At 70.3% G+C, this 166,553-nt stretch carries 146 protein-coding genes, 1 tRNA gene and 7 pseudogenes; 91 read left to right on the forward strand and 63 right to left on the reverse strand.

Going from position 1 to position 166,553, the window contains the following annotated elements; all coding sequences use genetic code 11:
- The 3 genes from ACIBB8_RS18740 to ACIBB8_RS18750 form a co-directional block, all read right to left on the reverse strand.
- A partial coding sequence (locus ACIBB8_RS18740) for a transposase (protein ID WP_398953401.1) occupies positions 1-364 on the reverse strand: 364 nt, incomplete at its 3' end.
- Positions 365-760: 396 nt separating this feature from the next.
- The gene (locus ACIBB8_RS18745; protein ID WP_398953403.1) at positions 761-1,192 is read right to left on the reverse strand and encodes a hypothetical protein; all 432 of its coding nucleotides are present in this window, start codon (positions 1,190-1,192) and stop codon (positions 761-763) included.
- Positions 1,189-3,303: a hypothetical protein gene (locus tag ACIBB8_RS18750; RefSeq protein ID WP_398953405.1), complete on the reverse strand. Its 2,115-nt coding sequence runs from the start codon at positions 3,301-3,303 to the stop codon at positions 1,189-1,191. Before ACIBB8_RS18750 ends, ACIBB8_RS18745 begins: the two co-directional genes overlap by 4 nt.
- Before the next feature lie 637 nt (positions 3,304-3,940).
- Between ACIBB8_RS18750 and ACIBB8_RS18755 the strand changes: the two are divergent.
- The 4 genes and pseudogenes from ACIBB8_RS18755 to ACIBB8_RS18770 all read left to right on the forward strand — a co-directional run.
- Positions 3,941-5,479, forward strand: a pseudogene (locus ACIBB8_RS18755) (DNA polymerase III subunit alpha); the annotation flags it as partial.
- Positions 5,476-6,477 (forward strand): DNA polymerase thumb domain-containing protein, encoded by a 1,002-nt coding sequence (locus ACIBB8_RS18760; RefSeq protein ID WP_398953407.1) that lies wholly within the window; start codon positions 5,476-5,478, stop codon positions 6,475-6,477. The pseudogene ACIBB8_RS18755 and the gene ACIBB8_RS18760, both read left to right, overlap by 4 nt.
- Positions 6,478-7,038: 561 nt before the next feature.
- Positions 7,039-7,503, forward strand: coding sequence for a GNAT family N-acetyltransferase (locus tag ACIBB8_RS18765; RefSeq protein WP_398953410.1), 465 nt, complete (start codon positions 7,039-7,041; stop codon positions 7,501-7,503).
- 51 nt (positions 7,504-7,554) lie between these two features.
- Positions 7,555-9,033: a trifunctional class I SAM-dependent methyltransferase/NUDIX hydrolase/VOC family protein gene (locus ACIBB8_RS18770; RefSeq protein ID WP_398953412.1), complete on the forward strand. Its 1,479-nt coding sequence runs from the start codon at positions 7,555-7,557 to the stop codon at positions 9,031-9,033.
- Here the strand turns inward: ACIBB8_RS18770 and ACIBB8_RS18775 are convergent.
- Positions 9,030-9,539 (reverse strand): DUF402 domain-containing protein, encoded by a 510-nt coding sequence (locus ACIBB8_RS18775; RefSeq protein WP_398953414.1) that lies wholly within the window; start codon positions 9,537-9,539, stop codon positions 9,030-9,032. The two genes, ACIBB8_RS18770 and ACIBB8_RS18775, sit on opposite strands and share 4 nt — an antisense overlap.
- Positions 9,520-10,440 carry a GNAT family N-acetyltransferase gene (locus ACIBB8_RS18780; RefSeq protein WP_398953416.1) on the reverse strand — a complete coding sequence of 307 codons (921 nt, stop codon included), beginning with the start codon at positions 10,438-10,440 and terminating at the stop codon, positions 9,520-9,522. The genes ACIBB8_RS18775 and ACIBB8_RS18780 overlap by 20 nt, the downstream gene beginning before the upstream one ends.
- Positions 10,441-10,509: 69 nt before the next feature.
- Between ACIBB8_RS18780 and ACIBB8_RS18785 the strand changes: the two genes are divergently transcribed.
- Complete coding sequence (locus tag ACIBB8_RS18785; protein ID WP_398953418.1) at positions 10,510-10,884, forward strand: GntR family transcriptional regulator; 375 nt, start codon at positions 10,510-10,512, stop codon at positions 10,882-10,884.
- A gap of 96 nt (positions 10,885-10,980) precedes the next feature.
- Here the strand turns inward: ACIBB8_RS18785 and ACIBB8_RS18790 are convergent, their stop codons facing one another.
- Positions 10,981-12,102 (reverse strand): DUF5925 domain-containing protein, encoded by a 1,122-nt coding sequence (locus tag ACIBB8_RS18790; protein WP_398953662.1) that lies wholly within the window; start codon positions 12,100-12,102, stop codon positions 10,981-10,983.
- 370 nt (positions 12,103-12,472) lie between these two features.
- Between ACIBB8_RS18790 and ACIBB8_RS18795 the strand changes: the two genes are divergently transcribed.
- Entirely contained in the window at positions 12,473-13,255 is a 783-nt protein-coding gene (locus tag ACIBB8_RS18795) for an SGNH/GDSL hydrolase family protein (protein ID WP_398953664.1), read from the forward strand.
- A gap of 32 nt (positions 13,256-13,287) precedes the next feature.
- Here the strand turns inward: ACIBB8_RS18795 and ACIBB8_RS18800 are convergent, their stop codons facing one another.
- Complete coding sequence (locus ACIBB8_RS18800; protein ID WP_398953420.1) at positions 13,288-14,916, reverse strand: serine/threonine-protein kinase; 1,629 nt, start codon at positions 14,914-14,916, stop codon at positions 13,288-13,290.
- Between the two features lie 278 nt (positions 14,917-15,194).
- On the opposite strand from ACIBB8_RS18800, the gene ACIBB8_RS18805 reads away from it, so the two are divergent.
- Positions 15,195-15,458 carry a hypothetical protein gene (locus ACIBB8_RS18805; RefSeq protein WP_078840391.1) on the forward strand — a complete coding sequence of 88 codons (264 nt, stop codon included), beginning with the start codon at positions 15,195-15,197 and terminating at the stop codon, positions 15,456-15,458.
- A gap of 80 nt (positions 15,459-15,538) precedes the next feature.
- Here the strand turns inward: ACIBB8_RS18805 and ACIBB8_RS18810 are convergent, their stop codons facing one another.
- From ACIBB8_RS18810 to ACIBB8_RS18820, 3 genes are all read right to left on the reverse strand, one after another.
- Positions 15,539-16,735, reverse strand: a complete 1,197-nt coding sequence (locus ACIBB8_RS18810) for a CaiB/BaiF CoA transferase family protein (RefSeq protein ID WP_398953422.1) — start codon at positions 16,733-16,735, stop codon at positions 15,539-15,541.
- Between the two features lie 205 nt (positions 16,736-16,940).
- Complete coding sequence (locus ACIBB8_RS18815) at positions 16,941-17,768, reverse strand: ABC transporter permease (protein ID WP_398953424.1); 828 nt, start codon at positions 17,766-17,768, stop codon at positions 16,941-16,943.
- A complete protein-coding gene (locus ACIBB8_RS18820; protein WP_398953426.1) occupies positions 17,765-18,742 on the reverse strand; it encodes an ATP-binding cassette domain-containing protein in 978 nt (325 codons plus the stop codon). Before ACIBB8_RS18820 ends, ACIBB8_RS18815 begins: the two co-directional genes overlap by 4 nt.
- Positions 18,743-18,805: 63 nt before the next feature.
- On the opposite strand from ACIBB8_RS18820, the gene ACIBB8_RS18825 reads away from it, so the two are divergent.
- Positions 18,806-19,513, forward strand: a complete 708-nt coding sequence (locus ACIBB8_RS18825; protein WP_398953428.1) for a TetR/AcrR family transcriptional regulator C-terminal domain-containing protein — start codon at positions 18,806-18,808, stop codon at positions 19,511-19,513.
- A gap of 87 nt (positions 19,514-19,600) precedes the next feature.
- On the opposite strand, the gene ACIBB8_RS18830 is transcribed toward ACIBB8_RS18825, so the two are convergent.
- The 3 genes from ACIBB8_RS18830 to hmgA all read right to left on the reverse strand — a co-directional run bounded on the left by ACIBB8_RS18830 (position 19,601) and on the right by hmgA (position 23,183).
- Positions 19,601-20,818 carry a type ISP restriction/modification enzyme gene (locus tag ACIBB8_RS18830; protein WP_398953430.1) on the reverse strand — a complete coding sequence of 406 codons (1,218 nt, stop codon included), beginning with the start codon at positions 20,816-20,818 and terminating at the stop codon, positions 19,601-19,603.
- Between the two features lie 177 nt (positions 20,819-20,995).
- Entirely contained in the window at positions 20,996-21,781 is a 786-nt protein-coding gene (locus ACIBB8_RS18835; RefSeq protein ID WP_398953432.1) for a GntR family transcriptional regulator, read from the reverse strand.
- 64 nt (positions 21,782-21,845) lie between these two features.
- On the reverse strand, positions 21,846-23,183 hold the full coding sequence (gene hmgA / locus ACIBB8_RS18840) for a homogentisate 1,2-dioxygenase (RefSeq protein WP_398953434.1): 1,338 nt from the start codon (positions 23,181-23,183) through the stop codon (positions 21,846-21,848).
- A gap of 177 nt (positions 23,184-23,360) precedes the next feature.
- Between hmgA and ACIBB8_RS18845 the strand changes: the two genes are divergently transcribed.
- From ACIBB8_RS18845 to ACIBB8_RS18865, 5 genes are all read left to right on the forward strand, one after another.
- A complete protein-coding gene (locus ACIBB8_RS18845; protein WP_398953436.1) occupies positions 23,361-25,577 on the forward strand; it encodes a right-handed parallel beta-helix repeat-containing protein in 2,217 nt (738 codons plus the stop codon).
- Between the two features lie 2 nt (positions 25,578-25,579).
- Positions 25,580-26,464: a hypothetical protein gene (locus tag ACIBB8_RS18850; RefSeq protein WP_398953438.1), complete on the forward strand. Its 885-nt coding sequence runs from the start codon at positions 25,580-25,582 to the stop codon at positions 26,462-26,464.
- Positions 26,461-27,744 (forward strand): hypothetical protein, encoded by a 1,284-nt coding sequence (locus tag ACIBB8_RS18855; RefSeq protein ID WP_398953440.1) that lies wholly within the window; start codon positions 26,461-26,463, stop codon positions 27,742-27,744. The genes ACIBB8_RS18850 and ACIBB8_RS18855 overlap by 4 nt, the downstream gene beginning before the upstream one ends.
- A gap of 46 nt (positions 27,745-27,790) precedes the next feature.
- On the forward strand, positions 27,791-28,411 hold the full coding sequence (locus tag ACIBB8_RS18860; protein WP_398953442.1) for a TetR family transcriptional regulator: 621 nt from the start codon (positions 27,791-27,793) through the stop codon (positions 28,409-28,411).
- A 261-nt stretch (positions 28,412-28,672) separates the two neighbouring features.
- Positions 28,673-30,559 carry an ABC transporter ATP-binding protein gene (locus tag ACIBB8_RS18865; RefSeq protein ID WP_398953444.1) on the forward strand — a complete coding sequence of 629 codons (1,887 nt, stop codon included), beginning with the start codon at positions 28,673-28,675 and terminating at the stop codon, positions 30,557-30,559.
- A gap of 68 nt (positions 30,560-30,627) precedes the next feature.
- Here ACIBB8_RS18865 and ppk2 read toward each other — a convergent pair whose 3' ends face one another.
- The 4 genes from ppk2 to ACIBB8_RS18885 are packed head-to-tail and all read right to left on the reverse strand — an operon-like array spanning position 30,628 to position 34,049.
- A complete protein-coding gene (ppk2, locus tag ACIBB8_RS18870; RefSeq protein WP_398953446.1) occupies positions 30,628-31,656 on the reverse strand; it encodes a polyphosphate kinase 2 in 1,029 nt (342 codons plus the stop codon).
- Complete coding sequence (locus ACIBB8_RS18875; protein WP_398953448.1) at positions 31,598-32,617, reverse strand: DMT family transporter; 1,020 nt, start codon at positions 32,615-32,617, stop codon at positions 31,598-31,600. Before ACIBB8_RS18875 ends, ppk2 begins: the two co-directional genes overlap by 59 nt.
- 32 nt (positions 32,618-32,649) lie before the next feature.
- Positions 32,650-33,360, reverse strand: coding sequence for an ArsR/SmtB family transcription factor (locus ACIBB8_RS18880; protein ID WP_398953450.1), 711 nt, complete (start codon positions 33,358-33,360; stop codon positions 32,650-32,652).
- 14 nt (positions 33,361-33,374) lie between these two features.
- Positions 33,375-34,049 (reverse strand): TetR/AcrR family transcriptional regulator, encoded by a 675-nt coding sequence (locus ACIBB8_RS18885; protein ID WP_398953452.1) that lies wholly within the window; start codon positions 34,047-34,049, stop codon positions 33,375-33,377.
- Positions 34,050-34,276: 227 nt separating this feature from the next.
- Between ACIBB8_RS18885 and ACIBB8_RS18890 the strand changes: the two genes are divergently transcribed.
- A complete protein-coding gene (locus ACIBB8_RS18890) occupies positions 34,277-34,567 on the forward strand; it encodes a YiaA/YiaB family inner membrane protein (RefSeq protein WP_358858104.1) in 291 nt (96 codons plus the stop codon).
- 83 nt (positions 34,568-34,650) lie between these two features.
- Positions 34,651-35,292, forward strand: coding sequence for a TetR/AcrR family transcriptional regulator (locus tag ACIBB8_RS18895; RefSeq protein WP_398953455.1), 642 nt, complete (start codon positions 34,651-34,653; stop codon positions 35,290-35,292).
- 164 nt (positions 35,293-35,456) lie between these two features.
- Here ACIBB8_RS18895 and ACIBB8_RS18900 read toward each other — a convergent pair whose 3' ends face one another.
- Entirely contained in the window at positions 35,457-35,918 is a 462-nt protein-coding gene (locus ACIBB8_RS18900) for a MaoC family dehydratase (protein WP_398953457.1), read from the reverse strand.
- Positions 35,919-36,054: 136 nt separating this feature from the next.
- On the opposite strand from ACIBB8_RS18900, the gene soxR reads away from it, so the two are divergent.
- Entirely contained in the window at positions 36,055-36,528 is a 474-nt protein-coding gene (gene soxR, locus ACIBB8_RS18905; protein WP_366692052.1) for a redox-sensitive transcriptional activator SoxR, read from the forward strand.
- Positions 36,529-36,584: 56 nt separating this feature from the next.
- Here the strand turns inward: soxR and ACIBB8_RS18910 are convergent, their stop codons facing one another.
- Together ACIBB8_RS18910 and ACIBB8_RS18915 are read right to left on the reverse strand one after the other, a co-directional pair.
- Entirely contained in the window at positions 36,585-37,196 is a 612-nt protein-coding gene (locus ACIBB8_RS18910; RefSeq protein ID WP_398953459.1) for a hypothetical protein, read from the reverse strand.
- Between the two features lie 215 nt (positions 37,197-37,411).
- Positions 37,412-38,689, reverse strand: a complete 1,278-nt coding sequence (locus ACIBB8_RS18915) for an exo-beta-N-acetylmuramidase NamZ domain-containing protein (protein ID WP_398953462.1) — start codon at positions 38,687-38,689, stop codon at positions 37,412-37,414.
- Between the two features lie 187 nt (positions 38,690-38,876).
- Here ACIBB8_RS18915 and ACIBB8_RS18920 point away from each other — a divergent pair, with 187 nt between their 5' ends.
- Together ACIBB8_RS18920 and ACIBB8_RS18925 are read left to right on the forward strand one after the other, a co-directional pair.
- The gene (locus ACIBB8_RS18920; protein WP_398953464.1) at positions 38,877-39,641 is read left to right on the forward strand and encodes an SDR family oxidoreductase; all 765 of its coding nucleotides are present in this window, start codon (positions 38,877-38,879) and stop codon (positions 39,639-39,641) included.
- Positions 39,642-39,969: 328 nt separating this feature from the next.
- Positions 39,970-40,563: a TetR/AcrR family transcriptional regulator gene (locus tag ACIBB8_RS18925; RefSeq protein ID WP_398953466.1), complete on the forward strand. Its 594-nt coding sequence runs from the start codon at positions 39,970-39,972 to the stop codon at positions 40,561-40,563.
- 148 nt (positions 40,564-40,711) lie between these two features.
- Here ACIBB8_RS18925 and ACIBB8_RS18930 read toward each other — a convergent pair whose 3' ends face one another.
- Positions 40,712-41,962, reverse strand: coding sequence for an acyl-CoA dehydrogenase family protein (locus ACIBB8_RS18930; RefSeq protein WP_398953467.1), 1,251 nt, complete (start codon positions 41,960-41,962; stop codon positions 40,712-40,714).
- 8 nt (positions 41,963-41,970) lie between these two features.
- On the reverse strand, positions 41,971-42,993 hold the full coding sequence (locus ACIBB8_RS18935; protein WP_398953469.1) for a phosphotransferase family protein: 1,023 nt from the start codon (positions 42,991-42,993) through the stop codon (positions 41,971-41,973).
- A gap of 315 nt (positions 42,994-43,308) precedes the next feature.
- Between ACIBB8_RS18935 and ACIBB8_RS18940 the strand changes: the two are divergent.
- Positions 43,309-43,449 (forward strand): annotated as a pseudogene (locus tag ACIBB8_RS18940) (NADP-dependent oxidoreductase); the annotation flags it as partial.
- Positions 43,450-43,545: 96 nt separating this feature from the next.
- On the opposite strand, the gene ACIBB8_RS18945 reads toward ACIBB8_RS18940, so the two are convergent.
- The 6 genes and pseudogenes from ACIBB8_RS18945 to ACIBB8_RS18970 form a co-directional block, all read right to left on the reverse strand.
- Complete coding sequence (locus ACIBB8_RS18945) at positions 43,546-43,857, reverse strand: DUF202 domain-containing protein (protein ID WP_398953471.1); 312 nt, start codon at positions 43,855-43,857, stop codon at positions 43,546-43,548.
- Positions 43,854-44,249 carry a YidH family protein gene (locus ACIBB8_RS18950; RefSeq protein ID WP_398953473.1) on the reverse strand — a complete coding sequence of 132 codons (396 nt, stop codon included), beginning with the start codon at positions 44,247-44,249 and terminating at the stop codon, positions 43,854-43,856. Before ACIBB8_RS18950 ends, ACIBB8_RS18945 begins: the two co-directional genes overlap by 4 nt.
- A 9-nt stretch (positions 44,250-44,258) precedes the next feature.
- A complete protein-coding gene (locus ACIBB8_RS18955; protein ID WP_398953475.1) occupies positions 44,259-44,804 on the reverse strand; it encodes an NUDIX domain-containing protein in 546 nt (181 codons plus the stop codon).
- A 45-nt stretch (positions 44,805-44,849) separates the two neighbouring features.
- Entirely contained in the window at positions 44,850-45,623 is a 774-nt protein-coding gene (locus ACIBB8_RS18960) for an SDR family oxidoreductase (RefSeq protein WP_398953477.1), read from the reverse strand.
- Between the two features lie 11 nt (positions 45,624-45,634).
- Positions 45,635-46,299 (reverse strand): annotated as a pseudogene (locus ACIBB8_RS18965) (TetR/AcrR family transcriptional regulator).
- A 117-nt stretch (positions 46,300-46,416) separates the two neighbouring features.
- Positions 46,417-47,325 carry a DMT family transporter gene (locus ACIBB8_RS18970; protein ID WP_398953479.1) on the reverse strand — a complete coding sequence of 303 codons (909 nt, stop codon included), beginning with the start codon at positions 47,323-47,325 and terminating at the stop codon, positions 46,417-46,419.
- A 156-nt stretch (positions 47,326-47,481) separates the two neighbouring features.
- On the opposite strand from ACIBB8_RS18970, the gene ACIBB8_RS18975 reads away from it, so the two are divergent.
- Positions 47,482-49,140, forward strand: coding sequence for an FAD-binding dehydrogenase (locus ACIBB8_RS18975; RefSeq protein ID WP_398953481.1), 1,659 nt, complete (start codon positions 47,482-47,484; stop codon positions 49,138-49,140).
- Between the two features lie 335 nt (positions 49,141-49,475).
- Here ACIBB8_RS18975 and ACIBB8_RS18980 read toward each other — a convergent pair whose 3' ends face one another.
- Positions 49,476-49,916 carry an ASCH domain-containing protein gene (locus ACIBB8_RS18980; protein WP_398953483.1) on the reverse strand — a complete coding sequence of 147 codons (441 nt, stop codon included), beginning with the start codon at positions 49,914-49,916 and terminating at the stop codon, positions 49,476-49,478.
- A gap of 146 nt (positions 49,917-50,062) precedes the next feature.
- Between ACIBB8_RS18980 and ACIBB8_RS18985 the strand changes: the two genes are divergently transcribed.
- Positions 50,063-50,275: a hypothetical protein gene (locus ACIBB8_RS18985; RefSeq protein WP_398953674.1), complete on the forward strand. Its 213-nt coding sequence runs from the start codon at positions 50,063-50,065 to the stop codon at positions 50,273-50,275.
- Positions 50,276-50,531: 256 nt separating this feature from the next.
- Here the strand turns inward: ACIBB8_RS18985 and ACIBB8_RS18990 are convergent, their stop codons facing one another.
- Together ACIBB8_RS18990 and ACIBB8_RS18995 are read right to left on the reverse strand one after the other, a co-directional pair.
- Positions 50,532-51,929, reverse strand: coding sequence for a gluconate:H+ symporter (locus tag ACIBB8_RS18990; protein ID WP_398953485.1), 1,398 nt, complete (start codon positions 51,927-51,929; stop codon positions 50,532-50,534).
- An 11-nt stretch (positions 51,930-51,940) separates the two neighbouring features.
- A complete protein-coding gene (locus ACIBB8_RS18995) occupies positions 51,941-52,450 on the reverse strand; it encodes a gluconokinase (RefSeq protein ID WP_398953487.1) in 510 nt (169 codons plus the stop codon).
- A 144-nt stretch (positions 52,451-52,594) separates the two neighbouring features.
- Here ACIBB8_RS18995 and ACIBB8_RS19000 point away from each other — a divergent pair, with 144 nt between their 5' ends.
- Positions 52,595-53,296 (forward strand): FadR/GntR family transcriptional regulator, encoded by a 702-nt coding sequence (locus tag ACIBB8_RS19000; RefSeq protein ID WP_393300746.1) that lies wholly within the window; start codon positions 52,595-52,597, stop codon positions 53,294-53,296.
- Between the two features lie 84 nt (positions 53,297-53,380).
- Here the strand turns inward: ACIBB8_RS19000 and ACIBB8_RS19005 are convergent, their stop codons facing one another.
- Positions 53,381-54,100 (reverse strand): TetR/AcrR family transcriptional regulator, encoded by a 720-nt coding sequence (locus ACIBB8_RS19005; protein WP_398953489.1) that lies wholly within the window; start codon positions 54,098-54,100, stop codon positions 53,381-53,383.
- Between the two features lie 98 nt (positions 54,101-54,198).
- On the opposite strand from ACIBB8_RS19005, the gene ACIBB8_RS19010 reads away from it, so the two are divergent.
- The 4 genes from ACIBB8_RS19010 (at position 54,199) to ACIBB8_RS19025 (ending at position 58,219) form a co-directional block, all read left to right on the forward strand.
- Positions 54,199-54,633 carry a hypothetical protein gene (locus ACIBB8_RS19010; protein WP_398953491.1) on the forward strand — a complete coding sequence of 145 codons (435 nt, stop codon included), beginning with the start codon at positions 54,199-54,201 and terminating at the stop codon, positions 54,631-54,633.
- Positions 54,634-54,691: 58 nt separating this feature from the next.
- On the forward strand, positions 54,692-56,335 hold the full coding sequence (locus ACIBB8_RS19015) for an amidohydrolase (protein WP_398953493.1): 1,644 nt from the start codon (positions 54,692-54,694) through the stop codon (positions 56,333-56,335).
- Between the two features lie 169 nt (positions 56,336-56,504).
- The gene (locus ACIBB8_RS19020; protein ID WP_398953495.1) at positions 56,505-57,590 is read left to right on the forward strand and encodes an S-(hydroxymethyl)mycothiol dehydrogenase; all 1,086 of its coding nucleotides are present in this window, start codon (positions 56,505-56,507) and stop codon (positions 57,588-57,590) included.
- A complete protein-coding gene (locus tag ACIBB8_RS19025; RefSeq protein ID WP_398953498.1) occupies positions 57,590-58,219 on the forward strand; it encodes an MBL fold metallo-hydrolase in 630 nt (209 codons plus the stop codon). Before ACIBB8_RS19020 ends, ACIBB8_RS19025 begins: the two co-directional genes overlap by 1 nt.
- A 10-nt stretch (positions 58,220-58,229) precedes the next feature.
- Here ACIBB8_RS19025 and ACIBB8_RS19030 read toward each other — a convergent pair whose 3' ends face one another.
- Together ACIBB8_RS19030 and ACIBB8_RS19035 are read right to left on the reverse strand one after the other, a co-directional pair.
- Positions 58,230-59,165, reverse strand: coding sequence for a pseudouridine synthase (locus ACIBB8_RS19030; protein ID WP_398953500.1), 936 nt, complete (start codon positions 59,163-59,165; stop codon positions 58,230-58,232).
- 262 nt (positions 59,166-59,427) lie between these two features.
- Positions 59,428-62,313, reverse strand: coding sequence for a glycoside hydrolase family 2 TIM barrel-domain containing protein (locus tag ACIBB8_RS19035; RefSeq protein ID WP_398953502.1), 2,886 nt, complete (start codon positions 62,311-62,313; stop codon positions 59,428-59,430).
- 724 nt (positions 62,314-63,037) lie between these two features.
- Between ACIBB8_RS19035 and ACIBB8_RS19040 the strand changes: the two genes are divergently transcribed.
- The gene (locus ACIBB8_RS19040) at positions 63,038-63,682 is read left to right on the forward strand and encodes a GAP family protein (RefSeq protein ID WP_398953504.1); all 645 of its coding nucleotides are present in this window, start codon (positions 63,038-63,040) and stop codon (positions 63,680-63,682) included.
- Between the two features lie 177 nt (positions 63,683-63,859).
- On the opposite strand, the gene ACIBB8_RS19045 is transcribed toward ACIBB8_RS19040, so the two are convergent.
- Positions 63,860-63,947: transfer RNA gene (locus ACIBB8_RS19045), tRNA-Leu, on the reverse strand.
- 144 nt (positions 63,948-64,091) lie between these two features.
- Between ACIBB8_RS19045 and ACIBB8_RS19050 the strand changes: the two genes are divergently transcribed.
- The 3 genes from ACIBB8_RS19050 (at position 64,092) to ACIBB8_RS19060 (ending at position 66,745) form a co-directional block, all read left to right on the forward strand.
- Positions 64,092-65,456, forward strand: coding sequence for a M20/M25/M40 family metallo-hydrolase (locus ACIBB8_RS19050; protein WP_398953506.1), 1,365 nt, complete (start codon positions 64,092-64,094; stop codon positions 65,454-65,456).
- Between the two features lie 152 nt (positions 65,457-65,608).
- Complete coding sequence (locus ACIBB8_RS19055) at positions 65,609-65,842, forward strand: chaplin (protein WP_398953510.1); 234 nt, start codon at positions 65,609-65,611, stop codon at positions 65,840-65,842.
- 138 nt (positions 65,843-65,980) lie between these two features.
- Positions 65,981-66,745: a chaplin gene (locus ACIBB8_RS19060; protein WP_398953512.1), complete on the forward strand. Its 765-nt coding sequence runs from the start codon at positions 65,981-65,983 to the stop codon at positions 66,743-66,745.
- A 70-nt stretch (positions 66,746-66,815) separates the two neighbouring features.
- Here the strand turns inward: ACIBB8_RS19060 and ACIBB8_RS19065 are convergent, their stop codons facing one another.
- Positions 66,816-67,004 carry a DUF5703 family protein gene (locus ACIBB8_RS19065; protein ID WP_358863119.1) on the reverse strand — a complete coding sequence of 63 codons (189 nt, stop codon included), beginning with the start codon at positions 67,002-67,004 and terminating at the stop codon, positions 66,816-66,818.
- A gap of 47 nt (positions 67,005-67,051) precedes the next feature.
- Here ACIBB8_RS19065 and ACIBB8_RS19070 point away from each other — a divergent pair, with 47 nt between their 5' ends.
- Positions 67,052-67,711 carry a hypothetical protein gene (locus tag ACIBB8_RS19070; RefSeq protein WP_398953515.1) on the forward strand — a complete coding sequence of 220 codons (660 nt, stop codon included), beginning with the start codon at positions 67,052-67,054 and terminating at the stop codon, positions 67,709-67,711.
- A 177-nt stretch (positions 67,712-67,888) separates the two neighbouring features.
- On the opposite strand, the gene ACIBB8_RS19075 is transcribed toward ACIBB8_RS19070, so the two are convergent.
- Complete coding sequence (locus ACIBB8_RS19075) at positions 67,889-70,120, reverse strand: helix-hairpin-helix domain-containing protein (RefSeq protein WP_398953517.1); 2,232 nt, start codon at positions 70,118-70,120, stop codon at positions 67,889-67,891.
- Complete coding sequence (locus ACIBB8_RS19080; RefSeq protein WP_366132789.1) at positions 70,117-71,100, reverse strand: aldo/keto reductase; 984 nt, start codon at positions 71,098-71,100, stop codon at positions 70,117-70,119. The genes ACIBB8_RS19075 and ACIBB8_RS19080 overlap by 4 nt, the downstream gene beginning before the upstream one ends.
- A gap of 140 nt (positions 71,101-71,240) precedes the next feature.
- On the opposite strand from ACIBB8_RS19080, the gene ACIBB8_RS19085 reads away from it, so the two are divergent.
- Together ACIBB8_RS19085 and ACIBB8_RS19090 are read left to right on the forward strand one after the other, a co-directional pair.
- Positions 71,241-72,290: an LLM class F420-dependent oxidoreductase gene (locus ACIBB8_RS19085; RefSeq protein ID WP_398953519.1), complete on the forward strand. Its 1,050-nt coding sequence runs from the start codon at positions 71,241-71,243 to the stop codon at positions 72,288-72,290.
- A gap of 217 nt (positions 72,291-72,507) precedes the next feature.
- Positions 72,508-73,296 (forward strand): ferritin-like domain-containing protein, encoded by a 789-nt coding sequence (locus ACIBB8_RS19090; protein ID WP_398953521.1) that lies wholly within the window; start codon positions 72,508-72,510, stop codon positions 73,294-73,296.
- Positions 73,297-73,374: 78 nt separating this feature from the next.
- On the opposite strand, the gene corA is transcribed toward ACIBB8_RS19090, so the two are convergent.
- Positions 73,375-74,370 (reverse strand): magnesium/cobalt transporter CorA, encoded by a 996-nt coding sequence (corA, locus tag ACIBB8_RS19095; protein ID WP_398953523.1) that lies wholly within the window; start codon positions 74,368-74,370, stop codon positions 73,375-73,377.
- Positions 74,371-74,429: 59 nt separating this feature from the next.
- Here corA and ACIBB8_RS19100 point away from each other — a divergent pair, with 59 nt between their 5' ends.
- The 5 genes from ACIBB8_RS19100 (at position 74,430) to ACIBB8_RS19120 (ending at position 81,503) form a co-directional block, all read left to right on the forward strand.
- Positions 74,430-75,107: a histidine phosphatase family protein gene (locus tag ACIBB8_RS19100; RefSeq protein ID WP_398953525.1), complete on the forward strand. Its 678-nt coding sequence runs from the start codon at positions 74,430-74,432 to the stop codon at positions 75,105-75,107.
- Between the two features lie 106 nt (positions 75,108-75,213).
- Positions 75,214-75,804, forward strand: a complete 591-nt coding sequence (locus ACIBB8_RS19105; protein ID WP_030918365.1) for a DUF3090 domain-containing protein — start codon at positions 75,214-75,216, stop codon at positions 75,802-75,804.
- A complete protein-coding gene (locus ACIBB8_RS19110) occupies positions 75,768-76,613 on the forward strand; it encodes an SCO1664 family protein (RefSeq protein WP_398953527.1) in 846 nt (281 codons plus the stop codon). The genes ACIBB8_RS19105 and ACIBB8_RS19110 overlap by 37 nt, the downstream gene beginning before the upstream one ends.
- 487 nt (positions 76,614-77,100) lie before the next feature.
- Complete coding sequence (mshC, locus tag ACIBB8_RS19115) at positions 77,101-78,330, forward strand: cysteine--1-D-myo-inosityl 2-amino-2-deoxy-alpha-D-glucopyranoside ligase (RefSeq protein ID WP_398953529.1); 1,230 nt, start codon at positions 77,101-77,103, stop codon at positions 78,328-78,330.
- Between the two features lie 128 nt (positions 78,331-78,458).
- Complete coding sequence (locus ACIBB8_RS19120) at positions 78,459-81,503, forward strand: NPCBM/NEW2 domain-containing protein (RefSeq protein ID WP_398953531.1); 3,045 nt, start codon at positions 78,459-78,461, stop codon at positions 81,501-81,503.
- Positions 81,504-81,765: 262 nt separating this feature from the next.
- Here ACIBB8_RS19120 and ACIBB8_RS19125 read toward each other — a convergent pair whose 3' ends face one another.
- Positions 81,766-82,815 carry a PAC2 family protein gene (locus ACIBB8_RS19125; protein WP_398953533.1) on the reverse strand — a complete coding sequence of 350 codons (1,050 nt, stop codon included), beginning with the start codon at positions 82,813-82,815 and terminating at the stop codon, positions 81,766-81,768.
- A 286-nt stretch (positions 82,816-83,101) separates the two neighbouring features.
- On the opposite strand from ACIBB8_RS19125, the gene ACIBB8_RS19130 reads away from it, so the two are divergent.
- The 5 genes from ACIBB8_RS19130 (at position 83,102) to ACIBB8_RS19150 (ending at position 88,934) form a co-directional block, all read left to right on the forward strand.
- Complete coding sequence (locus ACIBB8_RS19130; RefSeq protein WP_398953535.1) at positions 83,102-84,445, forward strand: L-fuconate dehydratase; 1,344 nt, start codon at positions 83,102-83,104, stop codon at positions 84,443-84,445.
- Positions 84,445-85,224 (forward strand): SDR family NAD(P)-dependent oxidoreductase, encoded by a 780-nt coding sequence (locus tag ACIBB8_RS19135; protein ID WP_398953538.1) that lies wholly within the window; start codon positions 84,445-84,447, stop codon positions 85,222-85,224. Before ACIBB8_RS19130 ends, ACIBB8_RS19135 begins: the two co-directional genes overlap by 1 nt.
- Positions 85,225-85,321: 97 nt before the next feature.
- Positions 85,322-86,362, forward strand: a complete 1,041-nt coding sequence (locus ACIBB8_RS19140) for a sugar ABC transporter substrate-binding protein (RefSeq protein WP_398953540.1) — start codon at positions 85,322-85,324, stop codon at positions 86,360-86,362.
- 2 nt (positions 86,363-86,364) lie between these two features.
- Positions 86,365-87,885 (forward strand): sugar ABC transporter ATP-binding protein, encoded by a 1,521-nt coding sequence (locus tag ACIBB8_RS19145; RefSeq protein WP_398953542.1) that lies wholly within the window; start codon positions 86,365-86,367, stop codon positions 87,883-87,885.
- Complete coding sequence (locus ACIBB8_RS19150) at positions 87,882-88,934, forward strand: ABC transporter permease (RefSeq protein ID WP_398953544.1); 1,053 nt, start codon at positions 87,882-87,884, stop codon at positions 88,932-88,934. The genes ACIBB8_RS19145 and ACIBB8_RS19150 overlap by 4 nt, the downstream gene beginning before the upstream one ends.
- Positions 88,935-88,991: 57 nt before the next feature.
- Here ACIBB8_RS19150 and ACIBB8_RS19155 read toward each other — a convergent pair whose 3' ends face one another.
- The 5 genes from ACIBB8_RS19155 to ACIBB8_RS19175 form a co-directional block, all read right to left on the reverse strand.
- The gene (locus ACIBB8_RS19155; protein ID WP_037700470.1) at positions 88,992-89,663 is read right to left on the reverse strand and encodes a FadR/GntR family transcriptional regulator; all 672 of its coding nucleotides are present in this window, start codon (positions 89,661-89,663) and stop codon (positions 88,992-88,994) included.
- A 341-nt stretch (positions 89,664-90,004) separates the two neighbouring features.
- Positions 90,005-91,615, reverse strand: coding sequence for an FAD-dependent oxidoreductase (locus tag ACIBB8_RS19160; RefSeq protein WP_398953547.1), 1,611 nt, complete (start codon positions 91,613-91,615; stop codon positions 90,005-90,007).
- 5 nt (positions 91,616-91,620) lie between these two features.
- Complete coding sequence (gene glpK / locus ACIBB8_RS19165) at positions 91,621-93,156, reverse strand: glycerol kinase GlpK (RefSeq protein WP_398953549.1); 1,536 nt, start codon at positions 93,154-93,156, stop codon at positions 91,621-91,623.
- Between the two features lie 55 nt (positions 93,157-93,211).
- A complete protein-coding gene (locus ACIBB8_RS19170) occupies positions 93,212-94,003 on the reverse strand; it encodes an MIP/aquaporin family protein (RefSeq protein ID WP_398953551.1) in 792 nt (263 codons plus the stop codon).
- A gap of 231 nt (positions 94,004-94,234) precedes the next feature.
- Entirely contained in the window at positions 94,235-94,999 is a 765-nt protein-coding gene (locus ACIBB8_RS19175; protein ID WP_398953553.1) for an IclR family transcriptional regulator, read from the reverse strand.
- A 239-nt stretch (positions 95,000-95,238) separates the two neighbouring features.
- Between ACIBB8_RS19175 and metH the strand changes: the two genes are divergently transcribed.
- From metH to ACIBB8_RS19190, 3 genes are all read left to right on the forward strand, one after another.
- Entirely contained in the window at positions 95,239-98,751 is a 3,513-nt protein-coding gene (gene metH / locus ACIBB8_RS19180; protein WP_398953555.1) for a methionine synthase, read from the forward strand.
- Between the two features lie 119 nt (positions 98,752-98,870).
- The gene (locus tag ACIBB8_RS19185; RefSeq protein ID WP_398953557.1) at positions 98,871-99,572 is read left to right on the forward strand and encodes an HAD family hydrolase; all 702 of its coding nucleotides are present in this window, start codon (positions 98,871-98,873) and stop codon (positions 99,570-99,572) included.
- Between the two features lie 362 nt (positions 99,573-99,934).
- On the forward strand, positions 99,935-101,533 hold the full coding sequence (locus ACIBB8_RS19190) for an ABC transporter substrate-binding protein (protein ID WP_398953559.1): 1,599 nt from the start codon (positions 99,935-99,937) through the stop codon (positions 101,531-101,533).
- Positions 101,534-101,579: 46 nt separating this feature from the next.
- Here ACIBB8_RS19190 and ACIBB8_RS19195 read toward each other — a convergent pair whose 3' ends face one another.
- Positions 101,580-102,251 (reverse strand): response regulator transcription factor, encoded by a 672-nt coding sequence (locus tag ACIBB8_RS19195; RefSeq protein WP_148833656.1) that lies wholly within the window; start codon positions 102,249-102,251, stop codon positions 101,580-101,582.
- Positions 102,252-102,260: 9 nt separating this feature from the next.
- Positions 102,261-103,106: a RecB family exonuclease gene (locus tag ACIBB8_RS19200; RefSeq protein ID WP_398953666.1), complete on the reverse strand. Its 846-nt coding sequence runs from the start codon at positions 103,104-103,106 to the stop codon at positions 102,261-102,263.
- Positions 103,107-103,309: 203 nt separating this feature from the next.
- On the opposite strand from ACIBB8_RS19200, the gene ACIBB8_RS19205 reads away from it, so the two are divergent.
- From ACIBB8_RS19205 to ACIBB8_RS19215, 3 genes are all read left to right on the forward strand, one after another.
- The gene (locus tag ACIBB8_RS19205; protein WP_398953668.1) at positions 103,310-104,557 is read left to right on the forward strand and encodes a site-2 protease family protein; all 1,248 of its coding nucleotides are present in this window, start codon (positions 103,310-103,312) and stop codon (positions 104,555-104,557) included.
- Between the two features lie 270 nt (positions 104,558-104,827).
- Positions 104,828-105,736: a tRNA (adenine-N1)-methyltransferase gene (locus tag ACIBB8_RS19210; protein WP_037700492.1), complete on the forward strand. Its 909-nt coding sequence runs from the start codon at positions 104,828-104,830 to the stop codon at positions 105,734-105,736.
- A 408-nt stretch (positions 105,737-106,144) separates the two neighbouring features.
- Complete coding sequence (locus ACIBB8_RS19215) at positions 106,145-106,726, forward strand: hypothetical protein (protein ID WP_398953562.1); 582 nt, start codon at positions 106,145-106,147, stop codon at positions 106,724-106,726.
- 39 nt (positions 106,727-106,765) lie between these two features.
- Here the strand turns inward: ACIBB8_RS19215 and ACIBB8_RS19220 are convergent, their stop codons facing one another.
- Complete coding sequence (locus ACIBB8_RS19220) at positions 106,766-107,077, reverse strand: ferredoxin (protein WP_266987621.1); 312 nt, start codon at positions 107,075-107,077, stop codon at positions 106,766-106,768.
- A 241-nt stretch (positions 107,078-107,318) separates the two neighbouring features.
- On the opposite strand from ACIBB8_RS19220, the gene arc reads away from it, so the two are divergent.
- From arc to prcA, 6 genes are all read left to right on the forward strand, one after another.
- Positions 107,319-109,085, forward strand: coding sequence for a proteasome ATPase (gene arc, locus ACIBB8_RS19225; protein WP_358859912.1), 1,767 nt, complete (start codon positions 107,319-107,321; stop codon positions 109,083-109,085).
- 236 nt (positions 109,086-109,321) lie between these two features.
- Positions 109,322-110,833, forward strand: a complete 1,512-nt coding sequence (dop, locus tag ACIBB8_RS19230) for a depupylase/deamidase Dop (RefSeq protein ID WP_398953565.1) — start codon at positions 109,322-109,324, stop codon at positions 110,831-110,833.
- Between the two features lie 121 nt (positions 110,834-110,954).
- On the forward strand, positions 110,955-111,173 hold the full coding sequence (locus tag ACIBB8_RS19235) for a ubiquitin-like protein Pup (RefSeq protein ID WP_383753714.1): 219 nt from the start codon (positions 110,955-110,957) through the stop codon (positions 111,171-111,173).
- 5 nt (positions 111,174-111,178) lie between these two features.
- Positions 111,179-111,784 (forward strand): endonuclease VII domain-containing protein, encoded by a 606-nt coding sequence (locus ACIBB8_RS19240; protein ID WP_398953567.1) that lies wholly within the window; start codon positions 111,179-111,181, stop codon positions 111,782-111,784.
- Positions 111,736-112,581 (forward strand): proteasome subunit beta, encoded by an 846-nt coding sequence (gene prcB, locus ACIBB8_RS19245; protein WP_398953569.1) that lies wholly within the window; start codon positions 111,736-111,738, stop codon positions 112,579-112,581. Before ACIBB8_RS19240 ends, prcB begins: the two co-directional genes overlap by 49 nt.
- Before the next feature lie 58 nt (positions 112,582-112,639).
- On the forward strand, positions 112,640-113,476 hold the full coding sequence (prcA, locus tag ACIBB8_RS19250) for a proteasome subunit alpha (protein ID WP_398953572.1): 837 nt from the start codon (positions 112,640-112,642) through the stop codon (positions 113,474-113,476).
- A 55-nt stretch (positions 113,477-113,531) separates the two neighbouring features.
- On the opposite strand, the gene ACIBB8_RS19255 is transcribed toward prcA, so the two are convergent.
- Entirely contained in the window at positions 113,532-114,563 is a 1,032-nt protein-coding gene (locus ACIBB8_RS19255) for a LacI family DNA-binding transcriptional regulator (RefSeq protein WP_398953574.1), read from the reverse strand.
- Positions 114,564-114,703: 140 nt separating this feature from the next.
- Here ACIBB8_RS19255 and ACIBB8_RS19260 point away from each other — a divergent pair, with 140 nt between their 5' ends.
- From ACIBB8_RS19260 to ACIBB8_RS19315, 12 genes are all read left to right on the forward strand, one after another.
- Positions 114,704-115,963 carry an MFS transporter gene (locus tag ACIBB8_RS19260; RefSeq protein ID WP_398953576.1) on the forward strand — a complete coding sequence of 420 codons (1,260 nt, stop codon included), beginning with the start codon at positions 114,704-114,706 and terminating at the stop codon, positions 115,961-115,963.
- A gap of 9 nt (positions 115,964-115,972) precedes the next feature.
- Positions 115,973-117,334, forward strand: coding sequence for a Pup--protein ligase (gene pafA, locus ACIBB8_RS19265; protein WP_398953578.1), 1,362 nt, complete (start codon positions 115,973-115,975; stop codon positions 117,332-117,334).
- 126 nt (positions 117,335-117,460) lie between these two features.
- Complete coding sequence (locus ACIBB8_RS19270) at positions 117,461-118,408, forward strand: FKBP-type peptidyl-prolyl cis-trans isomerase (protein ID WP_398953580.1); 948 nt, start codon at positions 117,461-117,463, stop codon at positions 118,406-118,408.
- Positions 118,409-118,451: 43 nt separating this feature from the next.
- Positions 118,452-118,823 carry an FKBP-type peptidyl-prolyl cis-trans isomerase gene (locus ACIBB8_RS19275; protein WP_398953582.1) on the forward strand — a complete coding sequence of 124 codons (372 nt, stop codon included), beginning with the start codon at positions 118,452-118,454 and terminating at the stop codon, positions 118,821-118,823.
- 197 nt (positions 118,824-119,020) lie between these two features.
- The gene (locus ACIBB8_RS19280) at positions 119,021-119,974 is read left to right on the forward strand and encodes a WYL domain-containing protein (protein ID WP_366690289.1); all 954 of its coding nucleotides are present in this window, start codon (positions 119,021-119,023) and stop codon (positions 119,972-119,974) included.
- A gap of 15 nt (positions 119,975-119,989) precedes the next feature.
- Positions 119,990-120,958 (forward strand): helix-turn-helix transcriptional regulator, encoded by a 969-nt coding sequence (locus tag ACIBB8_RS19285; protein WP_398953585.1) that lies wholly within the window; start codon positions 119,990-119,992, stop codon positions 120,956-120,958.
- A gap of 15 nt (positions 120,959-120,973) precedes the next feature.
- Positions 120,974-121,243 (forward strand): hypothetical protein, encoded by a 270-nt coding sequence (locus ACIBB8_RS19290; protein ID WP_398953587.1) that lies wholly within the window; start codon positions 120,974-120,976, stop codon positions 121,241-121,243.
- A gap of 51 nt (positions 121,244-121,294) precedes the next feature.
- Complete coding sequence (locus ACIBB8_RS19295) at positions 121,295-121,492, forward strand: hypothetical protein (RefSeq protein WP_398953589.1); 198 nt, start codon at positions 121,295-121,297, stop codon at positions 121,490-121,492.
- Between the two features lie 248 nt (positions 121,493-121,740).
- On the forward strand, positions 121,741-122,031 hold the full coding sequence (gene tatA, locus ACIBB8_RS19300; RefSeq protein WP_398953591.1) for a Sec-independent protein translocase subunit TatA: 291 nt from the start codon (positions 121,741-121,743) through the stop codon (positions 122,029-122,031).
- A gap of 61 nt (positions 122,032-122,092) precedes the next feature.
- A complete protein-coding gene (gene tatC, locus ACIBB8_RS19305; RefSeq protein WP_398953593.1) occupies positions 122,093-123,043 on the forward strand; it encodes a twin-arginine translocase subunit TatC in 951 nt (316 codons plus the stop codon).
- A gap of 18 nt (positions 123,044-123,061) precedes the next feature.
- Positions 123,062-123,952 (forward strand): diacylglycerol kinase, encoded by an 891-nt coding sequence (locus ACIBB8_RS19310; protein ID WP_398953595.1) that lies wholly within the window; start codon positions 123,062-123,064, stop codon positions 123,950-123,952.
- Positions 123,953-124,002: 50 nt separating this feature from the next.
- Positions 124,003-126,834: a DEAD/DEAH box helicase gene (locus ACIBB8_RS19315; RefSeq protein WP_398953597.1), complete on the forward strand. Its 2,832-nt coding sequence runs from the start codon at positions 124,003-124,005 to the stop codon at positions 126,832-126,834.
- A 255-nt stretch (positions 126,835-127,089) separates the two neighbouring features.
- Here ACIBB8_RS19315 and ACIBB8_RS19320 read toward each other — a convergent pair whose 3' ends face one another.
- From ACIBB8_RS19320 to ACIBB8_RS19340, 5 genes and pseudogenes are all read right to left on the reverse strand, one after another.
- Complete coding sequence (locus ACIBB8_RS19320; RefSeq protein WP_398953599.1) at positions 127,090-127,527, reverse strand: SPW repeat protein; 438 nt, start codon at positions 127,525-127,527, stop codon at positions 127,090-127,092.
- Positions 127,528-127,649: 122 nt separating this feature from the next.
- Positions 127,650-127,997 (reverse strand): annotated as a pseudogene (locus tag ACIBB8_RS19325) (ADP-ribosylglycohydrolase family protein); the annotation flags it as partial.
- Positions 127,972-128,364 (reverse strand): annotated as a pseudogene (locus tag ACIBB8_RS19330) (fasciclin domain-containing protein); the annotation flags it as partial. The pseudogenes ACIBB8_RS19325 and ACIBB8_RS19330, both read right to left, overlap by 26 nt.
- 96 nt (positions 128,365-128,460) lie before the next feature.
- Positions 128,461-130,083: a molybdopterin-dependent oxidoreductase gene (locus ACIBB8_RS19335; protein ID WP_398953601.1), complete on the reverse strand. Its 1,623-nt coding sequence runs from the start codon at positions 130,081-130,083 to the stop codon at positions 128,461-128,463.
- Positions 130,084-130,322: 239 nt separating this feature from the next.
- Entirely contained in the window at positions 130,323-131,687 is a 1,365-nt protein-coding gene (locus ACIBB8_RS19340; RefSeq protein ID WP_398953603.1) for a cryptochrome/photolyase family protein, read from the reverse strand.
- Between the two features lie 278 nt (positions 131,688-131,965).
- Between ACIBB8_RS19340 and ACIBB8_RS19345 the strand changes: the two genes are divergently transcribed.
- From ACIBB8_RS19345 to ACIBB8_RS19355, 3 genes and pseudogenes are all read left to right on the forward strand, one after another.
- Positions 131,966-132,628 (forward strand): PadR family transcriptional regulator, encoded by a 663-nt coding sequence (locus ACIBB8_RS19345; protein ID WP_398953605.1) that lies wholly within the window; start codon positions 131,966-131,968, stop codon positions 132,626-132,628.
- Between the two features lie 54 nt (positions 132,629-132,682).
- A pseudogene (locus ACIBB8_RS19350) lies at positions 132,683-133,123 on the forward strand (ABC transporter); the annotation flags it as partial.
- A gap of 2 nt (positions 133,124-133,125) precedes the next feature.
- Positions 133,126-133,821, forward strand: a pseudogene (locus tag ACIBB8_RS19355) (ABC transporter permease); the annotation flags it as partial.
- Between the two features lie 22 nt (positions 133,822-133,843).
- Here ACIBB8_RS19355 and ACIBB8_RS19360 read toward each other — a convergent pair.
- Both ACIBB8_RS19360 and ACIBB8_RS19365 read right to left on the reverse strand, forming a co-directional pair.
- Positions 133,844-134,314 (reverse strand): ABA4-like family protein, encoded by a 471-nt coding sequence (locus ACIBB8_RS19360; protein ID WP_398953607.1) that lies wholly within the window; start codon positions 134,312-134,314, stop codon positions 133,844-133,846.
- Positions 134,311-135,222 carry a hypothetical protein gene (locus ACIBB8_RS19365; RefSeq protein WP_398953609.1) on the reverse strand — a complete coding sequence of 304 codons (912 nt, stop codon included), beginning with the start codon at positions 135,220-135,222 and terminating at the stop codon, positions 134,311-134,313. Before ACIBB8_RS19365 ends, ACIBB8_RS19360 begins: the two co-directional genes overlap by 4 nt.
- Positions 135,223-135,388: 166 nt before the next feature.
- Between ACIBB8_RS19365 and ACIBB8_RS19370 the strand changes: the two genes are divergently transcribed.
- Complete coding sequence (locus ACIBB8_RS19370) at positions 135,389-136,042, forward strand: MerR family transcriptional regulator (protein WP_398953611.1); 654 nt, start codon at positions 135,389-135,391, stop codon at positions 136,040-136,042.
- 177 nt (positions 136,043-136,219) lie between these two features.
- Here the strand turns inward: ACIBB8_RS19370 and ACIBB8_RS19375 are convergent, their stop codons facing one another.
- Positions 136,220-137,062, reverse strand: a complete 843-nt coding sequence (locus ACIBB8_RS19375; protein ID WP_398953613.1) for a siderophore-interacting protein — start codon at positions 137,060-137,062, stop codon at positions 136,220-136,222.
- A 46-nt stretch (positions 137,063-137,108) separates the two neighbouring features.
- Positions 137,109-138,017 (reverse strand): 5'-3' exonuclease H3TH domain-containing protein, encoded by a 909-nt coding sequence (locus tag ACIBB8_RS19380; protein ID WP_398953669.1) that lies wholly within the window; start codon positions 138,015-138,017, stop codon positions 137,109-137,111.
- A 287-nt stretch (positions 138,018-138,304) separates the two neighbouring features.
- Here ACIBB8_RS19380 and ACIBB8_RS19385 point away from each other — a divergent pair, with 287 nt between their 5' ends.
- From ACIBB8_RS19385 to ACIBB8_RS19400, 4 genes are all read left to right on the forward strand, one after another.
- Positions 138,305-139,372: a glycine betaine/L-proline ABC transporter ATP-binding protein gene (locus ACIBB8_RS19385; protein ID WP_398953615.1), complete on the forward strand. Its 1,068-nt coding sequence runs from the start codon at positions 138,305-138,307 to the stop codon at positions 139,370-139,372.
- Positions 139,365-141,164 carry an ABC transporter permease/substrate binding protein gene (locus tag ACIBB8_RS19390; protein ID WP_398953617.1) on the forward strand — a complete coding sequence of 600 codons (1,800 nt, stop codon included), beginning with the start codon at positions 139,365-139,367 and terminating at the stop codon, positions 141,162-141,164. The genes ACIBB8_RS19385 and ACIBB8_RS19390 overlap by 8 nt, the downstream gene beginning before the upstream one ends.
- A gap of 311 nt (positions 141,165-141,475) precedes the next feature.
- A complete protein-coding gene (locus ACIBB8_RS19395) occupies positions 141,476-142,021 on the forward strand; it encodes a helix-turn-helix domain-containing protein (RefSeq protein ID WP_398953619.1) in 546 nt (181 codons plus the stop codon).
- Positions 142,022-142,034: 13 nt separating this feature from the next.
- A complete protein-coding gene (locus tag ACIBB8_RS19400) occupies positions 142,035-142,748 on the forward strand; it encodes a helical backbone metal receptor (protein ID WP_398953672.1) in 714 nt (237 codons plus the stop codon).
- Here the strand turns inward: ACIBB8_RS19400 and ACIBB8_RS19405 are convergent.
- Positions 142,687-143,841, reverse strand: coding sequence for a TDT family transporter (locus ACIBB8_RS19405; protein WP_398953621.1), 1,155 nt, complete (start codon positions 143,839-143,841; stop codon positions 142,687-142,689). The genes ACIBB8_RS19400 and ACIBB8_RS19405 overlap by 62 nt on opposite strands.
- Positions 143,842-143,911: 70 nt before the next feature.
- Between ACIBB8_RS19405 and ACIBB8_RS19410 the strand changes: the two genes are divergently transcribed.
- Positions 143,912-144,841, forward strand: a complete 930-nt coding sequence (locus ACIBB8_RS19410) for a LysR family transcriptional regulator (RefSeq protein ID WP_398953623.1) — start codon at positions 143,912-143,914, stop codon at positions 144,839-144,841.
- 19 nt (positions 144,842-144,860) lie between these two features.
- Here the strand turns inward: ACIBB8_RS19410 and ACIBB8_RS19415 are convergent, their stop codons facing one another.
- Both ACIBB8_RS19415 and ACIBB8_RS19420 read right to left on the reverse strand, forming a co-directional pair.
- A complete protein-coding gene (locus tag ACIBB8_RS19415; protein WP_398953625.1) occupies positions 144,861-145,556 on the reverse strand; it encodes a gamma-glutamyl-gamma-aminobutyrate hydrolase family protein in 696 nt (231 codons plus the stop codon).
- A gap of 255 nt (positions 145,557-145,811) precedes the next feature.
- Positions 145,812-146,552: a FadR/GntR family transcriptional regulator gene (locus tag ACIBB8_RS19420; RefSeq protein WP_398953627.1), complete on the reverse strand. Its 741-nt coding sequence runs from the start codon at positions 146,550-146,552 to the stop codon at positions 145,812-145,814.
- A 75-nt stretch (positions 146,553-146,627) separates the two neighbouring features.
- Here ACIBB8_RS19420 and ACIBB8_RS19425 point away from each other — a divergent pair, with 75 nt between their 5' ends.
- Genes ACIBB8_RS19425 through ACIBB8_RS19435 form a run of 3 tightly spaced genes read left to right on the forward strand, consistent with a single transcriptional unit; the run spans position 146,628 to position 150,166 of the window.
- Positions 146,628-147,989: a glutamine synthetase family protein gene (locus ACIBB8_RS19425; RefSeq protein WP_398953629.1), complete on the forward strand. Its 1,362-nt coding sequence runs from the start codon at positions 146,628-146,630 to the stop codon at positions 147,987-147,989.
- An 8-nt stretch (positions 147,990-147,997) separates the two neighbouring features.
- Entirely contained in the window at positions 147,998-149,371 is a 1,374-nt protein-coding gene (locus ACIBB8_RS19430) for an aldehyde dehydrogenase family protein (RefSeq protein ID WP_398953631.1), read from the forward strand.
- A 6-nt stretch (positions 149,372-149,377) separates the two neighbouring features.
- On the forward strand, positions 149,378-150,166 hold the full coding sequence (locus ACIBB8_RS19435) for a 3-oxoacyl-ACP reductase (RefSeq protein ID WP_398953633.1): 789 nt from the start codon (positions 149,378-149,380) through the stop codon (positions 150,164-150,166).
- Between the two features lie 237 nt (positions 150,167-150,403).
- Here ACIBB8_RS19435 and ACIBB8_RS19440 read toward each other — a convergent pair whose 3' ends face one another.
- Positions 150,404-151,606, reverse strand: coding sequence for an amino acid deaminase/aldolase (locus ACIBB8_RS19440; protein WP_398953636.1), 1,203 nt, complete (start codon positions 151,604-151,606; stop codon positions 150,404-150,406).
- Between the two features lie 548 nt (positions 151,607-152,154).
- Between ACIBB8_RS19440 and ACIBB8_RS19445 the strand changes: the two genes are divergently transcribed.
- The 3 genes from ACIBB8_RS19445 (at position 152,155) to ACIBB8_RS19455 (ending at position 155,346) form a co-directional block, all read left to right on the forward strand.
- Positions 152,155-153,030 (forward strand): hypothetical protein, encoded by an 876-nt coding sequence (locus ACIBB8_RS19445; protein ID WP_398953638.1) that lies wholly within the window; start codon positions 152,155-152,157, stop codon positions 153,028-153,030.
- Positions 153,027-154,232 carry a type VII secretion-associated serine protease mycosin gene (gene mycP / locus ACIBB8_RS19450; RefSeq protein WP_398953640.1) on the forward strand — a complete coding sequence of 402 codons (1,206 nt, stop codon included), beginning with the start codon at positions 153,027-153,029 and terminating at the stop codon, positions 154,230-154,232. Before ACIBB8_RS19445 ends, mycP begins: the two co-directional genes overlap by 4 nt.
- Positions 154,233-154,569: 337 nt before the next feature.
- Positions 154,570-155,346, forward strand: coding sequence for an SseB family protein (locus tag ACIBB8_RS19455; RefSeq protein ID WP_398953642.1), 777 nt, complete (start codon positions 154,570-154,572; stop codon positions 155,344-155,346).
- A 187-nt stretch (positions 155,347-155,533) separates the two neighbouring features.
- Here the strand turns inward: ACIBB8_RS19455 and ACIBB8_RS19460 are convergent, their stop codons facing one another.
- The gene (locus ACIBB8_RS19460) at positions 155,534-155,896 is read right to left on the reverse strand and encodes a DUF1844 domain-containing protein (RefSeq protein ID WP_384367337.1); all 363 of its coding nucleotides are present in this window, start codon (positions 155,894-155,896) and stop codon (positions 155,534-155,536) included.
- Positions 155,897-156,237: 341 nt separating this feature from the next.
- Here ACIBB8_RS19460 and infC point away from each other — a divergent pair, with 341 nt between their 5' ends.
- The 9 genes from infC to ACIBB8_RS19505 all read left to right on the forward strand — a co-directional run bounded on the left by infC (position 156,238) and on the right by ACIBB8_RS19505 (position 166,459).
- Positions 156,238-156,951: a translation initiation factor IF-3 gene (gene infC, locus ACIBB8_RS19465; protein WP_398953645.1), complete on the forward strand. Its 714-nt coding sequence runs from the start codon at positions 156,238-156,240 to the stop codon at positions 156,949-156,951.
- A 120-nt stretch (positions 156,952-157,071) separates the two neighbouring features.
- Positions 157,072-157,266: a 50S ribosomal protein L35 gene (gene rpmI, locus ACIBB8_RS19470; protein ID WP_030918579.1), complete on the forward strand. Its 195-nt coding sequence runs from the start codon at positions 157,072-157,074 to the stop codon at positions 157,264-157,266.
- Positions 157,267-157,372: 106 nt separating this feature from the next.
- Positions 157,373-157,756 (forward strand): 50S ribosomal protein L20, encoded by a 384-nt coding sequence (gene rplT / locus ACIBB8_RS19475; RefSeq protein WP_003970214.1) that lies wholly within the window; start codon positions 157,373-157,375, stop codon positions 157,754-157,756.
- A 116-nt stretch (positions 157,757-157,872) separates the two neighbouring features.
- Positions 157,873-158,715 (forward strand): TrmH family RNA methyltransferase, encoded by an 843-nt coding sequence (locus tag ACIBB8_RS19480; protein WP_398953649.1) that lies wholly within the window; start codon positions 157,873-157,875, stop codon positions 158,713-158,715.
- A gap of 279 nt (positions 158,716-158,994) precedes the next feature.
- Positions 158,995-160,170, forward strand: a complete 1,176-nt coding sequence (locus ACIBB8_RS19485) for an ATP-binding protein (protein ID WP_398953651.1) — start codon at positions 158,995-158,997, stop codon at positions 160,168-160,170.
- A gap of 197 nt (positions 160,171-160,367) precedes the next feature.
- Complete coding sequence (gene pheS, locus ACIBB8_RS19490; protein ID WP_398953653.1) at positions 160,368-161,507, forward strand: phenylalanine--tRNA ligase subunit alpha; 1,140 nt, start codon at positions 160,368-160,370, stop codon at positions 161,505-161,507.
- Positions 161,507-164,059, forward strand: a complete 2,553-nt coding sequence (pheT, locus tag ACIBB8_RS19495) for a phenylalanine--tRNA ligase subunit beta (RefSeq protein ID WP_398953655.1) — start codon at positions 161,507-161,509, stop codon at positions 164,057-164,059. The genes pheS and pheT overlap by 1 nt, the downstream gene beginning before the upstream one ends.
- Before the next feature lie 438 nt (positions 164,060-164,497).
- Positions 164,498-165,841, forward strand: a complete 1,344-nt coding sequence (locus ACIBB8_RS19500) for a transcriptional regulator (RefSeq protein ID WP_398953657.1) — start codon at positions 164,498-164,500, stop codon at positions 165,839-165,841.
- Between the two features lie 87 nt (positions 165,842-165,928).
- Positions 165,929-166,459 (forward strand): NUDIX hydrolase, encoded by a 531-nt coding sequence (locus tag ACIBB8_RS19505; RefSeq protein ID WP_398953660.1) that lies wholly within the window; start codon positions 165,929-165,931, stop codon positions 166,457-166,459.
- Positions 166,460-166,553: the final 94 nt, after the last annotated feature.

The raw sequence follows: 166,553 nt of genomic DNA on the forward strand, positions 1-166,553 counted from the left end.
CCCGTTCCATGCCGTTGTCGGACAGGCGGGAACGGAACCGGCTCAGCACACTGGCATCGAAGCCGGTGTCCGTGAGCTCCGCCCCGAGCGCGTACTTCCAGTCGATCGCCCGCACCGCCATCGCCGCGGCCTGCCGATCGGTCAGATCCTCAGCGAACTGCAACACCGTGACCAGGCACAACACCCCCGGAGACAGGCCCGGAGCCCCACGCACCCCGAACGCCGAGGCGAACGGCTCATCCGCGAAGACCTCCGAGAGCCGGTCACGCACCCGTATCGCCAGGCTCCCCCGCGGGAACGCCGCCCGCGCCACCACCACGGTCTGCTCCGGGACTTCCGGCAGCCCCTCCGACCGCAACGACATCCACGACACCCCCACGACCGCACGACAGGACAACGACCGTACAGACGATCATCCCGCGCCCACCATCACCCCCGCACGAAATTGCGCAGCAGAGTCCACGCCGAGTTCGCCGTCGACGACCTGCTCAATCGTTGACGAGTGATGGACAGATCGTCGCCCTCGGCAGGCAGCGGTGACCTGCCTTCCTCCGGGACGCCGATGGCCCTCTCGGCCGCGTCGCCGAAAGACGGACGGTCGCCTCTCGGCCGTTGCTTCGCGCCTCGCCCCCTACGCCCGGAGATCTAGAAGTGGAGATGCCTTGTGCAACTGCGCGGGCCTGAACGCCTATGCTCGCTGTTCGACGAATCGACTGCGCGGCGGGCTGGAAGCTCACCCGCCGCGCGTCTGCTGTGCTAACTAGGCCACCAGCCGTAGCCACTCATCCGCTCGAGGCCAGACCCGTGGGTTCATGGCGCCACGGAGGTTGAGCCGGTCTGCGGACCTTCCCTCGATGGCGTTGAGCGCGTCGCCCGGGGTGTGATCTTCGAGGTGGAGTACTCGCACGTGGGAGAAGACGGCCCGCTTGTGAGGATTCCGATGATGCTCACCCAGGCGGGCGCTGAGGTCGTCGTCGCGACTGGCCTGTCCGAGCCACCGGATGTGATTGTCGGCATCGGTGACCAGGTAGATACCTGTCACGACCCCCAGGTCGGTGAAGACCTCGTAGTCGTGGAAGGGGACCGGTGTCGCATAGGCAGCCACCAGAAAGCGGCCAGCTGCCAGGGGGAGCGTCCCCAGGGCCCGGCGCGTGAGCACGGGGCCCACCGGAAGAACCGTCCGCTGGGTCACCGACCGGCCTCCGCGTCGAAGAACACCGCGCACTCTGAGACGAAGTCCGCGGGGTCGCCCCCGCCGTGCTGGAGGACCTGCAGAACTGTTCCTACCCCCCGCAGGTCCTTCCGGGCGGCGGCCAGGGCGTCGCCCAGGACCTTGGTGACGGTGTCGGTGAGGTTGTCCGGCAGTGCGACAGCGTTGGCGTCGGTCGCGGCGTCGTCGAGTTCCTTGGCCGTGCTGAAGACGTCCGCGAAGGCCTTCACGAGTCCGTGCGTGACCGCCGCCTCGAAGGTGTCACGCGCTACGAGGAGCTTCTGCTGGGGCGTGGGCTCCGGCTGGCCCGGGTCGTCCGAGGGGCCCGGACGCGGCGCGCGTCGGCGAGCGGGCTTCTTCGGGAAGGCCTCGTCGAACCAGGCGCGTGACGCGCGAGTGCCGTCCAGCGGCCGGCCCTCGACATCGACCTGCCGGGGCTCGCTTCGGGTGTTTGCCGCGTGGGCGAGTTCCCGCATGAGACCGATGGTGCGCGTCGGCTGGACCTTCAGGGCGTCCCGCACACTGTTCATCGTCCGGCGGATGCGCCGAGTTTCGGCCTCGTCGTCGACCTCGTGGGTCTGCGCTCCGACGGAGCCACGGTCGGCCTCGACGATCTTGTGTTCGGCGAGCCAGTGCATGCCGCGCGTGATGATAAAGGTCTCCAGAGCCTTCTCGTCTCCGCGGCCGGCACTGGCGAGGAGGTCAGCCCAGGTCGCGTCGGGTGCGAAGGTCGTGCCGTCCTTGATGCTGCTGGGGCGGAGCAGCCCGTCGAGTACACGGGGGTTCCACCGGTGGCTGTAACCGTCGCTGACCACTGCCGAGATCATGCGCATGCGATTGTCCACATGCCGGCGGCCAGTCTGGCTGGGGGCAGGTTCTCCCAGGACCCTCCGGATGAGCCTGCGCCGCTCCGGCGAGCTCGGGAAGACGATGTCGTAGAGCGTGCGGTCCCGGCGGTCCCGGGCAGCGATGCGGTCCTCGCCGGCCTCCGGCACCGGATCCGGGGCCTCACCCGCGAGCCACGCTCTTTCCGGCTCCTCCAGTTCGCCGTAGTTCACGGCCTCTCGGAGGATTGCCCGGAGGTCAGAGGCCGCCTTCTCGGACAGCTTGTAGTCCAGGGGCGGGCGCCGGTGATCGACCCGGTTGGGGTCGAACACCGAATTGTGGAAGCCTTCGAGGTTCGTGGCCCCCACGATGATCTGGATCGGGACGGTGGCTACGTTCTGGGCGCGCATGGCGATGGTGTGACCGGGGTGGTCCGGGTCGTCGAACGCGTCCTTCAGGATGGTCGCGAAGATCGGGATCCAGTAGGTGGGATCCGCGGACCGGGGGTCGTCCGCCCGCGAGATGCCCATGTGCGCGTAGGGGCGCAGTCCGAAGACGATGTCCCGGACCGAGAGCCCGAACAGCGCCAGGCGGGCCCTGGACCGGTTGGCGCCCTTGATGGCCGTCAGGTCGGGGACGGCTCGAATGCGGCTGCCGGTGTCCGTCTGTTCGCTGATCTGCCGCACGAACGGGGCGTGCAGCGTGACTTCCTTCTGCCCGTAGATCTCGATGTCCTCGACGAGGCGATAGCCCCGGTCACCGTCGGCCGTGTTGAGGGACGTGTCCATCAGGTCCAGCAGACGCGCCTGCCGGTTGAGATCCACAGGATCGGTGGTGGTGAGGAACGCGGCCGGCCTTCCGGCCGTACGGCCGGTCGTCAGGGCGGGCAGAACGTAGTCCGGCCGTGCGTCCGGACGGAGAGGAGAGTGGAAGTCGCCGCGGATGCGTTCGTTGTACTCGCCCGGGCTGCCGGCGAACCCGTGGGCTCGGACACTGAGGATCGTGAGCCCGCTGTCCTCCTGCAGCGTCTGCGGCTTCAGACGGTAAACGCCGTCCTGACGTTGCAAGTACTGCTTGGGCTGAGGTACGTACGCGGTGATGGCGTCGATCAGGGACCGGGGCAGGCCCGTGGCGGCCTCAAGCGCGTCAGCGAAGCGGTCGGTCCACTCCTTCTTGTCGGCGCCCGGGTAGGGATTGTCCCTCCCGGTGGACGAAGGGGTGATGTCCTCCTCGTCGAAGTCAGCCGAGGGCGGGGCGGTGCTGGTCACGAAGACCTCCGAAATGGCGATGTCAACACTCTGGTTGACACGGTCCGGCTGCCCAGCCGGTTGGTCCGGGCAGAACAGGCCCGGACTCCGCAAGATCTCGGAGACCTTCAGTTCCCGCTCGTCGCTCCGCGTCTGCGGCATGCACGTCGGTTCCCGTCCGTGTTTTCGCCCTTCGCCGCCCCGCCCCTCGGCCGCGCTGCGGCTTTGGAGACGGTATGCGGGCTCTCCCGGCCTGAGGCCATTGGGAGTCGGGGCTGAACCCGGCATTGAGCCTGAATGTATCCATTCATGGTAGCGGTCCGAAGCGGCCTGCCGGAAGGTCTGCGGACGAGCCCTACCGGAACAGGGGCGTCACCGCCTTTACCACCAGTGCGAGCGGCGTGTCCTGGGTGGCCAGCACCGCACCGTAGACGATCGTGGTGTGCTCGATGCCCTTCATCGCGGCGCACATGACGCGGCTGGTACGCGAGGCCGATCGTCGCGAGAAGTGACGCGTCGCCGTGCCGCGGATTGAGGCCGATCAGCAGCACAGGGCGATGCAACCGACGCATCGTGATACGCCGATACTGATCCCCTGCCTGTGGTCCTCAGAAAACCCGACACTACAAAACCCGACACCTCACTTGACCAATGAACCGGCCAGCAGGATCTTCTCTCGCGCCTGCAGCCCCGTGACCCGCAGGACGTCATCGCCGACATCAGTCTCTTCCGCCCCGGACCGGTTGCCGGGGGGATGCCCGAGCGGTACATCGCCGCACGTCATGGCGGTACACCGGCCTACGCCCACCCGGACCTCGAACCCGTGCTCGCCGACACCTACGGCGTGACCATCTGGCACGAGCAGATCATTGAGACGCTGTCGGTGCTGACCGGCTGCGATCGCGCTCTGGCCGAGGTCGCCCGGAGGGCTCTCGGTGACAAGGCACGACTGCCCGGAATCAAGGACTGGTTCCACCGCCGGGCGGCCGCCCGCGGTTACAGCCCCGCGGTCCGGGACCAGGTGTGGAAGACCGTCGAGGCCTTCGGTGCCTACGGCTTCTGCCGGGCGCACGCGGTCGCCTTCGCCGTACCGGCTCTGCAGAGCGCCTGGCTCAAGGCGCACTACCCGGCTTTCCTGCTGGCCGGCCTCCTCGAACACGACCCCGGTATGTGGCCCAAGCGCGTCATCGTCGCCGACGCCCGCCGGCGCGGCGTCCCGGTCCTGCCCGTCGACGTCAACCACTCCAGGACGAAGCACACCGTGGAGCGGGCCGACGGGGGACAGTGGGGCGTGCGGCTCGCGCTGTCCGCGGTGCGCGGTATCAGCGAGAAGGAATGCGCGCGGATCGAGGAGGCCCAGCCGTACGGATCGCTGTCGGACTTCTGGCAGCGGGCCCGGCCCAGCCGACCGGTCGCCGAACGCCTCGCGGAGATCGGCGCCCTGGACACCCTGCACGACGGGCGCCTCACGCGGCGGGATCTGCTGCTGCAGATCGTCGAACTCCACCGGCAGTCCCGCGCCCGGTCCGCGAGCAAGGGCCAGTTGCCCATCGACGTGGAGGCGGTCGGCGCAGCGGAGCTGAGCGGTCTGCCGGAGATGACCGGACGCGAAGCCCTCAGCGCGGAGCTGAACACGCTCGGCATCGACGTCTCCAGGCATCTGATGGAGCACCATCACCGGCTGCTGCGGGAGATCGGTGCCATCGACGCGGCGCATCTGGCCGGAGCCCGTCCAGGCGGGCAGGTTCTCGTCGCCGGGGTACGGGCCTCGACGCAGACCCCGCCGATCGCCAGCGGCAAGCGCGTCATCTTCGTCACCCTGGAGGACGGCTCCGGCCTGGTCGACCTGGCCTTCTTCGAGGACTCCCACCCCGCCTGCGCGTACACCGTCTTCCACAGCGGGCTGCTGCTGGTCCGCGGCACGGTCCAGGTGCGCGGCACCCGCCGCACCGTCGTCGGCACCATGGCCTGGGACCTGGACCGGATCGCCGTGGCCCGTCGCGATCACGGCCCCGAAGCGGCGCTCTCCCTGCTCGGAGTCAGCCATCCGCAACCGACCCCCGCGCAGCCGCGGCGCACCCTGATCAACGGCACGACAGGCGCCCGGCTGCATCCCTATGCCGACCTGCAGCCCGCCGGCAGCGGCTCAGCCGATCTGAGGAAGCTCGGCTACACCAGCCCAGGGAGCGCAGGATGACCACACGCCGACGGCACATTGCCCACCTGCACCTGCACGCCCTGCCGTACGAAGGGCGGTACGCGGACGCGATCGACCTGCTGACCGGCATCACCCCCCATGTGCAGGCGGTGTCGCCCGACGCCGTCCAGCTCGACCTGACGTCCGCCCTCAGGTACTTCGACCTCACCCCGTACGACGTGGTTCAGCTGGCGAAACTCAGACTGCTCGCCCTGTACGGCATCGAGAGCAGTGCGGGGCTCGCCGGCAACCGCATGCTGGCCACCATGGCGGCCGACGCGTCCGCGCCGGGACACACCACCTGGGTTCCCGCCGAACAGGCCGCCGCCTGGCTGCGCCCCCGACCGGTCACCGCGCTGCCCGGAATAGGCCCTGCCACCGCGGCCACGCTCGGCCGATACGGCCTGCACACCATCGGCCAGGTCGCCGACATACCCCCGGCGACCCTGCAACGCATTCTCGGCGTCGGCCAGGCCCGGCTACTGGCCGAGCGGGCCCGCGGCCATGATCCCCGCCCGGTCGTCCCGCTGGAACCGGCGGCACATCTGATGGTCGATCTCGTACTCGACCAGGACTGTCTCGACCCGGTGCGGCATCACCGTGCCGTCCTGGGACTCGCCGACCGGATCGGCCAACGCCTGCGCGGTGAAAGCCAGGTCACCGGCCGCCTCACGCTCACGGTGCGGTACGCCGACCGCAGCTCCACCACGCGTACGTGCACGCTGGCGGAACCCACCGACCACTCGCCCGCCCTCGTCACGGCTGCTCTGGGCCTGCTGACCGGTCTCGGGCTGCAGCGGGCAAGAGTTCGTGCCTTCGTGATCCGCGCCGACGACCTGCGGCCGGCCGACGGGGCTCACCGCCAACTCTCCCTGGACCCCGGCGATGACCGCGCCCGTGCCGCCGAAGCCGCCGCGGACCGGGCCAGGCGGCGCTTCGGGTCCGAGGCCGTACGTCCTGCCGCTCTGGCCGGCGAGCGACCCGGACCTCGGCGATGAGCCGCTCCCCGGGCCCCGAACGCCGTGGAACGCGCAGCAGCGTGATCAACTGGCCGTACACGGTCATGGCGGATGGGCGAATCGCTGACTGACGTACCGTCGCATAGTCAACCGGGGCTACTGCGTCTACTCGCTCGACTACGGCTGGCTTCCCGGCGTGCCGTTCCCACAGGCCTTGAGTTCGCCGTCACACAGCTTCCGCAGTGGGGTTTGCCCTCCCCTGAGCCCGAAGTGCTCGAATGCCACGGACGACACCCGGTCCGCCGCCTTGTCGACCGCATGCAGGGTCGCCTCAAGGGCCGGTGCCTGCACGGCATCCGGCATGAGACGGACCTGCACAACAAGTCTCACGAGCGCGACTCCAGCATCGTGTCTATGTCACCTCGATGGTAACCAAACCCCGGTATCCGAAGGGGGCGTAGCGTCGTACGGCCGAGGGTCACACCGCCCCGTCCCCCCGCGGCGCTCGCGACACGGTCCAGGGCAGCGCTGCGGACCTCTCCGTACGCGTACGAGAGCCCCACCCGTATGGCATGGGCGGGGCCCTCGTACGGTGCTTCCATGACCGCCGACACGTCCGACGAAATCCGCCTCGCCGCCCCGGCCGACGTCCCCGCCGTACGGGCCGTCACCGATGCGGCCTACCGGCACTACATCGCGCGCATCGGCGTCGTCCCGGCACCCATGCGTGCGGACCATGCGGCAGATGTGACGGCGGGCCGGGTGTACGTGACGGGAGCCCCGGACGTCATCGGCGTCCTGGTCCTGGTCCCGTACGAGGACCACCTCTTCCTGGAGTCCGTCGCCGTGCACCCGGACGCGGCCGGCCGGGGAGTCGGGCGGCGGCTGCTCGCCTTCGTGGACGCGCATGCCCGCAGCCTTGGCCTTCCCGAGATCCGTCTCTACACCAACGCGCTGATGTGGGAGAACCAGAAGATGTACCCGCGCTACGGGTACGAACTGGTGGAGCGGCGCGTGGACGGCGTCTACGACAGGTTCCACTACCGCAAGCAGCTGACCCGCTGACCGGACGGCCGACTGATCGACTGTGTCAGTGGTGGCTGAGACGATCGACGCATGACGACGATCGACTGGGACTCCGCCGCCGACTCCTTCGACGAGGAGCCCGACCACGGACTGCTGGACCCGGTGGTCCGGCACGCATGGGCGCAGCGTCTGGAGAGCTGGCTGCCCGGGGGCCGCTCCGAGGTGCTCGACCTGGGGTGCGGCACCGGAAGTCTGGCGCTGGTCGTCGCCGGGCAGGGCCACCGGGTCACCGCGGTCGACCGGTCGCCGCGCATGGTCGAGCAGGCGCGGGCCAAGCTCGCCGGGACGGGCACCGAGGTGCTCGTCGGGGACGCGGCCCGACCACCGGTCGGGAAGCAGCAGTTCGATGTGATCATGGCCCGCCATGTGGTGTGGCTGCTGCCCGATCCCGAGGCCGCTCTGCGCCACTGGTTCGGTCTCCTGCGGCCCGGCGGGCGGCTGCTGCTGATCGAGGGGGTGTGGGGCGGGGTGGGCCTCTCCGCCGAGCGATTGACGGCGCTGCTCGCCCCGTTCACCGAGCGCATCCACCACGAGCGGCTCTCCGGTGATCCGAACCTGTGGGGCAAACAGGTCGACGACGACCGGTACGCGCTGGTGGTGCGCGCCGAGCCGCCGCACCGGCACACCGAGATCGTCGATGTGCATCTGATCCTGCGCCGCGGCCCCGACGTCCTGCTCGCCCGCCGCGCCGGCACGGGATACGCGGACGGGCTGTTCAACGGCCCGTCCGGACATGTGGAGGACGGCGAGGACGTCCGCGAGGCGATGATCCGCGAGGCCGCCGAGGAGATCGGTCTCGCACTGGACCCGGACGAGCTGCGGGTCGCCCTGGTCATGCAGCACCGCGGGCCCGGCGGCAGTCCCCGGACCGGCTGGTTCTTCGAGGCGGAGTACGACCCTGCCCGTCCGCCGTACAACCGCGAACCGGAGAAGTGCTCGGAGCTCGCCTGGTTCCCGCTGGACGCCCTGCCCGACGACATGGTCGCGTACTGCCGTGCGGGGCTGGACGGCTACCGGGCGGGGGAGCGCTTCCTGATCCACTGGCACGAGGACGGCGACACTGTGGCGTACCAGCCGCACGGCACCCGCCGCGCGGTCCCGCTGCAGTCCGGCGGCTCCGGCACCGGCGGGGTGCACCACATCGAGCTGTGGGTGCCCGACCTGGCGGTGGCCGAGGCGGGGTGGGGCTGGCTCCTCGGTGAGCTGGGCCATGTCCCGTACCAGCGATGGGAGCACGGCCGCAGCTGGCGGCGCGGTGACACCTATCTGGTGATCGAGCAGTCACCCGCCCTGGCCCCGGGACCGCACGACCGGCTCCTCCCCGGCCTCAACCACCTGGCGTTCCACGTCCGGGACCGGGCCACGCTGGACGCGCTGGTGGCGCAGGCTCCGGAGCACGGCTGGCGGCTGCTGTTCGCGGACCGCCATCCGCACGCGGGCGGCGACGGGCACTGCGCCGCCTACTTGGAGGACGCGGCGGGGTACGAGGTGGAGCTCGTGGTGGGTTAGCGCCCGGCGCCGGACGGGCGCGACGGTGCCAGCAGACCCGTGAGCCCGCCCGCGAGGGCGAGGCCCTCCAGCTCGTCCAGCGCCCGGCGGGCGGCATCCGCCGCGTCGGGATCGTGTGCGGCCAGCCCACTCTCCTCGAACTCGTCCTCGTCCAGCCGCAGTACGGAGGAGCCGTCCGCGGACACCCACAGATCGAGATCCAGGTCCTCGACCAGCAACTCCCCGTCGCCCAGCACCGCGGGCCGGGTGATGTCGCAGTACCAGCCTTTCAGCGTCCCCTCGCCGGTGCGGACCTCCTTCACGGCGAACCACCGGTCGCGCCAGTAGTGCTCGGTGAAGACATCGCCCGGCTCGAACCGTACGAAGCCGAAGTCGCGCACGCCCGGCGCGGCCCACGGTGCGGTCACCGTCACCCGGGTGCCGTCGTCGCCCACGAGCTCCGCCGGGTAACGGATCTTCGTCCGCCCCGCCTTGACCAGGACGACCTCAACCGATGTTGTGGACATGCCGCACCTCCGTGGCGCAGATCCGGTAGCCGAACCATGCGTTGATGGCCAGCATCGGCCCGTTGTCCGCGTCATTGCCGGTGTACGCGTCCGTGTAGCCGGCCGCGCGTGCGCGGTGCAGCGAGTCGTTCTTGACGAGCTTCGCCAGACCCCGGTTGCGATATGCCCTGCGGGTGCCGGTCATCCCCGACGAGTAGCGGGTCAGGCCGTCGGTGTTCGCCGCGCTGAAGGCCGCCACCTCGCCGTCCACCACAGCGACCGAGGTGAGCTCCCGGTCCAGACCGGGGTTGTTCCAGGTGTTCCGCAGCCAGTCCTCGTAGTCCGAGAGTTCGGCCGGGGTGTCGCTCGGTTCGTCCGCCGTGGTCTCCGCGTCCGCCTCGAACAGAGGCCGCGGGTCGTCCGCGAAGTCCGCGGCGGACCGCAGTTCCACACCGGACGGAGGACTCTGACGGGGCGGCAGCGTGCCGTGTGAGAGGTCGAGATGGAGGAAGTGCGCGGGACGGCTCGGCGTGTACCCGCGCTTCTCGGCGAAGACCCGGCTCGCCGGCTCGTCGAGCACCCAGGTGTAGACGGCGACAGCCCCTGCCCCGGCCAGATACTCCTCGGCGGTGCGCACCAGGAGCGAGCCTGCCCCGCGACCCACCCGGTGGGGGTGCGTGTACGGATTGCAGAAGCCCTGGCCGGGCTCCGGGCTGTCATGGGCGAAGCCGACCTGAGCGGTGCCGATGATCTCCCCGTCCTCCTCGGCGACCAGCAGCCTGTACCGCTTGTCGGGATGGGCGTTGGCCTGTTCGAAGGCAACCTGCTCAGGAGTCGTCACCATGTACGGAAGTGCGGCGCGCCGCACCCGTACCCACGCCTCGGCGTCGGTGGGCACGAAGTCGCGAACGATCACAGTCATGCGGTGGACGTTACGGGGAGGACCGGCCCGGCCGCCTCCGAATTTCCGGCGGTGGGGGAGAATCGGGCCGTGACTTTGAAGATCGCTCTCGATCCCGACTCCGGCACCGCCCCCTACGAGCAACTGCGCACGCAGATCTCCGAACTGGCGCGGTCCGGGGCGCTGCCCGTCGGCTACAGACTCCCGACCGTACGCGGCTTCGCCGAAGAGCTCGGCCTCGCCGCGAACACGGTGGCCAAGGCGTACCGGGCCCTGGAGGCGGACGGGGTGATCGAGACCCGCGGACGGAACGGTACGTTCGTCGCCGCCGCGGGGGGCGCGGCGGAACGGAAGGCCGCGGAGGCGGCGCGGGAGTACGCGGACCAGGTGAGGCGGCTCGGGTTGTCGCGCGCGGCGGCGGCGTCGCTGGCACAGGATGCGGTGCGGGCGGCGTACGAGGAGTGACCGCGGCCGTCCGGGCGGTGGCCGTTCGCGCCCTCAACGGTGCGAGAACCAAGCCCGTTCGGAGAACGAGGACACACCGGCTTGCGGGCGGAACCCTCAGAGGTACAGCCCCGCGTCCGCCCCCGCGTCCTGCTTCGGCACCGAGGCAGGACCGGTGCCGCGGCGCAGCGCGTACAGCTCGGCCAGCGTCGCGCCCTCCCGGCGGATCCCCTCCTCCGTGCCCAGCCAGGCCACCGCCTCCTGGCGTGTCAGTGAGCCCACCTCGATGCGGGCCAGGCAGCGGCCGGGCCTGACGACCGCCGGGTGGAGCCGCTCCAGGTCCTCATTGGTCGTCACGCCCACCAGCACATTGCGCCCCTGGCCCAGCAGCCCGTCGGTGAGGTTCAGCAGCCGGGACAGCGCCTGGCCCGCGGTGTGCTTGGCCTCGCCGCGGATCAGTTCGTCGCAGTCCTCCAGGAGCAGCAGCCGCCACCTGCCCTTCGCCGTGCCGTCGTCCTCACCGATCGCGATGTCCATCAGATAGCCGACGTCGTTGAAGAGCCGTTCCGGGTCGAGCACGCAGTCGACCTGGCACCAGTCGCGCCAGGACCGGGCCAGCGTGCGCAGCGCGGACGTCTTGCCGGTGCCGGGCGGGCCGTGCAGCAGGAGCAGCCGGCCCGCGATGTCGTCCGGTGTCACCTTCATCAGCCGGTCCATGGCCTCGGCCACCGGCGCCGTGTAGTTGCCGCGCACCTCGTCCCAGGTACCGGCGGCGATCTGCCGGGTGGTGCGGTGCGGGCCGCGGCGCGGCGAGACGTACCAGAAGCCCATCGTCACGTTCTCGGGCTGTGGTTCCGGTTCGTCCTGGGCACCGTCCGTCGCCTGGTCGAGGATCTTCTGCGCCAGCTCGGCGGTGGTCGCGGTGACGGTGACGTCGGCGCCGCGGTTCCACCGCGAGATGAGCAGCGTCCAGCCCTCTCCCTCGGCGAGGGTTGCGCTGCGGTCTTCGTCGCGGGCGGCGCGCAGCACCTTGGCGGCAGGCGGCAGCAGCGTCGCTCCGGACTTCACCCGGTCGAGGGAGGAACTGTGGGAGTACGGCTGCTCGCCCGTCGCGAAGCGGCCGAGGAACAGCGCGTCGACGACATCGGCCGGGGAATCGCTGTCGTCGACGGTGAGCCGGATCGGCAGAGCGGACTCGGGGTTGGCAGACATGGCGCCCATGATCCGGCACCCGGGCATCCGGCGCACCCAGGTTTTGCCACCTTCCGCCTCCCGTTCGAACGGTCCGCACCGCTCACCTCCCCGAGCCGGTGAATCCGCGTCGGACCTGCCGGGTCCGCCGCACGACCGCGTACCCCTTCGTGAGGATCCGATCGGTGGTGAAGTCACCTCCCTTGTCCCGCTGTTGACTCTCCCCAGGCGCGATTTCGCCCCCTGGTGCGGCGGATGCCGGATTTCATGTGACGCGCGTTCAAGAGGCCGTCCAGAACACCTCATGGGATGGACTTGGCATGAACACTTCCGGCGCGGCGCCCGTGCTGCTACCACTGAGTAGGGCAGAGATCCTGCCGGCCGGTCCAAGGGAGATTCCGTGAAAATATCCAGACTTGTGGCGCTGTCGTCCTCGCTTCTGCTCGGTGCCGTACTCGCCCTGACCGGGGCGACCACCGCGAACGCTGCGACGCCCGTCGATTACGTCGCACTCGGCGACTCGTACTCCTCGGGGGTCGGCTCCGGCAGCTACGACAGCGCCAGCGGCGACTGCAAGCGCAGCACCAAGGCCTACCCCACGCTCTGGGCCGCCGCCAACTCGCCCGCGTCGTTCGCCTTCACGGCCTGTTCGGGCGCTGTTACCGGTGATGTGACGGCCCGACAGCTCGGCCCGCTCTCCGCCTCGACCGACCTCGTCTCGATCTCCATCGGCGGCAATGACGCGGGCTTCGCCGATGTCATGACCACCTGTGTCCTCCAGTCGGAATCGACCTGCCTCAGCCGGATCGCGACCGCCCGCAGCTATGTCGACTCCACCCTGCCCGGCAAGCTCGACTCGGTGTACACGGCGATCAGGTCCAAAGCGCCGTCCGCCCACGTCGTCGTCCTCGGTTACCCCCGCTTCTACAAGATCGGCGGCAGCTGCCTCGCCGGCCTGAGCGAGACCGAACGCTCCGCCATCAACAGCGCCTCCGACTACCTCAACGCGGCAACCGCCAAGCGTGCGGCCGACCACGGCTTCACCTTCAGCGATGTCGCATCCAGGTTCACCGGGCACGAGATCTGCTCCGGCAGTGCCTGGCTGCACAGTGTCAACTGGCTCAACATCGGCGAGTCCTACCACCCCACCGCCGCCGGACAGTCGGGCGGCTACCTGCCTGCCTTCAACTCCGCGGTCTGACAGGGCGACGGAAGGGTCACGGGCCGCCCCGGTCAGTCGCCCGCCGGGGCGGAGGCCCCTTCCGTCGAGGCGGAGGCCCCGTCCGTCGGGGTCTCCGCCCGGCAGGTCACCGAGATCGCCACTCCGTTCGAGGTGACCGCGACCGGACTTCTCACCTCCAGGGTGATCGTTCCGTGGTACGTGGCGTCCTGCTGGTACGTCAGCTTCGTGTGCGACACCTGCTTCGACCGCCCGTCGCCGGCACCGAAGGACAGCGACTGCCAGCCGGGATCCGAGCTCGTACCGTCCTTCAGCGCCCATCGGTACTCGACTTGCACCGGCGTACGCCCCACTGTGATCGTCGCCTCGACCGCCGGTGCCCCGGCGTGCGGCGGTGGGCAACTGCCCTCGTAGCTGTCGCGTACGGGGGTGAGATACACCGTCACGGTCTGGGGCGGCGGCTTGCTCGTACTGCTGTGGCCGGTGCTCCCGGCGCCGCTTCCGCGCGGTGATCCGTCGGTGCCGGGCGTTTCCCGGGTGGCGGGCGTCGAGCGCGGGGCGCTGCTGGTCGGGCCCGGGCCGGATGCGCCGGTGGTGGTGGCCGCGTTCTTGTCGTCGCCCCTGTGCGACAGCGTCCAGACGATGCCGCCGACGGCGAGCAGTAGGACCGCCAGCCCTGTGACGAGAACGGCGACCGCGCGACGCGACCGCTCCTCGGGGACGTACGCGGACGTCGGAGACGAAGCGGGGGAGGGGAAGGGGGCCGCGGGGAACGGCGTTTCCGGCGCCGTCGTGCGGGCCGTCACCGTGGCACCGTACGGATCCGCCGCACCGGCCCCCGCGGTCCGCGGCGTACCCCCGGCGGCGACGATCCGCAGCCGATGCTCGGCCTCCGCAGCCGAGAGCCGCTCGGCCGGGTCCTTGCGCAGGAGCGCCTCGATGACCGGGGCGAGCGGGCCGGCCCGCCGGGGCGGCGGCAGCTCCTCGTCCACCACCGCCCGGAGCGTGTTCAGCGGGGTGTTCTGACGGAACGGCGAATTGCCCTCGGTCGCGGCGTACAGAAGCACACCCAGCGACCATAGATCCGATTCGCGCCCCGGCGTGCGCCCCAGTGCGCGCTCCGGTGCCAGGAACTCCGGCGATCCGATCAGTTCACCCGTCATGGTGAGCGCGGACGTCCCCTCGACCATGGCGATACCGAAGTCCGTCAGCACCACCCGCCCGTCGTTGGCGAGCAGCACATTGCCGGGTTTCACATCGCGGTGCAGCACTCCGGACCCATGGGCGCTGCGCAGTGCGGCCAGCACCTCCGCGCCGATGTGCGCCGCCCGCTGCGGGGGCATGGGGCCCTCGGCGTCCAGTACGTCGGAGAGCGCGAGCCCGCGGATCAGCTCCATCACGATCCACGGGCGGGAGTCCTCGGTCGCCACGTCGTAGACGGTGACCACGTTGCGATGGGAGACCCTCGCGGCTGCCCATGCCTCCCGCTCCAGGCGCGTGTAGAGCCGCTGTACGTCGGAGGCGGGCAGCCCCGATGGGGCGCGGACCTCCTTGACGGCGACCTCGCGCCCCAGCACCTCGTCGCGCGCCCGCCACACTGTCCCCATCCCGCCCTGGCCCAGGGGGCCCAGCAGGCGGTAGCGGCCCGCGATCAGTCGGTCCTCGCCCGGCACTTCGCTCACGGTGATCCCCCATCCGCAGGAGTGGCGGCAGCACGGCGGAAACCTCTCCACGCTAGCTCAGACCGGACCGTTCCCGCCCCCCTTGCGCAGCAATCCGCCGCTGCGGGCGAACCGCTCCCGTTCTGTCCAACTCGCCCTGGAATCGAGTGAATTATGAGTACGGCCGTCAACCTCCGTATGTGTGTGCTCAATCCGGCGCCCGGGATACACGTGTGTCATCGCGGGGGGATAGGGTTAACCTGCCCGGGCCGGGTGCCCTCGTACGGGTGGGGAGTGACATGGAACAGATAGCGATGCGCAGCAGGCCGCGTGTGCCTGCCATCACATGTGGGAGCAGTGCGACCAGTTCGCGCCTCGACCGCCATCTCGCAGTGCTCGGCGGCCCCGCCGTCCCGCAGCGCGAGACCGCGGAGGCGACGTTGCTGATGCTGGAGCTCACCTCGCGCGACGCCGCGCACAGCCGCCGGAGCAGGAGCGCGCGTGTCTCGCTCTTCGCACCGCTGCGACGGCTGCGACGCTCGCTCTTCGGCAGCCGCCACTGACCCGACGGCCTGTCACCTTCGATCCGGCCCCCGACCGATCGCCCGCCCCTGACCGAACCGGCCCACCGCTCGGGCCGCGCTCAGGCGATCACACCGTCCCGGCGCAGCTCCGCTGTCTGCTCGTCCGTCATCCCCGCGGCCCGCAGCAGTGCTTCGGTGTGCTCACCGAGCGCCGGTACGGCCCCCATCCGCGGCTCCGTTCCGCCCGGCAGTGTGATCGGCGGCAGCATGGCCCGCAACGCCCCGACCGGTGATTCCACTTCCCGCCACCGGTCCCGCGCCGCCAGCTGAGGGTGTGCGGCCACATCCGCCACGGTGTTCAGCCGGGCGCAGGCGATGCCCGCCGCGTCCAGCCCGGCCAGCGCCTCCTTCGCGGTCAGCGTGGCGAGCGCCTCGGCCACCACCGCATCGGTCCTCTCCCGGTGAGCGGTCCGTGCGGTGTTCGTCGCGAAGTCGGGATCGTCCGCCAGTTCCGGCCGCCCCAGAACCTGCTCCGTGAGCCGGCGCCACTCCCGGTCGTTCTGCACGGAGAGCAGCAGCTGTTCCCCGTCCGCCGTCTCGAATGCGTCGTAGGGGGCGATGACGGGATGCGCGAGACCCGTGCGCGCCGGGGTTTCGCCTCCATGCATCCGAAAATGCAGCGGATGCCCCATCCACTCGGTCAGCGCCTCCAGCATCGAGATCTCCACAGGCCCGCCGAGCCCGGTGGTCGCGCGTCGCAGCAGCGCCGCGAGCACCCCCGAGAAGGCGTACATCGCCGCCGCGATGTCGGCGGCGGGCACCCCCGCCTTCACCGGCTGCCCGGGTGTGCCGGTGACGGAGACCAGTCCCGCCTCGCACTGCACGAGCATGTCGTAGGCCCGCTTGTGTGCATACGGCCCGTCGGCGCCGTACCCCGAGATGTCGACGGCGACCAGCCGCGGGTGCGCGGCGCAGAGCGTCGCGGCGTCCAGACCCAGCCGGGTGGCCGCGCCCTGGGCGAGGTTCTGTACGAACACATCGGCGTCGGCGACCAGTCGGCGCACCACGGCGAGGCCGCGCGGGTCCTTGAGGTCGATCGCGAGGGACTCCTTGCCGCGGTTGCACCAGACGAAATGCGAGGCCAGGCCGCGGGCAGCGGTGTCGTAACCGCGGGCGAAGTCACCGCCGTCCGGGCGCTCGATCTTGATGACCCGGGCGCCGAGGTCGGCGAGCTGCCTGGTGGCGAACGGGGCGGCGACAGCCTGTTCGACGGCGACGACGGTGATGCCGTCCAGGGGGAGGGGGTGAGCACTCATGGGAACCGTACCTATCGTGTACGTAACAACTTTGTCATCCCGAGAGCCGAGCTTCGTCAGCCTGCTCGGCACCCTGGACCGGCCGGGCGTGCTGACGCATTGATTCCGCGGTGAGCCCGGTGTGCGAGCCGCACCGGCGCGATGCCCCCTCGACGTGTACGGGGCATCCGTCGCGCCGATGCGGTGGCCCCTCGGTGAGTCGGTGTCACTCGCCGCCGCGCGCGTAACGTCGTACGGACAGCGGTGCGAACACCGCGAGGAGCACCACCGACCAGGCGAGCGTCCCGGCCACCGGGTGGGCGACCGGCCAGGCGGCGTCGGCGGCCGGGGACGCGTTGCCGAACAGGTCGCGGGTGGCCGAGGCCATGGCGCTGATCGGGTTCCACTCCGCGACCGTCCGCAGCCAGCCCGGCAGGTTGTCGGTCGGGATGTACGCACTGGACAGCAGCGGCAGGATGAAGGTGGCACTGCCCAGTTGGCCGGCCGCCTCCTCGTTGCGGATCAGCAGGCCCAGCCAGCAGCCCATCCACGACGTGGCGAACCGGAGGAGGAGCAGCAGCCCGAAGGCGCCCAGGGCGGCGAGCGGGCCGCCTTCGATCCGCCAGCCGACCGCGAGCCCGACCAGGATCAGCGGGACCATGCCGATGGCCGTGGTCAGCAGGTCGGCGGCGGTCTGGCCGAGCGGTACGGCAGACCGGCTCATCGGCAGTGTGCGGAACCGGTCCATCACTCCGCGGTGACAGTCCTGCGCGGACTGGAACATCCCGGTCATGATGCCGTTGGCCGCCGTCGACGCGAGCAGGCCCGGTACCAGGAACGCGCGGTACTCCTGGCCGGGCATGGCCAGGGCGCTGCCGAACACGTAACCGAAGAACAGCAGCATCGTGATCGGCATGGTCTGGGTCAGGATCACTACGCCCGGGGCTGCTTTGATCCGCTGCAGATGGCGGCCCAGCACGGCCAGGCTGTCAGCGATCGGGGTGCTCGTGGCGGGTCCGGTGCGCTGCTCGTGGGCCAGTACGGTGCTGCTCATGCTGCCGTCTCCTTCAGGGGCGGGGAGGTGCGGCCGTCGCCGCGGCCGGTCAGGCGGAGGAAGACCTCGTCGAGCGTCGGTGGGCGCAGGCTCGCATCGATCAGCGGTACGCCGGCGGCGTCGAGTTCGCGGACGATACGGGGGAGGGTGAGCGTGGTGTCGGTCGCGACGGCGCCCACGGTGCGGCGCTCGTGGTCGAGTACCGGTTCGGTGCCGGTGAGCTGATCGAGGACGCCTGCCGCCGGGACCAGCGCCGATTCATGGGAGACGACCACTTCGGCGTAGCTGCCGATGCGGGCCTTCAGCTCGGTGGGGGTGCCGCGATGGGCGGCTTGGCCATGGTCGATCAGCACGATGTCGTCGGCCAGCTGATCGGCCTCCTCCAGATACTGCGTGGTGAGGAGGACGGTTGTGCCCCGGCCGGCCAGTTCCCGTACCGCCGCCCAGATCTGGTTGCGGCTGTGCGGGTCGAGCCCGGTGGTCGGCTCGTCCAGGAAAAGCACCCTCGGCCGGGTCAGCAGGCTGGCGGCGAGGTCGAGGCGGCGGTGCATGCCACCTGAGTAGGTGCGGACCGGGCGGTCGGCGGCGTCGGTCAGCTCGAAGCGTTCCAGGAGCTCGTCGGCGCGGATGCGCGCGGCCTCGCCGCGGAACCGTTGGAGCTTGGCGAAGAGTCGCAGGTTCTGCCGGCCGGTGAGCTCGCCGTCGACCGAGGCGTTCTGCCCGGTGACGCCGATCGCCGTGCGCACCGCGCCCGCCTCGCGCACCACGTCGTGGCCCGCCACCCGAGCGCTTCCGCCGTCCGGGGCGGTCAGTGTGGTGAGGACCCGGACGGCGGTGGTCTTGCCCGCGCCATTCGGCCCCAGCACTCCGCAGACGGTGCCTTCGGCGACCGCGAGATCAAGTCCCCGCAGCGCATGGACGTCGCCGTAGTGCTTCTCCAGACCTTCACTAAGTACAGCGTACGTAGTTGTCATGCGGCCACCGTACCGCACTACGTACGGTGTACGTAACTACGATGGGGGGAGAGGTGGTGATCAATGGTGGGGCGACCCGCTGTACCCGAAGTGATCTGGGCGCGCCCCGAGCGTGCGGGCCGCGGCCCCAGGCCCGCGTTCAGCCGTGCCGACATCGCGGCAGCCGCCGTCCGAATCGCCGATGCGGAGGGCCTCGACGCGGTGTCCATGCGGAAGGTCGCGGCGGAGCTCGGCTGCGGCACGATGTCGCTCTACAACTACGTGCCGCGCAAGGAGGATCTGTACGAGCTGATGTTCGACGCGGTCAGCGGCGGGTACGACTTCCCGGAGCCGTCCGGCGACTGGCGTGCCGATCTCATCTCGCTGGCCCATCAGGCCCGCGAGATGATGCACCGCCACACCTGGGTGCCCCGGCTCATGTCACCCGTGTACGGCTTCAGCCCGAACGCGCTGCGGTACCTGGAGTACACGCTCAGCCTGCTGGACGGGGTCGACGCGCGGTTCGGCGAGAAGATGGAACTCATCGCCATGGTCAACGGCGTGATCACCACCTATGTGGCCAACGAGATCGCCACGGCGGAGCGCAGTCGGTCGCTGCCCTGGTCCGAGGAACAGGAGCATGCCGCGCGCACCGGCTATCTGATCAGCCAGATCGAGACCGGGAAGTATCCGCGGATGGCGGCGGGTTTCGCCGAGGACCCCGGGCCGATCGATCTGGAGGGGGTCTTCGACCGGGCGCTGCACCGGGTACTGGACTCCTTCGACCGGTAGCGGCCAGGGATTTTGTCCGGATCGGGCCGGATCGGCGCCGGGCGCGCGAGCCCGGCAGGATCCGCACTCGAACCCGGGCCCCGGCGGTCACAGCAGCGCGAACTGCCCGTCCGGGCCCTCCTCCTGATGGTCGAGCACCGATGCGGGCCGCCGGGCCGTGGCCGGGACCGGCAGCACGCCCGCCGCGCGGAGGTCGTCGGCCGTGATCCGCGGGCCGTCGGCCGGCTCCTCCTGCCGGGGCCGGAGTTCGGCGAGCAGCGCCAGCACGGTGATCAGTTCCAGCAGTTCCGAGGTCCACTCCTGGGGCCAGCCCCGGGGCCGTATCGCCTCCAGACCGTCCGCCCCGTCCGCTGCCGCCCGTCGTTCGAACCACAGCTCCAGCATCCGGACCCCGCCCACCCGGAACTCCCAGGCTCCCGCCGGTACGGGCGAGATGCGTCCCGTCCCCAGCAGGAGCGCCTCGTCGCCGGGGTCGTACTCCAGCGTGCCGGGCGCGGCCGGTACCGCGGCCCGCACGTAGGGGCGCCGCCCGCCGGGCAGCCGCGGGCGCTCCCCGCCGCGCGCGCCGCGCAGTTGCAGCCGCACCAGCTCCCGGCCCAGCTCCACCCCGGCCCACCAGCGTGCGCTGTCGGCGGGCAGCGGTACGACGGACCCGGCCGGGGAATGACGGGCCGCCGTGGCGATCCACGCCAGCACGGACTCCACGGTGACCGCGTCCCCGTGCCGGGCGCGCAGCAGCCCGAGCAGGCCAGGCGCCAGATTGGGTTCCCGTCCGCCGGGCCTTCGGTAGAGCGGCCGGATCCGGCCGGGGCGGCCCGCCGGGGAGTGGCCGTCGGGCAGCAGTGCCGTCACGGACAGGGCGGGCCCGGTGTCCTGCGGTACGTGCCCGTGCTCGACGGCGAAGAGCTGGTGCCCGTCGGCGACCCTCCACAGCTCCGGGCGGGCTGCGTCGATCAGCCGGTGGTCGGGGATCAGCCACTGCTCGTCGAACGGCCCGTGCAGGATCCGCACCGGCTCGGGGCACGGACCGGACTCCCGCGCGAACCGGGCGGTGGAGGCGGTCTGGCCGGGCAGCGCCGCGACCGGAGTCTGCGGATCACGGGAACGGGTGGGCCGGAAAAGCTGGTCGCGCTCGGCTCCCTCGGCGTTGATCAGACGTCCCCAACGGGCCTTGAGAGAGCCGGCGTCCGGGGCCGTCACCCAGGGGCGCCCGGTGCGCAGGGGCCGTACGGACCATGGCATGAGGTCGTCGAGCAGCGGGGTGTCGTCGTCCCCGCCGGCTCCGGCGCCCGCCCGTGCTGCCACCGTGTCGTCCTCCCCGTCGCCACGTCCGCCGCCCTAGGGCCTGTTCTGAGTTCCCCGCCTGCGCAGCGACGCCCGGCACGCACGCTCGCCGCACCGACCGCCGCTGCGCCCGCGCTTCGCGCGAACGACGGGGAACTCAGAACAGGCCCTGGCATCGTAACGGTGCGTCGTGTGCGGTCAGTGTGCTTCGACCGTCACCGAGAACGAGAACCTGTCCCCCCGGTACCGGATCTGTGCCACATCCACCACCCGGCCGCTCTCGTCGTACGTCACCCCTGTGTAGAAGAGGATCGGGCTGAGCAGCGGGACCTGGAGGAGCTCGGCGGTGACCGGGTCGGCGAGCCGCGCCTCGACCGTGTCCGTGATCCGCGCGATCCGGACGCCGACGCGGTCGCGCAACACCTTGGTCATCGGCCAGCGTTCGAGATCGGCGGCATCGAGCCGGGCCGCGACCTCGGGATGCACTGTGTTCTCCGCCCAGTTGGTGGGCTCGCCGGTGTCGCCGTCGCAGCGCAGCCGCCGGTAGCCGACCACGTCCGTGCAGCCCGGGAAGTACTCGGCGAGATCGCCGGGCAGGGCGAGCGGGCCATGGCCGAGGACCGTGGTGCGCTCGCCCGACTGCTGGGCGACGATCGCATCGATCGAACCGAGCAGCCGGACCGGTGAGGCCCGGCGGGCCTGCGGCTCGATGAAGGTGCCGCGCCGCCGGTGCCTGCTGATCAGCCCCTCCGTCTCCAGCTCCTTGAGCGCCTGCCGCATCGTGAGGACGCTGACGCCGTAGTGTGCGGCGAGCTGCTCCTCGGTCGGCAGCCGCAGCGAGGCGTCCTGGGCGCGGCCGAGTATGGACGCGCGCAGCGACTGTGAGACCTGGTACCACAGCGGCAGTCTGCGGTTCAGGACCAGCGAGTCGGGGGCGAAGGCCGTCACCTGGGGCGTCTGGGGCAGTTGAGGCACCTGGGTCACCTGGACTCTCCGTACTGCGACACTGCGGACGCGACGAGCGGGGGCCGGGAAGCGGCGGCTTCGCCTATGGCCGGAAGTTGCGTTCGAGACCCTGCCACACGTCGTCGTACCCGCGCTGCAGGTGGTCGGCGGTCGCCGCCTGTCCGGTCGCCGTGACCGGCCAGCGGGTCTCGAACATGAAGGCAAGACCGTCGTCGATCTTCTGCGGCTTCAGCTCCGCCGCGCTTGCCCGGTCGAAGGTCTCCCGGTCCGGGCCGTGCGCCGACATCATGTTGTGGAGCGAGCCGCCGCCCGGCACGAAGCCGCCCTTGCCGGCCGTCTTCGCGTCGTACGCCCCCTCGATCAGCCCCATGTACTCGCTCATCACATTGCGGTGGAAGTACGGCGGCCGGAACGTGTCCTCGCCGACCAGCCAGCGCGGCGCGAAGACGACGAAATCCACACCGGCGAGACCGGGGGTGTCCGACGGCGAGGTCAGCACCGTGAAGATCGACGGGTCGGGGTGGTCGTAGCTGATGGAGCCGATCACATTGAAACGGTGCAGGTCGTAGACGTACGGGGTGTAGTTGCCGTGCCAGGCGACGACGTCGAGCGGCGAGTGGTCGTACGTCGCTGACCAGAGGTTGCCGCAGAATTTGTTGATCACCTGGACCGGGCGGTCCGCGTCCTCGTAAGCGGCGACGGGAGCGAGGAAGTCCCGGGCGTTGGCAAGGCCGTTGGCGCCGATCGGGCCGAGGTCGGGGAGTGTGAACGGCTGCCCGTAGTTCTCGCAGACATAGCCGCGGGCGGAGTCGTCGAGGAGTTCCACACGGAAGCGGACGCCCCGGGGGATCAGCGCGATGTTACCGGGTTCGGCGCGCAGCAGGCCCAGTTCGGTACGGAGCAGCAGGCCGCCCCGCTCGGGGACGATCAGCAGTTCGCCGTCGGAGTCGCTGAACACGCGGTCGGTCATGGCCGTGTTGGCGTGGTAGAGGTGCACGGCCATGCCGGTGCGCTGGGTGGCGTCGCCGTTGCCGCCGAGGGTCCACAGCCCTGCCAGGAAGTCCGTGCCGGGCGCGGGATCGGGGAGCGGGTCCCAGCGCAGCCGGTTCGGATCGGGGACGGACTCATTGAAGGGGGCGGTGCGCACCGCGCCGTTGTCGATCCGGACGAACGGCGGGTGGGCGGCCGAGGGACGGATCCGGTAGAGCCATGAACGGCGGTTGTGGGCGCGCGGTTCGGTGAACGCCGAGCCGCTCAACTGCTCGGCGTAGAGGCCGAGTGGTGCTCGCTGCGGCGAGTTGCGGCCGTGCGGCAGTGCCCCCTGGGCCGCCTCGGAGCTGTGCTCATTACCGAAACCGGCGGAGTGCGCAAGCGCTTCCGCCGTCTTCCTCGCCTGCTCGATGCCGCTGGTGCCGCCCATGTCGCGCTCCCGGTGCCGAAGAAATCCTATGGGACACCGTAGGAATCAGATCGGGGCACGTCAACGGGGCAGGGTGGTGGCGCGTCGCGGATCCGGTGCGGGCCCGTGGCGGAAATTTTTTGATCCGTCGCGCAGAAGGGGGTTCCAAAAGTTGAACAATGCTCTACTCTCCGGCGCATGTCGTGGACACGAAGACTTCTGGTGGTCCTGGTGGCACTGGCCGCCGCACTCCTCGCGGCCCCGGCCGCCCAGGCGCACGAGGAACGGCCGGTCACCCTGCCCGACGGTTCCGGCAGCGTCCCGGTCTACCGCGTCGGTGAACCCGATCTGCTGGTCTGCAAGAGCGACCGCGCCGACTTCGAACGCCGGATATCCGGCTTTCCGGCGAAGCTCCGGGCACGCAACCTCGAACTCTTCGAGCGGTGCCGGAAGTCCGGGTACCGCCATCTGCAACAGGCCGTCGACGAGGTCGGCGGACCCGGCATGACTATCGCGATCCTGCCCGGCCTGTACGAGGAGGAGCCCTCGCTGCCCAGGCCGACGGGGGAGTGCGCGAGGCTCAAGGCGCCCAACTCGCAGCTCGGCTACCAGATCCTGTCGTACGCGCAGCAGAAGAAGTGTCCGCACAACCAGAACCTGGTGGCGATCCTCGGCAAGAAGCAGCTCCAGATCGAGGGGACCGGGGCGGAGCGCACCGACGTCGTCATCGACGCCAAGTACCAGAAACTCAACGCGATCCGCTCGGACGGCTCCGACGGCATCTACTTCAAGAACTTCACCGCCCAGCGCACGACGTTCAACTCGCTGTATGTGCTGGCCCAGGACGGCTTCGTGATCGACGACGTCCTCACCCGGTGGAACGACGAGTACGGCTTCCTCACCTTCGCCAGTGACCACGGGCTGTACAAGAACTGCGAGTCGTACGGCAACGGTGACTCCGGCATCTACCCCGGCAGCGCGTCGGACATCAACGACGGGTACGGCTACGACGTGCCGCGCTACTCGATCGAGATCACCGGCTGCCGCAGCCACCACAACATGGTCGGCTACTCCGGCACCGCGGGCGACTCGGTCCACGTCCACGACAACGAGTTCGACCACAACATGGGCGGCGCCTCGATGGACAGCGCCTTCCCCGGCCACCCCGGACTCCCGCAGAACCACGCACGCTTCGAACGCAACCTGATCCACGACAACAACGCCGATTACTACCCGTACGTCGCCGATGGAACCTGCGCCAAACCGCCCGTCGAACGCGGCTACGAGGACGGCGTCGTCTGCCCGCAGATCTCCATGCCGCCGGGCACCGGCATCATCACCGCGGGCGGCAACTGGAACATCTACGAGAACAACTGGATCTACGGACAGCGGCGTGCCGCTTTCTTCCTGAGCGCCGTCCCCGCCTTCATCCGCGGCGAGAACGCCCCCGCGAAGCAGGCCGACACCTCGCACCACAACCGGTACGCGGGCAATCACCTCGGCACGGACAAGGCGGGCCGCTCCCGGCCCAACCGCACCGATGTGTGGTGGGACGGCCAGGGCGACAGCAACTGCTGGCAGTCGGACACCGGACCGTCCACACCGCGCTCGCTGCCCGCGTGCGGGGCGGCGCGCGGCGCGGTCTCCGTCCGCACCGACCGGCTGGTGGGCGAACCGGTCAAACTTGCCCAACTGCTGGTCTGTGCCGACTACAACGTGCAGGCGCGGCGGCTGCCGGCCGGCTGCGACTGGTACGGCGCACGCGGCATCGAGCGCATCGAGGTGCAGATCGCCCTGGGTGTCGCTCTGGTGCTCGCGCTGGTCGGCGGGGTGCTCTGGTGGCGCCGCCTGCGGCACAGCCGGCTCGCCACAGCGGCCACCCTGCTCGGCGCGATCGGCCTCGGGCTGGATGTGGCCGGTGCGACGACGGGTCTCGCGTCCTCCTATCTGCCCGCGGTGGCGCTGCTGCTGACCGGGGCGTGGTGGATCGGCATCGGACTCGTCCTTCGCGGCGAGCGGCCCGGACTGGGCTGGACCACGATGGTGCTGGGTGTCCTGACCCTGCTCGACGCCTTCGACAAGGCCGTCCTGATGATCCCGTGGATCCCGATCGGCCCGGCCTGGGCACGGGGTCTCTTCGGTGTCATCTGGGTGGTGTGGGCGATGGCCGCCTCCGCGCGGCACGGGGAACGGGAGGTACGGAAGAAGGCGGACCCGGGGCCGGACGCGGACGCCGATGCGACGGGCACGCAGGGCGGCGACCGGGCGGGGGCCCCTGCCGGTGCGGGCGCAGGAAGGAATTCGAGCCACGGCGCGGGTCCCGGACCCGGCGCGGGTTCAGCGTCAGGATCGGTGGATTCCGGGCCGGACACGGATTCCGGGTCCCACCGGGGCTCCGGACCGGACGGGGACTGATCATGAGGCGATCTCCCCGCACCCTGCGACTCAACAGGCTCACGTCGCGCACGGCGCTCACGTCGCGCACGGCGCTCACGTCGCGCACGGCGTTCCCCCGGCTCGCCGTCGCCCTTCTGACCGCAGGCGCCCTCGTGTGCGGTGCGAGTGCCTGTGGTGGGCGGCCCACCACCCACCACCGGCCCGGCACCAGCCATGAACAGGCCGGCGGCAGCGTCGGCCGGCTCCTCACCGCGGACGACGGATCCGGGCACCGGCTCCGCCAGGTCGAGGCCGAGGGCGCCCCCGCGGTGACCATCGCCGTACGGCCGGACTCCGAGGACGGGTGGAACGTCCATCTCTCCCTACGGAACTTCAGATTCAGCCCGGACAGCGTCGGCGGCGCGGCGCTCCTCGGGCGCGGCCACGCCCGGCTCTTCCTTGACGGCCACCCCCTGGCCCGGCTCTACGGCCCCTGGTACCACCTCCCCGACTCCCTCGTTCGCAAAGCGGGCGGCGGGCGCACCCTCACGGCCCGGCTGTACGCCGACGATCACACCGCCTGGGCCGTGCACTCCACACCGATCCAGGCCACCACGCCTCTCACCACCACTTCTTCCGCCGACACCCCAGCCGAGCCCCGCCCCGACCGGACTCTGGAGATCGTCATCTCTCACGGCAAGGTCAGCCCCGCCCCCGGCCGCACCGAGCTCAGGAAGGGGCAGCGCATCGAGCTGCGCGTCCGCACCGACCGCGCCGACACCCTCCATGTCCACGGCTACGACAAGGAAGCGCGCCTGCCCGCCGGACGGACCATCACCCTCACTCTCACCGCTGACCGCACCGGGCTCTTCGAGGTCGAGACCCACGAGTCCGGTCTGCTCCTGACCCAGCTCGTCGTACGGTGAGCGTCCTCGCCCATGGCATCGGCTCCCGGCACGACCTGCCGCTGTCCCCCTTCTACGCGTTCGCCGGTGCCTTCGCCGCGCTCTTCGTCTCCTTCCTCGCGCTCGGCCTGCTCTGGCCCGCTTCCCGATTCCGGGGCGACCGGGCGGGCCGCCCGCTTCCGGTCCCTCTGCAGCGACTCGCCGACGCCCGCCCCACCCGTATCGCCGCGCGCGCCCTCGGCCTGGCCGCCGCCCTGTTCGTCCTCCTCCAACTCCTCCTCGGCCCGGACGGTCCGGAGCGCAACCCGGCCGCGGGCGCCGTCTACGTGCTCCTCTGGGTCGGGCTCGTCCCCGCCTCGCTCCTCCTCGGTCCCGTCTGGCGACTCCTCAACCCCCTGCGCACGCTCCACCTCCTCGTCTGCCGCGCGCTGGCCCGCGACCCGGCCGCGGGCCGGCCCCTTCCCGCACCACTCGGTCAGTGGCCCGCCGCGGCCGGACTCCTCGCCTTCACCTGGCTCGAACTCGTCTCCCCCGACCCCGCGTCGTCCACCGCCCTCCTCCTCTTCCTCGTGCTGTACGGCACTGTCCACCTCGCGGGCGCCGCCCGTCACGGCTCCCGCTGGTTCGACCACGCCGACGCCTTCGAGGTCTACTCCGGCCTGCTCGCCCGGCTCTCCCCCCTCGGCCGCCGGCCCGCCGACCGCCGTCTCGTCCTGCGCTCCCCGTTCAACGGACTCGACGCCACCCCGCAGACCTCCGGTCTCGTCGCCACCGTCTGCGTCATGCTCGGCTCCACCGGCTACGACGGCTTCTCCGACGCCCCCTCCTGGATCACCGCCGTCCAGACCTCACCCCTGGGCCGCACCACAGCGGCCACGCTCGGGCTGCTTGCCGCCGTTGCCCTCGTCGCCGCCCTCTATGCCCTCTGCGCCGGTGCCACCCGGCTGATCTCCGGTCAACTCCGCCACCCCCTCACCGTCTTCGCGCACTCGCTCGTCCCGATCGCCCTCGGCTATCTCATCGCCCACTACTTCACACTCTTCGTCACCGAAGGGCCGCGCACAGTCATGGTGGCACTCGGCACTGACAATCCGGTCCCGCCCGAACCGCACCTGGGTCCAGGCGGCATCGCCACGCTCCAGGTCGCCGCGATCGTCGTCGGGCACATCCTCGGCGTCGTCGCCGCCCACGACCGGTCCGTGCGCCTCTTCCCGCCCGCCCGCGCCGTCGCGGGGCAGCTTCCCCTGCTGACTCTGATGATCGCGTACACCGTCGGCGGGCTGACCCTGCTTCTCGCCTGACCGCAGGTGTGCACCCTCCCGTCCCGCAGAGGAGAGTCACGGCATCATGGAGCCCGTGCCCCATGCGAATACGAACCTCCGCCGCGCGCCCGTGCAGCAGCGCAGCGCCGAGCGTCTCACCCGGATACTCGACGCCTGCGCCGAACTCCTCGACGAGACCGGTTACGAGCAGCTGTCCACCCGGGCCGTCGCCGCCCGCGCGGAGGTCCCGATCGGCTCCGTCTACCGGTTCTTCTCCAACAAGCGCACCCTCGCCGACGCCCTGGCCCGGCGCAACCTGGACAGTTACGCGGAGCGCATCACCGGTCGCCTGGCCGTCATCCCGGCCGCCGACTGGCGCGGCGCCATCGACGCCGTGCTCGACGAATACCTGGCGATGAAGCGCTCCGTCCCCGGTTTCGCCCTCGTCGACTTCGGCGCCCCGGCCCCTGTGGACGACCCGGCCTCCGACGCCAATCGCCGCGTCGCGGAGCGCCTCGCCCAGCTGCTCTCCGGCCGTCTGGGGCGCACCGCCGACGAGGATCTGCTCCGGACGATCCTGGTCTGCGTCGAAACCGCCGACGCGCTCCTCCGACTCGCCTTCCGCACCGACCCGTCGGGCGATCCGGCGATCGTCGCGGAGACCCGCGTCCTGATCCAGGCATATCTGGCCCGGATCCTGGACTGAACCCGGCACCGCACCTCACCGCGCGGGACGACACGGGTCCGCGCAGCAGGGAACCGGACACCCGCCCAGCCGTCCCAGATCGACGGCGTGGGCAACCTCGCGCACCTGTACGTCTTCGACCACCACGGCCGCCGGATGTGCCCCTGCCGAAGGAGATCTGGGGCTCGACGTCTGAGCTGCACCGCTCCAGGTCCTTGCTTTCGGGCAGGGCCTTGAAGCGGACGTTGACCTCAAGCCGGGTCGAGGTCGTACGTTCCTTCTATGAGCATGGAAGCCACCGCGTGGACGCAGCTCCACAACGTCATGAACGCGCAGCAGGACCGACGCCCCTTCGACCGAGCCACACTGCGGCGCATCGCCGCGTTCGCCCGACCGCACCGGCGGCGGGTCGCGCTGTTCCTGCTGCTGAGTGTGGCCACGGCACTGCTCGCGGTCGCCACCCCGATCCTCGCCGGTCGCGTCGTGAACGCGATCGTGACCGGCAAGGAGGAGGGGACCGTCACGCGGCTGGCCGTGCTCATCGCCGTGATCGCCGTCGCTGAGGCAGGACTCGGGCTGGTCAGCCGCTGGCTCTCGGCCACCCTCGGCGAGGGGCTGATCCTCGACCTGCGCACCGCCGTCTTCGACCACGTCCAGCGCATGCCGATCGCGTTCTTCACCCGCACCCGCACCGGCGCGCTCGTCAGCCGCCTCAACAACGACGTCATCGGCGCCCAGCGCGCCTTCAGCAACACCCTGTCCGGCGTCGTCAGCAATGTCGTCACGCTGCTGCTCACCCTCGGCGTCATGCTCAGCATCTCCTGGCAGATCACCGCACTCGCGCTGGTGCTGCTGCCCGTGTTCGTGCTGCCCGCACGCCGGATGGGTACGCGGATGGCGAGGCTCCAGCGCGAGGCCGCCGCCCACAACGCGGCGATGGGCACCCGGATGACCGAGCGCTTCTCCGCACCCGGCGCCACGCTCATCAAGCTCTTCGGGCGGCCCGCCGACGAGTCCACCGAATTCGCCGTCAGGGCGGGCAGAGTGCGCGACATCGGTGTCCGTACGGCCATGGCCCAGTCCGCGTTCATCACGGCTCTCACCCTCGTATCGGCGCTGGCACTTGCCCTGGTCTACGGGCTCGGCGGGTTCTACGCGCTGCGCGGGCAGCTGGACGCGGGTGCCGTCGTCGCCCTTGCCCTGCTGCTGACCCGGCTGTACGCGCCGCTCACCGCGCTCGCCGGGGCGCGCGTCGAGGTGATGAGCGCGCTCGTGAGCTTCGAGCGGGTCTTCGAGGTCCTCGACCTCAAGCCCCTGATCGAGGAGAAGCCCGATGCGCGGACGGTCCCGGACGGTCCGGTCTCCGTGGAGTTCGACGCCGTGCGCTTCGGCTACCCGTCTGCCGACAAGGTCTCCCTCGCCTCGCTGGAAGACGTCGCCACCCTGGACACCCGCGGCGGCGCCGAGGTGCTGCGCGGAGTCTCGTTCCGCGCCGAACCGGGCCAGACGGTGGCCCTCGTCGGATCGTCCGGCGCGGGCAAGTCGACCATCGCGCAGCTGCTTCCCCGGCTGTACGACACGGACGAGGGCGCCGTACGCATCGGCGGCATCGACGTACGCGACCTGTCGGCCGACACCCTCCGTGACACCCTTGGCATGGTCACCCAGGACGGCCACCTCTTCCACGAGTCGGTCCGCGCCAACCTTCTGCTCGCCCGCCCCGAAGCCACCGAGGAGGACCTCTGGGACGCCCTGCGCCGCTCACGGCTGGACGGACTGGTCGCCTCGCTGCCCGACGGACTCGACACCGTCGTCGGTGAACGCGGCTACCGGCTCTCCGGCGGCGAACGCCAGCGGCTGACCATCGCCCGGCTGCTGCTGGCCCGCCAGCGCGTCGTCATCCTCGACGAGGCCACCGCCCACCTGGACAACACCTCCGAAGCGGCCGTCCAGGAAGCCCTCGTGGAGGCGCTCGAAGGACGCACCGCGGTGGTGATCGCCCACCGGCTCTCCACCGTACGAGCGGCGGACCTCATCCTCGTCGTGGAGGACGGCCGGATCGTGGAACGCGGCACCCACCAGGAGCTGCTGGCGGCAGGCGGCCGGTACGAGGAGCTGTACCGCACCCAGTTCGAGCGCCCCGGAACCGAGCCCGCCGGTCTGGGCTGACCACCGCTGAGTCGCAGGGCGTCGGGAGCCCACTCCCTGTCGCGGGGGAGGAGGTTACGGGACAGCCCTCAGGCTGGCGCCTCCTGCGTGGGCTCGGCCCGCGACCGGCTCGTGGTGAGGAGGCGGGCTTCCATCTCGCCCTCCTCGAAGAGCCGGGAGGCCGGGCCCACGATCAGCGGGTCCGGCTCACCGACCAGGTCCGCGTCCTTGTCCCGGTAGTCGAAGCGGTGCAGCACATGCCGGATCGCCTCCAGCCGGGCCCGCTTCTTGTCGTTGCTCTTCACCACGGTCCAGGGCGCGTCCGCCGTGTCCGTGTGGAACAGCATCAGTTCCTTGGCCTCCGTGTACGCGTCCCACTTGTCGAGCGAGGCGAGGTCGACCGGGCTCAGCTTCCACTGCCGCACCGGATCGATCTGGCGGATCATGAACCGGTTGCGCTGCTCGTTGCGGGAGACGGAGAACCAGAACTTCACCAGGTGGATGCCGTCCCGGGCGAGCATCCGCTCGAAGCCCGGTGCCTGGTGCATGAATTCGAGGTACTCGCGGGTCGTGCAGAACCCCATGACCCGCTCCACACCCGCCCGGTTGTACCAGGACCGGTCGAAGAGCACGATCTCCCCGGCGCTCGGCAGATGCGCCGTGTACCGCTGGAAGTACCACTGGGTGCGCTCGCGCTCCGTGGGCTTCTCCAGGGCGACGACACGCGCACCACGGGGATTGAGATGCTCGGTGAAGCGCTTGATCGTGCCGCCCTTGCCCGCCGCGTCCCGTCCCTCGAAGAGGATGACGAGCCGTTCGTCGCGCTCCTTGACCCAGTGCTGCAGCTTGAGCAGTTCGATCTGCAGGGCGCGCTTGGTCTTCTCGTACGCCTTGCGGCCGAGTTTTCTGCCGTACGGGTAGTCCTCGCGCCAGGCGTCGCGCGCCTGGCCCTCCGGGGTTACCAGGACCGGGTCGTCGTCCCCGCTGTCGATCACGTCGAAGCCCTCGAGGTCGGCGCCGCCGCGGCGGGCCGCCCGGGCGAGGGCGGCCTGTTTCTCGTCAGCCCTGCCCGACTGCTTCTTCCCGGGGTCGGTCGGTTTCCTGGCGCTCCGCGTCATCTCGGCGTCCCTCCACCGGCTGTGCCGGACTGTTCTGCGTCCGTCCAGTCTGCGGACGCATGCGGGAGACTGCTACCCCGGCAAGACAGAGCAGGCCGCCGCCGACGGTGAGCAGCGCGGGCACCTCGTCCAGCAGCAGCCATGACATCAGCACCACCAGTGCGGGCACCGCATAGGTGGTGGCGCCCATCTTTCCGGCGGTGGTGCGCGCGAGGGCGTAGGCCCAGGTGGTGAAGGCGAGGGCGGTCGGGAAGATGCCCAGGTAGACCATGTTCAGGGTCGCGGAGAGCGGTGCGTCGGCCGCCTCGGAGACCAGCACACCGGAGAACGGCAGGCAGGCGACCATACCGATCAGACAGCTGTATGCGGTGATCTGCAGGGCCGAGCCGTGCCGCAGCGCGGGCTTCTGGGTGACCACCCCGGCCGCGTACGCCACCGCCGCCAGCAGGCAGAGCGCCACGCCGAGCACCGATGAACCCCCGTGCCCCGACATGGAGAGACCGACCACGACGGCACCGCCGAACGACACGGCCATGCCCATCACCAGCGTGCGCGGCAGCCCCTCGCCGAGCAGCCGGGCACCGAGCAGCGCGATCAGGATCGGGCCGATGTTCACGATCATGGCGGCCGTGCCCGCGTCGACCTGCTGCTCGCCCCAGTTGAGCACCACCATGTAGAGCCCGAACCAGAGCAGCCCGGACGCGAGGATGCCCGGCCAGGCACCCCTGGACGGCAGCCCTTCGCGGCGTATGAGAAGGATCGCGCCGAGCATCAGCGAGCCGGCGAGCAGTCGGCCGAGGGCGAGCGCCCCGGGGGAGTACGCGTCGCCCGCGCTGCGGATGGAGACAAAGGCGGAGGCCCACAGGACCACGCTCGTGCACGCCGCGGCAATCGCCCGCCAGTCACGGCTTGCGGGCAGGGTGGCCGTCGCCGAGGAGGCCGGTACAGGTGTCGTCGTCATGCGCCGACTGTAGGCGGAGAACGGTTCGGTCCTCACCGAATTGTTTCCGGCTCGATCCCGAGGAGTTCGTGCAGCGCCCGCTCCCCGTCCGCGGTCACCTTCACGGCCCGCCCGGAGCCGATCCGTACGCACCATCCGGTGTCCAGGGTGTGCCTGCACAGCGAGGCGCCCGCGGTCCCCGCCAGGTGCGGCCGGCGCTCCGTCCAGTCCAGGCAGCCGCGTACGAGCGGACGCCGGGTCCCGGTGTCCAGCCCGATACCCAGCTCCCCGAACCAGCCCAGGCCCGCGTCGGTGAGTGCGAAGCCGGCGTCCTGCCGCAGGAGTCCCCGTGCGGTCATCGCGTCCGCGATGGCGATGCCGATCCGGCCGGCGAGATGGTCGTAGCAGGTGCGTCCGCGGGCCAGCGCGCTGCTGGTGCTCGCCGCCCGCAGGGTTCGCGGCCGTTCCTCGTCGCCGGGCACGGCCTGGGCGGCAAGGTCCTCGACGAGGTGGGCGGTGCGTTCGTCGGCGAGCCGCAGATAGCGGTGGCGGCCCTGCCGCTCCTCGGTCAAGAGCCCGCCGGCGACGAGCTTGCCCAGGTGTTCGCTGGCGGTCGACGGTGCGACCGAGGCGTACCGCGCCAGTTCACCCGCGGTCCAGGCACGCCCGTCGAGCAGGGCCAGACAGAACGAGGCGCGGGTCTCGTCGGCGAGGAGCGCGGCCAGGGCGGCGAGGCGGGGCGCGGCCGGGTCGTGGGGTGCCATGTACCCAGCATGGGTCAGGAACGCTTCGGCGTGGGCCGAACCGTTGCCGCGGGCGCCCGCTGTTCGTACTGCAGGGCGAGACCGTCGAGGATCGCCCGCAGCCCGGTCTCGAACGCGCCCTCGTCGACCTTCTGGCGGTGGTCGGCCAGCAGATGGGCCTGGCCGAGGTGCGGGTAGTCGGCGGGGTCGTACACCGTCTCGTCGTCCACGAAACCGCGTGCGAACGAGCCCAGTGCCGAGCCCGTGACGAAGTACCGCATCAGTGCGCCGATGTACGTGGCCTGAGCGGGCGGCCAGCCCGCGCGGACCATGCCGCCGAAGGCCGCGTCGGCGACCCGCAGCCCGGCCGGACGTCGGCCGGGGCCCTGGGCCAGCACCGGGACGATGTGCGGGTGCGCGGCGAGCGCCGCACGATAGGAGACCGCCCAGTCGTACAGGGCGGTGCGCCAGTCGCGGCCGTCGTCCTCGTCGAACATCGACAGGTCGACCTGCGCGGAGACGGAGTCCGCTACCGCGTCCAGGATCTCGTCCTTGTTGCGGAAGTGGTTGTAGAGAGAAGGCCCGCTGACCCCGAGTTCGGCCGCGAGCCGACGGGTGGAGACGGCTTCGAGCCCCTCGGAGTCCACCAGGGCGCCCGCCGCCTCGACGATGCGGTCTCGGCTGAGGAGGGGCTTGCGCGGTCGGGCCATGCCGCACATAGTAGGGCCTGCGAACAAAAACTAGCGGTGCTAATTAAGAATGGGAGTACCGCAGGAGGGGCAGTGGGAGTACCGCAGGATGGCTCGGGGCTCAGCGAGGAGCCGTGCGCTGGCGGTGGTCTCCGCCTTCTGAGCCGTCCCGCTCGAACGGGCGACTGAGTACCGGACTGAGTACGCGGACGGATGTGGCGGGCACTACGGCGGCCGAAGCTGTCCCCATGAATGAGACGACATCGGTCAAGCAGCAGAGCACCGCGGCCTTCTACGGTCAGGCCGTTGCATCTTTCGGGGTGGCGATGGGCGCGGTGACCCTTGGCATCTACTTCCTCGACGCGAACGTCTGGGTGCGGGGCTTCCTCGCCATCGGCGTCCTGTACCTCGTCACGTCCTGCTTCACCCTTGCCAAGGTCATCCGCGACCGCCAGGAGGCGGGGCAGATCATCAGCCGGGTCGACCAGGCCCGGCTGGAGAAGATCCTCGCCGAGCACGACCCCTTCCAGAAGCTCTGACGATCGCATCCACCGGGCCTCTAAGCGCTTGCTCAGGTTCGGGGTATGGTGTTCGTCCTGCTGAACGGAAGGGGTCGGTGACGATGAGCACGGCGGAGGAGACCGGCGGCGAGAGCTCGCCGTGGGGCGAGGTGACGCCCGAGGCGGCCAGGCGGCTCCTCGTCGCGGCCGTCGACGCCTTCGCCGAGCGCGGGTATCACGCGACGACCACCCGTGACATCGCGGGTCGCGCCGGGATGAGTCCCGCCGCGCTCTACATCCACTACAAGACGAAGGAAGAGCTGCTCCACCGGATCAGCAGGATCGGTCACGACCGCGCCCTGCTGCTCCTGGAGACGGCCGCCGACAGTGGCGGCCCGGCGTCCGAGCGGCTCGCGGACGCCGTACGGTCCTTCGTCCGCTGGCATGCCGAGCAGCACACCACCGCCCGCGTGGTCCAGTACGAACTCGACGCCCTGAGCGAAGAACACCGCACCGAGATCGTCGCCCTGCGCAGGAAGAGCGATGCGGTGATCCGCCGGATCATCAGCGAAGGGGTGCAGGCGGGGGAGTTCGATGTCCCCGACATCCCGGGGACCACGCTCGCTGTGCTCTCGCTCTGCATCGACGTGGCCCGCTGGTTCAGCGCGCAGGGGAGCCGTACGCCGGACGAGGTCGGCGATCTCTACGCCGACCTCGTCCTGCGCATGGTCGCGGCCCAGCGCTCACGGCCTGCCCCACGATAGGGCTGCCCCGTCATCCCCGGTGGATCAGCGCGCGATGCGTCGGATGCGGTGCGTCGCAAGGCGGAGGGGCGTCCTCGTGCCGGGTGCATTCGGGCGTTCCGGCAGCGCGGCGAGGTGCCGCGGCTGTCTTCGTGCGCCCGCCGGGGATGGCGCCGCGGGACATCTCAGAAGTAGTAGCGCGACACCGACTCGGCGACGCAGACCGGCTTGTCGCCGCCCTCGCGCTCGACCGTGACGACGGCGGTGACCTGGACGCCGCCGCCCGCCTCCTCGACATCCTTGAGGACGGCCGTCGCGCGCAGCCGGGAGCCCACCGGCACGGTCGACGGGAAGCGGACCTTGTTGGTCCCGTAGTTGATGCCCATCTTCATGCCCTCGACCCGCATGACCTGCGGGACCAGCGCCGGGAGCAGTGAGAGCGTCAGATAGCCGTGCGCGATCGTCGTGCCGAACGGGCCGGCCGCGGCCCGCTCCGGGTCGACATGGATCCACTGGTGGTCCCCGGTCGCCTCGGCGAACAGGTCGATCCTCTTCTGGTCGATCTCCAGCCACTCGCTGTGACCCAGTTGCTCGCCCACCCCGTCGCGCAGCTCCTGCGCGGACGTGAAGATCCTCGGCTCTGCCATGTCCCTGGTCCTGCCTTCCCGCTCTCGACCGTCCATCGTCATCCGTAGCCTGTCTAAGCGCTTGCTCAGCATGGTTGGGCGGGTGCGTCCTGTCAACGACGGACCGGCGCGGCGGCGGGCACGTAGGGTTGGAGGGGTGCCCCAGATCCCACAGACACTCCATGAACTCACGGTCGGCCAGCTCTCCGCGCGCAGCGGCGCCGCCGTTTCGGCCCTGCACTTCTATGAGGCGAAGGGCCTGATCAGCAGCCGCCGCACCAGCGGCAACCAGCGGCGCTACAGCAGGGACGCACTGCGCAGGGTCGCCTTCGTCCGTGCGGCGCAGCGGGTCGGCATACCGCTGGCCACGATCCGGGACGCGCTGGCCGAACTGCCCGAGGAGCGCACCCCGAACCGCGACGACTGGGCGCGGCTGTCCGAGGCGTGGCGCTCCGAACTGGACGAACGGATCAAGCAGCTGGGACGGCTGCGCGACCATCTGACCGACTGCATCGGCTGCGGCTGTCTGTCGCTGGAGACGTGTGTGCTCTCCAACCCGAACGACATCTCCGGCGACACGATCAGCGGTTCGCGCCTGATGCCGGAGCGCCGCTCGGCGGGCTGTTCATAGGAAGCGTCCGCGGGGCCGGGGGGCGGCGCGCCGCCGTTTCATCGCCCCCGAGCCCCTCATGCGGCCGACGCCAGGCCCCTCGGCTGGATCCGCCGCGCTCTCGCCAGTGCCGCCGGTGTCAGTACGGCCCGCGGGACCACGATTCCGCAGCCCGTGCAGACCGGGCCCGACCACGGCTCGCAGTCCAGGTCCTGGCGCCAGACGATCCCGGTCTCCGCGCACACCGGGCACGCCGTGCCGGGCTGCGCCTCCAGGGCCGAGACCAGCCGGCCCAGCACCTCGGGGAGCGGCCTGGACGGGTGGACCGCCGGATCCGCGCAGCGCGCCACCCCGTTCCCGCCCCAGATGCGCCGGTGCCACTCGTCGAAGACGGCGGGCCGGCGCAGCCCCTCGCGCTTCTCCCGCTTGCGGCGCTCGGCGAACCCGGCCTCGTACTGGAGCCAGACGGCCCGCGCCGCCTCCAGTTCCTCCAGTGCGTGCACCAGTCGCACGGGGTCGGGGGACCGGTCCTCCGGCTCCATCGTGTGCCGGGTGCACAAGTGGTCCCAGGTCGCCCGGTGACCGTAGGGGGCGAACCTCTCCAGGCACTTGCGCAGCGAGTACCGCCGCAGCGCCAGGTCACCCCGCGGATCGCGGACCTGTCTCGCAAGACTCCGGAAACCGGCCATCGCACTGCCACCTCCGTCGCTCGTACTTCGGCGTCAAGGTATGGACGTACGACGGCCCGATTCGGCTCCATCGAAAGGCGATTCGCGTCCATTGGCTGAGATGCCCCACCTCGGACGGTGCCCGGACGCGATGTTGACGCGGCGTCATGTGGTGATTCCGAGGACGGGACCGGTTCACCGGGCGGGCCCGGACTCCCGGGCCCGCCCGGCTCACCTCACCGGTACTGCAGGTACTTCTTCCGCACCGTCCGGAACGCGGCAAGGTCCGCCTCCCACGCCCCGACCACCTCATCCGTGTCCGCCCCCGCATCGATCATCGTGCGGACCCGCGTATGACCGGTGAGCTTGTCGATCCAGTTGTCCGGGCGCCAGGCGAACCCGCTCCACGTCTGCTTCGCCGTCACCAGCAGCGCGATTCCCGTGCGCACCGGATCGAACACCTCCCGGTCCTGGACGTGCAGTTGCACCCCGCCGACCGTCTTCCCCTGGAACTTGGAGAACGTCGGGGCGAAGTACGCCTCGCGGAAAGCGACTCCGGGCAGGTCGAGGGCGTTCGCGGCCGCCGCCCACCGGTGGTCGATCCCCTCCGCGCCGAGGAGTTCGAACGGCCGGGTCGTCCCCCGCCCCTCGGAGAGGTTCGTACCCTCGAACAGACAGGTGCCCGAGTACACCAGCGCCGTGTCGGGCGTCGGCATGTTGGGGCTCGGCGGCACCCATGGCAGACCGGTTCCGTCGAAGAAGTCCGCGCGGCGCCATCCCGACATCTTCACGATGTCCAGTTCGACCGGCCGCGCGGCCAGGAACTCCGCGTTGAAGAGCAGCGCCAGCTCGGTGACCGTCATGCCGTGGGCCTGCGCGATCTCCCGGCGCCCCACGAAGGTCGAGAACGCCGGGTCGAGGACCGGCCCCAGCGCGGCCCGCCCGGTCACCGGGTTCGGCCGGTCCAGGACGACGAACCGCTTGCCCGCGAGCGCCGCCGCCTCCATGCAGTCGTAAAGCGTCCAGATGTACGTGTAGAAGCGGGCGCCCGCGTCCTGGATGTCGAAGACGACGGTGTCCACGCCGGACGCGGTGAAGACATCGGCGAGCGGCTGTCCGCTCTTCAGGTACGTGTCGTAGACGGGGAGTCCGGTCGCCGGGTCGTCGTACCTCCCCTCCGAGCCGCCCGCCTGCGCCGTGCCGCGGAAACCGTGCTCGGGGCCGAAGACCGCGACCAGGTTCACACGCTCGTCCGGGTGCATCACATCGACGATGTGGCGCGCGTCGGACGTGATTCCGGTCGGGTTGGTGACGATCCCGACCTTCTGTCCCTTCAACAGCGCATAGCCGTCCGCCGCCAGCCGGTCGAAGCCGGTACGGACCCGATTGCGCCCGGAGCCCTGCCCCGTGCCGGGGAGGGGGCCCGCGGCCGCGCTCCCGGTTCCGGCAGCCGTCGCCGCGAGGGCTCCCACTGCACCACCGGCGGCAAGCAAACCACGTCTGGACAGGCTCATTCGGCTACCTCCATGATCGCTCCGACTGTCATGGTCACGCACGCTAGCGCGCACATAGGGCCGCATGGAATGAGGCGGACGAGAGCGGTGTGACAGGAGTGGCGACAAGCTCCCGGCCGGACCCTTCCCCGAGGACATACCGACTGGTTAGTCTGCTGAGGAAGTCGGCTGAGAGAGGCGGAATCCGATGAGTACGGTGCAGGGCGCGGGCGTAGTGGTCACGGGGGCCGGGGGCGGCATCGGTGCCGCTCTGGCCCGCAGATTCGCCGCGGAAGGCGCCAGGGTCGTCGTCAACGACCTCGACGGGAGCCGCATCAAGGCGCTCGCCGAGGAGATCGGCGGCGCCGCCGTCGCCGGAGACGCCTCGCAGATCGTGGACGCCTCCCGGGACGCGCTGGACGGCACCGTCGACATCTACTGCGCCAACGCCGGTCTCGCCTCGCCCGGTGACGTCTTCGCCGACGAGGAGGTCTGGGCCGGGGCCTGGGACGTCAATGTGATGGCCCAGGTCCGCGCGGCCAGGGCGCTGCTCCCGGACTGGCTGGAGCGCGGCAGCGGCCGGTTCGTCGCCACCGCGTCCGCCGCCGGACTGCTGACGATGATCGGCGCCGCGCCGTACAGCGTCACCAAGCACGGCGCCGTCGCCTTCGCCGAATGGCTCTCGCTGACCTACCGCCACCGGGGCATCAAGGTTCATGCGATCTGCCCGCAGGGCGTGCGTACGGACATGCTCACCGCCGCCGGTTCGGCCGGCGAACTGGTCCTCGCCCCCAGCGCCATCGAGCCGGAGGATGTCGCCGACGCCCTCTTCGACGCCATGGCCGAGGACCGCTTTCTCGTCCTGCCGCATCCCGAGGTCGCCGGGTACTACCGGGCCCGCACCAAGGACACCGACCACTGGCTCAGCAATATGAACCACCTCCAGCAGAAGTGGGAGGAGACCGGCGCATGACCGAGAACGGCACCGACGCACTCACCGGGTGATCAACGCCTCCGGTTTCAAGGTGTGGCCACGCAAGATGGAAGATGCCCTGTACACCCACCCGGCGGTCCGGGAGGCGGCCGTCGTCGGCGCCCCGACGCGTACACGTACCCGCGCGAGGTCCAGTGCCGTGGCCGGCAAGCCTTGCCCCGTCGCGCCGTGGGGCAAACATCGCCGGTCACAGCACTGGATCCTGACCGGACATCCCAGGACGGCAAGTGGGAAGATCCTCAGGCGGGAACCGCGTTCCCAGCAGGAGAACGTGTACGACTTCACTACGGAAAGGCAGGTGACGGCCATGGCCAGAACGACGGACGGGAACGACGCCCCTGTCCCTCAGCGGCTGCTGGCCGCCGCCACCCGGCTCTTCGCCGAGCAGGGCTACGACCGGACGTCGGTCCAGGAGATCGTCGAGGCGGCAGGCGTCACGAAGGGCGCGCTCTACCACTACTTCGGCTCCAAGGAGGATCTCCTCCAGGAGGTCTACTCCCGGGTGCTGCGACTCCAGCAGGAACGCCTCGACGCGTTCGCGGACGCGGATGCGCCGGTCGAGCAGCGGCTGCGGGACGCGGCGGCGGACGTGGTCGTCACGACGATCGAGAACCTCGACGACGCGGCGATCTTCTTCCGCTCGATGCACCATCTGAGCCCGGAGAAGAACAAGCAGGTACGAGTGGAGCGGCGCCGCTACCACGAGCGGTTCCGGGCGCTGGTGGAGGAAGGGCAGCGGACGGGGGTGTTCTCCACGGCGACGCCGGCGGATCTGGTGGTGGACTACCACTTCGGATCGGTGCACCACCTGTCGACGTGGTACCGCCCGGACGGTCCGCTGAGCCAGCAGGAGGTCGCGGACCACTTGGCGGATCTGCTGCTGCGCGCGCTGCGCCCCTGACGCCGGATCAGAGGCGGGGGAGCGGCATCCGCCCGGCCGGCTCCGCGTTCCCGGGTGCGGTCCGACTCCGTCCAGGGGCCGGACGGGCAGCTGCTCAGCCCGTCCGGCTTCGGAGGACACGGCGCGGCTGCGGCCCGTGCCGCCCCGCCTACACGTACCGCTTGATCTCGCGCCGCGCCAGCGACCGCTGATGCACCTCGTCCGGCCCGTCCGCCAGCCTCAGCGTCCGCGCCCCCGCCCACAGTTCCGCCAGCGGGAAGTCCTGGCTCACGCCGCCCGCGCCGTGCAACTGCACCGCCTGGTCGAGGATGTCGACCACCGCGCGCGGGGTGGCGATCTTGATGGCCTGGATCTCCGTGTGCGCCCCCCGGTTGCCCACCGTGTCCATCAGCCATGCCGTCTTCAGCACCAGCAGCCGCAGCTGTTCCACCGTGACCCGCGCGTCCGCGATCCAGTTCTGCACCACGCCCTGCTGCGCGAGCGGCTTGCCAAAGGCCGTACGGGACACCGCCCGCTTGCACATCAGCTCGATGGCCCGCTCGGCCATCCCGATCAGCCGCATGCAGTGATGGATCCGGCCGGGACCCAGGCGCGCCTGCGCGATGCCGAAGCCACCGCCCTCTTCGCCGATCAGGTTCGTCGCGGGCACCCGCACATCGGTGAACACGACCTCGGCGTGACCGCCGTGGTAGTGGTCCTCGTATCCATACACCTGCATGGCGCGCCGCACTTCGACGCCGGGCGTGTCGCGCGGGACGAGGATCATCGACTGCTGGCGGCGGATGTCGGCGGCATCCGGGGCTGTCTTGCCCATCACGATGAAGATCCGGCAGTCCGGATTCATTGCCCCTGAGATGTACCACTTGCGGCCGTTGATGACGTAGTCTCCCCCGCTCTCGGCTTCGCTCGAGCGGGAGGCGCCCCCTCCGTCGCGCGTGATCCGCGTCTCGATGTTGGTCGCGTCCGACGAGGCCACCTCGGGCTCCGTCATGGCGAACGCCGACCGGATCTCCCCGGCGAGCAGCGGCTCCAGCCACTGCTTCTTCTGCTCGTCCGTGGCGAACTGGAGGAGCACCTCCATGTTGCCCGTGTCCGGCGCCGCGCAGTTGAGCGCGGTCGGCGCCAACTGCGGGGAACGGCCGGTGATTTCGGCGAGCGGTGCGTACTGGAGGTTGGTCAGCCCGGCACCGTGCTCCGCGTCGGGCAGGAAGAGGTTCCATAGACCCTGCCTGCGCGCCTCAGCCTTGAGGTCCTCGACGATCCGCGGGGTGTCCCACGGGGAGGCGAGCAGTGCCCGCTGCTCGTGCGCGATCGTCTCGGCCGGGTACACGTGCTCGTCCATGAAGGTGAGCAGCTTGGTGCGCAGCTCTTCCGTACGGGTGTCGAATGCGAAGTCCATGGGGGTGATCAGCCTTCCTGGAGGGTCGTGAGGCCGTGCGCGATGAAGACGGGGACGAGATCGCCGATGCGGTCGAAGCCGGCGCCTACGGTTTGACCGAGGGTGTAGCGGTAGTGGATGCCCTCCAGGATCACGGCGAGCTTGAACCACGCGAACGCCGTGTACCAGGAGATGGTGGAGGTGTCCCGGCCGGAGCGGGCCGCGTAGCGCTCGATCAGTTCGGCGGGCGTTGGGTGGCCGGCCGCCCCGCTGGTGGTCGAGACCGGGGACTTGGGCAGACCCAGATCGGAGCTGTACATGACCAGCAGACCGAGGTCGGTCAGCGGGTCGCCGAGCGTCGACATCTCCCAGTCGAGGACGGCCCTGATCCGGCCGTCGGAGCCGATCAACACGTTGTCCAGGCGGTAGTCGCCGTGGATGACGGTGGGCGCGGGGGAGACGGGCAGTTCGCGCCCGAGCGCGGCGTGCAGCTCGTCGATACCGGGCAGTTCGCGGTTGCGGGAGGCGTCCAGCTGCTTGCCCCAGCGGCGCAGCTGCCGGTCGAGGAACCCCTCGGGGCGCCCGAAGTCACCGAGCCCCACCGGCCCCGGGTCCACGGCGTGCAGTTCCACCAGCGTGTCGACCAGGCCCAGGACGACTTCGCGGGTGTGCTCGGCACCGAGCGGGGCGAGCTGCTCGGCGGTGCGGTACGGGGTCCCCTCGACGTACTCCATGACGTAGAAGGGCGATCCGATGACGGAGTCGTCCTCGCAGAGCAGCAGCGGCTCGGGCACCGGCACGGCCGTCGGGTGCAGCGCGCTGATGACCCGGTGCTCACGCTTCATGTCGTGCGCGGTGGCGAGGACATGGCCGAGCGGAGGCCGGCGGACGACCCAGTGGCCCGTGCCGTCCGTGACGACGTACGTCAGGTTGGAGCGGCCGCCCTCGACAAGCCGGGCTTCGAGCGGTCCGTTCACCAGACCCGGCCGCTCGCGGTCGAGATGTCCGCGGAGCCGGTCCAGGTCGAGACCTGGCGGATGGACTGAGCTCATCGTGCGCACCTCCGGGTGAGAAGACGTCGGTGCTCATGATGCCGACCAGTCGGTATGTCGTCCAGTGGACTCCCGGAATCCGGTGCGTGGACTCGGTGTCGAGTGTTGGGTCGGAACCCTGATGCCATTCGCATCCCTGAATAGGGTTCACGTAGGAAGGCTGTGCTGTTGATCGACGACGTCCGGCGGGCCCCGGTCCTCCTTGCCGACCCATCCCTCGAAGCGGCCACCGTCCGAGTTGCGGGCCGCCTGAGCGGCCCGGACGGTCGGATGATGACGGCGATCAGCTACAGCAGGTAGGGCGGGGCCGACGTCCTGGAGTACGGCGAGCGGCCCGACCCCAAGGTCGGCCCGGACAACGTTCCGGTGCAGGTGCGGGCCGCTGCCGCCAACCCGGTCGACCGGAAGGCAAGGGAGGGCCACCTCCAGTCCGGACTGGAGGCCGTTCTTCCGCTGGAGCGGGCCGCCGACGGCCGACGGCTCACCGAGGAGGGACGCACCCGCGGAAAGATCGTCGTCACCGTCCCCTGGGACGGCTGACCGGCGCACCCCTCAGAAGATCACCGCCGCGGCGAACACCGCGAGCGCGATCGTGCACGCGGCCGCCATCAGGGCGTCGCGCGGTGCCAGTGGCTGCGGCCGAGCGGTCCCCATCCCGAGCACCCGCCGGTGCGCCACCCGCAGAAACGCAAGCCAGGCCAGCGCGCTCAGCGACACGGCGACGATCCCGGCCGGGGTTGCACCCCCTTGCAGCGCCGCCTTGCCCGCCAGCAGTGCCACCACCGTGCAGGACAGGGTGGTGCGCCGCCACGCCAGCCGGGTCCGCTCGGGCTGCAGTCCCGGGTCCCGCTCCCCGGCGGTCACCGGCCCTCCCAGCCGAAGAGGACCACTACCACCATCGCGACGGCGACGACGGCAACAGCGACACTGAGCAGCGTCGGGAACCGGGAGACCGGCAGGTCCTCGCCGCGCCGCATCGCCCGCTCGCACTGCACCCAGTGGTTGACCGCCCGCAGGGAACAGAACACACCGGCGGCGAGCAGTGCGAGCGCCAGCCCCGCCCTGACCCCCCAGGCCAGTTCCGGCAGGAACTGGTCGACGGCGAAACCGCCGCCGATGAGCGCGAGAGCCGTCCGGATCCAGGCGAGGAAGGTGCGCTCGTTGGCGAGCGAGAAGCGGTAGTCGGGGGTGTCGCCCTCTTCGCGGATCCGCTGCGGCGCAAACCACAGCTTCACACCTTGTACGAACTCTTTCACGCCTGAACCTTATCGATCACTTTGTCGCCGGCTGCCCGTCGGAGCGTGGCCTGCCCGGTACTCCCGCAGTCGGCGGTACGTCTCCAGACCGTCCGGCACCCACTCCCACTCGCCGAGCCGCTCCGCCAGTTCGCCATCGGTGAGGAAGGTGTGCCAGGCGACCTCCTCCACCTGCGGGTTCACCGGAAACTCGCACCGCACCTGGTAGACGTACGACCACCAGGTGTGCTTTCCGCCCGTGTAGAGGAACTTGAAGAGCGGTTCGGGACGGGGGAGCCCGGAGACCCCGAGCTCCTCCTCGGCCTCCCGCAGCGCCGCCTCGTCGTACGACTCGCCCGCGCCGACCACCCCGCCGACGAACATGTCGTAATGCGAGGGAAAGACCAGCTTGGTCGCGGTCCTGCGGTGCACGAAGAGACGGCCCTCGGCATCCCGGGCCTCGATGAAGACGCAGCGATGGCGCAGGCCCCGCGCGGTCGCCTCACCGCGCGGGGCCTGCCCCACGACCTCGTCGTTCTCGTCGACGATGTCCAGGATCTCGTCAGCAGCAGTCATGCCGCCCATCCAACCTCAGGCCGGAGTCCGGGGCCCGGCCTGGGATCACTGACCCATGACGTACTTCACGGTCGGACCGGTGGTCCAGCCGCCGTCCACGGCGAGTTCGGCGCCGGTGATGTAGGAGGCGGCGTCCGAGAGCAGGAAGGTCACGGCCTGGGCGATCTCGGACGGCTCGCCGACCCGTCCCATCGGGGTGTTCGGGTAGTTGCCCTCGCCCTGCCGGATGCCGACCGACGCGGTCATCGGCGTGTGGACCATGCCCGGGTGGACGGAGTTCACCCGCACCTTCGCCGTGCCCAGCTCCACCGCGCCGATCTTCGTGAGACCGCGGACGCCCCACTTGGACGCGCCGTAACCGGAGGTCAGCGCGAGGCCCATCAGTCCGGCGGCCGAGGATATGTTGACGATCGAGCCGCCACCGTTCTCCTTCATCACCGGGATGACGGTCTTCATGCCGATGAAGACGGCGGTCAGGTTGATGTCGATGACCTTGCGGAAGTGCTCGACCGTCTCGGTCTCCAGCGGCTGACCGGTCGACACACCGGCGTTGTTGACCAGACCGTCGATCCGGCCGAACTCGGCGACGGCGAACTCGGCGACCCGCTGCCAGTCCTTCTCGGACGTCACGTCGTGGTGCAGGAAACGGGCGTTCGTGCCCAGCTCGGCGGCGGTCGCCGCGCCCTCGTCGTCGAGTACGTCGGTGATCACGACGCGGGCGCCGCCGGCGACGGCCCGCCGGGCGGTCTCGGCGCCGAGGCCGCGGGCGCCGCCGGTGATGACGATGGTCTTGCCGTTGAGCCGGTGGAGGTCGGTCATGATGATGTCCTTCATGCGGTACGGGGCACGGGTGCGTGCAGAAAAGCGGCCGTCGTCGCGACAAGATCGGCGCGGAACAGCTCCTCGCCGGTCAGCGGTTCGACGCCGTCGAGGTACTGGCGGGCGCGGTCGGCGAACGCCGCACCGATCAGGGTGAGCGCCAGATCGAGCCGCTCCAGCCGCAGGGGCCCGGGCAGCCCGGTCAGGCGGTCCGCCATGCGGCCGATGGCCCGCCCGTAGGCGGTGCCGTCCAGCGCGGGGTGCAGGGTGCCGGTGCGCAGCCCGGTCTCACGGCTGAGCTGGGCCGAGATGCGCAGACAGCGACGGCCGCGGTCGTCGGCCAGCAGGCTCGACTCGGCTGTCACGAGAGCGGCGAGCAGCTCCCGTACGCCTGGTCCTTCCCTGTCTGTTCCGTCCGTTCTGTTCCGTCCGTGCTGTCGAGCGCGTCGAGGAGCGGCGCGATCACCTGTTCGGTACGGGCCTGCCGTCCGGCCATCACGGCGTCGAGCAGTCCCGCCCGGGAGCCGAAGTGGTACTGCACCGCGGAGGGGTTGCTCTGCCCGGCCAGCCGGACGATGTCCCGCAGCTGGGCGCCATCGGCGCCCTGGGCGGCGAAGATCTCCTCGGCCGCGCGAATCAGCCGGTCCCGGGTCTCGGGTCCTGATGTTCTCGCCATGCCCAACATTGCAATGCTGGCCATTATTAATAAACCAGGCGCACCGCCCCGCCTGTGAGCGAACAGACGGACAGACGAACAGAAGGGCAGCCGGCCGCCCTTCTGCCCGGCCGCCCGTCAGTACGGCTGGAGGCTGCGCTTGTGGTGATGGTGGCCGCGCCCCTCCGGCATCGCCGGATGCAGCCCCAGCAGCATGATCCCGACGACGATCGCGGTCAGACCCGTCGCCTGCCAGGCCAGCGCGGCCGCGTCGGTGCGCAGCTGGTCGCCGAGGAACCCGACCCCGCAGGCGATCCCGGCCAGCGGCTGGGCGGCGGTCAGTGCGGGCAGCGACGTCCGCAGCGGCCCCGTCTCGAAGGCGCTCTGCACCAGGATCAGACCCGTCACGCCCAGCACCACCACCGCGTACGGCTGCCAGCCCGTCACCAGTGCCGTCCACCCCCCCTCCGACAGCCGCTGTCCGCTCACCCGGGTCAGCGCGTCCTGGAGGCCGTACAGCAGCCCGGCCGCCACCGCGAGCAGAGCGGGGGCGGCTCCGTGCTGCGAGCGCTTCGCGAACGTGGTCAGCATCATGGCTATGCCCACGACCACACCGATCACCAGCCAGTGCCGCAGCTCGTTCGTCACCACCTCGCCACCCTGCGGCCGGCCTCCCAACAGGAATGCGGTGACCCCGCCGGCAAGCAGCCAGAGCCCCGCCCAGCCCTGCCGGCCCAGCCGCTGCCCGGTGCGATGGCGCGACAGAGCCATCGCGAAGAGCAGATTGGTCGCCAGCAGCGGCTCGACGACGGACACCTCGCCCTTGCCCAGGGCCAGCGCCCCCAGCGCCATGCCGCAGACCATCAGTCCGATCCCGGCCAGCCAGCTCGGCACCCGCATCAGGTCGAGCAGCAGCCGGGGGGAGAGGAAGTCGCTCCTCGGGGCGTGCTCGGCAGCTGCCTGCTGCAGGACAAAGCCGAAACCCAGACAGCAGGCAGCGCTCACGGCGAGCACGAGGACCAGCACCGAAACGCTTCCCTTCCTCAAGTCCGGCCAGGGGAGGGTGATTTTTTTCGACGATAGCGCCTCGGTGGCAGGGGCGCGGCCGGAGCGCCGCCGACCGGGCGGTTGACGCCGTACCGGCCGGTGCCCAAGATCTGACGCACGAGTAACTTCCGGCCCGCTCCGACAAGGATGGAAGCCATGGCGTACGACGCTGATGTGATCGTGATCGGGGCAGGGCTCGCGGGTCTCGTGGCCACTGCCGAGCTAGTCGACGCGGGCCGCACGGTGATCCTGCTCGACCAGGAGCCCGAGCAGTCGATCGGCGGTCAGGCGCACTGGTCCTTCGGTGGTCTCTTCCTCGTCGACTCGCCCGAGCAGCGCCGCATGCGGATCAAGGACAGCCAGGAGCTGGCCCTTCAGGACTGGCTCGGCACGGCGGGGTTCGACCGCAAGGAGGACCACTGGCCACGGAAGTGGGCCGAGGCGTACGTCGATTTCGCGGCCGGTGAGAAGCGGTCCTGGCTGCACGCCCAGGGGCTGCGGATCTTCCCCGTCGTCGGCTGGGCCGAACGCGGCGGTTACGGCGCGACCGGCCACGGCAACTCGGTACCCCGTTTCCACATCACCTGGGGTACCGGCCCCGGCGTCGTCGCTCCGTTCGAACGCCGGGTCCGCGAGGGTGTCACCAAGGGGCTCGTCCGGCTGAGGTTCCGCCATCGCGTCACCGGTCTCGGCCGCACCGCGGGAGCTGTCGACACTGTGACCGGCGAAGTCCTCGAACCGAGCGGCGCCGAGCGCGGCACGGCGAGCAGCCGCGAGGCGACCGGCACCTTCGAGTTGAAGGCGCAGGCGGTGATCGTCACCTCCGGCGGCATCGGCGGCAACCATGACCTCGTCCGCGCCCAGTGGCCCGAGCGGCTCGGCACCCCGCCCTCGAAGATGCTCTCCGGGGTGCCCGCCCATGTCGACGGGCTGATGCTCGGGATCACCGAGGAGGCGGGCGCCCACCACATCAACCGCGACCGGATGTGGCACTACACCGAGGGCATCGAGAACTGGAACCCGATCTGGGCCAAGCACGGCATCCGGATCCTGCCGGGCCCCTCCTCGCTCTGGCTGGACGCCCGCGGTAAGCGGCTGCCGGTCCCGCTCTTCCCTGGCTTCGACACGCTCGGCACCCTCGAACACATCATGAAGTCCGGCCACGAATACACCTGGTTCGTTCTCGACCAGAAGATCATCGGGAAGGAGTTCGCGCTCTCTGGCTCCGAGCAGAACCCCGACCTGACCGGGAAGTCGGTCCGTGACGTGATCGGCCGGGCGCGCGCCGACGTGCCGGGCCCGGTCAAGGCGTTCATGGACAACGGCGTGGACTTCGTCGTCGAGAAGGATCTCGACGCGCTGGTCCGCGGCATGAACGCGCTCACCGGCGAGCAGCTGATCGACGCGGACGCGCTGCGCCGCGAGATCACCGCCCGGGACCGCGAGATCGCCAACCCGTTCACCAAGGATCTCCAGATCACGGCGGTCCGCGGGGCCCGCGCCTATCTGGGCGACAGGCTGATCCGTACGGCGGCACCGCACCGCATCCTCGACCCGAAGGCCGGCCCGCTGATCGCCGTGCGGCTGAACATTCTCACCCGCAAGTCGCTCGGCGGACTGGAGACGGACCTCTCGTCACGGGTGCTGACCGAGGGCGGAACGCCGCTCGCCGGTGTGTACGCGGCAGGGGAGGCGGCCGGATTCGGCGGTGGAGGGGTGCACGGCTACCGCTCGCTCGAAGGTACGTTTCTCGGCGGCTGCATCTTCTCCGGGAGGGTGGCGGGCCGCGGCGCGGCAGAGGCGGTCGGCGCCTGAGGAGTGTCCCGTCATCCCTGGCGGACCGGCGCGCGGCATCGGATGCGGTGTGTCGCACGGCGGAGGGTTGTCCGCATACTGGGTGTATTCGGGTGTTCCCGCCACGCGGTGGGGTGTCGTAGCTGTCGTCGTGCGCCCGTCAGGGATGACGGGACAGCTTGTGGGGTCTTCCGTTCGGATCGGGCGGATCAGGGAGCGGCTGGTGCCGCCGGGGTGCGGGCAGCCGCAAGGCGGAGGAGGGCGTGAGCCGGCGGCCGACGACAACACCGCAGACGTGCGTGCTGGACCGCGCGAGCCCGGCATGATCCGAACGAGGGGCCCTGGCCGTAGACGCTTCACCCCCCGACGACGGGGTCGAGCAATTCGACGACCCGGAACCGTTCGGCGACGATCAGCGTGTCGTCGTCGACTGTGAACTCCGGGTCGCCGAGCGCCTCCCGCATCTCTTCTCCGTGCCAGAATCGCTCGTGGCCCGCGCGCCACTGCGCCACCGACGTGTCGCCCTCGCCCTCGTCGAGCACATGCTGGAGACCGACGTCACCGAGCCGCAGGACCCGTACCTCCGTCACCTCGACGACCGCGATCTCCCGGCCGTCCGAATCGATCAGCGCCGACCGTTCGCCCACCGTGGGCAGCTCCTCCTGCTCCGCCGCGTACTCCGCGAGCAGTCCCGTCGTCGAGACCTTCACGCCGGCGAGCACCGCCCCCACCAGCTGATCGCGCAGCGGACCGGGGAAGGCGAGAAGGAACGGTTTGAGAGCTTCACGGTTCGACATGGCGCAAGTCTGACAGGTCCCGGCGCCTCCGAAGGAGAGGAGAGGAAGGTCTGAGGTCCGGCCAACCCAGCGGAAAATGAAAGTAGTTGATCGATTCGGCTCTTGCCGCCGAGCCCCGCTTACCGCTTTGCTGTGGCGCGTTCGGCATGTCTGTTCCTGCCTCGTACCTGTTTGCGCCAGGCCCGTACCGTGCTTGTACCCGTGCCGTAAAGGAAGCCGTCGTCGCCGCGCTCGTCATCGGCCTGGTGTACGGGGCGGTGCTGCGCGCGACGAAGCCGACGGTGCACGCCAGGATCGGACTCGGCAACGAGGCGTTCCAGTTGGAGAAGGCGGCGGAGAGCGGTGCGGTCCACCACTGAGGTCCGTCGCCCTGCCGAAGTATGACGGACACCCGCGGCCCCTGGTGACATGGGGCCGCGGGTGCTCGAATGGGCGGGTGAACAGTCGCCCTCTCGGTGCCGCAGGCGCACCCGTGGGTACGCCGTGGCATGCGCACCGGGTCGGTCGAGCGCCATTGGGCGCGGGCCGAACACCCACTGCGGGGGAATCCGCCGATTGGCCGGAAGGACGGTCCGGCGACTCGCCGGACGTCGCCGGACCTGCCCTGGAGGGGCCCTAAAGAATCAGCGACAGCAGCAGGATGAAGCCGAGCGAGACCACGGAGATGATGGTTTCCATCACGGACCAGGTCTTCACCGTCTGGCCGACGCTCATCCCGAAGTACTCCTTCACCAGCCAGAAACCGGCGTCGTTGACGTGGCTGAAGAAGAGCGAGCCCGCACCGACGGCGAGGACCAGCAGCGCAGCGTGCGACGTCGACATGTCGGCGGCGAGCGGGGCGACCAGACCGGCCGCCGAGATCGTGGCCACGGTCGCCGAGCCGGTCGCGAGCCGGATCGCGACGGCGATCAGCCAGCCCAGCAGCAGCGCCGGGATCGACCAGTCCTTGGAGAAGTCCAGGATCATCTGGCCCACACCGGCATCGATGAGGGTCTGCTTGAAGCCACCGCCCGCACCGACGATCAGCAGCACGCCCGCGATCGGGGCGAGGGACTTCTCGACGGTGACGGAGAGCCGGCCCTTGCTGAAACCGGCTGCCCGGCCCAGCGTGAACATCCCGACTATGACGGCCGCGAGGAGCGCGATCAGCGGCGAGCCGATCACATCGGTGACCCGCTGGACGTGGTTCTCCGGGTTGTCCACGACGATGTCGACGAGGGCCTTGACCAGCATCAGCACGACGGGCAGCAGGATGGTCGCCAGTGTGGCGCCGAAGCTGGGGCGACGCTCCAGGTCCTCCGACGGACGCTGCGGGATCATCTTCTCGGGCGCCTTGATGTCCACCCAGCGTGCGGCGTAACGGGAGAAGAGGGGGCCCGCGATGATCACGGTCGGGATGGCGACCAGGACACCGAGCGCCAGCGTGACACCGAGGTTGGCGCCGAGGGCGTCGATCGCCACCAGCGGGCCGGGGTGCGGGGGGATCAGCCCGTGCATCACGGAGAGACCGGCCAGCGCCGGGATACCGATCCGCATCAGGGAGTAGTTGCCGCGCTTGGCGACGAGCAGCACGACCGGGATCAGCAGCACGATGCCGACCTCGAAGAAGAGCGGCAGACCGATGATCGAGGCGATGAGGACCATCGCCCACGGCATGGCGCGCCCGCTCGCCTTCGCGAGAATCGTGTCGACGATCTGGTCCGCGCCGCCGGAGTCGGCGAGCAGCTTGCCCAGGATGGCGCCGAGCGCGATCAGGACACCTACGCCCGCGACGGTCGAGCCGAGACCGGCGGTGAAGCTGGCGATCGTCTTGGCGGGCGCGGCACCAGCGAAGGAGCCGAGGGCCAGCGAGCCGATGGTCAGCGCGAGGAACGCGTGCAACTTGAACTTGGTGATCAGCAGAACGATGACGGCGATGCCGGCCAGGACGGCAATGCCCAACTGTGCGTTGCCTGCCGAAGTGATCGGTTCGACGGCGTCCGCTGCCAACATCTCGACGCTGAGACTGGTCACGGTGGGGATCCTTAGTCTTCGAGCCGGCGCAGCGCGGCGACGGCTCGCTGGGTGATTTCTTCGGGGGTGCCGGACACGTCGGCGGAGACGCCGGCCTCGTCGTCCTGCAGCGGCTGCAGGGTGGCGAACTGCGAGTCGAGCAGCGCGGTCGGCATGAAGTGGCCCTTGCGGTCCGCCATGCGCTCCTCGATGAGGGCCCGGTCGCCGGTCAGGTGGAGGAAGACGACACCGGGGGCCTCGGCGCGCAGCCGGTCGCGGTAGACCCGCTTGAGCGCCGAGCTGCTGACGACACCGCCGAGTCCGGCCCGGTCGTGCGCCCACTGCCCGATTGCATCGAGCCAGGGCCACCGGTCGGAGTCGTCCAGCGGGGTGCCGGCCGACATCTTGGCGATGTTCGCCGCGGGATGGAAGTCGTCGCCCTCGGCGTACGGAACGCCGAGTTCGGCGGCGAGCAGGGGACCGATCGTGGTCTTGCCGGTCCCTGCCACGCCCATCACCACGACTACGTGGGGGGTGCTCATAGGTGGTGCCTCGCTGTCTCCGTCGATGTCGTCCTCGACACCGGTCCGTCGCGCTACTGAAACCTATACGTACGACTTATTCAAGATTCTGTGACGTAAAAGTCGTACTTTTTGTTCGAGGTGCGTGCCCCGTAGGCTTTGCCCATGACCACACAGGGCCCCGGGCTGCATACACACGTGCTGGACACCCTGGGTCTGGAGATCGCCGCGGGGGACTGCCCGCCGGGCCGGGTGCTGCGCACCGACGAGCTGGCCCAGCGCTTCGACGTCTCGCGCACCGTCGTCCGCGAGGTGATCCGGGTCCTCGAATCCATGCACCTGGTCGAGTCCCGGCGCCGGGTCGGCGTGACCGTACAGCCGACCGAGGCGTGGAACGTCTACGACCCGCAGGTCATCCGGTGGCGACTGGCCGGCACCGACCGGCCGCGCCAGCTGCGCTCCTTGACCGTGCTGCGCTCGGCGATCGAACCGGTCGCGGCCGGACTTGCCGCCCGGCACGCCACGCCGGAGCAGTGCGCCGCCCTCACCGAGTGCGCACTCGGCATGGTCGCGACCTCACGCGGCCAGCAGCTGGAGGGATACCTGGAGCACGACATCGCGTTCCACCGGATCGTGCTCAACGCCTCCGGCAACGAGATGTTCGCGCGGCTCGGGGACGTCGTCGCGGAGGTGCTGGCGGGACGCACCCATCACCAGGTGATGTTCGAGGACCCGGACCCGGCGGCGGTCACGCTCCACGTACGGCTCGCGGAAGCGGTGCGGGAGGGTGACGTGGCGGAGGCGGAGCGGCTGACGAAGGAGATCGCGGTGGGCGCCCTGCACGAACTGGACGTGCTCGCCCCCTGAGACCGCGGGCACGCGCCTTGCGGGGACCCGCCCCGGAACCGCGGGCCGGGGCCAGGATTCGGAGGGCGGGCCCGGACGCGTCGGTCAGTGCCCGGACTTCACGTGCTGCAGCCGGCCGGCGGCTGACGCGAGCACCATCTCCAGCGCCGCCGCATACCCGCTCCGGTCCATCTCCGCCACCAGGACCGGCGCGATCGCCGCGATGTTCGGATGCTCGGCGGCCGGCAGTCGTGCATACGTCTCCTGCCACGCCTGGACCTCCAGCGCGCGGGCCCGCTCCGACAGCACCAGTGCCGACGCGTCCAACGCGGCGAACGACAGCGTCAGATCCACGAACACGTGGTAGACCCGCGCCGCCTCCCCGTCCGGGAATCCCGCCCCGCGCAGAAGCCCGAGGATGGTTTCCACGGCCTGGATCTCATGCGTACGACCGGTGACCCGCGCGCACGTCAGCATCGCCGCCTGCGGATGCGCCAGATAGTTGGCGTGCATGCGAAGCCCGATGTCACGCAGGTCGGCCCGCCACTCCCCGGTGGCCCGCCAGTCGCGCAGGGTGTGGCCGATCAGTTCGTCGGCCACCGCCAGCAGCAGCTCGTCCGTGTCCCGGAAGTACCGATAGGCCGCGCTCGGGTCGCAGCCCAGCGCCGCGCCCAGCCGGCGCACGGTGAGCGCCGCCGCCCCGTGCTCGCCGATCAGCCGCAGTGCCGTCTCGATGATCAGCTGCTCCGACAGCACCGTGCCTTGTTTGGTGGGACGCCTGCGGCGCCGTGCGCTCTCCGGCACCACCCGCTCGCTCGCGCTCATGCGGGCACCTTATGACAACGGTGTTGACGCGCGGAACCCCCGAGGAGTTCGATGTTCCGCCATCGGGGCCGAAAGTGCCCCTCGGCGAAGGAGTCACCTTGGCGGCCTCACTCACCCCCTACGGCAGCGACCCGCCGGCCGCCTCGCCCCTCAGGAAGAACCGCGGCGCCGTCGACGGAATCGCCATCGCCGCCTCCTCCACCGCCGCGACCACCAGCATCGGCATCGGCCTGGGCGTCACCGCGGGCGCCGCCCGCTTCCGCGGGGCGCTGCGCGAGAGCTGGACCGAGGCCCTGCGGGCCGTGGTGATCCCGGTGCTCAGCGCCGTCGCGCTGCTCGGCCTCGGCGGCTACCTCTGCTGGACCTTCTACACCTCCGCCGACCACTTCGAGATCAGCCCGGACAACGGCTGGCTCATGCTGCTGACCGGTGTCGGTGCGGCGGCCTGGGCCAAGTGGGTAAGGAAGTCCCCGTACTTCACCACCGGCCGCTCCCTCGCCGCCACCGAACCGGCAGTCATCGAAATGGCCTGACCCCCGTACTCCTGCCACTCTCGCGACCCGCACGGCCCTCACCGAAACGGAAGAACCCATGCACCACGCCCCCGCCGATCTCGTCCTCACCGGCGGCCCGGTCCTCACCATGGACGCCGCACGCAGCCGGGCCACTACCGTCGCCGTCACCGGCGACCGCATCACCGCCGTCGGCCACGACGAGGTGCGCGAACTGATCGGTCCCGGAACCGAAGTCGTCGACCTCGCCGGCCGGCTGCTCGTCCCCGGCTTCCAGGACGCGCACGTCCACCCCGTCGCAGCCGGTCTCGAGCTCGCCCAGTGCAACCTCACGGAGGTCCGCACGGCGACGGACACGCTCGCCGCCGTGCGGGCGTACGCCGACAGCCATCCCGACCGGGAGTGGATCACCGGCGGCGGCTGGTCCATGGAGGCCTTCGAAGGCGGCAGCCCGACCAGGGACCAGCTCGACACCGTCGTGCCCGACCGGCCCGTCTTCCTGGTCAACCGCGACCACCACGGCGCCTGGGCCAACACCCGCGCCCTGACGCTCGCCGGCATCACCCGGGACACCCCGGACCCCGCCGACGGCCGCATCGAGCGCGACGACCGGGGCGAGCCCACCGGACTCCTCCAGGAGGGCGCCATGGACCTGGTCGCCCGCCACACCCCGCACTCCACCCCCGCCGACCGGCTCGCCGCCCTGCTCCGTGCCCAGCGCCTGCTCCACTCGTACGGGATCACCGCGTGGCAGGACGCCATCGTCGGTGTCTACGGCTCGATGGACGACGTGTCCGACGCCTATCTGGCCGCCGCCCGCGACGGCTCGCTCACCGCCCGGGTCGTCGGCGCCCTGTGGTGGGACCGCGAACGCGGCGCCGAGCAGATCCCTGAACTCATCGCCAGACGGAAGGAGTTGACCTTCGGGCGATTCCGCGCCGGTTCGGTGAAGATCATGCAGGACGGGGTCGCCGAAACCGGCACGGCCGCCCTGCTCGCCCCGTACCTCGACGCCTGCGGCTGCGCCACCGCCAACAGCGGCACCAGCTTCGTCGACCCCGTCGAACTGCGCCGGTACGTCACCGAACTGGACGCCCTCGGCTTCCAGACGCACTTCCACGCCCTCGGCGACCGCGCCGTGCGCGAGGCACTCGACGCCGTCGAGGCCGCCCGTGCCGCCAACGGCCGTACCGACACCCGCCCCCACCTCGCCCACCTCCAGATCGTCCACCCCGACGACATCGCCCGGTTCCGGGAACTCGGCGCCACCGCCAACATCCAGCCGCTCTGGGCCGCCCACGAACCGCAGATGGACGAGCTGACCATCCCCTTCCTGGGCGACGAACGGGCCGCGCTGCAGTATCCGTTCGGCGCACTGCTCCGCTCCGGCGCGACCGTCGCCGCCGGCAGCGACTGGCCGGTCAGCAGTGCCGACCCGCTGCACGGCATCCACACCGCGGTCAACCGGATCGCATCGGACGGCGAGGGGCCGGTCTTCCTGCCGGGAGAGCGCATCGGACTCACGGCCGCCATCGCCGCGTACACGGCAGGTTCGGCCTATGTGAACCACCTGGACGACACCGGCTCGCTGCGCGCCGGGGCCCTCGCCGACATGGTGGTCCTGGACCGCGATCCGTACGCGGGACCGCCGGAGGAGATCGGCGCCACCCGCGTCCTCCAGACGTATGTCGGCGGGCGCCGGGTCCACGACGTGGAGGCCTGACCCGCCGGCAGGCGGCCCCCGCGGAGCCTCCGGTGGGGCCGCCTCCCGCGCACCACCGTGCCGCCGCTTCCGGGACACCCACGACCGCGTACGGTTGTTCGTGTTCGATCTTCGAATGCCGGCCGAACATCAGAGAAGCCGGGACCGTCACGACAAGGGAGACCACGGTATGGCGCAGCAGGTGCAAGGGGTCATCGCACCGGGAAAGAACGAGCCGGTACGGGTCGAGACGATCGTGATCCCGGACCCCGGTCCCGGTGAGGCCGTGGTGAAGATCCAGACCTGCGGCGTCTGCCACACCGACCTGCACTACAAGCAGGGCGGCATCAACGACGACTTCCCGTTCCTGCTCGGCCATGAGGCCGCGGGCATCGTGGAGTCCGTCGGCGAGGGGGTCACGGACGTCGAGCCCGGCGACTTCGTCGTCCTCAACTGGCGTGCGGTCTGCGGGCAGTGCCGGGCGTGTCGGCGCGGCCGCCCCTGGTACTGCTTCGACACGCACAACGCCAAGCAGAAGATGACGCTGCTGGACGGCACCGAGCTGTCGCCCGCGCTCGGCATCGGGGCGTTCGCGGAGAAGACCCTGGTCGCCGCGGGCCAGTGCACCAAGGTCGACCCCGAGGTCTCCCCGGCCGCCGCCGGGCTGCTCGGCTGCGGTGTCATGGCCGGCATCGGGGCCGCGATCAACACCGGCGAGGTCGGCCGTGGCGACTCGGTCGCCGTCATCGGCTGCGGCGGTGTCGGCGACGCGGCCGTCATGGGCGCCCGGCTGGCCGGCGCCGCGAGGATCATCGCGGTGGACATCGACGACCGCAAGCTGGAGACGGCGAAGAAGATGGGTGCCACGCACACCGTCAACTCCCGTACCACCGACCCCGTCGAGGCGATCCGCGCCCTGACCGGCGGCAACGGCGCCGATGTCGTCATCGACGCGGTCGGCCGCCCGGAGACGTACAAGCAGGCGTTCTACGCCCGCGACCTCGCCGGCACGGTCGTCCTGGTCGGCGTCCCCACCCCGGAGATGCAGCTCGAACTGCCGCTGCTCGACGTGTTCGGCCGCGGCGGCTCGCTCAAGTCGTCCTGGTACGGCGACTGCCTGCCCTCACGCGACTTCCCGATGCTCATCGACCTGCACCAGCAGGGCCGGATCGACCTCGGTGCGTTCGTCACGGAGACCATCGGGCTCGGCGACGTCGAGCAGGCATTCACCCGGATGCACGGCGGCGACGTGCTGCGCTCGGTGGTGGTGTTCTGATGACGGCCCGCATCGACCACCTCGTCACCTCCGGCACCTTCGCCCTCGACGGCGGCGAGTGGGACGTCGACAACAACGTCTGGATCATCGGCGACGACACCGAGGCGATCGTCATCGACGCCGCCCATGACCCGGTCGCCATCGAGGACGCGCTCGGCGGCCGCACGCTGCGCGCCATCGTCTGCACGCACGCCCACAACGACCACATCGACGCGGCCCCGGCCCTCGCCGACGCCACGGGTGCGCCCATCCTGCTGCACCCCGACGACCTGCCGCTGTGGAAGCAGACCCACCCGGACCGCATGCCCGACGCCGAACTGGCGGAGGGCCAGGAGCTGCAGATCGCCGGGACCACGCTCCAGGTCCTGCACACGCCCGGTCATGCCCCGGGAGCGGTCTGCCTGTATGCCCCCGAGCTGTCCACCGTCTTCACCGGGGACACGCTTTTCCAGGGCGGGCCCGGCGCCACCGGGCGGTCGTTCTCGCACTTCCCGACGATCGTCGCGTCGATCAGGGACCGGCTGCTCGCACTCCCGGCGGACACCACCGTCCGTACCGGACACGGCGACTCCACCACGATCGGCGCCGAGGCGCCGCACCTCGACGAGTGGATCGCCCGCGGGCACTGACGCCAGGAGATCACCGGTCCGGCCACGCGGAGAGCCGCAGCCCGCTCTCGAAGCGGCACGGCCCGCCCGTGACCGGATCGGTGAACTCCAGGACCCGGGCAAGGAGCTGCAGCGGACGCGTCCAGTCGTCCGCCACCCCCTCCGGTTCGACCATCGGATAGACCGGATCATGGACGAGCGGCAGACCCAGACTGTTCATATGAACCCGGAGCTGGTGGGTGCGCCCGGTGGCGGGCAGCAACCGGTAGCGGCCCAGCCCCGCTCGGTGCTCCAGCAGTTCGATCCGGCTCTCGCTGTTCGCCTCGCCCGGCTCCTCCCGGGCCGCGATCACCCCGCGCTCCTTGACGATCCGGCTGCGTACGGTGCGCGGGAAGGTCTGCGCCGGGTCGTGCGGTGCCACCGCCTCGTACTCCTTGCGTACCCGCTTGTCGCGGAACAGCGTCTGGTACGCACCCCGGTCCTCGGGCCGTACGACGAAGAGCACCAGGCCCGCCGTCAGCCGGTCCAGCCGGTGTGCGGGCTGCAACGACGGCAGATCCAGCTCGCGGCGGAGCCGGGCCACCGCTGTCTCGGTGATGTGCCGGCCGCGCGGTGTCGTGGCGAGGAAGTGCGGCTTTTCGGCGACGACGAGATGCGCGTCGCGGTACACGACACCGACGGGGAACGGCACCGGCTCCTCGGGCGCGAAGTCCCGGTGGAACCAGAGATACCGGCCCGCCGCGTACGGCTCGTCGGGCGCCACGGGCCCCTGCACCGAGACGAACCTGCCCTCGGCAAGCATGGCGTCCACCCGGTCCGCCCCAATCGCACCGCCGAACCGAGCCAGCAGATGGTCACGGACCGTCGCCCACTCCCCGCCCGGATCCTCGGGGAGCCGTACCCGCACCGGGTCGATGCCGTCCCGCTGCGGCAGGGGCGCCGACGGAGGCTTCGCCCGGCCCCTCATCGCGAGGTCCCGGCCGGTGCGTCGGCGCCCGGGGCGCGGCAGCTGCTGACGGTGCTGGTGGTCATGATGCCGGTCATCCTGTCACAGCGTCGGCGCAGCTCACCGGCGGTGTCGGACCGCACACCTCGGAGCGCTGAGCGACTGGGTGCGCCGTGCCGGTCCGCGACGGCCTGCACGCCCGCCCCCCGTCCCCGAACGCCTGTTGCGCCGGCCGGCACGGGTTCCCGGTCCGGCGGCCACCGGACCGGGAAAGAGCCGTACCTCACCCCACGGGTGAGAACACGAACGAGAACTCCGTCTCGGCCGCGTCGAGGCGGTACTCCGGCAGCACCCCCGGCCCGCACGACTGCGACCCGATGCCCTGCAGCGCGTGATCCAGGTGGACCCAGACGGTCTCCCCGGCCACCAGATCCGGCCCGTGCCCCGCGGCGTCCAGCTGCTCGCTCGTCCACCGCCGTGCGGAGAACCAGAACGGCGCGCCGCCCTCGGCGCGCACCCCGGCACCGTCGCCGTCCGTCAGCTCCGCCCAGTGGACGTCGGCCCGGGCGCCGTTCTCCTGCGGCCGGACGTACGGGGTCTGCATCGCGTCGACGGACATCTCCCACCGCCCGAGCATCGAGGCGGCCCGGGTGTCCGGGTACGCCTCGCCGGGCCCGCCGCCGAACCACCGCGCCCCGCCGTACGCGGCTGGCAGCCCGAACCGGATCCCGAGCCGGGGCAGCGGCACCCGCCACTCGCCCTCGGGCGCCACGGACACGGTGAGCCCGAGCCGTTCCCCGTCTGCGGTCCATCGGTACTCCGTGCGCAGCCCCGTATCCACCCCGGCAGGCGCCACCCGTGTCCGTATGGTCAGCGAGTCCTCGCCCACCTCCACGGCGTCGGTCCGGTGGCGCATCCGGTGCAGCCCCAACTCCCGCCACCGCAGCCCGTACCGCTCGTCCGGCTGCCAGGCCGCACCGTTGTCGTTGTCGGTGGGCGCCCGCCACACATCGAGCCGCGGCGCCTCCACCGGTACGTCCCCGAGCCGGACCAACGCCCCGGTCGCCGCATCGAAGACGCCGCGCCCGAGGACGATCACCCCGTCAGCCGCCTCGGGTCGCGAGCCCACCGCGGGCGCAGCCGGCACCATCGTCCCGACCGCCAACTGCCCCCAGGCCACCACATGCCCGCGCCCGGCCCACGCGGCGTCCTCGGCGAGCACCGCCCGCACGGTCCACACGCCCTCGCCGCCCTCGGGGAGTGCCACCTCGGCGCGGGCTCCGGGCGCCAGGCCGGGCACGGTGAGCGGGCCCGATGCGCGGAGTTCCCCGTCCACTTCGTGCGACCAGACGAACTCCAGGTGGCCGAGGTCCGCGAAGTCGTACCCATTGACGATCCGGACGGTTCCCGCCGACGTTCCGGCCTCGATCCGTACCGGCTCGATGACCTTCTTGTACTCGATCAGCCCGGGGGAGGGCGTGCGGTCCGGGAAGAGCAGTCCGTCGCAGACGAAGTTGCCGTCGTGCAGCTCCTCGCCGAAGTCCCCGCCGTAGGCGAAGCCGTGCTCGGGATGGGCGAATCCGTGGTCGATCCACTCCCAGACGAACCCGCCCTGGCAGCGCTCGTACTGCTCGAAGAGCCGCTGGTACTCGCTCAGTCCGCCGGGGCCGTTGCCCATCGCGTGCCCGTACTCGCACATGATGAACGGCATCGCGCGCCGTCGGGCGTCCAGCGCCGGGTCGCCCCACGGGTCCTCGGCCCGCTTCCCGATCAGCTCGACCTCGGCGTGGGTCGGATACATCCGCGAGTACAGGTCGACGTCCTTGCAGGAGAGATCGCCCTCGTAGTGCACCAGCCGGTCCGGATCCCGGTCCTTGACCCACTCGGCCATCGCCGTGAGCCCGCGCCCCGACCCGCACTCGTTGCCGAGCGACCAGATGATCACCGAGGCGTGGTTCTTGTCGCGCTCCACCATGCGTGCGGCCCGGTCGAGCAGTGCCGGGGTCCACCGTTCGTCGTCGACCGGGTTGCTGCGCCACTCCAGGTCGACAAAGCCATGTGTCTCCAGATCGCACTCGTCGATCACCCAGAGCCCGAGCTCGTCGCAGAGATCCAGGAACGCCGGGTGCGGCGGGTAGTGGCTGGTCCGTACGGCGTTGATGTTGTGCCGCTTCATCAGCGCCAGATCGCGCCGCATCGTGTCCGTGTCCACGGTCCGCCCGGTCCTGGGGTGGAACTCGTGCCGGTTCACCCCGCGGAAGAGCACCCGCCGGCCGTTGACCTTGACGAGCCCGTCCTCGACGGCGACGGTACGGAATCCGATCCGCAGCGGTATCCGCTCACCGGCCGTCACCAGCTCACCGTCGTACAGCCGGGGCGTCTCGGCGGTCCACGGCTCGACCGGCACGGTCACCGCCTCGTCCGTTGCGATATCGATCCCCAGCCCGGGCACCAGGACCCGCCCGTCGGCGCCGTCGCACTCCACCCGCAGCGTCCCGGCCCCGGCGCGGTGGTCGTAGCCGGCGTGTACGAAGAAGTCCCGGGGCGCGCCGTCCGGCCGGTGCAGCAGCGTGACGTCCCGGAAGATCCCCGGCAGCCACCACTGGTCCTGGTCCTCCAGATAGCTCCCGGACGACCACTGGTGCACCCGCACGGCCAGTACGTTGCCCTCGACCCGCAGGACTCCGCCGACCGCGAACTCGTGCGGCAGCCGGGACCCCTTGAAATCCCCCAGCTCCTCGCCGTTGAGCCAGACCCGGGCGGCGGACTCCACCCCGTCGAACCGCAGCACGCACTCGCCGCCCTCCGGCCACCCGGCCGGCAGATCGAAGGCCAGCAGATGGTCCCCGGTCGGATTCTCGGTCGGCACGAGCGGTGGATCGACAGGGAAGGGGTAGACGACGTTCGTGTACGCGGGAGCTCCGCCGGCTCCCTGCAGCACCCAGTGCCCGGGCACCGCGACCGTTCCCCAGCCGGACGCGTCGAACCCGGACCGCAGGAACGAGGCGTCCTCGGCGGAAGCGGTCGGCGAGAGCCGGAACCGCCACTCCCCGTTCAACGACATCCGCCCGGCGTCCGACCCCGCGTACCAGGACCGGGGCGGCAGCCCGCCCGATCCGGGGGACACGTCCACGTACCAGGGGAGGGGGTGCGTATGCGCGCGGCTCATGATTCTCCTTGCTCGGCAACGCCCGGTTCGCTGTCGGTGCAGGACGTTAACCATGAATGAACCGTTTCAACAAGGGGTCGGAGGCGTCGGTACCGGATGAGCGCCGACCACGCTCACGGCGGCAGGTGTCGCCGAGCGAACGATCCGCCCGGACATCGGCCCGGGCGACGTGCTCATGAGCCTGGGCGGCGTGACCCACCTCGCGGGAGAGCCGGGCCGACGCGACCTCGCTCGTCACCTGTCCGATCTTCTTATGGGCGGCCTTGAACACCGCGAGACACCGGCTCGACAACAGCAGCGGTGACCCGTGACGGGAGTTCCGGTCGCGACGTGGTCTACGTGGTCGCGGACTGGGAACCGGCCTCGGGAGAGGGCGCGGTCAGCGCTCGCGTGCGCGGCTCCCGCGCCCGCTGATCCTGCGCCGGATCGCCCGCTGGGCCTTCAGTCCGCCGGACGCATTCGGCCCACCGGCGCCGTGGCCGGCTTGACGCGGTGATGCCCGGCCAACACAGTCGGTATGTGCGACCCGACGTCCCCACCACGACGCGCGCCCGCGCACGCCCGGTCCGTTCTCCGGCTGTCGGCAGACACTACGGGAAGGCGGCGACGGCCGAGAACCGGGGCGAGACGGGGGCTCTGCCGTCCGGCGTGCCCGGTACCCCTGGCCTCGGGGAGCCGCGCGGACACCGGCCTCGGGACGGGACCGGCTACGCGGCTGGCAGCGATGGTCGTTGACCTCGTCGTCATCGGCACGGCCATCACGCTCGGGCCCCTGCACAACAGCGCCTTCATTCTGCTGCTGACCGCCGACAGAGGGGTGCGCAGGGGGCTGGTGTTCATCCTGTCGTGGCTCGCCGGCCTCCTGATGGTGATCGCCTCCGTGATCCTGCTGACCGGCGGCACGCCCCCGGCACGCCAGAGCGTTCCGTCGACCGCGGCGCTCGCGGGCAAGCTGGCCCTGGGCCTGGGGCTCGTCGCGTACGGCGAACGCAAGCGGCGCCGTCCGCGCCGTCCCCGCCACTCACCCAAGTGGATGGAGAGACCGGACCGCGTGTCCGGATGGACAGCGGCCGGACTGGCGATCCTGCTGCAGCCCTGGGCCATGGTCGGCGCCGGAGCCGCCACGGCAGTGGACGCGAATCTCTCCTCGCTCGCGTCCACGCTGGCCCTGACGGGGTTCTGCGCGCTGGCCACGTCCAGCCTGCTGGCGATGGAGCTGTACACCACTTTCTCGCCCGTTGCGGCAGAGGCCAGGCTGCGAGGGCTGCGTGACTGGCTCGACACCCATCAGGACCAGACGATCGTGTCACTGTCACTTCTGCTGGGGATGTGGCTGGTCGCCGACAGCATCTACCAGCTCGTCAAGTGAGGGCGGCAGCCCCGGACCGACCGCCACCACCACCGATGCGCACCGGGGCGCCCACGCCGGTCGCGCCTTCCGATCCGGCCGGAGTGTGACGGCGCCGGGCATCGCACCGAAAAGCGGATGCGGGCCGAGGTGATCCTCGACCCGCATCCGCTCCATCTCCCGTGGAGGGAGACCTTCTGGTGTCCGAGGGGGGACTTGAACCCCCACGCCCGATAAAGGGCACTAGCACCTCAAGCTAGCGCGTCTGCCATTCCGCCACCCGGACAAGGTGTCTGTCTCGCGGGCCGTGCCCGTTCCGACGTGGAAAACAATAGCAAACATTCGGGGGTGCTCGATCACGCCACTGGCGGTGTGAACGGCGCGTGACGGGGGACAGGCGCCCTTGGGTGTGCGGGCCGGGCGCGGGAGGATGTGGGGGAGCAGCAGGGTGAGAGTGGAAGGAAGCAGCGTGAGCGAGACGAACAAGGCCGGCGGCCCGTCCGGCGAGGACGAGGTCGTGGACCTCTGCCGTGAGCTGATCCGGATCGACACCAGCAACTACGGAGACCACTCCGGCCCGGGTGAGCGGGCGGCCGCCGAGTACGTCGCGGAGAAGCTCGCCGAGGTCGGGCTCGAACCGAAGATCTTCGAATCCCACAAGGGCCGTGCCTCGACCGTGGCCCGGATCGAGGGCGAGGACCCGTCCAGGCCCGCGCTGCTCATCCACGGGCACACCGACGTCGTCCCGGCCAACGCCCAGGACTGGACGCACCACCCGTTCTCGGGCGAGGTCGCGGACGGTTGTGTATGGGGGCGCGGCGCCGTCGACATGAAGGACATGGACGCCATGACCCTCGCGGTCGTCCGTGACCGGATGCGCAGCGGCCGCAAGCCCCCGCGTGACATCGTGCTGGCCTTCCTCGCCGACGAGGAGGCCGGTGGTACGTACGGTGCGCGGTATCTCGTCGACAAGCACCCGGACCTCTTCGACGGCGTGACCGAGGCGATCGGCGAGGTCGGCGGCTTCTCCTTCACGGTCAACGAGAAGCTGCGGCTCTATCTCGTGGAGACGGCCGAGAAGGGCATCCACTGGATGCGGCTCACCGTGGACGGCACCGCCGGGCACGGCTCGATGACCAACGGCGACAACGCGATCACCGAGCTCTGCGAGGCGGTCGGGCGGCTCGGCCGGCACACGTGGCCGGTCAGGGTCACCAAGACCGTACGGTCCTTCCTCGACGAACTGTCCGACGCGCTCGGCACCTCCCTCGACCCGGAGGACATGGATGCCACGCTCGCCAAGCTGGGCGGCATCGCCAAGATGATCGGCGCCACCCTCCGCAACTCCGCCGCCCCCACCATGCTTGGCGCCGGCTACAAGGTGAACGTGATCCCCGGCCAGGCCGTCGCCCACGTCGACGGCCGATTCCTGCCCGGCTTCGAGGACGAGTTCCTGGCCGACCTGGACCGGATACTCGGCCCGCGGGTCAAGCGCGAGGACGTGCACAGCGACAAGGCACTGGAGACCGGCTTCGACGGCTCCCTGGTCGACGCGATGCAGGTCGCGCTGAAGGCGGAGGACCCGATCGCCCGCGCCGTCCCGTACATGCTCTCCGGTGGCACGGATGCCAAGTCCTTCGCCGACCTCGGTATCCGCTGCTTCGGGTTCGCCCCGCTGAAGCTGCCGCCGGAGCTCGATTTCGCGGGCATGTTCCACGGTGTCGACGAGCGGGTACCGGTCGACGGCCTGCAGTTCGGTACGCGGGTGCTCGACCGTTTCATTGACAACTGCTGAATTACCGCGCCCTGTTCCGCCGGTAATCGCCAGCGTGTACGTAGGTGACCGGAACGAGTGAAAGGGGTCATCGCCTCGTAGCCCGGCTACTTATTCCTCGTTACAGGTGATGCGGTCCGCGGCTGGGACCGCATTGCCAACTAGGAGGAATAATGATCAAGAAGATCGTCGCCGCTGCGGCAGTCACCGGTGGTCTGGTAATCGCGGGTGCGGGTATGGCCGTCGCCGATTCGGGCGCCCAGGGTGCCGCGGCCGGCAGCCCCGGTGTGATCTCGGGCAACACCATCCAGGTTCCCGTGCACGTGCCGGTGAACCTGTGCGGCAACACGGTCTCCGTGATCGGGCTGCTGAACCCCGCCTTCGGCAACTACTGCGCCAACTCGTGACGTTGTGCGTCAACCCGTAAGGGTTTGAGCCCGGTCGGCCCCGGAGCGCACGCCATGCGCTCCGGGGCCGCTGGGCATTCCGCCCCCGCACGGTCACGTCCGGGGGTAATCCGGAAGGTAGAAGGCAGGGAACAACCTATGCGACAGGTCACGCGTAAAGGCCTGATGACCATGGCGGCAGCGGGCGGGGTGCTCGCGCTGAGTGGCGGATACGCACACGCCGACGCGGGAGCGGCCGGCGACGCGTCGAATTCCCCGGGGTTACTGTCGGGGAATTCGGTGGAGATCCCGGTCGATGTCCCGGTCAACGTATGCGGTAACTCCGTGAGTGTTGTCGGACTGCTTAATCCGGCGGCCGGAAACGCTTGTGGAAACGGTTCGGGAAACAGCGCCTCGGGGCGGCACGGCTCGGGTGCGCAAGCATCGGGCCGCCACGCGGCATCCGACCGCGGCATGGGCGACCTGACCCGCGAGTACCGCGCCGGAACGGGCAAGCACCGGGCCGGAAGCAACGGAAGCGTCAGCGGCGCCACGGCCGAGGGGTACGCGAACGGGTCGCCCGGCATCCTCTCGGGCAACACCGTCCAGGTCCCCGTCGACGTCCCCGTGAATGCCTGCGGCAGCAGTGTCACCATCGGCGGACTGCTCGGCTCCGCAACCGGCAGCACGTGCGAGAACGACCCCGTGAGTACGCCCCCGGTGGACGTTTCGGTCACCCCGGTCACCCCGCTCACCCCCGAGAAGCCCGAAGTGCCCGGACCGCGAGGCGTGCCGAACGCGCCCGAGCCCCAGCTCGCCCACACCGGAACGGGCGGGCTCGACCTGCTGGTCCCGGCGGGCGCGGGTCTGTTGCTGGCGGGCGCGGGTACGGTGCTGTACCGCCGCTCCCGTATGGCCGCATAACAACGGGCTGCGGCACCGGGACAGGCCGGACGAAGACGAGCGGGCCCCGCAGATCCGGGGCCCGCTCCTCTCACCAGGTGGCGCGTATCTGGCGAATGATCCGCCGGCGCAGCCGCACCCTGCGGCTGCCGTCACGGCGCAGCGTCAATCGGTCCAACTCCCAGTGCCCGTACTCGGCATGGTCGGTCAGCAAGCGGGCGGTCTCCTTCCGGGAGACCCCGCGTGGTACGTACACATCGACAAATTCGTATTCCGGCATCGCATCTATTGTGCGGGCAGAGGCTGTCTACGGATAGCGTCTGCACTATGTCTGATGCTGCGCAGCCCACCGCTGCCGAGGTACGCGCCGCCGCCGATGCAGTCAAAGCCGCGCTCGACCATCACCTCGCGGCGGTCGAGCGCCGGTCCGGGGACGACGACCCCGGCGTCTACGAAGCGTTCAATGCACTGGCCGCTGCGGCCGAGGTCTACGACGAACTCCTCTACGACCGCTACGACGAGGTCACTCCCTTCGAGATCCCCGGCGCCGACGACTCCCTGCCGCCGTACAGCGGTCCCGAGGAGCCGAAGGCGCTCAGCGTGCTGATCCGCCGCGACTACGCGGTGGTGGACCCCTCCCGGCTGCTCGCCCAGGCCCAGCGGATCGCCAACCCGGACCCGGACGGCCGCGCCAACGGGACCGGCGCCGTGGTCGGCGCCAGTGTCCATGCGGCGCTCGGCGTGCTCTTCGGTGAGTACGAACCGGACGAGATCGCCTCCCGGCACCATGAGTTCGGCCTGGAGGAAGGAGACTCCACGCTCTGGGTCGGCGCGGCGGAAGAGCTTCCCGAGCCGGGGGAGTGGCTCAGTGCCCCGTTCGACGACGCCGACCCTCAACTGGTGGTGTGCCGCTTCGACGTCAGTGCCGTCTTCGACGAGGACGAACTCGACGAGGAGCTGGACGACCTGGCGGCCGACACCTCCTGACCGTGTGCTGTCGGTGACAGGAAGCCGTCGCCGGTGCCCCGCCCAGGGCACCGGCGACGCACCGGACGCCGCGCGGCCGCCCTTCGGGCGACGACGGCAGTTCGACGACAGCACCCAAGGGCTGTGCCGTCAGGGATTTCGGGACCCCTTATAGGACAAACACTGCCGGTCACAGCACTAGGCGGTGACCGTCTGCTGCGCCTCCAGCAGGGCGCGCAGCCGGGTCGTGCGGTTCTGGGACGGAGGCAGGGCCACCGCGCGCGGCAGCGCCTGATCCACCCCGTGCACCACGGAGAGATGCCGCTCGCCACGGCTGAACGCGGTGTACACCCAGGCCCGGCTCAGCCCCTGAGCCGCGTCACCCGGCAGCACGACGACGACCGCGGGCCAGCGCATCCCGGCCGCCTGGTGGGCGCTGAGGGCCCAGCCGTGGCGCACGGACGACTCCACCCGCTCCTGCGGTACGACGACCGGCGTGCCCGCACAGTCCAGATGCAGTCCCTCGGCGTCAGCCGAGACGACCGTCCCGGGCACGGTCCTGCCGGGCGTCGGGACGTGTACGACCCGGTCCCCCGGGTCGAAGCCGCCGAACCGGCCGGGACCGGGGTTGAGACGCTGCTTGAGTGCCGCGTTCAGCGCACGGGTGCCCGCCGAGCCGCCGTGCCCGACGGTGATCACCTGGGTGTCGGCCGACGGGACACCGATCGCGCGCGGCACCGAGTCGGCGACCAGTTGCACGGTGCGGTGCACCGCCTCCCCGGCGTCCTGCACGGGGACGATCACCACCTCCTTGCCGGGGGCCGCCACCTGGTTCAGCTCGCCGATTCCGATCCCGGAGACCAGCTCGCCGATCGGACCGGGATCCGGCGTGCGGGATACGACCTGCGGGCAGGCGCGGGCGGCCAGGACGTCCGCGAAGACCCGCCCCGCACCTGCCGAGCCCAGCACCCCCGGGTCGCCGCTGAGCACCAGCCGGGCGCCGTCGGGGAGGGACTCCACCAGAATCGCGGCGGTCTCCACGTCCAGCTGCGGGGCGTCCAGCACGACCAGCAGATCGACGGCGAGCGCCCCGTCCGCGTCCCGGCCGGGGCCCTCCGCGCCGGAGAGCAGCCCGGCGAGGGTGACGGCCGCCGACGGCTCGTCGAGCGCCTCGGCCAGCCGCCGTCTGCCGTCCACGCTGTGGGTGGCGCCGAGGGCCCGCAATCCGAGGGCGCGGGCTGCGACGACCAGCGCGGCGGGCTCCGCCCGCGCCGCGTCGCCGCCCGTGTGCGCGACCAGGCCACCGGCCGCGACCGCACGGATCAGCTCGGCCGCCGACGGGGAACCGGCGGCCGCGGCCGCCTCCGACCAGTCGGCGTCCTTCTCGCAGGCGTTGACCAGCCGGGCCAGGCCGTCGGCGAGGCTTTCCTCGGCCAGCGCGTACCGCTCGAGACCGAGCAGCACCTGGGCCGGCTCCTGCCGGGCCCCGTCCGCCGCCTCGTCCCCGGGCTCTGCATCCACGTCCGCTTCCTGGTTGTCCGGACCGTCCTGGAAGGCCAGCACGACGCCCTCGGCGACGGCGTGCTGCACGGCCGCCTCCGGGTCGGTCACCGCACGCTCGGCGAGCGCGGCATGCACCGCCGACGTGTCCAGCGCGGTGTGGCCCTGCAGTGCGGCGCGCTCCAGCAGCCAGCCGACCAGCGCCGCCGTCCGCCGCTCGTCATCCGGACCGCACGCGGCGCCCAGCAGGGCCCTTGCGAAACCGTCCGCCTGCTCAGGCCGGACGGTGGCTACGGCCAGCAGCTGCCACGGGTCCGCGCGCAGCACGTCGGCCGCCTGCGCGCCGAGCGTCTCCGCCGCCCGTACCGCCAGGGTTTCGGGTGCCCCGCCCTCCGCCAGGACGGCCGTCACCGCGGCCACAGCCTCCGGAGAGGCACCCTGCGGTGCGAACACCGGCTCGGGTTCCCGGGGGCGTACCGGCGCGGGAGCGGCGCGGCGCGGTGCCGGTGCGGGCGAGTCGAAGAACCCGGCGCCGGGCTTCTCGCCGCTCTCCACGGCACGCACCGCCGCCAGCAGATCGGCGGCCTGCCCGCTCAGCTTGGCGCCCGCAGCGATCGGGCCCTGCTTCTCGGCCTTGCGCTTCTCGATCCGCTCCCGCAGCTCCCGCTGGGCGGCCAGCTCGGCCTCGGCCTCCGAGAGCGCGGCGGCACCGGGCGCCGCGTCGGCGTCCGTCACGCCGACCGCATCCGCCTCGTCGGCTCCCTCCGGGGCAGCCGGCTCCGCCGTCCCGTCCGTCTCCTCCGCCTCGCTCTCGCCGGCCCCCACGTCCTCGGCGGACGGGGCGGGTTCGGCGGCAGGGGAGCCGGCGACGTCGGTGTCGTCGTCGGCGGCCGAGGGGCCGGGGGATTCCCCCCGGGGAAGCGCAGTCACAGCGTGCTCCAGTCCTGGTCGGGATAGCGGTGCACGGGCGCCGACACATCGTCGAGCGCCTGGCAGATCTCGTCAGGAAGACTAAGCGCCTCCACTGACAATGCCTCCGTGAGCTGCCGTGCGTTGCGCGCGCCGACGATCGGGGCCACCACTCCGGGACGGTCCCGCACCCAGGCGAGAGCCACCTGCAGCGCCGTCGTGGCCAGCCCGTCGGCCGCCGTCGCCACCGCGTCCACGATGCGGCTCGCCGGGTCGTCGAGATACGGCTCGACGAACGGGGCCAGCAGTTCGGAGGCGCCGCGGGAGTCGGCCGGGGTGCCCGTGCGGTACTTGCCGGTCAGCACCCCGCGGCCCAGGGGCGACGACGGCAACAGCCCCACGCCCAGATCGAGTGCGGCGGGCAGCACCTCGCGCTCCACGCCCCGCTGCAGCAGTGAGTACTCCATCTGCGTACTGGCCAGCCGGGTGCGCGCCCCGGGCGAGGCGAGCTGCCAGGTCGCCGCCTTGGCGAGCTGCCAGCCGCAGAAGTTCGACACCCCGACGTACCGTGCGCGCCCGGTGGACACCGCCAGCTCCAGCGTCTGAAGGGTCTCCTCCAGCGGAGTCACCGGGTCGAAGGCGTGGAGCTGCCACAGATCCACGTAGTCCGTACCGAGCCGTTCCAGCGAGGCGTCCAGTGCGGCCAGCAGATGACCACGCGAGCCGTCGAAGCGGCGGTACGGGTCGGCCACGCTGCCCGCCTTCGTCGCGATGACCAGATCGCGCCGCGGCACCAGACCCTCGACGAGCCGCCCCAGCAGATATTCGGCCTCCCCGCCTCCGTACACGTCGGCCGTGTCGACCAGCGTGCCGCCCGCCTCCCAGAAGGCCTTCAGCTGTTCGGCGGCGTCGTGCTCGTCGGTGTCCCGGCCCCAGGTGAGGGTGCCGAGCCCGATCCGGGACACTCGAAGGCCGGTGCGGCCGAGATGCCTCTGCTCCATGGGCGCTGAGATTACTGGCCAGAACTCCACGGGGAGGAAGCCTGTGGACAACCCGGGGTCACGTCGCCCCTGCCGGATCCGCGTGGTGCGCGCTAGAGTCCGGACCACAGGGACGTTACTGATCAGTAAGGGGAGCGGTTATGCGGCTCGGCATCAATCTCGGCTACTGGGGCGCGGGAATGGACGGCGACAACCTCGCCGTCGCCCAGGAGGCCGACCGGCTCGGCTACGACGTCTGCTGGGCGGCCGAGGCTTACGGCTCCGACGCGCCGACCGTGCTCACCTGGGTCGCCGCCCAGACCGAGTCCATCGACGTCGGCTCCGCGATCATGCAGATCCCGGCCCGCCAGCCCGCCATGACGGCGATGACCGCCGCCACCCTCGACTCGCTCTCCGGCGGCCGGTTCCGTCTCGGCCTCGGTGTGTCGGGGCCGCAGGTCTCCGAGGGCTGGTACGGCGTCAAGTTCGACAAGCCGCTGGCCCGCACCCGGGAGTACGTGGAGATCGTCCGCCGGGCGATGTCCCGCGAGCGGCTCTCGTACGAGGGCGAGCACTGGACGCTTCCGCTGCCGGACGGTCCCGGCAAGCCCATCAAGCTCACCGTCCACCCGCAGCGCGAGCACATTCCGCTCTACATCGCCGCGATCGGCCCGAAGAACCTGGAGCAGACCGGCGAGATCGCCGACGGCGCGCTGCTGATCTTCCCGTCCGCCGACCATCTCGAGGACACCGCGGTGAAGCACCTGCGGGCGGGCCGCGAGAAGGCCGGGAAGACCATGGACGGCTTCGACGTCTGCCCGACGCTGCCGCTCGCCATCGGTGACGACATCAACGGACTCGCCGACATGTTCCGCCCGTACACCGCGCTGTACGTCGGCGGCATGGGCAGCCGCAAGCAGAACTTCTACAACCAGCTCGCCCAGCGCATGGGATACGAGAAGGAAGCCGCCGAGATTCAGGACGCATACCTGTCCGGTGACAAGACCGGCGCCGCCGCCGCGGTACCGCACCAGCTGATCGACCAGACCACGCTGCTCGGTTCGGTCGATCGCATCGCGGAGCGCATGCAGGCCTACGCCGCCGCCGGTGTCACGACCCTGACCCTCGCTCCGGCCGGTTTCACCCGCGAGGAGCGGATCGCCGCGCTGCGCGCCGGTACGGACGCGCTGGAGCGGTCCGGCCTGGCCTAGGTCCTGCCCTGCACGCCCCAACCGCCCGCGGGCAGCACTACGGCCGTGGTGGGGGCTCGGGGGTCTTCCCCGCCACGGCCGTTACGCAGCACAACGCGCCCGGCCCCCATCGGTTACGCGGCACCCGTTCGGCCCTGCCCGAGATGCCTCCTGTTGCCTGCCCTCCCGTGCCGCATTTGAATTTCCTTCTGCGGACACCGGTACGGAGGCGCCAGCGATGCTCTCGGCAAAGAACCTGTTCCAGGAGATCCTCGACAACGACGAGTCGTTCCGGCTCTTCTGTTCGATCGCCGCAGGTGGCGAGAGTCAGGGCGGCTGGGAGAACGGCCGTATCGCGGCCCTGGCCCCCGAGAGCCAGCGCGCCCTCGTTCCCAAGATCGTCCGGCACGGCGCCGACGAGGACAAGCACGGCCGGATCTTCCACGCCCTGCTGAAGAAGCGCGGGCTGCGGCCGACCGAGGTGCCGCACGAGACCGACTACACGATGCTGCTGGAGAAGCACGGCATCGGCCTCGCCCACGAGCGGCTGATACGTGACGAGCCGCTCTCCGAGCTCGACATCGTCACATATCTGGCGCACAGCCGGGTCACCGAGCAGCGCGCCTCCGAGCAGATGAAAACGCTCCACAGGTATTTCGCCGACCACCCCGACGTGGGCCGTGCGGTGAAGATGATCTCGAACGACGAGGACAACCACCTGGCGTACTGCCACGAAGAGCTGCTCCGCCTCGCCCGCGCCGGACACGGCCGGACGATCCAGCGCATCCTGCGTGAGTGCGCCCTCGCCGAGATCCGGGTGTACCGCGATGTCAGCCTCGCCGTGATGGCCCACATGGGCCGCATCCTGGGCTGGTCCAGGGCCAGGGCGGTGGTGCTCGCCGCGGGGATCCACGGCGTCTACGTGTACGAACGGCTCGTCGGCTGGCGGCGCATGGTCAGCCTGCAACCGCCCGAGCGGCGCGACGCGCTGGGCGGCCCGGCGGTACCGGCGCCCGAGTACGCCTGAGAGCCTGTCGGGCGACCTCTGATCGGGCGGACGTCACCCGACAGGATCTGAGCCGTGCCTTCGGCGGGCAGCCCGTCGTCAGAGCCAGCCGTGGTGCTTGAACAGGCGGTACAGGCCGAAGACCGCGCAGCCCATCAGCCCGATCACCGTCGGGTAGGCCCACACCCAGCGCAGCTCCGGCATGTGCTCGAAGTTCATGCCGTAGATCCCCGCCACCATCGTCGGTACGGCCGCCATGGCGGCCCACGCCGAGATCTTTCGCATGTCGTCGTTCTGCCGCAGCCCCGTCTGCGCCAGATGGGCGGAGAGGATGTCGGAGAGCAGCCGGTCCAGCCCCTCCACGTGCTCGTTGGCACGCGTCAGATGGTCGCTCACGTCCCGGAAGAACGGCTGCGAGTGCTCGTCGACGAACGGCACGGTGGCGCCTGCCAGCCGGGCCATGGGCGCGTTCAGCGGGCCGGCGGCCCGGCGGAACTCCAGCACCTGCCGCTTGAAGGTGTAGATGCGTGACGCGATGTTCTTGGTGTCGATGGCGCTGCTCGGTGAGAAGACCTCGGTCTCCAGTTCCTCCAGGTCGACCTCGAGTTCCGCGGCCACATCGATGTAGTGGTCGACGACGGCGTCGCTGACCGCGTACAGGACCGAGGTGGGGCCGTGCTTGAGCACCTCGGGATCGGCCTCCAGCCGACGGCGTACCTCGGCGAGCGGCGCGCTCTCCCCGTGCCGGACCGTCACGACGAACGAGTCGCCTATGAAGATCATCAGCTCGTCGGTGGTGACGGTGTCGTCCTCGGGTTCGTACACCACCGGCTTGATGACCACGAAGAGGGAGTCGTCGTACACCTCCAGCTTCGGCCGCTGGTGCGCGCTCAGCGCGTCCTCCACGGCCAGTGGATGCAGTCCGAACTCGCTGCTGACGAGGTCGAACTCCCTCTCCGTGGGCTCGTGCAGCCCGATCCACAGAAACGCGTCCCCGGTGGCCCGCGCCTCGTCGAGGGCATCGGAGAAGTCGGCAGGTCCGTCGGTGCGACGCCCATCCCGATAAATCGCGCAATCCACAATCACGGCGCGCATTCTTCCCTGCTCCGGTCCCCGACGCATCTTCCGACGGGCATCGGCCTACGCTGGCCCGTATGCCCACCCTGATCCTCGTACGCCACGGACGCTCCACCGCCAACACGGCCGGGGTGCTCGCCGGCCGGACCCCCGGTGTCGCGCTCGACGAGCGGCTGGCCTCCCTGCCCCTCGCCGCCGCCGTCAGCAGCCCGCTGCAGCGCTGCCGGGAGACTCTGCAGCCGCTGCTCGACGCCCGGCCGGGGCTGCCGCTGCACACCGAGGAGCGGATCAGCGAATGCGACTACGGCGACTGGTCGGGGCGCAAACTCGCAGAACTCACCGACGAGCCGCTGATGTCCGTCGTGCAGCAGCACCCCTCGGCCGCGGCCTTTCCCGGCGGTGAGTCGATGCGGGCGATGCAGGCGCGCGCCGTCGAGGCCGTACGGGAGTGGAACGCCCGGATCGAGGCCGAGCACGGTGACGGGGCGGTGTACGTGATGTGCTCGCACGGCGACATCATCAAGTCCGTCGTCGCCGACGCGCTCGGGATGCATCTCGACCTCTTCCAGCGGATCCAGGCCGAACCCTGCTCGGTCACCGCGATCCGCTACACACGGCTGCGGCCCTTCCTGCTGCGGCTCGGCGACACCGGGGACTTCGCGTCGCTGGAGCCGCGCGAGGAGAGCGCCGGCGCGGCCACGGATACGGAAGCAGGTACGGATGCGGTGGTCGGTGGCGGCGCTGGGGCGCCGTGATCGCTCCGCGCAGTAGGGTGGACGCGCCGTAGGCGCCCTTCCCTCCGGGACTCTCCCGGAACCCGGCCGCCCCTCATTTGCCGTCAATTCTCAAGGGAGACAGGACGTGTCCCGTCAGGTGTTCCTCTACGACCCCCCGGACCGTTTCGTGGCCGGTACGGTCGGGCTGCCTGGACGCCGTACGTTCTTCCTGCAGGCTTCCTCAGGCGGACGTGTCACCAGCGTGGCCCTGGAGAAGACCCAGGTCGCCGCGCTCGCCGAGCGGATCGACGAACTGCTCGACGAGGTCGTGCGGAGGACCGGCGGGAACTCGCCGGTGCCCGCAGTGGCCCCGATGGACGTCACCGACACCGCTCCGCTCGACGTGCCCGTCGAGGAGGAGTTCCGGGTCGGCACGATGGCTCTCGCCTGGGACGGCGAGGAACAGCGCATGATCGTCGAGGCGCAGGCCCTGGTCGAGCTGGACGCGGACTCCGACGACGATCTCGCGGAGGCCGAGGAACGGATGCTGCAGGACGAGGAGAACGGCCCGCCGATGCTCCGGGTCCGGCTCAGCGGCGCGCAGGCGCGGGCATTCGCCAAGCGCGCCCTGGATGTCGTGAACGCCGGCCGTCCGCCGTGCCCGCTGTGCAGCCTGCCGCTCGACCCGGAAGGACACGTATGCCCGCGCCAGAACGGATACCGACGGGGAGCCTGACGGACACCCGGCTGATCACCCTGCTCACTGAGGGACAGCTCACCGTCCGCGGCCAGATCCGTGACGCGTCCAATGCGGTGCTCTACTGCACGGTCGCGTACGAGGGCGAGGAACGCACCTGCGTATACAAGCCCGTCGCCGGGGAACAGCCGCTGTGGGACTTCCCGGACGGCACGCTCGCCGGGCGCGAGGTCGCCGCGTACGAGATCTCCGAGGTGACGGGATGGGGGCTGGTGCCGCCGACCGTGCTGCGGGACGGGCCGTACGGGGAGGGGATGTGCCAGCTGTGGATCGAGGCGCCCTCGGAGGCATCCGCGGACGGTGAGCCTCCGCTGCTGGCGCTCGTCGAGGACGAGGAGCCGGGGGACGGGTGGAAGGCCGTCGCCCGGGCCGAGGTGGGCGAGGGGAGGACGGCTCTGCTGGTGCACGCGGACGATCCGCGGCTGCGGCGGCTGGCAGTCCTCGACGCGGTGATCAACAACGCCGACCGGAAGGGCGGGCACCTGATGCCGGCGCCGGACGGCCGGCTGTACGGCATCGACCACGGAGTGACGTTCAATGCGGACGACAAGCTGCGGACGCTGCTCTGGGGATGGGCGGGGGAACCGCTGACGGCCGAGGCCGTCGATGTGCTGGACCGGCTGGCGGAAGGGCTGGCGCCGGGGACGGCGCTGGTCACCCGACTGGCGGAGCTGATCACTGCGGCGGAGATCGATGCGTTGCGGGGGCGGGTGGAGGCGCTGCGGGTGACGGGGCGGCACCCGGAGCCGAGTGGCGGGTGGCCCGCGATCCCCTGGCCGCCGGTGTGACAGGCCGGGGGCCGTTTCCCCTGCCCGTGCCTCCCCGGACCCGGAGGCGCCGCCTCTGACCCCCCGCTCCTCAAGCGCCGGAGGGGCTGGTTTTCGGGGGCTCTGCCCCCGGACCCCGTCCCGTGAAGGTCCGGGCGGAATCTTCCCGGCGGTGGGTGGCCGGACGTCGAGCCCGACAGGCTCTCAGCCGCGACAGGGAGTGGGCTCCCGACGCCTTGCGACTCCGCCTGCGGCGTTGTCGTCGAAGCCGCATGAGACGCCGCCCGCCGATTCACTCCCCGTCGCGGGGGAGGCCGTTCCGCCGTCCGAGGGGGCCCGCGGGACTCGCACAGGCCGTCCGGCGGCGGAGGCCGCGGGCCGGGGCAGAGCCACGGTTCCGGGAAGTGGCGGGGTGGGGGCGGGCACTACGGAAGCGCAAGACCGTCTCTTCGGCCAGGATCCCGTATCCGGTTCGTATCCGGAAGCAACGTCCGGTTACGCTCATGACATGCATGCCTGGCCCGCTTCTGAGGTCCCCGCCCTGCCTGGCAAGGGCCGCGACCTTCGGATCCACGACACCGCGACCGGCGGACGGATCGCTCTTGACCCTGGTCCCGTCGCCCGCATCTACGTCTGCGGCATCACGCCGTACGACGCGACCCACATGGGTCATGCGGCGACCTACAACGCGTTCGACCTCGTTCAGCGCGTGTGGCTCGACACCAAGCGGCAGGTTCACTATGTCCAGAATGTGACCGACGTGGATGATCCGCTGCTGGAGCGGGCCGTGCGTGACGGTCAGGACTGGACCGAGCTCGCCGAGCGCGAGACCGCACTCTTCCGCGAGGACATGACCGCCCTGCGCATGCTTCCGCCGAAGCATTACATCGGCGCGGTGGAGGCCATACCCGGCATCGTCCCGCTCGTCGAACGGCTCCGGGACGCCGGTGCCGCCTACGAGCTCGACGGAGACGTGTACTTCTCCGTCGAGACCGACCCGCACTTCGGCGAGGTGTCCAACCTGGACGCCGAGGCGATGCGGCTGCTCTCCGCAGAGCGCGGGGGCGACCCGGAGCGCCCGGGGAAGAAGAACCCGCTCGACCCGATGCTCTGGATGGCCGCCCGCGAGGGTGAGCCGAGCTGGGACGGTGCCTCGCTCGGTGCCGGCCGGCCCGGCTGGCACATCGAGTGTGTGGCCATCGCCCTGGACCACCTCGGCATGGGCTTCGACGTCCAGGGAGGCGGGTCCGACCTCGCCTTCCCGCACCACGAGATGGGCGCCTCGCATGCCCAGGTGCTGACCGGCGAGCACCCGTTCGCCCAGGCGTACGTGCACGCCGGCATGGTCGCTCTGGACGGCGAGAAGATGTCCAAGTCCCGGGGCAACCTGGTCTTCGTGTCGACGCTGCGCCGTGACGGCGTGGATCCGGCCGCGATCAGGCTGGCGCTGCTCTCGCACCACTACCGGTCGGACTGGGAGTGGACCGACCAGGTGCTCGCCGACGCCGTCGAGCGGCTCGCACGGTGGCGTTCCGCCGTTTCGCGGCCCGACGGACTGTCCGCCGACGCCCTCGTCGAAGAGGTCCGTGAGGCCCTCGCCGACGACCTGGACGCACCGGCCGCTCTGGCCGCCGTGGACCGCTGGGCCGAGCGCCAGAATGCCGAGGGCGGTACGGACGAGGGTGCACCGGGCCTCGTCTCGCGCACCGTCGACGCGCTGCTGGGCGTCGCGCTGTAACACGCTGTAACAACTGTAACAACCCGTCTTTCTCCGCCTGTTGACCGGCCTCGGACTTCTCTACGAAGTTCGGGGCCGGTGTCGTTTTGTCCATGGTCAAATGCTCGCGGTTGCGCTAAAAGCTCTCTATGCAATCATCAACACGCATCAGAATGGTGGCAGTTGCAGCTCTGCTGGGACTGGCTGCCGTGTTTGCGGGACCCGGCAGCGCACAGGCCGAACCCGCCGCGCCCGAAGCCACGACGGTCGGTGATCTGAGTGGTTTCTCCGCCGACGGGTCCGTCTACCACCTCAGAGCGGGCTCCGCCGAGGCCCGGGTCAGCTTCGTCACCGACGAGACCTTCCGTATCGAACTCGCCCCGGACGGTACGTTCTCCGACCCCACCGGCGACGACATCGTCCTGCCGCAGGGCGCCCCGCCGCACACCCGGTGGAACGAGAAGAGCGACCGGTACGAGCTGTCCACCGACAGCGTCACGCTGCGCGCCTACAAGTCGCCGCTGCGCTTCGAGCTCCACCGGGCCGACGGCAGCCTCGTCTGGTCCGAGGCCAAGGGGCTGAGCTGGGACGGGAAGCGCACCACCCAGACGCTGGCCCGCGGCGCCGACGAGCAGTTCTACGGCGCCGGCATGCAGAACGGGCGCGGCAACACCTCGCACCGCGACAAGACCGTCGAGGTCGGCGTCGACTACAACTGGAACGACGGCGGTCACCCCAACTCCGTGCCGTTCTACCTGTCCTCCGCCGGGTACGGCGTCTTCCGCAACACCTACGCGCCCAACACCTACGCGTTCACCGACCCGGTGACCACCAGCGCGAAGGAACAGCGCTTCGACGCCTACTACTTCGCCGGCGACGACGCCAAGGATGTCATCGGGCAGTACACGAAGCTCACCGGCAAGCCCTTCCTGCCGCCCGTGTACGGGATGGAGATCGGCGACTCCGACTGCTACCTGCACAATGCCAACCGCGGTGAGCGCCGCACCCTGGATGCCCTGAAGGTCGCCGACGGATACGTCGAGCACGACATGCCGAACGGCTGGATGCTCGTCAACGACGGCTACGGCTGCGGCCACGAGGACCTCGCCGAGACCACCAAGGGTCTCCAGGACCGCGGCATGCAGCTCGGCCTGTGGACCGAGGACGGCATCGACAAGATCGCCGACCAGGTCAAGGCGGGCCAGCGGGTCGCCAAGCTGGACGTCGCCTGGGTCGGCCCGGGCTACAAGTTCGCGCTGGACGGCTGCAAGGACGCGTACAAGGGCATCGAGGACAACAGCGACGGCCGCGGCTTCACCTACGCCCCGGAGAGCTGGGCGGGCGCGCAGCGCTGCGGCGTCCAGTGGTCCGGTGACCAGTCCGGCACCTGGGACTACATCCGCTGGCAGATCCCGACCTACGCGGGCGCCACGATGTCCGGACTCGCCTACACGACAGGCGACGTCGACGGCATCTTCGGCGGCAGCGCCAAGACGTACACCCGTGATCTCCAGTGGAAGATGTTCCTGGGCACCACGATGACGATGGACGGCTGGGCGGCCAGCGACAAGCAGCCCTTCCGTTACGGCGAGCCCTACACCTCCATCAACCGTGACTACCTCAAGCTCAAGGAGTCGCTGCTGCCCTACCAGTACTCGTACGCGCACGAGGCGACCAAGACCGGCGTCGGCATGGCCCGTCCGCTCGTCCTCGAATACCCGCACGACCCGAAGGCCGCGACGGACGCGGCGAAGTACGAGTTCATGTCCGGCGAGGACTTCCTCGTCGCACCCGTCTACCAGGACAGCACCCACCGCGACGGGATCTATCTGCCGAAGGGCACCTGGATCGACTACTGGAGCGGCCGCACCTACCAGGGGCCCACCACCGTCGACAACTACAGCGCCCCGCTCGACACCCTGCCGCTCTTCGTGAAGGCCGGAGCCAGTGTGCCGATGTGGCCGGGCATCCGCTCGTACCAGGACCGGACCGCCGACTCCTCGCTGGCCTGGGACATCTACCCGCAGGGCGCGTCCTCCTTCACGCTGTACGAGGACGACGGTGTCACCCGGCAGCACCGCGACGGCAAGTACGCCACCCAGCGGGCGGACGTCGACGCACCCGTCCGGGGCGCGGGCGACATCACCGTGAACATCGGTGCGAGCAAGGGGGACTTCACCGGAAAGCAGAGCAGGCGGCCGTACGAGTTCAGCGTGCACACCGGGTCCGCGCCGAGCGCGGTGAAGCTCGACGGCAAGCTGCCCCGGCTGGGTTCCGCGGCCGCGTACAAGACCGCGAAGCAGGGCTGGTGGTACGACCAGGACGACCGCGGCGGAGTCGTGAAGATCAAGACCGCGCCGCTCTCCACCGGCAAGAAGTTCAGCGTGAAGCTGGAAGACACCAGCGCCGTCGGCGGGAAGAACACGGCCGCCACGGCCGTCGTCTCCGCGCCGGACGGGCAGGAGATCGGGGCGGGCGTCGCGGGTACGGTGGCCGTCGATGTCACCGCGGGCAGCGCCGATGTGACGGACGCCGCGGTCAGCCTGGACGTCCCCGAAGGCTGGCAGGTCACCCCGGCGAGCACCGTGGACCGGATCCAGGCGGGCACCACCCGGCGGGTCGAGGTGGCGGTCACCCCGGCGAAGGACGCCATGGGCGAGGCCCGGATCACCGCGCTCGCCCGTTACCGGGCGGCGGGCGAATCCCGTACCACCGTCCAGCGGTTCGCGGCCGCGGCGATGCCCGAGCCGCCGACCGCCGACACCTGGGCGAGCGAGATGGTGTGGCTGAAGTCGACCAACGGCTACGGGCCGGCCGAACGCGACCGCAGCAACGGCGAGTCGGGCGCGACCGACGGACACACCCTCACCCTCGCCGGGAAGACCTACGCGAAGGGGATCGGCACCCACGCCGACTCCGACATCGAGGTCTACCTCGGCGGACGTTGCACCACGTTCACCGCGGACGCCGGGATCGACGACGAGATCAACGGCTACGGCGAAGTGGCGTTCTCCGTCGAGGCGGACGGCAAGGTGCTGTGGACCTCGCCGAAGGTGACCGGGGCATCGGCCACCGTGCCGGTCGATGTGGACGTCACCGGTGCGCGCCACGTGCATCTGAAGGTCACCGACACCAACGGATCCAAGACCGGTGACCACGGGGACTGGGCCGCGGCGCGCTTCGGTTGCTCCTGAGAGCCTGTCGGGTGACCTTCGATCGGAGAGCGGACGCGGCATGGTGCGTGCGATTCCAAGGCGCCGGGATGGCCTTGGGTGGGGTCTCCCCTGCTCGAACGAAGTGGAGAGCTTGGGGAAGGAGCTACCAGGGCATTTCGGCAACGCCGGAAGCGTGCGTGCCAGGGCGTGGCCGCCCGATCAGAGGTCACCGACAGGCTCTGAGACGCCGGCTGGGCAGTGGTGCGCCGGGCGGGTCGAGTGCCCGCCCGGCGCATCGCCGTCAGTCCTCCGATGAATCTTCGGAGTCGTTGTCGTCGTCGGAGGGTTGCTCCTGAGTGGGCTCGCCAGAGGTTCCCGGTCGTGTCCCCGTCTCCGGCCGCGACGGCTTCGGCGGCCTGGTGCGGCCGCTCGACGTGTCGCGCAGGTACGAGGCGTCGCCGCCCTCCGTCGCATGCCCGCCCGGCGCCTGGCCCGGTCCGGAGCCCGGGCCGATGTCCCGGCGCCGCAGATACCGCTCGAACTCCCGGGCGATGGCTTCGCCCGTCGCCTCGGGAAGCTCCGCGGTGTCCCGGGCCTCCTCCAGCGTCTGCACGTACTCCGCCACTTCGCTGTCCTCGGCGGCCAGTTGATCGACCCCGAGCTGCCAGGCCCGCGCGTCCTCGGGCAGTTCGCCCAGCGGGATGCGCAGTCCGAGCAGGTCCTCCAGGCGATTCAGCAGCGCCATGGTGGCCTTCGGGTTGGGCGGCTGCGACACGTAGTGCGGCACGGCCGCCCAGAGGCTCACCGCGGGCACACCCGCATGCGTGCACGCCTCCTGAAGGATGCCGACGATGCCCGTCGGCCCCTCGTACCGGGTCTCCTCCAGATCCATGGTCCGTGCCAGATCCGGGTCGGAGGTGACTCCGCTGACCGGCACCGGGCGGGTGTGCGGGGTGTCGCCGAGCAGGGCGCCCAGCACCACCACCATCTCGACGCCCAGCTCATGGGCGAAGCCCAGGATCTCGTTGCAGAACGAGCGCCAGCGCATCGACGGCTCGATACCGCGCACCAGGACGAGATCGCGGGGCTTGTCCCCGCCGATACGGACCACGGAGAGCCGCGTGGTGGGCCAGGTGATCTTGCGTACTCCGCCGTCCAGCCAGACCGTCGGCCGGTTGACCTGGAAGTCGTAGTAGTCCTCGGCGTCGAGCGCCGCGAACACCTCGCCCTTCCACTCCCGGTCCAGGTGCGCGACCGCTGTGGAGGCGGCGTCACCTGCGTCGTTCCACCCCTCGAACGCGGCCACCATGACCGGGTCGATCAGCTCGGGAACCCCCGCGAGCTCGATCACCCAGGCCTCCTTCCGAAGTTCCCTTGCGTACGAACCAACCTTACGGCCTCCCCCACGGTAGGGAGTGGGCTCCCGGCGCCCTGCGGCGCCATCGCCGCAGCCCCTGTCCAAGACCGGGTGAACCTGGCCCCAGGGGGCATCACCGGCCCAACCGAGGCACCAGTCTCCGAATTCATCCGAGCTGTGTCCGGTGAATTTCGGCTCAACTCTGGACGTTGGCGCCTTCGTGACGCTATACATCGGATGACCAGAACAGAGGTCCGATGTTATTCCCCTGGGGGCGCACATGAGTCAGACCGTCACGGACTTCGAGGTCCACGACATCCGTTTCCCGACCTCGGAGCAACTGGACGGCTCGGACGCCATGAACCCCGATCCCGACTACTCCGCCGCCTATGTCGTACTGCGTACGGATGCCCCGGACGGCTCGGACGACGACGGAGCCGGTATCGAGGGTCATGGCTTCTGCTTCACCATCGGGCGCGGCAACGAGGTGATGGCGGCCGCGATCGACGCGCTGCGCCCGTACGTGGTCGGCCGCCCGGCCCCCCGTACCGCCGCCGATCTCGGCGCGCTGTACCGCGAGCTCACCCATGACTCGCAACTGCGCTGGCTCGGCCCGGAGAAGGGCGTGATGCACATGGCGGCGGGCGCGGTCGTCAACGCCGCCTGGGACCTGGCCGCGAAGCAGGCGGGCAGACCCGTCTGGCAGTTCCTCGCCGAAATGACCCCGGAGGAGCTCGTCTCCCTCGTCGATTTCCGCTATCTGACCGATGTCCTCACCCCGGACGAGGCCCTCGAGATCCTCCGGACGGCCGAACCGGGCCGCGCCGGGCGAGCCGAACGGCTGCGTGCCGAGGGCTACCCCGCGTACACCACGTCGCCCGGCTGGCTCGGCTACGCCGACGAGAAGCTGGTCCGACTGGCGAAGGAGGCCGTCGCGGACGGCTTCACCCAGATCAAGCTGAAGGTCGGCGGAGACCTCGGCGACGACGTGCGCCGGCTCTCCCTGGCCCGCCAGGCCGTCGGACCGGACATCAGGATCGCCGTCGACGCCAACCAGCGGTGGGACGTCGCCGACGCGGTGGAGTGGATGACCGCGCTCGCGCCGTTCGACCCGCACTGGATCGAGGAGCCGACCAGCCCCGACGACATCCTCGGGCACGCCGCAGTCCGGGCCGGGCAGCCGGTCAAGGTCGCCACCGGTGAACACGTCGCCAACCGCGTCGTGTTCAAGCAGCTGCTCCAGGCAGGCGCCGTCGACTTCATCCAGATCGACGCGGCGCGCGTCGCGGGCGTCAACGAGAACCTGGCGATCCTGCTGCTCGCCGCCAAGTTCGGCGTACCGGTCTGCCCGCACGCGGGCGGCGTCGGACTGTGCGAGCTGGTGCAGCATCTGTCGATGTTCGACTACGTGGCAGTCTCCGGCAGCTGGGAGAACCGCGTGATCGAGTACGTCGACCACCTCCACGAACACTTCGCCGACCCCACCGTGATCGAAGGGGGCCGCTACGTCGCTCCGCGTTCCCCGGGCTTCTCCGCCCGGATGCTCCCCGACTCGATCGCCGCACACCGTTACCCGGAGGGCCCCGTATGGCAGGACCGCCGCACGCCCGAGGAGGCCAACTGATGACCGGCACAAGGGAATTCGAGGGGATGTCCGCCCTGGTGACGGGCGGTGCCTCCGGTATCGGGGCCGCCGTCGCGACGCTGCTGCTGGAACGCGGCGCGCGCGTGGCCGTGCTCGACCGGGAGACCGCGGGCGCCCCCGAGGGCACCCTCGCCGTGAAGGCGGACGTCACCGACGACGACGCCGTGCGCGAGGCGGTCGACCGGGCAGCCGCCGAACTGGGCTCGCTGCACACCGTCGTGTCCAACGCGGGCATCGGCTCGATCGGCACCGTCGAGGACAACGCCGACGAGGAGTGGACCCGGGTCCTGGACATCAATGTCCTCGGCATGGTCCGCACCGCCCGGCACTCCCTGCCCCATCTGCGGCGTGCGGCGGCCGACCGGCCCGGCGCCGTCTCGATCACCCACACCTGTTCCATCGCGGCGACCGCCGGACTGCCGCAGCGCGCCCTGTACAGCGCCAGCAAGGGCGCGGTGCTCTCGCTGACCCTCGCCATGGCCGCAGATCACGTCCGCGAAGGTGTCCGCGTCAACTGCGTCAACCCCGGCACCGCGGACACCCCGTGGATCGGCCGGCTCCTCGGCCAGGCCGACGACCCGGCCGCCGAACGCGCCGCACTCAACGCCCGCCAGCCGCTGGGACGACTCGTGTCGGCCGACGAGGTCGCTGCCGCGATCGTCTACCTCGCGAGCCCCGCCGCCGCCTCCGTCACGGGCACGGCGCTCGCGGTCGACGGCGGAATGCAAGGCCTGCGCCTGCGGGCCGCCGGCAACTGATCCACCCCACTGAGCACGAGCCGCACCACCCCGCCGAGCACGAGCCGCACCACCCAACCGAGCACCGAGCCAGTACTCCACGAAGGACGGGACATCAATGAGAGTGCGTACGACGAGTGCGGCAGCCTGCGCCGTGCTGCTGGCCGTCACTGCCCTCGCGGGCTGCAACCGCGAGTCCACCGACGACGGCGCGGGCGGCGGCAAGGTCGGAATCGACCTGCCGCGCAGCGACAGCGACTTCTGGAACTCGTACCAGAACTACGTCGAGAAGGGCGTCAAGGCGGGCGAGGTCAAGGCACTGCCGCTGACCAACTCGCAGAACGACATCGGCAAGCTCGTCGCCAATGTCCAGACGTTCACCGACCAGGGCGCCAAGGCCGTCGTGATGGCCCCGCAGGACACCGGCGCCGTCGCCGAGTCGCTGAACTCGCTGAACGACAAGAAGATCCCGGTCATCAGCGTCGACACCCGCCCCGACAAGGGCAACGTCTACATGGTCGTCCGCGCCGACAACAAGGCCTACGGAACCAACGCCTGCAAGTACCTCGGCGAGCAGCTGAAGGGCAAGGGCAAGGTCGTCGAGTTCCAGGGCGACCTGTCCTCGATCAACGGCCGCGACCGGTCCGAGGCGTTCAAGGCCTGCATGGACAAGGACTACCCGGGCATCAAGGTCTTCGAGCTGGCCACCGACTGGAAGGGCGACGTCGCGTCCGCCAAGCTCCAGTCCACGCTCGCCGCGAACCCCGACATCAACGGCATCTACATGCAGGCCGGCGGCGTCTTCCTGCAGCCGACCCTCGCGCTGCTGGAGCAGAAGAAGCTGCTGAAGCCGGCCGGTACGGCGGGCCACATCACGATCATCTCCAACGACGGCATCCCGGAGGAGTTCGACGCCATCAGGGCGGGCAAGATCGACGCGACGATCTCGCAGCCCGCCGACCTGTACGCGAAGTACGCGCTGTACTACGCCAAGGCGGCCCTGGACGGCAAGACCTTCAAGGAAGGCCCGACCGGCCACGACTCGAACATCATCAAGATTCCCAATGGTTTCGAGGACCAGCTTCCCGCGCCCCTGGTGACCAAGGACAACGTGGACGACCCGAAACTGTGGGCCAATCAGCTGGAGAAGAAGAGCTAGCCATGGACCAGGCACCACCACCTGCCGTACAGGCGGAAGGCGTCGTCAAACGCTTCGGGCCCACCGTGGCGCTCGACGGTGTGCAACTCACCGTTCACCCCGGGGAGTCCCATGCCCTCGTCGGCCGTAACGGCGCGGGCAAGTCCACGCTGGTCGGCGTCCTGACGGGGCTGCACAAGGCGGACGCGGGCACGGTCCGCTTCGGCGGGGAGCCCGCGCCCGCCTTCGGGGACACCACGGCCTGGCAGTCGAAGGTCGCGTGCGTCTACCAGAAGTCCATGGTCGTCCCCGATCTGACCGTGGCCGAGAACCTCTTCCTCGGCCGGCTGGACGACGAGTCGCGGTGGATCAGCTGGGGGAGGCTCCGCAGGCGTGCGGAGCAGCTCCTCGCCGAGTACGGGGTCCAGGTCGACCCCAACACCCGGGCAAGGGATCTGGCCGTGGAGCAGCGGCAGTTCGTCGAGATCGCCCGGGCGCTTTCCTTCGGTGCCCGGCTGATCATCCTCGACGAACCGACCGCCCAGCTCGACGCCCGCGGCATCGGGCGGCTCTTCGACAAGCTCAGGGAGCTGCAGAGCCAGGGAGTGGCGTTCCTGTTCATCTCCCACCATCTGCAGGAGGTGTACGACCTGTGCACCGCGGTCACCGTCTACCGCGACGCCCGCCACGTCCTGACCGCCCCGGTCGCCGACCTCACCAAGACCGAACTGGTCACGGCGATGACGGGCGAGAAGGGCAGCGGACCCGCCGCCTGGCACGCGGGCGGTGACGGGGCAGCGGTACGGGACGCGTCGGCGGAGCCCGTGCTGCGCACCGAACAGCTCTACCTGGAGGGCCAGTTCGAGCCGTTGGACCTCCAGGTCCGCCCCGGCGAGGTGCTCGGTCTCGCCGGATCCGCGGCCAGTGGCAACACCGCGCTCGGTGAGGCGCTCGCCGGGATGCGGAAGGCCGGCGGCACGGTCTACGTACACGGGAGGACGGTGCCGTCCGGCAGCGTGCCGCACGCGCTGGACGCCGGGATCGGATACATCCCCGAGGACCGGCACGACCAGGGCCTCGTCCTGGGACGCAGCGTCGCCGAGAACGCCACCCTCACGGTCACCGACCAGCTCGGCCCGTGGGGGACCGTACTGCCCTCCCGCACCAGGGAGTTCGCACAGTCGATGATCGAGTCGCTGGACATCAAGACACAGGGACCCGAACAGCCCGTCGCCGGGCTGTCGGGCGGCAACCAGCAGAAGGTCGTGGTCGCCCGCGCACTGGCCCGCAAGCCGAGCGTGCTCGTCGCGGTCCGGCCCACCGCGGGTGTGGACGTCAAGTCCAAGGACTCGCTGCTCGGCGTCGTCCGGCGGGTCGCCGACGAGGGCAATGCCGCAATCGTCGTCTCGGACGAGCTGGACGATCTGCGGGTCTGTGACCGGGTGCTCGCCCTGTTCCACGGGCGCGTGGTCCGGGCGTTCGGAAGCGGGTGGACCGACGGGGAACTCGTCGCCGCCATGGAAGGTGTGGGGGAAAGGGAATGACCGGCACGATACGGCCGTCGACGGCCGACGGCATCAACGGAGGACTGGGGGGCGGGTTCGGCGACGACAGCCCGCTGAGACGGCTGGGGCTGATCCGGTGGAGCGACTTCTCGCTGGTGCCGGTGATCCTGGTGCTGATGGTGATCGGCTTCATCGTCTCGCCGGTCTTCCTCACCTCCGACAACCTGATCAGCGTGGTCCAGCAGTCCTCCGAACTCAGCCTGCTGGTCCTCGGCCAGGCCCTGATCCTCATCTGCGGACGGATGGACCTGTCGCTGGAGTCGACGATCGGCATCGCGCCCGTCGTCGCCATGTGGCTGGTGCTGCCCACCGAGGGCGGCCGCTTCGCCGGCCTCGGCCTGCTGCCCACCTGGTCGGCGATCCCGCTCTGCCTGCTGGTGGGGCTCGCGATCGGCGCGATCAACGGCTTCCTGATGCTGAAGCTGCGGGTCAACGGCTTCATCGCCACGCTCGGCATGCTCACCATGCTGCGCGGACTCCACATCGGCATCACTGAGGGCAAGTCCATCACCGACGTCCCTGAGTCGTTCCGCTACCTCGGCAAGAGCGAGTGGCTCGGCGCACCGGCCGCGGTCTGGATCTGCCTCGTGCTCTTCGCGATCGGCGGCGCGGCGCTGGCCTGGCTGCGCCACGGGCGTTCGCTGTACGCGATCGGGGGCAACCCGGAAGCGGCGCGGGCCGCGGGCATCCGGGTCGACCGCGTCACCTGGATCGTGCTCGCCATCGGCGGTCTGCTGGCGGCCTTCGCGGGCATCCTCTACACCGGCCACTACGGGGCGGTCGCCGCGACCCAGGGCAACGGCTGGATCTTCCAGGTGTTCGCAGCGGCGGTCATCGGCGGCATCAGCCTCAAGGGCGGTCGTGGCACGCTGTTCGGTGCGCTGACCGGCGTACTGACGCTGCAGCTGGTGGTCAATGTGATGACCCTCGGCGGCGTCCCGGCGTTGTGGAACCAGTTCCTCAACGGCGCGATCATCATCGTCGCCCTGGTCATCTCGCGCTTCGCGAGCGGCGAGAAGCAGGACTGAACCGGGGTCCGTACGGGCCGGTGCGCGGAACCCTCCACGCACCGGCCCGTACGCATGTCACAGCGTCGACCTCAGCCACTGCTCCACGCTCGCCACATGCACCGTCGCCCAGGCCCGCGCAGCCTCCGCGTCCCGGTCCCGCAGCGCCGACACGATCGCCCGGTGCTCGTGCAGCGTCCGGCTGACCGCGTCCTCCTGCGTCAGTCCGCGCCAGACACGGGCCCGCGTCGTCGGGCCGGAGAGACCGTCGAGCAGCGAGCAGAGCACCGAATTGCCGGACGACTGCACGATGCCGCGGTGGAACTCCAGGTCGCAGGCAACCAGTTCCTCCACTGACGGCTGCGCGCCCAGCGCGTCCAGCTGGGAGCTCAGCACATCCAGCTGCGCCTCGCTGATCCGCGTCGCCGCCATCGCCGTCGCGGCGGGCTCCAGGATCCGGCGGACCGCCAGGAATTCCAGCACCGTGTCGTCGCGGTGGAAGTCCACGACGAAGCTCAGCGCCTCCAGCAGCAGCTGCGGGTCGAGGCTGGTGACGTACGTGCCGTCGCCCTGCCGGACGTCGAGGATGCGGATCAGCGACAGGGCGCGGACGGCCTCCCGCAGCGAGTTGCGGGAGAGCCCGAGCTCCGCCGCGAGTTCGCTCTCCTTGGGCAGCCGGTCGCCTGGCCGCAGCGCACCCGAGACGATCATTCCCTTGATCTTCTCGATCGCCTCGTCGGTGACAGCCATGACGGTCCTCCTGGATTCGGACGGGATCAGACCCCGCACAAGACATCCGATGTATCCCCTTCATTATGGGGGTCGGATCAGACGGAGGAACCCGGTCTGCCTGAGGAGTTGATCGATCGCTCCGTTCCAGAGCGTGCGAGGCAGACTCGTGCTGCACCACCGGAGCGACTTCCTCCGCGAAGCGCTGCAGCGTCTCGATCTGTTCGGGGTGGCTCGGTCCGAACCCGCTCGATGCGGCAGGGCACGTCCACCGGCCGCCCCAGGTCACAGCGGGTACGCGGGCGGGGGCGGTTCCCCCCGTGGGAACCGCCCCCGCCCGTGCGTGCGTCAGCCGGTGCCGGTCAGCCCTTGTCGGCCAGCATTCCCTCGACCTTGGCGCGGAGCTCGTCCGTGGCCAGGCCCCGGATCGTCAGCGTCGTGCGGCGGCGCAGCACGTCATCGGCCGTCTCCGCCCACTCGTGGTCACGCGCATAGGCGACCTGCGCCCAGATCTCCGGCGCGTCCGGGTGGATGCGCTCGGCCAGCGCCGGGTTCTCGTTCGCCAGTCGCGCGATGTCGAAGGAGAGCGAGCCGTAGTGCGTGGCGAGGTGCCGGGCGGTGTCGGCGGACATCCGCGGTCCGGGCGTTCCGCCGTCGATCAGCAGCCGGTGCGCGACCGCGTTCGGGTTGGCGATGCCGGGCAGCGGGAGCTTCTTCGGCAGATGCGCCATGGGCTCCATGTCATCGGCCAGCGGGTGCCCGGGGAGCGAGGCCAGCTTGTTCATCACCGTACGGCCGATGTGGCGGAAGGTCGTCCACTTGCCGCCCGCGACCGACAGCATCCCGCCGCGGCCCTCCGTCACGACCGTCTCGCGCTTGGCCTTGGAGGTGTCGCCGGGACCGCCCGGCAGCACCCGCAGACCCGCGAAGGAGTACGTGATCAGATCGCGGGACAGCTGCTGGTCCTTGATCGAGAACGCCGCCTCGTCGAGGATCTGCGCGGTGTCCTTCTCGTTGACCGCGACATCCGCCGGATCGCCCTCGTACTCCTCGTCCGTCGTGCCGAGCAGCAGCATGTCCTCCCACGGCAGGGCGAACGTGATGCGGTACTTGTCGATCGGGGTGGCCAGCGCGGCCTTCCAGGGGCGGGTGCGCTTCAGTACGAGGTGCGCGCCCTTGGACAGGCGTATCGAAGGCGCCGCGTTCGGGTCCTCCATCTTCCTCAGGTGGTCGACCCACGGGCCGGTCGCGTTCAGCACCAGCCGGGCGGTGACGCCGAACTCCGTGCCGTCCGTACGGTCCTTGAGGTCGGCGCCCGTCACCCGGCCCTTGGTGAACCGCAGCCCGGTGACCGCGGCATGGTTGAGGACGACCGCACCCGCGTCGACAGCCGCGCGGACCGTCATCAGCGCCATCCGGGCGTCGTTCATCTGGTCGTCGCCGTAGACCGCGACGGCCTTCAGATTGTCCGTGCGCAGCTCCGGCACATCGCGCTGCGCCTTCGCCGGGCTGATCACATGGCCGACGCCGTCACCGAACGCGGACAGCGCCGAGTACGCGAACACACCCGCGCCGAGCTTCGCCGCGCCGTGCGGGCCGCCCTTGTAGACCGGCAGGTAGAAGGTGAGCGGATTGGCCAGGTGCGGAGCCACCTGGCGGGACACCGCACGGCGCTCGAAGTGGTTCTCCGCGACCAGCTTCACCGCGCCGGTCTGCAGGTAGCGCAGACCGCCGTGGAGCAGCTTGGAGGAGGCGGAGGAGGTGGCGCCGGCGAAGTCGCCGGCGTCCACCAGGGCCACCCGCAGCCCGGACTGCGCGGCGTGCCAGGCGGTGGAGATGCCCAGGATGCCGCCACCGATCACCAGGAGGTCGTACGTCGCCTTGGAGAGCTGCTCCCGAGTCTCGGCGCGGCTCGGAAGGGAGCCGGAGGCCGGGTGCGTCCCGAGTGCCGGGACGCTCTGCAGGGTGGTCATGTCGATTACTCCTCGGCAGTGTTGTCGTCGAGCCAGCCCATGGAACGTTCCACGGCCTTGAGCCAGCACTTGTACTCACGTTCGCGGGTGTCCGCGTCCATGCGGGGGGTCCACTCGGCGGCCCGGCGCCAGTTGGCGCGCAGCGCGTCGGTGTCCGGCCAGAAGCCGACGGCGAGACCGGCGGCGTAGGCGGCGCCGAGGCAGGTCGTCTCGGCGACCATGGGCCGCACCACGGGCGCGTCCAGGAAGTCGGCGAGCGTCTGCATCAGCAAGTTGTTGGAGGTCATACCGCCGTCGACCTTGAGGGCGGCCAGCTCGACGCCGGAGTCCTTGGTCATGGCGTCGGTGATCTCGCGGGTCTGCCAGGCGGTGGCCTCGAGGACGGCACGGGCGATGTGCGCCTTGGTGACGTACCTGGTGAGTCCGGCGATGACACCGCGGGCGTCGGAGCGCCAGTACGGGGCGAAGAGACCGGAGAAGGCGGGCACGAAGTACGCGCCGCCGTTGTCCTCGACCGACGAGGCCAGCGTCTCGATCTCGGCGGCGGACTTGATCAGACCCATCTGGTCGCGCATCCACTGCACGAGCGAACCGGTGACGGCGATGGAGCCTTCCAGGGCGTAGACCGGCTTCTGGTCGCCGATCCGGTAGCCGACGGTCGTCAGCAGTCCGTTGTACGAGTTGACGGGCGTCTCGCCGGTGTTCATCAGCATGAAGGTGCCCGTGCCGTACGTGGACTTGGCCTCGCCCTCGGAGAAGCAGGTCTGGCCGAAGAGGGCCGCCTGCTGGTCGCCGAGCGCGGACGCGACCGGGACGCCGGCCAGGATGCCGCCCTTGGCGATGCCGTACACCTCGGCGGAGGACCGGATCTCCGGCAGCACGGCGGCGGGGATCTCCATCGACTGGAGGATTCGCTGGTCCCACGTCATCTGGTGCAGGTTCATCAGGAGGGTGCGCGAGGCGTTGGTGACGTCGGTGACGTGCACGCCGCCGTCGGCGCCGCCGGTCAGGTTCCAGATGACCCAGGAGTCCATGGTGCCGAAGAGGATGTCGCCGCGCTCGGCGCGCTCGCGCAGTCCCTCGACGTTGTCGAGCAGCCAGCGGACCTTGGGTCCGGAGAAGTACGAGGCGAGCGGCAGTCCGGTCTCGCGGCGGAACCGGTCCTGGCCGACATTGCGGCCGAGCTCCTTGCAGAGCGCGTCGGTGCGGGTGTCCTGCCAGACGATCGCGTTGCGGACGGGCTCACCGGTGTTCTTGTCCCAGAGCACCGTGGTCTCGCGCTGGTTGGTGATGCCGATCGCCTTGACGTCGGCGGCGCTGATGCCCGCCTTGACGATGGCGCCGGCGACGACTTCCTGGACGTTCTCCCAGATCTCGGTCGCGTTGTGCTCGACCCAGCCGGGCTTCGGGAAGATCTGCTCGTGCTCCTTCTGGTCGACGGAGACGATCCGGCCGTCCTTGTCGAAGACGATGCAGCGGCTGGAGGTGGTGCCCTGGTCGATGGCCGCGATGAACGGGCCGGTGGTGTGTGCGTCGGTCACGGTGTGCTCCTGGAGGTCTGTGAGATCTGAGGGGTACGGCTCTGAGCTCTACGGCTCACGCGAAGGCGACGTTGTAGAGCCCGCCCGCGATCGCACCGCCGATGAGGGGGCCGACGACCGGGACCCAGGCGTAGCCCCAGTCGGAACCGCCCTTGTTCGGCAGCGGCAGCAGCGCGTGCACGATACGCGGCCCGAGGTCGCGAACGGGGTTGATTGCGTAACCGGTCGGGCCACCGAGCGAGAGACCGATGGCGACGACGACCAGGGAGGTGATCAGCGCGCCGAGCGTGCCGAGGCCGTCACCGTTGTTGTTCAGACCCTGCGTGAGGATCGCCAGGACGAGCACGACGGTGGCGATGACTTCGGTGATCACGTTCTGGACGGCGTTCCGGATCTCCGGGCCCGTCGAGAAGATGCCCAGCACCGGGCCGGCCTTCGGGGCTGCGGCCTGATCGACCATGCCCTCTTCACTCGGCTGGCTGTACAGGGTCGCCGGGTCGGTCAGATGGGCCCGGAACTGCCCGTAGTACGTCAGCCAGACCAGCACCGCGCCGATCATCGCGCCGAGCAGCTGGGAGCCGAGGTACAGCGGTACGTCGCTCCACGCGGTGCTGCCCTTGATCGCGAGGCCGATGGTGACCGCGGGGTTGAGGTGTGCCCCCGACACCCCGCCGGCCAGATACGCGGCGGTCAGCACCGCGAAGCCCCACCCGAAGGTGATGGCGAGCCAGCCGGCGTTCTGTGCCTTGGAGTGCTTGAGAGTGACGGCGGCACAGACACCGCCGCCGAGCAGGATGAGTACGGCGGTACCGATGGTCTCGCCGATAAAGATGTCGGAGCTGGACACCCGTGACTCCTTTGTCCTTAGTCCAGGGAAGCCGAACCCCGGGTCCCTCCGGTGGTCCGTGCCCTCAGGTGAGGGCTTGACCGGCCCTTGGCACTGTCACACCCTAGCGTGTATTGCCGTTAGGTGTTCGGTAATGCCGACCGATGAACGGCAGTGTTTCCCCCTGGTGAATGAAGCGTCAAGAGTTCCTGGGTCCTTGATCCGATCGTTACCGACTATCCGCCAGTGCGGTCAGAAGCGCCCGGCTCCGAGGTCCCGGGAAACTGCCCGGGCGCAGTCCCGTACTGCCGCGATCAGGTCCGGACGGAGCTCGCCCCCGGAGCAGACGCGTTCCACCGCTCCGGTCACGGCAACCGCGCCGACCGGCATCCGGCGCCGGTCGTGGATAGGTGCGGCCACCGCGGCCACGCCCTCCCACGTCTCCTCCACGTCGGCCGCCCAGCCGCGCGCCCGGGTCAGCGAGAGCACCGACTCGAATTCCTCCAGGTCGGTCACGGTGCGCGGGGTGAAAGGCTGCCGCTCGGCCTCGACCGCCTCGGTGTGTGCCACCGGGTCGTACGCCGCGAGCACTTTGCCCAGTGCGGTGGAGTGCAGCGGCTGCATGGCCCCGACCTCCAGGACCTGTCTGCTGTCGTCGGGGCGGAAGACGTGGTGCACGATCAGGACGCCCTGCTGATGCAGGACCCCCAGGTGGGCGCTCTCGCCGCTGGAGCGGGCCAGGTCATCCGTCCAGACCAGGGCGCGCGCCCGCAGCTCGTGGACGTCCAGGTAGCTGTTGCCCAGGCGCAGCAGCTCGGCGCCCAGCTGATAGCGCCCCGAAGTCGTGTCCTGCTCCACGAAGCCCTCGTGCTGCAGCGTGCGCAGAATGCCGTGCGCGGTGCCCTTGGCCAGGCCCAGGGAGGAGGCGATGTCGGACAGTCCCAGCCGTCGTTCGCCGCCCGCCAGCAGACGCAGCATCGCCGCCGCCCGTTCGAGCGACTGGATGTTCTTGGCCATGGCGCCGTACTCCTCCACTGTGGTTCGACAATGCTGAACACTATCGGTCGATGCCGACCAATGCTCGGTTGTCCGGCGATCCTGCTCCACCGCGTTGCCCCGGACATTCCCCCGCACAGCATGCCGTCCGTTCCGTGGGACACGGTGACGGCCGTAGGCGGCACCCGGCTACCCTGACGGGGTGCGGCCTCCACCGAGGCCGCAAAGCCGACAGCCGTCGCATCCCTGGGAGTACATCCATGGCCCCGTCGCCGACCCCTTCCGCCGACAGCCGGAACCGAGCCGAAGCCCTCCGCGAGGCACTCGCCACCCGCGTGGTGGTGGCTGACGGCGCCATGGGCACCATGCTCCAGGCGCAGGACCCCACCCTTGAGGACTTCCAGCACCTCGAGGGCTGCAACGAGATCCTCAACGTCACCCGCCCGGACATCGTGCGCTCGGTGCACGAGGAGTACTTCGCGGTCGGCGTGGACTGCGTCGAGACGAACACCTTCGGTGCCAACGCCTCCGCCCTGGGCGAGTACGACATTCCCGGGCGCATCCATGAACTGTCCGAGTCCGGCGCGCGCATCGCCCGCGAGGTGGCCGACGAGTTCACTGCCTCCACCGGGCAGCAGCGCTGGGTGCTCGGCTCCATGGGCCCCGGCACCAAGCTGCCGACGCTGGGCCACGCGCCGTACACCGTGCTCCGCGACGGTTTCCAGCAGAACGCCGAAGGACTGATCGCGGGCGGCGCGGACGCGCTCATCGTCGAGACGACGCAGGATCTCCTCCAGACCAAGGCCGCGGTACTGGGTGCCCGGCGGGCGCTGGAGGCGATGGGCAGCGACCTCCCGCTGCTGTGCTCGCTGGCGTTCGAGACGACCGGCACCATGCTGCTCGGCTCGGAGATCGGCGCGGCGCTGACCGCGCTCGAACCGCTCGGCGTCGACATGATCGGCCTGAACTGCTCGACCGGCCCGGCGGAGATGAGTGAGCACCTGCGCTACCTCACGCGCCACTCCCGCATCCCGTTGCTCTGCATGCCCAACGCCGGACTGCCGGTGCTCACCAAGGACGGCGCGCACTTCCCGCTCGGTCCCGAAGGACTGGCCGACGCGCAGGAGACGTTCGTCCAGGAGTACGGCCTCTCGCTGGTCGGCGGCTGCTGCGGTACGACTCCGGAGCACCTGCGCCAGGTCGTCGAACGCGTCCGCGGCGCCGCCCTCACCCCCCGCGACCCGCGCCCTGAGGCCGGCGCCGCCTCGCTGTACCAGACCGTCCCGTTCCGCCAGGACACCTCGTACCTCGCCATCGGCGAGCGTACGAACGCCAACGGATCCAAGAAGTTCCGCGAGGCCATGCTGGAGGCCCGCTGGGACGACTGCGTGGAGATGGCGCGCGACCAGATCCGGGAGGGCGCGCACATGCTCGACCTCTGCGTCGACTACGTCGGCCGCGACGGTGTCGCGGACATGGAGGAACTGGCCGGACGCTTCGCCACCGCCTCCACGCTCCCGATCGTGCTCGACTCCACCGAACTGCCGGTCCTGCGGGCCGGTCTGGAGAAGCTCGGCGGCCGGGCGGTTCTCAATTCCGTCAACTACGAGGACGGCGACGGACCCGAGTCGCGCTTCGCCAAGGTCACGCGACTGGCCGTCGAGCACGGTGCCGCGCTGATCGCTCTCACGATCGACGAGGAGGGCCAGGCCCGCACCGTCGAGCACAAGGTCGCCGTCGCCGAGCGGCTGATCGAGGACCTGACCGGCAACTGGGGCATCCACAAGTCGGACATCCTCGTCGACACACTGACCTTCACCATCTGCACCGGGCAGGAGGAGTCCCGCAAGGACGGCGTCGCCACCATCGGCGCCATCCGCGAACTGAAGCGGCGCCATCCCGAGGTCCAGACCACACTCGGCCTGTCGAACATCTCCTTCGGTCTCAACCCGGCCGCCCGGGTCGTCCTGAACTCCGTCTTCCTCGACGAGTGCGTCAAGGCCGGTCTCGACTCCGCCATCGTGCACGCCTCGAAGATCCTGCCGATCGTGCGCCTGGAGGAGGAGCAGGTCAAGGTCGCACTCGACCTCATCTACGACCGCCGCGCCGAAGGCTATGACCCGCTGCAGCGGCTCATGGAGCTCTTCGAGGGCGTCAACATGAAGTCGATGAAGGCCGGCAAGGCCGAGGAACTCCTCGCGCTGCCGCTCGACGAGCGCCTCCAGCGCCGCATCATCGACGGGGAGAAGAACGGCCTGGAGACCGACCTCGACGAGGCACTGCAGACCCGTCCGGCTCTCGACATCGTCAACGACACGCTGCTCGAAGGCATGAAGGTCGTCGGCGAGCTGTTCGGCTCCGGTCAGATGCAGCTGCCGTTCGTGCTCCAGTCCGCCGAGGTCATGAAGTCCGCCGTGGCCTACCTGGAACCGCACATGGAGAAGTCCGACGCGGAGGGCAAGGGCACGATCGTGCTGGCCACCGTCCGCGGCGACGTCCATGACATCGGCAAGAACCTCGTCGACATCATCCTGTCCAACAACGGCTTCAACGTCGTCAACATCGGCATCAAGCAGCCGGTCTCCGCGATCCTGGAAGCCGCCCAGGAGCACCGCGCCGATGTGATCGGGATGTCCGGCCTCCTGGTGAAGTCCACCGTGATCATGAAGGAGAACCTGGAGGAGCTGAACCAGCGCAAGCTGGCCGCCGAATATCCGGTGATCCTCGGCGGCGCGGCTCTCACCAGGGCCTATGTCGAGCAGGATCTCCACGAGATCTACGAGGGCGAGGTCCGCTACGCCCGCGACGCGTTCGAGGGCCTGCGCCTGATGGACACCCTGGTTGCGGTCAAGCGCGGCGTCCCCGGCGCCGCCCTCCCCGAGCTCAAGCAGCGCCGCGTCCCCAAGCGGGAGACCGCCGTACTGGAGGTCGAAGAGCCCGAGGACGGCGTACGGTCCGATGTCGCCACCGACAACCCGGTCCCCGAACCGCCGTTCTGGGGCACTCGTGTCATCAAGGGCATCCAGCTCAAGGAATACGCCTCCTGGCTCGACGAGGGTGCGCTCTTCAAGGGCCAGTGGGGCCTCAAGCAGGCCCGCGCCGGCGACGGACCGACGTACGAGGAACTCGTGGAGGCCGAGGGCCGCCCGCACCTGCGCGGCTGGCTCGACAAGCTGCACACGGAGAACCTGCTGGAAGCCGCCGTCGTCTACGGCTACTTCCCGTGCGTCTCCAAGGGCGACGACCTGATCCTGCTGCACGAGGACGGTTCCGAGCGCACCCGCTTCACCTTCCCGCGCCAGCGCCGCGGCCGCCGCCTCTGCCTCGCGGACTTCTTCCGCCCGGAGGAGTCCGGTGAGACGGACGTGATCGGCCTCCAGGTCGTCACCGTCGGCTCGAAGATCGGCGGGGAGACCGCCAAGCTCTTCGAGGCCAATTCCTACCGCGACTACCTGGAGCTGCACGGTCTCTCCGTCCAGCTCGCCGAAGCCCTCGCCGAGTACTGGCACGCCCGGGTCCGTTCCGAGCTCGGCTTCGGCGGCGAGGACCCGGCCGCAGTCGAGGACATGTTCGCGCTGAAGTACCGCGGCGCACGCTTCTCCCTCGGCTACGGGGCCTGCCCCGACCTGGATGACCGGGCGAAGATCGCCGACCTGCTGCAGCCCGAGCGGATCGGTGTCCACCTCTCCGAGGAGTTCCAGCTCCACCCGGAGCAGTCCACCGACGCGATCGTCATCCACCACCCGGAGGCGAAGTACTTCAACGCGCGGTAAGGAAATGTCCGACGCGCCGTAGCGGGACGAGTCGTAGACTTGTCGGTCCAGTGCAGGCCGGCCGCCTTTTCTCTGGAAAGGGCGGTCGGCCTTCTCGTCCCTCATGGAAGGTGTGCCGCATGACCAGTACGGTCCCCGCGTCTTTGATCCGTACGGCTGAAGGCGCCGCCCTGCAGGCAGTCTTCCTGGACATGGACGGCACCCTGGTCGATACCGAGGGTTTCTGGTGGGAGGCCGAGGTGGCGGTCTTCGCCGACCTCGGGTACCGGCTGGACGAGGCGTGGAAGGACGTGGTCGTCGGCGGGCCGATGACCCGCAGCGCCGGGTATCTCATCGAAGTCACCGGTGCGGACATCACCCTCCCGGAGCTCACCGTGCTGCTCAACGACCGCTTCGAGGAGCGCATCGACCGCGGTGTGCCACTGATGCCGGGCGCCGCACGGCTGCTCGCCGAACTGGTGGCGCACGAGGTCCCGACCGCGCTCGTCTCCGCCTCGCACCGGCGCATCATCGACCGGGTGCTGGACTCGGTCGGCCACCACCACTTCTCGCTCACCGTCGCAGGTGACGAGGTCGTCCGGACGAAGCCGCACCCGGAGCCCTACCTCACCGCCGCCTCCGGCTTCGGGGCAGCCCCCGAGCGCTGCGCGGTCATCGAGGACACTGCGACCGGTGTCGCCGCGGCAGAGGCCGCCGGCTGCTGGGTCGTCGCCGTACCGTCCGTCGCACCGATCGCACCCGCATCGGGCCGGGCCGTGGTGGGCTCCCTCGAAGAAGTCGATCTCGCATTTCTCCGCGGCCTGGTCACCGGAACGCATTGATCCCCGTACCGAGAGTATTTCTGTGAATGAATAGAAAAGCTCTCGCCGTGGCCGTGTGCGCGTTTCGTCACGCATACGCAGGGAAAAGTCGGGTGCATGCCAAGACAGCGAATGACCCAAGGGTGAGCTTTGTCACCTCGAACACTCATGGTCTCCCTCAAGATCGCCCGAGGTGTTCGTTTTGATCCGCCCCACTGTCCCGATTCGTGGAGTCCTGTAGGGAACCTTCCCTGCCCGGGAAATCAATTCGGCGACAATTCTCATCGCCATTCGACGGCGCATGGGGCGCCACCGGTCGGGGAATACCGGCGGCGCCCACTAATGTCGTTTTCTCCATGGCCGGATGAGGGAGAACGTCCAAGATGAACCGCAAGACTCTGGTGCTGCCGGCCGTAGTCGGCCTGCTCGCCCCCGGACTCGCCGCCTGCGGCGCGACGGACGGTGGGAGCGATGGCAACGCCGCCATCGTTGTCGGCACCACGGACCAGTTGGTTGCCACCGAGGACAACCCCGCGCCGCTCGACCCCGCTATCGGCTACGAAGCAGGCGTCTGGAACGTCCTGCGGCAGACCGTGCAGACGCTGACCCACGTCCCGCGCGGCGGCGGCGAGCCCGTCCCCGAGGCCGCCGAGAGCTGTACGTTCACCGACCGGCAGAACGAGAGCTACCGCTGCAGGCTGCGCAGCGGTCTCACCTTCGCGAGCGGCCGGCCCGTCACAGCCGAGGACGTCAAGTACTCCATCAACCGGGTCGTCGCCATCGACTCCGACAACGGACCCGTCGGCCTGCTCGCCAACATCGACACGATCGAGACCCGCGACGACAACGAAGTCGTCTTCCACCTGAAGACGCCGGACGCGACCTTCCCCTACAAGCTCGCCACCCCGGCCGCCGGCATCGTGCCGAAGAGCAAGTACCCGGCGAAGTCCGCGCGTGACGGCTTCCAGGTCGACGGCTCGGGCCCCTACACGATGAAGCCGGAAGTCAGGAACAACCGGGTCGACAAGGTCGTCTTCACCAGGAACCCGAAGTACAAGGGCGATCTGAAGGTCCACAACGACAAGGTCGAACTCGACCTCTTCCCCGACGCCACAGCGATGGGCAAGGCACTCGACGACAAGAAGATCGACATGATGACCCGCACCATGTCGCCCGGTCAGGCCAAGCAGATGCTGGAGAAGCCGAAGGACGGCATCAAACTCACCGAGATGCCCGGCCTCGCCATCAGCTACCTGGGCTTCGACACCACCGACCCCGCGGTGAAGAACAAGGCCGTCCGCCAGGCCATCGCCCAGGTCATCGACCGCGGCCAGATCGCCGGCCAGGTCTACGGCACCACCGCCGAGCCGCTCTACTCGCTGATCCCGTCCAGCATCACCGGGCACACCAACTCGTTCTACAACAAGTACGGCGAGCCCAGCACCGGCAAGGCCGCCGCCCTTCTGCGGGCCGCCGGCATCGAGACCCCGGTGAAGTTCACCCTGCACTACACGACCGACTACTACGGTCCGGCCACCGCCGACGAGTTCAAGACGCTGAAGAAGCAGCTGAACGACACCGGGCTGTTCGACGTCACCACCCAAGGCACCCCCTGGGCGGAGTACCGAGCGGCACAGAAGCGCGGCGACTACGCCGTCTACGGCCTGGGCTGGCTCCCGGACTTCCCGGACCCGGACAACTACACGGCGCCGTTCCTCGACAAGGACAACTTCCTCAACTCGCCCTACAAGTCCGCGCTGGCCCAGAACACGCTGATCCCGCAGTCCCGCCGCGCCGCCGACCGCGCCGCCGCCTCCAAGACCTTCCAGAAGCTCCAGGACCTCGTCGCCACCGACGTTCCCGTGCTCCCGGTCTGGCAGGGGAAGCAGTACATTGCCTCCCGCGACGGCCTCACCGGCGTCGAGTGGTCGGTCAACTCCTCCGCCGACCTCCAGTTCTGGGAGCTCGGCCGCAGCGCCTGAACCACCGCGCCGCTCCGGCGCCCGGTCCCGGCCGAACGGTGCCGGATCACTGGGCGCCGGGGCGCACCAGTCCGCTCTCGTACGCGTACACCGCGGCCTGCACGCGGTCGCGCAGCCCCAGCTTCGTCAGCACATGGCCCACATGCGTCTTGACCGTCGTCTCGCTGACGAACAGATCGGCGGCGATCTCCGCATTCGACAGACCGCGCGCCACCAGCTTCAGCACCTCCACCTCACGATCCGTCAGCGTGTGCAGGGTGTCCGGCACGGGATCCTCGCCCGACGGCAGATGATCCGCGTACTTGTCCAGCAGCCTGCGCGTGATGCTCGGGGCCAGCATCGCTTCGCCTGCCGCGACCACCCGGATCGCCTGCACCAGCTCATTGGCCGGAGCGTCCTTCAGCAGGAAGCCACTGGCACCGGCGCGCAACGCCTCCACCACGTACTCGTCGAGATCGAACGTGGTCAGTACCAGCACCTTCGCCGGGCCGTCCCGTCCCGGCCCGGTGATCTGACGCGTCGCCTCGACCCCGTCCATCCGCGGCATACGGATGTCCATCAGCACCACATCGGGCTGCAGTGCCCGCACCTGATCGAGAGCCTGGAGACCGTCACCGGCCTCGCCCACGACCGCCAGATCCCCCTCCGCCTCAAGAATCATCCGGAAGCCCGTGCGCAGCAGCGGCTGGTCGTCGACCAGTAGGACGCGGATTGCCACCAGATCTCCTCAAGCTCCTTCAACGGCCGCCGGCCGGGCGGCCTCGGCCTGGACCGGGTTCATTCTGCCCTGCACAGCCTGGACCGGAACGGCCGGGCGGACCGGCAGCGGATAGACCGGGGGAGTCCCGCCGAATTCCGGACAGACCGCCTGGTGGTCGCACCAGCCGCACAGCTTCGTCGGCCGCGGCCGCCACTCGCCCGTCTCCGTGGCCAGCCGGATCGCGTCCCACAGCGCCAGCAGCTTCCGCTCCACCCGCTCCAGATCCGCCACGACCGGGTCGTACGTCATGACGTCGCCGCTGCCCAGGTAGACCAGTTGCAGCCGGCGCGGCACCACACCCTTCAGCCGCCAGATCACCAGGGCGTAGAACTTCATCTGGAACAACGCGCCCTCCGCATACTCCGGCCGCGGCGCCTTCCCCGTCTTGTAGTCGACGATCCGGACCTCACCCGTCGGTGCCACATCGATCCGGTCGATCACCCCGCGCAGCCGCAGCCCCGACTCCAGCTCCGTCTCGACGAACATCTCCCGCTCGGCCGGCTCCAGGCGCGTCGGATCCTCCAGCGAGAACCACCGCTCCACCAGGCTCTCCGCCTCCGACAGCCAGCGCGCCAGCCGCTCGCCCTCCGCATCCTCCGCGAACAGCTCCGACAGCTCCGGCTTCGACTCCAGCAGCCGGTCCCACTGGCCGGGAACCATCGCCGTCGCCCGGCCGGCCGTACGCTCCGCCGCCGGTGCGTCGAAGAGCCGCTCCAGCACCGCGTGCACCAGCGTGCCCCGGGTAGCCGCCTCACTGGGTTTCTCCGGCAGCCTGTCGATCACCCGGAACCGGTACAGCAGCGGACACTGCATGAAATCGCTCGCCCGCGACGGCGACAGGGACGAAGGCGGCTGCGGCGGCCGGGGCGCGGAAGTCATGACGAAGACCCTACGACCCGCCACTGACACTCGCGGCCTCCCCGCGATAGAGCGGGAGGCCATAGGCGGCATACCATCGACGACAGACCCTCGCACACTGCATGATCGTGCCGAAAGGCACCGACCGAAGGGACCCCGTGGACGAGAGCGGCGACAGCGGGCAGCCGCAGCCCGGCGCCGGCGGAACAGACCCCGCCGCGCCCGAGAACGGCAAACCGCAGCGTCCCCGGGAGCCGGGCGGCGGGATCCTGATGGGCCGCCCCTTCGGCGTGCCCGTATACGTCGCGCCCAGCTGGTTCCTTGTCGCGGCGCTCATCACCTGGGTCTTCGGCGGCCAGCTCGAGCGCGTCCTGCCGGAACTCGGCGCGGTCCGCTACCTGGTCTCCCTCTTCTTCGCGATCGCCTTCTACGCCTCCGTGCTCGTCCACGAACTCGCGCACACGGTCGCCGCGCTCCGCTACAAGCTCCCCGTGCGCCGCATCCAGCTGCAGTTCTTCGGCGGCGTCTCCGAGATCGAGAAGGAGTCCGAGACTCCTGGCCGCGAATTCGTACTCGCCTTCATCGGTCCCCTGCTCTCCCTGGTACTCGCCGGCGTCTTCTATGTCGCCATGAAGTTCGTCGAACCCGGCACCGTTCCCGGCGTCCTGCTCGCCGGACTGATGATCTCCAACCTCATCGTCGCCGCCTTCAACCTGCTGCCCGGCCTCCCGCTCGACGGCGGCCGCATGCTCCGTGCCGTCGTCTGGAAGATCACCGGCCGCGCCATGAGCGGCACCGTCGCCGCCGCCTGGGTCGGGCGCGCTCTCGCCGTCGCCGTCCTCATCGGGCTCCCGCTCCTCACCCGCATCGGCGGGCTCGGGAACAACCCCGACGATGTCAGCGGCATGGACACCATCACCAACGCCCTGCTCGCCGCGATCCTCGCCGCCATCATCTGGACCGGAGCAGGCAACAGCCTCCGCATGGCCCGCCTGCGCGAACACCTCCCCGACCTGCGCGCCCGCACCCTCACCCGCCGCGCCGTCCCCGTGGAAGCCGCCACCCCCCTCTCCGAAGCGCTCCGCCGCGCCAACGAGGCAGGTGCCCGCGCCCTCGTCGTCGTCGACGGACACGGCGACCCCAAGGCCGTCGTCCGCGAGACCGCCATCGTCTCCATCCCCGAACACCGCCGCCCCTGGGTCGCCGTCAGCGCCCTCGCCCAGGATCTGACCGCCGGAATGATGATCTCCGCCGAACTCACCGGCGAGGAACTCCTCGACACCCTGAAGGCCAGCCCCGCCACCGAATACCTGGTTCTGGAAGAGACCGGCGAGATCTACGGAGTCCTCTCCACCGCCGACGTCGAACGCGCCTTCGTCGCCGCCATGGCCCGCCCCGCCGCATGACGACCTCCCCCGCGACACGAGTGGATCAGCGAGCGGCGTCGTGCGGCTTCGACGGCAAGGGCGGAGGAGGGTGGCGACGCGAAGGGGGCCCCTCTCATGCCTTCAAGGCCATGGGGGAGTCGTCGACTGACGACAACGCCGGAGGCGGAGTCGCACGACGCCGGGAGCCCGCTCCCTGTCGCGGAGGAGGCCGTGAGGGCTGTCCGGCCGGTCCGACCGAGCACTCCGGCGCGCGGTCGGCGCCCCTGGAAACACCGGTACGCTGGTCACATGTCTGAACCGACCGGTGCCGCCCGCCGACGCGGGCCCTTCAAGGTCGGGGACCAGGTCCAGCTCACCGACCCCAAGGGACGCCACTACACCTTCACGCTCGAAGCCGGAAAGAACTTCCACACCCACAAGGGTTCTTTCCCGCATGACGAGCTGATCGGTGCTCCCGAGGGCAGTGTGGTCCGAACCACGGGAAACGTCGCCTACCTCGCGCTGCGCCCCCTGCTCCCCGACTACGTCCTGTCCATGCCCCGCGGCGCCGCCGTGGTCTACCCCAAGGACGCGGGGCAGATCCTGGCGTTCGCCGACATCTTCCCCGGCGCCCGCGTCGTGGAAGCCGGCGTCGGCTCCGGCTCGCTCTCCACCTTCCTGCTCCGCGCCATCGGCGACCAGGGCATGCTGCACTCGTACGAGCGCCGCGAGGACTTCGCGGAGATCGCCCAGCAGAACGTCGAGCGCTACTTCGGCGAGCCGCACCCCGCATGGCAGCTCACCGTCGGCGACCTCCAGGACAACCTCTCCGACACCGATGTCGACCGGGTCATCCTCGACATGCTCGCCCCCTGGGAATGCCTGGAGGCCGTCTCCAAGGCGCTCGTCCCCGGCGGCATCCTCTGCGCCTACGTCGCGACCACCACCCAGCTCGCCCGGACCGTCGAGTCCATCCGTGAGATCGGCTGCTTCGCCGAACCGCAGCCCTGGGAATCGATGATCCGCAACTGGCACGTCGAGGGTCTCGCGGTCCGCCCGGACCACCGCATGATCGGCCACACCGGCTTCCTCGTCACCGCGCGCCGCCTGGCCGATGGTGTGGAGGCCCCGCTGCGCCGCCGCCGGCCCGCCAAGGGCGCGTACGGCGAGGACTACGACGGTCCTGGCAGCCAGAGCGGCTCCTCCTCCCGCGGCTGAGCCCGCACAACGCACCGGCGCCGCCCCCGGGGGTCCCCCGCCCGCCCGGCCCACCCCCGCGGGGCCCCCCCCGGGGGCCCGGGCGCGGGCCCCCCCCCCGGGCGGGCGCCGCCCAGCGGGGCGGGCCCGGCCCCCCCGCCCTCCCCCCCCCCGGGGGGCCCCCCCCCCCCCCCCCGCCCCCCCCCCCGGGCGCGGCCCCCCCCCCCCCCGCCCCCCCCCCGCCGGCGCCCATTCGTTGCCCGTGCGAAGGCGCCCAGTGCGTGGCTGCGCACGGAATCCGGTTCCGTGCCGACCCCACCGTTCCACCGCCCTGTGAGGTGTGGCACGATGCTGGCCACCCCCACCCCACGGCCGACGCCCCGCCTTCCCGGCATCGCCGCACCACAGGAACCACAGGAGACATCCCGCGTGCAGACCTCCGAGCTCCCGGACCTCGCGCACACCGACACCAGGCCGATGCAGTGGCTCGTGACCGCGACCGCGATGGCCGCCGTCGTCGCGGCAGCGGGCATGCTCCAGCCCGATGCCACCACCGCCTCGGCCTCACCCCCGCACCGCACCGCCACGCAGCACGGCACCGCGCCCGCGGCTGCCCCCGATCCGGCCCGGGTGACCTTCCCGCTGGACTGCGGGACGGTGGGGAGCACCGTCGCCAAGCAGGCCCCCGGTGACCTCGACGGTGACGACCGGCCGGAGACCGTCGCCGTGGTCCACTGCGCGGCCGGGTCCGGCACCCCGCCGAGCGGTATCTACGTCCTCACACAGGGAAGCGGGGCCGCACCCCGGGTCGTTGCGACCCTGGTGGACCCCGCCCAGAAGATGAGCATCGGCGACTTCACCGTGCGTGACGGAATCATCTCCGCCACGCTCCTCGGCTACTCCTCGCCCGAGACCCCGCGCTGCTGCCCCGACCAGCAGGAAAAGGTGACCTGGCAATGGCGCAACGGGGCCTTCGTCCGCGCCGCGGAGGGCGAAGCGAACAGCGCCTGACCGGTCACTTCCCGTACCCGGCAGGCCGGAGCCGGCGGATCAGGCTGCGTCGGGGCCGTAGACCTCGACCCTGTCCGAAACGCGACGTACATGAATGCAGTCGCCCGGGCACTCCTTGGCCGAATCGACCACGTCCTGAAGCAGCGGAAGCGGAACGGGTGTCGTCGCCCCCTTGTCCTGCAACAGCTCGTCGTCGTCGCTCTTCACGTACGCCAGACCGTCGATGTCCAGCTCGAAGACCTCGGGCGCGTACTGGACACAGATCCCGTCTCCCGTGCAGAGGTCCTGGTCGATCCAGACCTCCAGGTCCTGCGTGTCGCTTCCGGTGGGAGCGTCCTGCTGCACGGTCATTTTTCCTGCCGTTCCCTGCGTATCCGAACCAAAAGTAGCCAGCCCTGACGGGTGTTGACCGGGTCGACGATACAACCGGCCGCTTTCCGATGTTGAACGGTGGGTATTCCCCTGGCGTGAGGGAGAGCGCAAGGGTGAAGATCGGACACACCCCGCAGTCTTTGTGATCTAGGGGTTTCAATCATCACCCACCCAGGTAGGGTCAGGAAGCGTCCAGCTCCCCTTGGAGGAGGTGAGGACCGTGGCAGCCCACGACGACGACATCAACCGCGGCATCCGGCCCGGGCGGGGGTCCGAAGACCCAGCCGGCCAGGTCGCCTATCTTGAGCAGGAAATCGCCGTCCTGCGACGTAAGCTCGCCGACTCTCCGCGCCATACGAGGATTCTCGAAGAGCGGATCGTCGAGTTGCAGACGAACCTCGCAGGCGTGTCCGCACAGAACGAACGGCTCGCCAACACCCTGCGCGAGGCCCGCGACCAGATCGTGGCCCTCAAGGAGGAAGTCGACCGGCTCGCACAGCCGCCGGCCGGCTTCGGAGTCTTCCTGCAGGGCAACGAGGACGGCACCTGCGACATCTTCACCGGGGGCCGCAAGCTCCGGGTGAACGTCAGTCCCAGTGTCGAGATCGACGACCTCCGGCGCGGCCAGGAAGTCATGCTCAACGAAGCGCTCAACGTGGTCGAGGCCATGGAATTCGAGCGGGCCGGGGACATCGTCACCCTCAAGGAGATCCTCGAGGACGGCGAGCGCGCCCTGGTCATCGGGCACACCGACGAGGAACGAGTGGTAAGGCTCGCCGAACCGCTCCTCGACATCAATATCCGGCCCGGCGATGCGCTCCTGCTCGAGCCCAGGTCCGGATACGTCTACGAGGTGGTCCCGAAGAGCGAGGTCGAGGAGCTCGTCCTCGAAGAGGTTCCGGACATCGACTACGACAAGATCGGCGGCCTGGGCGAGCAGATCGAACTGATCCGGGACGCGGTCGAGCTGCCCTACCTCCACCCCGACCTCTTCAAGGAGCACGAACTGCGGCCGCCGAAGGGCATCCTGCTCTACGGTCCGCCCGGCTGCGGCAAGACACTCATCGCCAAGGCCGTCGCCAACTCCCTGGCCAAGAAGGTTGCGGAAGTCACCGGCCAGCCCGCCGGAAAAAGCTACTTCCTCAACATCAAGGGTCCGGAGCTCCTCAACAAATATGTCGGTGAGACCGAGCGGCACATCCGTCTCGTCTTCCAGCGGGCCCGCGAGAAGGCCGGCGAGGGTACCCCCGTCATCGTCTTCTTCGACGAGATGGAATCCCTCTTCCGCACCCGCGGATCCGGTGTCAGCTCGGACGTGGAGAACACCATCGTCCCCCAGCTGCTCGCCGAGATCGACGGCGTGGAGGGCCTGGAGAACGTCATCGTGATCGGCGCCTCCAACCGCGAGGACATGATCGACCCCGCGATCCTGCGGCCCGGCCGTCTCGATGTGAAGATCAAGATCGAGCGTCCGGACGCGGAGGCGGCGAAGGACATCTTCGCGAAGTACCTCACGCCTTCCCTGCCGCTGCACGCCGACGATCTCGCCGAACACGCCGGTTCCAAGGAAGTCGCCGCTCACGCCATGATCCAGTCCGTCGTCGAGCGGATGTACACCGAGTCCGAGGAGAACCGCTTCCTCGAAGTCACGTACGCCAACGGCGACAAGGAAGTCCTGTACTTCAAGGACTTCAACTCCGGCGCGATGATCCAGAACATCGTCGACCGGGCCAAGAAGATGGCCATCAAGGCCTTCCTCGACCAGGGCCAGAAGGGCCTTCGCGTCTCCCATCTCCTCCAGGCGTGTGTGGACGAGTTCAAGGAGAACGAGGACCTTCCCAACACCACCAACCCCGACGACTGGGCCAGGATCTCCGGCAAGAAGGGCGAGCGGATCGTCTTCATCCGCACCCTTGTCACCGGAAAACAGGGCGCAGACACCGGTCGCTCCATCGACACGGTGGCAAACACCGGGCAGTACCTGTAGAACGCAGACCCGCTGCGGATGCCCGGCCGGGCATCCGCAGCCGGTTGCTTTCCGGACAGCTCCCACGACACCGGAACAATGACGTAATTGATCTCCCCACCAGCGCAGAGGCGCTCTAGGCTCTTCCGTACCGCCCAGTCGCGCAGTGCGGGGACGGGCACCGCACACGCACCGGACAAGCAGCGGTACTTGAGCGCCGATCCCGGAAGGGAACGCCGCCGGGCAAGGAGGGCCGCATGACCGTACGGCGAGTAATGGGCATCGAGACGGAGTACGGCATCTCCGTGCCCGGACATCCCAACGCCAATGCCATGCTCACCTCGTCCCAGATCGTCAACGCCTACGCGGCGGCGATGCACCGGGCGCGACGCGCCCGCTGGGACTTCGAGGAGGAGAATCCGCTGCGCGACGCGCGAGGCTTCGACCTCGCCCGCGAAACCGCCGACTCCAGCCAGCTCACCGACGAGGACATCGGCCTCGCCAATGTCATCCTCACCAACGGTGCCCGGCTCTACGTCGACCATGCACACCCCGAGTACAGCTCGCCGGAGGTCACCAACCCGCGGGACGCCGTCCTCTGGGACAAGGCCGGCGAACGCGTCATGGCCGAGGCCGCCGAGCGCGCGGCCCAGCTCCCCGGCGCCCAGCCCATCCACCTCTACAAGAACAACACCGACAACAAGGGCGCCTCGTACGGCACGCACGAGAACTACCTGATGAAGCGGGAGACCCCGTTCTCCGACATCGTGCGCCACCTGACCCCGTTCTTCGTCTCCCGCCAGGTCGTCACCGGCGCGGGCCGCGTGGGAATCGGCCAGGACGGCCACGAGCACGGCTTCCAGATCAGCCAGCGGGCGGACTACTTCGAGGTCGAGGTCGGCCTCGAAACGACCCTCAAGCGCCCCATCATCAACACCCGCGACGAACCCCACTCCGACGCCGAGAAGTACCGCCGTCTCCATGTGATCATCGGCGACGCGAATCTGTCGGAGATCTCCACCTACCTCAAGCTCGGCACCACGGCGCTCGTCCTCTCCATGATCGAGGACGGCTTCATCAATGTCGATCTGGCCGTCGACCAGCCGGTGCGCACCCTGCACCAGGTCTCCCACGACCCGACCCTGCAACATCTGATCACGCTCCGCAGCGGCCGGACACTCACCGGGGTACAGCTCCAGATGGAGTACTTCGAGCTGGGCCGCAAATACGTCGAGGAGCGCTACGGCGCGGACGCCGACGAGCAGACCAAGGACATCCTGATCCGCTGGGAGGACACCCTCAACCGCCTGGAGAACGATCCGATGAGCCTGTCGGGCGAGCTCGACTGGATCGCCAAGCGCGAGCTCATGGAGGGCTACCGCCGCCGTGACGGCCTGGACTGGGACGCGGCCCGGCTGCACCTGGTGGACCTCCAGTACGCCGACGTGAGGCTCGAGAAGGGTCTCTACAACCGTCTCGCGGCCCGCGGGAAGATGAAACGCCTGCTGGACGAGCGCGAGGTCGAGGAGGCCCGTACGAAGCCCCCTGAGGACACCAGGGCGTACTTCCGCGGTCGCTGTCTGGAGCAGTACGCGGACGACGTCGCCGCGGCCTCCTGGGACTCGGTCATCTTTGATCTGCCGGGCCATGACTCGCTGCAGCGGGTCCCCACCCTGGAACCGCTCCGGGGGACCCGTAACCACGTCAAGGAGCTCATGGACCGCTGTCGCACGGCGGAAGAGCTGGTCCGGGTGCTGTCCGGCGGCTGAAACAGCCGCCGACTGGGAATCATCGAGATGGTCCCCGGGCGTTGTAGAGAACTACCGGGCCAATGTCGGACCCCGTAGGTAGGGTCTGATCAAGTGCTTCGAACCGAGCGGGGTGAGCTACATGGCGACCAAGGACACCGGCGGCGGACAGCAGAAGGCGACGCGCTCCACCGAGGAGGTCGAGGAGCAGGCGCAGGACGCGCAGGCTTCGGAAGACCTCAAGGAGCGGCAAGAGAAATTGTCGGACGATGTGGACGACGTTCTGGACGAGATCGACGACGTACTCGAGGCTAACGCCGAGGATTTCGTTCGTTCATTTGTACAAAAAGGTGGACAGTAGCGGGCATGTCTGACTCGTCTGCGGTGAAGCCGTGCACGGGTTGTGAGCGCAAGCTCCCGCTCGCCTCGTTCGCTGGTGACAAGAACCGCGCCGACCGTCTCCAAGTGCGGTGCCGGGAGTGCGTAGCGGAGTACGGAGCCGCGCGCTGCCGGCGCCGCCGGGAGGCGATCGGCAAGCAGGTGCGGGAAAAGATGGACATTGCGCAAGGGCACAAGCTGTGCCGGCGATGTGGGGAGGTCAAGCCTCATAGCGAGTGGCATCGCATTGCCACCGCCTCCGACGGCCTGTCGACGCGCTGCAGAGCGTGCCGGGCCGTTCAGGGGCGTGCGGGCCACCTGGAGCGTCAGTACGGCATGACCGAAGCCGAGCGCGACGAGATGATCTCGTCGCAGATGGGCATCTGCACGATCTGTCTGGCTGCCCCCGCCGTGCATGTTGATCACTGCCACGAGACGGGTAGGGTCCGGGGCGTACTGTGCTTCAACTGCAACTCGGCCATCGGCAAGATGGGGGATGATCCTGACACCTTGCGCAGGGCCATCGCATACCTGGAGGGAAACGCGTGGAAGCCAACACTCGTAGCACCGGGCGTCTACCAGCTGCCTTCCTGACGCCGGGATCCTCTTCGTTCATGGACTTCCTGTCCGACCATTCTCCCGAGATGCTCCCGGGCAACCGGCAGCTGCCGCCCTTGCAGGGGGCGATCGAGGCGCCGCACGGGACGACCATCGTCGCCGCGACGTTCGCCGGTGGCGTGGTGCTCGCCGGCGACCGGCGGGCGACCATGGGCAACATGATCGCGCAGCGCGACATCGAAAAGGTCTTCCCGGCCGACGAGTACTCGGCGGTGGGCATCGCCGGTACGGCGGGGCTCGCCGTGGAGATGGTCAAGCTCTTCCAGCTGGAACTGGAGCACTTCGAGAAGGTCGAGGGAGCCCAGCTCTCCCTGGAGGGCAAGGCGAACCGGCTCTCCACGATGATCCGCAGCAATCTGGCCATGGCCATGCAGGGCCTCGCCGTGGTTCCGCTCTTCGCCGGCTTCGACGTCGACCGCGAGAAGGGCCGGATCTTCTCGTACGACGTCACCGGGGGCCGCTCCGAGGAACAGGGCTACGCGTCCACCGGCTCCGGGTCGATCTTTGCCCGCGGGTCGATGAAGAAGCTCTACCGCGAGGACCTGACGGAGCAGGAGGCGCTCACCCTGGTCGTGCAGGCGCTGTACGACGCCGCGGACGACGACTCGGCGACCGGCGGCCCCGATGTGGCCCGGCGGATCTATCCGATCGTCACCGTCATCACCGACGAGGGCTTCCGGAGGCTCACCGATGCGGATTCCTCCGACATCGCACGGTCGATCCTGGAGCGCCGGATGGAGCAGCCCGACGGCCCGCGCGCCGCGCTGCTCTGATCCGGATCCCGGGGCTTCTTCGATGCACTCGTCACTGACAGAAAGGGACGGATAGCCGGTGTCGACGCCGTTCTATGTCTCACCTCAGCAGGCCATGGCCGACCGGGCGGAATACGCCCGGAAGGGCATTGCCCGTGGTCGCAGCCTGGTTGTGCTGCAGTACGCCGACGGCATTGTGTTCGTCGGCGAGAACCCGTCCCGTGCGCTGCACAAGTTCAGCGAGATCTATGACCGGATCGGTTTCGCCGCCGCCGGTAAGTACAACGAGTACGAGAATCTGCGTATCGGCGGCGTCCGTTACGCCGATCTCCGTGGATATACCTACGACCGCGATGATGTGACGGCCCGTGGGCTGGCCAACGTCTATGCGCAGACTCTGGGCACCATTTTCTCCAGTGCGGCGGAGAAGCCGTACGAGGTGGAGCTGGTGGTCGCCGAGGTGGGCGTCGAGCCCGAGGGCGATCAGATCTACCGGCTGCCGCACGACGGCTCGATCGTGGACGAGCACGGTTCGGTCGCGGTGGGCGGCAATGCGGAACAGATCAGCACGTTCCTGGATCAGCGCCACCGTGACGGAATGACGCTGGCGGAGGCGCTCAAGCTGGCTGTGCAGGCACTGTCCCGTGATCCCAACGGGAGCGAGCGGGAGATTCCCGCGGAGCGGCTCGAGGTGGCGGTCCTGGACCGTACGCGGCCCCAGCAGCGGAAGTTCAAGCGGATCGTCGGGCGGCAGCTGACGCGGCTGCTGGAGGCCGACGGCGGGGCCGTGCCGACGGATGCCCCGTCGGACCTGGAGGACGGCGAGGGGGGCGAGGCTCCCACCGATGTCACGAAGTCGTCGGGGGCCGCCGAGTCCGCGGAGCCGCCGGCGTCCCCGGAGTCGTCCGGGGAGTAGCCCTGCCGGATGTTCCCGTGCCCCGGTCCACCGTTCGCGGTGGGCCGGGGCATCGTCATGAACGGGGTGGCGGGGGCCCGGAGGAGCCGCGGACGACCAGGCGCACCGGCAGGCTGCCTGATTCGACAGGGCAGCCGTCGAGCACAGACAGGAGGGCGGTCATGCCGCGCTCGCCGACCTGCTCGGCGGGGAGCTGAACGGTGGTGAGTTCGGGTTCGACGGCGGTCGCCAGAGCCAGGTCGTCGAAGCCGGTGACGGAGAGGTCGTCGGGGACGCGCAGGCCGAGCCGGCGGGCGGCCTTGCAGGCGCCCGCGGCGAGGATGTCGTCGTCGCAGATGATCGCGGTGGGCCGGGGGCCGGGGGCGGACAGAGCCTGTTCCGTGGCTTCCCGGCCGGCCCGTACGTCGAGCGCTGCCGGGACAGTCTGTACGGAGGTGCCGGGCACGCCCCGCAGGGTGTCGCGGACGGCCCCGGCGCGAACGGCGAAGGTCCAGGAGTCGATGGCCGACGCCAGGTGCAGGAAGCGGCGGTGGCCGAGGGTGAGGAGATGGTCCGTCACCTGCCGCATGCCGTCGGCGATGTCGAGGTTGACCCGGGCCGCGACGCCGGTGTCCGCGGGGTCGCTGTCCAGCATGACCAGAGGCAGGTCGGCGCCGCGCAGGGCGTCGAGGGCGTCGGCGGCCATGGATGAGGCGATGACCCCGTCCAGGGCGGCGCGGGCGGAGGCGAAGGGGTCCCTGGCCGGACCCGTGCCGTCGGGGGAGGGGTAGAGGACGACCCCGAAGTCGTGTTCGGCGGCGACGGCGGCGGCGCCGGTGTAGACCCGTGCGAAGAATTCGTTGGTGAGCGCCGGGACGACCAGCAGTGCGGTCCTGGTGCGGCCGAGGCGGAGGCTGCGGGCGGCGAGATTGGGCCGGTAGCCGAGGTCCTGGGTGGCGGCGCGGACGCGCGCGGCGGTCGCCTCGGAGACCCTGCCGCGCCATTTGCCGCCGAGGACGAGCGAGACGGTGGCCTGGGAGACGCCTGCGGCCCGCGCGACGTCGCGGCTGGTGGGCCGGGCCGGGGCGGGTTGGGATGCGCTGGTCACGGGGGCCTCCGGGCTGGGCGGGTGCGGTGCTGGTGCGGGCGTGAGGTGGACCTGAGGACAGGGCACATGGTACGTATGAGGCTCGACGTTATACGTAAAACCTCAGGTGTCCGGAAGGCGCCCGGCGGAGAGGGGCGGACATGGCCGCGGGATATCTGGACATCCTCCGGGCGCGGCATGCCGCGCGGCTGCTGATCGGCACGCTGGTGGGACGCCTGCCGAGCGGCACCGCCCACATCGCGATCGTCCTGTTCACCCGGTCCGAGGGCGGCAGCTACACCCTCGCGGGGGCGCTCGCGGCGGTGTACGGCCTCGCCACGGCGGTCGGGCAGCCCCTGCTGGGCCGGGCGGTGGACCTGTACGGCCAGCCGCGCGTCCAGCTTCCCGCGTCCGTCGTCTCGGCGCTGGGCATGTCCCTGCTGGCTCTGGTGGGCCTCGGATCGCTTCCGCTGGCGTACGGGGCCGTGATCGTGGCAGGGGTGTTCACGCCGCCGCTGGAGGGGGGTCTGCGGGCGCTGTGGCCGACGGTCCTGGGGAGGGAGGACCGGGTGCACCGGGCGTACGCGATGGACGCCGTGGCCCAGGAGGTCATGTTCACCGTGGGCCCGCTGCTGGTGACGGTGCTGGTCTCGCTCTGGTCGCCCGCCGCCGCGCTGCTCGTCATCAACGCGATAGGAGTGCTGGGCGCGCTCTCCGTGGTGGTGTCGGAGCCCTCCCGTACCTGGCGCTCGGCACCCCGCGAGGCGCACTGGCTGGGCGCGCTGCGCTCGCCGGGGCTGCTGGCGCTTCTCGGTTCCTTCTTCTTCGTCGGGCTCGCGCTGGGCTCGATCACGGTGGCGGGCGTCGCGTACGCCGACGACCACGGCCGGGAGGCGGTCTACGGCTGGCTGATGGCCGCGCTCGGTCTCGGCGCGCTGATCGGCGGGGCGGTGTACGGGGCACGCCAGTGGGCCGGAGCGCCGGAGCGCCGGCTGCGGGTCATCGTCGCGCTGCTGGCCCTCGGCTATCTGCCACTGATGCTGACACCGGATGTGGTGGCGATGACCGCCCTGGCCGCGCTCTCCGGGGTGTTCCTGGCGCCGGCGATCGCGTGTTCGTTCATCGTGGTGGACCGGCATGCTCCGCGGGGCACGGTGACGGAGGCGTTCTCCTGGCTCGTGACGACGTTCGGGGTGGGCGCGGCGGCGGGAACGGCCCTGGCGGGCCCGGCCGTCGAGCTGGGCGGTACGGCGTCGAGCTTCGCCGTCGCGGGGGCCGGTGGAGTGGCCGCACTGATGGTTCTGCTGGCGACGGGAAGGGTCCTCGCAGTTCCCGGGCGTACGGACGTTTCCGCGCATGGATCGGAAAACGATCGAAACGGTGCTGTCCAACCCGGTTTCAGCTCGGGCCATCAGGCGTAATGTTCAGTCATGGACCGCCGCATTTTCGGGCTGGAGAACGAGTACGGCGTCACGTGCACGTTCAGGGGACAGCGCCGACTGTCTCCTGACGAAGTGGCGCGCTACCTCTTCCGCCGTGTCGTGTCATGGGGCCGCAGCAGCAATGTCTTTCTGCGGAACGGCGCCCGCCTCTACCTCGACGTGGGATCGCATCCGGAATATGCAACCCCCGAATGCGACAATCTGACCGAGCTGGTCACCCACGACAAGGCCGGCGAGCGCATTCTCGAAGGCCTGCTTGTCGACGCCGAACGCCGCCTGCACGAGGAGGGAATCGCGGGCGACGTCTATCTCTTCAAGAACAACACCGATTCGGCGGGAAACTCCTACGGGTGCCACGAGAACTACCTCGTGGCGCGGCACGGAGAATTCTCCCGGCTCGCGGACATCCTCATTCCCTTCCTCGTCACGAGGCAGCTGATCTGTGGTGCGGGCAAGGTGCTGCAGACCCCGCGTGGCGCGGTCTACTGCGTCAGCCAGCGTGCCGAGCACATCTGGGAGGGCGTCAGTTCCGCGACGACGCGCTCCCGTCCGATCATCAACACCCGTGACGAACCGCACGCGGACGCGGAGCGGTACCGCCGCCTCCATGTCATCGTCGGCGACTCCAACATGTCCGAGACGACGATGCTGCTCAAGGTCGGCGCGACGGACCTGGTGCTCCGCATGATCGAAGCGGGCACGGTGATGCGTGATCTGACGCTGGAGAACCCGATCCGGGCGATCCGTGAGGTCAGCCACGACATCACCGGGCAGCGCAAGGTGCGCCTCGCCAGCGGCCGCGAGGCGTCCGCCATCGAGGTGCAGCGGGAGTACTACGAGAAGGCCGTGGACTTCGTCGACCGCCGCGGCATCCGCACCGGCACCGTCGAACAGGTCCTGGAGCTGTGGGGCCGTACGCTCGACGCGGTCGAGGCCGAGGACCTCGACCGGGTCGGGAGCGAGATCGACTGGGTGATGAAGTACAAGCTCATCGAGCGGTACCGGGCCAAGCACAACATGACGATGTCCCATCCGCGGGTCGCCCAGATAGACCTCGCCTACCACGACATCCACCGGCGCCGCGGGCTGTACTACCTGCTGGAGCGGAAGGGGCAGGCCGCCCGCATCTGCAACGACCTGAAGATCTTCGAGGGCAAGTCCGTGCCCCCGCAGACCACCCGGGCGCGGCTGCGCGGTGACTTCATCCGAAGGGCCCAGGAGCAGCGGCGGGACTTCACCGTCGACTGGGTCCACCTCAAGCTCAACGACCAAGCGCAGCGCACGGTGTTGTGCAAGGACCCGTTCCGTTCCGTGGACGATCGAGTGGAGAAGCTGATCGCGGGTATGTGACCGGGCGCAGGACGCGCCTCGGCTCCTGTGCGACTCGGGCCCCGTACGTTCCTCGTGCGGGGCCCTGTGCACGCCCTAGAGTGTCGGGGACCCAATCAACTGTGCCGTCTGAGATCTGAGGAACCAGTGCGCCGACTTGCCGGCCTTCTCGTTGTCCCCCTGCTGCTGTTGACAGCGGCGTGCGGCGGCAACGGCAAGGGATCCGCCTCCGCTTCAGCCTCTGCCTCGAATAACGCATTTCCCGCGATCACCGCGGGTGCGAAGTTCGGCGAGAAGCCCACTCTGTCCAAGGGAGAAGGCGATCCTCCCAAGGATCTGAAGACGCGTGTCGTCAGTGAGGGAAAGGGCGCGGCGCTGAAGAACGGCGACGCGATCCAGGTCAACTACCTGGGGCAGGCGTGGGACTCCACGAAGCCGTTCGACAACAGCTTTGACCGTAAGCAGCCGTTCGATCTGACCCTCGGCGCCGGCATGGTCATCAAGGGCTGGGACCAGGGGCTCCTCGGGAAGAAGGTCGGCAGCCGCGTCCAGCTCGTCATTCCGCCGGACCTCGGTTATGGCGCGCAGGGCCAGGGCGACATCAAGCCGAACGCCACCCTCGTCTTCGTCGTGGACATCCTGAAGGCGACGCACATCCCGGCGTCGGCCCAGGGCACCGCGGTCGCCCAGGACAACACCGCCCTGCCGAAGGTGGGCACCAACACCGACGGCAAGGCTCCGACGGTCAAGATCCCGGAGAAGACCGACCCGCCGACGAAGCTGGTCTCCAACTACATCCTGGAGTCCAAGGGTGAGGTCATCAAGGAGACCGACAGCGTCGTCGTGAATTATGTGGGCCTGCTGTGGAAGGACGGAAAGACGTTCGACAGCACGTACGCCACGGGCAAGACCCAGACCTTCCCGCTGGCCCAGGTCACCCTCAAGGGTCTGAAGAACGGGTTGATCGGCAAGAAGGTCGGCAGCCGTGTCCTGCTGGTCATCCCGCCGGACCAGGCCTTCGGCGACAAGGCTCAGCAGTCCATCCCCGCCAAGTCCACGCTGGTCTTCGCCGTGGACCTGCTGGCAAAGATGTAAGACTGTCCCGGTTGCCCAGTTATTCATGTGGAGGAGCAGTTCAGTGAGCATCGAGAAGCCCGAGATCGACTTCCCGGGCGGCGAGCCGCCGGCCGACCTGGAGATCAAGGACATCTGGGAGGGCGACGGTGCGGTCGCCAAGGCCGGCGACATGGTCAAGGTCCACTACGTGGGCGTGGCCTTCTCCACCGGTGAGGAGTTCGACGCCTCGTGGAACCGCGGCACCCCGCTGCAGTTCCAGCTCGGCGTCGGTCAGGTCATCTCCGGCTGGGACAAGGGCGTGCAGGGCATGAAGGTCGGTGGCCGTCGCCAGCTGACCATCCCCGCGCACCTCGCGTACGGTGACCGTGGCGCCGGCGGCCGTATCGCCCCCGGCGAGACGCTGATCTTCGTCTGCGACCTGATCGCCGTCTGATCCGTCCCGCGGACACATCACGAGGGCCCGTGCGGGACCGCACGGGCCCTCGTTCCGTGGAGCGTGGACTCCAGGAGGGTGCCGGAGATCTTGGCCGCTTCCGCGGCGCCGAGATCTCCGGCACCCTCCTCGCTTTTGTCCGGACACTCCGGAGCGGTACGGTCGAGGGTCGTAGAGCACGTAGAGAAAGGGCGCCGATGGCGATTGCCAAGGCCGAGCGGCTGATGAACCTGGCGCTGTGCCTGCTGGGGACCCGGCGCCCGCTCAGCAAGCGCGAGCTGCGCGGGTCCATCGAGGCCTATCTGGAAGCGGGCTCCGACGACGCCTTCAACCGGATGTTCGAGCGGGACAAGGATGATCTGCGCGAGCTCGGTCTGGTCATCGAGACCGTGGAGAACCTGGACGGCGACATCGGCTATCTGGCCCGCCGGGACAGCAACCGGCTGCCGCCGATCACGCTGGACGCCGAGGAGGCCGCGGCGCTCGGCCTGGCGGCAAAGGTGTGGCAGCAGGCCCGGCTCGCGGGCGCGGCCAGTGGCGCGCTGCAGAAGCTTCGGGCCGCCGGGATGCCGGAGGCCGAGGACGCGTACGAGGTGCACAGCGCCCTCGAACCGCGTATCCCGGTCCATGAGGCAGCGTTCGAGCCGTTGATGCTGGCGTGCCGGGACCGCCGTCCGGTCACCTTCGACTACCGCAAGGCCAACGCCGCCCGCCCGGAGCAGCGCCAGGTCGAGCCCTGGACGCTCGAGTGCTGGCGCGGTCACTGGTATCTGGCCGGCTGGGACCGGGACCGTCGTGCCGAGCGGGTGTTCCGCCTCTCCAGGATCACCGGCCGGGTCCGTTCGCGGGCCGGGGTCTTCACCGCCGAGGTGCCCGACGTGGTGACCGTCCGGGAGACCGTCGAGAGCTGGGCGGGGGAGACGGCGACCCGGACCGCGCTGATCCGGTTGCGGTCCGGCTCCGGATACCCGCTGCGCTCGCGGGCGATATCGGTGCGGGAACTCGGCGACGGCTGGGACGAGTTGGAGATTCCGTACGGACACGGTCTCGACGCCTGGCTCGTCGAGTTCGGCCCGGACGTCGTCGTGCAGGAACCCGCGGATCTGCGGGCCGATGTGGTGGACCGGCTGCGCGCCGTGGCCAAGGACTGAGGAGGGACCGTATTCATGGCGACGAACGCGATCGACCAGACGCGCCGGATGCTGTCCCTCGTGACGTATCTGAGGGAGCGCCCCGGCGCCCATGTGCAGGACGTGGCCCGGGCATTCGGGATCACCGAGGACGAGCTGATCTCGGACCTCGACGTCCTGCCCATGTGCGGGACGAGCTTCCGGGGCGGCGATCTGCTGGACATCGACACCGACGGCGACCGGATCTGGTGGCACAACCCGGACGACGTGGCGGAGCCGCTGCGGCTCGCGGCGGACGAGGCGACGGCCCTGCTGGTCGCGGCGCGCGCCGTGGCGACGCTGCCGGGGCTGCGGGAGAGCGACCGGCAGGCGCTGCTGCGGGCCACCGCCAAGCTGGAGACGGCGGCCGGTGAGGTCGGGGCGGCGAGCTCCCGGCTCTCGGTCACCTTCGAGTCCGAGGGCGGCGTCTTCGCCGATGTCGACCGGGCGATCTCGGAGCGGCGCCGGCTCTGGCTGCGGTACTACTCACCCGCGCGCGACGAGCTCACCGAGCGCGAGGTGGACCCGATCCGGCTGTTCGCCGTGGGGCATACGTACATGGAGGCCTGGTGCAGGTCCTCCGAGGACCGGCGTACGTTCCGGCTCGACCGGGTCGCCGAGATCCGGCTGCTGGACGAGCCGTCCGCACCGCCGGAGCTGGAACTGCGGGACCTGTCCGAGGGGCTGGTGCAGCCGGCGGCCGAGGACCCCGAGGTGGTGATCGAGGTCGGGCCCGGCGGCCGGTGGGTCGCCGAGTACTACCCGCACGACAGTGCGGAGGAACTGGCCGACGGCGGACTGCGGATCACCTTGCGCACGCCCGATCCGGCGTCGCTGCGCAGGCTTGCGCTGCGGCTCGGCGGGGAAGGGCGCATCGTCGCCCCACCGGAGCTGGCCCGGAGCGCGCAGCAGGCGGCGCGGGCGGCGCTCGCCGCCTACGGCGGCCCTGCCTGCACGGATACCTGAGGAGATGTGAGCAATATGTCTGTGATGTCGGGTATCTCAACTGTGTTGGTACCGGAGTCCGTACGGTTCAAGGCGGCCTGCCCGGACTGCCGCGGGCGCTTCGAGCTCGCGGCGGGTGCCCTGCGCCTTGCCATCGGCTCCAGCCGTCGCACCACGTTCTACTCGTTCACCTGCCCCGAGTGCGGCGCCGCCGTCCGTAAGCCCGCCGGGGAGCGGATAGTGGAACTCCTCACGGGTGGGGGCGTGCGGACGCTGCGCCTCCACACCAGCTTTCAGAACTCCTGACACACGGACACCCGGCTCCTGCGACACCTAGACAACATCGAGGCTCTGCGCATGTTCTGGCCCATGCTCGCCATCGCCCTGGGATTCCTCGGGATCGCCGTCCTCGGCGTACTGGCCATCAAGGTGTTCGTCGAGGCCCGGCGCCTGGGGCGACAGGTGACCCATACCACTCGGCGCATCAACCGGGCGGCCGAGGATCTCGAACGGGCCGCAACCGATCTCGCCGCCACCGGCGAAGCGTTGCGCTGACACGGAAGAGGGAGCTGTGCGCCGGACCGGCCGACCGGGGCGGGCGGGGCCTCTTGTTTCTCGGGTTCGGAGGGTACGCTGCTGGTGGCGGCCCTGAGAGCGAGGCGTGGGCCGTAATCGCAAGGATGCATGGGTATTGCCCTGCGTTTACTCCTGCGGGATACGATCGCTGACAGTACGAAGATCGGACGTCTGTCCGACGCTCGATCAGCCCCACCCCTGCTGCCTCGGTGAGAAGGTACACGCATATGTTCGGAAGGCTCGGCGCTCCCGAGATCATCCTGATCCTCGTCGTCATTGTTCTGCTGTTCGGCGCGAAGAAGCTTCCTGACATGGCTCGCTCGCTCGGCAAGTCGGCCCGCATCCTCAAGAGTGAGGCCAAGGCCATGAAGTCCGAGGGTGCCGCGACGGCCACCCCCACGGACCCGCCGAACGATGCCGCCCAGGATCAGGTCGCCCCGCGCACCATCAAGGCCGCGCCCGGCGATGTGACGAGCTCGCGTCCGGTTGCCGAGCCGACCGACTCGACCAACCGCTGACAACCGGGCCGACGCAGGCGCGGTCATGGTGACGGCCTGCTGCACGAGATGAGGACGTGGGTTGCTCAAGTCTGCCCGCAAGCAGGAGACGGACCCAGAGGGCCGCATGCCCCTGGTGGAGCACCTGCGTGAGCTGCGTAACCGGCTGGCGAAGGCTCTGCTGGCGATCGTCGTCGTCACGATCGTCGCCGCGTTCTTCTACAAGGGGATCATCGAGTTCTTCACCGACCCGGTGCTGAAGGCGGTCGGTTGCCAGTCGAGCTTCGCCGAACTCGCGAAACAGGAGGACGGCACCTGCGCGCGCATCGTCCTGAACGGTCTGCTGACGCCGTTCACCCTTGCGCTCAAGGTCTCCCTCATGGCGGGTCTCGTCCTTTCGTCACCGATCTGGCTCTACCAGCTGTGGGCGTTCATCGCCCCCGGTCTGCACAAGCACGAGAAGAAGTACTCGCTCGCCTTCGTCGGTGCAGGCTTCCCGCTCTTCCTCGCCGGTGGCTTCTTCGCGTACAAGACGCTGCCCACGATGGCCAAGGTCCTGCTGGACTTCTCGCCGGCCGGCCTGGACAACCAGCTGCCGCTCGATGACCTGCTCGACCTGATCACGCGCATGGTGGTCGTCTTCGGACTCTCCTTCGAGCTGCCCCTGCTGCTCGTCATGCTGAACCTCGGCGGGGTCATCACCGGCAAGCGGATGCTCGGCTGGTGGCGGGGGATGATCATGGGTATCACGGTCTTCGCCGCCGTGGCCACGCCCAGTACGGACCCGCTCACCATGCTGGCCCTCGCCGGGCCGATCTGGGTCCTGTACTTCTGTGCCACGGCGGTCTCGCTCCTCAACGACCGCCGCAAGGCACTGCGCGCGGCGGCGGGACCCGCCGATGACGAGGCGTCGGAGCTGGACCTGACCCCCGAGGACATCGGTGTGGTCGAGTCGGTGTCGACGGGCGGGTCGCTGCCCGCACAGGCGGGGCCGGACCGTGACCGGGTGAACGGTTACGACGACATCACCTGACCTTGTAAGGTCCCCCGGGTGACCAGCGAGATCACCCTTTTCGTCAATCCCACCGCGGGACGCGGCCGGGGCGCGCACGCCGCGCAGCCGGCCGCTTCCGCGTTGCGGGCCGCAGGATTCTCCGTGCGCACGGTACTGGGCGAGGACGCCGACGACGCGCTGCGGCGGGCCCGGGAGGCCGTCTCGGGCGGGACCGGTGCGCTGATAGCCGTGGGCGGGGACGGCATGATGTCCCTCGCCCTCCAGGCCGTCGCCGGGACCACGACACCGCTCGGCGTCGTCGCCGTCGGCACCGGCAACGACTTCGCCCGCGCACTCGGTCTGCCGATACGGCACCCGGCCGCCGCCGGACGGCTCGCGGCCGAGGCACTCAAGGGCGGCAGCGTCCGCGAGATCGACCTCGGCCGGGTCGGGGAGCGATGGTTCGGTTCGGTGCTCGCCTCCGGCTTCGACTCCCGGGTCAACGACCGGGGCAACCGGATGCGCTGGGCCGGCGGGCGGTTCAAGTACGACCTGGCGATCCTCGCCGAACTCGCCGCGTTCAGACCGATCCCGTACCGCATCAGGCTCGACGGCGGACCGGTCCAGGAGATCGACGCGACGCTCATCGCCGTGGGCAACGGGTCCACGTACGGCGGCGGGATGCGGATCTGTGCGGACGCCGTCATGGACGACGGGCTCTTCGACGTGACCGTCGTCGGGGACTGCAGCCGTACCACTCTGCTCAAGGTGTTCCCCCGCGTCTACAAGGGCACACACCTCGGCCATCCCCAGGTCACCGTGCACCGGGTCTCGTCGATCGAGCTGGTCGCGGCCGGTGTCACCGCATATGCGGACGGTGAACCGCTCGGCGCCCTTCCGCTCACCGCGACCTGTGTACCGGGCGCGGCCAGGGTTCTTGCGCAGTGAATTAAAGATCGCGCTGACTGTCAGAGGTGACGGGTAGGCTCGTAACCAAGATGACAGAGGACCTCTCACCAGCTGAGCGATACCAGGCTTTCCGGATCCGCGCCGCCGAGCAGGCCACGGCGCTCGCGCCCTTCCGCGAGTTGTACGAGTTCGGTCTGGACCCGTTCCAGATCGATGCATGCAAGGCCCTGGAGGCGGGTAAAGGGGTGCTGGTCGCGGCCCCGACCGGGTCGGGCAAGACGATCGTCGGCGAGTTCGCCGTGCATCTCGCGCTGCGCCAGGGCCGCAAGTGCTTCTACACCACGCCGATCAAGGCCCTGTCCAACCAGAAGTTCACCGATCTGGTCAAGCGCTACGGCGCGGACAAGGTCGGCCTGCTGACCGGCGACAACAGTGTCAACGGGGACGCGCCCGTGGTCGTCATGACCACCGAAGTGCTGCGGAACATGCTGTACGCCGGCTCCCAGGCACTGCGCGGTCTCGGCTATGTGGTGATGGATGAGGTGCACTACCTCTCCGACCGCTTCCGTGGCGCGGTGTGGGAAGAAGTGATCATTCATCTGCCTGATTCGGTGACCCTGGTGTCGCTGTCGGCGACCGTGTCCAACGCCGAGGAGTTCGGCGACTGGCTGGACACCGTCCGCGGTGACACCGAAGTCATCGTCGCCGAGAACCGGCCCGTGCCGCTCTGGCAGCACGTCCTGGCCGGCCGCCGGATGTACGACCTGTTCGAGGAGGAGACCGACCACGGCGGCCGCGGCGTCGGCCGCCGCGAGGTCAGCCCCGACCTCGTCCGGCTCGCCCGCATCGAGAGCCAGCGCGGATACAACCCGCGCGAGCGCCGCCGCGGAAAGATGGTGCGGGAGGCCGACCGCGAGCGCGAGCGGCGCCAGCGCAGCCGGATCTGGACCCCGTCCAGGCCCGAGGTCATCGACCGGCTGGACGCTGAAGGCCTGTTGCCCGCCATCACGTTCATCTTCAGCCGAGCCGGCTGCGAGGCCGCCGTGCAGCAGTGTCTCCAGGCCGGACTGCGGCTCAACGACGACAGCAAGCGCCTCCTGGTGCGGGAGATCGTCGAGGAGCGGACCGCGTCCATCCCTCCCGAGGATCTCCATGTTCTCGGCTACTACGAGTGGCTCGAAGGTCTGGAGCGGGGCATAGCCGCGCACCACGCGGGCATGCTGCCGACCTTCAAGGAAGTCGTCGAGGAACTGTTCGTACGCGGGCTCGTCAAGGCGGTCTTCGCGACCGAGACCCTCGCCCTCGGCATCAACATGCCCGCGCGATCGGTGGTCTTGGAGAAGCTCGTCAAGTGGAACGGCGAGCAGCACGCCGACATCACCCCGGGCGAGTACACCCAGCTGACCGGGCGTGCCGGGCGGCGGGGGATCGACATCGAGGGCCATGCGGTGGTGCTGTGGCAGCGCGGTATGGACCCGGGGGCGCTGGCCGGACTCGCGGGTACGCGTACGTATCCGCTGCGGTCCAGCTTCCGGCCCTCGTACAACATGGCCGTGAACCTGGTGCAGCAGTTCGGGCGGCACCGGTCGCGCGAACTGCTGGAGACCTCGTTCGCCCAGTTCCAGGCCGACCGCTCGGTCGTCGGGATCTCCCGGCAGGTGCAGAGGAACGAGGAGGGGCTCGACGGCTACCGCGAGGGCATGACCTGTCACCTCGGCGACTTCGAGGAGTACGCACGGCTGCGCCGTGACCTCAAGGACCGGGAGACGGAGCTTGCCAAGCACGGCGCGTCACAGAGGCGGGCCGCCGCAGCGGCGTCGCTGGAGAAGCTGAAGCCGGGCGACGTCATCCATGTCCCGACCGGGAAGTTCGCCGGGCTGGCCCTGGTGCTGGACCCGGGGCTGCCGGCCGGACGGGCCAACACGCATCGCGGGCTCGAATACCACGACGGGCCGCGGCCGTTGGTGCTCACCGCCGAGCGGCAGGTCAAGCGGCTTGCGTCGATCGACTTCCCCGTGCCGGTCGAGGCGGTCGAGCGGATGCGGGTGCCGAAGTCGTTCAACCCGCGGTCGCCGCAGTCCAGGCGCGATCTGGCGTCGGCCCTGCGGACCAAGGCGGGGCACATTGTGCCGGAGCGGCACCGTAGGGGGAGGGCCGAGGCCGCCGACGACCAGCAGATCGCCCGCTACCGGGCCGAGTTGCGGGCCCACCCGTGCCATGGGTGCAACGAGCGCGAGGACCATGCGCGGTGGGCGGAGCGCTACCACCGGTTGCAGCGGGACACGAAGCAGCTGGAGCGGCGGATCGAGGGGCGGACGAACACGATCGCCCGCACCTTCGACCGGATCGTGGCGCTCCTCACCGAGCTCGACTATCTGCGGGGCAACGAAGTCACCGAGCACGGGCGGCGATTGGCCCGGCTCTACGGCGAACTGGACCTGCTGGCCAGCGAGTGCCTGCGGGCAGGGGTCTGGGAAGGGCTGAACCCGGCGGAGCTCGCCGCGTGTGTGTCGGCGCTGGTGTACGAGGCGCGGCAGGCGGACGACGCCGTGGCGCCGAAGCTGCCGTCCGGCCCGGCGAAGACGGCGATGGCCGAGATGGTCCGTATCTGGGGACGACTCGATGCCCTGGAGGAGGACTTCAAGATCAACCAGGCGGAGGGGGTCGGGCAGCGGGAGCCCGATCTCGGATTCGCCTGGGCCGTCTACATGTGGGCGTCGGGGCGGACGCTGGACGAGGTGCTGCGCGAGGCGGACATGCCCGCGGGGGACTTCGTACGGTGGTGCAAGCAGGTCATCGATGTGCTGGGGCAGATCGCGGCCGCGGTGCCGGGCGCGGGCGCCGGGTCCGTGGCGCGCACCGCACGCAAGGCAACGGATGCGGTGCTCCGGGGGGTTGTGGCGTACAGCTCGGTGGGGTGACGGGGTGTGTGCTGCGGGTTCGGTCGACCGGGTCTCGGATGGGGCGCCTGCGGCGGTCCTGTCCGAGCCCGCCCCTTCCCGTGCGGATGCGGCGCCGCTGATCGTGGGGGCGGAGCGTGCGTAGCCCGCGCACGGTTGCTGGTGGACGTGGCACCCCGCAGACCCTCCCCGGACGTGCCTCGGCCGGTCCGCTGGGTGCCGACCGGCCGGAAGCTCACGCTCCTTCGTCGTTCAGGGACCGCCAGGGGGTACCCCTCAGGTCCGATTGCTCTTCATCGCCACTCCGACGCATGCCAGCCCCAGCAGTACGGCCAGACCGCCGATGATGACGTTGTTGAGGATGACGCCCATGTCGGGGCTGCTGGCGACGACCCACGGCGAGATGATCATCCAGATGCCTATGGCGCAGATGGCCCAGCTCAGGCCGTACATCCGTTCTGGCATCACCGTGAACCCGAGTCCCAGCACCGCGATCGCGATCCCCATGATCAGGTTGTGCTGCACGAGGGTGGGCTGGCTTGCAGTGAAGTGAAGTACCCAGGGCGAGACGGCGCAGTAGAGGCCGACGAGGAAAACCGGTCCGTCGACGAGCGCCACATCGCGACCACCGAGCATGCGGGCATAGCGCTCCCGCATTTCGGAAACATCCGGGTGACTGGTGATGTCAGCGCGGGTGTGTGAGACGTTGGACATGAGAGTCGTCTCCTTCGATCCTGCAGGCCCGACCGCGGTGTGAGAGGGGCGTGCTGTAGTCGCCTTCTCCACCATTCTGCGCTTATCTCACCCTTATGTGTACATTTCGGGCCGCGTGGATCTTATGATTCCTGGGCGTCCAGGCGCCGGGCCAGGGCCGCCAGCTCGGGTGTGCGCAGGACCCGGTCCCCGTACCCCGGCAGCGGGACGTGCAGGGGCTCCGTCCGGCGTGGCGGGATCGCGGCCATGCCGTACACCGCCCCGGTCAGGGCGCCGGTCACAGCCGCGACCGTGTCGGTGTCCCCGCCGACGTCGATCGCCGCTGCCAGCGAGGCCTCGAAGGTATGTATCGTGCGCAGCGCCCGGACCGCCGCCCCTAGGCGCGGCCACACCGCCCCGTTGAACTCCGTCGCCAGACCGGGATGCCGGCCCGGTGCGAGGACGGTCGCCCAGCGGGATCTTGGCGAAGGCGTCGTTGGTCGGCGCGAACACCGTGATGTTCTCCGCGTTGTTCAGGGTGTCGACCAGGCCGGCCTTCTTCACCGCGGTGACCGGCGTGGAGAGTGACGGGTTGTTGGCGGCGGCCGTGGCGACCGGGTCCTTCGCCGTACCCGCGAAGCTGCCCGCCCCGTCCTTCGGCACGGACAAACAGGCAGGGCCGAACGGCTCGTTCAGCTTCATCGGCTCGCTCGCCGCAGCAGACGGTGTTTTGGCCGCGCTTGCGGTGGAGTCGGACGAGGATTCCTTGGAGTCGCTGGCGCAGGCGGTCAGGGCCAGTGGCAGAAGCGCGGCGGTGGAGACGGCAACGGCGGCACGGCGAAGGTGCGGGACGTTCATCTGATTTTTCAGGAGAGGCGCGCGGGTGCGCACGAGGGTCGAGAAGGGAGGAAGAAACGAAGGAGTGGGGAATGACAGTGCGTGCCGGAGGGCGGGTCAGGACACGTCGACCACCACCGAGTGCCAGCCGGTCGCACCGTCCGGGACGGTGCCGACACGTTCGCCGGTCTGAGTGGCGCCTGTCCCGTCGGTTGCACGGACCTCCAGCGTGTGATTGCCGGAGGTGGCCGGCCACTCCCACACCCATGTGCGCCAGGTGTCCCGGCTGTCCTCCGCCGCGAGCCGGGCCCGATGCCATGGGCCGCCGTCCACCCGGACCTCCACCCGCGAGATCCCCCGGTGCTGGGCCCAGGCCACCCCGGCGACGGGCACGATGCCGGGCTTCGGTGAGGCGAATGGACGCGGCGTGTCGATCCGGGACTCCGTCTTGACCGGCGCCTGCTGGGACCAGCCGCTCCTGACCCAGTACGCGTCGTACGAGGCGAACGTCGTCAGCTCGATGTCCTTGATCCACTTGCAGGCCGAGACGTACCCGTAGAGTCCCGGCACCACCATGCGGACCGGGAACCCGTGCGCGAACGGCAGGGGTTCGCCGTTCATGCCGAGGGCGAGGATCGCGTCACGCCCGTCCATGACCGTCTCGACCGGCGTTCCGATCGTCATGCCGTCGACGGAACGCGCCACGATCTGGTCGGCGGGCCCGCCCTGCGACGGCGGCCTCACCCCGGCCTCGCGCAGGAGATCGGCCAGCCGCACGCCGATCCACCGGGCATTGCCGACGTACGGGCCGCCGACCTCGTTGGAGACACACGCCAGGGTGATGTCGCGCTCGATGATCTCCCGCTTCAGCAGGTCCTGGAAGCTGAGCGCGAGCGGGCGGGTGACCCCCTTGCCGTGGATCCGCAGCAGCCACGAATCGGCGTTGATGCGGGGCACGACCAGGGCGGTGTCCACCCGGTAGAAGCTCTTGTTCGGGGTGATGAACGAGCTCAGGCCCGGGATCCGCAGATCCGCCCCGGGTGGTACGGCGGGCGCGGGTGAATCGGGGACCGGGAGGACCAGATCATGCCGTGAGGCGGTGGCCCCGGCCTGTACGACGGATGTCAGCCGCCGTCCCAGGAACCCCGCACCGGCCGAGACCGCCGCCGCAGCTGTCGCCGCGATCACGAAACCGCGCCGGTCGAAGGTGCCGTCCCGCTGCCCGTCCCTCGCTCCCGCCGCGGGAGAGGGACGGAGCACCGGGCCGAGCCGTCCGACCAGGAGATACAGCACCCCTGCGGCCAGGACGGCACCCATCACCGAGGGCAGAGCATCGGCGGGGCTGCCTTCCGGCCGTCCCACCGCCGCCACTGCCCCGACCACGCCGAAGACCAGAACGGCCGCCGAGCCGAGCAGCCGGTGTCGCAGCGCCAGCAGCCCGATCGCCACGGCGAAAACCGCCAGCAGCGCCAGGATGCCCAGTTCGAGCACCAGCTTGTCGGCGGTGCCGAAGTGCCGTACGGCGAAGTCCTTCACGACCGCGGGAGTGCGGTCGATGACCGCCCCGCCCACCGCCACGACCGGACCCGCCTCCGGACGTACGACAGCCGAGACCAGTTCGGCCACGGCCAGGGCGCAGAACCCGGCGATCAGACCGCTGAGCCCGGCGAGACCGGCACGTGCCCAGCGGGATCGCCGGGACCCGGAAGCCCCTGGCTCCTGCACGTCGTTCTGTTCCACGTTCACATCCGTACGTTCGTCGCCGGACGCCCGGCGGATTGGTCCATCACCCGATCGGATGAGAGGCGGTCATCGGCCTATTCGTGTCGGACCCAGCCACGAATCCCCCTTCGAGGGGCCCTGTGAGAGGGCCCGTTCGGCGCAGCCCGCCCGACGCGGGCCGGAACCGACGGACCGGCGTGGCACGGAATCGGCGGCGGACAGCCGTGGTTGGCCAGCCGCCAGCCGGGAGTCAGCTGTCAGCCGAGGCCGCGCGCCCGTTCGAAGCGGGCGCGGGCCTCGGCCAGATCCACCACCGGGTCCGGATACCGGAGCCGGGCCCGGTCCGGGCCGGTGAGCTTCCACGGCTCGTGCACCGCGGCGCTGTCCAGGTCCGCCAGTTCCGGCACCCAGCGCCGTACGTACGCGCCCTGCGGATCGAACCGCTTGCCCTGGACCAGCGGATTGAGTACGCGGTTGGGGCGGGTGTCCGTGCCGGTGCCCGCCACCCACTGCCAGTTGAGCTGATTGTTCGCCAGGTCCCCGTCGACCAGCAGATCGAGGAAGTGCCGGGCGCCGACGCGCCAGTCCACGTACAGCGTCTTGGTGAGGAAACTCGCGACCAGCATCCGGCCCCGGTTGTGCATCCAGCCCTCGTGCGCCAGCTGTCGCATCGATGCGTCGACCAGCGGATAGCCGGTGAGCCCGGCACGCCATGCCTCGATCTCGTCGGGGTCGGACCGCCACCGGTCGCCGCGCGGACGGTAGTCGGCCCATGCGGCGTCCGGCCGGGCGGCGAGAACCTGGTGGTGGAAGTCCCGCCAGGCCAGCTGCCGTACGAACATGTCGGCGCCCGGTCCGCCCTTCTCCCGTGCCCGGTTCACCAGTTCGGCCGCGGAGAGGCAGCCGAAGTGCAGAAACGGCGACAGCCGGGATGTCGCGTCCCCGGCGAGGTCGTCGTGGCCGGTCCCGTAGTCGGCCATCGGGCCGTGCAGCCAGGAGGCCAGCAGCCTGCGCCCTGCCGTCTCGCCGCCCTCGGCGAGCCCCGGGGAGACGCCCGTCACCTCCGCTCGCGTGGGCAGCGGTAGGGACGTCGCCGCGTCCGGCACCCGTACCGTCCGCGGTGCGGCCAGGGTGCCCCGTACCCCCGCCGCCTCCCAACGGCGGAAGTACGGGGTGAACACCGCGAAATGGTCACGGCCCGCCGGGACGACCAGGCCCGGAGCGAGCGCGGTGACCACCGCGTCATGGACGTGCAGGGTGCAGCCGGCAGCACCGAGAGCCGTACGCAGGCGCTGCTCGCGTTCCCTCGCGTACCCGCTCACCCCGGCCGCGATGTGCAGACTCTCCGCACCCGTCTCCGCGACCGCGGCGCAGGCCCCCGCCACCACGTCGGCGCTGCGGACGACCAGCCGGCCGCCGCGGCGGCGCAGCCCCGCGTCGAGATCGACGAGGCAGTCGGCGAGGAACGCCCGCCGGTTCGGCGCGTCGAAACCGGTCTGGCGGATGCCGTCGTCCTGGACGAAGAGGGGGACGACGGCATCCGCGTTGCGCACCGCGGCATGCAGAACGGGGTTGTCGTGCAACCGCAGATCGGAGGTGAACAGCGCTACCGAGACGGTCATGGGAGGGGCCCCTCAGGCGGTCGGGAAGGTCAGCAGTGATGGTGCTCCGCTGATGTGCACGGCTTCTTTCACGCGGGCTTCCTCCCAGGAGGCGCATCGGTTTCGTGAGGTGATCCGGAGCCGACGGCAGCGCGGATTGGTCAGTGCGTGCAATCTTTCCACGCCGCCGCGAATTCGCGATACATCGTGGTTGGTGCGTATGGGTGCTCGCGATATATTCGTACGCGAGTATTCGATGACGAAGTGATGAACCTGCGAAGTGAAGGGCGGTGAGGGGGGTGGCCAAGCGGCGCAAGCTCAGCAATCCACTGGCGCTCACGGTGCTGGTGCTGCTCGCCGAGCGGTCCATGCATCCGTACGAGATCGCCCAGACGCTTCGCCGGCGCGGCAAGGAACACAGCGTCAAGATCAATTTCGGCTCGTTGTACACCGTGGTCCAGAACCTGGAGAAGCACGGGTACGTCGAGGTGGCCGGCGTGCAACGCCAGGGCAACCGCCCCGAGCGCACGCTCTACGGCATCACCGAGGCGGGGCGCGCCGAGATGGTCGACTGGCTCTCCGATCTGCTCGCCGTTCCGGCCGCCGAGTACCCGGTCTTCGAGACCGCGCTCTCACTGCTGGCGGTGCTGCCTCCGGAGAATGTCGCGGAGCTGCTGGGAACCCGGGAGGCGGCGCTGGCGGTCCGGTCCGCGGCGATCCGGGGCATCCTCGGTCAGCTTACGGAGAAGCTGCCCCGGGTCTTTGTGGTGGAGATCGAATACCAGCTCCACATGATCGATGCCCAGCTGGAGTGGATCAAGAAATTCCGTACCGAGATTCTCGACGCCACGATCAGTGGCATCGAGGAGTGGAAGTCCTTCCATGAGACCGGCGAGGTTCCGCAGGACTGGCAGGAGCTGAGCGAACAGGAGATCGTCCTCGATCCCGAGCGGAAGGCGTAGCGCCGAGCGGTACCGAAGAAGCAGCGACAAGCGGTACCGGAGAAACAGAAAGACCCCGAGGTGCTCTTTCTGGACGAGCCCACCACCGGACTCGACCCCGAGGCCCGTACGGCCATGTGGGACGAGGTCGCCCGGCTGGCCGGCGACGAGGGCCTGACCATCGTGCTCACCACGCACTACCTGGAGGAGGCCGACCGGCTCGCCGAACGCATTGCGATCGTCGACCACGGCCGGATCGTCGTCGAGGGCACCCCTGACGAACTCAAGGGCGAACTCCGCGGCGACGCCGTCCACATGGAGCTTCGCACCGACGGGGACCGTGCGGCGGTCACCGCCGCGCTCACCGGACTGCCCGGGGTGTACGAGGTGCTGGCCGAGGGCCGCCGGGTCAGCGTCCGCGCCGAGGACGGTGCCGCCGCCGTCCCCGTACTGCTCGGCGCCCTGGACCGGGCCGGCGCGGTGGTCGCCGCCGCCGTCGCCCGCCCCTCCCGCGACCGATCTCCCTGGTCCAGCCGGTGATCTGGCTGTTCCTGTTCGGCAACCTCTTCAAGAAGGTCGTCGAGCTCGGCGGCTTCGGCACCACGTCCTATCTGGACTACCTGATCCCCGGCATCGTCGTGATGAGCGCCCTCGGATCGAGCATGTGGGCCGGAATGGGCACTCTGGAGGAGATCGAGCGGGGCACGCTCAACCGCTTTTTGACCACCCCGGTCAGCCGGAACGCGCTGATGAACGCCAACGTCGTGCAGAACGGCATCAGTACGGCCGTCCAGTCGGTCATCATCGTGCTGCTCGGCTGGGCCGCCGGTGCGAGGTACCCGGGCGGCGCGGGTGGGCTGCTGATCCTGCTCGTCGCCTCGATCCTGCTCGGTGCGGTCTTCGGCGCGCTCTCCAACGCGCTGGGGATGCTGGTCCGCCAGCGTGAGTCGATCATCGGTATCAACACGTTTCTGCTGCTGCCGCTGACCTTTCTCTCGTCCTCGTTCATGGCGCCGAGCCAGATGCCGTCCTGGATGCGGCAGATTGCCGACTTCAATCCGGTCAACTGGGCGATGGTGGCGGGCCGTTCGGCACTGACCGCCGATCCCGACGGGGGGCTGGTGCTCAGCCGCGGGGGAGCGCTGCTCGTCCTCGCGGCGGTGGCGGTCTGGCTGTCGACCCGCACCTTCCGCTCGTACCAGAAGTCCGTCTGACGGTGCGTGCGGCCGCGGGGTCTCAGGAGAGCGCCGCGTCGTGGAATTGGTCCGGGGAGGTCTCCCCGGACCGGCTCTTCGGCTTCCGGAACGCGCGCAGCACCAGAAAGACCAGCAGGCCGAACGGCGACAGCAGAATCGTCAGCACCAGCAGAGGGCTCATCACCAGCGTGGGGATACCCAGTCGGCGGCCCTCCAGGAACATCCACTGGCCGAGCAGCAGATCCCACGCGATGACCTGCGCCCAGATCGCCCCCGCCCCGTTCGCCAGCACGGTCAGGTCACGGAACGTGTCGATGTCGGGGCTGCGCACGGCAGTCCACAGTTCGGGAAAGACCGGCACAGCCATCATCAGATACACGGCCAGCACCGGCAGGACGGTCAGGGGGGACGCCGCGAGGCGCGCGGTGGGCCGCCAGTGCGGCGCCAGGATCATGAGCAGCCAGAAGGGCGCTGCCAGCCAGAACGAGACCTCGAAGAGTGCGCCGGTCATGCCATGAGCTCCTTCTCGACGGAATCCGCGGTACGGGATATGGGAATCGGCCGTAGCGCCGCATACGTTCCGGCGGCGGTGGCGGCCAGGACGAGTGCCGCGGCGGTGAGCGTCGCGCCGTCCGGATGAATCAGTGACTGCCCGCGCAGCGCCTGCCACAAGACGAGGGCGACGATCGCCGCGTACGCCCCTGATGCGACGACCATCAGGCGCAGCCGGACCCGCGGATCGCCCAGCCGGGGAAAGCGCGGGGCCAGCGCCACCAGGGCGAGCAGGAGCAGCGGGAGCAACTGGAGCGCATGCATGCCGACGAAGTGCGGGATGCGCAGATCGCCGCCGGTCGTCGACCAGCCGGTGAGCGGCATCGAGGGGCCGCCGTCGGGTACGCCGACGGAGTGTGCGCCGATCACATCCGCGGTGTCGAGGTTCCCGGCAGCCCGCTGCTCGGGAGTCGGCTGCGTCATCAGGAAGCCGATTCCCGCGCCCACCAGCGCTATGAACACCCCCGAGCGGATCGCGAGGGCGGCGGCGCGGTCCTGGATGCGGGCGCGCAGCAACAGGATCGCGATGACCAGGGTTCCGGTCCAGAGGACGGCGACGGTGACGCCCATCGCGTTGAACAGCCGCTCGTCGAACGGGGTGGCGTGGTTGAAGTGGCTGCGCTTCCCGCGGATGACCTGCGTGGTGATGAGCGCCATTTCGACGAGGCTGGAGACCACGACCACGGTCCCGGCCCACCAGCCCGTGCGCCGGCCGCGGGTGAGGAGCGTCAGCATCCAGGCGAGCGCCAGGGCGTACGCCACGAACGAGACCGCGAACTTGAAAGGCTTGAACCAGATCGCCGAGCCCGCGAGGACCCGGTCGTCGACCAGGAGTCCCACTCCTGAGACGACGGCCATGACGGCCATCGCCGCAGCGAAGAGGACTAACGGACGGTGCCAGGAACGCCATGACGGCATGGGTGTACCCCCTGTGAAGACCAACATTATGGATAGTGAGACTCTCTGCTATCCGATAGCGAAACTATCTATGATGGAGTGCGGGGTTGGCAAGAGCGGACAGGGAGAACGCAGCGTGCGCATCAGCGAGTTGAGCCGCAGGTCCGGAGTTTCGGTGGCGACGATCAAGTTCTACGTACGGGAAGGACTCCTGCCCCCGGGGGAGCTGACCAGCCCGAACCAGGCGTCGTACGACTCCGGGCACGAGCGCCGGCTGAAGCTGATCCGTGCCCTTCTGGATGTCGGCGGACTGTCGCTCTCCGCGATCGGTGACGTACTCCGGGCGATCGACGACCCCGCGCAGCCGGTGCACACGGTGCTGGGCGTGGCGGCGACGCGGATCACGGCACTCGAGGGCCACGAGCCCGGGCCCGAACTGGACGACGCCCGCGAAGAGGTGGCCGAGCTGCTGGAGCGGCGCGGCTGGCGGGTGGAGGCGCGAAGTCCGGCCGGTGAGGCCCTGGCCGGAGTGCTGGCCGCGCTGCGGCGGGCCGGGCACGGAGGCTTCTGCGAGCTGCTCGACGACTACGCGAGCGCCGCGGAACCGGTCGCCCGGGCCGATCTCGACTACGTGGGACGGCGGGTGGCGCGCGAGGACCTGGTGGAGAGCGTGGTCGTCGGCACGGTGCTGGGCGAGGCGATGTTCGGCGCGCTGCGCCGGCTCGCGCACGTGGACGCGTCGGCCAGGGCGTACGGCGATGAACCGGGGGAGCGGGCCGGGGGTGGGTGAGGGGGACGCGTCCGACATGTGGGCGCCCGGGGCGCATGTCCGCCGGCGCCGCCACGTCGTATGCGGACGACCCGGTTCGCGTGCACACCCCTGCCGCATGCCGACGCCCCGGTCACCGTCCAGGGCGGACGGCGACCGGGGCGTGGATGTCCACCACAGCTGCCGGGGCCAGGTGGCCTATGCGGCGCTCTCCTGCTCCCGCTCCACCTGCTCGTTCCACTCGCGCTTCACCGAGCGCCACGCGTCGTCGTTCTGGCCGAGGCGCCAGTAGCCGGAGATCGACAGCTGGGGCAGCGGGATCTGGCGGTCGAGCCGCAGATGGCGGCGGATCTCCTTCACGAAGCCCGCCTCGCCGTGCACGAACGCCTGCACCCGGCCCTCCGGGAACTCCAAAGACTTCACAGCCGCGGTCAGCGCCTCACCGACCGGGCGGTCGCCACGGTGCAGCCAGGTCAGCTCGACCCCGTCGGCCGTCACGATCTTCTGCTCCTCGGACGCGTCCGCCACTTCGATGTAGGCGTGCACCACCGCACCCACGGGCATCTGCTCCAGAGCCGCCGCGATCGCCGGCAGGGCGCTCTCGTCACCGGCCAGCAGGTGCCAGTCCGCTGACGCGTCGGGTCCGTAACCGCCGCCGGGACCCAGGAAGGTCACCTGGTCACCCGGAGCGGCGCGGAGCGCCCAGGGGCCCGCCAGGCCCTCATCGCCATGGACCACGAAGTCGATCGCCAGTTCCCGGGCGACCGGGTCCCAGGAGCGCACCGTGTAGGTACGGGTGGTCGGCCACAGTTCGCGCGGATACTCCTCGCGGATCCGGGCCATGTCGAACGGGTGCGCGTAGTCGGCGCCCTCGGGTGCGAAGCACAGTTTGACGTAGTGGTCGGTGAACCCGGACAGCGCGAAGCCGGCCAGGCCGTCACCGCCGAGCACCACCCGCACCATGTGCGGGGTGATCCGCTCGGTGCGCAGGACCTGGGCCCCCTGCGCCGAGGGTGCCTGTCGCGCCGGTCGTTCTGCCACGAGGTTCTCCCTGCTCCAAGTGCTTAGGCTTGCCTAAGCTAGCACCTCAGGTCCGGAGCGTGGAGAGCAACCGCTGCAGGGCACCGCCCAGTCCCCACCGGCCGGCCAGCGCTTCGAGGGCGGCGGGGTCGCGCGGCCCGGTGGGCAGCGCCGGATCGAAGGCGGGCAGCGGTACGTCACCCGCGACCCGGACCACGGCCGGCGCGACGGCCACGTAGTCCCGTGCCTCGTCGAGCCGCTTGCGCTGCGAGGGCGTCAGCTTCGCCGCCGGATCGTCCACCGCTGCCATGATCCCGGCCAGATCGCCGAAGGTGTCCAGCAGTTTCGCCGCCGTCTTCTCACCGATGCCCGGGACTCCCGGCAGCCCGTCGCTGGGGTCGCCGCGGAGCAGCGCCAGATCGGCATAGCCCGAGCCGTCCACCCCGTACTTCTCGCGCAGCCACGCCTCGTCCGTCAGCTGCAGCGAGCCGACCCCCTTCAGCGGGTAGAGGACCCGCACCTCACGGGCGTCGTCGACCAGCTGGTAGAGGTCCCGGTCGCCGGTCACGATGTCCACCGGGCCGGTGGCGAGACCGGTCAGCGTGCCGATCACGTCGTCCGCCTCGTAGCGCGCGACGCCGACCCGGGCGATTCCGAGCGCGTCGAGCACGTCCTCGATGATCGGGACCTGCGGCGCCAGTGTGTCGGGGGTCTCCTCCTCGTCGGGCAGCCCGTCGGCGGTCTCCACCGCGACCCGGTGCGCCTTGTACGACGGGATCAGTTCGACCCGCCAGTGCGGCCGCCAGTCCGCGTCCATGCAGGCCACCAGGTCGTCCGGCCGGTGGTCCTGGACGAGCCGCCCGATGAAGTCGAGCAGACCGCGCACGGCGTTCACCGGTGTGCCGTCCGGTGCGCGCACCGAATCGGGGACCCCGAAGTAGGCGCGGTAGTAGAGGGAAGCGGTGTCAAGGAGCATCAGGCGTCGCGTCACACCCCGATGATGCCGCACCGCACTGACACCGACCCGGAAGTGAACTGGATCACTGTTTTGTTTGGCACGGGTAAGTGCGGGCAGGCGCGCCATCGGAGCGGACCACGTCGCCATTTCCACCGCAGCGCGTGCCAAGCGGACCGAATCCGCGCCGCTCCACGGTCTGCCGGAGGGGGCGGCGGACCGTTTTCGGTTCAACGCGTGAGGTGTATGTGTCAAGGCTGCAAGCCGACCATCTGTACAAGGTGTTCGGCAGACGACCCGATCAAGCCGTGCAGAAGCTCGAGAGCGGCACGGACCGCGACGCGCTGCGCGCCGACGGAACGACCGCAGCGGTGATCGACGCCTCGTTCACCGTGGAACCGGGCCAGATCTTCGTCGTGATGGGTCTGTCCGGATCCGGAAAGTCCACGTTGCTGCGGATGCTCAACGGGCTGCTGGACCCCACAGCCGGACGCGTACTGTTCGACGGCCAGGACCTGACCGCCCTGAGTCCCCGCGAACTCCGCGCCGTACGCTCCTCGAAGATCAGCATGGTCTTCCAGCACTTCGCCCTGTTCCCGCACCGCAGCGTCCTGGAGAACGCTGCGTACGGCCTCGAAGTGCAGGGTGTGCCGCGCGCCGAGCGCGAGAAGCGCGCCGCCGAGGCACTGGAGCTGACCGGCCTCGCCGGCTGGGAGAAGTCCTGGCCGGACGAGCTGTCCGGCGGTATGCAGCAGCGCGTCGGCCTGGCCCGCGCCCTCGCCACCGACGCCGACCTGCTCCTGATGGACGAGTCGTTCAGCGCACTGGACCCGCTGATCCGCCGCGACATGCAGGACCAGCTGCTCGAACTGCAGAAGCGGCTGAAGAAGACCATCGTCTTCATCACCCACGACCTCAACGAGGCCATGCGCCTCGGCGACCGGATCGCCGTGATGCGGGACGGGAGGATCGTCCAGCTGGGTACCGCCGAGGACATCCTCGTCACCCCCGCCAACGACTACGTCGCCTCCTTCACCCAGGACGTCGACCGCTCCCGGGTGCTGACCGCGGGCGCCGTCATGGCCGAGCCGCACACCGCCATGGGCACCACGGGCGACGACGGCAAGGAACTCCGTACGCCCGACGACGTCCTCAGGGCGGCACCGGCCACGGTCTCCGAGTCCACGCCGATCATCGAGCTGTTCACGCCGTGCTCGCGCAGTGGTGTCGCGGTCGCCGTGACCGACGCCAGGGGCGAGCTCGTCGGGGTCGTACCCCGGTCCCGGCTGCTTGCCGTTCTCGGTGAACCGATGACCCCCATCGAGCTCCCGCAGGACGCCACGACCACCGAGAAGAAGGTGGCCGCCGATGTTTAGGCTCCCGCTCGGTGAATGGGTGGACCACGCGGTCGACTGGCTGCAGACCCACCTGACCTGGCTGTTCGACGCGATCAGCTCCGTCGTCGGCGGCATGTTCGACGGCATAGCCGCCGTCCTCTCCGCCCCCGCCCCGCTGCTCTTCGCGGGCATCGTCGCCGTCATCGCCTGGTGGCTGCGCGGTCTGCTCGCGGGTGTTCTCGCCTTCGTGGGCTTCGCGCTCATCGACTCGGTCGAGCTGTGGGACGAAGCGATGGACACCCTCACACTGGTGCTCGTCGCGACCATCGTCACGCTGGTCCTGGCCGTCCCGCTCGGCATCTGGGCGGCGCGCTCCAAAACGGTGTCCGCGGTGATCCGGCCGGTCCTCGACTTCATGCAGACCATGCCCGCCATGGTCTATCTGATCCCCGGTGTCATCTTCTTCGGCGTCGGCGTCGTGCCCGGCATCATCGCCACCATCATCTTCGCGCTGCCCCCGGGCGTCCGGATGACCGAGCTCGGTATCCGCCAGGTCGACACTGAACTCGTCGAGGCGGCCGAGGCCTTCGGCACCACCTCGCGCAACACCCTGCTGCGGGTGCAGCTGCCGCTCGCCCTGCCCACGATGATGGCGGGCATCAACCAGGTCATCATGCTCGGCCTGTCCATGGTGGTCATCGCCGGCATGGTCGGCGGCGGCGGCCTCGGCGGCTCCGTCTACCGCGCCATCGGCAACGTCGATGTCGGCCTCGGCTTCGAGGCGGGCATCTCCATCGTCATCCTGGCGATGTATCTGGACCGGATGACCAGCGCGCTGGGCCGCGAGGTCTCCCCGCTGGGCCGACGCGCCCTCGCCAAGGCCCAGTCGGTGGCCGGCGGACTGAAGATCTGGAACCACCGTCCGCAGCCCGCCGTCGCGGTCGTCGGCGTCGTCGTCCTCGCACTCGTCGCCGGTGGCATGGGCATCTTCGGCTCGTCGAAGCAGGACACCGGTGCCGCCGACGCATTGAACGTCGGCAAGGGCCAGAAGATCAGCATGGGATACATCCCGTGGGACGAGGGCATCGCCTCCACCTTCCTCTGGAAGGAGCTGCTGGAGGAGCGCGGCTTCGAGGTCGACGTGAAACAGTACGAGGCCGGCGCGCTCTACACCGGTATGGCGAACGGCCAGATCGACTTCGAGACCGACTCCTGGCTCCCGGTCACCCATGCCACGTACTGGGAGAAGTACCGGGACCGCCTGGATGACATGGGCTCCTGGTACGGCCCCACCTCCCTGGAGCTGGCCGTCCCCTCGTACGTGAAGGGCGTCGACTCGCTCGACGACCTCAAGGGCAGGGCGGCCGACTTCAAGGGCCGCGTCGTCGGTATCGAGCCGAGCGCCGGTGAGACCGGGCTGCTCAAGGACAAGATCCTGCCGGGGTACGGCCTCGACAAGGAGTACAAGGTCGTCGACGGCTCCACACCCTCGATGCTCGCCGAGCTGAAGCGCGCGTACGCCAAGAAGGAACCGATCGTCGTCCCGCTCTGGTCGCCGCACTGGGCGTACAACCAGTACGACCTCACCAAGCTCAAGGACCCCAAGAACCTCTGGGGCAAGGGCGACGGCATCCACACCCTGACCCGCAAGGGTTTCTCCGACGACAACCCGCTTGTCGGCAGCTGGCTGAAGAACTTCAAGATGACCGAGGACCAGCTCACCAGTCTTGAGGCGAAGATCCAGACGACCGGCAAGGGCAAGGAGCAGGACGCGGTCCGCGCCTGGCTGAAGGAGAACCCGGGCTTCGCCGACAAGATGACGCCCCAGTAGGGTCTGAAGCACCGTGAAGGGGTGGCACCGCCGGTCGGCGGTGCCACCCCTCCCGGCTGTTCCGGCATTCATTTACCGGCCGTCCTTGCCCGGCGTTGTGCGTAACGGCCTTCCCTACGGTCGGGAGTGGGTCAGCGAGCGGCGTCATGCGGCTGCGACGGCAAGGCGGAGGACGGAGTCGGCGCACAGTGTCGGTGACTGACGGCGACGCGGCAAGCGGAGTCGCAGGGCGTCGGGGCCCACTCCCTGTCGCGGGGGAGGCCGTAAGGTGCTGGCAGCCGGAAGGATGACGAGTCGGGAGGGAGCCGGACATGGACGACAAGGACACACTCCGCGTGGGCGCCGCGGTTCGCCGACGACGCAGAACTCTGGGGCTGACACTGGCCGCGGTCGCCAGCCGCAGCGGCCTGTCCGTGCCGTTCCTCAGCCAGATCGAGAACGAGCGGGCCCGGCCCAGCGCCAGGTCGCTGGACCGGGTGGCCGACGCCCTGGAGACCACCACGGCACGGCTGCGCGCCGCCGCGGACTCGGCGCGCGCCGTCGACGTGGTCCGCGCGGGCGAGGGCGACGGGGTTCGCAGAGTGGTGCGCGGGCGGCACCAGCTCAGCGCGCTGGAGTTCACCGGCGAGATAGATCTCGGGCGGGAGTTCCAGCACCGCAACGACGAGGTGATGTACGTCGTGGAGGGCGCCGCCGAGGTGGAGGCGGAGGGGCAGGCGTACCGGCTGGAGCGCGGCGACACGCTGTTCCTGTCGGGCGGGGTACGGCACCGCTGGCGGGCCACGATGCCGGGCACCCGGCTGCTGGTCGTCGCGGTCGCCGAGCACATCGACGCCACGAACGACCCGAGGCGCTGAGACGCCGGTGTCCGTGGAACGTGTCGTCTCCCTCGTCCCGTCGCTCACCGAGGCCGTCGCCGCCACCGCCCCCGGCCTCCTCGTCGGCGTCACCGACTGGTGCACCCATCCGGCGGGTCTGACCGCTGCACGCATCGGCGGCACCAAGAACCCCGATGTGGCCGCGGTCCTCGCGCTCCGCCCCGATCTCGTCCTCGCCAACGAGGAGGAGAACCGCGCACCCGACCTCGCCGCGCTCCGGGCGGCCGGGATCACGGTCCTCGTCACCGAGATCCGCACCCTCGACCAGGCCTTCACCGAACTGCACCGGGCCCTGGTGACCGGCTGCGGGCTGGACCGGCCCGACTGGCTCGACGCGGCCGTGGCCGCCTGGGCTGCGCTCCCGCCGCCCGCCTCCGTACCGCGCCGCGCCATCGTGCCGATCTGGCGCCGGCCCTGGATGGTGCTCGGACGCGACACCTTCGCCGGTGATCTGCTCGCCCGGCTGGGCGTGCGGAACGTGTACGCAGACCACGCCGACCGCTACCCGCGCATTTCGCTCGATGAGCTCAACGCGACCGGCGCCGACCTGGTCGTGCTGCCCGACGAGCCGTACCGCTTCACCGCCACCGACGGCCCCGAGGCGTTTCCCGCGCTGCCCGCCGCACTCGTCGACGGGCGGTATCTCACGTGGTACGGACCGTCACTGGCTGCGGCGCCTGCGGCGCTGCGAGCAGCGCTCCGCTGAACAGTCCGCGCAGCGTACGGACCCCGGCCACGGCCCAGGCCGTCACCAGCAGCACGTACAGTGCGACGGCCAGCCAGGTGAACGCCGTCAGACCGGTGTGCCGGGCCAGCCCCGCGGCGCCCGTGACACATGTGCCGACCGGGAAGGTGAAGCCCCACCAGGTCATGCTGAACGTCATGCCGCCCCGTGCCGCGCGCACCACCATCGATGCGGCCAGCGCCAGCCACAGGAGCGCGAATCCCATCACCGGCACTCCGTACAGCACGGCGAACGCCCCGAGCGCGGAGGCGTACGGCGCCCCGATCGCCCCCGGCGCCACATTGGCGAGCTGACCGACCGCGGTGGTCGACTGGCCCAGCGGACCGAGGACCAGGAACAGCGTGGGGGTCAGGGCGAGGGGCAGCGGACCGTGGTGGACGAGCCGCGCGAAGATCAGCGGCAGCATCACCAGTGTCGCCAGCAGGCTCAGTCCGAACATCGCGTAGCAGGCCAGCAGCATCGCCTCCTGCCACTGACCGGAAGGCAGCTCCGGCACCAGCAGCGGACCGAGCGCCGCGGAGACCATCGGCGGCACCACCGGCAGCAGCCAGACCGGCGACGCGGTCCCGGGCGCCGGACGGTGGCGTACGACCATCAGATACGGGATCGCGACCGCGACGGTCAGGCCGATCGCCGTGCCCGCGCTGTAGAGCACCACGTCCACGGCGAGCGCGGCTCGATCCCCGAGAACATCCCGGCCGACCACCATGGTGGAGCCGCCGACGGCCAGCAGCGCCATCGAGAGGCAGCCGTAGAACGGGGCGACGGCCGGGTCGAGGAGATGGGCGCGCGCCTGGTCGCGGTGGGCGGACCAGTGCCCGGCGCGGGCGGCGAGAACCGCCACGAGCAGCACCGCCGCGAGCGCCCACACCACCGTGCAGGCCGCCCGCAGCCCGGGCACGTGCACGGGAAGCGCCGCGCCCGCGCTGGCCACGATGGCCGTGCCCATGACCGTCGCGTACCAGTTGGGGCCGAGGTACTGCAGAGAAGGAAGCCGCACAGCGGCGGAGTGCGGGGCGCTCGTCCGTGCGCGGGTCTGGGGAAAGATGGCCATGCCACGATCTTTGTTCCGGAGGCCGTCCCCCACCAGGGAGCTTGTCCCTATGAGGTCATAAGCTGACTTTATGTCCAGCGACGCGCCCGCACCCGTTCTCCTGTCCCACCGGGTCCCGGACCTCGGAGCGCTGGAGCTGCTGCTCGCCGTCGCCCGGCACGGCAGCCTGGGACGCGCGGCACGGGACGTCGGCATCACCCAGCCCGCCGCCAGCAGCCGCATCCGGTCGATGGAGCGACAACTCGGTGTGGCCCTCCTCGACCGGTCGCCGCGCGGCTCCCGGCTCACTGACGCGGGCGCGCTCGTCACCGACTGGGCGCGCCGGATCGTCGAGGCCGCCGAGGCGTTCGATGTGGGCGCGCAGGCGCTGCGCGACCGGCGCGACTCGCGGCTGCGGGTCGCCGCCTCCATGACCATCGCCGAATATCTGCTGCCGGGCTGGCTGATCGCCCTGCGCGGCGAACGGCCGGGCACCGCGGTCTCGCTCCTCGCGGGCAACTCGGCGGCGGTCGCGGAGCGGCTGCTCGCCGGCGCGGCCGACCTCGGATTCGTGGAGGGGCTGTCCATACCGGAGGGCCTCGACGGCACGGTCATCGCGCACGACCGCCTCGTTGTCGTGGTGGCCCCGTCCCATGCCTGGGCCCGCCGCCGCACACCGCTGACCCCGCAGGAACTGGCCGCGACCCCACTGATCCTGCGCGAGCGCGGCTCCGGCACCCGGCAGGTCCTGGACGCGGCACTGGCCGCGCACGGCGGGCTGGCGCAGCCACTGCTCGAACTCTCCTCGACGACAGCGGTGAAGGGCGCGGCGGAGAGCGGTGCGGGACCGTGCGTCCTGAGCGAACTGGCACTGGGGGAGGAGCTGTCCTCGCGGCGGCTGGTGAAAATCCCGGTGGCAGGGGTACGGCTCCGACGCCAACTGAGGGCGGTTTGGCCTTCGGGGCACCGTCCCACGGGCCCGGCCCGCGACCTGCTCGCGCTGACCGCGCGCGAGGCGTAGCCCGCCGATCGGCGCACGGTCAGCCCCGCATCGACGCCGCCACCAGTGCCCGCATCACCCGCAGGTCGTCCCCCATCTCCGGATGCCACTGCACCCCCAGCGCCCACCGGGCCCCCGGCAGTTCGACCGCCTCCACCGTGCCGTCCGCCGCGTGGGCGGACGCGACCAGGTCCGGGGCGAGCACGTCCACGGCCTGGTGGTGGTAGGTCGGTACGGAGGACTCCTCGGGCACGATCGACGCGTAGCGCGTCCCCGGGACCGGCGTCACGAGGTGCTCGCCGAAGGCCCCGGCCGCGCCCAGCGGGTTGGTGTGCCCGTCCAGGTGCTGGATGAGGGTGCCGCCGAACGCCACGTTCAGCAGCTGCATGCCGCGGCAGATGCCGAGCAACGGCGTACCGGACTCCAGCGCGGCACCGATCAGGGCCAGCTCCCACGCGTCGCGTTCCCGGGCCGGGGGACCGGTCCTGGCATCGCGCTCCGCGCCGTAGCGTACGGGCTCGACGTCGGCGCCGCCCGCGACGACGAGACCGTCCAGCCGGGCCACGGCGGCCGCCGCCCGTGCCGGGTCGTCCGGCGACAGCAGGGCGGCGAGGCCGCCGGAGCGCTGGACCAGTCGCGGATAGGCGGACGGGAGCAGGGCAGCGGGGAGCTCCCAGACGCCCCAGCGGGCGACCGGCTCCAAGTAGGTGGTGACGCCGATGAGCGGTACGGACATGGCGGGGCCCTCCGGTCGGCCGCCTGCGGGCGGACCCGGTTTAGAGTGCCTGGCAGTAGGCTTCGCGGCGTCGCGGGGCTGGGGCACGCATCTGCGGCGTTGTCGTCAATCACCAACGCTCCGCGTTGGCTCAATCCTCCGCCTTGCGAAGCACGCACCCCGGCCCCGCTCCTTCACCCGCGCTGCCTACTGCCAGGCACTACTTAATGGTGCTGAGAAATACCTTTGCGTTCCAGTGGGCTGCCGCGCAAGCGGTCAGGCCAGGAATCCGCGCAGCAGCGCCGCCGTGCCCGCGCAGTGTTCGCGCATCAGGGCCCGGGCCGCCTCGGCGTCCCCGTCGAGCACCGCTTCGACGAGCGCGGTGTGCTGATGCTGTGAGTGCTCAAGGTTCCGCACGAGCAGCGGTATGCAGTCCAGCAGGTCGTTCACCGTCGCCCGGACGGCCGCGTACTGCGCGGCCAGCGTGGCGGATCCGGACAGTTCCGCGAGTGTCAGGTGCAGGAGCGTGTCGCGCCTGCGGTAGTCGGGCAGAGGTGCATCGTGTGTCGCAGCCAGAGCCGTACGCAGTCGTTCCGCGTCCTCGTCGGTCAACCCGTGCATGGCGCACAGCTCGACCGCCCCGGTCTCCAGCACCTCGCGGAAGCGCAGGACGTCCTCGACGTCGACGGCCGCCACCCGGCGGCGCAGCTCGTCCTCGCCGGGGCTGCCGGTGCGCGGGAGCACGAACGTACCGCCGTACCTCCCGCGTCTGCTCTCCACCAGCCCCTGGTCCTGCAGCACTTTCAGGACCTCCCGCAGGGTGACGCGGCTGATCCCGAGCCGCTCGGCGAGCTCGCGCTCCGCGGGCAGCCGCTCGCCACCCGGCACCAGGCCGAGCCTGACCACCTGCAGGATCTGTTCGAGTGCTTCCTCGAAGCCGTTCCCCGCCCGCACGGGCCGCAGGACAGGCCGCAGCGCCGGCTGCGCTCCCTCGATGGGCTCGCTTCCCTCCGCCACGTCCCGGCTCCCCTTCCCAACAATGGTTCTCACCCCTACCTTATGACTTCCGGCTGACCGAAGGAGGATCTTCCCGTGGCAGACCGCACACCCCCGCTCGCGGTCGAGGAGCTACGGCTTCTCGTCGAGAGCGGTGAGATCGACACCGTCGTCCTTGCCTTCCCCGACATGCAGGGGCGGCTGCAGGGCAAGCGGTTCGCCGCCGCCTTCTTCCTCGAAGAGGTCATGGAGCACGGCACCGAGGGGTGCAACTACCTGCTCGCCGTCGACACCGACATGAACACCGTCGACGGCTTCGCGATGTCCTCCTGGGAGCGCGGATACGGCGACTTCGCCATGCACGCCGACCTGACGACCCTGCGCCGGGTCCCCTGGAACGACGGCACGGCCATGGTCATCGCCGACCTCGCGTGGGAGGACGGCTCGCCCGTCGTCGCCGCCCCCCGCCAGATCCTCCGGCGTCAGCTGGAGCGCCTCGCCGAGCACGGTCTCACCGCCCAGGCGGGCACCGAGCTCGAATTCATCGTCTTCAAGGACACCTACGAACAGGCCTGGAACCGCAACTACCGCGATCTGACCCCCGCCAACCAGTACAACGTCGACTACTCGGTCCTCGGCACCGGCCGTATCGAGCCCCTGCTGCGCCGCATCCGCAACGAGATGGCGGCCGCGGGCCTGACCGTCGAGTCCGCCAAGGGCGAATGCAACCCAGGCCAGCACGAGATCGTGTTCCGTTACAGGGAGGCCCTGGTCACCTGCGACCAGCACGCCGTCTACAAGACCGGCGCCAAGGAGATCGCCGCCCAGGAGGGCGTCGCGCTCACCTTCATGGCCAAGTTCAACGAGCGTGAGGGCAACTCCTGCCACATCCACCTCTCCCTCCAGGACGCCGACGGACGCAACGTCATGGCAGGCGAACAGGGCGGCATGTCACCGGTGATGCGCCACTTCCTCGCCGGACAGCTCGCCGCCCTGCGCGACTTCTCCCTGCTTTACGCGCCGAACATCAACTCGTACAAACGCTTCCAGCCCGGCTCGTTCGCCCCGACCGCCGTCGCCTGGGGCCACGACAACCGCACCTGTGCCTTCCGCGTCGTCGGGCACGGCCGCTCGACGCGGTTCGAGAACAGGCTGCCCGGCGGTGACGTCAACCCGTACCTCGCCGTCGCCGGAATGATCGCCGCCGGCCTGCACGGCATCGAGCAGAAGCTCGAACTCCCCGATCCCTGCGAGGGCAACGCCTACACCGCCGCGTACGACCACGTTCCCACCACACTCCGCGAAGCCGCCGACCTCTGGGAGAAGAGCGACCTGGCCAGGGCGGCCTTCGGCGAGGACGTCGTCGCGCACTACCGCAACATGGCGCGCGTCGAACTCGAGGCCTTCGACGCCGCGGTGACCGACTGGGAGCTCCGACGCGCCTTCGAACGTCTGTGAGGCACAACGTGACCACCGAGATCACCGAGCACCTGGTTCTCGACCCCTCGACCGAGGAAGTCGTGGCGACCGTCCGGGCGACCACGGCCGCCGAGGTCGACGCGGCCGTCGTACGGGCAGCCGCCGCCCAACGCACCTGGGCGGCGATGGCCCCCGCCGACCGCGCCCGGCTGCTGCGCCGCTTCGCCGTCGTCGTCGACGAACACCGCGAGGAACTGGCCCGGCTGGAGGTCCGCGAGGCCGGTCACACCCTCGCCAACGCCCGCTGGGAGGCGGGCAACGTCCGCGATCTGCTCGACTACGCCGCCGGGGGAGTGGAGCGGCTGAGCGGCCGGCAGATCCCGGTCCCCGGCGGCGTCGACCTCACTCTGCTCGAACCCCTCGGTGTCGTCGGCGTGATCGCCCCGTGGAACTTCCCCATGCCGATCGCCGCCTGGGGCACCGCCCCCGCGCTCGCCGCGGGCAACGCCGTCATCCTCAAACCCGCCGAGACCACCCCGCTCACCGCACTGCGGCTCGCCCGGCTGGCCGTGCAAGCGGGCCTTCCCGAGCACCTCTTCCAGGTGCTGCCCGGCGCGGGCGACGTGGCGGGCAACGCCCTCGTCGAGCACCCCGGCGTCGCCAAGATCGTCTTCACCGGCTCCACCCGCGTCGGCAAACAGATCATGGCCAGGTGCGCCGCGCGCGTGAAGCGGCTGACCCTCGAACTCGGCGGCAAGAGCCCCAACATCGTCTTCGCCGACGCCGACATCGAGGCCGCCGCGGCCGCCGCCCCCATGGCGTTCCTCGACAACGCGGGCCAGGACTGCTGCGCCCGCACCCGCATCCTCGTCGAACGCTCCGTTTACGACCGCTTCCTCGGACTCCTCGCCCCCGCCGTCGCCTCGGTCGTCGTCGGCGACCCATCCGACGAGAAGACCCGGATGGGCCCGCTGATCTCCCGGACCCAGCTGGAACGCGTACGGTCGTACGTCCCCGAGGGCGCGAGCGCGATCCGCGGTATCGCCCCCGAAGGCCCCGGCTTCTGGTTCCCGCCCACCGTGCTGACCGATGCCGACCCGGACTCCCCGGTGGCCACCGAAGAGGTCTTCGGACCGGTCGCGGTCGTCCTGCCCTTCGAGGACGAAGCGGACGCCGTACGACTCGCGAACGCCACCGAGTACGGCCTCGCCGGCTCGCTCTGGACCCGTGACGTCGGCCGCGCGCTGCGCGTCTCCCAGGCGGTCCGGGCCGGGAACCTGTCCGTCAACTCCCATTCCAGCGTCCGCTACTGGACCCCGTTCGGCGGTTACAAGCAGTCCGGTCTCGGCCGGGAACTCGGCCCCGACGCCCTCACCGCGTTCACCGAAACCAAGAACGTCTTCATCAGCACGGAGGTCTGAACCGGCATGACCACAGACACCGAGAACATCTGCCGCCGCCTGGTCGGCCGCACCGCCGTCATCACCGGCGCCGGCAGCGGCATCGGCCTCGCCACCGCCCGCCGCCTGGCGTCCGAGGGCGCCCACGTCGTCTGCGCGGACATCGACGAGAACGCGGGCAAGGCCGCGGCCGACGAGGTGGGCGGCCTTTTCGTACGCACCGATGTCACCGACCCCGAACAGGTCGAGGCGCTCTTCAAGGCCGCCTACGACACCTACGGCTCCGTCGACATCGCCTTCAACAACGCGGGCATCTCGCCGCCCGACGACGACTCCATCCTCACCACCGAGCTCGAGGCATGGAAGCGCGTCCAGGACGTCAACCTCACCTCCGTCTACCTCTGTTGCAAGGCCGCCCTGCCCTACATGCGACGGCAGGGCCGCGGCTCGATCATCAACACCGCGTCCTTCGTGGCGATCATGGGGGCGGCCACCAGCCAGATCTCGTACACCGCGTCCAAGGGCGGCGTCCTCGCCATGTCCCGCGAGCTCGGTGTGCAGTTCGCCCGCGAAGGCATCCGGGTCAACGCACTCTGCCCCGGGCCGGTCAACACCCCGCTGCTCCAAGAGCTGTTCGCCAAGGACCCGGAGCGCGCGGCCCGCCGGCTGGTGCACATCCCGGTCGGTCGGTTCGCCGAGGCGACGGAGATCGCGGCCGCGGTCGCGTTCCTCGCCAGCGACGACTCCTCGTTCGTCAACGCCACCGACTTCCTCGTCGACGGCGGAATCTCCGGCGCGTACGTCACGCCCGTCTGATCCCGTCCGCTCCCGTACGGGACGACGCTCCGGGCAGGCGCCCGCGTACTCCTCAAGCAGCCTGTCCGGAGCCCCCGTTGACAGCGGAACTCCAGAGTGGAGGCATGGGCGACGCGCCCCCGCCCGGCCGGTATCCGGACGCCGTCGCACCGGGGTACCGACCGAGGGCGGGACGGCACCGCATGGACCGCCCACACCCACCCGGACGCCGCCGCACGCCCCGCCTCGGCCGACAGGTCAGAGGAACGTCTGCCCCTCGCCCCGGTACGTCGGCACCGCCGCCGTCACCCGGTCGCCCTCGATCAGCTGCAGCTCGTCGAAACGCTCGCACAGCTCACCGGCCTTCGCGTGCCGGAACCACACCTTGTCGCCGATCAGCAGATCGTCGGCCGGGGCGCCGAGCAGCGGCGTCTGCACCTCGCCCGGACCCTCCTGCGGGTCGTAGCGCAGCCCCTCCGGCAGATACGGGACAGGCAGCCGGTCCGCACCCGCGGCCCCTGATGCCGGGTAGCCGCCGCCGAGCACCGTCACCACACCCACGCCGGGCCGCCGCACCACGGGCTGCGCGAACAGCGCCGCCGGGCGGGCGGTGAACGACCTGTAGTTGTCGAACAGACGCGGTCCATAGAGCCCCGACCCGGCCGCGATCTCGGTCACCGCGGACTCCGCCGCCGTGTGCTGCACGCTGCCCGTACCGCCGCCGTTCACAAACTCCAGGTCCGGCGCCACCGCGCGCACCGCCCGGACCGCCTCCGCCCGGCGGGCCGCCAGCTCCTTGCGGGACGTCGCCTGCATCAGCCGGATCGCCCGGGACCGCAACGGCCGGCCCGCGACCGCGTCCCCGACCCCGGCGATGTGCCCCTCGTACGCCATCAGACCGACCAGCCGGAAACCGGGCCTGCGCGCCACCGAGCGCGCCAGCTCCGCCAGCTGGGCGGGGGAGCGCAACGGCGAACGCCGCGCCCCGATCCTGACCCGGCCGCCGAGCAGTTGCAGCGAGGTGTCCAGCTCCAGACAGACCCGGATCTCCTCCTGGCCACCGGCCCGCGCCGCGTCGATCAAGTCCAGCTGTGCCTGGTCGTCCACCATCACGGTCACGGCGGCGGCGAGCTTCGGGTCGGCGGCCAGCTCGGCGAAGGCGGACCGGTCGGCCGACGGGTAGGCCAACAGGACGTCGTCGAACCCGGCCCGGGCCAGCCACAGCGACTCGGCCAGTGTGAACGACATGATCCCGGCGAAGCCCGGCCGTGCGAGCACCCGCTCCAGCAGGATCCGGCAGCGCACCGACTTGCTCGCGACCCGGACCGGCTTACCCGCTGCCCGACGGACGAGATCGTCGGCGTTCGCGTCGAAGGCGTCCAGATCGACGACAGCGATCGGGGCGTCGAGGTGGGCGGTGGCCCGGTCGTAGCGGGTCCGGTCAGCGGCGCGGGCAGTCATGGCCGCAGCTTGTCAGACGCCACTACCGCTGGGTAGGGGGACGATCCGGGCAGATCCCAAGGGGCAGCGGCGCCCCGCTCCCACCCGACCCCTCCCAGCCCGTAGAGTGACGGGCACGCGGTCACCAACGGGCCTGCCTGTGAAGGTGATCCGCGAGCGGTACGGAACGTGGACCAGGGGGGCGGATGAGTACCGAGGCGCAGCGCGCTCCCGTGCCGCCCCGCCCGACGACGCCGCCCCGCCCGGCCGGACCCCCGGACGAGCCGGGCCGCACGGCGGAGCCGTCGGCCCCGGCCCTGCCCACAGCGCCCCCGGCCCAGGCGATCCCGGGCCCGGATCCGGCGCAGCACCCCGTTCCACTGCAGAGCCAGAACCAGAACCGGACCGAGAGCCGGCCCCAGAACCCGGTCCCGGAGCAGAGGCCCGTGGAGACGACCACTCGGCTCCGTCCCGTGAGCCCGATGGCCGCCCCCGCCCCCGCCCCGGCACCCCCTCCGCCCCGCCCCGAGGCGCCGCCCGCCGCTACCCGCCGTCGACCAGTCGGCGCCGTGGATCTCACACCGCGGCCCGGCGCGATACCGCCCCCGCCGTACCCGGGCGGTCATCTCCCGTACCCCGCTCCCGAGACGCCCGCCGAGACCACCAGCCGGCTGCGCCCCGTCCCTGCCCGTCACCCGGCCAGGGCCGCGGCCGCCGCGGCCTGTGTCGTGCTCGGGCTCGGGCTGATCGGCGGTGCGGTCGCCGGGGCCTACCTCACCAGCGAGTCCCCTGCCGATCCCGGCGCCCGTGACTCCTACGTCACCGGTCGCACCGCCTGGCGTGACATCCCCGTGGACACCCTTTTCCCGCGCACCCTCAAGGGCGAAGGCGCGGGTCCCGGCGGTGCGGACCGGGTCTGGACCCGGATCGGCGTCGCCCCGGACAGCGGCTGCACGAGCGGGCTCGACCCCCTGCTCCTCAAGGCGCTCCGACCGGTCGGCTGCGAACGGCTGCTGCGAGCCACGTACGCCGACGCCACGTCCAGCAGCGTCACCACGGTCGGCATGGTCTTCACCGAGGGCGGAACGGACGAGATGAGGGCGCTGAGCACTCGCTTCACCGACCAGCACCTCGACATCCGCACCGACCTCATGCCCCGTACGTACGCCGTCAAGGGCACCGCTGCCGCCGGGTTCGGCGACGGACAGCGCGCCACCTGGACCGTCCATGTGCTGACCGAGGTACCGGTCGTCGTGTTCGCTGTCTCCGGCTTCGCCGACGGGCGTACGGTCACCCACCCGCAGCCCGTCGCCAAGACGCTGGCCGCAGACTCCACGGCGGCCGCGGCGCAGGCAGGTCTCGGTCATGAGGCCAAGGGCATCGCCGACCGGATCGAGCGCGGGCTGCGCCGCACCGTCACCGACCTCTCGGAGAAGCCGCGATGAGCAGCCGACGCCGTCACCGCCGCGCACTCGGCGCAGTCTGCGCCGCCACCGCGTTCGCGCTGCTGCCCGCCGTCCCCGCCCGCGCGGACACGATCCGGCCCCAGCAGTGGGGCCTCCAGGCGCTCCACACCGACCGGGCCTGGCAGACCACCAGGGGCAAGGGGATCACGGTCGCCGTCGTCGACACCGGGGTCGACGGCAGCCTCCCCGACCTGGCGGGCCAGGTGCTGCCCGGCAAGGACATGATCGGTTTCGGCGCGGGGCGCGGCGACCGTTCCTGGGCCCGGCACGGCACCGCGATGGCCGGCATCATCGCGGGCCACGGTCACGGCGTCGGCCGCGGCGACGGGGTGCTCGGCATCGCCCCGGAGGCGAAGATCCTTCCGGTCCGGGTGATCCTCGAAGCCTCCGACCCGTCCCGTGCCAAAGCCCGCGAGTCCCGCGGTACGGCCCTGGCCGACGGCATCCGCTGGGCCGCCGACCACGGCGCCGACGTCATCAACCTCTCCCTCGGCGACGACAGCGAGTCCGCGCACCCCGAGGGCGGTGAGGACGCCGCCATCCAGTACGCGCTGAAGAAGGGCGCCGTCGTCGTCGCGTCGGCGGGCAACGGGGGCGAGAAGGGCGACCACATCTCGTATCCCGCCGCCTACCCCGGTGTGATCGCGGTCGCCGCCGTCGACCGGTACGGCACGCACGCGGCGTTCTCCACCCGCCGCTGGTACGCCACCGTCAGCGCCCCCGGCGTCGACATTGTCGTCCCGTCCCCCGACCGTCACTACTACATCGAGTGGGGCACCTCGGCCGCCGCGGCGTTCGTCTCCGGCGCGGTCGCGCTGGTCCGGGCCGCCCACCCGGGGCTGTCGCCCGCCCAGGTCAAGAAGCTCCTCATGGACACCGCGCGCGACTCCCCCGAGGGCGGCCGCGACGACTCCCGGGGCTACGGCATCGTCGACCCGGCTGCCGCGATCAAGGCGGGTGGCACGCTCAGCCCGCCCGGGATCAAAGCCGATTCGGCCGCGTCCGCCGACTCCGCGAAGGCCGGCTACAGCAAGCGGTACTTCGGCCCCGGCCCCACCTCGCGGCACGAGGGCGAAGCTCCCGTCGGCTGGCTCGCCCCGGTCGCGGGCGGCCTCGGAGCCGTACTGCTGGCGCTGGCCGTGCTGCTGTGGCGCGGCAGGAAGCCCTTCGCGCGCCGCTGAGCCCGAGCCGGGACACCCTCACCGCGCCTCGTCGAGCACCTTCACCACGGCCTTCGCGACGCGAGGGTCGGAGCCGGCGAGTCCGTGGCCGACGACGCGGGCGCCGTCGACGATACGGAGGCGACGGGGCGGGGCGTCGCATGCGAGGGCCGGCCCATCAGATACATGCCTCCCGCGGCCGAAGCTGCCGGCAGGACCACGGCCGTCATAGCGGCGGACAGCACAGATGTACGTACTTTCGGCATCGGCAGGGGCATGGAGCGGACGCCAGGACCTGGCAGACGGCTGTGGCGCACCTGAGGACATCGTGAGAAACCGCACCGACTACGCTCGCCCTGTGGCGATGAAGAACATTCCGGACCCCGGTTACTCCGACGACGACGGCACGGCCGACCCCGCACTCACCGCGGCGCTCGCCGCCTGGGCCGAGGACCGGACGGCCGTCGGCCCAGTCCTCGAAGCGCTCAAGGGAACCAGACTCCTGGTCCCCGTCGTCGCCGTCCTCGGAGAGGTGGAGGAGGACGAGGAGGACAGTCGCGAAGCGCCCGGCAAGGGTGGTGGTGGGCGACGGGTGGGCGGGCTGCGTCGCGAGAAGACGAGCGACATGGCCGTCCCCACCCTCCAGGCCGGTGACCGTCGCGCACTGCCCGCTTTTACCTCGACCGCCTCGCTGGCCCGCTGGGACCCGAAGGCCCGCCCCGTCGCCGTACCCCTGCACCAGGCTCTGCAGGCGGCCGCCCACGAGAAGGCGGATACGGTCGTGCTCGACCTCGCAGGTCCTGTGGCCTACGAACTGACCGGCTCCGCGCTGCTCGCCCTTGCCGAGGGCCGTACCAGCGCCGACCCGCTGGACGACCCGACGGTCACCTCCGCGGTACGCGACGCGGTCGCCGCCGAGCCCGCCGTGCTCCGTGCCCACCTCGTCCCGGGGCGGTCGGGCGGCACTCTCGCCCTGGTCCTGGCACCCGAAGCGGCCCCCGCCGAGACGGCCCGCCGGGTTGCGGAATCGCTCGCCGCCGACGAGGTCCTGCGGGCACGCCTGGTGCAGGGCCTGGACCTCGCGCTGCTTCCGGCCGACACGGTCGCGCCCGGTGAGCCCCTCTTCACACGCTGATCACCCGACCGGCCCGATGCGCGCGAACAGCCGCCCCGGGGGCGCGGTCGCGGCTCCGGTGGGACCAGTTGACCCACCCCGCCCCGGGGGTGTGCGGAGTTCAGCAGGGCGTGACGCGGGGATGCAGTGAGCCCCTGCCCGGACGGGCAGGGGCTCACGGTCGTGCGGAGGGGAGGAGAGGGGCGGCTCAGCCGAAGATGGGGCCGGTGTACTTCTCGCCGGGGCCCTGGCCCGGCTCGTCCGGTACCAGCGAGGCCTCGCGGAACGCCAGCTGCAGCGACTTCAGTCCGTCCCGCAGCGGCGCCGCGTGGAACGAGCTGATCTCCGTGGCGCTCGCGTCCAGCAGGCCGGCCAGGGCGTGGACCAGCTTGCGGGCCTCGTCGAGGTCCTTGTGCTCGTCGCCGTCCTCGGTGAGGCCGAGCTTCACGGCGGCCGCGCTCATCAGGTTGACGGCGACCGTCACGATCACCTCGACCGCGGGGACCTCGGCGATGTCGCGGGTCATGTCGTCGAAGCCGGGGGTTTCACTGCTGGGGGTCGCGTCACTCATGCGCCATACGATAGGCCCACGCCGGCCCGGCTCGGTCTGCGGGAGTGGGCTGCGGCAGCCGGTTAGCGCCCGCCCCGGCGAGCTGCTAGCCTGGTGTAACGACCGGCTGGGCAGCTATGAGCCCGGCCCACAAGTGGAGGCTCCGATCTCCCACCTGACCATCCTCCGGGACGGCAGGTCACCGGTCAGGTGGCGCCCATCGTTCCGTACGGACGATGGAGCCGCCCGATAGCCCCGCGGTTGGCCGCGGCGGTGTTCCGGTTTTCCAGGAGCCCCGCCTGTGTCCCGTCCGGGGCATTTTTCATGCACTGGTGCGGTTGGTCTCACGAAACAGACGTTACGTGGCTGTCCGCCAGGCGGCCGCGTGGTGCTACCGAGGAGGATCCATCAGCGCCGAGCCCCGCATCAACGACCGGATTCGCGTTCCCGAGGTGCGACTTGTCGGTCCCAGCGGCGAGCAGGTCGGGATTGTTCCGCTTGCCAAGGCCCTGGAACTCGCACAGGAGTACGACCTCGACCTGGTCGAGGTGGCGGCGACCGCCCGTCCGCCCGTGTGCAAGCTCATGGACTACGGGAAGTTCAAGTACGAGTCGGCCATGAAGGCCCGTGAGGCGCGCAAGAACCAGGCGCACACGGTCATCAAGGAGATGAAGCTCCGGCCGAAGATCGACCCGCACGACTATGACACCAAGAAGGGTCACGTCGTCCGGTTCCTCAAGCAGGGCGACAAGGTCAAGATCACGATCATGTTCCGTGGTCGTGAGCAGTCCCGCCCTGAGCTGGGCTTCCGTCTGCTCCAGCGTCTCGCTTCGGACGTCGAGGAACTCGGCTTCATCGAGTCGAACCCGAAGCAGGACGGCCGGAACATGATCATGGTTCTGGGCCCGCACAAGAAGAAGACCGAAGCCATGGCCGAGGCCCGTGAGGCCCAGGCCGCCCGCAAGGCGGGGCGTCAGGGTTCCACCCCGGACGCCGAGGCTGCTGCGGGCGAGGCTGCCCAGGCTCCGGCCGAAGCGCAGCCCGAGGCTTCGGCCGAGACACCTTCCGAGGCGTGACCTCAGGGGGCGCCATCCAGGCGGCCCCGGGTCCCCTCGGGATCCCCACCAAGATCTGACGCCCCTGCTGTCCGGTGCCTGCACCGCGAGGGGCGCCACTTACGAGGAGAGAACGGCGCGATGCCGAAGAACAAGACGCACAGCGGTGCCAGCAAGCGATTCAAGATCACCGGCTCCGGCAAGGTGCTCCGCGAGAAGGCCGGCAAGCGCCACCTGCTCGAGCACAAGTCGTCCAAGAAGACCCGCTCGCTGACCGGCACGGTCGTCGTGGCTCCGGCCGACGCCAAGAAGATCAAGAAGCTTCTCGGCAAGTGAGGTTCGGCCCCCGGTGAATCCGGGGGCGCGACCTCGATCACACCGGGACCAATTCGTTTCCGGGCCGTGTGAGTCCAACCACGGCCCCGCTACAAGGAGTTAACAAGTGGCACGCGTCAAGCGGGCAGTCAACGCCCACAAGAAGCGCCGGGCAATCCTCGAGGCCGCCAGCGGTTACCGCGGTCAGCGCTCGCGCCTGTACCGCAAGGCCAAGGAGCAGGTCACCCACTCCCTGGTCTACAACTACAACGACCGCAAGAAGCGCAAGGGCGACTTCCGTCAGCTGTGGATCCAGCGCATCAACGCCGCTGCCCGCCAGAACGGCATGACGTACAACCGCCTCATCCAGGGTCTGAAGGCCGCCAACATCGAGGTGGACCGCAAGATCCTGGCCGAGCTCGCGGTCAACGACGCCAACGCGTTCGCCGCTCTCGTCGAGGTTGCCCAGAAGGCCCTTCCGAGTGACGTCAACGCCCCGAAGGCCGCCTGATCCAGGGCACACTTCTTGGCTTTTGAGCCGGACCCGCAGGCGCTCGTCGTCTGCGGGTCCGGTGCGTTGCACCCCTTGTTCCGTACCTCCGCACGCAGAGAGGCCCGCTGCCAACCATGGCCACCCCCGAACTGATCTCCCCGCGGTCGCCGCGCGTCGCCGCCGCCCGGCGCCTCGCCCGCCGCAATTTCCGGGGCAAGGAGCGACGGTTCATCGCCGAGGGGCCGCAGGCCGTGCGCGAGGCCGCCGGACACCGCGGCAGCGACGGCGAGCCGACCCTGCTTGAGCTCTTCGCCACCGTCGAGGCGGCCGAGCGGTACGCCGACATCGTCGACGCCGCCCACGCGGCCGGTGCCCGGGTGCACCTCGCGGACGGCGACACGCTCGCCGATGTGTCGCAGACCGTCACCCCGCAGGGACTCATCGGCGTCTGCCGGTTTCTCGACTCGCCGTTCGAGTCCGTCCTCGCCGCGAAGCCCACCCTGGTCGCCGTCCTTGCGCACGTACGCGACCCCGGGAACGCCGGTACGGTGCTGCGCTGCGCCGACGCCGCGGGCGCCGACGCCGTCGTCCTCACCGACGCCTCCGTCGACCTGTACAACCCCAAGTCCGTGCGTGCCTCGGTCGGCTCGCTCTTCCATCTGCCGGTCGTCGTGGGCGTACCGGTCGAGCAGGCCGTCCAGGGGCTGCGGGACGCGGGCGTACGGATCCTCGCCGCCGACGGCGCGGGCGACGACGACCTCGACGACGAGCTCGACGCGGGCACCATGGGCGGTCCCACCGCCTGGGTCTTCGGCAACGAGGCGTGGGGGCTGCCCGAGGAGACCCGGGCGCTGGCCGACGCCGTCGTCCGGGTGCCGATCCACGGCAAGGCGGAGAGCCTCAACCTCGCCACCGCGGCGGCCGTCTGCCTGTACGCCTCGGCCCGCGCCCAGCGCCCCCGCCGTACCGCCGGCTGACCGGCCCCGTCCCCCGCCGACCGGCGCACCGCAGCAGTGCGCCCCCACAGGGTGTCGCTCCGTGCGTCGTCCGCCCGTAGGGCGGGCCTGGCGGCGTCCGGTGTGTGCGATCGCACGGCGGAGGGTCGCCCCGATACCGGTCGTATCGGGGCGAGCCCGACAACGCGGCGAGCGTGCGTGCCTGGCGTCGCCTGGCAGGCGGGACTTTCGAAAGACGCCCTAGTAGGGTGACGAACTCGGGGGCCCACTGCACCGGTTCGAGAGGTGGGGTACGGGAGTATGTCTGTCGGCATGAGCAGGCCGCGCGAGACACACGCGGCCGACGCGCGCGCCGACCGGGGGCCGGACGGTGAGGACACCCCGGCCGCCGGCGAGGGCACCGGCCCCGCGGAGGACACCGTCGCATCCGGCATCGACCCGGACGACCTCCCCGACGGACTCGTCATCGCCGACAGGACGGGCCGGGTCATCTGCTTCAACGCTGCGGCCGCCCGGATCACCGCCGTACCCAGGGCCGCCGCACTCGGCCGCCCGCTGGAGTACGTACTGCCGCTGGAGGACCTCAAGGGCCGACGCTGGTGGGCCCTGACCGATCCGTACGGCGGCCTCGCCACCCGGATCGGCCAGCCCGAGCGGAACCTGCTGCTCCCCGGCGGCCGCGAGGTCCTGGTCGCCGCGCGGTACGTCCGTGAGTACCCGACCGGTCCGGTACGCCGGCTGGTGATCAGCCTGCGCGGCACCGAGGCCCGTCGCCGCACCGAGCGCAGCCACGCCGAACTGATCGCGACCGTCGCCCACGAACTGCGCTCCCCGCTGACCTCCGTCAAGGGCTTCACCGCGACGCTGCTGGCCAAGTGGGAACGGTTCACCGACGACCAGAAGCGCCTGATGCTGGAGACCGTCGACGCCGACGCCAACCGCGTCACCCGGCTCATCGCCGAGCTGCTCGACATCTCCCGGATCGACTCCGGCCGCCTGGAGCTGCGCCGCCAGCCGGTCGACCTCTCGGCCGCCGTGGAACGCCACGTCCAGGCCCTCACCGCGAACGGCCAGGCGCCCGACCGCTTCCTCGTGCGCACTCGGCAGCCGCTGCCCGCGGTGTGGGCCGACCCGGACAAGGTTGACCAGGTCCTCGGCAATCTGCTGGAAAACGCGGTGCGCCACGGCGAGGGAACCGTCACCATCGAAGTCGCACCCGCACCCGCGAAGAGCGACGAGAAGGGAACAGCCGTCACCGTGAGCGACGAAGGCCCCGGCATTCCCGAGGAGTCGATGGGCCGCGTCTTCACCCGCTTCTGGCGGGGGAGCAAGCGCGGCGGTACGGGGCTGGGCCTCTACATCGTCAAGGGCATCGTCGAGGCGCACGGCGGCACGATCACGGTCGGCCGCGGCCCCGGCGGCGGCGCAGAATTCCGATTTATTCTGCCCGTGGGGGCTCCGGCCTATCTGAAATAGGAGCGTCCGCGAGGCAATCCGGCAGGGCGACGGCAGGCGACGGGAGGGCCTGAGCAGCCCGCGGGCTTTCTCCACCCCTCGTGGCCTTTAGACTCGACCTTTGGCACCTTTGCGTCCTCCAGTCGTCGAGCGGGGCCGCGGGGTCCGGGGTGTCCCCGGTTCAGAGCAGTACCAGCCAATCGGAAGCACGGGAAGAGATGTCGGCACCGAACAAGTCGTACGACCCAGTCGAGGTCGAGGCACTGAAACCGGAAGAGATCGAGCGCATGCGGGACGAGGCGTTTGCCGCCTTCGCCGCCGCGGGCGACCTCGACGCGCTCGCCCAGGCGAAGACCGCGCACACCGGTGGTACCTCGCCCCTGTCCCTCGCCAACCGGGAGATCGGCGCTCTGCCGCCGCAGGCCAAGGCCGAGGCGGGCAAGCGTGTGGGCCAGGCCCGCGGCGCCGTGAGCAAGGCCCTCGCCGCCCGTCAGGCGGAGCTGGAGGCCGAGCGGGACGCCCGTGTGCTGGTCGAGGAGGCGGTGGACGTCACGCTGCCGTACGACCGCACCCCGGCCGGCGCCCGCCACCCCCTGACGACCTTCATGGAGCGCGTCGCGGACGTCTTCGTGGCCATGGGCTACGAGATCGCGGAGGGCCCCGAGGTCGAGGCGGAGTGGTTCAACTTCGACGCGCTGAACTTCGTGCCCGACCACCCGGCCCGGCAGATGCAGGACACCTTCTTCGTCCAGGGCACCACGCCCGACGGGAAGCCGACCACGGGCGACGAGTCCGGCATCGTGCTGCGTACGCACACCTCGCCGGTCCAGGCCCGCACCCTGCTCGACCGCGAGCCGCCCGTCTACGTCGTCTGCCCCGGGCGGGTCTACCGCACCGACGAGCTCGACGCTACGCACACGCCGGTCTTCCACCAGATCGAGCTGCTCGCCGTCGACGAGGGCCTCACCATGGCGGACCTCAAGGGCACCCTCGACCACATGGTCCAGGCGCTCTTCGGCCCGGAGATGAAGACCCGGCTGCGGCCGAACTTCTTCCCGTTCACCGAGCCGTCCGCCGAGATGGACATGGTCTGCTACGTCTGCCGCGGCACGTCCGTCGGCAACCCGGACCGCCCCTGCCGCACCTGCGGCAGCGAGGGCTGGATCGAGCTCGGCGGCTGCGGCATGGTCAACCCCAAGGTGCTCATCGCCTGCGGCGTCGACCCCCAGAAGTACAGCGGATTCGCCTTCGGGTTCGGCATCGAACGGATGCTGATGTTCCGCCACAACGTCGAAGACATGCGAGACATGGTCGAGGGTGACGTCCGGTTCACCCGGCCGTTCGGGATGGAGATCTGATGCGTGTCCCGCTTTCCTGGCTGCGGGAGTACGTCGACCTGCCGGCGACGGAGACCGGCCGTGACGTACAGGCCAAGCTCGTCGCCGTGGGTCTGGAGGTCGAGACCGTCGAGCACATCGGCGCCGGCCTGAAGGGCCCCTTGGTCGTCGGGCAGGTACTGACCATTGAGGAGCTGGAGGGCTTCAAGAAGCCCATCCGCTTCTGCACCGTCGACGTCGGCTCCGCCAACGGCACCGGTGAGCCGCAGGAGATCGTCTGCGGAGCCCGTAACTTCGCCGTCGGTGACAAGGTCGTCGTGGTCCTCCCCGGCGCCGTGCTGCCCGGCGACTTCGCGATCGCCGCGCGCAAGACATACGGCCGGACCTCGCACGGCATGATCTGCTCCACCGATGAGCTCGGCATGGGCGACGACGGCACGCACGGCATCATCGTGCTGTCGCCGGAGCACGAGGTCGGCACTGACGCGATCGAGCTGCTCCAGCTCGTCGACGAGGTCCTGGACATCGCCGTCACCCCTGACCGCGGCTACTGCCTCTCGATGCGCGGTGTCGCCCGTGAGACCGCCATCGCGTACGGGCTGCCGCTGCGCGACCCGGCTCTCCTCGACGTGCCCGCGCCGAACGCGTTCGGCTACCCGGTGAAGGTGGCCGACCCGTTCGGCTGCGACCGGTTCACCGCGCGCACCGTCGTCGGCCTGGACCCCGAGGCGCGTTCCCCGATCTGGATGCAGCGCCGGCTGCAGAAGGCCGGGATGCGACCGATCTCGCTCACCGTCGACATCACCAACTACGTGATGCTGGAGCTCGGCCAGCCGCTGCACGCCTACGACCGCACCCGTATCGACGGGCCGATCGGGGTGCGCCGCGCCCAGCAGGGCGAGAAACTCACCACGCTCGACGGCACGGTCCGCGTCCTGGACGCCGAGGACCTGGTCATCACCGACAACCGCGGGCCGATCGGTCTCGCGGGGGTCATGGGCGGCGCCAACACCGAGATCGCCGACGCCCGGAACGGTGAGAACACCAGCACCGAGGTCGTCATCGAGGCCGCGCACTTCGACGCGATCTCGATCGCCCGGACCGCACGCCGCCACAGGCTGTCCTCCGAGGCGTCCAAGCGCTTCGAGCGCGGAGCCGACCCGCAGGCCGCGGCCGCCGCCGCGCAGCGCACCGTCGACCTGCTGGTGCTGCTCGCGGGCGGTACCGCCGAGGCCGGCGTCACCGAGGTCACCGCTCCGTCCGCCCCCCGCACCATCGTGATGCCCGCGGACCACCCCGACCGGGTGGCCGGTGTCGTGTACGGCCGCGAGACCGTCGTACGCCGCCTCCAGCAGGTCGGCTGCGACGTCTACGGGCAGGACGAGCTCCTCGTCACCGTGCCGTCCTGGCGGCCCGACCTGAGCGAGCCGAACGACCTCGCCGAAGAGGTCATCCGGCTGGAGGGCTACGAGAACCTCCCGTCGACACTGCCGACGCCGCCGTCCGGGCGCGGGCTCACCGACCGCCAGCGTCTGCACCGCAGGGTCGGCCGGGCGCTCGCCGGAGCCGGCTTTGTCGAGGCGCTGAACTACCCGTTCATCGGCGACGCGGTGCTGGACCAGCTCGGGTTCGACGCCGACGACGCCCGCCGCCGTACGGTCAAGCTCGTCAACCCGCTCTCCGACGAGGAGCCGGCGCTGCGTACCACGCTGCTGCCGGGCCTCCTCGGCGCACTGCGTCGCAACGACGGCCGTGGCAGCCACGACCTGGCGCTCTTCGAGACGGGGCTGGTCTTCCTTCCCCAAGCTCTCAGCTCCGTTCGAGCAGGGGAGACCCCACTGACCGGCGAGGAGACCGCGGCCGTGAGGCTGCCCGTCGACCGCCGTCCCGGCGACGAGCAGATCGCCGGGCTGAACGCGGCGCTGCCGCATCAGCCGCGCCGCGCCGCCGTCGTCCTCGCGGGCGCCCGCGAGCAGGCCGGCTGGTGGGGCAAGGGCTGCCCGGTGAACTGGGCGGACTCCATCGAGGCCGCTCGTGCCATTGCCCGCGAGGCGGGTGTCGAGCTCACCGTCCGGAACGACCAGCACGCGCCGTGGCACCCCGGCCGCTGCGCCGCGCTGTTCGTCACGGCGAACGACGCGGAGGTCCTCGTCGGGCACGCCGGTGAGCTGCACCCCGGCGTCATCAAGGAGCTCCACCTGCCGGAGCGGACCTGCGCCATGGAGATCGACCTCGACCTCCTGGAGCAGGCTGTCGACGGCGCGCTCCAGGCGCCGCGGATCTCCACCTTCCCGGTGGCGACCCAGGACGTCGCGCTGATCGTCGCGCAGGACGTTCCCGCCGCCGACGTGGAGCAGGCGCTGCGGGAGGGCGCGGGCGAACTCCTCGAATCGCTGAGGCTGTTCGACGTGTTCACCGGCGAGCAGATCGGCGAGGGCAGGAAGTCCCTGGCGTACGCACTGCGGTTCCGCGCGCCGGACCGCACCCTGACCGTCGACGAGGCCACGGCCGCCCGCGACGCGGCGGTCGCGCTGGCCGCGGAGCGGACGGGCGCGGAGCTGCGCGGCGCGTAGCGTGCCGACGGCGACCGGCCCTCGAGGCCGAACCGGCCGCAGAAGGTGAGGAGGGGGCGTATCCGGCTACCGGATACGCCCCCTCCTTCTGTGCTCGCCGAACGGCGGGGGGACCGCACGCGGGCCCCGGCCCGGCCCGGGGAACCCGGTTCCGGTCCGACCCCGCAGCCACCCTCCGATCAGTGGGCAGTGGGTCGTGCGATCCTGCGTCGTCCGCGCTGCCACGGTGTGTCGGGCAGGTCGGCAGAGCGAACGACGCGGGTGCGGGCCGTCAACTGTACGAGGGGGAGCAGACGACCCGGCCGCCTCTTGCGAGGCGACTGATTCAACCGATTCGTACCCCGGCGCACCAGAGTGCGCGGCGGGACGGTTCGGGCATTTACGTTCACACCCCGTGTGAAACGTGCTCCACTGGGTCGACAGGCCTTAGGAGGGGCAATGGAGCCCAACATCCTGCTCGAAGCCCTCATTGACGAGGCGGGCGTCTCCCGGGCAGGTCTTGCCGCACACATCAATCAGGCGGGGCGTGCCCGCGGACTGTCCCTGCGGTACGAACACACGGCCGTGGCCCGCTGGTTGAAGGGACAGCGGCCCCGCGGGCAGGCTCCCGACCTGATCTGCGAGGTGCTCGGCGACCGGCTGCGGCGACCGGTCTCCCTCGGCGACATCGGCATGGCGACCCGGGGCGGCGGGGGCACGGTCGTGCCGGGCTCGACGCTCACCGGCTTCGTCGAGCGGGCCACCGCGTTGTGGCGCTCGGACGAACAGCAGCGCCCGCACGTCCTCGCCGCGGCCGCGGTCACCGGTACGACAGCGGTGATGCCCGTGTGGGAGTGGGAGAACCCGCCCGAGGACGCCGACGTCTCCCGTGCCGGTCCGACACGCGTCGGCATGGCCGACATAGCGATGCTGCGTGCCGCCCGAACCCACTACGAACTGATGTACCGCAGGGCCGGCGGCATCGCGACGCGTTCCCGCATCGTCGGCTTCCTCAACGCCGAGACCGCCCCGCTGCTGCGCGGCGGTTACAGCGACGCGACCGGCCGCCGGCTGCACCGGGCGACCGGCGGGCTGGTGGCCGTCGCGGGCATCTGCGCGTACGACTCCGACGCGCACGGTCTCGCCCAGCGCTACTTCCACCAGGCACTGCGGCTGGCCAAGGCGAGCGGGGACCGGGGGCTCGGCGGGTATGTGATCGCCCTGCTGGTCAACCAGTCGCTGTTCCTCGCCGACTACCGGCAGTCCGTCGCCTTCGCGGAGGCGGCGCTGCGGGCGGCGGGACGGCACATCACGCCCGCGCTGGCGGCCGATCTGTACGCGATGCAGGCGAAGGCGTACGCACACCTCGGCGACGGCCGCAGCGCCCTGGAGTGCATCCGGCGAGCCGAGTCCGAGGCCGAGCGCATCCGCCCCGGCCATGAACCCGACGAGACGGGGTACGTCGAACCGGGCCTGGTCAATGTGCAGGTGGCGGAGGCTCTGTTCAGCCTCGGCGATCTGCCGGGGGCTCGGGAGCACGCCGCGGCGGCGGTCCGTACCCCGGCGCACGACCGGGGCCGGGTGCACCGGCTGGCCATGCTGACCCATATCGAGCTGCGGCAGGGGGAGGCGGACCGGGCGGCGGGCACGGCCGCGGAGATGGCGGAACGGGCCCGGGGGATGGAGTCGCAGCGGCTGCGGGACCGGCTGCGGGCGGTGCGCGAGGATCTGGTCGGGAGCGGCTGCGCCGACGCGGAGGAGGCCGCCGAGCTGATCGACGGGGCGTTGCGCGTACCGCTGTGAAGGTACGGGACGTATGCCGGGAACGTTCCCCTCCAGCTCTGCTCCTGCTGCCATGTTGCCACCAACGTGTCGGAAGGTGGCCGAACTGTGCAGTGGACGAATCTGAACGAACAAACTGTGTATGAGAACCGCTGGTTCCGGGTCAATCTGGCGGATGTCGTTCTGCCCGACGGCCGTCACCTCGACCACTACCTCGTCCGGCTCCCGGCCGTCGCCGCGGCGACCGTCGTCAACGAGGCCAACGAGGTACTGCTGCTGTGGCGGCACCGGTTCATCACCGACAGCTGGGGCTGGGAGCTTGCCGCAGGTGTGGTCGAGGACGGCGAGGACATCGAGGCAGCGGCCGCCCGGGAGATGGAGGAGGAGACCGGCTGGCGCCCGGGCCCGCTGCGGCCGCTGCTGACCGTGGAGCCGTCGAACGGCCTCACCGACGCCCGGCACCACCTCTACTGGGCCGAGGAGGCGACCTGGACCGGCCCCCCGCAGGACGATTTCGAGTCGTCGCGCCGCGAATGGATCCCGCTCAAGCTGGTGCCCGACATGATCGCCCGGGGCAAGATCCCGGCCGCCAACATGGTGGCCGGGCTGCTGATGCTCCATCACTTACGGATCGGGTGAGAGTGCCCGGCAGTAGGCAGCGCGGGTGAAGGAGCGGGGCTGGGGTGCGTGCATCGCAAGGCGGAGGATTGAGCCAACGCGGAGCGTTGGTGAT

This window comes from Streptomyces sp. NPDC051286, assembly GCF_044455345.1.
Taxonomy (GTDB): Bacteria; Actinomycetota; Actinomycetes; order Streptomycetales; family Streptomycetaceae; genus Streptomyces.

What these genes read in the sequence shown, in the direction of transcription:
- ACIBB8_RS18760 (WP_398953407.1), top strand. Translation starts at nt 5,476, where the DNA reads ATGACCACACGCCGACGGCACATTGCCCACCTGCACCTGCACGCCCTG.
- ACIBB8_RS18765 (WP_398953410.1), top strand. Translation starts at nt 7,039, where the DNA reads ATGACCGCCGACACGTCCGACGAAATCCGCCTCGCCGCCCCGGCCGAC.
- ACIBB8_RS18770 (WP_398953412.1), top strand. Translation starts at nt 7,555, where the DNA reads ATGACGACGATCGACTGGGACTCCGCCGCCGACTCCTTCGACGAGGAG.
- ACIBB8_RS18775 (WP_398953414.1), bottom strand. Translation starts at nt 9,539, where the DNA reads ATGTCCACAACATCGGTTGAGGTCGTCCTGGTCAAGGCGGGGCGGACG.
- ACIBB8_RS18780 (WP_398953416.1), bottom strand. Translation starts at nt 10,440, where the DNA reads ATGACTGTGATCGTTCGCGACTTCGTGCCCACCGACGCCGAGGCGTGG.
- ACIBB8_RS18790 (WP_398953662.1), bottom strand. Translation starts at nt 12,102, where the DNA reads ATGCCCGGGTGCCGGATCATGGGCGCCATGTCTGCCAACCCCGAGTCC.
- ACIBB8_RS18805 (WP_078840391.1), top strand. Translation starts at nt 15,195, where the DNA reads ATGGAACAGATAGCGATGCGCAGCAGGCCGCGTGTGCCTGCCATCACA.
- ACIBB8_RS18810 (WP_398953422.1), bottom strand. Translation starts at nt 16,735, where the DNA reads ATGAGTGCTCACCCCCTCCCCCTGGACGGCATCACCGTCGTCGCCGTC.
- ACIBB8_RS18815 (WP_398953424.1), bottom strand. Translation starts at nt 17,768, where the DNA reads ATGAGCAGCACCGTACTGGCCCACGAGCAGCGCACCGGACCCGCCACG.
- ACIBB8_RS18820 (WP_398953426.1), bottom strand. Translation starts at nt 18,742, where the DNA reads ATGACAACTACGTACGCTGTACTTAGTGAAGGTCTGGAGAAGCACTAC.
- ACIBB8_RS18825 (WP_398953428.1), top strand. Translation starts at nt 18,806, where the DNA reads ATGGTGGGGCGACCCGCTGTACCCGAAGTGATCTGGGCGCGCCCCGAG.
- hmgA (WP_398953434.1), bottom strand. Translation starts at nt 23,183, where the DNA reads ATGGGCGGCACCAGCGGCATCGAGCAGGCGAGGAAGACGGCGGAAGCG.
- ACIBB8_RS18845 (WP_398953436.1), top strand. Translation starts at nt 23,361, where the DNA reads ATGTCGTGGACACGAAGACTTCTGGTGGTCCTGGTGGCACTGGCCGCC.
- ACIBB8_RS18850 (WP_398953438.1), top strand. Translation starts at nt 25,580, where the DNA reads ATGAGGCGATCTCCCCGCACCCTGCGACTCAACAGGCTCACGTCGCGC.
- ACIBB8_RS18860 (WP_398953442.1), top strand. Translation starts at nt 27,791, where the DNA reads ATGGAGCCCGTGCCCCATGCGAATACGAACCTCCGCCGCGCGCCCGTG.
- ACIBB8_RS18865 (WP_398953444.1), top strand. Translation starts at nt 28,673, where the DNA reads ATGAGCATGGAAGCCACCGCGTGGACGCAGCTCCACAACGTCATGAAC.
- ppk2 (WP_398953446.1), bottom strand. Translation starts at nt 31,656, where the DNA reads ATGACGCGGAGCGCCAGGAAACCGACCGACCCCGGGAAGAAGCAGTCG.
- ACIBB8_RS18875 (WP_398953448.1), bottom strand. Translation starts at nt 32,617, where the DNA reads ATGACGACGACACCTGTACCGGCCTCCTCGGCGACGGCCACCCTGCCC.
- ACIBB8_RS18880 (WP_398953450.1), bottom strand. Translation starts at nt 33,360, where the DNA reads ATGGCACCCCACGACCCGGCCGCGCCCCGCCTCGCCGCCCTGGCCGCG.
- ACIBB8_RS18885 (WP_398953452.1), bottom strand. Translation starts at nt 34,049, where the DNA reads ATGGCCCGACCGCGCAAGCCCCTCCTCAGCCGAGACCGCATCGTCGAG.
- ACIBB8_RS18890 (WP_358858104.1), top strand. Translation starts at nt 34,277, where the DNA reads ATGAATGAGACGACATCGGTCAAGCAGCAGAGCACCGCGGCCTTCTAC.
- ACIBB8_RS18895 (WP_398953455.1), top strand. Translation starts at nt 34,651, where the DNA reads ATGAGCACGGCGGAGGAGACCGGCGGCGAGAGCTCGCCGTGGGGCGAG.
- ACIBB8_RS18900 (WP_398953457.1), bottom strand. Translation starts at nt 35,918, where the DNA reads ATGGCAGAGCCGAGGATCTTCACGTCCGCGCAGGAGCTGCGCGACGGG.
- ACIBB8_RS18910 (WP_398953459.1), bottom strand. Translation starts at nt 37,196, where the DNA reads ATGGCCGGTTTCCGGAGTCTTGCGAGACAGGTCCGCGATCCGCGGGGT.
- ACIBB8_RS18915 (WP_398953462.1), bottom strand. Translation starts at nt 38,689, where the DNA reads ATGAGCCTGTCCAGACGTGGTTTGCTTGCCGCCGGTGGTGCAGTGGGA.
- ACIBB8_RS18920 (WP_398953464.1), top strand. Translation starts at nt 38,877, where the DNA reads ATGAGTACGGTGCAGGGCGCGGGCGTAGTGGTCACGGGGGCCGGGGGC.
- ACIBB8_RS18925 (WP_398953466.1), top strand. Translation starts at nt 39,970, where the DNA reads ATGGCCAGAACGACGGACGGGAACGACGCCCCTGTCCCTCAGCGGCTG.
- ACIBB8_RS18930 (WP_398953467.1), bottom strand. Translation starts at nt 41,962, where the DNA reads ATGGACTTCGCATTCGACACCCGTACGGAAGAGCTGCGCACCAAGCTG.
- ACIBB8_RS18935 (WP_398953469.1), bottom strand. Translation starts at nt 42,993, where the DNA reads ATGAGCTCAGTCCATCCGCCAGGTCTCGACCTGGACCGGCTCCGCGGA.
- ACIBB8_RS18955 (WP_398953475.1), bottom strand. Translation starts at nt 44,804, where the DNA reads ATGACTGCTGCTGACGAGATCCTGGACATCGTCGACGAGAACGACGAG.
- ACIBB8_RS18960 (WP_398953477.1), bottom strand. Translation starts at nt 45,623, where the DNA reads ATGACCGACCTCCACCGGCTCAACGGCAAGACCATCGTCATCACCGGC.
- ACIBB8_RS18975 (WP_398953481.1), top strand. Translation starts at nt 47,482, where the DNA reads ATGGCGTACGACGCTGATGTGATCGTGATCGGGGCAGGGCTCGCGGGT.
- ACIBB8_RS18980 (WP_398953483.1), bottom strand. Translation starts at nt 49,916, where the DNA reads ATGTCGAACCGTGAAGCTCTCAAACCGTTCCTTCTCGCCTTCCCCGGT.
- ACIBB8_RS18985 (WP_398953674.1), top strand. Translation starts at nt 50,063, where the DNA reads ATGTCTGTTCCTGCCTCGTACCTGTTTGCGCCAGGCCCGTACCGTGCT.
- ACIBB8_RS18995 (WP_398953487.1), bottom strand. Translation starts at nt 52,450, where the DNA reads ATGAGCACCCCCCACGTAGTCGTGGTGATGGGCGTGGCAGGGACCGGC.
- ACIBB8_RS19000 (WP_393300746.1), top strand. Translation starts at nt 52,595, where the DNA reads ATGACCACACAGGGCCCCGGGCTGCATACACACGTGCTGGACACCCTG.
- ACIBB8_RS19005 (WP_398953489.1), bottom strand. Translation starts at nt 54,100, where the DNA reads ATGAGCGCGAGCGAGCGGGTGGTGCCGGAGAGCGCACGGCGCCGCAGG.
- ACIBB8_RS19015 (WP_398953493.1), top strand. Translation starts at nt 54,692, where the DNA reads ATGCACCACGCCCCCGCCGATCTCGTCCTCACCGGCGGCCCGGTCCTC.
- ACIBB8_RS19020 (WP_398953495.1), top strand. Translation starts at nt 56,505, where the DNA reads ATGGCGCAGCAGGTGCAAGGGGTCATCGCACCGGGAAAGAACGAGCCG.
- ACIBB8_RS19025 (WP_398953498.1), top strand. Translation starts at nt 57,590, where the DNA reads ATGACGGCCCGCATCGACCACCTCGTCACCTCCGGCACCTTCGCCCTC.
- ACIBB8_RS19030 (WP_398953500.1), bottom strand. Translation starts at nt 59,165, where the DNA reads ATGAGGGGCCGGGCGAAGCCTCCGTCGGCGCCCCTGCCGCAGCGGGAC.
- ACIBB8_RS19035 (WP_398953502.1), bottom strand. Translation starts at nt 62,313, where the DNA reads ATGAGCCGCGCGCATACGCACCCCCTCCCCTGGTACGTGGACGTGTCC.
- ACIBB8_RS19040 (WP_398953504.1), top strand. Translation starts at nt 63,038, where the DNA reads ATGGTCGTTGACCTCGTCGTCATCGGCACGGCCATCACGCTCGGGCCC.
- ACIBB8_RS19050 (WP_398953506.1), top strand. Translation starts at nt 64,092, where the DNA reads ATGTGGGGGAGCAGCAGGGTGAGAGTGGAAGGAAGCAGCGTGAGCGAG.
- ACIBB8_RS19055 (WP_398953510.1), top strand. Translation starts at nt 65,609, where the DNA reads ATGATCAAGAAGATCGTCGCCGCTGCGGCAGTCACCGGTGGTCTGGTA.
- ACIBB8_RS19060 (WP_398953512.1), top strand. Translation starts at nt 65,981, where the DNA reads ATGCGACAGGTCACGCGTAAAGGCCTGATGACCATGGCGGCAGCGGGC.
- ACIBB8_RS19065 (WP_358863119.1), bottom strand. Translation starts at nt 67,004, where the DNA reads ATGCCGGAATACGAATTTGTCGATGTGTACGTACCACGCGGGGTCTCC.
- ACIBB8_RS19070 (WP_398953515.1), top strand. Translation starts at nt 67,052, where the DNA reads ATGTCTGATGCTGCGCAGCCCACCGCTGCCGAGGTACGCGCCGCCGCC.
- ACIBB8_RS19080 (WP_366132789.1), bottom strand. Translation starts at nt 71,100, where the DNA reads ATGGAGCAGAGGCATCTCGGCCGCACCGGCCTTCGAGTGTCCCGGATC.
- ACIBB8_RS19085 (WP_398953519.1), top strand. Translation starts at nt 71,241, where the DNA reads ATGCGGCTCGGCATCAATCTCGGCTACTGGGGCGCGGGAATGGACGGC.
- ACIBB8_RS19090 (WP_398953521.1), top strand. Translation starts at nt 72,508, where the DNA reads ATGCTCTCGGCAAAGAACCTGTTCCAGGAGATCCTCGACAACGACGAG.
- corA (WP_398953523.1), bottom strand. Translation starts at nt 74,370, where the DNA reads ATGCGCGCCGTGATTGTGGATTGCGCGATTTATCGGGATGGGCGTCGC.
- ACIBB8_RS19100 (WP_398953525.1), top strand. Translation starts at nt 74,430, where the DNA reads ATGCCCACCCTGATCCTCGTACGCCACGGACGCTCCACCGCCAACACG.
- ACIBB8_RS19110 (WP_398953527.1), top strand. Translation starts at nt 75,768, where the DNA reads ATGCCCGCGCCAGAACGGATACCGACGGGGAGCCTGACGGACACCCGG.
- mshC (WP_398953529.1), top strand. Translation starts at nt 77,101, where the DNA reads ATGCATGCCTGGCCCGCTTCTGAGGTCCCCGCCCTGCCTGGCAAGGGC.
- ACIBB8_RS19120 (WP_398953531.1), top strand. Translation starts at nt 78,459, where the DNA reads ATGCAATCATCAACACGCATCAGAATGGTGGCAGTTGCAGCTCTGCTG.
- ACIBB8_RS19130 (WP_398953535.1), top strand. Translation starts at nt 83,102, where the DNA reads ATGAGTCAGACCGTCACGGACTTCGAGGTCCACGACATCCGTTTCCCG.
- ACIBB8_RS19135 (WP_398953538.1), top strand. Translation starts at nt 84,445, where the DNA reads ATGACCGGCACAAGGGAATTCGAGGGGATGTCCGCCCTGGTGACGGGC.
- ACIBB8_RS19140 (WP_398953540.1), top strand. Translation starts at nt 85,322, where the DNA reads ATGAGAGTGCGTACGACGAGTGCGGCAGCCTGCGCCGTGCTGCTGGCC.
- ACIBB8_RS19145 (WP_398953542.1), top strand. Translation starts at nt 86,365, where the DNA reads ATGGACCAGGCACCACCACCTGCCGTACAGGCGGAAGGCGTCGTCAAA.
- ACIBB8_RS19150 (WP_398953544.1), top strand. Translation starts at nt 87,882, where the DNA reads ATGACCGGCACGATACGGCCGTCGACGGCCGACGGCATCAACGGAGGA.
- ACIBB8_RS19155 (WP_037700470.1), bottom strand. Translation starts at nt 89,663, where the DNA reads ATGGCTGTCACCGACGAGGCGATCGAGAAGATCAAGGGAATGATCGTC.
- ACIBB8_RS19160 (WP_398953547.1), bottom strand. Translation starts at nt 91,615, where the DNA reads ATGACCACCCTGCAGAGCGTCCCGGCACTCGGGACGCACCCGGCCTCC.
- ACIBB8_RS19175 (WP_398953553.1), bottom strand. Translation starts at nt 94,999, where the DNA reads ATGGCCAAGAACATCCAGTCGCTCGAACGGGCGGCGGCGATGCTGCGT.
- metH (WP_398953555.1), top strand. Translation starts at nt 95,239, where the DNA reads ATGGCCCCGTCGCCGACCCCTTCCGCCGACAGCCGGAACCGAGCCGAA.
- ACIBB8_RS19185 (WP_398953557.1), top strand. Translation starts at nt 98,871, where the DNA reads ATGACCAGTACGGTCCCCGCGTCTTTGATCCGTACGGCTGAAGGCGCC.
- ACIBB8_RS19190 (WP_398953559.1), top strand. Translation starts at nt 99,935, where the DNA reads ATGAACCGCAAGACTCTGGTGCTGCCGGCCGTAGTCGGCCTGCTCGCC.
- ACIBB8_RS19200 (WP_398953666.1), bottom strand. Translation starts at nt 103,106, where the DNA reads ATGCAGTGTCCGCTGCTGTACCGGTTCCGGGTGATCGACAGGCTGCCG.
- ACIBB8_RS19210 (WP_037700492.1), top strand. Translation starts at nt 104,828, where the DNA reads ATGTCTGAACCGACCGGTGCCGCCCGCCGACGCGGGCCCTTCAAGGTC.
- ACIBB8_RS19220 (WP_266987621.1), bottom strand. Translation starts at nt 107,077, where the DNA reads ATGACCGTGCAGCAGGACGCTCCCACCGGAAGCGACACGCAGGACCTG.
- dop (WP_398953565.1), top strand. Translation starts at nt 109,322, where the DNA reads ATGACCGTACGGCGAGTAATGGGCATCGAGACGGAGTACGGCATCTCC.
- ACIBB8_RS19235 (WP_383753714.1), top strand. Translation starts at nt 110,955, where the DNA reads ATGGCGACCAAGGACACCGGCGGCGGACAGCAGAAGGCGACGCGCTCC.
- ACIBB8_RS19240 (WP_398953567.1), top strand. Translation starts at nt 111,179, where the DNA reads ATGTCTGACTCGTCTGCGGTGAAGCCGTGCACGGGTTGTGAGCGCAAG.
- ACIBB8_RS19260 (WP_398953576.1), top strand. Translation starts at nt 114,704, where the DNA reads ATGGCCGCGGGATATCTGGACATCCTCCGGGCGCGGCATGCCGCGCGG.
- pafA (WP_398953578.1), top strand. Translation starts at nt 115,973, where the DNA reads ATGGACCGCCGCATTTTCGGGCTGGAGAACGAGTACGGCGTCACGTGC.
- ACIBB8_RS19280 (WP_366690289.1), top strand. Translation starts at nt 119,021, where the DNA reads ATGGCGATTGCCAAGGCCGAGCGGCTGATGAACCTGGCGCTGTGCCTG.
- ACIBB8_RS19285 (WP_398953585.1), top strand. Translation starts at nt 119,990, where the DNA reads ATGGCGACGAACGCGATCGACCAGACGCGCCGGATGCTGTCCCTCGTG.
- ACIBB8_RS19290 (WP_398953587.1), top strand. Translation starts at nt 120,974, where the DNA reads ATGTCTGTGATGTCGGGTATCTCAACTGTGTTGGTACCGGAGTCCGTA.
- ACIBB8_RS19295 (WP_398953589.1), top strand. Translation starts at nt 121,295, where the DNA reads ATGTTCTGGCCCATGCTCGCCATCGCCCTGGGATTCCTCGGGATCGCC.
- tatA (WP_398953591.1), top strand. Translation starts at nt 121,741, where the DNA reads ATGTTCGGAAGGCTCGGCGCTCCCGAGATCATCCTGATCCTCGTCGTC.
- ACIBB8_RS19315 (WP_398953597.1), top strand. Translation starts at nt 124,003, where the DNA reads ATGACAGAGGACCTCTCACCAGCTGAGCGATACCAGGCTTTCCGGATC.
- ACIBB8_RS19320 (WP_398953599.1), bottom strand. Translation starts at nt 127,527, where the DNA reads ATGTCCAACGTCTCACACACCCGCGCTGACATCACCAGTCACCCGGAT.
- ACIBB8_RS19340 (WP_398953603.1), bottom strand. Translation starts at nt 131,687, where the DNA reads ATGACCGTCTCGGTAGCGCTGTTCACCTCCGATCTGCGGTTGCACGAC.
- ACIBB8_RS19360 (WP_398953607.1), bottom strand. Translation starts at nt 134,314, where the DNA reads ATGACCGGCGCACTCTTCGAGGTCTCGTTCTGGCTGGCAGCGCCCTTC.
- ACIBB8_RS19365 (WP_398953609.1), bottom strand. Translation starts at nt 135,222, where the DNA reads ATGGCCGTCATGGCCGTCGTCTCAGGAGTGGGACTCCTGGTCGACGAC.
- ACIBB8_RS19380 (WP_398953669.1), bottom strand. Translation starts at nt 138,017, where the DNA reads ATGCTCCTTGACACCGCTTCCCTCTACTACCGCGCCTACTTCGGGGTC.
- ACIBB8_RS19390 (WP_398953617.1), top strand. Translation starts at nt 139,365, where the DNA reads ATGTTTAGGCTCCCGCTCGGTGAATGGGTGGACCACGCGGTCGACTGG.
- ACIBB8_RS19395 (WP_398953619.1), top strand. Translation starts at nt 141,476, where the DNA reads ATGGACGACAAGGACACACTCCGCGTGGGCGCCGCGGTTCGCCGACGA.
- ACIBB8_RS19405 (WP_398953621.1), bottom strand. Translation starts at nt 143,841, where the DNA reads ATGGCCATCTTTCCCCAGACCCGCGCACGGACGAGCGCCCCGCACTCC.
- ACIBB8_RS19410 (WP_398953623.1), top strand. Translation starts at nt 143,912, where the DNA reads ATGTCCAGCGACGCGCCCGCACCCGTTCTCCTGTCCCACCGGGTCCCG.
- ACIBB8_RS19415 (WP_398953625.1), bottom strand. Translation starts at nt 145,556, where the DNA reads ATGTCCGTACCGCTCATCGGCGTCACCACCTACTTGGAGCCGGTCGCC.
- ACIBB8_RS19435 (WP_398953633.1), top strand. Translation starts at nt 149,378, where the DNA reads ATGACCACAGACACCGAGAACATCTGCCGCCGCCTGGTCGGCCGCACC.
- ACIBB8_RS19440 (WP_398953636.1), bottom strand. Translation starts at nt 151,606, where the DNA reads ATGACTGCCCGCGCCGCTGACCGGACCCGCTACGACCGGGCCACCGCC.
- mycP (WP_398953640.1), top strand. Translation starts at nt 153,027, where the DNA reads ATGAGCAGCCGACGCCGTCACCGCCGCGCACTCGGCGCAGTCTGCGCC.
- ACIBB8_RS19460 (WP_384367337.1), bottom strand. Translation starts at nt 155,896, where the DNA reads ATGAGTGACGCGACCCCCAGCAGTGAAACCCCCGGCTTCGACGACATG.
- rpmI (WP_030918579.1), top strand. Translation starts at nt 157,072, where the DNA reads ATGCCGAAGAACAAGACGCACAGCGGTGCCAGCAAGCGATTCAAGATC.
- ACIBB8_RS19480 (WP_398953649.1), top strand. Translation starts at nt 157,873, where the DNA reads ATGGCCACCCCCGAACTGATCTCCCCGCGGTCGCCGCGCGTCGCCGCC.
- ACIBB8_RS19485 (WP_398953651.1), top strand. Translation starts at nt 158,995, where the DNA reads ATGTCTGTCGGCATGAGCAGGCCGCGCGAGACACACGCGGCCGACGCG.
- pheS (WP_398953653.1), top strand. Translation starts at nt 160,368, where the DNA reads ATGTCGGCACCGAACAAGTCGTACGACCCAGTCGAGGTCGAGGCACTG.
- pheT (WP_398953655.1), top strand. Translation starts at nt 161,507, where the DNA reads ATGCGTGTCCCGCTTTCCTGGCTGCGGGAGTACGTCGACCTGCCGGCG.
- ACIBB8_RS19500 (WP_398953657.1), top strand. Translation starts at nt 164,498, where the DNA reads ATGGAGCCCAACATCCTGCTCGAAGCCCTCATTGACGAGGCGGGCGTC.